Genomic DNA, 230,686 nt, shown 5'->3' with positions numbered 1-230,686 from the left:
CTAAAAGTTGGTAAAAGTATACTATATAAATGAGTAAAAATAAATTAAGAGGATTGATGCTATAGTTATGATAAAAAACGGCTCTAATATTATCAGTGTTGAAAAAAGTTTCTATGACGTATTTAAGTTAAACCTAGAGGAAAATGAGATACTAGTAGATTTTAGTGCCAAGTTATCGAACATATTTACAAAAGTTATTTCTGAAAGTGAGATAGGATTATATGGTGATTATGAACTATATATTTTCTATGCCAACTGCATAGATGAAGTAAAGAAAGAATATAAGGTTAAAAAGATATGTGAAACCTTTTCTGAGGTAATAGATTGTAATGAGTCTGAAGAGGAGGCTAAAGATGGAAAAGGTGAAAAAAAGGTTGTAAACAAGGCATCAATAGAGTTTAAAGTGAAAAATGAAGGGGTTAATACTAGTGAGAATCTTTTAGTCTATAACCTATGTGTCGAAGGCCGGATTCACCTAGCTTATTCGGTAGTTGTGTTTAGGAAGCTGGATTTTGCAGAGGATGAAGAGGGGATTATAAATGAAAGTGAGATTGATAGTAGGACTAAGGTTTGGCAATATAGACCAACAAAAATAAGGTCTGTAGAAGAGCTTATGAACATGGATTTGGAGTATTTAAAAGAAGAGAATAACAATAAAGAATAGAATAAGGCTTTAAATTTTGGAAGTGCAGTCTGAATTATCAAACTGCACTTCGTTATTTTAACTAATTCTATCTAGGAGGCTAGCTTAAGCAAGAAAAAAATATTATCTAGTTGCAGCGGTAACTGGAACATGCTCCATTCTTGTAACCTTTAGATTTATTCTAACTATTTCGCTACCAGAAATTCTGTTATAAGTTACTGCCCAGTCAGGAGCGCCAACAGCAACTGGATTTGGATCTGTCAATGCTGCTCTTTCACCTTCAACATATGCTTCTAGAATTTCAACATTATCAGTTTCACAAAGTGGTTCATATGCTTTTAATTCTACAAATGTTGAGAATGGTATTCTATTTGTAAAGTGATATACTGGTCCATTAACTGAATCAGCAGTTGTATCTTCAATTGTCTTATAGTTTACGTTTCTATCTATATAACCTTCAACAATAACCTTTGCCCACCATAAACCATCGCATTTACCAGTGTTGTGAATTATTCTTGGAATTAGATCTAGGTTAGTTATTACAACTTCTGTATCTACATTGATTACTCTGAATGCTGGAGGGCTTGGTGGAGATATTATTGAATCATCTCTAACTAGTTCTTGAGTTTCGCCATAAGCTAAAATTACTGGAACTTGAAGCATTTTACTACAATTTTGTCTTCTGCCAGAGTAGCCTGGTCTTTGCTGAGCAGTTTGCCTAACTGGTACAATTGCTTGTCCAGGGCAACCTGGAACTGGATATTCGTGTCTACATCCGTAAAAATTTCTTCCTATCATAGTTTATTACTCCTTTATCCTTTGTTAGTTATTAAATCAATTAGTGATACTCAGTGATTATATGTGATAATCTCATATCACTACTTTTTCTTTTGTTTTATAGTACAGTATATTGCGCAAGTAGACTTTTTGTTACTGATTTTTAAATTTTAAAATCAATTAAGAGAGGATAATAAAGATGTAGCATTATATTCTTATAGCATTTTTCATAAGATAGTTAGTATTGAGAATTTATATTGGAAAAATGGTTCAATAAACTAATAAAATTTTAGTTTTGAAAGGTGAGAATATAGATGGACTTCTTTATTAATTTGATACTTAGAGCTTCAGTGGAAACCTTGTATTTGACAGGCATGATAATAGTTTTTGGGTTGCTGCTTGGAGTGCTTAGAAATAATTCTATTAAAAATTTTCATAAAAGCTTAGGCATGAAGGCAATAATGATTACTGGAGTTATAGGAGTTCCTATACATGAATTAAGTCATGCTGTGTTGTCTTTAGCATTTAGGCATGATATAAGGAGAATTAAGCTTTTTCAAAAGCCAGATAGCAACGGAGTAATGGGATATGTAGATCATAGTTATAATCCTAATAGTTTATATCAGCAAATAGGTAATTTTTTTATAGGAGTAGCACCCATATTTGGTGGAGTCATAACTATAATTGCACTTATGTATTTAGCTATTCCAAGTACTTATAACAAATTTATAAGTGTTTTATTTAACTCCTTACATATAACCAAGATTGGTAAGGTTACTATAGAAGGATTAATAAATTCTTATGGAATGCTTATTAAAAGCATATTTTCAGCAGAAAATTTTAAAAATCCATATTTTTATTTGTTTCTAATCTTATCAATATGCATAGCTTCTCATATATCTTTGAGTATGGCTGACATTAAAGGTGCTTCTAGAGGCTTGATAGTTATGTTTTTGTTGTTAGTTGTGATAAATGCTTTTGGCTTATCCATAGATTTTATGGATACTGCAATATTAAAATATAATATACTAATTACTGGAATGCTTGTCATAGCATTGATACTTTCTGCAACAACATTTATCATTAGCTTAATTTTGAGTATTATAAAAAGGTGATTCAAAAATTAATACTAAAAACTATAGCATAACCTTCATAAGTGCTTAATTTCAACAATATTCTTAAATATAGCCAAACTATAAAATACCTTGATATGCGATTTTATTAAATCTACCATATCAAGGTGTTTTTCTGCTTATATCTATAGTTGTACAATTTCATAATATAATTTTTATTTTTTAATTTCTCTATTAGAACCAGAAAAAGAATTGAAAATAGGTTTCGAATCAAAGTAGTACGCCTCTAACTCATTGAAAAATAGATTTTTATGCTAATATGTCAAGCATGGTAAATGTTTACTTCAGTCTAAAAAACTTTAAATCTTAAAAATATCTTAAGTTTTACTGAAAAATACTTAACATATCACAAAAACCAAAAAATGTATGTTAACATATGCTAGTAAATATTTTCCTAAAAGGAGGCATACAACAGTTTTAAAACACCTACTAAAAACTGCTGAAATATATTGGAATATTGTTAGTTTTATGTTGTCATAATATGTGTAAAGAGGTGATAGCATGAAGTATTATACAATTGGTCAATTCTCAAAATTAGTGGGAAAAAGTATTCAAACTTTAAGATTGTGGGATAATGAAGGAAAGTTAAAACCACATCATATAACAGAAGGTGGACACCGTTATTATTCTGAACAACAAATTAATCAAGTTTTGCAAGTGCCACTTGTTAAGAGAACTAAAAAAGTAATTGGATATTGTAGAAAAATGATTAAGGAGCTGTTAGAGAATGATACTGGCGAAGAAAGTTAGAATTATTCCGAATATAGAGCAAGAACAAAAATTATGGCAGTCTGTTGGTACTGCAAGATATATTTATAATTGGACACTTGCAAAACAAGAAGAAAATCACAAAAATGGTGGCAAGTTTATAAAAGATGGAGATTTAAGAAAAGAATTAACTATTTTAAAGAAATCAGAACTTAACTGGCTTAATGAAGTATCTAATAATGTAGCAAAACAGGCTGTAAAAGATGGTTGTAATGCTTATAAAAATTTCTTTAAAGGGTTAGCGGATAAACCAAGATTTAAGAGCAGAAGAAAAAGCAAACCTTCATTCTATAATGATACAGATAAACTAAAAGTTAAAGAAAATTTAGTATTAATTGAAAAAGTAGGTTGGATTAAAACAGTAGAGCAAATACCTACAGATATTAAATATATTAATCCAAGAATAAGTTTTGACGGTAAGTTTTGGTATATATCTATAGGCATAGAAAAAGAAGAAACTATATCAGAAAATACAGATATATCAATAGGTGTGGATTTGGGATTAAAAGATTTAGCAATAGTTTCAAATATAGATAAACCATTTAAAAATATTAATAAAGCTAAAGAAGTGAAAAGACTAAAAAAGAAGTTAAAAAGAAAGCAGAAACAAGTTTCAAGAAAATATGAAGATGGAAAAATTCGAATAGGAAAGGAAGGTGAAAACCGTTATAAATTTACTAAAACTAATAATATTAAAAAACTCGAAAGAGAATTAAAACTTATTCAAAGAAGGCTTTCAAATATACGTTTAAATCATATTCATCAAATAACAACTGCAATAGTGAAAACCAAGCCAAGCAGAATAGTTGTTGAAGATTTAAATGTAAAGGGGATGCTTAAAAATAGACACTTATCAAAGGCTATACAAGAACAATGTTTCCATAAGTTTATTAGTATCTTAGAATATAAAAGTAAATTTAATGGCATTGAATTTGTAAAAGCAGATAGGTTTTATCCTTCAAGCAAAACTTGTTCTTGTTGTGGAGCAATAAAGAAAGATTTAAAACTTAAAGACAGAGTTTTTGTTTGTCCATCATGTAATGCTCGGATGGATAGGGACAAAAATGCTTCAATAAATCTTTCAAGGTATAAAAAATCAGCATAATATCACTAACAAGATAGTGCTGATATGTACTGTGCGTTACGCAGGATTTTAAGCCTTTGGAGCAACATATCAAACTGGAGTAGTCTTATGACAAAACAGGTTGCGTTGAATAAGGAATAAATCTCTAAATATTAGATTTTAGTAGATTTTATGTAACGGCGTAATATGAAGATATTCCTAAAGTATGTAGTAAAAAGCATGGTGGAAAAGAAAGCAAGGTTTCTACTTTTGTTACTTGCAATAACAATAAGTACAGCACTATTCGTGGGAAGTATGGGGGCAGTGGAGTCAGGTATAGAAAGTTATGTGAAGCCGCAGCTTGAGCAATTAGAAAATAAAGACGTATATATATCATCTAAGTCAGGAGAAACTACTTTTTCTTTAGATGATATAAAAGAGAAGGGAATTAAAAACCTACTTCCAGAGCTTAACATTCCTGTTATATTTGATAACAAGGAAATGCAATCCTTAAGTTTAAGTGGAAGAGAGGATAAATATATTGATAAAAGTATATTAATAGACGGCAAAGACTTGAAGGAGTTTCAAGATGAGAAGTGTATAATTTCTAAACGAACTAGCGATAAGTTTAAGCTTAAACTTGGTGATGATCTGAAAATAATTTTAAATGGAGAAAAGTTATCTCTGAAAGTCGCGGCTATATCAGCTAATCAAGGTACTTTCTATATGGATAGTAAAGATAGTTTTAATATTTTAGTGCCTTATAAATTTATCTCTAAAAAGCTTGGAGCTCAAGGCAAATATAATTCAATCACAGCAAATAAGGTTAAAGCTTCTGTAAAAGATTCTGTTAAGGAATTTAATGATTCAAATACTAAGTTCTCTGCAAAAGAATTGTTTGATGAGGAGCAAGTTAAGTCTCAGTTATCCCAGATGACTAGTATGTTTTATATGATGCTTACCATAGTAGTATTCATGAGTGCAATCATAATATATAGTTCTTTTAAGCTTACAGTAACAGAGAGAATGCCTGTTATAGGAACCTTCTTGAGTCAGGGAGCTACAAGAGGGACTATAAGAAGAATACTGTATTTGGAAAGCTTAGTTTATGGTGTTCTAGGTGGTGTACTAGGGAATCTTGCAGGTGTAGGAATATTGTATATTATAAATTACTTTATATCTCCACTTCGAGAATATGGAATTATTGATAAACCAAACATAAATCCTAATTACTTAATATTAGGAATGCTATTCTCAATCTTACTTTCAATAATATCAGCAGCATTGCCGGTGTTAAAAACAAGAAAGTTAGAAGTGAAGAATGTTATACTCAACAACCCAAGTACTGTGAATGAAGTAGGACTAGGAAAGTTTATATTTGGTGTAGGTTTACTTTTAGTTGTTATAGTAGCTAATGCTTTAAAGAGCAAGATTATAATTAATATAAGTCCTCTTTTAATGATAGCGGCAGTAGCCTCTTCTATGCTTATATTCCCAAAGCTTATTGATTATTTAACAAAGTTTATTTATGTAGTTCTTAGGGGCATAAATGGATCAATTGCTTTATCTTTTAATAATATGAGAACTTCAAGGGTTTTACTTGGTAATGTAAATCTTATGATATTATCTATAGTTTCTATAATTACAATTAATTCTCTTGGGGTGAGTATTAAAAATGTTGTAAGTGAAGCTTATGAGAAGTTAAATTACAGCATTGCTATAGAAGCTTCTGGTGGCGGGGTTAGAAGTAATTTAGATAAGATTAAGGAAGTTGCAGCTAAGACTGACGGCGTTAATAAAGATACAATTCAATTTATGTATAACGCTCATGGCACTATAAAAGACAATCAATATTACGTAATGGCTATAGAACCAGATAAATACACTAACTACGATCATTATATAGACTGGAATGATTCTGATAATAAAGTTGTATATGATAAATTCAAAGCTGGTGATAGTAATGGAGTTATAATAACAGATAAAATAGCAGAAAAAGCGAAGCTAGCTAAAGGGGACACCTTTGATATGAAGCTTAGGAATACGGTTAAATCCTTTAAGGTAGCAGGAGTCATTGACGGAAAGTTAATGAATAACGGAGTTTTTATACTAATGAATTATAAAGCTCTTCCTAAGGAATACATCGATTCTGCGTCATATTCAGTTTACTTTAACACTTCTAAGAGTTCTAAAACTGTAAAAGAAAACATGAATAAAGAAATAAAGGGGTTAGGCGGGCAGGTAAATACCTTTGAAGAAACAAAGGATCGTAATATAGAACAAAACAAGCAGCTAATGACTATCCTTAGCATATTTTCGTATATGGCAGTTATTATAGGGTGCTTTGGGATCCTCAACAATATAGGAATAAGCTTTATTCAGAGAAAGAAAGATATGGCAGTGCTTAGCTCTGTAGGAATGACAAAAGGCCAAAGGGCTATAATGATAATAGTAGAATCAATACTTTCTGTTATATGGGCAGTGTTGATAGTAACTCCTCTTTCTTATCTTACTTCATCCTTGATGTCTAAGATAAGTGAAAGTATAGGCCTTCCACTTGATGTGCAATTCAATATTTCCTATCTACCAGTAGTAGTTGTAGTGTCACTTGCTTTAGTATTTTTGGCTACTATACCAGTACTATTTAAGAGTAGGAAGCTATCTATAATGCAAGAATTGAAGTATGAATAAAGAATTGGAGGATGAAAAAATGAAGTCAATTGAAGTAATTAGTTTAAATAAGAGTTTTAAAGTAGGTAAGGAAGAAATAGAAGTTCTTAAGGATATTGATTTTTCTGTAGATAAGGGAGAGTTTTTATCCATAATGGGGCCATCGGGCTGTGGGAAGTCTACTCTTTTATATCTTTTGGGAGGCTTGGATAAACCTACTAGTGGTTCTGTTACAATAAATGGGAGAGAATTGAACAGTTTAAGTGAGAAGCAAAAGAGTATTATGAAGAGAAGAGAGCTAGGATTTGTATTTCAGTTCTACAATTTGGTTCCAAACCTTACGGTAGAAGATAATATATTACTTCCAATAATACTTGATGGAAAGCCGCTAAAAAAATATGAGCAAAAGCTTAAGGAAATTTTAGATACTATTGAAATGAGTCATAAAAGAAAAGTTACTCCAAGGGAGCTATCTGGTGGGCAGCAGCAAAGGGTAGCAATTGCAAGAGCATTGGTTTTTGAGCCGGATATAATTCTTGCAGATGAACCTATAGGTAACCTAGATTCAAAAACAGGAACCGATATAATGAAGCTGTTTCAAAAGATAAATAAGGATTTAGGAAAGACTATAGTTCAGGTGACCCACTCAGAAGAGGCTGCTTATTATGGAACTTCTATACTTAGACTTAGAGATGGAGAGATACAGATAAAAGAGGAAGTGGCATCATAAACAATGAGGGCTCAATTACTTAACATATAATTAGAAAAGGCAGATACGCGAAAAAGTCACTGAAGATTGCTTCAGTGACTTTTCCTATTATACTTATAATTAAGTTTTTACATTAATAAACTGTTTTAGCATGTATATATTTATATAACAGGATTTAAGTATTTTTTATAATTTATAAATTTTAAATATTAAGGACAAAGTAAATCTCTTAAGAAATCAAATATAGCATCTACTATGTCTTTCAGAGTAATAGGCTTTGATGAAACTTTTACTTCACAAGCAGCACTGTAGTTTCCATCCACTGTTGTTACCTTAATAGTTGCAGTGCCCTTGCCAACAGCTGTGACTTTACCGTTTTGATCAACGGTTGCAACAGAAGTATTGCTTGAAGACCATTTTACAGCTTTGTTAGCTGCTTCTACTGGTGTTACAGTAGCTACAAGAGTAAAGGAATCCTTTTTCTTAAGCTGTACACTTGAAGTATTAAGTTCAACCTTTGTAGGATGACATACATCCCTCTTAACATTTACTGTGTAAGTTTTAGATGTCCCATCTTCAGCTGTAACCAATATAGTAATTGTGTTATTACCTACAGTAAGATTAGGGATAGTTGCATTTTCTGATAAAAGTGCAGAACCATTTACAGATACCTTTGCAGTTGAATCAGCTATAACTGGAGTAACTACAACTGATGATACTGAGTAATCAACTGATGCAGAATAAGCTAAGGTATCAGTTGAAAATGCTGGAGATATAGCTATATTTTTAGAATCATTAGTTTGTAAACTAAGAGAATTTAAATTTGCATTGCTTGATTTTGGTATAACCTTCATAGCACAACTTGCAGTTAGACTGCCATCAACAGTTGTTGCAATTATATTTGCTTCACCAGCACTAACAGCTGTTACTTTTCCATCTTGATCTACTGTAGCTATAGCTGTATTACTAGAAGACCAAGTTATTGACTTATTTGCAGCTTCATCAGGGTTTACAGTAGCTGTTAATGTAGTAGTTTCTCCTTGTTTTAACTGTAAGTTAGTATTGCTTATTATTATATTAGAAGGATGACACACATCTCTCTTAATATTCAAAGTGTAAGTCTTAGTTGTTCCATCTTCAGCAGTTACTAGTATATTTACTGGGTTATCACCTATTGTTAGATTAGGTATAGTAGCCGTTCCACTATCAAGGGAAGCTCCGTTTACAGTTACTGAAGCTTTACTATCTGCAACAACTGGGGTAACTATAGCTGAAGATACTGAATAGTCAACCTGGGAGTTATAGCTTAATGCATCAGCAGAGAAAATTGGTGCAGTAGCTATGTCCTTTAAGTCTGGAGTCTGTATATTTAAAGAGCTTAAATTAGCATTGCTTGACTTAGGTATAACTTTTATTATTGGAGTAGTTTGTCCATCTGTTACGGTGTAGGAATTTGGTAAGTCAGCTTTTTTGTTTCCTGCCGTATCGTATAGACTTAATGTTATTCCACTTCCAGACTTAACTGCAAGCTTAACATGGTTAGAATCATCTGATTGAGCAGTTCCGATTACAGTTCCGTTAGATACTGCAGCAACTAAGCTTCCTGGAGTTCCATCAACGGTTCCTTCTATATAACCATATCCGCTAGTTAGAGTAGTAGCAGTTTTTGTATCAACATTATTTTTACCGTTTTTTAGTCTTATATTAAGTACGTTGTCTGATCCGGTATTAGTTATTTTTGCTGTTACAGTTAAAGGCACAGAGCCAGTTAGGGTTGTATAACCAGGAGTAGACCAGGAATTTGAAGCTTTATCATAAACTTGACCAACTTGAGTCCCTCCAGTTAGATACATTCCAACACTGACACCGGAACCATTTCCTCCTATATTTAAAGCAAAAGGTTCATTTGCATATACATAGCTTGGATAAAGAGATAATTTAAATGTACTTTGAGTAGGATCAGTAGGTGTTGTAGGTGTAGTTAGATATGGAGCACCATAAGAACCTGGTTTCCACGTGTCAGTATTCCAAGGATCAAAGCCATTTGCTGGAGCTGACCATGGATTACCGTTATCTGGGTCAGATTTTTCTACATCAGCCATTGGAGTATAAGTTGCTCCGTATACGTCTGAAGGATGAGTAGTACTTCCGAAGCCTACATAATCTTGAGTTGAATCTGCAAGCCAATTTACTATGTTTACAGAAAGTTTAGCTGCGTTACCTAGTTCATTCCATCCATCATAAGTGGTTTTAGCATTTCCGTTTGTTGCATTTTTATACTTTGGTGTTTTGTCTTCTAGAGGAGAAGAATCACCTATAAATGCTGCTCTTCCCTTGCTTGGCTTTGATATAGCCACAAAGGCACCTTCCTTATGACCTCCGAAATATATACTGCTGCCACCATGAGAGTTTTCAACTCCACTAGCCCAAGGTTTTAGGTCGTCAGTTTCATTAAAGTATACTATACCTTTGGCTTTATTTGGATCAGTTATTGCAATAGTAGAGCCCGCTGCCATAAGAATTTTTTGGCCAACAACTCCATCAGTTAATCCTTCAGTTTCTGTTGTTGGTCTTATATCTGTAGGACCTGTTTGTCCAGAATTTAGCGGATTTGAATCACCAGCATTAAATCTAAATCTTAATCCGAAGTTTTCTGAAAGCCATCCCTTTGAAGCATCTTTGGTATTTCTTAGATCTCCATAGACACCGTTCATATTATAGTTAGCGTTATCACATCTGTTATAACCGTCATAAACTTCTGTTGAATCCCAAGTGTTTAAATTTCTATCTCCATTATAGTGGTCTGCTATAAAGTAAACACCCTTACCTGAGTCAACAAATTTCTTTAAGGCTTCATACTCGGATTTCCTAAAAGGTCTGTTAGCCTCTGCGGTTACAAATACATCAGCATCTTTTATTGCATCATAGGTTATTATTGCTTCGTTTTTATCAGCTGAAGTGCCTTCTTGATCTGCTGGTAAGCTTCTGTCGTCATAAAATCTTATAGCACCATCATTATTTTTATCTACACCTCTATATTCTTTTACAGTGTAGCCTTGATTCACAAGTGCATCTGCAAAGTCCGAAAAGCCTCCGTCAATTACCCAGTCAGCTTGTCCGGCTGCATTATCATGAGCATTATCAAATAAAACAACTTTTCCATTGTTTTTAGCTCCAGCAGCGGGAGTTTTTACTGGTATGGTGTTATTCCAGCTGTATGCTGTTGAAGTGTTATCAGCAGCTTTTGCAACCTTTAGGGTACCGCTTACAAAAGGAGCAGTAAAACCTGAAAGTTCAAGAGTCAAGGCGATTGAAAGCGTTATAGCCATTAGCGACTTGCGAGACATCATTTTTCTCAGTGACATTAAAATTAATCCCCCTTAAATTTTTATTTGGTAGATTGATTCGTTTTTTAAAAATCGTATTTGTTGGATAAATAGAATTTATGGAAAATCAATCCAAGGAAATTATAGCATTATAAATACGAATAATCAATGATTATTAATTTTAGTAAACATAGGTTAATTATAAGTTAAAAATTATTAATATTGAAGGTGTCTGCAATTGTTAAGTAAAGAGTTTAAGAGATTAAACTAAGGAGTGGTTAGTGCAGCTTTATACTTTTTGAGAAGATAAATATTGTGAATTATTTGCGATTTATTTAAGTAAATATTCGGGTTATTTATTGGTATTGTAATAAAAATACAAAAATATAAATTTTTTATTGACATATACCTAACGTATATCTTTACAATTAAATTGAGCTAATTAGTTTCTTTAGAGCATAAATCTCTATTATTCATTAGTTAAATGAAAAATAGAATTAAATAACTTGATTTATTATAAGATGATTAAAATTAAGCGATTGGTTATTTATGTAAGGGAGATGTTAAGTATGAATATAAAAGAAGTATCTTTAAAAACTGGATTGACTAAAAGAGCTATAAAGTATTATGAAGATTTAAAAATGATTGAACCACATAAAAATGAGGAAAACTCATATAGGGAATATTCAGAAGAACATGTGATAAAGCTCAATTTGATAGCGGCTTTAAGAATGTTAAATATACCATTGGCAGATATCAAAGAAATCTTAGAAGGAAAGAGACAATTTAATGAAGTAATGAAAAGTTCTTTAGATATATTGAATAAAAAGATGGAAGAACTTGAAAATAGTAAGGTTGTAATTTCTAAACTTATTGATAAATCTTTTGACAATTATAATGAAGCTGGAGACAACGTTGTAAAGTTAAGAAAAAGCCTGGAGATATCTATGATGGAAAAGAAAAAATTAATATCGGAAATGATCCTTGACAAATTTCCTGGAAAGTTTGGACAAATAGTTTTAGCATGGCATGAGCCATTTCTAAATATTAATATAGATAGCGAAGAAAAAAAGAAGGCATGGATAGAGTTGGTAGAGGTTCTAGATGATATTGATACTATAGATAGTAATAGTTACTTTGTAAAGTGGTACGAAAATATCAATATAGGAGATATGAAGCAATATAAAAACGGAGTAGTAAAATTTACTGAAAATATAATTGGCATTAAATCTAAGGCAGAAGATATGTCAGAAGATGTAAAGGCTTTTATGAAACTTACAAAGGAAGATAATGCTCTTAAAGAGCGTTATATAAAATTTAAATATTCTGAGGAAAAGTTTATAGAAGAGGAAACTAAAGTTGTAGGTGAGGTGAGAAATAAAATTACATCCTGTTTGAAGGTACTGAACGAAGATTTTAAAGAGTATATAGAAGGTCTGTCTATAATGGTTAAACGTTCAAATGATGCTTTTATCAAGGAAACTGGTAGTGATGTTGAAACCTATTTTAAAAATAATTTCAAAAAATGATCTGTAATTATTTAATATGAACAAAAAGTCAAGTTATAAATAGAATAAAATGTGAGCAATTTTATCGAGGAAAACTTAATGTTTGCATTATTTAATATGATGAGCAATTTTAATGAAAGCAAAGCTGAATTTAAAATGCTAGATTTAGATGATAAGTATGTGGTTCTTGGTAAGCTAATAGGGGTGCCTAGAGATAACATAAATTTGAACTATGACAATGATTACTTGACTATTGATGTGCTAATAAAGAGAGTGTCAAATAGGAGTGGATATGGAGGGGTGGTTTTCTTTCAACAGGTTAATAATGTGAGGAAAACCTTCTATGTACCAAATGTTGATTCAAGAAATATAGCAGGCAACTTTGATGGGAGTAATTTGATTATTAGTTTACCAAAGAAAATTCTTAGCATTAAGAACAAGGTTATAATTGATGTAGACAAATATATTGAAGAAAACAAACTTGAATAATGCAAAGAAAAACTCCCAATAAATATAATTGGTTCATATTTATTGGGAGCTTTAGTTTTATAACAATGTATAAAATTAAACATCTATACCTAAGAATTTTTTTACTAATAACCCAATTACAAAGGACACTGCGGCAACGCTAAGACTTATAAGTGACATTTCGGCAAAACGCTTTTTAAAGGATAAGTTTTTTGCCACTGAAATATAGTAGTTGAAAGCCGCTATTATCATTATTACTAGCACAAGCATAATCATAAGAGATAAGCTATACATATTGTCCGGTAGCAGCAAATATGGAAGTATTAATATTACAACAGTTAATAAATATGCTATTCCAGTATAGAAAGCAGATTTTTTTGCGTTTTTATCGCCTTCTGAACGGGCAGATAAAAACTCTGAAGAGGTCATAGAAAGTGTTGCAGATATACCAGTTATTAAACCTGCCAGAGATATAAGTTTATTGCTTTGCATAGCAAAAGAGTAGCCTGCCAAGCTTCCAGTAAATTCAACTAAGGCATCATTTAACCCTAATACCATAGATCCTACATATTGAAGTCTTTCTTCATCTAACAACTCTATCATCTTCTGTTCATGTACTAGCTCCGCTTTTTGGATAGTTTCTATTTCTGGTACTAGCTCTTTAAGTTCATCATCTGCGCTATCATTGTAAAGAGATCTATTTAAGGAGTTTTCCATCTTTTTTATTACAAAAGTATATCCAAAAATCTTAGCAAGACATGTATAGAAGAAAATTTGTAGTTTTGACGGTTCTACATCAACCTTAGAATACTTTTTCCATATATCATAATGCTTTTGTTCTTCTTCTGCAATTCTAAGAAGAGTTTCTCGGTTTTTATCATCTTTTATATATTTGGCTATGTTTATATAGATAAGTTTTTCTGTAAGCTCACTTTTCTGAAGAGCCTTTAATACCTTTAACATTCTATCGTTAATTGCCATATTATCACTCCTATATTAATAAGTTTTTATATGATCTGAATATAATAATTTCTTTGTTAAGTTTTAAAGTTTTATGGATAGATGTACCACCTCATAATAAAATTTATATTTTCAAATTCTCCTCTCAAAAACTACAGGAGTTTTTAAAATTGATTTCGAATTGAAGTGGTACATCTTTAAATGCATATTCTCGTAATAAAATATATACCTAGAAGAATTAAGTTGTACACAATTTAATTTTATATTATCATTATAATTCCCTAATGTCAATTCAATTTATAGTTACAAATAACAAATTTGTCCAGGGATAAATTTAAGTAATAGTCTGTGATCTCATAAAGTTTTTTATTAGGTTATTAATTAGAATATTAGGTGCTAATAGTAATTAGTTCAATTATTAGATGGATATTATAGAACTTTAACATGTTTTAGGTGCATATGAATCTGAGAATATTTCAAGCAATGTTATTACTACAAGTAGTATATATAGAATTTAATTAATCTATGTAAGTATGTATTAAAGAAATGTTGCTGGAATTTTTCAATATAAAATGTTTATTTGAAGCTTAGATTGCACATAAAAATAATGATAAATTTTTATCAAATAACATATTTACTTTTTAAACTAATTGGTATAATATTATCCTTGTGAATAGATTTTGTAAAATTTAATGATGTAAAATATAATTGTGCATTCTAAAGAAAGAGGGAGAAAAAGATGAAGACTTTGATTGTCTATTGTTCTTATCATCATGGTAATACAAAGAAAGTAGCTTTAGCTATGGGAGAAGTGGCAAAAGCTGAGGTAGTAGAAGAGGCTCAGGCTAGAAACATAGATTTTTCTAAATATGATCTAATAGGTTTCGGATCAGGTATATATGGATTTGGATTTGATAAAAAGATGGTTGCTTTAATTGAGAGTGCAAGCTTAGAAAATAAAGAAGTTTTTGTGTTTTCCACAAATGATAGCGGCTCAGTAAGAAATCATCAAGCTGTTTTAAATATACTTGAAGGCAAGAAAGCTAAGGTTCTTGGAAACTTCTCATGTAAGGGTTGGGATACCTTTGGACCGTTTAAACTTATTGGCGGAAGAGCAAAGAATCACCCTGATGCAAGTGATTTGAATAATGCAAAGGAATTTATAAAAGGAATAATCACAAAGTAGTATTTCAAGTTAATTAATGATATATAATGGTGGCGCAAGTATTTTTTACTTGCGCCATATTTATTCTTTAGGAATTTCCACGAAGTCTAAGAATCTCACAAAAGTATAATGAAAAAGTTTGTCTTCTTAGTAGAAAATTATATTTTGATAAAGCTTTGTATAAGCATACGGCGATTTATTAAAGAGTATAAAGGAGAAAGAATAAACCTGATTATTTTGAAATCATAGTATGAACTTTTAGAATATACAACAAATAATGAGAATAAAGGTATATTGTTAATATATAGATTAAATAGTACAATTTATAAGAAGGATTAGATTTAGAATTTATTTGAACTAGTCTTAGTAATTAGGAGCTAGGACAAAAGTTCATTTTATTATATTGCTAGGAAGGAGTCAAAATGAGAACGGATCCAAAAACACTGTGGGATAACTTTGAAAAGATAGGTAAGAAAAGATATGTTTTATCAGCTGTAATAATGATTATTATTGTATTCTTTATTGGAGATATCAAAGAAATTATATTTGGGAAAATGACTTTTGGGAAAAATCAGATTATTTTAAAGGGAATAGAGCTGATAGCCTGCACCATATTAGCTTACATATTTTCTATAGCCACATGGAACAATATAAAGAGACAAGCTGAGAGTCAGATAAATAAGGAAGAAAATAATAGGCCTAAAATAGCTTATTGTTATTATTGTGGAGCAGAGCTACAAGATGGCGAAGAAGTTTGTAGTAATTGCGGGAAGAAGCTAGAGGTATAAATTAAGATAGTTTTTACTAAGTTCACTTTTTTATTGTTTAAATCAGTATAAAATTTATTGACAGCTAGATTTAGCAATATGAAGGATTTAGTAGAGCTTGATTTGAGTGTGAATGATAAGTTTTAAAGTATAGGTTATATTTACCTATACTTTTTTTGTATGGATAATGCATATAATTAATATTTTTAATATAGTAAGTCCTTTGCTATAATTAAAACATAGTGAACCTTGAAGGAGATTTGCTGAAAGAATTATTCAAGGAGGAAAAGTCTTGATAAAATTAATACCTTTCTTAAAAAATTATAAAAAAAACGTTTTTTTAGGTCAGTTTTTTAAGCTTTTAGAAGCTATATTTGAGCTTATGATTCCGACCATAATGGCACTAGTTATTGATAATGGAGTTAAGAACAGAGATGTACCATATATACTAAAGATGGGAGCTTTGATGTTGGTGATTGCAACTCTAGGAGTAACTTTTGCTTTCACCTGCCAATACTTTGCGTCTATTGCTTCTCAAGGGTTTGGGACAGTTTTGAGAAATGCTATTTTTAAGCATATTGGAACCTTTTCTCACGCAGAGATAGATAGTTTTGGTACTGCATCTTTGATCAACAGAACAACTAACGATGTTAATCAATTACAGTTGGCGGTAGCAATGTGGATCCGTCTAGTGGTAAGAGCTCCGTTCCTATGTATTGGTGGTATTGTTATGGCCATGATACTTGATTTGAAACTATCCATAGTAATACTCATAATACTTCCGGTATTTGTTTTAGTATTGTTTCTAGTAATGAGAAAGTCCATACCATTGTATAAAAAGGTACAAGGTAAGCTTGATAGATTAGCAGTTATACTTAGAGAAAATCTTTCTGGTGTTAGAGTTGTAAGAGCTTTTGATAAAGTAGATTATGAAAAGTCTAGATTTAGAGCTGCTAATTCAGATTTGTCAGACACAGCTGTTAGGGTTGGAAGTATAGCTGCACTTATGAACCCAGCTACATCTATAATAATGAATTTTGCTATTATTGCAGTAATATGGTTTGGTGGTATTAGAGTAAATGTAGGTGGCATGACACAGGGACAAGTAATAGCTTACATAAATTACATTATTCAAATTTTTTCTGCATTAGTTGTAGTTGCTAATCTTGTTGTTACATTTACTAAAGCAGCTGCATCTGCAAGCCGTGTTAATGAGATTTTTGATACAAAGGGAAGTATAGTAGACAAAGAAGCTATTTTAAACTTGAATAGATTAAGTGTCGAAAAGGGTTCGGAAGAAGCTATAGAGTTCAATAATGTTACCTTTACTTATAAAGGCTCCAATGAATACGCCTTAAAGGATATTTCTTTCAAGCTGAAAAAAGGTAAAACATTAGGAATAATAGGAGCTACAGGCTCTGGAAAAAGCACTCTTATAAGTCTGATACCGAGATTTTATGATTGCGATGAAGGAAACATTAAAGTCAATGATATTGATGTAGTAAATTGCAGTCAAGTTGAATTGAGGGATAAGATAGGAGTCGTGCCACAAAAAGCAGTAGTATTTACAGGAACTATTGAAGAAAACTTAAAGTGGGGAAGAGAGGATGCTTCTGATGAGGAAATCAAAAAGGCTGCTAGAATAGCTCAAGCTTCAGAATTTATTGAAAAGCAGCCTAACGCTTATAACACAAAAATAACACAAGGCGGAGCTAATCTGTCAGGGGGGCAAAAGCAAAGATTAACTATAGCAAGAGCATTGGTGAAGAAGCCAGAGATACTTATATTAGATGATAGCTCTAGTGCGCTTGATTATGCTACAGATGCAGCACTCAGAAAGGCCCTTAAGAGTAATACAGAAGAAATGACGTTAGTTATAGTTTCTCAGAGAGTAAATGTGGTTAAGGATTCTGATATGATCCTAGTCTTAGATGATGGAAATCAAGCAGGACTTGGAACACATGAGGAACTCTTAGAAACCTGTGAAGTTTATAAAGAAATTTGCCTCTCTCAGGTCGAGAAATAGGAGGTTGTTAGATTGAAAAATAAAACGTTAAGCAGATTATTGACATATGTAAAAAAGTATAAGATACAATTGAGTTTGGTTATAGTTTTTGCTATAGCAAGCAATATTCTTACTATAATAGCTCCTTTTTTTACAGGTAAAGCCATAGACTATATGGTTAAGAGAGGGCAGGTTGATTTTCCAGAGATACTTAAGGTAGTAGCACTTCTTGCTGTTGTTTATGGATTAAGTGCGTTGCTTCAATGGTTTTTATCAATATTTACAAATGTAATATCAAACAGGACTGTAAGAGATATAAGAGAAGAGCTGTTTGAAAAGTTAAATACTTTGCCACTTAAATATTACGATGGAAAGGCACATGGAGATATTATTAGTAGGTTTACCAATGATATAGATGCAGTTTCAGAGGGGTTACTACAAGGAATAACCCAGCTATTTTCTGGGATCGTGACCTTTTTAGGTTCGTTGATTTTTATGGTAGCCATAAGTCCAGTAATTACCTTGGTAGTTGTTGTTATGACGCCGCTATGCTTTTTACTATCATCTTTTATAGCTAAAAATTCTAAGAAAATGTTTAGAGAGCAGTCAAAGACTCTAGGAGAGCTTAATGGATATATAGAAGAGATAATAGGAAATCAAAAAATAGTCAAGGCTTTCAATTATGAAGAGAGATCTCAACAGGTGTTCAAGGAGATCAATGACAGATTGTATCAATGTGGACAAAAAGCCCAATTTTATTCATCCTTGACTAATCCAGGGACTAGATATATAAACAATTTAACTTATATTTTTTCGGGTATAATAGGTGCATTAGTTTCAGTGGCAGGTGGACTTTCGATTGGTAAAATATCAAGCTTCTTAATATATTCAAATCAATTTGCAAAGCCTATAAATGATATAACAAGCATAGCAACTCAGCTTCAATCAGCTATGGCTTCTGCTGAAAGGGTATTTGCTGTGTTGGACGAAAAGGGCGAAGTGTCCGAAGAAAACAAAGATATTATAAAAGACAAGGGAGTTAGAGAAGTAAGATTTGAAAATGTTAGTTTTTCATATAAAAAAGAAAGCCCTTTAATAGAAGACTTCACTATGGATATAAAGCCAGGTAGTACAGTGGCTATAGTTGGTCCAACTGGAGCTGGAAAAACTACCTTAGTAAATCTTTTGATGAGATTCTATGAGACTGATGGTGGTAGCATATTCATAGATGGAAAAGACACAAAAGAAGTTACTAGGGAAAGTGTAAGAAGTTCTTTTGGTATGGTGCTTCAAGAAAGCTGGCTTTTTGCAGGAACTATAAGAGATAATATAGCCTATGGTAGGAAAGATGCTACTGAGGAGGAGATAATAAAGGCTTCCAAGGCTGCTTATGCACATAGCTTTATAAAGAGGCTTCCCAATGGATATGATACTATGATAACTGAAGATGGAGGTAATCTATCTCAAGGACAAAGGCAGCTATTAACTATTGCTAGAGTGATGCTTATGAATCCAACTATGCTTATACTAGATGAAGCTACCAGCAGTATAGATACCTTGACAGAAGTTAGAATACAAAAAGCTTTCTTAACCTTAATGAAAGGCAAAACAAGCTTTGTAATAGCACATAGGCTATCAACCATAAGAGAAGCAGATTTGATACTTGTAATGAATAACGGAAAAATTATAGAAAAAGGAAATCATGAACAGCTTCTTGAAGCCAAGGGCTTCTATGCCAATTTATATAATAGCCAATATGCATTGGCTAACTAAGCTTGCAACCATTAGATAAATGTTAGAATAATCATATCAACTGATTGACCGATATAGAGTTGATATGATTATTTTTTTCTGTTAAAAAAGTATAAAACTTTTTGCTAGCTAAACCTAGCAATATCAATGGATTATAACGGCTATTTAGGGCAAACAGTAAAAAAGAAATCTTATTCGATTGATAGATCTTCCAAATATACATTCAGAAAGGCAGATACGCAAAAAAGTCGCTAAAGAAGTGTCACTTCAGTGACCTTTTGATTTTTATGGTAAAATTTATACAAATAACGCATAATTTAGAGGACAAGTAATACATATATAGAATAATACAACATATAGGCAATAAATGAGAAATTTATGTATACATAAGTTTGTAGGAGGTATTAGATGGATAATTTTGCGGGCTCATCTTTCTTTGGTGATATGCCAATCTTTATGAAGCTGTTTTTTGGCATTATTTTTGTAGTAATTGTTTTTACTATAATACGTGCAATAGCTCAAAGTATAAAAAATGTTAAGTCTCCTGTCATTACAGTAGAAGCAAAGGTGATAGGAAAAAGAACCAATGTATCTCATCATAGTAGTAATTCAGGTGTCAATAATACCACCACCAATTCTACTAGTACAACTTACTACATAACCTTTGAAACGGAGCATGGAGAAAGGTTAGAACTGCCTTTAAGCGGTAGGATGTATGGACTTCTAGCAGAAGGAGACAGAGGCAAGCTCACTTATCAAGGAACTTGGTTTAAGGATTTTAAAAGAGAGCTAAATTAAGTAGTGCTTAAATTAAATAAAAGCATAAAAATATGCCCTAAAAGCCCATTATAACTATATATTTATATGATTTTATAAATATATAGTTATAATGAAAGAGTATATCAATTTATGAAGTTTTAATATTATATTATATTATATAATATAATATAATATAATATAATGTGCCATGAGCTCGAAACCAAAGAACCATGGCGCATTATATTTTAGCCCTAAACATTACATCTTTATAGTTAGCAAACATGTTTTTAGCATAAGATTAAACATGTTTATTTTTAATGTGGTTTATCAATTCTAACAATATCCCCACCTAATGTAGGTGATATTTCATAATCAGCTAAAATTGTTTTTGTGGAAGCATCTCTAATGTCTATATAATAACTGCCATCAATAGTAGTATCTCCACCATATTTATCAGAAAAGCTTATATCCTTTTGAGTAAGCTTAGGATTTTTATTTAAAAAATCTTCAACAGCTATATATACAGCTCTCTCCCAAGGAATATAAGCTTTATTTATAGGTGGATGATGTGGAATATTTAAGTTTAAACTAGGCTTGGATTGAGCAGCTGTAGATTGTTGAGTATTAGCATTAGTAGTAGTTTTAGTTTTCTTTTGTTCTTCTTGTCTTGCTAATTCTAACTTTTTTTTATTTTCTTCCTCTTGCTTTTGCTTTTCTAATTGATCTTCTTGTTCTTTTTTTACCTGCTCTTCATATATAAGTTCTATTTAATAAAATTCATTACCATTTAATTTCCGTTTATACTATTTGCTAAGAATACACAAAATAAATATATATTTATTTTGTGAGGTGATTCAAATGAATAATGTGATGAAGAATACAGTTGAATATAATAATAAAGCAATATTGGAATTACAAGCGGCAATGAAAAAAACTAAAAATATAAGAATGTATAAACGATACTCTGTAGTTTTAAAGCATCTTCAAGGCTTTCAGAATAAAGTAATTGCAGAAATGGAAGGGTTAGAAGAGCATGCTGTTGGTAGCTATATTAAAAGTATAAAGTCAATGGGTTAGAAGGTCTTGCTATGAAGAAACCATCTGGTGCCCCTAGAAAATTAAGCCCTGAGCAAGAACAAGAACTTATTTATGTAATAACAAATAACACGCCTGACGAAGTAGGCTTTGAAGCAATAAAAACTGGACAATTAAGTTAGTATGTCAATGGGTTATGCTTAACTTTAAAATTATTATAAAACATAGCAAACATGGCAGTTATACTTCATAGGCTAAATTTGAGTTATACAAGACCAACATACGTACTTAAAAAGGCTGATAAGGAAAAACAAGAAGTTTTTAAAACAGATTTTGAAACTCTAAAAAAAACACCTTGATGGCTTAGTTGATACTATATTATTTCAAGATGAATCAATGATAAGAGATTATCAGGCTATTCAAAAGACATGGTTTGTAAAAGGTCAACAACGAAAGATACCTACTTATGGAAAGAATGCAGGCGTAAAATTAATAGGAATATTAGATTATGAAACCGGTCATGTCTATTGTGAAGAACATGATAAATATGATGCTGTAGTATTTCTTGAGTTTTTAAAGAAGGTGCTTTCGCAATACCCGAAGGGTAAAATAGTGATTGTTCTTGACAATGCTAGGATTCATCATGCTAAGTTGATACAACCGTTTTTGGAAGAAATGAAGGATAGACTTGAATTAATGTTTTTACCACCATATAGTCCAGAACTAAATCTAATTGAGGGGTTATGGGGATGGTTAAAATCATCTGTAGTGAATAATGTGTTCTTTAAGAGTGTGAATCGTGTTAAGGATTCAATACAAAATTTCATTAGAACAATAAATAAGGTTCCTACAGCAACAATAGACAGGCTATGCGTTAGAATGTAGAAACCTTATTAGAACTTATATAGTCTGATTTTAATTTAGTAATTTCTTGCTTTTTAGTAGTAACCTTGTCCATTACATATTTTGAATTATCAACTACTGAATCTAAATAGCTTAATGCATCATTATATTTTTTATCACTAATCAATGAATCTAAAATCTTTAATCCTATAAGATTTTTTTCACTTGTAGTTATATTATTTAGTTTTGAAATTACATCCTTACTGTTTTTCATTTTTAAACTATCGTTATACAACTGTTTGGCTTTTTCAAATTCGCCGGCATTTTCCATGCGCTGAGCATCAGATAACAAAAGATTATATTTTTTTTCATTGTTATAATGAAAATAGTAGGAAGTAATTCCTATGATAAGAATAATTGAAAATACTAAAATTGATAAAATAATCGCTCTTTTTTTTCTCATAAATATCACTCCTCAATAATAATCTAAGCCTTCAACATTTTTTATAGAAACATACTTTTTACTTAAAGTATCATCAATAATTAGAAATCCAATATCATCATCATTTGATGCATTTGAGATTTCAGATATAGCATGAAATATTCGTTCATCATTTACATACTCATGATTACATTAGTATGAGCCCAGAAACCTTGAACCTGTACTTCGATGCCTATTACAAGCAAGCTTGGATAAATTGAAGATAGATTTTTGCTTACTTCGGTGACGGTTATTCCAGAGATTAGATTTACCATATGATTCTTTAACCCAGAAGAATATGGTAGATTTAACTCTAAAATATAGTTTTCTATTGCAGTCACCATAGATTTACGTCCTTAGACTTGTTGTGGCAATTCAAGCTTAACATATTTGGAAGCAGCTATGCTATTTTTGTGTAAAAATTTTAATAAGTAATTTATGGATTTATATCCATAGAAAGTTTTCTCAAATTAACGCACAAGTCAAGTTACTTAAGATGGTTCAAATCATTTACTGAAACTATTCTAGGTTCAAAGATTTCATTAAAGCTTAGCTCATTTATTGAGGTGTTACCTAAAAGCAGCTTATGGTACATGGTCATCTTCCAGTCAAAAAGTCCGATAAGAGCAGCTTTTATTATGCCTCCATGTGCAACTATAACTATTTTAGAACTTTGATTTTCTTCAACAATTTTTAAAACAGCTTTCTTAGCTCTATCACAAGCAGCTTTTATAGAAAGTTCACCACCGCAAATAGGCCCTACTAGTTCATCTTCACGCCACTTTAAAAACTCCTGAGAATAAGTTTCCTTTATTTCTGTTAAGGTAAGACCTTCCCAATCACCAAAATTTATTTCTCTTAAGTTAAATTCTTCAATCGGAGTTATAGCAGTACCTTCGCAAATAGTTTCTGCAGTCTTTTTAGCTCTCATAAGAGGGCTTGTATAAACTATATCAAAGGAATCTTTTAATCTTTCTTTTAACTTTTTTGCTTGAACCATTCCGTTATCTGACAGTTCTATGTCAATGCATCCTTGAAATCTTCCTTCGGTATTCCATTTTGTTTCACCATGTCTTACTAGATATAAAGTTGTTTTCATTATAATCCCCCGATAGCTAAGTGATAAATTTATTATAAATAATCTTAACATAATAAGAGTTGAATTCCAAATTGAATATGAATAATGGAGAAACTTGAACTATTAAGAGATGTTATAAGTAACTTTATTGAATTATATAAGAGAACTAAATAGTTTTTTTGTTTAACCAAACAATATTATCGGATGAATTTATTCATAATTATGAAAAATTAAAATGAACTGGAACATCTGTAGAACAAAAAAGCGTAGGACACAAAATTAATTCATTTTAAGATTACTTAGGGTATTATTATTCTATGAAAGTAAGAAAGAGTTTTTTACTAAAGGAATAAAGTTTTTGTGAAAGTATTGATTGTTTATTATTTTGCGAGTATAATAAATAAAAATTGTAAATGACAAAGGTGTTGAAAAGAAAGAGTACACTTAGTGTTTTGCTTAAAGAGAGTTGTAGATGGTGGAATTACAACAGAAAAGCTTAGTGGAAGCAGTCTTGGAGTCTCTTGTTGAGAAATAAGATTAACTTTTAATCTTAATTAGATAAAGACGTAACCTCACGTTATAGAGGAATGGAATTAAAGTATTCAATTAGAAATATCCGTTTCTAAAAAGAATGTTTTATTCCTACTAAGAGAGTGCTTATGCGCTAATTAGGGTGGTACCGCGAATATACTCCTTCGTCCCTTTTATAGGGATTGAAGGGGTTTTTTATTTTTTACTGTCTATGCAATTAGAAAATTTTCTATTAGCTTAACATAGCGTTATAAAGACTTTGGAGTAGCTGTTTTTTGTAAATAGTAAAAAAAAATTATGTCGCCTGCCAGAATTTCTTCACATTCGTTCAGAAAAGGCAGATGCGAAAAAAGCTTACTGAAGAATGTCGCTTAAGCGATTTTTTTATTAATATATACGAAAATTATAATTATATTAAAGGAGGTTTTATCAATGGATGAAATTCTTGAAATCTTAGAAAAGAACAGTAAATATACGGCTGAGGAGATAGCTGTTATGACGGGGAGATCCCCTGAAGAGGTTGAGAAAACCATAAAAAAATATGAAGATGATAATATAATTGTTGGTTACACAACTTTGATAAATTGGGAAAAAACTCACAAGGATAGTGTTACAGCCTTAATTGAAGTAAGAGTTAGTCCTCAAAGAGGAGAAGGCTATGATAAGGTTGCAGAAAGGATATATAAGTTTCCAGAAGTAAAAGCCTGTTATTTAATGTCTGGAGGTTTTGATTTGACAGTGATAGTAGAAGGCAAAAGTCTGAAGGAGGTTTCGCTTTTTGTTTCTGAAAAGCTTGCGGTTCAAGAAAATGTATTGAGTACAGCTACTCATTTCGTGTTGAAGAAGTATAAAGATAATGGAACTATTTTTGAAGAAAAGACTAGAGATGATAGGGAGGACATATTTATATGATGCTTGAAGATATGATTTTAAAAAGGGTTAAAAATATGCCTCCTTCTGGTATAAGAAAGTATTTTGATTTGATTAATGAAATGGAGGGGGTAATTTCATTAGGTATTGGTGAACCTGATTTTGTTACTCCTTGGAATATAAGAGAAGCGGGAATATATTCTTTGGAAAAGGGGCATACTCATTACTCCTCAAATGCTGGATTTATGGAGCTTAGAGAAGAGATATCTAGTTACCTAGAGCAAAAATATCAACTACAGTATGATCCTAAAGATCAGATAATAGTTACAGTTGGGGGTAGTGAAGGTATTGATATAGCCCTTAGAGCTCTAGTAGGTCCTGGAGATGAAGTTATTATACCGGAGCCTAGTTTTGTAGCTTACAAAGGATGCACTACATTTACTGGAGCAACTCCTGTTGTTATAAATTTGAGAGCTGAAGATCAATTTAAGCTTACTGTAGATTTGTTAGAGGAAGCAATTACTGAAAAAACTAAGGTTTTGATTGTTCCGTTTCCTAACAATCCAACTGGAGCTATAATGACAAGAGAAGAGTTAGAACCAATAGTTAATTTTTTAAAGGATAAGGATATAATAATACTCTCAGATGAAATTTATTCAGAACTATCCTATGGTGATAAGCATGTTTCTATAGCTAGCTTCCCAGAAATAAAAGATAAAACTATTGTTATAAATGGATTTTCTAAAGCATTTGCTATGACAGGCTGGAGATTAGGTTATGTTTGCGGTCACTCTGTTTTAATAGAAGCTATGAAGAAAATACACCAGTATGCAATAATGAGTTCGCCTACTACAGCTCAATACGGAGCAATAGAAGCCTTAAAGAATTGTGATGATGATGTACAAGAGATGGTGAGAGAATATAATAGAAGAAGAAGGGTTATGTTAAATGCTTTTAATGAGATGGGCCTTGAATGTTTTGAGCCTTTAGGTGCTTTTTATGTATTTCCTTGTATTAAGTCTACAGGGCTAACCTCTGATGAATTTTGCGAAAGGTTACTCTTAGAAGAAAAGGTATTAGTGGTGCCTGGAAATGCTTTCGGAGCTTGTGGAGAAGGTTTTGTAAGAGCTTGTTATGCCACATCCATGGATGAAATAATGGAGGCAATGAAGAAGATGAAGAGGTTTATTTTAAAGCTAAGTAAATGATAAAGTACTTTCTTGAAATTAGGGATAATCGATTTATTTATAGCTGTTTTTGTAAGACCGTAAAATACACTTCTATAAAGACTGTTGTTAGCTCCCTTTGATAAGTGAAGTATTACTTTTGAAGAAGGGCTTACTGCCTTTATTGTGTTGTAACATTAAAAAAAGACGTTCAATAAGATATTTCTTATACACGAACGTTCTTTTTTTTCTTTATATAACATTTATAAGACTTTAGAAACTATAATTTAGGAGCAACAAATATAACTTAAGCTTTCATAAAGGTTGCCCATATATTGATAAACCTATCAATCTTAGTTATTTATATATAAGAGACAACAGCCTAGCTGATGGAACTAAAAATAACTGACCTAAAAGAGTACCGATAAGCTTAGTACCTATGAGCATTATAACCAAAGCTTTTACGTCTCCGTACTCTCTTTTTCCTCTATAAGCTTCATCTGTTATAACAGCAGATTTTGGATCTATAAAAAGGGTTAGCATGATAGTTGCAATACCGTTTATAAGTCCTGAGGATTGAGCTATGGTAGCTGCCTTTTGTGGCAAATATATAACTGCATAATTTGATGAAAGTACTCCTATAGTATATATACCAGTTATAAATGCATTTAAAAGTAATAGCCTTTTTGGTATGTTTTTATATCTTAGATTATCAAGCATGGATTTTTTAGGCTTTATAGTGTTTTTAGCAATCCTTTTAATATTACTTACACTAAGTGATTGTACTACAAGACTAGGAATAGAACCGCTAACTTCTAACTTTGCCATAGCTACCCCAAAGAGCTTTAGAAATGTAGGGATTAGTACTATGGCCATAAGGGTTCCTCCTGAAGCTGCAAATATGATTCCACGAACCTGCATAAGTGGATCATATTTATGGCTTATGCTAGAGTCGATTAGTGAACCTATTAAAGGCCCCTGAAAGGTGTTAGCTGTTCTTGAGACTAAGACAATTATGTTAAATAAAGAGGTTGACAAAGCAAAATTACCGCTCTTCACTGAGTTTAGTCTTACAGAGTAAGATAATGTATCGATAAAATGAATTACCAGGGTCAAGGCTATAAGAAATATGTATTTGTTAGACATAAATGAGCTCCTCTATTAAAGAATAGTTTTGTTATATAAAGGGAACCTTTATGAAAACTAAATTTATAACAAGTATAAATTAATAGTTGAAGTTGTTTCCCTATATATAGGTATCCTTTACGAAAACTTAATTTATAAATGTTCGATAATACCGGCTTCTGGGGACTATCGGGCATATATAAATTAATAGTTGAAGTTGGATGCCTATACATTAATTGTAAGATTAAAGAGTTATTTAGTAATTATAGCATAATATAAAGTTTTTATATGTATTATGTAAAGTGTTTACAATAAGTTAACTATACAGATTTTTTTAAGCTTGTCCTAATGTTTATAGTAGTAGCACATTTATTAGGGAGATGCATATATTAGATTATGGTATACAAAATATACCATAATATAAGGGTAAGGAGTTGCTGCTATGATTAAGCTTGGAAGCACTGGTGTTGAAGTAACCAAGTTACAAGAGAATCTAATGACCTTGGGGTATAAGGTAGGTACTTCTGGAGCTGATGGAAGTTTTGGAAGGGCTACCAATGAGGCTGTATTAGAGTTTCAGAAAGACAACAACTTGAAGCCAGACGGAATAGTTGGTGATATTACTGAAGAGGAGATATACAAAGCAATATTAAACAATAAAGCTAAGCTGAGCCAGAGTTTAGGAGAGAGAGCTACAAGCATCTATATAGGTGGAGAGCAACTTAGAACTATCGGCTGGAAAAATGTTAATATCAATATAATTACGGACTTAAATCATTGTCTCCAAAAATATGAAATAATAACACTGCCAAGGATATGGCATTTTATAAGTCAATGTAGTTATGAATCTGGATTAGGTCTATATACTAAGGAAATTGGTAGCGGACTTGCCTATGAATACAGATCAAATTTAGGCAATAGATATGCTGGTGATGGTCCTAAGTATAAGGGAGCTGGATATATACAGCTAACAGGCTATGACAATTATGTAAGATTTGCTGAAGATATTGATGATCCAAGAGTTATGGAAGGTGCAGATTATGTCTCGGTGATGTATCCTTGGATGAGTGCAGGTTTTTGGTGGCATTCGAATAGTATGAATGATTTATGTGATAAAGGAGCCACTGTAGAGGAAGTTACCTTAAGAGTAAACGGAGGATATAGTGGACTAGAAACTAGAAGAAAGTATTATGATTTATGTGTTAGTGTAATCAATTAGATTTTAGTTTGCTAGATATACATTAAATAATTATGGCTAAGGAGTTTTTTTCTCCTTAGCCATTTAATTTTATAACAATAATATATTATTTCCCACAGAGAAAAGTATTTTAAAATACCTCTACATCAAATTTTCCTTTTAATAGTTCTGAAGTTTTTAAAAGTATATTTAGTGTTTTGTCTGCATAATCACCTAGTAAATTTCGGCTTATATCAAAGTTTTTCCACTCTAAGGTAACGGGCAGTTTAATATCGCCAGTTAGGCAGTCCCAAAGGGCATCTAAGTTATTACCATAGTAATCTGGAAAATTAAATTCTGATTTAAGTATGGAATGAAGCTTTTCTCTATCGGTAATTGTTGAGCCGTCCAATACTATTTTCATATATCCATCTCCTTAATATAGGGAACCAACTTCAACTATTAATTTATACATGCCATAAAATCCCCAGAAGCCGGGATTTTATAACAAGTCTTAAGTAAGTTTTCATATAGGTTCCCTATAGAACCAATAGCTGCTCTTCTTATTATAGTCTAAATCAATGAAATGGTTAAGTTAGTATTTTAGTGTGCCACTTCATAATATATTTAGGAACTTTTTAATAATAACGAGTGAAAGTATTGTAATGGTCAGTAGTTCCGTATATTAAGCCATCATTAGAATATAGAAGCCTATCAGCACCTCTATGTCCACCATTATAGTTAATATCACATTCGTGCCAAACTCTACCAGACTTAGTTGGCAAAACTCTTTCAGAGTTTGTGAAAACATCGCCACCTATACTTTTACCAGGTGCATAGTCCCAAAGATCTTCTCCAGGTTCCCAACCTAAGGCGTAAGCTTGTGACTTTGTTATATAATTGCTTGGTAAGTGACCATAGGCATGGATATAATCTGCAACTCCTTGAAAATCATTTATTATAGCGTAGCTGCTATAAGAAGAAGTTGTAGCTGTATATGCCTTAGCAGAACTTGTGAAGTTTGTTACAAACACAGAGGCAAGCATAAAAGTGAATACTAAGAATAGATTAAATTTTCTAATTAGCTTTTTCATGTTATATCAGTCCTTTCTAATTTAATAAATAGGTAACGCATCTTATTCTAAGATTGGTTGTAGTATAAATATAAAATTAACTGTTGAGCCATAATATATTATTTTTGCTAGAAATATAACTTTGTTTTCATGTGATTTTAGTTACTTAGAAAAAGAAATGCATCACTTACAATAACAAATATACAGAAAAATGGCACCGATATAAAGAGTTTTTGTAAAATTTAACTTATTTTAACATAAAGCGTCTTCTGAATAATTTTTTATAAATTGTTTTTTATAGTTAATTTAGTGCACCTAATAAAGTTAATCATTAATATAACTATCAATTGAAGCTCGGTTATTGTTTTATAGTTTACTTTGATAGATTGTATCAAAAATAAAATATTATTATAATTAATTTGAACAATATTATTAAACATAGACTTAATTTAAAATAATTTGATTAGAATAGAAATGTAAAGGAGATATGAAGGGAGTTATAGGCACCTTCACAATGAGGATATGGAGAGTTATAGATACATTAATGGAGGAAAAGAATTTTTAGATAGTGTAGAACCATTATGGGAGTTGCTAAATGAATATCATAAAGAGAAATCTATAGACTTTAAAAGTCAGTATGAAAGCCTTAACTTTAATGAAAGGAAAAAGAAGCTACTGACTTCAAGAGCAATAAATATTGATATAGTTATAGACTCTTTTGATAATTATATAGGATACTGTATAAGTACGATCAGTCAGGATTCAATCGGAGAAGTAGACTCTCTATTTTTAAAATCAGGGGCTAGAAAGTACGGAATTGGTGATGAATTGATAAGAAGGGCTTTGGAGTGGTTAGAAAGTGATAATGTAAAGAAAAAAGTAATAACAGTAGCTGCTGGTAATGAAAATGTAATCAACTTTTATAATAAGTATGGGTTTAAAAAGCGTAGGATAGTATTGGAACTTGTTGAGGAGTAGTGTATCTCTACATATACTCTGAGAAAAATTTAGATACGCAAAAAGGCCGCTGAAGAAAGATAGCTTCAGCGGCTTTTTAATATTAACACCAATATAAAGCTTTTATTACTTCAAGTACAATAAACTTAAGATTGAGAAGTAGTGGAATACACTTCCTGCTATAACAAAAAGATGCCATATAGCATGATTATATTTAATTGAATCCTTTATGAAGAAGAATGCGCCTACAGTGTAGGAAACCCCACCTAAAACTAAAAATAAAAACCCGTAAAAAGGCATACTTATATAAAGAGGTTTAATAGCGAACATTATAAGCCAACCCATTACAACGTAGAGTACAGTAGAGAGTATTTCTCGTTTACCGGTATAAAAAGCCTTTAAAGTTATTCCTACTACTGTGCACCCCCATACAATACCGAAGATAGTCCAACCTACTGGTCCTCTTAAAGCTGTAAGACAAAACGGTGTATAGCTTCCAGCAATCAGTACAAATATGGACATATGGTCAAACTTTCTAAATAACCTTTTTACCTTCTTACCAGGTAAGCTGTGATATAAGGTCGATTCTAGATAAAGTATAACTAAGGTTGAGCCGTATATGGAAAAGCTTACTACATGCCAAGCAGTTCCTTTTAAGGCAGCTAGAACAATTCCTACAACCAAAGCTGCTATTGCAAATGCAGTTCCAATCCCGTGGGTTAGGGAATTCATTAATTCTTCTTTTTTAGTATAAAAATTATCTTCCATTGTGTAACTCCTTTCAAAATTCTTAAAGTATCAAAAATGTATGTACAATAAGATAACGTTTTTTACTGTAATGGAAAGCGTATAAATTTTTTCTAGCTTAACGATCTTAAGTCACTAGAATATTTATTTAGCAATACAGTAAAAAATAGAGCTTAATTGTTTTATATGAAATATCTTATTCAGATTTAATTTGCTACTTCATATTAAAATTTATATTTTCAAGTTCTCATCTCAAAATCCAGAGGAGTTTTGAAAATAGGTTTCGGATTGAAGTGCTACATTTTTAATTATATAAATAATATACAGGTTTATTTGTTGAGGTTCAATATAAAGGGTAATATATTTATAGTTTTGCCAATATTTCAAGTTATGAGTGAGTACTATTATAAAATAATTTATTTTATGTACAATTTTATCATGAGGATATAGCAGAAGGCTTTTAAATAAAGTATAATTTAAAGCGTAACTAATGACTAATGGTTAATAAAATTATTAGTTTAGTCCTAATAGAGAGAATTTCATGGATTTATAAACACCTATGCATTATATTTATTAAAGTATATATACTAAAATTATATTACTAAACAGATATAAATAGTAAATTAGAAATTGTATTAGTAATTTAATAAAAATTTTAAAATAAACTTTATTTGATTTAATATAGTAATATAATGTATTATATAGGTGGTAAAAATTTTATATTATAAGTGAAATAGTAGAGTCTTATCCTATGTGTATTTTACTGGGAACTAATCTAACATGAACCAGTATATAAATTATCTATAGGTTTAAAATAAGAATATCTCACTAAAGAGGGGTGCTAGAATGAAAACATTTCAATCGCTAATTAATGAAACTTTAGAAGCTGAAGATTTAGAGGAATTGGAAGCAGCAGCAGATTTATTCCAATTTGGTATAGAAAAAGGTTACTATAATAGAAGACAGGTAGATGAGTTTAACAATGCTTACTGGAGCGTAAAGAATAGATATCTAGCTTATGAAATTGCTGAAAAGGTTAAAGCAAATAAGTTAGATTTAATAACTATAGTTTCTAATGCTCCCGCTGAAATAAAGGAAAATAAAAATGAACTCTTAAACTATGTAAACGGTCGTATGAAAGCATTAAAAGGGAAGATAAGCGGAATTAAATAATATGTAGCTGCACCAACTGTTTTTAACTGTATAAGAAATTATACAGTTTTTTACTTTATAGGTGAGTATAAAGTTTTTTGATTGCTAAACCTAGTAATATCAAGGCTTTAGAACAGCTGTTTAGGGTAAAAAGTAAAGAAATATTATTCTCCTGCAGATTTTCCTCATATGCATTCGGAAAGGCATATGCGAAAAAAACTCACTAATGAAAGAAATTTTAGTGAGTCTTTTTCTTTTATGAAACTATAAAACTTCTCATAGATAATGAGCCGAATTCAATGCCTTCATGAAGAAAGCTTATACTTTCATCTGGTTCTTGAAGAGCAGCTATATATAGTAATGGTAGATAATGCTCATCCGTAGGTAAAGCTAATTTTTCTGTAATCCCCTGAGACTTGTAATTAATCAAGTTATGGTGATTATTGCTGATTAAAGAATTCGCGATATATTCGTCAAACTTCTTAGCCCATTCAAATGGACTATCAGAAGCTTCAAAATCCATCTTTCTTAAGTTATGAACAATGTTTCCACTGCCTAGAATCAAATAACCTTCATTTCTTAACTTATTTAGCTTTTTTCCTAAATTATAATGTTCTTCAGTTGTAAAAGCATGATTGAGGCTTAATTGAAAAGCTGGTACATCTGCATTGGGGTATAAATGTTTTAATATAGCCCATGAACCATGATCAAGGCCCCATTCCGTTGTAGATTTAACACCAAAGGCTTTTAAGTGTTCATAAGCTCTTAAGGCATATTCTGAAGAACCAGAGGGCTTATAGCTCACTTCATATAACTCTCTTGGGAATCCGTAAAAATCATATATTTGTTTAGGGGTATCTTGTATATCTATATAACTACCTTCTGTAAGCCAATGGGCTGATATAACTAATATTGCCTTAGGCTTTCCTATAGTTTCTCCTAGTTTATTAAGCATTTTTGTATATTCATTAGTTTCAATAGCGTTCATGGGGCTTCCGTGTCCGATGAAAAGTCCTGGTAATCTATCTTTCATAAATTTATCTCCTATCAATAATTACTTATAATTAGTTGGTTACTTTTTTATATATAATATACTAATACGATATAGTTTGCAACAATTTTTTATTTTTTTAAGAATTATATTTTAATAAAGTTGCGTATAGCGATGTATATAGGGATTAAATACATATATAAGAAAAATAATATTGATTTTTGAACAAGCTTATTAAAGCATCGGATGGCTAATAACTTAATTCAAACAGGTTACTTTAACGAGGAAAAATAATAAAAGGAAAAGTTATGATTAATATAAAAGATTACATATCTAAACTTTGTAAGTATTTAATAATTATATGTAGAAATTAGATATATTATTAGATAGAATAATATCTATATGGCTATAATTGTTAATATAACAAAAAATAGAGAGATTTATGCTTTAGAATTCTATTATTGAAAGATAGAAGAAAATTATAAATAGATATTGAATCCATACATCTTAAAAAACAATAAATCAACGAGGTGATAAGATGAAAAACTCAACCCTTTGCTACATAAGAAAGAATAATAGGACCCTTATGCTACATAGAGTAAAAAAGATAAATGATGTGCACGAAGGAAAATGGGTAGGGTTAGGCGGTAAAATGGAAAAAGGAGAGACTCCTGAGGAGTGCGTTAAGAGAGAAGTGTTGGAGGAAAGTGGATTAATAATAAAAAATCCATCTTTAAAAGGTCTGCTAACATTTCCTGCCTTCAAGGATGGCGAAGATTGGTATGTGTTCCTATTTTCCGCATCAGAATATGAGGGCGAGCTTACTGATTCCAATGAGGGCAATTTAAAATGGATTGATGACGAAGAGTTATTAATGCTTCCACTTTGGGAAGGAGATAAATTGTTTTTAAGTTGGATGAAGCAAGATAAATTCTTCTCAGCAAAGTTTGTTTACGAAGATGGTGAATTAAAAGAATCAAGCTGTATATTTTACTGATAAACTAGTATAAAATATTATTTTATTTAAAGCTACCAATATCAAGACTTTAGAACAGCTTGTTAGAGTAAATATGGCGAACCTATATGAAAACTTAATATTTGAAGTTGGTTCCCTATAGTAAAAAATAAATCTTATTCGCCTAAGAGAATTTCTTGATAAACGTTGAGAAAAAAAGTGCGCAAAAAAACGCTAAAGAAAATTACTTTAGCGTTTTTTCGTTATACTGTCATAATTAAAAGATTATCTTTGACTTCTTTCATATCTCCAGTACATTAATACGGATACGATAGTAAAGAATATAGGACCGCCTATCATCCAAAGTGTGGATTCTAAATCACCTTTTGTTGCAGGTTCTATTATAGTAAAGAAGTTAGCAAAACCTACGGTGAAAGTAACTATTATAGTAGCTATCAATGCAGTTGTATTGCTTTTGAAAACTGTAAATGGCTTCTTAATCTCTTCTTTTTTCTTAAAGGAAGCAAAAGCTCCTGAAATAAATAAGTAAGGTATAGTCATGGCAACGTTTGTCATAAGTACTAGTCTGCTGAAGAAAGCAGCTGCACCTTGACCACCAAAGGAAACCATCAATACAAATACAATAACTATTACACATTGAACATACATAGCATTCTTAGGAATACCATTTTCAACTTTACTCATGTTACCAGGCCATAATTTTGCAGGAGTTCCTTCTATTAATTGCTTTAATGGAGCATAGGATAAAGTGAAGAAGGCACCAGATAAAGCAAGGAACATAGAAAGACCAACAAATCTAGCAACCCAAGCGCCAAGTTGTAAAGCTGCAGCTTGATTTAAGTGGAAGCCAAGTCCTAATTGATATCCTAAGTTTTTCATTACTACATAAGCTACATTTCCCATGTGTACACCTTTTACTGAAAGAACATCTGTCCAGTTTGTAAAGATTCCACATAAGAATATTCCTAAGGAATAGCCTATTGCAATAACTATAGCAGCGATTGTTATTCCTTTAGGGAAAGTTACTTCTGCGTTCTCAGTTTCATCAACTAAACCACCAACTACTTCTATTCCACCATAAGCGAATATAGCGAAAACTAAGAAGGATAAAACTGATATAGAGCTTTGATATGAAGGATTTGGTGATGTAGTGAAGGCGCTAGAACTTATAGGCTCAGCCACATGACCTCCATTTGCAATTAGAACTACAACTGCACCAATTAATAAAACTATGTTTAATAAAGCTACCGCTGTTCCTCCAACGGAAGTTATCTTTGTTATTTTTTCTAAGCCTCTTGAAGCTGTAAAGGTAACCACTGAAATCCATATTACTCCAAGGATTCCTAAAGTTTGTGTGGATCCAAGACCAAATAATGACCAAGTAGCAGTAGTATCCTTACCAAATATTAAATTTGATAGTGGTATCCATATAGATGAGCATATATTAACCATCCAGATGATATAAGATGCATACCACATGAAAGTACCTATAAATGCATATCTAGGACCTACTGATTTCTCCATCCATGAATATATTCCACCTTTTTCATTTTTGAAAGCAGCACCATACTCTGCCATCATAAATGCAAATGGAATAAAGAATGTAATTGCTGATATTATGTACCAAGGAATTGCACTGTAGCCCATAAGATAAAATGATCTTGGCATGTTTGCAAATCCGAACACTGATGTAAATATCATTAAAATCAGTGGTACAAGAGTTAATTTCTTCTTGTTTGTGTTTTCCATTTTTCTCCCTCCATGAAACATAAAATTAAAAAAGATTTTAAAAATAAACTAACTACAAAATGAAAGTTTTATATATTTATATTGCAAATAACATTATATACTCTGATGTAACATAATCCATAATCGTTATGACTAAATAAATGGTTGATAAGTTACAAAATTATTAATAAAAAATTAACAACAAATCATTAAAAAAATTTTTATATTAAATAATCATCTTATTTTTAGCAAAAACAATAAATTTTATAAGAAAAATTGCGAGCTTAATATAAAAGTTATTATTAAAATCTATTTAATTCAATTTAAAATTGTTTGATAAAAATTAAGTTAAAATACCTAATTGATAAATAAGCACTCTAAAATACTATATTCAAATTAAAGTGTTAATGATACAGTGCTTAGATTAACTTAGGTTATGTATGTTCGAAAATCATGGCTTCTGAGGATTTTTACGGCATGCATAACTTAATAGTTGAAGTTGGGTTCCTATATAGGGAGCCTTTATGAAAACTTAATTTATAACAAGTATAAATTAATAGTTGAATTTGGTTCCCTATACGAAAAGAAGAAATAAAATATTTTAAAAATGTATTTACAAAATAAGGTTACTTTATTATAATAAATTCATAAAGTGATAAATCGATGAGTAAGAGTAGTAAGCGTACTGAAAGAATTACAGAGAGCTGCAGGCGGTGAGATGCAGTATTTAGACATAGGCTGAATGGACTTACGAGAGGGAGCCGAAAGTTTTAGTAGGTGACACGTATTCCCACGTTATAGGGATAGGATATTGTTATGTATCTGATTAAGAGATTACTTTTTGTTAAGTAAATTGAGGTGGCACCGCGATAATTATCGTCCTCTATATGCATTTTTTGCATGTAGGGGATTTTTTGTTTTTTAAAGATTTACTTTAAATATATAAATACCCGGGTTTCTATATCAATTTCAAAAAAATATTGTTTTTTACTGTCTATGGAATTATAAAAAAATATTAGCTAAACTTAGTGATATCAAGGGTTTAGAGTAGTAAGGCAACGACTTATGTACACTCTGATTTTAATCAGTGAAGGCTTCCTAATAGCAATTTTAATTTTTGCAATATTTTTAATTTTTAGATAAAGAGGTGGTTAGTATTTTTAGTTATTCAAAAAAAGAATTTGATTTGCTTAGAAAAGAAGGTTATTCCTTAGACTTATATTACAAGTTTAACGGAGACGAGATGACACCAATTTCTATATTTTATGCATTAAGAGAAGATAAGATGTTTCTTTTGGAAAGCTCAGTATTTGAGCCTGAGAAGGGAAGATATAGCTTCATAGGTTACAATCCCTATGCAGAGATAAAGAGCCTGGGAGAAAATATTGAAATTACAGAAAATAAGCTCACCTTAGAAAAGAGGGGTAAGGTACTTGATGAAGTACAAAACCTTATAGAGAAGATTAACTATAAAGATGAAAACAACATTCCCTTTCAAGGTGGAGCAGTTGGCTATGTTGGCTATGACGTTATAAAACAATATGAATATATCGAGAGTTCCAATAAGGATGCATTAGGTATTCCTGAAGCTTATCTTATGTTCTACAAAAACTTTATAGTATACGATCATTTCGATAAAAATATCTCTATTCACAGAGTTGTACTAAGAGATGAAAAAAAGGACTATGAGGAGGTTAAAGAAGAGTTATTACAAATAAGAGAGAAGCTTTGCTCATACTCAAAGAACAATAACTTAGAAGCACCTGAAACTTTAAAAAAAGAAGTAAACTCAAATACCACAAAAGAAGAATATATGGACATGGTAAATAAGGCTAAAAGATATATAGAAAATGGAGATGCATTTCAAATAGTGGTTTCTCAAAGGTTCAGCTGCAACTTTAAGGAGGATCCTTTCAAAATCTACAGACGATTAAGAAGTAAAAACCCATCACCCTATCTTTTCTATATAGATTATATAGATTTTCAGATTGTAGGCTCTTCTCCTGAAAGTCTTGTATCTGTTAAGAAAGATGTTGTAACCACAATGCCTATAGCAGGGACAAGAAAGAGGGGGATTACATTAGAAGAAGATGAGCTTATAAAGAAGGAGCTTCTTGAAGATGAAAAGGAAGTAGCTGAACATCTAATGCTTGTGGATCTAGCAAGAAATGATATAGGAAGAATCAGTGAGGTTGGCACCGTTAAGGTAGAAAGACTTATGGAGGTAGAGCTTTACTCGAAGATAATGCATATTGTTTCTAAGGTTACAGGAAAGTTGAAGAAAGGAAGCAAGGCTTTTGATGCACTAAAGTTCTGTCTGCCGGCTGGTACCTTATCTGGTGCACCAAAGATAAGAGCTATGGAAATAATAGAAGAGCTTGAAAAAGAGAAAAGGTCAGTTTATGCAGGAGCCATCGGATATTTTTCTTTTAATGGAGATATGGATACCTGCATTGCCATAAGAACTGTGATCTTAAAGGATGGAAAAGGCTATGTGCAAGCTGGAGCAGGTATAGTTTACGATTCAGTTCCTGAGACGGAATATGAAGAAAGTTATAATAAGGCTCTTGGAGTACTGGAGGTTATAGAATGATTATATTGATTGATAACTATGATTCCTTTACCTACAACGTTTATCAATATTTAAGCGAACTGGGGGAAGAGGTTAAAGTTTATAGAAATGACAAAATAACATCTAAGAAGATAAAAGAGCTTTCACCTGAAGCTTTAATTATATCTCCAGGACCAGGATACCCAAAGGACGCAGGAAATACCTTGGATATAATTAATGAAACCTATAAGCAAATACCAATACTAGGCATTTGCCTTGGACACCAAAGCATAGGACAGGTCTTTGGAAGCAAGATTGTCAAAGCTAAGAAAGTGATGCATGGAAAAACCTCAAAGATAGAGCATAACAATGATGCTTTGTTTAAAGGAATAGAGAGTCCCACAAAGGTAATGAGATACCATTCTCTGGTAATTAGGGACATGGGGACGGAGCTTTTGTCCCTAGCAACTTCTACTGATGATGGCGAGATAATGGCAGTAAAGCATGTAAAGTACCCTGTTTATGGTATTCAGTTTCACCCAGAATCAATATTTACACCTGAAGGAAAAAAGCTTCTCTCAAACTTTTTAGAGATAAAAAATAATATTAGGAGGAATAAGTGATGAAAGCAGAATTTCAAAGTGCACTAAGAAAAGTAATCATAAATGAAAACCTTAGTTTTGAAGAGGCTTATGAGGCAAATAAATATATTTTAAGCGGTGAAGCTGAGGAAGGCGAAATAGGAGCCTTTCTTGCAGCACTTAAGACCAAGGGAGAGCATCCACAGGAGATAGCTGGTATGGCAAAAGCTATGAGAGAGCTTTCAAGTATTGACTTTGATATAGAAGATTCTTTTGATAATTGCGGTACTGGAGGAGATTATTCTAATAGCTTTAATATAAGTACAACTTCTGCCTTTGTACTTGCTGGAGCAGGAGTTAAGGTAGCAAAGCATGGCAATAGATCCATATCAAGTAAATGTGGAAGTGCAGATTTACTGGCAGAGCTAGGAGTAAATATTGAGATCCAGAAGGAAAAGTTAAAAAAATTGATAGAGGAGGTTGGAATAGCATTTTTGTATGCTCCTGCCATGCATCCAAGAATGAAATATGTAATGAAAGTAAGAAAAGCCCTTGGAATACCTACTGTATACAATATTCTTGGACCTTTGACCAATCCTTTAAATCCTAGCAACCAGTTAATAGGAGTATATAAAAAGGAGCTTGTCAAAGATCTTTGCGAGGCACTTAAGCTTTTAGGAAAGAAGAGAGCTTTGGTTATAAATGGAGACAATAGGCTGGATGAAGGTACTTTAGATGGAGATAATTATTGTGCCTTTCTAGTAAATGGAGAAGTTAAGGAAATGTTGATCAAAAGTAGCGATTACGGAATAGACAGGATAGGCTTAGAGCATTTAGCTGGAGGAGATGCAAAGGAAAATAGCAGAATAACCTTATCTATATTGAATGGAGAGAAAAGTACCTATAGAGAAGCGGTGGTATTTAACTCAGCCCTGGGTCTTTTTGCTAGTGGAGTTTGCGAGGATATAAAGTCTGGTATAGATATGGCAAAAGACATTTTAGACTCTGGTAAGGCAAAGAGAAAGCTGGAAAGTTTAATTGAGGAGAGCAATAGAATATGAAGAATTTCTTAGAAAAGATTCTAGAACTTAAAGAGGTAGAGGTACAGGAGCTGAAGCTTAAGTATAAACGCAATGGTTTTCCAGAAAGAAAGAGAGAGTTTTATTCTTTCTTAGAAGGTTTTCAGAATAATGATTTTAAGATAATTAGCGAGATAAAAAAAGCATCTCCTTCAAAAGGTGATTTGAACATGGATTTGAAACCAGAGGCTAGAGCCTTAGAGTATGTAGCAAGTGGTACAGACTGTATATCTGTTTTAACAGAAAAGCACTTCTTCAAAGGAAAAGAAGAAGATCTTTATGAGGTATGTGAGGCGGTTTCCATACCAGTATTAAGAAAAGACTTTATAATAGACTCGGTGCAGTTATATCAAAGCCTAAGTCTAGGTGCAGATCTAGTACTTTTAATAGCTGCAATTAACTCAAAAGAAAATTTAAAGAGGCTTTATGAGGAGGCGCTAAGTTTAGGTCTTGAGGTATTAGTAGAAATTCATGATGAAGAGGACTTAGAAAAGATAAAAGAACTTAAGCCAAAACTCATAGGAATTAATAATAGAAATCTTAAGACCTTTGAAGTAAATGTTGAAAATACAATTACCTTAAAGGAAAAGATGGACTTTCCAGATAGTTATATCATATCTGAGAGTGGCTTTAACTCTCTTGATAAGGTTAAAAAGGTTAAACAGAAAGGGATAAGAGGAATTTTGGTAGGGGAGGCCTTTGTTACTTCAAGTAACTTTCAGGAGCTACTACTAAGCTTTAAGGGAGGCCCAGTTTAATTATGAAAACACTTATAAAGATATGTGGAATAAAAGATTTAGACACTGCTTTGGCATGTAGTGAATTGGGAGCTGATGCTCTAGGCTTTGTATTCTGTAAAAGCATAAGAAAAGTTGAACCTTTAGAAGCAAAAGCCATAATAGAAAAGATTCCTAAAAAGGTGCTGAAAATTGGGGTTTTTATGAACAATTCTCTTGAGGAAGTAAAAGAGATTCAAAGAATATGTAAATTAGATGTGGTTCAGCTCCATGGTGAAGAAAGCTATGAGTATTGTGAAAACCTAGAAGTGTCATATATAAAGGCCTTTAAATCTAATGAGTTGGACTTTGAAAAAATGAAAAAATACCATTGCTTTGGATATCTTGTGGATTCTCCAAAGGATTTTAAAGGGGATATGTTAGGTAAGGTTTTTAACTGGGAGTCTATAAAGTATGTACCAGAAGAAATAAGAAGTAAGCTCATATTAGCTGGGGGGCTTAATGCCTCTAATGTGGTAGAAGGTATAAAAGCGGTAAGTCCCTTTATGGTAGATGTGAGCAGTGGGGTAGAAACAAATAGAGTAAAAGATCTAAATAAGGTTGAAGAATTTATAAGGAAGGTGAGAGATTTTGAAAGAGATTAAAGACTATACAATGCCTGATGAAAGAGGACATTTTGGAAGTTATGGAGGAAGGTTTATTCCAGAAACCTTAATGAATTCCGTTATAGAACTAGAAAAAGCTTATTTAAAATACAAGGATGATGAAGAGTTTAAGAATGAGGTAGAGTACTATCTTAGAGATTATGTTGGAAGAGAAACCCCTCTTTATTACGCTAAGAATCTTACTGAGTACTGTGGAGGTGCAAAGATTTATTTAAAAAGAGAGGATCTTAATCACACCGGTGCTCATAAGATAAACAATACTATAGGACAAGTAATATTAGCTAAGAGGATGGGAAAGAAAAAAATAGTAGCAGAAACAGGAGCTGGGCAGCATGGAGTTGCAACGGCAACAGCAGCAGCTTTATTTGGTCTTCAATGTAAGATTTTCATGGGAGAAGAAGATATAGAAAGACAAAAGTTAAATGTGTTTAGAATGAAGATGCTAGGAGCAGAGGTAGTTCCAGCTAAAAGCGGAACTAAAACCTTAAAAGATGCTGTCAACGAAGCTTTAAAATATTGGGTCACTAATGTTTTTGATACCCACTATGTTATGGGGTCGGTATTAGGACCACATCCTTTTCCTATGATTGTTAGAGATTTTCAGAGTGTCATAGGTAATGAAACCAAGAAGCAGCTTATGGAGCAGGAAGGAAGACTTCCAGATGCAGTGGTTGCCTGCGTTGGTGGTGGAAGTAACTCTATGGGCATGTTCTATCCTTTTATAAAGGATGAAACCGTAGAGTTAATAGGAGTTGAAGCTGCAGGCGAAGGAGTGGAAACTGAAAAACATGCTGCAACTATAACAAAGGGTGAAGTAGGAGTTCTTCACGGCAGCATGATGTATATACTTCAAAATAGAAGTGGACAAATACAAGAGGCTTATTCTATATCGGCAGGGTTGGACTACCCAGGTGTAGGGCCAGAGCATTGCTATCTTAAGGATATAGAAAGAGCTAAATATTCTTATATAGATGATGAAGAAGCCTTAGAGGGCTTCAAGCTACTGACAAAGCTTGAGGGTATTATTCCAGCTATGGAAAGTGCTCACGCTATTGCACATACAGCTAAGATTGCTAAGAATTATGAAAAAGATAAGATAATAGTTGTATGTCTATCTGGCAGAGGTGACAAGGATGTAGAAAGAGTAAGTGAGATTATGGGGGTGAGTTTAGTTGATTAGAGCTGCTATAGAGAAGTTAAAAGAGGAAAATAAGAAAGCCTTTGTACCCTATATAATGTTTGGGGAAAAGTCCATTGAAGATAGCAAAAATACCATACTTAAACTTGCAGAACTAGGTGCCACAGCAATTGAGATAGGAGTACCTTTTTCCGATGCTGTAGCTGATGGCGATAGGATACAAGAAGCAGGTAACAAGGCTATTGCAAATGGAGTAAATTTGAAAGTGATTTTTGAAACCATAAAAGAACTAAGAAAAAATACTTCAGTGCCACTTATTCTGATGACCTATCTTAATCCTATAATAAATTATGGCCTAGAAGCTTTCTTTACTACAATGGAGAATGTAAAGGTCAATGGGCTAATTGTACCAGATCTCCCTTTAGAAGAATTTGATTTCGTACTTCCTCATATGAAAGATAAGGATATAAGCTTAATACCTTTATGCGCAATAACCAGTGGAGAAAACAGAATAGAGAAAATCTCTAAAGCAGGAGCTGGCTTTTTATATGCAGTTACCGTAGCAGGAGTTACAGGTGTTAGAAAAAGCTTTAGTTATGACACTATAGAGTTTTTAAAGAAAGCAAAAGAAATATCACCTTTACCTGTATTAGCTGGCTTTGGTATCTCTACTCCAGAGCAGGCCAAGAATGTAGCAAAATATTGCGATGGTGTTGTTATTGGAAGCAAAGTCATGGAACTAATTAACAATGAAGATTATGAAAGCATAGAAGAAATAATCAACGCTTTACAGGGATAATGTTATAAGTTAGCTGTGTTTAATAATATATTGTTAAAATTAATTGGTTATGAAGGAGATGCTATATGCGCAATCTCATCTAAGCATCGGATGATTGACCAATTAATTTCAACACTGTACTTTAACAGAGTCTATATTTTAAATTTTCCAAAAAATATATATTGAAAAAGTTTACTAAGGGTTGACAAATAATTTCTAAAGGATTATGATTTTATAAATTGATAGATTAAAATACCAATGGAGGTAATTATGCTAAATAATATTAGAGTTAGATTAGAACAAGTTAATAGCTTTTTTTACTTTTTTAGCTGGGGTTATTTTTATAACGCTGGTTACTTGTTCTGCAATCGAATAAAGAAATCTCTAATGAGTTAGCTTAATACATTCTAAGGTGGAAATGTCATAATTCGGTAAATCTTAAGGCTCATTAGTGGGCCTTATTTTTTTTACTCTTATATGAATTTATAAGTCGGATAAAATTTTGTATAAGTATCTGTAGAGAACTTAAAGAATGATGTAATCAAATCTTTTATTATCTGTGGTTCATATTTAATATGATTAACTTTTAATTTATTAATAACATGTTCATTATATCAAGTTTATTAATTTTATATAAAATATATATTAATTTTGAAAGGGGCTATATTATGATTATTATTTTAAAACACAAAACACCAAAAGAAGAGGTACAAAAACTAGTTGTTGAGCTTGAAAAACTTGGGGTTCATGTTCATTTATCAGAGGGGTCAGAAAAGAGTATCATAGGACTTATTGGAGATACTACAAAGATTGATCCAACAAAAATTGAAGCTAATAGAAATGTGGAGAAAGTTATGCATGTACAAGAACCTTATAAGAAAGCTAATAGACTATTCCATCCCGAAGATTCCATTATAAAGATTGGGGATGCAGAAATAGGTGGAAAGAATATATGTTTAATTGCAGGACCGTGTTCTGTAGAAAGTGAAACTCAAATAACAGAGATAGCAAAAAACGTAAAAGAGTCTGGGGCTAAACTACTAAGAGGAGGAGCTTTCAAACCAAGAACTTCACCTTACAGCTTCCAAGGACTTGGAATGGATGGCCTTGATTTACTACAAGTGGCAAGGAAGAATACAGGACTTCCTATAGTTACAGAAATAATGTCCACTAGCCAGCTTGATAGATTTGCAAGAGATGTAGATGTGATACAAGTAGGAGCTAGAAATATGCAAAACTTCGATTTGTTAAAAGAGCTTGGCAAGATAGATAAGCCTATATTACTAAAAAGAGGTTTATCAGCAACAATTGAAGAGCTTTTAATGTCAGCTGAATATATAATGGCTGGCGGTAATGAAAAGGTAATACTTTGTGAAAGAGGAATAAGAACCTTTGAAACCTACACAAGAAACACTTTAGATTTAAGTGCTATACCAGCTATAAAGAAGTTAAGTCACCTTCCAGTTATTGTTGATCCAAGCCATGCTGCAGGAATGTGGTGGATGGTAGAACCATTGTCAAAGGCTGCAGTTGCGGTTGGAGCAGATGGTCTTATAATAGAAGTTCATAATGATCCTGCCAATGCGTTATGTGATGGACAGCAGTCAATAAAACCTGAAGTATTCGATAACCTAGTAAAAGACCTTAAAAATATAGCTACTGCAGTAGGTAGAGAGATAAAATAAGAGAGATGTTAGAATGTTCCGTTGAAATTAAGTGGCTAGTCATCCGATGCTTCAATGAGCTTACGCAAAAAATCATTTAATTTTAGTAGATTGCTCATAAAGCATAGCCTTCATAGCCACTTAACTCCAACAATATTATTAAATATATATAATTAAGGGAGATTATCATGAATTTAAAGGTTAATCTAACGAACAATTCATATGAAATTATCATAGAAAAGGGAAGTATAGCTCAAAGTGGAGAACAGATTAAAAAGGTATTTAAAGGGGAAAAAATAGTAGTAATAACAGATAAGAATGTCCATGAGTACTATGGAAATACTGTTCGTAACTCTCTTGAAAAAGAAGGATTTTCTGTGGGGCAGATAATACTTGAACCAGGAGAAAAAACAAAAGGCTTTGAGAGCCTTATATATATATACAACAGCTTAGCTGACTTAAACTTAACTAGAAGTGATTTGATAGTAGCCTTAGGGGGAGGAGTTATAGGGGACCTAGCAGGTTTTGTAGCTTCAACCTATCTTAGAGGAATAGACTTTGTTCAGATACCTACTTCACTTTTAGCACAGGTGGATTCCTCTGTTGGAGGAAAAGTCGCAGTAGATTTAGACAAAGGAAAGAATCTAGTAGGAAGTTTTTATCATCCTAAACAAGTGATAATAGATCCAGAGGTTTTAACCACTTTACCTGAAAGATTTTTCTTCGATGGTTTAGCTGAGGTTATAAAGTACGGTGCTATTAGCGATAGTGATTTATTTGATGAACTCATAAGCTTTAATAGCAAAGAAGAACTTATGAATGAGATAGCAAATGTGATTTATAGGTGTGTTGATATTAAAAGACAGTTCGTAGAAAAGGATGAGAAAGATAAAGGGGATAGGATGCTTTTAAACTTTGGGCACACCTTAGGGCATGCTATTGAAAAGTATTATAATTATGAAGCTTATACTCACGGCGAAGCAGTAGCTATAGGAATGTACTATATAACTAAGTTTGGAGAGAGTAAAGACCTTACTAAAATAGGTACTAATAAAAAGATTAAGGATATTTTAATAAAGTATAATCTACCATGGAAGGTTAACAATTTAAAAATAAAAGAATTAGTGGATACAATAAAGCTTGATAAGAAGAATCTAAATGGCAGCTTAAATATCATATTGATAAGTGAAATAGGTAAAAGTGAGATATATAAAACAACCTTAGATATATTTGAAGACTTAGATCTGGAGGAGAGAGAATGAAGAAAGTTGAGATAAAGCCCAAAAAGCTAGTTGGGAATATAAACATTCCGCCATCTAAGAGTATGGCTCATAGAGCTATTATATGTGCAGCACTAGCTAAGGGAGAAAGCTTAATCACCAATGTTGATTTTTCAGATGACATCATAGCTACCCTAGGTGCTATAGAAAACCTAGGTGCCCATTACGAAAAAGGTGATACTTGGGTTAAGGTAACTGGTGGTGACTTGAAGGCTAAGGACAATGCTATAGTTGACTGCAATGAATCTGGATCCACCTTAAGATTTATAGTTCCTTTATTCCTTGTAGAAAATAACAAAGTAACCTTTATCGGAAAAGGGAATCTAGGCAAAAGACCACTAAAGCCTTATTATGAGATTTTCGAAGAACAGAGCATAGAGTACTATAATAAGGAAGGAATTCTTGAATTAAAGATTAATGGAAGCTTAAACAGTGGAGAATTTCATGTTAAAGGAGATATAAGCTCTCAATTTATAAGCGGTTTATTATTTACTTTACCTCTTCTAAAAGGAGACTCTAAGATTATTATCACAACTAAGTTAGAATCTAAAGGCTATATAGATCTTACCTTAGATATGCTAAAGAAGTTTGGAATAGATATTGTAAATAATGATTATAAAGAGTTTGTAATCAAAGGAAATAGCCAATACAAGGCTACTAACTATGAAGTGGAAGGTGATTTTTCTCAATCCGCATTTTATTTGGTTGCTAGCTGTTTAGGTAATGAGGTAGAGCTGTCAAAGCTAAATCTTCAAAGTCTTCAAGGAGACAAAGAGATACTAGATATCTTAAATAGAATGGGTGCTAATATTAGTGTATCAGATGATAAGGTTTCACTTAAGGTTGAGCAATTAATAGGAACTACCATTGATGCAGCCCAGTGCCCTGATATAATTCCAGTGGTTGCAGTAGCAGCGGCATTAGCAAAAGGTACTACAAATATAATAAATGCTGGCAGACTAAGAATAAAAGAATGTGATAGATTGACTGCCATAGCTTCAGAATTAAATAAATTAGGTGCAAAGGTACAAGAAGGCGAAGATTACATGGTTATAGAAGGTGTTGAAAGCCTTAAAGGTGGAGAAGTTAACTCCTTTGAGGATCACCGTATAGCAATGAGTTTAGCCATAGCAGCAACCTGCTGTAAAGAAAAAGTTATAATAGACAATCCACAATGTGTAAAAAAGTCATACCCAGGCTTTTGGCAAGACTATAAATCATTAGGGGGCGAGTTAAATGAGTGGAGTGTGGGGCAGTAATATAAAGCTATCTATTTTTGGAGAGTCCCATGGAGGTGCCATAGGTATAAACATTAGCGGACTTCCAGTTGGAAAAGATATAAATGAAGAAGAAATTTATAAAGAAATGCAAAGAAGAGCTCCAGGAAGAAGCAACCTTGCAACAGCTAGAAAAGAAGAGGATAGAGTTGAGATACTCAGTGGAGTATTTAATGGTAAGACAACAGGTGCACCACTTTGCGGAATAATAAGAAACAACGATACTAGATCTAAAGACTACAGCAAACTGAAAGATGTTATGAGACCAAGCCATTCAGATTATCCAGCCTCAGTTAAGTATAAGGGTTTTAATGACTATAGAGGAGGAGGACACTTCTCCGGCAGAATAACAGCTCCTTTAGTATTTGCAGGAGCTATAGCAAAATCAATTCTAAGAGAAAAGGGCATTAACATAGGTGCCCATATAAAATCCATTGCAGACATTGAAGATGACGATTTTAATCCAATATATATTGATAATACTGTTCTAGATACTTTAAAAGAAAAAGATCTCCCAATAATAGATGACAATAAAAAAGCTCTTATGGAGCATAGAATTCTTTCTGCAAAGATGGAAGGCGACTCTGTAGGTGGAGTGATACAGTGTGCCATAACTGGTGTAGAGGTAGGAGTTGGTGATCCTTTCTTTGACTCTCTTGAAAGTACCATAGCTCATCTAGCCTTTTCAGTTCCAGCAGTGAAAGGTATAGAGTTTGGAAAAGGCTTTGAACTGTCAAAGCTTAAAGGCTCTGAAGCCAACGATTCTTACTACTATGAAGGAGAAAAAATAGCTACAAAAACCAATAATAATGGTGGGATTTTAGGTGGACTTACCAATGGGATGCCGGTACTTTTCAATGTAGCAATTAAACCAACAGCTTCAATAATAAAGTACCAAGATACAGTAGATATTGATAAAAAAGAAGATACTAAGCTTCAAATTGAAGGAAGACATGATCCTTGTATCGTAACTAGAGCCGTAGTGGTTATTGAAGCTATTGCCGCGTTAGCAATACTTGACTTAATGGAAGGGGAATTTTAATGAGTGACATAGAAGGTTATAGAAAGTCTATAGATGACATAGATAAGAAGATAGTGGAGTTATTCCAAGAAAGAATGAAGGTTGTAACTAAGGTAGCAGAATATAAGAAGAAAAACAACGTTCCTATCTTTAATGGCAATAGAGAAAGCCAAGTGATAGAAAAAAATGTTGCTTTAGTTGAAGAGGAAGACTTAAAACCTTTTGTAAAAGAGTTTTTATTGTCAATGATGGATATAAGCAAGGAATATCAGTCACTAGAGCTTTCTAAAAATGATATAGCTAAAGCTTCTATTAATGAAGAAAAACCTTTCTATAAAGAAGAAAACTTAAGATTAGGTTATCCAGGAGTTAATGGCTCCTACTCAGAAGAAGCGCTACTGCAGTTCTTTGGAGCAAAACACAGTACTTCAAACTATGAAAGATTCGAAGATGTTTTCAAGGCTTTAGCTAAGGATGAAATTGATTTTGGCGTGTTGCCTATTGAAAATTCTTCTACAGGTGCGGTTAAGGAAGTTTATGATCTTTTGAGAAAGTATGGTTTTTATATTGTAGGTGAAAAATGCTTAAAGATAGAACATCATCTTTTAGGGGTAATTGGAGCAAAGGAAGAGGACTTGAAAGAAATATATTCCCACCCTCAAGGAATAGAGCAGTGTAGTGGGTATTTAAACAGCTTAAAAGGCGTAAGTGCCATACCAGATCTAAATACAGCCATAAGTGCTGAGCGTGTAAGCAAAGCTGGCATAAAAGAAAAAGCAGCCATAGCATCTAAGAGAGCGGCAGATATATTTAAGCTTTCTGTGATTAAAGAAGGCATAAGTAACGAAAAAGATAACTTTACCAGGTTCATTGTAGTAGGAAAGAACATTATAAATAGAACAGAAAATAATAAAATATCCTTAGTTTTTGCAGTGGAAAATAAGGCAGGGGCTTTATTTAATGCTTTAAAGTGGTTTTCAGTAAATAATCTAAATATGACAAAGATAGAGTCTAGGCCTATAGTAAAAGAGCCTTGGAGGTACTTCTTTTATATAGATTTCGAAGGAAATATAAAAGATGTGGTGGTAAAAGATTTATTAGAGCTTTGTGAAAAAAATACTTCCTATTTTAAGCTTTTAGGAGTATATAAAAGGGAGTTAGAGTGTAATTAAAATCTTAAAGAAAGCATGGTTTGCAGGGGTGAAAAAATGAATGCATTTGGGTTAATAGGTGAGAGACTAGGACATAGTCTTTCACCTCAAATTCATAAAAAAGTATTTGAAAAACTTAATTTAAACGCAAGCTTTTCCTTATATGAAATAAAGCCAGAGAATATAGGTGGAGCGGTACAAGCTCTAAAGGTTTTAGGAATAAAAGGAGTAAATGTAACCATACCTTATAAAGAAATACTTATGGAGCAGCTTGATGCTATATCAGAGGAAGCTAAAGGCATAGGAGCAATAAACACCATAAAAATAGAACAAGACAAAACCATAGGTTATAATACTGATTACTTCGGCTTTGGAGAGCTTCTTATAAGAAATGAAGTGCAGGTAGAAGGCAAAACTTTTGCAGTGCTTGGAACTGGAGGGGCTTCAAAGGCCGTGGTGCAGTATATAAAGGACAAAAGGGCTGGAAAGATATATATAGTTTCTAGAGATAAAGCTGCTGCTTTTATTAAATACCCAGAATACAACTGTATTAGCTATTCAGAACTAGAAAAGTTAGAGGACATAGAGGTAATAATAAATACAACGCCAGTGGGAATGTATCCTAAGGTAGGTTTTTCACCCATAGGAGATACTGTAATACAAAAGTGCAATACAGTTGTAGATATAGTGTACAATCCTTTGGAAACAGAACTTTTAAAGAGAGCAAAAGCTTCAGGAAAGAAGACCGTAGATGGACTTTACATGCTTATAGCTCAGGGGATAAAAGCAGAGGAAATATGGCTTGAAAGAGAGCTGTCTTATGATATTGGCGAGGAACTCTATGAAGAGCTAAGTAAACTTATAAATAAATAACTTTATAAAGTAGAACTTTGGGGGAGAATTATGAATATAACTATAGTGGGGCTAGGTGTAATAGGCGGTTCCTTTGCTAAAGCATTAAAGCCTTTAGAGGAACATCAGGTCTATGGTATAGATAATGATATTAATACTTTGAAAAAGGCAGAGGAGCTTGGAATAATAAAAAAAGGATATTTGGACGGTAAAGAACCTTTAGAGCTATCTGACTTAGTAATTCTTTGTATATATCCAATGTCTGTACTGAATTTTATAAATAGCAATAAGCAATATTTTAAACCAGGGGTCATAATTACAGATGCTACTGGAGTAAAAGGGATAATGGTGGATGATATCCTAGATTCAGTTGGAGAAAATGTGGATTTTGTATTTGGACATCCCATGGCTGGAAGGGAAAAAAAGGGAATTGATTTTGCATCAGCAGAAGTATTTAAGGGGGCAAATTATATATTAACTCCTCATCATGGAAATAAGCCTGAGAGTATTAATGTTGTTGAGAAACTGGTATATTCAATAGGGTTTTCTAATGTTAAAAAGGTAAATCCTTACGAACATGATAAGATAGTTGCATACACTTCTCAGCTTCCACATGCCATGGCAGTAGCATTGGTAAATAGCGATGATGGTAGATATCCTACAGGGGAGCTTATAGGTGATAGCTACAGAGATCTCACCAGAATTGCTAATATTAATGAAGAGTTATGGAGTGAACTTTTTTTATCCAATAGAGAAAATTTGATAAGCACCATTGAAGTTTTTCAAGAGAAACTTGAGGATATAAAAAAATCCTTGGTCAATAATGATAAAGAGAAGCTTGTAAATATCTTTAAAGAATCCTCTAATAGGAGGGAAAAACTTTAAGAATGGTGGTGTAGTATGCGTAAGTTCTTAATAATATCGTTGACAATAGTATTTATTATAATAGCCTTTGCCGCCGGTTTTCTAATTGCTGGAGGAAAGCTTAAAATGGATAACCTTTTTTCAAATAGTACTAAAGCTGATGAAAATAAAAATTCCAATGATAAAGGGGAAAGTACCGTCCCCTCTGTAGAGGAGAAAGATCCAATAAAGGAAAAAGTAAAGTCATTAACTTTAGAAGAGAAGATAGGCCAGCTTGCGATTATAGGTTTTGAAGGCACAGAAATGAACGATAATATTAAAGAACTCATACAGAACTACCACGTTGGTGGAGTGATATTTTTTAAAGAAAATATAACTAGTCGTAGCCAAGCTTTGAGCTTAGTGGAAGCTATGAAGAATTATAATGGAAATGCTATTCCGCTATTTTTAGCTGTAGATGAAGAAGGTGGAAGAGTTTCGAGAATTCCTAGTGAGTACTTAAAACTACCTAGCAGTGGATATATTGGAAAGAAGAACAATGAAGTGCTTTCTAATAAAGTAGGAGAAATTCTAGGAGATGAAGTAGGCTCCTTAGGACTAAATCTTGATTTTGCACCGGTGCTAGATATTAATAGTAACCCTAAAAATCCTATAATAGGGGATAGATCTTTTGGAAATAATGCTGATTTAGTATCAAGACTTGGGCTATCAACCATGAAGGGTATTCAGTCAAAAGGAATAATATCCGCAGTAAAACATTTTCCAGGTCACGGAGATACTTCTGTAGATTCTCATAAGGGACTTCCTTTGGTTAATAATGATCTTACTAGACTTAGAAGCTTTGAGCTTATACCTTTTAAAAATGCTATAGACAATGGTGCGGACATGGTGATGGTAGCTCATATATTATTGCCAAAGGTAGACAGTAATTACCCATCCTCACTATCTAAGAATGTAATAACTGATCTGCTTAGAAAGGAACTAGGCTTCAATGGTGTTATTATAACTGATGATATGACTATGGGAGCAATTACCTTAAATTATGATATAAACAAAGCAGCAGTGACCTCACTAAAAGCAGGAAGCGATATGGTTTTGGTTTGTCATGATTTTAATAAAGAGAAGACTGTTTTAGATTCAATAAGAAATGCAGTTAGTAATAAAGAGCTAACTGAAGAGGAAATTGATGAGAAGGTCTATAGAATATTAAAGCTTAAAGAAAAATATAAATTGGGAGAGAAAAACTCTCAGCAGTACAATATTCAAGATATAAATAATAGGATCAAACAATTGTTTAAGTAGAGATAAAGATGCTATAGAATCTTCATATCTTTTTATAAAATTAAATTAAGTGGTTTGTCATCCTATAATTCAATTAACTTGCGCAAAGAGTCATTTAATTATCTAGTAGCTCACTGTATAACATCGCTTCAATAAGCACTTTTTTATTATACTCCTATAAAGAGGTCTTTAGAAAATCTAAATAACTAATAAAAAATTCACTGAAGTTCGATTCCAATGGCATTAAGTTAAGAGAATTCAAGAAGCTATTACATAAAGTGATAGCTTCTTTTTTCAGAGTTAGCTGTAAATGTTCAACCGAAATGAAGAAAATAATTTTAAAAATTGCATGCAAATAAAGCAGGCATATATCCCGCTAAAAAAAACTATTAAATTAATCATTATTATGCTACTCTATACATGAAGCTTACGGATGTTTTTTCAGACATATTTCTAGGTCGCGAACGACCAGGTCGAATCGGTGTTATGTGCCTAGCAATCAAAGCTTCTATATTAGGTGGAGTAACTTTACCAAGGAAAAACTGTCGGCATATATGCGCTGCAACAGAAAAGTTGACTTTGTAGTCGTATTTCCTGTTCCTTTTCTTTATGATTACGTGTTGGGTAATTATTTCAGAAAAGTTGTACATAATTAGCCTTGCATATATTTCCTGAAGTATGTACTCCACCTTTTTGAATGAAAATGTAGCAATCCAATAGTATATTTCAAATCACGGAATGATGTTTCAATTCCCCAACGCTTGAAATAGAGTTCTTTTAGTGTTTGAGGTGAAAATTTCGTTCTATCTAGGTTTGTAACAACAACCTCATAAGTATCATCAGTAATTTTAAATCGTACAATCCGAAACGGTAGTTTGTACATTACTGTAGGATCACTTTTTCTATTTGTCTCTGGGAGATAGTCAAATGTCTTATTTTTCCCAATTAGTCTATAATGGTTTTTATCCTTAAGCAATTCTTTCACTTTATTAGTTTGTTTTCTAGTAAGGTTTAAATCAATATCAACATCAAATTCATCAGCAGATGGAAGTTCAAATCCATGTAAAATACCTGATGCATGACCATGAAAATCTTTTATTCTTATTAGGAATTTCCATCCTTTTTGTTGAATGTGTGCCATATTGTTATAAGATTCATACCCTCGATCCGCAAGGATAATTGCTGGAGTTTTAATAGTAGATCTGTCTACCATGTCTGTTAATGCCTTACATTCATTGGAAAGCTTTCTTCTCAGCACAATTACGTCCTCGTAGGTATGTTGATTAAGATCGTATAATGCATTTAAATGCAAAAGGTTGTACGGTTTCCTAGAGTCTTTAAATTCATATAAGGAATCCAAATCGTTTTTATTTGTTGGAATATGTATGTCAGATCCATCGACAGCCAAAAGGCGATAGCCTTTAAATAGATAATCAGTTGTTGTTTTGTTAACGAAGTTATGAAATAATTTTTCAAATGCCGTAGTCAAGATCTTTGCCCTTTGTTGAACAAAGGCCGCCGATGTAGCTGTGTCAATAGAGCATCCCCATTGATTTAAAAGCTCATTACTTAAAGTATTTCCTTCCATTCCTAGCAAAGAAAAAATTATTTTATCAAAGGGAAGTTTTCGATTTCTAAGGAAATCCTTGTCGGGATTCCTAATATTCTCTTTAGGATTATCGCGAAGCTCTTGAATAAGTTCAAATAAAGTGGATCTCAATTCTTGTGACTTAGTATTCATATGTATTCTCCTCGTAATTGAAATTTCTCTCTAATTACAAGGGCCGCTTTCACTACCTTTAAAACAATTGGTAGTGAAAGCGGCCACATATTTTTGAAATGCTGTCAAGTGATAATTAAAAAAAATAAAAAAGACCCACAGCACATATTTGTGATGCAAGCCTTTCCTTAACTTAATGACATTGAGTTCGATTCAGTGAATTTTTTAATTGTCCTTATTTCTCATATATCTCCAAAGGAAGATGATCAGGGTCTTCGAAGAAAGTAAACTTCTTGTTGGTAACCTCATCAATTCTTATAGGTTCTGTTACGATAGCCTTTTTATTTAATTCACGAACAGCTTCATTTATGTCATCTACCTCAAAGGAAAGATGTCTTAACCCTCTAGCTTCAGGGTAGCTAGGTCTTTCAGGACAGTTGGGAAAAGAGAACAATTCTATCTGATAAGCCCCATTAACATTTAAATCAAGCTTATAAGAATCTCTTTCTTTTCTATATATTTCTCTTTCTACAGTAAATCCAAGTTTATTTACATAGAAATCCTTTGATTTTTCATAATCAGAGCAGATTATAGCTATATGATGTATTTTATTTATTTTAATCATGATATCCTCCTAAAGATGGTTAATTTGTAAAAGTTAATAAAGCCTTGTAATAAGCTAGTAACGCATACTTGTGTAGAAAGCTTTCTCTTAAAGGGTTAGCTTAAAGATAACTCAAATTTGAAACCTGTTTCTGTATGCTTAAGATTAACTTTTTAAAAAGCCTATTAGTATGTGTTAAATAAATGTTGCTAAGGGTATCCTTTATGAAAATTTATTGTATATATGCTTCATGAACCTGGCTTCTGGGGATAATCAATCATGCATAAATTAGATAGTTGGATACCTATAAGGCTTTTATGGATAAAAGTGTAACATAAATAGTATTTTCCTTCAATACACAAGACATGGAGACACTCTACATGGAACTTTTCAATATAAAGTTCCATATAAAGATGTGCCACTTCATAATAAAAATTATATTTTTAAATTATCATCTCAGAAAACGGAGAGATTTTGAAAATAAGTTTCCGGCTGAAGTAGTATGTCTGTTCATAAGAATATATATAAATATGTTGAATTAGTATAGTGCATATAAAAACTAAACTTAAAATAATTTTGTTTGAGTATATATAAACTTATTAATAATATGTTGATAAAATATTTATAATTGAATATAATGGTAGTGAGGTGATTATGTGGGGAAAGATTATTTGTTTGATTTTAGCCTAGAGGTAATTGAGAAAGGGTTCTTTTATGATGAAAAAAATAAGCACTACAAATGCTTGATTTGTGAAAGCACCTTTGAAAAGGGAAGAGTGTACAAAATAGGCGAAGAATTTTACGATGCAGAGAAAAGCTGTGAAAAACATATTAATGAGGTTCATGGCGAAATGTTTGACTTTCTTATAGATAGAAATAAGAAAATAACAGGTTTAAGTGACAACATGAAGGAATTCATAAAGCTTAGTCATCAGGGGCTTAACGATAAGGAGATTGGAACTAATATGGGCTTGTCAGCTTCTACAGTAAGAAGTTATAGATTTAAGCTTAAGGAAAAAGAGCTTCAAGCTAAAGCCCTTCTAGCTATTTTAGATTTAATGAAAAATAATTCACAGGAGGTAGAGGATAAGGAAATGTCAAAGCTTGTAAACGCACATTTATCAGCAACAACTTTAGATGACAGATATAATATAACTGAAGAAGAACGGAGAGAGGTATTAAAAAATTACTTTGATAACAATGGTGCCCTTAAGGTATTCCCATCAAAGGAAAAGAAAAAGCTTGCAGTACTATCTCAAATAGTAACTAACTTTTCTAGAGATAAAAAGTATACTGAAAAAGAAGTTAATGGTGTTCTAATGAGAATATTTGATGACTATGCCACTATAAGAAGATGTCTTATAGAGTATGGATTTCTCGATAGGACAAAAGACTGCAGCTATTATTGGGTAAAACAATAAAAGTCTGCTAACCCGCACTATGACTATATATTTATATAATTATATGAATATATGATTATATAAAGTTTTAATTATATAATCATAAGAAGTTAAGAAGTTAAGAAGTTAAGAAGTTAAGAAGTTAAAAAGCTAAGAAGCTAAGAAGTTTAATTTCAATGAAAAATATTTTGCTTATTAAGATGGTTTTCAGCATTTACATGAGGAAAATCTAGTAGGCACCATAATTTTTTACTGTTTATCCTAAATATTTGTTTTAAACAATTGACATTACTAGGTTTCGCTAACACAAAAATATACTTTGTTAGACAGTAAAAAAGCGATGTATAAAGAAGGGTTGAAACATCTTTATACATCGCTAAATTTTATAGCATAGCCAAATTTATGTCATATCTAAAAACAATTAGTTCTAATATAGTTTAGTTTTTTTCTAATATTAAAGCATAGAATGACTGACCACTTAAATTCAACATGGTACTTTAACAGGTATAAATATTAAAAAGCCCAGTTACCTGACTTAAATATTTGGATTACTTCCCCTTCATTTGTAGTACCTATAATATTAAGATCTTCAGTACCAACCATGAAGTCAATGTGAGTTAAGGATTGATTAGCTCCTCTTCTCTCAAGCTCTTCTTCACCTAGGTTTTCCCCATCCTTCATGTTTATAGAATAAGAAGCACCAATTGCTAAGTGGCAAGATGCATTTTCATCATAAAGAGTGTTGAAGAATATAACACCTGAGTTTGATATTGGAGAGTCATAAGGTACTAAAGCCACTTCTCCTAAGTAGTGTGAACCTTCATCTGTTTCTACTATGCTCTTTAAAACATCGTAGCCTTTAGCAGCTGTAAAGCTAACTATTCTTCCATTTTCAAAGGTTATTGAGAAGTCATCGATTAAGTTACCACCATAATTTAATGGCTTTGAGCTATAAACTATACCGTTTACTCCTGTTTTCTTTGGAAGAGTGAAAACTTCTTCAGTAGGCATGTTTGCGATGAATTCTACACCATCATTGGTATAGTCAGCACCACCTGCCCAGATATGACCTTCTGGAAGCTCTATAGTTAAGTCTGTGCCTTTTGCATTTGTGTATTGAAGCGTTTTAAAGTTCTTAGAATTAAGAAAAGTCATCTTTTCTTTTAAGGTAGCCTTATGCTTATCCCAAGCAGCCACTGGATCTTCACTGTCAACTCTTACAACCTTAAAAATCTGCTCCCATAAAAGCTCTACAGCTTCTTCAGCAGTATTATCTGGGAAAACCTTTGTAGCCCAGCCTACAGTTGGAATAGAAACTATTGACCAAGAGTTTCTGTTGCTCATAAGTCTTTCGCTGAATTCCTTTAAAGCTATTTGAGAAGCTTTTTGGTTTCTGCCAATTCTTTTTGGATCTACATCCTTTAGTAGTTCAGGATCAGAAGCGGATATGCTCAAGAAAGCAGCGCCTTCTCTAGCAGGGCATATTCTAGCATCAGCTAACCATTGTGGTATGGTATCAAAGGTTTCTTCAGGAGCTTTTAAGTATCTTATTTTGTTTGATATTTCATCATTCCATTGGATAATTACATCCTTTGCCCCTACTTCATAAGCTATTTCAGCAGCCAATCTAGTAAATGGAGCACATTCAATTGGAGAGCTTATAACTAGCAATTGATCTTTTTGTATATTAACACCAGTCTTTACTGCAAGCTCAGCATATTTTCTTAATAATTCATCTTTCATATGAACACCTCTCTTGTAAAAAGTACTTTATATTAGATTTTACCAAATCATAGTAATAAGTTAAATCGTTTCTTAATAAATTTTTACTAATTCTTGAGAAATTAATACAAAACATGAATTAATAAAATTATTATGAGAAAAATCATTATAAGGAATAATATTTGTAGATATATTAAAAGATATTTGTATTTTATTCTACATATATTGAATATGCTTTAATTTGCTAAGTATTTGGCTTAGTGTGGTTGGAAAGAAATAGGGTTTATATTATAATAAATAAGTAGAGTTTTAGATTAAATCTTTAATGTTAAAATTAATGTTGCACTATTAGAGAATGTTTATAAATATGTAATAGCTATGTCTGAAGACTATTTTAAAAGTTTCTTTGGATTATTAATGAAGAGTTTGAAGTTAGCTATTAATAGTTAAGATCATCAATTATGAAATTAAGTGATTTATCTATAATAAAACTTTAATTTACAACATGGAATATACTTATAGGTTTTAGTCAATAAAGATATTAAGGATGTAACACTTCAATCTGAAATCTAAGTTTTATTATAAAGTGGTACATCTATATGACAATGAAAAATTACTTGGATTTAGATAAAATATGAACATGGAACATGAGACAAATTTGGAGGATTATTTATGAAACGTTTATTGATATTGGATGGTAATAGTTTGCTTAATAGAGCTTTCTATGCTATTCCACTTTTATCTACTAATGAAGGTGTTTACACCAATGCAGTTTATGGTTTTACCAATATGCTTATAAAAATGAAAGAAGAGCTTAAACCTGACTATATAGTTTCTACTTTTGACAGAAAAGCTCCAACCTTTAGACATCTTGAATATCAAGATTACAAGGCTGGAAGAAAAAAGATGCCTCCAGAACTTGCAGCACAATTTCCTATTGTAAAGGAAATGCTTAATCTATTCAGCATAAGCATCTACGAAATGGATGGTTATGAAGCGGATGATCTTATAGGAAGTTTGGCTAAATTTGCTGAAAGCAATGACATAGAGGTATACATAGTTACTGGAGATAGAGATGCACTTCAGCTTGCTTCAGATAATATTAATGTTGTTATAACTAAAAAAGGAATAACTGAAAAAGAGATATATACAAGAACAAGAATGATTGAAGAGATGGGAGTAACTCCAACTCAATTCATAGACGTTAAAGGTCTTATGGGAGATCAATCAGATAATATACCAGGTGTACCTGGAATAGGTGAAAAGACTGCTTATAAGCTGATTCAAAACTATGGAAGTGTAGAGGGCGTATTAGAACATGTTGAAGAGATAAGTGGTAAAAAGGTTAAAGAAAATCTAATACAGTATAGCGAGCAAGCTATATTCTCCAAAAGACTTGCTACTATCAATACAGAAGTGCCAATAGATTTTGATTTAGACGAGATAAGATCTAATGAAAACTTTGATAGGGAAGGACTTAGAAGGCTTTTCTTCAAGCTTCAAATGAAGACACTGCTTGATAAGATTCCAGAGGCTGAAGGCGAAGAAAAGTCTGGTGCTGACAGTGAAGTAGACTTTAAAAAGATAAATTCGGTTGAAGAACTTAAAGCAGCGATAGACTCCTTAGAGAAGGAAGTTTATTTTACCTTTAATTTAGATGGCATAAGCAAATATTCTCTTTTAACCATAAAAGATATATTCATATCTGATGGGGAAAAGAATTATGAAATAGTTTTTGATGCAATTAATGATAAAAATGGTATTGAAGTATTAAGACAATTTTTTGAGAATGAAGACATCAAAAAGGTAAGTCATGATGTTAAAAACTTCTTAACTGCTCTAAGAAAGCTTGATATTGATATGAAGGGACTTATATTTGATACTGCATTAGCTGCTTATCTAATAGATTCCTCAAAGGGTGATTATCCTATATTAACCTTAGTTAATGAATACTTAGGCGAAGATCCTAAAGGTGATGTAGAAACTGTAAACATGAAGCTTTGCTTCCATATGAAAAAGTTATATGGTTACCTTAAGACTAAGATTGAAGAAGCTAAGATGGAAAACCTGCTTTATGATGTAGAGCTTCCGCTAACTTTAGTGCTTTCTTCTATGGAGGAATATGGGTTTAAGGTTAATTCCTCAATATTAGATGAGCTTTCTGAAAAGTTTAAGAAGGAAATAGATGAAACTCAAAAAACAATTTATGAGCTTGCAGAGGAAGAATTTAATATTAATTCACCTAAACAATTAGGAAAGATACTTTTTGAAAAGCTTGACCTGCCAGTGGTTAAAAAGACAAAGACAGGATACTCTACAAACGCTGAGGTTTTAGAAAAACTATCAGATAAGCATCCTATAATAGATAAAATAACTTATTTTAGGCAGCTTACTAAGATCTATTCAACCTATATTGAAGGTCTTAAGGCTGTTATAGATGAAGATGGTTGTATACATTCTAACTTTAATCAAACTGTTACAACCACAGGAAGATTATCTTCAACAGAACCTAATCTTCAAAATATACCTATAAAGTATGAGATGGGTAGAGAGATAAGAAAGGTATTTATTCCTAGAGAAGAGAAAGATGTTATTCTTTCAGCAGATTATTCTCAAATAGAACTAAGAGTTTTAGCTCATATAGCAAATGATGAGAATATGATTGATGCATTTAAGCATGACATAGATATTCATACAAAGACTGCATCAGAGGTATTCAAAACACCAATTGGTGAAGTTACATCCTTGATGAGAAGCAGAGCAAAGGCAGTAAACTTTGGAATAGTTTATGGAATAAGTGATTTCAGTCTTTCACAGGATCTGCACATTACTAAAAAAGAAGCAAAGGAGTATATGGATATATACTTTGATAGGTACCCTAAGATCAGAGAATTTATGGATAACATAGTTAAAGATGCTGGGGCGGAAGGTTACGTTACAACCATAATGAATAGAAGAAGATTTATACCAGAAATAACTTCTTCAAACAAGATGGTAAAAGCCTTAGGGGAAAGATTGTCCATGAATGCACCAATACAAGGAAGTGCGGCGGATATAATAAAGATGGCCATGGTCAATGTTTATAATAAGTTAAAAGAAAAGAACATGAAAAGTAAATTAATACTTCAAGTACACGATGAACTTATAATAAACGTGGTACCTGAAGAACTTGAAGCGATTAAGGCGCTTATTAAAGAAGAGATGGAAAGCGCTGTGAAGCTTAATGTTCCACTTGAAGTTGATATTAATATAGGTGAAAGTTGGTACGATGCTAAGTAAGGAGGAAATTATGATAAAGGTTGGTTTAACTGGTGGGATTGGTACTGGAAAAAGTACTGTTTCTAAGATGCTTCTAGAGTCGGGCTTTTGTATCATAGATGCAGATAAAATAGCAAAGGATGTACTTTCAAAATATCCAGAGATACTATTAAGAGTAAAAGACGATTTTGGAGATGGCTTTTTTGATTGGAGAGGCGAATTTAGAAGAAAAGAGTTTGGCAATCATATATTCCGATTTCCTAAACAAAGAGTAAAGTACGAAAATATAATAATGCCTTATATAATAAAGGAAATAAATGAGCAATTTGAAGCATACAATAAGAAAGGTGTTGGAATCGTCATTTTAGACGCTCCAACACTGATTGAAAATAATATGAATGAAGAGATGGACTTTGTTATATTAGTTTGGTCAGATAGCAGTGCCCAACTTTCAAGGCTAAAACTAAGAGACAAACTAAGCCAAAGTGAGGCTTTAAACAGAATAAATGCTCAGCTTCCTTTGGAGAGAAAGAAAGAATATGCGAATTTTATAATAGATAATAGCGCAAGCTTAGTAAAAACCAAAGAGCAGGTTGATGATATGATAGAAATATTGAGCCTTTACAAATAATATTTTTAATATTATTTTATCTATTATTTTAGAATATAGTCCTTCAATACGGAAAGTATTTTTAACTAAACTTGATTCTGTGGGGAGGCTTTAAAAATATAAACTGAATATTTGAAGTGGCTTATCTATAGTAGATAAAATAAAGGCCCTACTATATTTAGGAGAAGATTATGAAATTAAGAAAGTACATTGTATTTTTTGTTATTGTTATTGTGGTTTTGTCAGTTTGTAGATGGTGTGTTTATAATGTTATTTACCCATATAAGTATAAAAGTGTTATTGAAAAGTACAGTGTAAAATATGATTTAGACCCATTATTAGTGTTATCTGTAATAAGGGCTGAAAGTAATTTTAATTCAAATGCTCATTCTTTTAAAGATGCACATGGACTTATGCAGGTAACGGATAGTACTGCAAAGTGGGCGGCAAAAGAGATGAACATAAGCTATTCGGATTCTTCCGAGCTTCTAGACCCAGATTACAATATAAATATGGGTTGCTGGTATTTAAAGAACCTAAGGGATGAATTTAAGGATATGGATTTAGTCATTGCTGCCTATAACGGAGGTAGAGGAAACGTAAATAAATGGCTAGGTGATAGTAAGTATTCCGGTGACGGTAAGACGCTAAAATATATACCTTTTAAGGAAACAGACAAGTATTTGAAGAAGGTTAAAGTAAACTATAATATATATAAGTTCTTATATAAATAAACTATATTGAAGTCAAGGGGTACTCCCTAGGATACATTAATAGTATTACTAACATATAAGAGTTTTATTACTATAAATAATAGTGATTTTTAAAGAAGTTATTTGTAATTGATAAAAATTGTACCTATTGTAGTACGCCTTAACTTCATAAGATATAATTGAAGAGGTTTGCTAAAAAATATAACAGTATAAAATATAATATGAAAAACTGATGATAATGTATACCACTTTATAACTAGACAAGCCTGGTAGTTTAGGCGTTGTTTTGAGTAAGGTGGTATAAATTTATGAGTTACAAAAGGATAGGGAGTGAAGCATGAGAAAAAAGATACTAGGAATATCATTGACCATACTTGTAATTGCTGGAATTTTAACTTTTAAAAACTTAAGATATATAGTTCCTATACATATTAATAAACAATGGACTGTTCCAAAGATAAGCAAGGAAGAAAAGATTACCTTTGATTTTATAAATAATAATTTAAGTTCACAAAATAGTGGCATATATACTAACTATTTAGATCAACCAAGTTCAAAGGATATAACAAAGGGCCATGCAGTTCTTTCAGAATCAGAAGGACTTATAATGCTATATGCAGTAGAAAAAGGGGATAAAGCTCTTTTTGATAAACATCATGATATAGTAATGAATAAAATGCTGCTTAAAAGTAATTCCGTTGGCTGGAGATTAGAAAAGGGCACCTTGGCTGAAACCTCTGCCACAATAGATGACTTCAGGATAATAAAGGCCTTAATATACGGCTATGATAGATGGAAAGAGTTCAAATATAGAAAAGATGCTATAAAGCTATCAGATTCAATACTGAAAAACAACATGAAGGATGATATACCAGCGGACTTTAAGGATGCCTATGGAGTAAGTACCTCAACAACCATATGCTACTTAGATATTGACATCATTAATATACTTAAAAATATAGATAGAAGATGGGTAAAAAAATATAATGAAGCAAAAAGTCTAATAAATAAAGCGTACATATCTAAAGAACTTCCTTTGTATAGAACTACCTATGACAATGAAAAAAAACAATTTGTAGATCAAAAAGAAGCGGACACACTTTTATCTTTATTAACAGTGACATACCTAAAATCAGATGGTGAAGATGTATCATCAACAGTGAATTGGATAAAGGAAAAGATGATAACTGATGGTGCACTTTATGCAAAATATGATATAGCTACAGGGAAAAATTCCACTGATATAAGATCTACAGCTGTATATGCCGTAGCTGCAATGATAGCAAAGGACTGTAAGGACAAGGAACTATATGACCTACTTATTAAAAAGCTTATAGAGTTTCAAGTAGTAGATAAAAACAATGAAATCTATGGTTCCTTCGGAAATGCTGACACAAAAGAAGTATATTCTTTTGATAACCTCAATGCACTGTTAGCTATGCAGAATTAAAAAGCCTTTGGTAGAAAAATTCATATCAGACTATTGAAATAATTAAAACATTATAATATAATATTCACGTGTCATAAAAATCTTGGCACATGATATTATATATGCGAGAGTGGCGGAATCGGCAGACGCGCACGTTTGAGGGGCGTGTGGGAGACCGTACGGGTTCAAGTCCCGTCTTTCGCACCAAATAGAATAAGGACGTTAGTTATATAGCTGACGGCACAGGTTCATTTAGCGATACGTCTATAGAGTGAAAATTCTATAGGCGTATTGCTTTTTTTAGCCTAGACGTATGCCTTTTTAATTAAATTTGTTTAGTTAAAAGGAGATAGAGAGGATGGCAAGACGTAAAATCAAGTTAAGTAACGAAATTATTAGTGAGGTAATTCCTGTATGTAGTTTAACAATTGCAGAAGTTCAAGAATTGTTTGATAAGGATAACAAGGAAAGAGGACTAAGAACCCACACGATAAAGTTTTATCGGGAGATAATGAACTGTTTCTATAAGTTTGTGGACTATAAAACCAATATATCAGAGGTTACAAAGCAGGTAGTAGAAGAGTACATTGTATATATGAAAGAACGAGGATTGGCGCAAAATACTATTCATACAAATATAAGAGGATTAAGAACATTTCTATACTTTGCAATGCGTGAGGAGTATATTCCACAATATAGAATCAATGTTCCAACGCCATCAAAGAGACCTCTAGAAACTTACGAGGAGGAAGAAGTAGTAAAGTTATTAGTTAAGCCTGATTTAAATAATTGTAGTTATAGTGAATATATAGCGTATGTTGCTACTAACTTATTTGTATATACTGGCGCAAGACTTAACAGTATCTTACATATAAGACTATCTGATATAGATTTAAATGGGAAACAAATATATTTTACACATACTAAGAACGGTAAGCCTCATACAGTTCCCTTAGCCTCTCCATTATATGAACCTTTAAAGGAATTTATAGCTATAAGAAAGAAACAAGGAGCTAGCGAAGGGGATAGGCTTTTAACATCAGTTTATTGTGAAGAGCTGAATGAAGGAATGTTACAGAAGTATATAAAAAGCTATAATAAAAGTAGAGGTGTAGATAGGACTTCTATACATGCTTATAGGAGGTTTTACATTAAGTCTATGGTACTCAACGGTGTACCTATACCTAAAATTCAATATCTAGTGCAACACTCAACAGCAGACTTAATTTCTCATTATACTAAGTTGTACAGTAGTGAATTAATAGATGATGTTGAACAGTTTGCAAGCAGATTAGTAGCAAGCGAAAAGAACAACAAAAACAAAAAGAAGCTGGATTTATCTTATTAAAAATTAGTATGCTGCCTTTGTTAGAGGGTGGCATTTTTTTGTGCAAAAAAAAGGACTGCCCCTGTAAATTTTGGCAATCCCTTTTTGAGTCCGTAGTGAAATCATGGATACTCTTCTTAGATAAAGTATATCTAAAAACCAATAAAAAATCAATTAACCTGTTGAAAAAATCAATTTAATCTTGGCCAAAGTGATGTGCTTGAATGACAGTATTTATTTATGTCACAAAATCAGATCTTCTCATACATAACTTTTGATAAACAAATGAGGAGGTCAATATTAAATGTTTAATCCAATTAAATCTGACACAACAGTTACAGTAGTAGATAGCATTATGGGAAGTGGGAAAACTTCATGGGCAATTCAATTTATGAATGAAACACCTGAGGTTCAGAAGTTTATATATGTAACGCCGTATCTATCTGAAGTTGAACGTATAAAAGAGAATGTAGTTAATAGAAAGTTTGTTACGCCTGATCCTAAGTACGGAAAAGGGAAGAAATATGAGCATTTAAAAAAACTTGTTGGAGAGGGAAAGGATATTGTAATGACACATAGTTTGTTTAGCTATGCTGATGAGGAGCTGCTACAACTATTAGAATGGAATAACTATATATTGATAATGGATGAGGTTTTTGATGTTGTTGAGCAGGTACAAATAACCCAAGATGATTTAAAACTTTTGCTTAGAAACAATATTATATCAGTAAATGAAGATGGAAATGTAAGATGGCTAGATGATGAGATAAAAGAGACTAGATATAAAGATATAAAGCAAATGGCTGAAGTTGGAACGTTATACTTAGTTAATGACTCTGCTTTTATTTGGTTGTTTCCTGTAAATATATTTAGAGCTTTTGAAAAGGCTTTTATCTTAACATATTTATTCGAGGGGCAACTTCAAAGATATTATTATGATTTCTACAATGTAAAATATGATTATAAGTCAGTTTTATATGAAAATAGTAGCTATAAATTATGTCATTATGATAAGAGTATTGAAAGAAGAGACTACTTTAAAGGTCTAATAACTATATGTGAAGACTTAAAGCTTAATAGTATTGGAGAGAAGAAAACTGCGCTATCTAAAAGTTGGTTTACGTCAAGTAATAACGCTACAAAGGTTAAGCAATTAAAAGATAATCTATATAACTATTTTCAACATAAAACTAAGGCGAAATCAGAAGAAATTCTATGGACTTCATTTAAGTGTTGTAAAGAAAAGTTAAAAGGGAAAGGTTATAGTAGCGGAGTTAAAGATGTGGATTATAACAATACGGTAATTACAAACAAGAATAGATGTTATACGCCTTTTAATTTACGTGCTACTAATATGTATAGGTATAAGACAGTATTAGCTTTCTGTATTAATCGTTATATGAATCCTATACAAAAACACTTCTTCCAACATAAAAATATAGAGGTTAATGAGGATTTACTAGCCTTATCTGATCTATTACAATGGATTTATAGAAGTGCAATTAGAGACGGCAAGGAAGTACAAATATATATTCCTTCATTGAGGATGAGAACGCTATTAACAAAATGGTTAGATAACGAAATATAGTAAATTATACTGGGCAGGAGATAATACCTGTCCTTTAATTTTGTATAACGTTGCGTATATGTCGGGAAATTAAACTTCCCAAAACCAAAGCTAAAACGGCATAAATACTAGCATAGAGCTACATAGTCCTTAAAGAGAAAAAGTATAATATTAAAACAATACGAAACATATATTTTTTAGAGATTCTTGCGAAGCAAGTGACACAAGGTACTTAGTAGCTTGGGGCAGTTACTCTATAAACGTGATTACACAAAAGACTATCTTATTTATTCGCTCTTCACTCTTCGCTCTAAATAATCTCAATTCTATCGAATTGTAGTAAAAGATAGATTATTATCTTAAGTTTCAATATTGTTATATTAAGTAAGTATATAATATATAAATTTCGTATTAGAGAAAATCTCTTAATAAATAGTAGTTGTTTAATTTTAATAATAAATATCACTATAAAAAACGCTATAATATTGATAAGTTTGTAGATTCATATCTAATATGGAAGTAATGTGTTAGTTATGTGGAATTATGTATGAATTTGGATCTATGTCAATATATTAGACACAAAAAGTTGAACTTTTTACGCAATTTTTCTAGCTAAATCTTCACATTTTTGCGGGGTTAAATAGCCAATACTACTATGTATCCTTTTTCTGTTATACCAAGCTTCTATATACTCAAATATAGCAAGTCTTGCAGCATCATAATCAAAATACTTAACAAGGTGAACTTCTTCTTTTTTTAAAGAAGCATGAAAGGACTCAATACAAGCATTATCATAGGGACAGCCTTTACCACTAAAAGAATGAGTAATTAATTTAGTGGATCTATGTCAATATATTAGACACAAAAAGTTGAACTTTTTATGCAATTTTTCTAGCTAAATCTTCATATTTTTGCGGGGTTAAATAGCCAATACTACTATGTATCCTTTTTCTGTTATACCAAGCTTCTATAAACTCAAATATAGCAAGTCTTGCAGCATCATAATCATAATACTTGACAAGGTGAACTTCTTCTTTTTTAAAGAGGCATGAAAGGACTCAATACAAGCATTATCATATGGATAGCCTTTACCACTAAAAGAATGAGTAATTAATTTAGTGCTGTTGATATATTCTTTAAAAGCAGAGCTTGTATATTGACAGCCTAAATCGCTATGCAGGATCAGTGGCTTGGTTGGCTTTTGCAACTTAATTGCATTTTTCACCGCTTGCAAAGCAAGGTCGGTATCAATAGATTTAGACATGGCATAGCCAATTATTTTTCTACTATATAAGTCCATAACTGACGCTAAATAGCACCAACCATCCTTAATTGTGTGGATATAGGTAATGTCTGTTACCCATTTTTCGTTAATTGTGGTTGCATTGAAATCTCTTTTTAAAACGTTTTATTGTGTTTCTATTTTGTTTTTAGATGAAGTTGGTCTGAACTTTTTTACTATTATAGATTTTATCCCCAGTTTCTTCATTAATCGTTGGGTTTTCTTTAGACTTATAGTTATCCCTGAGGATTTTAAAGCTTCGTTTATCTTAACTGCCCCGTAACGATTTTTGCTCTCTTTGTGGATATTTATAATCTTTTCTTCTATTTTTGAATTTTCTATTGCTCTATTGCTAGGCTTTTTATGTAAATGTTTATAATATGAGCTCCTAGACACCTTTAAAACCTTGCACATAAGCTTAATATCATGATATTTTTGGTTGTTAGTTATGAACTCAAATACAGTAGTTACTTCCTTGCGAATATGCCCATGGCTTTTTTTAATATTTCATTCTCTTCTTCAAGTTGCTTATTCTTTTTTATTAAAGCCTGATAATCTGCTGCAGTTATAGTTGTACCTTTATCAACAGCTATAGGTTTATTCTTCTTTATCCATCCAGTTATTGTGGATTTTGATAGGGCATATTCACTGCTTAACTCTGCTAAGCTCTTTCCAGCATTATAAAGCTCTACTATTGTATTTTTGAATTCTTCCGTATATTGTTTTTGGCCTCTTGACACTTTAACACTTCCTTCTCTTTCTTTATTTTAAAGTGTTCGGCTTTCTGTGTCTACAATATTATACTAACACCATATACAATAAGCTTAATCGTACGTAGGTATTAACGTAAAATAGTGCTTGAGTAAAGATGGTTACTGGCATTACGGTCAATAAAACGCCTTGTAAGTTTGAGGGGCGTGTGAGCAATCGTACGGGTTCAAGTCCCGTCTTTCGCACCAGAGAGAATAAGGATGTTAGTTATATAGCTGATGTCACAGGTTCAAAAGAGCAACATGTTTATGATTGAAAAAGTCATAGACGTGTTGCTCTTTTTTGCTGTAGACGTGTTGCCATTACTCTTAGATTTTTTTATAAATGGAGGAATGGAATTATGAAAAAGAAGTTAGTTGCAAGTATTTCATTAAATAACGTAGAGAGTGATTTCCAATCAATCACAATAACCCAAGTAAAAAAAGAGTTTGAAGAAGATATGAAAGAAAGGCAATTCAGACCAGCTCAAATTTGAGTCTGTTAAATCTATAACTTAAAAAAAGGGGACATTCCCCCTCTCTAATTATCTCCTAAGCAAACTATGCGTACCAGCTTACTCAAGGGAAATTCTTCATCAAGTGATTCTATTAGTATGTTTATAATAGAGTGTGTCAAATTTTGACGTACCTTTAGGCTAGTCGCTAATTACTACAAGATTTTGTATCTTGGGGGAGAAAAAGTTTTCGGAGGGCAAGATTGAATGTTGCTGATACGGCATTATTATATAAATGGATTAATGAAATTATTTAACAATTTCTTAGATGTCGCTACTATAAATAAAATTATAAATATAGAAGGTATATATAAAGAATAATTGTAAAATATACGGTAAGTATTATTAAGTTTTATCTTTTAATACGAAAAAGATTTAATTTTATTAAAGATGTGATGGAAATATACAAGATTTGAAAAAAGTAGAATAATAGGATATTATATATATTGTAATTTATATACCAATAATTCCATAACAAGTAAGTTGGTCGGGAAGATATATGTAGAATTAGGTTTGCTATTAAGAAAGAGTAAAATACAGTATAGGAGAATAATTATAAATTATGAAAGATTTTTATTCTTTAGAAGATTATTTTTTAGATAAAGATGTAAATAAATATGCGTGAATTGCTTAAAATTACATAAAGGAAAAAGAATAAAAAAAGAAAAATTATATCGCCTGCCATAATTTCTTCACATACGTTCAGAAAAGGCAGATGCGCAAAAAAATTGCTAAAGAAAATCGCTTTAGCAATTTTTTTATGGACTCCAATACAGTGTATGGAAAGGGAATGCAAGGGTACACTGCATTAACTATAATAGAAGAAAACCTTAATAAGTTAGATGAACTTTTAAAAGAAGCAAGTAATGAAATAAACAAACATGATGAGTTAAATAGGATGTACTATCAATCGCTTGAAAGCGATATAAAATATTTAAGAGACTATAAGAATAAATATCAAAGTTTTATAGGAGGCACCTATAATGTAAATGGTGATGGAGGCTTCGTTGGAGAGTATAAGGATACAGTGGATGATCCTTACTATAAGCAGAAAGAAGCATTACTAGACAAGCTGAGTGACTTAAAATTAGAAGATATAAAAGTTAAAAACACTTTAGGTGTAACAACAAATATGAGAATGTTCTACAATAATACTTACGATAAACCATCTAAAGTAAGTATAAAAGATATATTAGGCTTTGGAAACATATCTGATAATATAAGAAAGCAGTATGAAGAGAGTAAAGATCTTATTGAAAAGTATAATGAAGGACTAGATACTTATAATGAGGCTGACTATCCATCATTACTACCTGGCTTTGCAAAAAAAATATGGTATAAATTGACCAAGAAAAAAGAAAAAACTATAGATAATTATGACGATTATCTAGATTCAATAATAGAAAGTGGAGACTTTAACTTCGCAACTGAAAATGAACAGAAGCTAACAATAGGTTTAGATTTAATTCCTGTTATTGGAGAAGTAAAGATGTCTTTAGAGGCTATGTCAGGTGAAGAGTTTATTTCTAAAAGAAAGCTTAATGGGCTAGAAACGTTACTATCCATAGTACCAATAGGAATAAGAGGAGTATCAGGGGCGAAAAATGGAATTAAGGTAGGGGAAATAGTTGGAAAAGTAGAAGGTTCAGTTTCCTTTGGAATGAATAGTGGAGGGCAGTTACAAGATATCATAAATAGGCTTAGGAACAGTAAGGCTGAAGAGGATATGGTGGCTAAGGGCGCTGTAGAGATAGATAAGAGGAATACACAAGCTGAAATAAGAGAAAGAGTATTAAAGAATATTGAAGAAAGTAAAACTGCTAGGGAAGCTTCCAATTATAAAGAGTTTGCTGAGTTTGAGAATGGATTTAAGGTGGGAGGTAAAACCAAATATGATAATATAGACATCAACAATTTAAAAGAAAGTAATCCAGTAGAATTAGATAATATTATTAATGATATTCGTCAAAATGGAGGGTCTCCGCTTGATATACCTGAAAATGCAACAATAAATGCTAAAAGTATGAACAAAGGATATCAGCAGATAAAATATAACTGGAGTGATGGTACGTATAAATATGAATCAAGATGGCATACTGAAACACCAGGAGCAGTAAAATATGATAGAGGTACTACTTGGGTAGTAACAAGAACAATACCAGGTAATGCACAAGGTCAAATGCGTGTTACAGAGTATTTAGTAGGGGATAATTGGATTAATGAAGATATTTGGAATGCAGCAGAAAGAGCAAATATGGCAGGAAAAGCAACACAAGAACAAATGGATTTGTTAGAAGCAGGTCATTGGTTAGCAAAGTAGGAGGAGAGCAATTATGAATGAAATTAATGAAGAATATTATGATGGTTTTGAAGGTGAACCTGAAATGATTTTTACATTAGTGAAAAGTAATGGACAAAAAGAAGAGTTTGGAATATGGGATGGTTATTTTAGTACAATTATAAAAAAAGTTAAGCCAAAAGAAAATGGTTGGACAGGACTAGCATATTATTATCATTTATATATTGGTTGGTATGATGAAAGTCCATGGATGGTTGAAAATCTTATAGAATCATATGAACAATTAAAAGAAATTGATATAGAAAGTTTTGAGAATGATGAAGATAAAAAGGTTCTTGTGAAAATTATATGTATGTTTAAAAAGGCTATTGATAATGGAGAAAAAGTATATATTTCATATGAATAGATTATTACTAAACTAACGAGAAAAGTGTCTCCTTATAGTTTCATTTTTAATTGAAACTATAAGGAGCATTTTATTTAATAAAGTAAAATACTCTGCAAATGAAAATTTACTTGAAATGAATGTAGATAATATGGTAGTTTGTTGATACTATTGGTATTTGCTAATTTTGAGGAGGAATTTTAATGACGACAGGTATTTAATTAAAATTAAAGGAACCTAGATTAAATGTAACTATATGCTTTCTCTCTAGCATGCAGACTACAAATAGAAAGGAAACGTTACTATCCATAGTACCAATAGGAATAAGAGGAGTATAAGGGGCGAAGAATGGAATTAAGGTAGGGCAAATAGGTGAAAAAGTAGAAGGCTCAGTTTCCTTTGGAATGAATGGTGGAGGGCAGTTAAAAGATATCATAAATAGGCTTAGGAACAGTAAGGCTGAAGAGGATCTAGTAGCTAAGGGCGCTGTAGAGATAGATAAGAGGAAGACACAAGCTGAAATAAGAGAAGGTGTATTGAAGAATATTGAAGAAAGTAAAACAGCTAGGGAAGCTTCCAATTATAAAGAGTTTGCTGAGTTTGAGAATGGATTTAAAAGGGTAAGTAAAGCTAAATTTGTTGATAACCTAGAGGAACATATATCAAAAATAGACCCAACGGTTCCTAGAAGAAGGGGAATAGGAGGAGCTCATAATAAAGTTGAATTTGAGAAGAATACAGTTAATATAGTTAATAGAGTAGAACATCCAACAATGAGAGGTGTTGAAAAAGTTACTTATCAAATTCCATCAGTTGATGGTCAAAGTGGTGAAATAACTGGGTGGAAGGCTAAAACAATGGATAAGACTATTTATGCCCCTGAGATTATTCCAACTGAAAAATATATAAATCTCGGTAAAGAAGCGGCTAATGATGCAGCTTCTAAAGGACAATTAGGTAGAGAATGGACAGGAATTGATAGTGAAGGTAATGTATGGAGAGGATATACTGATGAGAATGGTAATGTTACATCATTCTTTCCAGAATTCTAGGTGGAGGAGAATAATATATGGATAGACGTTTAACAGAGAAAGATTTATTAAAACAGGAGCATTTCCCTGCAATTGCTTTTTTTAATGCAATTAAAAATAGTGAATTTGTTGATACAATTGACCAGATATCGAAAGAGATTGGGCGAGGATTTGACGAAGTTGATTGTTCTTTCTCCAATGATTTAGAACCAGATGAAGAACCATTTGAAGGTGTGGAGTTTGCACTAGGTAGTCAAGAAGTGATTTTAGATTACAAAACATATTTTTATTATTTAGAATTGGCGAGTTTAAAGTATGTTAATGAATTCCCAAATGACAAACAAGTTATTGAAAAACATCTTAGTTTAATAATTGAAAAGTACAATTTATAGAAATCAGAACAACTTGAAATAAAGTAGATGCAATACTACGATAAGTATCACAACATAAAAAATAAATACAGTGAAAAGATTAAATGAACTAGCATACTTAAATTTAGCTGGTTCATTGTTTGTGTGCCCAGCATGGGCAACAACTTGGCGGTGAAAGTCCGCTGTGGGCTTGGTAGTGGGAACCACTAGCTAAGGGCAAGGGTGTCCATCGTGAGGTGGAATCTGAAGGAAGCCTAAGGCAAAATCTCGGTCTGAGGGATACGAACTACATATAAGGCTTACTAGGGACGGACGAGTTTGCAAAACAAAACAAAGTCCTACACTATCCCAAATTTCTAGGAGTAAATGTAGCAGATATATGAGATGAAGGTTGTTGTTCTTACCTGGGGAGGTCTGATAGATACATTGCTGATAAGATGAATTTCTAAAGCGATAACCTACATAGTGATATGTAATTGAACTATCAGAAGTCAGCAGAAGTCATAGTAACTCCGCTAATCGCGATAGCGGATGAAGGACTGAACTTTAAGGAGGTTTTCAAGTTTGAAAGTTTCGCAGAGTACTCAAAGATTGCAGAAAACTAAATATTTAGGCTCTAGTGCCCAAGATAGAGTGGAACTCGAAGATAAGCAAAGAGTGCATAGAGAATTCTCGGCAACTCCAAAGGAGAAAATCAGTGGATTTGAATATGGCTCACTAGAAAGGATATTATACAAGGATAATATGAACTTGGCTCTTAAAAGAGTAATATCTAATAAAGGTAGCCATGGCGTGGACGGAATGACAGTTTATGAACTTAAACAATTTCTGAAAACAAACTGGGTATCTATTAGAGAGAGTATTCTTAATGGTGAGTATAGACCAATGCCAGTTAGAAGAGTAGAAATACCAAAACCTAATGGTGGTACTAGACTCTTAGGTATACCTACAGTTTTGGATAGACTTATCCAACAAGCTATTGCTCAAGAATTAAATAGTATCTATGATAGAAGATTTTCTGAAAGTAGCTTTGGTTTCCGCCCTCAAAGAGGTGCTAAAGACGCAATTAAGAAAGCAGAGCAATATATCAATGATGGCTATAGGTGGGTTGTTGATATGGACTTAGAGAAATTCTTTGATAAGGTTAACCATGATATCTTAATGTATAAATTATCAAGAAGCATTAAGGATAAGAGAGTATTATCCCTAATAAGGAAATACCTTCAGTCAGGAATAATGATAAATGGTGTAGTGGTAAGAAATGAAGAAGGAACTCCACAAGGAGGACCGTTGAGTCCATTGTTATCTAACATAATGCTAGATGAACTAGATAAAGAGTTAGAAATGAGAGGTCATAAATTCTGTCGCTACGCGGACGACTGTAATATCTATGTTAAAAGTGAGAGAGCAGGTAAAAGAGTCATGGAGAACATAACTGCTTTTATTGAAGGCAAGCTCAAACTTAAAGTAAATAGACAGAAGAGTGCAGTAGATAGACCTTGGAGAAGAAAATTTCTAGGATTTACATTAAACCTAATGTATGGAAAAGCATATGCATCTATATCAAAGCAATCACTGAGTCGACATAAAGATAAAATCAAAGAGATACTATCTAGGTCAAAACCGATGACTTTGGAACAAAGAATAGAGAAGCTTAACTTAATTAATGTTGGGTGGATTAACTATTATGGAATAGCCAAATGCAAAGGAATAGTAGAACACATAGATATTTGGATAAGGCAAAGATTAAGAATGTGTATATGGAAACAGTGGAAGAAAGTTAGAACTAGATATAAAAACCTTAAGAAGCTGGGACTTGAACACTATCAAGCTATAAAGTTTGCCAATACCCGTAAAGGATACTGGCGAGTAGCAAATAGTGCGATTTTAAACACAACTCTTACAAATCAATTCTTCTCGGACATAGGATTGAAAAGCCTAGTGCGTCAATATATTAAAATTCAATCAACTTAAGGAACCGCCGTGTACCAGACCGGTACGCACGGTGGTGTGAGAGGACGCTGAATAAAATAATTATTCAGCTCCTACTCGATTTAGAAAATACATATGCTACCAATACAAGTAAAAGTATTCTAGCTATTTTTATATTAGCATCTATTGTTATAAAACTATTTTTAGATTTCATATAATTCAACTCAATTATCATTATGGACAAGGTGCAGAAAAAGAATAGATATATTAGAAGTTTTAATGAGAAAGGAAGCGTATTATGAATGAATTAAATTTGGAATATAAAATTATTGGTAAAGATAAAACCTTAGTTGTTATAGAAACAGGGATAGGGAGCTCATTCTATGACTGGTATTCTATTGTAGAAGAGCTAAAAGAAGATTTTACTATTGTTTTATATCATAGATGTGGCTATGGAAAAAGCCAAGATCCAAAAACATCTAGAACAACAAAGAATATTGCAGGAGAACTAAATTGTCTTTTGGATAAGATAGGAATAAAAGATAAATTTATTTTAGTGGGACATTCTTTTGGAGGATTATGTGTACAAAATTATGCGAAAATGTATCCTCATAAATTGAAAGGTATAATGTTAATTGACTCTACTTCCTTCAATTTTAAACAACTGTATATGCTTGATACACCTGTTATGAATTTCCACATAGCAATAGATAAAATGGTGGAGAGTAATATTAATTGTTCAAAAAAATAAAAAGAAGAATTGAAGTTTCAAAATAAAGAGATAATTTCGGCTTATGAAAATCGTATAAGTGCTTCAGAAATGAAGTTAGTAGAAGAATTTTTCACAAGTTCTAGACTTCATAAGACTATTGCAGAAGAATTTGCAAATTGGGATATAGATAGTAATGAAATTAAGACTAGTACTGAATTTCCTAATATTCCGCTTATAGTAATAGCAAGAGATAATAAGGTGAGTGAAAGAGATTGGGTGAAAAATAATATTCCGGAGAAGGAAGCTATTTTATATGAAAATAAGTGGAGGGAACTACAAATTGAGTTGTCAGAACTTTCAGATCAAGGAAGGTTAATAGTTGCTGAAAATAGTGACCATGAAGTTTATTTGGATAGACCTGATATAATAATTAATAATTTAAAGACTTTAATATAGCTTAATATAGTATATATTATGTGATAAAAATGTTTTGAATTACATAATATACTTAACATTCTTTATAAGCGTCAAAATTTTAGGATCTTTAATACTTTCAAAAAGAATATTAAAATATCCTAGTAAGGAAGTAATGTGCTTTACTAGGTGTAGATTGTCAACTAACTTTTGGTTCTATCACATTAGAAACCTAGATAAATAAGGCTAAGGATTTTAATATTTCAGAGTTAAGTTCATACATATATGGAATAGAGAATGATATTTCGTAAGTTAAAAATAGCATCAGTATTAAATTTACTAATGGACTTCCTGAAGTATAGGGAACCTATATGAAAACTTAATTTATACTTGTTATAAAATCCAGGCTTCTGGGGATTTTATGGCATGTATAAATTAATAGTTGGAGTTGGTTCCCTATAATGGTGAACAAGGTCAAAGGCATGAAACGTACAAGCTATTGAAGATGCAACTTCGATATTTTGAGAAGTAAAATTATACATTTCTAGGGTGGTACTGGATAGAAAGACAGTGTTTATACCAGCTTGATACACTATGTTATAACTTTACCAAAATTGCGAGAGAACCAGTTTGAGCTATAAATCAATAAAAGTTAATGAATAAATTATATAATAAGAATATAATGTTAACAATTTGTCTTATGTACTAAATATTTAATTGAGGTAAATGTTAATGAAAAAAGAAACAAGAGATCTAAAAAAGCATTATAGGCATATAGAAAAGACTGTAAGGAATTTTATTATTGACTTATCTGAAGAGTCTTGGTATGGAATGTGGCATGCTCATCTAGATTGGGATGGAATAACTTCTATAAGTGACAAGCACAGGAAAATTCACATTTTGAATTATATTAGGATTTTTGATAAAATAGATGAACAAACGAAGGAAAGTGATAGAAAGTTTCAAACATGGATATATTTAGATGGGAGTAATGGATATAATGATGCTATTTACTTTCATACTGAGAATCCAGAAATATATTTCCCTTATTGCTTAGAGAATGTTGAATGGAATAAAGAAATACCGAAGATACTAATTGGGTTATTAAATTTTTCAGATTATAGAATTGGTGTGCTTAAAGGAAGTAATGAAAATGCACATTCATACATCATTCAAAAAAAAGGGTTAGGACTTGATATAGCAACAGGAAAACAGTATTTATAATAATATCAATTTTAAAAACTGAAAAGTTCATCGGTAAGAGCTATGAATCTAAGGGAAGATGAGTTAATATATTTAAATAGATGAAAAATATCTTTCTAACGTTTTTACAAGGAGGCATACAACAGTTTTAAAACACCTACTAAAACCCACTAAAATATATTGGAATATTGTTAGTTTTATGTTGTCATAATATGTGTAAAGAGGTGATAGCATGAAGTATTATACAATGGGTCAATTCTCAAAATTAGTGGGAAAAAGTATTCAAACTTTAAGATTGTGGGATAATGAAGGAAAGTTAAAACCACATCATATAACAGAAGGTGGACACCGTTATTATTCTGAACAACAAATTAATCAAGTTTTGCAAGTGCCAATTGTTAAGAGAACTAAAAAAGTAATTGGATATTGTAGAGTATCAAGTAATAAACAAAAAGATGATTTAGCAAGATAGGTTACTGAGATTTGGGTTTGAAATAATAGAAAATCTATGTGATAAGTATGGGACTGATATCGAAATCATAGATAACACTGAAAAAACAGAAGAACAGGAATTAGTTGAGGATTTAATTCAAATTGTTACAGTTTTTAGTTGTAGGTTGCAAGGCAAAAGAGCCAATAAAGCAAAGAAAATGATTAGGGAGCTGTTAGAGAATGATACTGGCGAAGAAAGTTAGAATTATTCCGAATATAGAGCAAGAACAAAAATTATGGCAGTCTGTTGGTACTGCAAGATATATTTATAATTGGACACTTGCAAGACAAGAAGAAAATCACAAAAATGGTGGCAAGTTTATAAAAGATGGAGATTTAAGAAAAGATTTAACTATTTTAAAGAAATCAGAACTTAACTGGCTTAATGAAGTATCTAATAATGTAGCCAAACAGGCTGTAAAAGATGGTTGTAATGCTTATAAAAATTTCTTTAAAGGGTTAGCTGATAAACCAAGATTTAAGAGCAGAAGAAAAAGCAAACCTTCATTCTATAATGATACAGATAAACTAAAAGTTAAAGAAAATTTAGTATTAATTGAAAAAGTAGGTTGGATTAAAACAGTAGAGCAAATACCTACAGATATTAAATATATTAATCCAAGAATAAGTTTTGACGGTAAGTTTTGGTATATATCTATAGGCATAGAAAAAGAAGAAACTATATCAGAAAATACAGATATATCAATAGGTGTGGATTTAGGATTAAAAGATTTAGCAATAGTTTCAAATATAGATAAACCATTTAAAAATATTAACAAAGCTAAAGAAGTGAAAAGACTAAAAAAGAAGTTAAAAAGAAAGCAGAAACAAGTTTCAAGAAAATATGAAGATGGAAAAATTCGAATAGGAAAGGAAGGTGAAAACCGTTATAAATTTACTAAAACTAATAATATTAAAAAACTCGAAAGAGAATTAAAACTTATTCAAAGAAGGCTTTCAAATATACGTTTAAATCATATTCATCAAACAACAACTGCAATAGTGAAAACCAAGCCAAGCAGAATAGTTGTTGAAGATTTAAATGTAAAGGGTATGCTTAAAAATAAACACTTATCAAAGGCTATACAAGAACAATGTTTCCATAAGTTTATTAGTATCTTAGAATATAAGAGTAAATTTAATGGCATTGAATTTGTAAAAGCAGATAGGTTTTATCCTTCAAGCAAAACTTGTTCTTGTTGTGGCGCAATAAAGAAAGATTTAAAACTTAAAGACAGAGTTTTTGTTTGTCCATCATGTAATGCTCAGATGGATAGGGACAAAAATGCTTCAATAAATCTTTCAAGGTATAAAAAATCAGCATAATATCACTAACAAGATAGTGCTGATATGTACTGTGCGTTACGCAGGATTTTAAGCCTTTGGAGCAACATATCAAACTGGAGTAGTCTTATGACAAAACAGGTTGCGTTGAATAAGGAATAAATCTCTAAATATTAGATTTTAGTAGATTTTATGTAACGGTAACACAATTGTAAAGTGGGATGATTTCACTAATATAAATGAATATAATGATATATTTATATTTACAGTATCTAAAAGGAATGCTGTTGTAATACCTAGAAGATTTTTTGAAGATGAAAATGATATTATAATTTTTAAAGAAATTATAGAAAAGAATGTAAGTTCAAAAACAAAAGTAGACCTAGGATAGTATTTTAGTAATTCTAATCTCTATCTATGTTATTAATATTTAAGTTTTATAAAGCTTGAGGTAGGGGAAACCCTACTTTTATTTTTTTACAATAAAATGTCAATATATACGGGCATAATTATTTAAAAATATGGTCTGTTATATTATAATGGATTTATTGTTAATAATTACAAAAAATATATGCGATAAGGTTAGAGGAAAATATAAAAAGGTGTTTTATGAAAATATATGCTGTGAAAATTTCTGAGATAAGTAAAGAGAAGATGGACGAGCTTTATGAGCTAATTGATTCAGAAAAGAAGTGTAGGATTGAGAAATTTATTAATACAAAAGATAAAATTAGGACATTAATTGGGGAAATATTAATAAGAACAATAGTTATAGATAATTTAAATATTCACAACAAATGTATAAGCTTTAATAAAAATCAATATGGTAAGCCTTATTTGGAAAGTTATCCTAGCTTTAATTTTAACATATCCCATTCTGGAGAGTATGTGTTATGTGCTATTGATGATAAGCCTATAGGAGTTGATGTTGAAGAGATAAAGCCTATTGATTGTGAGGGCATAGTTAAAAGCTTTTTTACAGAAGAAGAGTTTGAGTATATTGTAAGCAAAGAATTGAAATTTAGTTTAAATAGGTTTTACGAAATATTGACTTTAAAAGAGAGTTATATTAAATGTTGTGGACAAGGTTTATCGATACCTTTAAGTTCATTTTCCATTCAAATAGATCAGTCTAAGGATATTAAAGTTATTAAGCATAATGAATATACTCAGCATGCCTTTAAGTTGTTTAATATAGATTCAGGATATAAGGTAGCTGTATGTTCAATAAGTAAAGAAATATGTAATAACATAATAAGATTAGATCAAAAATGTCTAATTGATAAATATACGGGGGTTAATATTGAATAAGTGGAGGGATAATTCGATGATATTATTTTGTTTGCCATATGCAGGTGGATCAGAAGCTATATATTATAGATGGAAAAGGCATCTAAATTCTTCAATAAAGCTAGTACCTATAGAACTAAAAGGTAGAGGAAAGCGGTTCGGTGAAGAGTTTTATGAAAGCTTGGAAGAAGCTGTTGAAGATATATTTGAAAATATAAAAGATCAGATACTACAGGATGAGTATGCTATATATGGACATAGCATGGGTAGTGTTTTAGCTTATGAGTTATACTATAAAATACGTAATGAAAAACTTAATACGCCAAAGCACATGTTTTTTTCAGGATATCAGGCACCTAGCATACCCAGAACGAAAAGACAGATATATACATTACCTGATGAAGAGTTTATTAAAGAAGTAATTAAGCTAGGTGGCACTCCACAAGAGGTAGCAGAAAATGAAGAGTTGCTTCGTTTGTTTACTCCAATTCTTAGAAGTGACTTTAAAATGTTGGAAAAGTATATTTATAAAGAAATGAAAGAGAAGATCAAATGTGATATTTCAATTTTTAATGGGGAAAAAGATTATATAACTAAAGAGGAGATACTAGCTTGGAAAGATCATGGAGGTAAAGGTTTTAAGGTTTACAATTTTGATGGAAATCATTTTTTTATAAATGATAATGTGGAAAGTATAACTGAAATTATAAATAATACATTAGTTAAAGATAATTTTCAGGCTTAACCAAATTTTAATGACTGTATGAATGAAAAATATTGATAAAACATAGTATATTAGACTAAATGGACTATGGGTATATCCTGAGCATAGAAACAGAGGTGTTTCTATTAAGCTACTTAAATATACTCTCGATTTTTATGTTAACAAAGACGTAGAAAAATTGTTACATATAATCATCATTACTCAAAATCAAATAGTTTTTATCAGAAATTTGGTGCAAAAGTCATAAAACAATTATATCAAATGGAGGGCAAACTTTTAATAGATGTATTCTTAGATGATATTATGTCAATAAAAACAAATGTTGAGCAATCACTGGAACATTATATAGAAATATAGGTAGATTACATTGAAGCCAAAAAAGTATTCCTTGCTAAATAGAAATATCTTATTTATAAGATTCTAAAACCTTTCTGGCTATTTCTAAGCATTCGGCTTCATGCTTTTCAAAAAGCCCACTAAAGCTTTTAGTGAAGACATCGATTATTATATTCGCAAGTATTTCAGAAGTAAGAGCATTGGTTTTATTAGCTTTCTCAACTATTCTTTTTATCTCTCTATCATATTCATTTGGTGTAATGAAATCTATGAGTCCAAAGGGATCCCATAAATCTATTACTTTTTTTGTGGCTGCAAAATTAATCATGTTAACACCTCCGATTTATATTTCTGGGACTTAAGGATTTACCTAGGATTAAATCCTTGCATATAGTAATTATATTAGTATCATTTTTAGTAACAATATCCTCTGAATGTAAATGTAATATTACTTTTTATCTGAATATAGCAGATATTATACAGCAATCACTGTATTTTACCTAAAAATATACTGTAATTTGAGTAAATATCATATTTTCAAGGCCTCAATAGCCTTTAGTCATAGCTAGACAGTTTATTTAATTATAGGATGTAAGCTTATTTGTTCTTCTTTATTATTGTAGGTTACAGTGACAATCTCATCTTTATAATTTATAGGATAATTAATCAATGATAATGAAGCCATAAAGCTCTTTCTTGTATTACCGTAATAAAGAGTTCCTGAACTTGTATATCTACGGGAGGTTTTAAACATACATTGAATTTTAGAGTCCTTATCTAGTACTAAGTTTTTAGGTGTAATGTTAATCTTGAGAAATGTATCTCTTACGTCAAGAGAAACAGTCCAATCTTCATTTTCCCCTGCATAGGAGTTGTTTTTATAAGATATTTCAGGATTTAAGTTAATATTACTTAAGCTCAAGGTTAATAAGATTATCAATATTGTTAGAATAAAGATAGTGATATAATGTTTTTTATTCAAAATACCCTCCATTAAATAGCTTTCTATTTATGTCAAAAGGATGATTACTCATAGTTATATATTAATACATTCCTGGATATATGCAACATAATTTGTAGATATTAACTGGTGATATTATATGGCTTATCAAACTATATTGTGAAGCACAGGAGTACTTAAAAAATGGCTGAAGTTGACTTACCGTAGGAATTCTATAGCGTAACATAATCATGGTTTTTGCATTTATTTACATATTTAGTGTTTTGATATATAATTTAATGAATACAGAAATTATATAAATAGGTATATTTTATAAAAGTGGAAACTGAGAATTAAAATGGGGGAATTTTAAATGGTGGTAGATTATAAAAAGACAGAGGAACTTATGATTAAGTGGCAAAAGATTTTGAGGCTAGAGGATTGGGATTTATTTTTGAAGATTGTTGATAAACCTTGGAGAAAATCCGGTGATATAAAGATGGATACTTCTAATAAAAAAGCGGTGGTACTTATTAACAGCAAACCTACTTGTACTAATCTGGACGAGTTAGTAGTTCATGAGCTACTTCACCTTAAGTTGTGGGGGATGGATCAGATGATTGAAGGCTTGATAAATATAGTATTTGGAGATAATGAAGACGACAAGAAGAGAGAGTTTGCCATGGATCAATTCTTTGGAGTACTTGAACCAACAGTTGAGGATCTAGCAAAGGCTTTTTTAAAGGTTAACGGATCTGAGCATGATTTGAGTTTTGGCATATTAGAAAAGCAGATAAAAGAAGAGATAGGTGAATAGGATAATATTTCTTGGGAAATGAAAAAGACACCGAAGTGTCTTATTTGTTTCCTTTTTTCATTACCATAAAATAAAATTCTGTTCCAAACTCTTCGTTGAATTCTGTTTCTAGGTCTCTTAAACGCTTTAATTGTTGTCCTTCTATGTCAGCATATTCCATAGGTTTAAGCTTTTCTAAATGTTCATTATTCATGACGTAACACCTCCTATGTTTATAATATGGAGCAATTATAAATCTTAAACTTATGTGTTTCAAGGGGGAAGATTAGCGTGCAGCATTTTTTCATTCAAATTTTGCAACTACATTTACTTTAAACTGAACTTTAGGCAATATCTCCGAAAGCCATTGATCACACAAGGAATATGAAGGATTGTACTGCCAATAATTTAACTGTAGATTTAGAGGATCCACATTTTCAAACCTAAACTTTTCAAGTATATAAGTGATTTTACACCCAATTTCATTTTCTATTATATTCAGAGCTTCCTTCCTATCAATATTAAACTCTGTACCTTCTTCTATTAACAGTTTTAGTTTAACATTAACATTACAAATAGTAAGGTCTGGCTGTTTAATAAAAGAATATTTTGTATTGCTACTTTTAAGATTAAAGCCTAATATCTTGTTACCATCCGTAGGAACATATATAAATGCGGAGTTTGTTTTATTATTAGCTAGTATATTAAACATCTTAACCTGCTCATTCTTCAAGAGTATTGACAGTCTACTATTCCTACTTAATATGGCTAACTCATTTTCTTTTATACCGTCATTTTCTAATTCAAGAACTGGTATTGCAGTAGTAAGTCCAGGTGTATTTAACTGAGTATATAGCTCAGAAAGCTTTTTTCTGTAAGAATAAGGGGAATCAACTCCTTGACCGAACCTTAGGAACAAGTCAGAACCAGCATAGTTTTCGGTAACAGACTGGGTATCTAATAGCTCTTTTGCTGATGGATTGGCTGCTGTAACCCACATAAGGTTTTGAAAATCTCTTCTTGTTATAAAAAATGCAGCGATATGTTTTAGGTTATCCTGAGATTGATTAAAAAAACTTTTCCCTAAGATTAGTATTTTCATATGACTATAATCTGGCTCTAAAGATAACTTTTGTTTTACTTTTCTTAGTGCAGCGCCAATAGAGTCTGCTTCTACATCCACTAACTTATAGTTTAAATCAGAGCTTTTAACCTTTGTATTGGATGGAATTGCACCTTTTATAGTTAGTTTTATATCACCTTTTTCATTAATAGAATCAATCCCAATAGCTACTATAAAAATTCTTCGATCAATATCTTTATAGTCACACCCGTACAAATTCAGTATAAAAAGAAATGATAATATAAAGAAAAATAATCTTTTCATTGAGTATTCTTCACCCACCTTTTGCTCTTGTAATATAGTATTGGGCAAGTGATGCAAATTATAGCAAACCAAATATATCCCCAGATGGTACCAACTGTTAACATTGATTCAAAATCGGTAGCTATTGTTGGGAGTATTAATAAAAATAATATAACCACTGTGTAAAATAATCCGCGAACTTTTCGTGAGGTTACTGTGTTTCTAAATAACTTGTTAGCTACATAAAAGTATGAGGTTGAACCTAGTATTTGTAGAGAAATAAATAAAGGCAACATTAGAAACAGGGTTCTTTCTATTATAAACAAATCCAGTGAGACAGTGTCTGCTGTAGCTAGTATGGGAAAGCTTAGAGATTGTATTGCATTTGGCCCCCATACCCCTATTGGCACTAAAATTGGTAAGAAAGATAATGGAATTCCTATAACACCGTATATTAAATACGCTACTTTAAAACTCTTCTTTTCTAATCCGGTATTATATACCGAGAGACTTTCTATACCATTAAAAAAATACGCAGCAGAAACTATCATCTTAAAAAAAGGAAACTTCATGGAATGAGTTATTGAACCTATTATAAATCTAGAATCCAAACCTTTTATTATTACAGTGAATATTATAGGGATTAGAACTATTGAAAACAATGAAAATAATCCAATAGAATATAATATGGACCTCTCAGAATTCTTGAAGGCTGTAAAATATATAAAAAGGATGAACATTGCTATATACATTCTACTGGTTTGAGGCATTATATTACTTCCTATTACTATAATTAGAGGAATATATATTACTATTCCAGTTACAAATGATGTGATTATTTGCAAGGATACAATCAATATTCCTATATACTTACTAAATAGTTTTTTTGTAATAAATATTAAATCCTTTTTAGTAAAAATATTATAGCAGTTTATTAAGCAGTAGCTATTGAACATTGATATGAAATAACCGATAAATATAGCAAAAATAAAACCGTTATAGATATTCTTACTTTGTATGTTTGGATAATAGACTATCATACTAATGAATATATGACCGACTATATAATAATAAAAATATTTAGATTTCATATTATTTCACTTTCCCAAAGATTGATTTTATTCTACTCAATGGTATATTCGCTGGATCAAAAAATGGATTTTTGAAGCTGCTTAGAGATGTAAGGTAAAAAATCGTAGTAATCATCCCTGTAATAAACCCAATCATTCCACCTATGACTGTAAAGAATAATATATAATACTTTAGGACTCTTATTGAAAGGCTCATTGAGGTTGTCGGTATTACGAAATTGGATATGGCTACTGCTGATACTATTATTATCATAACCTCGCTGGCTAAGCTTGCTTCAGTAACTGCCTGACCTAAAATTAGTCCACCAACAGTAGTGGCAGTAGAGCCTATGGTTTTTGGAAGTCTTAAACTTGCCTCTATAAGAAATTCCATCATTAAAAGCATAAAAGTAACTTCGATATAAGAGGTATAAGGTACTCCAGCTCTAGAACCAGCAATGGAGAGAGCAAGTTGCACTCTAAATACTTCAGGATTGTAGGCTTCAAATGCAACATAAGCAGAAGGAAGTACTATGCTAATAACTAATGCTATATATCTAATGCATATTAAGAAAATTGAAGGTACTGGAAGTAAATACTTATCATCAACAGTAGTAAAGTACTCGTGAAAAGATGAAGGGGTTATAGCTGCCACAGGTGTTCCTTCAAGTAAAATGACTATTTTTCCTCTATCTATAGCATTAATTGCTCTGTCAGGTCTTTCAGTGGTTATAAGCCTTGGAAATATAAACTGACCTTTGATTATTATTTGTTGCAACTCATTTAGTGCGCCAACTGTCCCTTCTTCAATGGTTACAATCTTATTTTTAATTTCAGTTAGTAATTCTGTATCGACATTAGCTTTATTATAAAGTAAAGCAACTTCTTTCTTATTAGTTTTGCCGATGGTTAGAATTTTTACTATAAGCTCGTCTGTTCTATAAAGATTTCTTATTAGATTAATGTTAGTGTCCACTTTCTCGATAAAAGATTCTAGCCCTCCTTCAAAGCTTGATTCCCTTATGGCTGTACTTATGGATCTTGATTTTGAACTTGAAAAACCTGTCATGGCAACTAAAGCATTATTTATCTTAGCCACTACATAGCCACTTACTAAGTATTCTATCTCACTTATATTTGAGCTATCTATTTTTGTAGACATATTTTGAATATATAAATTAAAAGTATCCTTATTTTTCATATAAGGAATTTGGATTTTATCGATTATTTCGCTAAAACCTACTAAAGTTTTCAAAAAGTACAATGTAATTTCTTTATCGAGCTGTATGATAGAACCATCTGAGGTTTCATTAAAGTAATCTATAATTTTTGAATCTATTGATTTAGTTTCATCCATAATAAGTCACCATCCTTTATTTATGGTATGTATATATAGTTTGGCTTAAATGGATTATATTATACTTATTCTAATTATTCGCAGGAACAGGAAAGCTTGCTGTAATAATTATGGAATTATTTACATGTTTAATATTTCATTTAATACAGAAAATAGGATAGAAATTTATTTATTTGGAGGTGCTATAATGAGAAAACTTTCAGATGCTGAGGTTCTTTCTTTATCTGGATTATTAACTGCTGAAAGAGATGGATTGGCAGTTGCTAGAGCAGTACAAGGATTTATAAATGATGATGATATTAAGAAACAAGCAGAAGCTGCTGTTTTAGCTGCAGAGGGAAGAATAAAAGGCATTCAACAATTTATTAATGAAAACCAAGTTACAAGATAGGAAGAGGTGATTAAATTGATGTCAACATTACTAGAAAATATGGGATTAAAAGATACTGTTATGAATGATGAAATTATACTTAGCAATATGATTGGTTCTGCTAAGTGTTCTGCTAATGCATATCTTAATGCTACTTTAACAAGCTCAACTCCGGAATTAAGAGCTATGTATGCTTCAAGCTTAAGCCAAGTGATAAATGGTCACGCTGCATTGTGTGAACTTGCTATAAGCCGTGGATTTAATAATCCTTATGCAGCACCAACAGATATTCTTGCTGATGCATATAAGAAATCTGAGGGAGTTACTAGCAAGAACGACTAGTTTTAAATTTTAGTTAATTAATAACAGGTAAATTATATGTCTTTTATTTTGTCAATGTATATATAGTAATAATATTATAGGATTCCTAAAATTAAGCAAATTATATAAGAGCTTTAGTTTATATAGTAAATTAGGACCTTTAGATTAATATTAAACAATAATCTAAGTTTCTTAATTTTAAGCTTAGTTTGAAATCCTATAATAAAGGTATAGAAGATATTAGTTTTTTATGCTTTTATTATAGGATTTCCCCCCCACGAAGGCTAAATCCTTACAAAGTATAATGAATAAACTTATCCGTCTGCCAAGTTTCTTGAATTTATAATTAGAAAAACAGATATATATAGGTATTCTTTACGAAAACTTAATTTATAAATGTTCGACAATACCGGCTTCTGGGGATTATCGGGCGTGAATAAATTAATAGCTGAAGTTGGTTTCCTATATTTGAGACTACAAAAAGTTAAAATATAAGAGCAAAATATGTAAGAATTTGCATATGAAAATATAGCTTTAATTATATTGACATAATGCATATTTAGCTATAAAATAAAGTTCCAGTAGTTAATAACACAGCTCACTCTTAAATAATTAATTAAATTTTAACTTATTGTGACTTGATAAATTTACTATTGAATTTTGTTTGTGAATCGTTTATAATTCAATATAGAAACAGAAAAAACAAAAAACTTAACTAAGTGTAAATAAGTTCATATGTTCTAGGATATGCGACAAGCTCTTATTTTGAACCTACATTACAACAAAGGGAGTTCAAGATTTAATTATGGATATGTACCTTTTTGTGAGACCCTTAGACGGCATCTTAGGCGATTGATATAATTGTGAGAACACCCACCTATCGAGAGATAGGTGTCAAAATCAGGGCACCGGTATTTTGGAGTCACTTTATGAATTTTTAAGAGAAGTAGAAATACTTCTCTTTTTTGCATTTAAAAATATACAAGCAGTATATATTGCACCGAGTATATGGTAATTCATAAATATATTTCTTAAGTAGAGTTTTAGTTAGATATTATAGGGAACCTTTACGAAAACTTAATTTATACTTGTTATAAAATCGCGGCTTCTGACGATTTTGTGGCATGTATAAATTAATAGTTGAAGTTGGTTCCCTATAGTGAGAAGTATTTTGTTGAATTTATTGAATATTTCAAGATAACATAAGTATGTTCTAAATATTGACATAAGTAAATAATTGAACTAGAATAAATTTAGTACCATATATTAACATGTAATATATGCAGATGTGCTGGAACTGGCAGACAGGCGCGTCTCAGAAGCGCGTGTATTTACGTACGGGTTCAAGTCCCGTCATCTGCACCAATAATATAATTAACAAAATTCCTAGCAAGTTTTAATTAGGAATTTTACAAATTGGCTAGTATATATGTATATACTGGCTTTTAATTTTAGGCTATTCTAATAATATTGTTGAAATTAAATTGATCATGAAGGAGATGCTATATGAGAGCAATTAGCGCAAGCTCATCTAAGCATAGGATGACTGACCCTTTAATTTCAACATAGTACTTTAACAGTGCCTAATTTTAAAATAATATATCTGTAATACTGCTTGCCAATGAGTCATATTTACTAATAAAAAAACGTATAAATTAGTAAAATTCATCATAGGATGTGAGTTGTGTGGTCAGAAATTGGGATTATAGTGTTGATTTTACAGAGGAGATAGAAGATCAATTTAAATATAGCGAGTACTTGGGGGAGGGGCATAACGGAATTGTATATAGCCTTCCTGATAACAGGATAATTAAAATATTTAGAGAGAAAAAAGTTTGTGATGAAGAGATTGATATATTGTTAAGAGTTAAGGGATCTAAGTTTTTTCCCTATATACATAGTTGTGGAGAGTTATATATAATAAGAGATTATGTTGGTGGCGAAAGACTTGATAAGTATATCAAGGATAATGGTTTAAATGGAGAGATATGCAAATCCTTACTTGATATGATAAACGAATTTACAAGGCTTAGCTTTACTAGAATAGACATAAGATGTAAGGATATATATGTTCAAGAAGATATGTCTGTAGTAATTATAGACCCCAAAAATAATTATACTAAAACTGTGAGATATCCACGTCACTTAATGAAGGGGCTTTACAACCTAAATGCATTAGATGTATTCTTTAAATACTTAAGTGAACTAGATAGGCAAAAATATATATTGTGGAAATATAAGATGGGAAAATATATTAAATTCAGTATAAAATAATAGAAGTAGGTATTTATATGGATTATGTAAACTTAGGAGAAAAGGCATATAAAAAAGGGCAACTTTTAAAAGCGCTTAATCACTATATGGAAGCAAGTAGACAGGCGGACTACAAGGACATTGAAATATTGATTAACATAGCTCTTATATATGATGAGCTAGGCATGGAAGATGAAGCCGTAAATGCATACCAGGATATAATAGAAAAGGATAGTTTAGAGGAGAGAGCTTATTACGGGTTAGGTGTTATCTATGACGAAAGGGAGCAGTATGATAAGGCTATAGAATATTATAAAAGGGCCCTTGAACTTAATCCGTTGTACGGAAAAGCTTGCTTCTTTTTAGCCAATGCTTATGACGGCCTTGGAGATAAGGAAACTGCGGTAAATTATTATATAAGGTTTACAGAAATAGATCCTTATGATTTTTGGGGCTTTACTAATTTAGGTGCTATATATGAGGAGTTAGGTAAGTATGATCTGGCTTATAAGATGTTTAGTAAGGCTTTAGAAATAGATAAGATGCATTATATGGCGTCTTTTAACATGGCTGTAATATACTCTAGGCTAAATGTCTACGATAAAGCAGAAGCTTATTACAGCAGAGCAATAAAGCTAAATAGTCACTATCCCTATTCTTTTCTAAATTTAGCAATCTTGTATAAAGAAAGAGGAGAAGTTGAAAGAGGTATAGAAGTTCTATCAGAAGGAATAAGTTATAATGATCAGTGTGAATTCCTATATTATAATAGAAGCTGTTTTTTATCTGTTTTAAATAGAGTAGAAGAGGCAGCTAAAGATTTGGTGAAGGCTGTAGAGCTTTATCCAGGCTTCATAAAATATATTAATGAAGATGAGGAACTTGAAGAAACAAGAAATAACAAAGTGTACCTAGAATTTATTAATGGTAGAGACCTGTAGAATAAAGAAATATTATATAAGAGCTGTTGGATAATATATAAAGGCTGTGCATAATAAGTAAACTAATGTACTTATATGCATAGCTTTTATCTTTTATATAGCTATAAAAAATACCCTACAAGGTAATTAACAAGTATGGCTTTACCAAACTCTCCATATAAATAATTGATTAATATTAAAATTAAGTTTATGTTCAACACGTTACTTTAATATAGCCAAAATCAAAACATCTATTTATTCTTCAGTAAATCTCTTATCTCAGTAAGTAATTCTTCTTCTCTCGAAGTTTTTTGTAATAATTCCTCCTCAGGACTATTTTTCTTGAACTTTTCTATCAATCTTATAAATAGAAAAATTGAAATGGAAACAATTAAAAAATCAATTATAGCCTGAATAAACTGACCATAATTTATAGTAAGCCCGGGATTGCTAGGTGAGGCTTTTCTAATTACTAACTTTAAGTAAGAGAAGTTTAGTCCACCTAAAACAAGACCTAAAATAGGCATTATTATATCATTTACCAAGGAGGTTACTATCTTTCCGAAAGCACCTCCTATTATAACTCCAATTGCTAAGTCTAGCACGTTACCTTTTACAGCAAAATTTCTAAAATCCTTAAACAATTTTTTTACCTCCATTGATTAAATTATGAAATTATATTCCTATTTTCCCATAATTAATATAAAATAATTCTGTAGGAGGTATTAATTATGAGTGAAAATGATGAAACAGTAGATTTTTTATACTTTAATTTAGAAAAGTTTGTAAAAGCACTCGTTGTATTTTGTGTTCTTTCTACAGTATTCTTTATTACTTTTAACATACATCCTAATATATCAATTTATTTAATTAATATAATTATTACAATGTTGTGTTTCGAATCTATGATTATTCTATATACTACAACTAAGTTTGCTAATTCTAGATTTTTAATGATTTCATATATTGTATTCTTTGTTATTGGACTATTAAGCGTTATGAATATAACTTTACAGATATCTGGAACACAAGGGAACTACCCTCAGTACAATATTATAATGCAGATTGTGGATATAAGTAGTATAGCCGAAAGTATCTATATACATATATCCTTGAATACGATAAACAAGTCTTATAATCATAAAACTTTAATGTTTCTATATCTATTATCACTAGTAACTTTTGTTAGCTTATATATTATAATGATTGATCTTGGAGTATCTACTAGGCATGTTAAGTTTGTTATGCAAGTGATCAATTTAGTAATGATATTAGTTCCAATAATAAGAAATAAGCATATTCCTTTTAAAATCAAAAATAAAGTTAATTACTTTTTTATATTTGCTTACATGATACTTTTTTCTTGTGTTATACACTTAAATTATTTTGTATTTGTTGGAAAGTCTGATTGCTTACCTGCAAACCTATTGAGATTTGGCGCATATTTAATTATATGTGTAGCTTTTATAGATAAATTTTTAGATAAGCCTTATAAAACTATATTCAATGATATTTATTGGCATAATATGAATCTTGAGCAGTTTAATAAAAGAATCTATATGAAAAACATCGCTATGGCAAAGATAAGAGAAAGTCTAGAAATAAGAGAGCAGGACTATAAAGTGCTTTTTGATAGTATGCCGCTTCCTATGGCCATTATAAATAAAACTAATAACAGAGTAATGCTTGCCAATAACCAATTTTTAAAGATTTTTAATATTAAAAGCTTAAGAAACATTATAAATAAAAGTATTAAGTTTCTTATATATATTAATGAAGATACAATCGTATATGAAGATGATTGTATAAACTATGATGGAGTTGCAGAGGTCGAAGGTAAGATAGCTCACTTTGAAATAAGAGAGTTTTCTGTTAACAATAATGAAGAAGAGTCTATCTTAGTATTTAGTGATGTGACGGAAAAGCTTAATCTGCAATCTATGGAAGAGAGGATAAATCAAAAGAAGTTAGAAGAGAAGATGAGAAGGACTTTTTTGTCTACCATATCCCACGATTTAAAAACTCCAATAAATGTGATATATAGTGCTACCCAACTTACAAAATATCTATTGGAAAATGATGATATTGAAGCTTTAAAAAAATACAACCTTATAAATAAGGATAACTGTATGACTCTCATAAGACTTGCTAACAATATAATAGATACTTCAAAGATAGACTTTGGCTATTTGAAACCTCAGATGGTTAAGCATAATATTGTGGAAATAATTGAAGAAACTATCCAGCAGTTAGTTGAATATGCAAAAGATAAAAATTTAGAGCTTATTTTTGATACTGAGGAAGAGGATATATATGTACTATGTGATAGAAATTTTATTGAGAGGATAATACTCAATTTAATATCCAATGCAATTAAATATTCTGATGAGGGTGAGATAAAGGTTGATATATATTGTACAGAAGTAGAGGTATTTGTAGAGGTATCAGATCAAGGTAGAGGGATTAGCAAGGAATATATGAATGAAGCTTTTGCAAAGTTCAATTCTAAAGACAGGAGTAACATAACAACCAATCAAAGTTCTGGACTAGGTCTTTATGTAGTGAAGAACTTAGTAGAATTACAAGGTGGACAAGTTTTCATTGATAGTTCTAATAATAAAGGGACAAAAGTAGTAATTAAATTCGCGAGGGAGTATATATAGGTATGTATGACAATAGCATTGTAAAATCTAAGAATATAGTACTAAAACTCTTTGTTCCTATACTTTTAATCATAATACTTATATATGAAAAGAATGGAGACTACATGTTTTTTCATCAGTTTGTTGAAATATTATGTACTACCTTTGGCGTTTCTCTTACTATGTTTTCTATGAATAGATTTAATCTAAGGAAGAATAATTTGTTCAATTATATAGGACTAAATTTTTCAGTCATATGTATAGTCAATGTGATACATATACTTTCATACAGTGGTGGAAAGAAGTATGAAGATATTATAAGCTTTACCTTAATAATGTCTTTTATAATGAATTATCTAGAGTATTTAATTATACTAATGTCCTTATATTTTACTAAGAGGTCCATAAGTTATGTCAAATCCGGTGTTATCTTTGCAATAGCTTCTTTTGTATTATTCATAACTCTTATGTCTTCATATTATTATACAAATTCAGATATAAATAGTTATAATAGAAGTGTTTTTATAAAAATTAATTGGATAGTTATCATATTCATGTTTATTGGAATCATAACAATAACATTAAAAAATAGAAACACATCAAGAGATGCTAAGAAATATATTGTAATTTACACCATACTTGTATTGATTTATGAAAGTATCTCAAGGATAAACTTTTATAACTTTAGCAAGACCAACTATGATGTTGTACTTATGTCTCATATTTTTAAGTATCTTGCTTTTTACACTCTTTTTGAAGGAATAAGTAAGTTTTTAATACAAGGGACTTATAATGAGATGTATGATGAGTTAAAACAAATGGAAAGAGATCAAAATCATTATAAATCAATTCTTCAAAAAAGGATGGCTTTAGAGATTGAATTGAAGAAAATGATGGAAATGAGCAAAAATAAGTATAATACTCTTATTAACTCAATATCTGATTCAATTTTGATATTCGAGCATGGAGAGATTAGTTTTGTTAACTCTTCAGCAGATAATCTGTTAAAACTGCTTTATAAAGATCGGATGAAGATAGAGAGACTAAGTTTGGATGATTTTATTGAATATATTAGTACCTTTAGACGAGATAATAATGAAGAAATCAATAAATTGAGTTTTGTTATTGAAAATAGTAATGGAAGTAGCAAGGTTTACGACTTAAATTTAGAGTGTATCAATAACTCAATATGTGTTGTAGATATTAGAGATATAACTGATATAGGCAAGGTAAGAACACTAAAAAGTGAGTTGGATAATTATATTAAGGATGAAAAGACAAAAAGGCAGTTTTATACTAATATATCTCATGAATTAAGAACTCCTATAAATGTAATATATTCTGCATTACAGCTAAATGATTTGTATCTAGAGGAGAAAAAGAAGGATGGCTTGGAGAAAAACAGTGAGAATATAAAGAGAAACTGTCTTAGACTGATTAGGACCATAAATAACTTTATAGATACAAACAAAATATCTGAAGGGTATTTAACACCTACTATGAGTATATATAATATAGTATATTTAGTTGAAAATGTAGCACAATCTACTTTAGAATATGTTAATAGATTCAAGATGGAGCTTACTTTTGATGCAGATGAAGAAGAGATTTATGTTAACTGCGATATGGAGTTGCTTGAGAGAGTTATCTTAAATCTACTATCAAATAGTGTTAAATATGGACGGCCTGGAGGATATATATTTGTTTCTATAAGTTGTAGTGATAGCGACGTGAGTATATGCATACTAAATGATTCTAAAAGAATTTCAGAACAAGAGCAAAGTTATATATTTGATAAGTTTTCTAAAGCTCAATATGATCTAAATAGTAGAAAAGAAGGTAGTGGTCTAGGTCTCTTTATATCAAAAGCGCTAGTAGAACTGCAAGGGGGAGAGATAAAGCTAGATACCTTTGAAAATGGAAATAGGTTTACCATAAGATTTGATAGGATAAAAGATTATAAGTGTGACTATAAAATGTTTACAAATAACAAATTTAATGAGTTAAAAGAAAAGGTGGATATAGAATTTTCAGATATATATAACTAAGATGTAACGCTTCAATCAGCAAATCACTTTCTGATATTCTCTGTTTTTTATCAAGCTAATGAAGTTCTTCTGCGTATAAGGAAGATAAAAAATTAAAGTGATCTAAAAATCTGAATTTGTAGTGACAGATGCCAAAAATCACTGGAATTATTATTTCAGTGATTTTTTTATTCTTTAAGAAATTATATTTTGATAAAACTATGGATAAGTTGTATAGATGGTTCAAATGTAGATATAGGAAAAAGAATAAAAAAGAGAAAATATGTGATTTGGTTCTTATATAAATGTAATAAAACAAAAATATTCTTACTATAATTTTCCTGAAGGATAAAATACAAATTTCACTGTAATCTTAAATAAGGTGATACATTAAGGGGAGGATATTATGAATATTTTTAAAGTGAACGGAAAATTTAATATTGGAGACCTAATAATAAGTATTTTGATAGCATTAGGTGGCGGAATGGTTATTGGGATTATTACAGCGTCTAGTGATAAGCAGTATTTGAATCTAAGTAAACCAATATTGTCACCGCCTTCTTGGATTTTTCCGATAGTCTGGATTATATTGTATTTACTTATGGCCATTGCTGCTTATAGGGTTTATCAATTAGAGAAGCAAGGGATAAATATTAATAATGCACTACTATTTTATTCTATTCAGTTAGTACTAAACTTTCTGTGGCCATTGATATTTTTTAAACTAAGACTTTATGGGCTAGCATTTATAGAATTGGTAGTTTTATTTATTTTTATTATAATTACTTTTATTAAGTTTCTAAAAGTAGATAGAGTTTCTGGTATTTTGATTGCTCCTTACATATTGTGGGTTACATATGCTGGAGTATTAAACTTCTTTATTTGGATGATGAATGAGATGTAAACAATTAAATTTTAGTACTAAATGATAATTCAATAATTAATTGCTGGTTTTATCTATTAAACTTATTATAATAATCAGGAATTTATAAAAAAATAATAAAAAAGTAAAAAAAAGTAGTTGTGTTATTTGAGAAGATATGGTATAAAATATATAAGCATTAAAAAATTGTTAATACTTAGTAAATACTAGTAATAAATTTTTATCAATATATTTATAATTTTAACATAGTTAAAATCTGTTTTCAGATTATATATATATAAAGTAAAAGGGGGTGAGTCTACTCTTTTACACGTTATTTGTGTAATATGGGTAGGAATTAATGAAGAGAAAATCGATCGCTTTATTAAGTACAATCCTTGCAGGAGCAATAGTTCTTACAGGATGTGGTACAAAAGACACAGCAAAGAAAAATAATGCAGCTGCTTCACAAAAAGCTAATGAGGTTAAGAAGGCTACGGATGTAAGCAAACTTCCTCAGGTTGCTAAGGACAGAAAGGATACTTTAATTGTTGGTGGTAGTGCACCAAAAGGAAAGTTTAATCCACTTTATTCTGATTCAGTTTATGACGGATATGTAACTTCACTTATTTTTGAAGGTCTTATATCAAATGATGAACAAGGAAATCCAACTCCAGCTTTAGCATCAAAGTGGGATATTTCTCAAGATGGTAAGACATATACATTTACATTAGTTGATAATGCTAAGTTCTCAGATGGTACACCTGTTACTGCTGATGATGTAGCTTTCACTTATACTGCACTATGTGATCCTAAGTACGATGGACCAAGAACTGACGCTGTTGAAAAGCTTCAAGGATACAAAGAATATAAAGAAGGCTCAGCTGCTACAGTTTCAGGTATAAAGGTTATAGATAAGAACAAGATTTCCTTCACTTTAACAGAAGTTAAGGGACCTGGAATATATGATTTCGGTTATGGTGTATTACCAAAAGCTGTATATAACTTTGAAAAAGGAAATATGCAAAAAATAAAGGATAGCTTCCTTAAACCAATAGGTGCTGGTCCATATAAGTTCGTTGACTTTAAACAAGGTGAATCAGTAACTTTTGAAAAGAATGATAATTACTATAAAGGTGCTCCAAAGATTGCAAAAATCATATACAAGGTAACAAATGATAAGACAAACGTTCAAGAATTGTCAGCTGGACAAGTTGATGTTAACCAAGTAACTGCAAATGCAAACACTGTAAAGATGGTTCAAACTGCAGGATTCCTAGATCAACAAATATTCTCAGCTAACAACTACAACTATATAGGATTAAATACAAGACTTCCTATGTTCTCTGATAAGAAGGTACGTCAAGCTCTTATGTATGGAACAAGAAGAAAAGAATTTGTTGACTCATACTATCAAGGTTATGGTACAGTTGCAAATACTAATAATGCTCCAACATCTTGGGTTGAACCAACAGGTTTAAATGAATATACTTATGATTTAGAAAAAGCTAAGAAGCTATTAGATGATGCTGGTTGGAAGATGAATGACTCTACAAAGGTTAGAGAAAAAGATGGAAAGCCATTCGAAGTACATTGGCTAGCTACATCTGATAATGCTATGATACAAGCTATGATACCAGTAGTTAAAGAAGACTGGACTAAGCTTGGTATCAAGTTGATAACTGATTCAATGGACTTTAACACTATTGCAGAAAAAGTTTATGATAAGCAAGACTTCCAAATGTATGCTATGGGATGGTCACTTTCAACTGATCCAGATCCATCAGGAATATTCTCAAAATCACAAGATGTATTAGGTGGAAATAACTCAGTTGGTTGGCATCCAGACAAATCTGAAGAGTTAATAGCTAAAGGTTTAGGAACTACTGATCAAAAGGTTAGAAAAGAAGCTTATCAAGAGTGGTGTAAGTTAATAAACGATGAAGTTCCTTATTTATTCGTATCAAATCCAAAACAAGTTTGGGCTGTAAGTTCTAAAGTTAAGAACTTAAATATATCTGCATTTAGAGATTGGACATATGATATCTACAAGGTAGAATTAACTGATCCAAGTGCAAAATAATAGTTTGTAATTAGAGGGAGCAATTTTGCTCCCTTTTTTGTTTTATGTTAAACATTATACTTTTTTAATAAACTCATAATACCTCAATATAGATTTTAGGAATATAAGTTTTTTATTGATGTAGTAAAGTAAGAAATATGAATAATCAAAATTAGTTAGATAGGATGAAGTGAAATTAATGCATTATAATTATTTTAACGTTTAATTATTTTTAATAATATGGTAAAATATTTTTATAAGAATGATATGGATCAATTTATAATAAAAGTTATATTTTTAAGTTTTTATATGAGACACTATAGGAATTCTAATAATATATTTGGCATTCAAGTTGTACATACGTAAACTGAATAAATTACGAGGATATATTTTAAATCATTTTTATAAAGATAAATTCTATAATTTGAGTGGTTTAGATTTATATAATATATTAATTTAACTAAACTTTTTAGTGAATTGCTTAAACATAATATCAAATAATAAAATAAGGAGATGTGTTATATGCTAATTAAAAATGGGAAAATTTTCACTATGGCTGGACAAGCTTTCGAATGTGGTAGCATTCTTGTAAAGGATGGAAAGATTGTAGAAATTGGAGAGAACATAGAGGTATCAGATGATGAAGTTATTGATGCAAAAGGTGGCTATGTAATTCCAGGAATGATTGATGCGCATACTCATATAGGCGGAGAAGAAGAGAATATGGGTTTTGAGGGCCATGATATTAATGAGATGACTGATCCTGTAACTCCTCATCTAAGAGCTTTAGATGGAGTTAATCCTGTGGATGGAGCTTTTAGAAAAGCAGTTAAGGCTGGAGTAACTTCTGTACTTACCGGTCCAGGAAGTGCCAATGTTATTGGTGGACAATTCATAGCTATGAAAACTCAAGGAAACTGCATTGATGACATGATATTAAAGGAACCAGTAGCTATGAAGATAGCTTTTGGTGAAAATCCAAAGAGAGTATACAATGCAAAGGGAAAAGCTCCTATGACAAGAATGGCTACAGCGGCTCTTCTTAGACAAACTTTGACTGAAACAAAGAATTATATAGGAAAGAAAAAGAAGGCAGAAGAGAAGGGCGAATTCTTTGAGATTAATCTTAAATATGAAGCTTTAGTACCAGTTATAGAAGGAAAGATTCCACTTAAGGCTCATGCTCATAGAGCAGATGACATATTGACAGCACTTAGAATAGCTAAGGAATTTAACGTACCAATTACCTTAGATCACTGTACAGAAGGTCATCTAATAGTTGATAAGATAAAAGAAGCAGGAGTTCCTGCACTTGTAGGACCTACAATGACTTTTAGTACAAAGATAGAGCTTACTAATAAAAGTTTTAGGACACCTATAGAGTTAATAAGAGCAGGAGTTAAGGTTGCTATAATAACAGATCACCCTGTTATACAAATAGAACATTTACCTCTATGCGCAGCTTATGCAATGAAGGAAGGTTTAACCTTTGAAGAAGCTTTAAGCACAATAACTATAAATGCTGCAGAGATAGCTGGAATATCAGATAGAGTTGGTAGCCTAGAACCTGGTAAGGATGCAGATATAGTTATACTAGATGGAAGTCCATTTGAAGTTGCAACAACTACTCTTTATACAATAGTTGATGGTAAGGTTGTTTATAGTAAATGCGAATAAAGGTTTAATTTATCGTTAAAATAGTATATAATTAATATAGCTTCTCTTTAGAGGGAAGCTATATTTTTTCGCCTAGGATACTTTGGAAAAGGTAAGTATAAAGGTGAAGGTTCAATAATTTAAGAATTGAATATCTTGTTATTTGAACAATTAAACTTATGAACTTCCTAAAAAAACATAGGTTGTTTTCTTAGAAAGGATTTTGATTATGGGTAAAGCTTTATTTGTTACAGAAAAACCATCTGTAGCCATGGAATTTATAAAGTTATTAAAAGTAAATGGTAAGAAAAGTGATGGATATGTAGAGGGGCAGGAGTCTATTTTTACATGGTGTGTTGGACACATGGTAACAATGTGTTATCCAGAAGCTTATGATATTAAGTTTAAGAAGTGGAATTTGGCAGAATTGCCTTTCCTGCCTAAAGAGTATAAATATGATGTTATACCAAACGTAAAAAAACAATTTGATACAGTTTCAAGATTATTAAATAGAGATGATGTTGATGTTATATACGTCTGTACGGACTCCGGGAGAGAGGGAGAGTATATCTATAGATTAGTTGATCAGATGGCTGGTACTCCCAATAAGGTGAAAAAGAGAGTTTGGATAGATTCACAAACGGAAGAAGAGATCAAAAGAGGTATTAAGGAAGCAAAACCTCTTGACCAGTATGATTCCTTAGCAGCTTCAGCATACCTTAGAGCAAAGGAAGATTTTCTTTTAGGGATAAACTTTTCAAGATTGCTTACCTTGATGTACGGTAGAAAGATATCCGAAGTTTTATCTGAAAATCATGTAGTAATAGCCGTAGGAAGAGTAATGAGTTGTGTTTTAGGAATAGTTGTAAACAGAGAAAGAGAAATAAGAAATTTTACTAAAACAAGTTTTTACAAGGTTAATGTGGAGTTGAAGAAGGAAGAAAATGCCTTTGATGCAGAATGGAAAGCGGTGGAAGGCTCTAGGTATTATGAATCTCCTCTTTTATATAATGATACCGGATTCAAAGCTAGAAATACGGCAGAAGAGCTTGTAACCAGTTTAAAACCTGCAGAGCTTGCGCTTATAGATGAAGTTAAGAAGACTAAAGAAACAAAGTATGCTCCGCTTCTATTCAACTTAGCAGAATTGCAGAATGAATGTACTAAAAGATTTAAGATAAGTCCTGACGAAACTTTGGGAGTAATTCAAAAGCTATATGAGAAGAAGTTATTAACTTATCCTAGAACTGATGCAAGAGTTATATCTTCTGCAGTAGCTAAAGAAATAGGAAAGACCCTAAATAAGCTTACTAAGTTCTCATACAATCCTAGTATTTCGGAAAATGCTATGAAGATAATGAAGAACAATTGGACTAAGGATATAGTTAAAAGTAAATATGTTGATGATTCAAAGATAACGGACCACTATGCCATAATACCAACTGGCGAAGGAGAAGGGGCTGTAAGAACTCTAGGCAAGCTAGAGCGTGAGATTTTTGAATTAGTGGTAACAAGATTTTTAAGTATATTTTTCCCACCAGCCAAGTATTCTAAACTTTCAATAACTGCTGATATAATGGGAGAAAAGTTTTTTAAGAGCATTAAAGTATGTATTGAAAGAGGATACTTAGATATCTTAAAGAATGATAGCAAGGAAGATGATGACAACTCCTATTTATGGTTAAATGAGCTTAGAAAGGGAAATAAGCTTAAGATCGGACAATTTACAATAAAAGAAGGAGAAACAAGCCCGCCTAAGAGATATACATCTGGCTCTATGGTTATAGCAATGGAAAATGCCGGCAAGCTCATAGAGGATGATGACTTGAGAGAGCAGATAAAGGGCTCAGGTATAGGAACCTCCGCCACAAGAGCTGAGATTATTAAAAAGCTTATTAATATCAATTACTTGACTGTTAATTCGAAGACACAGATACTAACACCAACCATAAAAGGTGAGATGATCTATGAGGTTATAAGCTCCTCCATCCCATCATTACTTAATCCTATACTTACTGCAAGCTGGGAAAAAGGTTTAAAGATGGTGTACGAAAAGGAAATTGAGCCGTCTAACTTTATGGGAAAGCTTGAAGACTATACTAGAAATAATATTGTAAGAGTTAAGAGCCAAAATAATATAAATTTACTATACAGAAAATTACTAAATGTTAAAAATACATATGGTCCTGTAGAAGCGAAGTAAAGCTAAATAAAAAAATAAGCGTTGTTTTGATAATAGTTTAATGATTGAAGTGATATATCTTTGGCTAAAACTGTAAACTCACTACGTTCGAACATACAGTTTTACTCTTTATTATGCATATATGTTTCATAAATCATATGTATTTTAATCTTAAGAAAATTAAGTATGATATTCAAATAAAGAGTAAAAGAGAGAATATATCGCCTGCCAGAATTTTTTTCACATAGGTTCAGAAGTTCAGAAAAGGCAGATGCACAAAAAAGAAATCACTGAAGACAATCGCTTCAGTGATTTCTTTTTGTGTGCCCAGCATGGGCAACAACTTGGCGGTGAAAGTCCGCTGTGGGCTTGGTAGTGGGAACCACTAGCTAAGGGCAAGGGTGTCCATCGTGAGGTGGAATCTGAAGGAAGCCTAAGGCAAAGTCTCGGTCTGAGGGATACGAACTACATATAAGGCTTACTAGGAACGGACGAGTTTGCAAAACAAAACGAAGTCCAACACTATCCGAATTTCTAGGAGTAAATGTAGCAGATATATGAGATGAAGGTTGTTGTTCTTACCTGGGGAGGTCTGATAGATACATCGCTTACAAAGATGAATTTCTAGGGCGATAACCTACATAGCGATATGTAACTGAACTATCAGAAGTCAGCAGAAGTCATAGTAACTCCGCTAATCGCGATAGCGGATGAAGGACTGAACTTTAAGGAGGTTTTCAAGTTTGAAAGTTTCGAAGAATACTCAAAGATTGCAGAAAACTAAATATTTAGGCTCTAGTGCCCAAGATAGAGTGGAACTCGAAGATAAGCAAAGAGTGCATAGAGAATTCTCGGCAACTCCAAAGGAGAAAATCAGTGGATTTGAATATGGCTCACTAGAAAGGATATTATCCAAGGATAATATGAACTTGGCTCTTAAAAGAGTAATATCTAATAAAGGTAGCCACGGCGTGGACGGAATGCCAGTTTATGAACTTAAACAATTTCTGAAAACAAACTGGATATCTATTAGAGAGAATATTCTTAATGGTGAGTATAGACCAATGCCAGTTAGAAGAGTAGAAATACCAAAACCTAATGGTGGAACTAGACTCTTAGGTATACCTACAGTTTTGGATAGACTTATCCAACAAGCTATTGCTCAAGAATTAAATAGTATTTATGATAGAAGATTTTCTGAAAGTAGCTTTGGTTTCCGCCCTCAAAGAGGAGCTAAAGATGCAATTAAGAAAGCAGAGCAGTATATCAATGAAGGCTATAGGTGGGTTGTTGATATGGACTTAGAGAAATTCTTTGATAAGGTCAACCATGATATATTAATGTATAAATTATCAAGAAGCATTAAGGATAAGAGAGTATTATCACTAATAAGGAAATACCTTCAGTCAGGAATAATGATAAATGGTGTAGTGGTCAGAAATGAAGAAGGAACTCCTCAAGGAGGACCGTTGAGTCCACTCTTATCTAACATAATGCTAGATGAACTAGATAAAGAGTTAGAAATGAGAGGTCATAAATTCTGTCGCTATGCGGACGACTGTAATATCTATGTTAAGAGTGAGAGAGCAGGTAAAAGAGTTATGGAGAACATAACTGCATTTATTGAACGTAAACTCAAACTTAAAGTAAACAGAGAGAAAAGTGCAGTAGACAGACCTTGGAGAAGAAAATTCCTAGGATTCACACTGAACCTAATGTATGGAAAAGCATATGCATCTATATCAAAGCAATCATTAAATCGATATAAAGATAAAATTAAAGAGATACTATCTAGGTCAAAACCGATGACTTTGGAACAAAGGGTAGGAAAACTTAACCTAATTAATGTTGGGTGGATTAACTATTATGGAATAGCCAAATGCAAAGGAATAGTGGAGCACTTAGATATTTGGATAAGGAAAAGATTAAGAATGTGTATATGGAAACAGTGGAAGAAAGTTAGAACTAGATATAAAAACCTTAAGAAGCTGGGACTTGAACACTACCAAGCTATAAAGTTTGCCAATACCCGCAAAGGATACTGGCGAGTAGCAAATAGTGCAATTTTAAACACAACTCTTACAAATAAATTCTTCTCGGACTTAGGCTTAAAAAGCCTAACGCGTCAATATATTAAAATTCATTCAACTTAAAGAACCGCCGTGTACCAGACCGGTACGCACGGTGGTGTGAGAGGACGCTGAATAAAATAATTATTCAGCTCCTACTCGATTATAAGTCATAAGTCACTACTTATAAAAATGAAGAAAATGATTGAGTAGGCTGTATAAACTTGGAGCGAGAAATACTGTCATTAAACCTGCGATACCTATGGATAGTGAACCCATAGCACCTTCTGTCTCTCCGATTTCTAGAGCTTTAGAGGTTCCAACAGCATGAGATGCTGTACCTAATGAAATTCCTACAGCAACCTTGTTATGAATTTTAAAGAACTTACATATCAATGGTCCTATCATAGCACCAATTATTCCTGTTATTACTATGGCTACGACAGTGATAGGAACTATACCATTAAGCTCACTGCTTATTTCCATGCCTATAGGAGTGGTAACAGCCTTAGGAGCCAAGGATTTTATAATCACTGGATCTAATTTAAATGCATAGGAAAGTAATATAATACTAATTATTCCGACGGTACTTCCAACAAAAATTCCAATAAAAATAGGTAGCCCATAAGTTTTTAAAAGTTCAATTTGTTTATATAAAGGTACAGCTAGTATTACTGTTGCAGGCCCTAAAAACATGTTTATAAATTGACCGCCTTGATTATAAGTTTTGAAATCAATCTTAAATAGTAAAAGAAAACCAATTACTAAGGCAATAGATATTAATAATGGGTTAAATAAAGGAAACTTAGTTCTTTTATAAATCAATAATCCGATTTCAAAGGCTAAAAGAGATATAACTATGCCGAATAGAGCATTTCCTGTTAATATGTTCATAAAGACACTTCCTTAATTAGTTTTCATTAGCTTGGTCATAAGTTGTATCACAAAGCCAGTTACAGCTATCATTATGATTGTGCTAATTATACATACAAGTAGAATTCTTCCCCAGGCACTTCTTAAAACATCCATAGATGTAAGCAGACCTACACCTGCTGGGATAAAGAAAAATGAAAGATGATCAAGAAAGAAATTTGCTACCGTCTCAACATAAGACAGTTTAATCACTTTTGTCAAAAGTAAGACCAATAATAGAATCATACCCACTATATTTCCTGGGATAGGAAGGGACAGTGTTTTTGATATGAATTCACCGATAAAAAATATTACTAAAATTAAAAGTAGTTCTCTAAATAATTTCACAAATCACACCTCCTCAAATACACTATTATAATTTAGCACCTTTTTAAAAGAAGGTAAACTCCAGAATGTGACTTAATATTACATAGAAAACAATTTCATTTGTAGTTATGATTAACTATATATGCGGATTAGAAACATGCTCCTAAATACTCGGAATTTTAATGTAAAGCCAAATTATATTTGAGAAAAGGGGATGAAAAACAATCCTCTAAGAAAGGAATATTGATGAATTTATATAAAAAATCTATGCATAAGAAGGTAGTTTCCCTTAATATGCATAGATTTTGTTACTATAAGTAGCTTTTATGTAGTTTTATTTTTCAACTACCCACTGTTAAGTATGTACCAGTTTAATCTTGAATTTATTTTTAATACTCTCCCAGTTTACCTTCTGTTATAATTAACTCTTCTAGTTTGTTATCTATTATATCCTTATTAAGATTGCTTAAAAAGGATTCTTCTAGCTTAGAGGCTCTTCTTAGCAGTTCGATGCTAGCTTCTTTCTTATCTTCTTCAGCTAATATTAAAGCTGAAAAGTAATAAGGCTCTGCAAAGTTAACATGTTCATTGATTAGTTTAATTAGTAGTTCTTTGGATTTCTCATAGTCGCCAAGCTTGTAATATATTTCACCAAGGTTAGCCCTTATTATGGAACTGTCTTCATACTTTGATAAAGCATCTTCATTGAATTTTAAAGCAACATCCAAGTCACCTCTTACGATTAAGAAGTATCCAAGAGTTTCAAGCACTGAAGAGGTTCTATCAGAATCTTGTAACTGCTCCAGTACTTCTATAGCTTTATCAATATTACCTTTTTTCCACTCTATCAATGCTTCAGCCATCTTTAGATTTTGTAAGTCCTTATCTTTAAATTTTCTTTCTGAAGTTAGTGTTGTAAACACTTTATCAGCTTCTTTAACATCTCCGTGCTTTAGCTCAAGAAACACGTAATTGGCGATTATCTTTGATTTTGACACTTTAGTTAAAGCCGCCTTTTTATACCAGCTAATAGCAGATTCGTATCTATACTTTCTATAAGCGCTATTGGCCATAAAGGCTGCTAACACATCACGATTCATGATAGCTTTAAAAACTATATATACCCAAAATAAAATGCTTCCTATCGTTGGATTTACAAAAAACATTATAGCAAAGATAGCTATAATAATTACAATGTCTTTGGAAAAACCATTGCTTTTTTTCCCCATAGTTAATTCCCCCATTTAAGTAGTATTATATATGGAACCCTTATGAAAACTTAATTTATACTTGTTATAAAATCCCGGCTTCTGGGGATTTTGTGACATTTATAAATTAATAGTTGAAGTTGGTTCCCTATATAGATGTACCACTTCGTGTAAAATGTATATTTTTGAAAACTCCTCTCAAAACTCAGAGGAGTTTTCGAAAATAGATTTCGGACCGAAGTGGTACAGCTCTAATTATACTATTTAAAGAGGGAAATTTAAACAATCAATATTTCACTCTGATGAAATTTTCCAATATTGCAACTAATTTATACATTATATAAGCTATAATAGATAGAATTATTATACTCATCATAACCATATCAAGTTGAGAAATTTGCCCACCGTAGACTATAAGAAAACCTAAACCATCTTTAGCCACTAAGAATTCTCCCATTATGACGCCTACCCAGGATAAGCCTACGTTTATTTTTAGTGCAGATATCATAGTCGGTATTGAGGCAGGCATAATCAAATGAGTAAGCATTTGTACCTTGCTAGCACCGAAGGTTTTCATCAATTTAATTTTCTCAATATCAACTTCTTGGAAGCCTGCAAATACCCCCATTATGGTAACTACTATGGATATTAGAAGAGCTATTACAATAATTGCTGTTATACCATTTCCTACCCAAAAGATTATTATTGGTGCAAGCGCAATCTTTGGTAGTGCGTTTAGTACAACAAGATAAGGTTCCATAACCTTGGAGGCAAAATCGCTCCACCATAGGGCTATGGCTATTATCGTTCCTAATACTGTGCCTAGTACAAAGCCTAATATGGTTTCATAGCAGGTTACAAGGATATGCTTAATTAGGGTGCCCTCACCATAAAACTTTATTATTGATTTAACCACTCTTGAAGGAGTTGAAGTTAGGAAAGGATCAATCCATTTCAAATCGCCAGCTATTTCCCATAAGGCTAAGAAAATTACTAATATCAATATTCTTACAAAAGCTAACTTTATCTTTGCCTTACGGATGTCTTTTAAATACAATTCATGTTCTTGTTCATTATTCATCGTTCAAGTCAAGCTCCTTCCATACTATATTAAAGTATTCTCTAAACTGCGACTCATCTCTCCTTTTTAGAGGAGTAAGAGCTTCATTAAAGTTTAGGATAAGCTCCTGTTTTAATGAAGAAGGTCTTTTAGAGAGAATTTCTATTTTAGAAGAAGTGGATATTGCCTCAGATATATCGTGGGTAACCATTACAGCTGTCTTATTTTCTTGTTTTATTATTTGAAAAATCTCATCGCATACCTTTAGTCTTGTTTGATAATCTAATGCTGAAAAGGGTTCGTCTAAAAGTAATATTTCTGGCTCAAGAGCTAAGGTTCTTATTAGAGCAGCTCTTTGTCTCATCCCCCCAGATAACTGGCTGGGATAGCTCTTTTTGAATTTTGATAAGCCATATTGAGATAGTAGCTTATCTACTTTTTCAATATTATCTTTTGTTAATACCTTCTTTATCTTAAGACCTAGTGTTACATTGTCCCAAAGATTTAACCATTCAAATAAGTTATCCTTTTGAAACATATAGCCTACCATGTTATGGTCACTTTGGCTTTCGCCATTGAATAATATTTCTCCTGAGGAAGGCTTAAGAAGTCCTGAGATTATATTAAGCAAAGTAGATTTGCCGCAGCCTGAAGGACCTATGATGCTTACAAAATCACCTTTGTCTATAGTGATATTAATATCTTTTAAGGCTTCTATAACCGAATCGGGAGTATGGAAGTTCATATATATATTCTTAATTTCAAGCAGGGCCATAATTTCACCACCTATTAAAGATTTGTCACGGATACAGTGCTAATAATATCCGTGACAATAAAAAATTGAACTTATTTAGATAAGTCCTTTAAAGCCTTCTCACCAAAGGAGTTATCAACTATTTTATCGAAAGGAGGTCTTGATGGTATTAAATCTGCTTTGTAGGATTGAATAATATCCATTAATCTTGTAAAGTCCTCTTCCTTCATTGTTGGAACCTTAGCAAAGGCATCAATTGACCTATAATTTTTAACAACATTTGTTATTATATCTTCATCTGTACCTGGAAAGTATGAAATTATAGCTTTAGCAACTTCGTTGTCGTTATGCTGGGAAACCCAGTTTTGGCCTTTTATTATAGCGCGAGTAAATTTTTCTATTACATCAGGATTCTTTTCCATATATGATTTGGTTGAGAAGAAAACAGTGTAAGGAATAACACCAGCTGATGCACCTACTGATGCAACTATGCTACCGGATTTTTCTTTTTCAAGCATAGAACCTGTTGGCTCAAACAAAGCAACATAGTCGCCTGTTCCGGCTTTGAATGCTCCACCGGTTGCTGTATAAGCTATATTAGTGACTACATTAACATCCTTACCAGGTTGTAACCCGTGGTTTTTTAGAACATATTCTAGTGCCATTTCAGGAACTCCACCAGGACGACCGCCTATGATAGTCTTGCCCTTTACAGACTCCCAAGTGAAGTTTTTATCGTCCTTTCTTCCAACTAAGAAAGAACCATCCTTCTGAGTAAGTTGGGCAAAGATAACAGGGTAGTCTTCTCTTTTTTGATTATAAATATAAATCGTCTGTTCAGGGCCACAGAATCCTATATCTACACTTTTAGATAATACTTGCTGCATAGTCTTATCTGCAACCTGTGCAGAAACACAAGGGGACAGGGGGACGGAGCTTTCGTCCCAAATCATAGTTATGATGATAAGTCGCTAGCAATATGATAATGTTACACATTTCTATTAAATATAAAAGCAGAAACCATGTAGTTTGCAGGTTTCTGCTTTTATTTAAGATTTAAATGTTATATAGTTTTATAGATTTATATATGTAGCACTTTGTATTAAAATTTATAGTTAAAATTCTTTACTCAGAATCCAGAGTAGTTTTGAAAAATATATTTTGGACTGAAGTGTACATTTTTTGATAGAATAATAATAAAAAAATTTAATATGGTATTGGGGTTGTTAATAAAGAGATATTTAGTACCTTTTAAATGGTTCTTTAATAGTCTCGTTTAATAATTCAGAGTAGGCTCTTACCTTACGAAAGGTATTTCCCATCATCTCATGCTTTCTATAGTCACGTAATTTTTCTAAATCAAAATCTGCAACTAAGATATTTTCTGATTCTGCATCAGCTAAGACTATAGTATTGTCTACAGGCTCACCGAACTTATCCCAAGTTATAGGACTAAAGGCGCAAGAGCAGCCTGCATTTCTTCTTGGTGGGTTTGCCATGGCAACACCAACCATATTTTCATAGGCTCTTGTAGATAGAGCTTGAACTCTAGGTCTCATGGATCCACAATCATTAGGAACTAATATTATTTCGGCCCCCTTTAACATTAGAATTCTTGCACTTTCAGGGTATTCTCTATCGTAGCAAATCATGATTCCAAGCTTTACTCCATCGAAGTCGCATACCTTAAATTCATCTCCGGATTCTAATAATCTTTCATCTGCAAAATCACAGGTATGCACCTTGCTATACTTCATAATAATCTGTCCGTTTTTATTTATTATAAAAGCAGAGTTTTGAGGTTTATTTATACCTTTTGTGTATCCAGTAATAACAACTCCTATGTTTAAAAGCTTAGCAGCCTTACAGAATATTTGTATATGCTCACTATCTTCATCGATAGCTTGATTATTCCATTCTATAAATTCTTTAGTATTAAGAATTTCATCTATACCTAAATCTTTTTGTATTTTAGGAAATTCATAACCTGTAATCCAACATTCTGGAAATAGAACAATGTCAGCCCCAAGCTCTTTTGCTCTTTTCATTGCGCTAAGCCCTTTATTTGTATTTAAATCCATATTATAAGGATCACGAGTTTCTTGTACAATTGCAACTCTAAATATTTTAGTCATATGTATAGCCCCCATCCTAGCAAGTGTATTTTAATGTTAATATATATTATAAAGTAGCATAAAGCTTAATTACATTAGTTAATGTAAAACATTTTCAAATATTTAACAATAAGTTTAAGTCCATTATATAAAACCTTAGTGAATTTGTATATAAATTCAGTGATGTTTTATGAATCTGTTAAGGTTTTGCTTGATTTAATTTTAGTTTGATAATTGGGACAGGGGGACGGAGCTTTTGTCCCGAATAATAAACAAAGAATGATAAGTAGCTATAAGTATGATAATATTACATATATAAGAGATATTAGTCCAAGTTTTAAAGATTATCTATTAAGTTTTTTTAGGTTATAGGGGAAAAACAGTGTTATTGAATGAAACGTACAGAGGAGGAGAATAAATTAAATGAAATTTCGTAAAACAGTTGAAGCAGATATCAGTAGCATAATGACTATAATAAGACAAGCACAAGATTATTTTAAGGATAAAGGAATAGATCAATGGCAAAACGGTTACCCAAATCCAGAAGTAATAAGGAAAGATATAGCTAATGGACATAGTTATGTATTGTTAAAAGAAGATAATATAGTGGGCACAGCAGCAATTTCTTTTGATGGAGAGAACACCTATGATGATATTTATGAAGGACAATGGTTAAGTAACGATACTTTTGCAGTTATACATAGAATAGCAGTTGATAACGACTATAAAGGACTAGGACTTTCTTCTATAATAATTGAGAATGTTGAAGAGCTTTGCAAGAGTAAAGGTGTAAGTAGTATTAAAGTTGATACTCATGAAGATAACCTCTCTATGCAAAGATTACTTAAGAAAAATGGCTTTCAGTTTTGTGGAATTATTTACTTAGAAGATAAAAGCAAAAGAGTTGCTTTTGAGAAGTTAATATAGTTTTCTAAAATAGTTTTATTAATGTATAAGTGGCTTTATAATAATTATATATAGGAAACCTTTATGAAAACTTAATTCGTAAATGTTTGATAATCCCGGCTTTTGGGGATCATCAGGCATGCATAAATTAATAGTTGAAGTTGGATGCATATAGTTGGTTCTAAATATGTAGATAAGATGATTTTAAGTAGGTTAGAAGGGGTGTTAAGTATGAAAAAAAGAGATGTTTTAGCAGTAGCCGCCACAGCATTTTCCATGGGAGTGGTTTTAGGCTTGTTGATTTCACCAGTAAAGAATGGTTTCATTAATAATATCTGGAATACTTCACATACTAATAATAGCTATGGTGGAAGCATGATACAAAAGGTAAAGAACAAGAAATAGAAGGTATAAATTTGCATATTATACACAAGAAATATTTATAATTTTATAAGTTACGTATGATTTTGAAAAAATTACAATAATTGAAATATAGGTTTTCATACCCTATAATAATATTAGTCCATAGTTGGACTAATATTATTATAGGAGTGATTAATATGCAGTGGATTTATTTAATTTTAGCTATTAGCTTCGAAATTATAGCAACAACTCTAATGAAAACATCTAATGGATTTTCTAAAGTATTACCAGCATTAGGTAGTTTAATTGGGTATGGGATATGTTTTACTTTCTTGTCCATGGCACTTAAAAAGATAGATGTTAGTGTAGCTTATGCAGTTTGGTCTGCAGCTGGAATAGTTATAATATCAATAATTGGAGTAGTTATTTTTAAAGAAAGTGTTAGTGCTTTGAAAATAATTTCTATTTTGTTAATTATCTTGGGAGTAGTTGGACTAAATCTAAGCGGAGTTAGTCATTAATAAAAAGCATAGTTGATAAAAATATGTTTAAATTCTTAAGGTGCTATTAGCTCCGACAATATTAATGGTTAAAACTTCATTATCCCAAGTAATACTCTCAATCACTTCTTTAATAACAGTTCTCTTAATCTCTATATCATCAATATAATCAAAGAACTGCTTCATAGTTTTAATATTTGAGGTTATAGGTTCTATCTTTTTATCTATGTCTTTAGCAGCAATTTTACCTAGCTTTTTTTCAATAGAGAGATTTTCATTATTTACTGCCTTTATTTCATTTTCTACAAGTTTAAGAGTAACTGGATCTTCTAATAATGCAAGTTTTTTTATTAATCCTTGAATAATTTTATTATTAGCAGAGAGAGTTTTCTTTAAGCTTGAGGTTTCATTTTGAAGTTCGAGTTTAATGTTTTTTGAGATTGCATCATTATAATAAAGATTAACTATACTTTGGATATTTATATTATTTAAAGATACTATTATAGCATCTTCTGCAGAATAGGCATTTAGCATTTTGCTACAGCAGCGATTGCTAGCTTTATTCTTAAGTTCACACCTATAGTATCGTTCAAGCTTATTAGTTTTCTTATTTAGTTTACTCCAAGTGGACATAATGCTTCCACAGTGACCACACTTTATTAATCCAGATAATAAAAAGTGATTGCTTCTAGTTGAACGTATGGATGGATTGCTTGCATTGGCCTTTATGATTTCCTGGCATTTTATCCACTGGTTAGAGGGGATAATACCTGGGTGTAAGCCTGAAGAAACTATCCATTGACAAATTGGGTTATCTTTTTTACCACCTTCACGTTTGTTATATACCATCAGGCCATATTCTCCGGTAAAATCATTACATAGAGTAGCTCCTAAGTTGTTAAAATAATTATATATATTTTTATCTGCAAAAGTGTATACAGGATTATTTATTATTTGAAGTACCGTATTTCTTGAGAAGTCACCTCCATTTTTGCCCTTAATATTATTTGCACAAAGATACCTTGAAACCGTAGAAGTGCTTTTCTTCTCTAAATATAAAGAGTATATTGTCTTAACTATATTCATTTCTTCTTCTACCACTGCTAGCCTATACATCTTCTTGAGGTTTTCTTTTCCTATATATTCAACTGGTACTGACTTAAAACCAAGTGGGGGAGTACCGCCAAGCCATCTTCCGGTTTTAGCAAGTTCAAGCATATTATCTTTGATTCTCTCTGCAATAGTTTCTCTTTCAAGCTGTGCAAATACAGAAGAGATGTATACCATAGCTCTGCCCATGGGGGTTGATGTATCAAACTGTTCTCTGATACTAACAAACTCAATTTTATTATTTTGTAGAAGCTCTAGGGTATTTGAAAAGTCAGCCACATTACGAGATATTCTATCCAGTCTATAGCAGATAAGATAACTAAAGCGTTTCTTTCTTGCATCTTGTAGAAGTTTTTGAAACTGTGGTCTATTTATATTCCCGCCAGAGAAGCCTTCATCTTCATATACTAAAAAATCTGTAATTCCTATAGCATTGCCATATTGTCTACACAATTCAATTTGGTTTTCTATAGATTCACCCTTCTCGGAGAGTCTGCTTTTTCTACTATAGATTGCAGCTATCATAACTTTCCTCCAATAGTTGATTACAATTCAATATATGCTGTAACTTTCTTATTTGTTTCATCAGATGTTTCTATGTTGTTGATATATGGCTTCATAAAATAAAATTTATATTTTCTAATTTTTCTATCAAAAGTAGAATGAATTTTGAAAATTGATTTCAGATTGAAGTGGTGAATACTTAGTAACCTATTAAATTTATAGCTCATAATATGACAATAGGAGGGATGATTATGGGAAGACTGAGAACCAAGATTAAAGTTGAGATTAATTATCCAACTACAAAAGAAGGTATAAAGCGATTCGAAGAGGCTAAAGCAAGAGGAGTTATTATGGCTCTTAGAGCTAAACATAGTGAAGAGGAAGTAAGACTTGTAATAGAAAGGCTAAAAGAAGAGTTAGAAGGCTCATTTAATTAGATAATAAGTAGGCATAACATGTGATTAAAAAATGATGAACATAAGTAAGATGAATCACCTTATATTACTTGCCTTTCCGTACACGTTGCATCTGCGCCTTGACCAGTAGATAAATCTATATCTAGTCCTTCTTCTTTGAAGAAACCTTGGCTCATAGCAGCGTACATAGGTGCATAGAATACTGATCTAGCAACCTCATTAAGCCTAACTTTAACTAGTTTTTTGTCTCCAGAACTTGGGTTAGAACCAGTGTTGCCACAACCAACAGCTGTAACAGCAAGCGCTGCTACTAATGCTGTAACTAGAAATGTCTTGATTTTTTTTATTTTCATCATCTTACCTCCTTGAAGCTGTTTGCTTTTTATAAATTTTATTGGCTCATCAAAACTCTACAGCTAATATGCAAGAGTTTTTAATTTCAAAACAGTGCTTTGCAGCGTCTTATCTTCATATGTTGTAGTTTTGTAAGGATGTACCATCTTCATAACAAACCTCTGCTTTATAATATGATTATGCTATGTTAAATGTTAATTAATATAGTATATTTTGGTAATAAACATATTTTTGGTAAGTAATTGAAGATTGATAGATTAGTATGAAAAGGTTGTTTCAATTGTAATAATATGTATATTTTTAGTAAGCATATTATAATTGTATTGATAATCAAATTTGAGTGTATTGGCTATCCTGAGGGGTTTTTAATAAATATGTAAAATTTACATTAACATATTGAACTAACAGAAATCCAATGTTATATTGTTTTATGTGAATAGTAAGAAAATGTAATAGTGGAGGTGGCGTTTTTGATTACATGGAAAGATGAATATACAGTAGGGGTAAAGTTGATAGACGATCAGCATAGAAAATTATTAGAAATAGCGGATGATGTATATCAATTAACAAAAAATAACTTTATAACAGATAAGTATGATAAAATAGTGCAAGTAATAGAAGAGCTGAAGGATTACACTGTTTTTCACTTTAAATCAGAGGAAGAATATATGCTTAGTATAGGTTATAAGAAATTCTTATCTCATAAAGTAGAGCATGATGATTTTGTTAATAAAATTAACAGCTTAGATCTTAAGCAAATCGATGAAAGTCAGCAACAGTACCTATTAGAGATACTTGAGTTTATCGTAAAATGGATAGATGAGCACATAATGCAGAAGGACAAGCTTATAGTAGAATAAATACATACTAATTCTTTGTAAATGCATTGGATGAGTGACCACTTAATTTTAACAGGTTACCTTAACAGAGCCTAAAATAAAAATGAAAAGCCTAATCTAGCTATTTTAGCTGGATTAGGCTTTTCATCATGTTAGTAATTGAAAAAAATATCTATAGAGTAAGTGCTTGTAGTGTTAAAATTATTTATTTTTATAAATAATAGAATAAATGTTTATTGCTAAAGAAAAAATAGTTGAATAAGAAAGTTTTGGAGGTGTTTATCTTGTTCAAACATGAAAAAAAGTTATTACAAGATGTTAAAGTAGAAAGAGTAAATCCTCAATATGCTGTGCTTATGCAAGAGCAACTGGGTGGAGCAAATGGGGAGCTTAAGGCAGCTCTTCAGTATATTTCTCAAAGCTTTAGGATCGAAGATCAAACAATAAAAGATTTGTTTCTGGACATTGGTGCAGAAGAGATGAGTCATATGGAAATGGTGGCTCAAACCATAAACCTTCTAAATGGTCATGAGGTGGATTATAGCAAAGTAACTTCAGGAGAAATCGAGTCTCAGGTACTGTATGGCTTGAATCCAGGGTTAGTAAATTCTTCAGGAGATCCATGGACTGCACATTATGTAAATGCTACAGGAGATATATGTGCTGATCTTCTTTCTAATATTGCAGCTGAGCAAAGGGCTAAGGTTGTTTATGAATATTTATATAGGCAAATTAACGATAAGTATGTAAGAGATACTATTGACTTTTTATTAAATAGAGAAGAGGCACACAATGCTTTATTCAGAGAAGCTTTTAATAAAGTTAAGCTCGATGGCTCAAACAAAGATTTCGGAGTTACTGAAGACTCTAAGCTTTACTTTGACCTATCTACTCCAGGTAGATTTTTTGAAGATCCAAATCCAGTGCCACCAGAGTTTGTAAACCCAAGAAAAGAGTAAAAAAGCTATAAAAATTGCTGACGCTTTTCTTATTACAAATGATAATTATACTTAATATGGATATTAAGTAAAAAAGATAAGTTGTTTCCAAAACTCCTCTATAATAATAAATCTGTTTTCGAGCAAAATACTAATACGATAACCAATTAAGTAATTGAAATTTAAAACACTTAGATTCTACTAAGGGAGTAAATAGAGATTCTTAAATGGGTTATCAAAAAAATATTATTTTAAAGGAGGACTTAGTCATGGCAAACAACAGAAATAGAGTTTTAGTACCTGAAGCAAAGGAAGGTCTAAGCAAGTTCAAATTTGAAACTGCTAGAGAACTTGGAGTTGATTTAAAACAAGGTTACAATGGAGACCTAACTTCAAGAGAAAATGGTTCAGTAGGCGGATACATGGTTAAGAAAATGATCGAAAGCTATGAAAATGGATTAAAGTAATAAATGATATGAAGGCTCTGCAGAAATGCAGAGTCTTTGTTTATGTTAAAGACAGTATGAAAATTTCTCCAGTACAGGCCTAGTAATTTTAAGTGTTTATAAAAATTATTTAGGGGAGACAATAAAAAACAAATCTTATTGGCTTACTAGATTCTTATCATATATATTGGGAAAGGCAGATGTGCAAATAAAGCTCACCTGAATTTGATCAAGTGAGCTTTTACATTTAGGGATGAAAGTAGTATATATAACTGTGGTTAAAATATAATATTTGCGTTGATTATCTGTGTTTACAAGGATTGATACCTTTAAAATTTATATAATAAAAATATAATATAGCAATAGTTCACAGAAATATATTTACGTACATCTTTAAGATATGATTTAGTAAATATCTAATTAAAATTGTTCTTGTAAGACTTTATTGGAAGACTCAACATCTTGTTTGATTTGTTCTTGTGGTGTGCCATATGCGTTATACCAACCTTTTGTTATTAACATATCAGATAACTTAAAGTGGCTAGCTATGCAGGCATTAAGTTGAGTGCTTAATAATTGTCTAACCTCTGGATTTGTTGTTTCTGGTATAACCTTAGAAAGCATACCAATGTCATTTTTAGACATTGTCAATAGATCTAAAGCAATATCTTTATCAGAAAGCTTAGTGCTTCCGCTGTTTCCATTTTGATCAGAACCTAAAACTGTATCTATCCAAGACATTCTATTTCACCTCGCTTGTTTGTATTCTACTTACAATAGATTGAATATCATTTATATTAGTTTTTTTTGTGGTTAGAGTATTTTTCATAAATTCCTTTAATTCTTGATCTTTAACCATTCCTACAGTTGTATTTAGTTTTTTTGCAGCAAGTACACCTGTATTAAGAAGCTCGTGCAGCTCTAAAGTTTCATGAGGAGCAAATTTGTTTACATCATTCATTTTTATCACCTCCATGAAGATAGTATTTTAATAAGTATAGTCAGGTATACTGGTAATTGTTTCATTTCTAAAAGAAGATATATTTTAGTTAAAGCAGTGTATAGAGAGGCTTAAGAGATCCATTAAAGAAGAAAGTATTTACTAGGTTATAGATCTAGAAATCTTTACATAAGTACAAGCAATGTTTATAATATTTATAAAAGGCAGAAAGGAATTGGATATGATAAAAGCAGTATTATTCGATCTAGATGGAACACTACTTGATACAAACGAACTAATCATAAATTCTTTTAAATATACTTTTAAAAGTATACTGAATATAGAAGTTAGTGACGAGGAAATAACTAAAAACTTTGGTACACCTCTTTATGTGTCGTTTAAAGACTATACAGAGGATAGAGTTGAAGAAATGATAAAGGTTTATAGAGCATATAATGAGGAACGACATGATACAATGTGCTATGCTTTTGATGGTGTAGAAGTCCTACTATCAAGCTTGAAGCAAATGGGGATTAAATTAGGTATAGTAACTTCAAAAAGAAGAGCTCTAGCAGAGAAGGGGCTTAAAATAGCAGGAATATATGATTATTTAGATATAATAATAACTCCTGAAGACACAGACAAGCATAAGCCTAATGGTGAACCAGCGCTAAAGGCTTGCAATGCACTTGGTATATCTACTAAGGAAGCAATAATGGTGGGAGATTCACATTTTGATATTATGTGTGGGAAGAATGCTGGATGCTATACTTGTGCAGTAGAATATACAGCATTGCCTATAACCTATCTAAAGGAACAAAACCCAGATTATTTTGTAAAAAGGCCTGAGGAATTAGTAGAGGTAGTAAAAAATATTAATGTTGCATAATATAGGAACTTATAAAGAAAAAATAGGAGTGTAATCCTATTTTTTCTTTTTTTTCTTTTGAACTGAATAACCGAACTTGCCTATTGGTTTTTTAGGAAGAGGGTAATATTCACCATGGCAGTATGCAAGGAGATCAGCATTTTCAAAATGAATCTTTCCACTAGCATCAATCAAATCTTCATTAACTAGAGAACCTACAATATCAGCTGTAAACATATGATGAGAGCCTAGTTCGATGATATCTCTCACTTTACATTCTATATTTATAGGGCATTCAGAGATATGAGGAGTTTCAATGTTTTCACCTTCTAGCAGGGTGAAGCCCATCTCTTTAATTTTATCTACTTGTCTTCCGGATCTTACACCGCAATAGTCAACCTTTTTAGTAAGGCTTGAAGTAGGTAAGTTTACAACAAACTCCATAGATTCTTTTATGTATTCATAGGATAGTCTTTCAGGTCTGATTGATATTGATAGCATTGGCGGACGAGTGCAGATTGTTGCTGCCCACCCAACGGTAAAAACATTAACCTTACCATCTCTATTTTTAGAGGTTATAAGTACCGCTGGTACAGGATTTAATATAGCACTTCCTTTAAATTTTCTCTTGTTCATAATGTACTCCTAGTTAATATATTTTCTTATTTAGATAAAAATTGAATAATACGTAAATATAAAAATAAAGAATCATATAATTATATAAATAAATATTCATAAAATTATATAATTATATAGGCATAATGCCAGATTAAGAGTTTTTATATGTTATTAAAAAAATATAAATCTCTATTAGTTACTTTACACTTATAACATGTTTTTTAGATATTTTCAACATTATAAAGGTATAGAAGCAGATGAAGAAATTATACTTTCAAATTAGAATTATAATGTTATGGATTGTAATTAAATATTAAGTCTGGATTATATGAAGTGAATCTGACATAGGAAAATAGACTTAAGTTTCTATCATTACACTAAAAAGCTGCCTATAACACAAAAATTATGTATTACAGACAGCAATATTTTAATTAAAATATGTTTTTGTTTCTTCTACTTTTTCTCTTTAACCTATTAATTGTTGCTATAACAAAAAGTATTAATACTATAACTATTATAACACCAGCTACTAAACCAAAGTATAAACCAAGGTTTGCTTTCACTAGATCAGATGTCGAAATGTTTGCCTTTACAGCATAGTCTTTGCTGTAATTTCTTTCAGCTACAGTGAGCTTTATTGAAGCATTATCTTTAGCTAGTTTCCATGCATCAACATCAGTTAATTTAACATTTTGAGTAACTTCTTTTTTATTTATGTCATTTTCATAATATTTAACATCTTCTTGTACAACTAAAGGAACTTCAACTGTTTTTGTTGGACCAAAGAACTTAAGTGGTTTATAACTTACATTTACTTTTTTTACTTCACTACCAGATTTGATTAGTGTTGATTTTTCTGCAGCGAAGCTATAGTCCATAATTTTCTTCATATCATTGAATACAGTTTGATCTTGAGCATCGTAGTAAGATTTAAGTACAACTCCTATAATCTTATGTCCGTTTCTTTCGTAGATTGCAGCAAGACATCTTCCTGACTGAGAGGTATAACCAGTCTTTCCACCAATATTACCATCCTTGTTAAGTTCCTTGTTTCTATTTTCTAGGTTTATAATTGCACCGTTACTTATCTTGATAGATGATTTTTCTGTAGTCATTACTTCTTGAACCCAAGGCTGTTTATATGCTTCTCGAGCAATTACTGATAGATCGTAAGCAGTAGTATAATGATCGGGGTCATGTAATCCATTAGGATTTGCAAAGTGAGTGTTCTTTAAATTTAACTCTTTTGCCTTAGCATTCATCATATCAACAAACTTATGATAATCGCCATTTCCTATATAATCAGCTATCATGTAAGCTGAATCATTTGCTGAGTACATAAGAAGAGCTTTCATTACGTCTTCAGCTGTCATCTTATCAGTTACTGCCATAGGTTTGAAGTTTACATTTAAAGAATATTCAGGTTGTTTTTTTGCATCCTCATTGTATGGAACTTCATCAGTTTTCTTGGCTTTTTCGCTGAACAATAAAGCTGTCATCATCTTTGTTGTACTTGCTGGATAGCGCTTAGCATCTCCATTTTTGTAATAGATTATTTCACCAGTATCATAATCTAGTGTGATTGCTGAGTCTCCTACTATAGTTGGAAGTTTTGCTGTTGCTTTTTCTTCAGCTTTTGCGGTCAGTGGTGAAAACATGCTGATAGAAAAGGCGATTAAAAGTGAAGTAATTAATCCTTTGCGTTTCAAATCTCATCTCTCCTGTTTTTGGGTTACACGAAACTGCTAGTTTATATATGCGCGAAAATATTCAAAACATTATTTGATATGTGAATTCTATAAAAACTAAGGCGTAAATAATTTTTTTGTGAAATTTATAAAATTTTATCAATAATATTTTTGTACATGTATAAACTAAGTTTATAATAGGACCCTTTTTAATTTTTTTACAACATTTTAAGTATAGCACTAATAGTTTATAATAACAATTAAGATAAAGTTACATTTATGGTAGCTAGGAGGGGATTTAGTGGACTTTAATAACCTTAAACAATTATTTTCTAATCATAAGGCCAAACCTTTAGGAAAGTACAAAGAAAGTTCAGTACTTGTACCAATTTATAAAGAGAATGATGAACTATTTTTAATTTTTGAAAAAAGGGCATTGACGCTTAGAAGTCAACCAGGGGATATATGCTTTCCAGGCGGGAGGGTAGAACTTGGTGAAGACAAGAAAGAAGCAGCGATAAGAGAAACCATAGAAGAACTTAATATTGGTATAGAAGATGTTGAGTACTACGGAGCTATGGATTTTTTTATTTCTCCATACGGGTCAATTATATATCCATTTGTTGCAGAACTGAAGCGATATCCTTCAAAACCCAGTTCGGAGGAAGTAGATCATATTTTTAAGGTTCCAATAAGTTATTTCATAAATAATAACCCTATTAAGCATGAAATAGAAGTTGTTCCTAACATAGGTGAAGATTTTCCTTTTGATTTAATACAAGGAGGGAAGGAATATAATTTTGCAAAGGGGAAAATGGATCAGTATTTTTATAAATATGAAGAATATGTGATTTGGGGATTTACTGCAAGGATTGTGAAAGAATTTTTAGATTTTATAAAGTAAATTAAAATACCAGGTTGAAATTAAATGGTCTGTGATCCGATGGTTTAATTCTAATAGCTCGTTCATATAGCAGCTCTTTCATGACCACTTAATTTCAACAATACTATAAACATAGGCAAGTAAAAAAGTAATAATGAACTCCCTACAATAAAATTTTTAATATACTAAAATAGGAAGATGAGAAAAAATAGCTGAAGAAAATCACTTTAGCTATTTTTTAGCATGGTTTTAGACTACTTATCTAGTAACTCCTTTTCCAGAATCAGAAATATCGATAAGCTCTTCAGGATATGGTTCCAAAAAGCTCTGATCTAGAAGGTATTGATTATTAAATCGTATTGCTTGTGATTTTAGAAGGTTTAGAAGGACGCTTAGAGGTATCTTTCCGGCCCTATATTTTTCAACAACTGAAAGCATAAAGTCTCTTTCTTTAGGATTTAGGTATTCACTAAAATATCCAAAGGAATGCATAAAAACATTAATATTTGAAGTATATCTAGGAGTTTTTGAAAGAAGTTTTAGCAGTCCAGTATAATAGGCATCAATTATTTCAGTTTCTGATAGATGATCATGGTTGGCTACTATTCTACCTAGGTTCTTTAATTCGGTCTGATTGTATGACATAAATAATAGCTTGTGTCTACTGTGGTATTTAAGTAGTGTTGGAAGATCTTGATGTTCTTGAACATCTGAGAATTCCGATAAGGTAAATATACTAGAAAGAAAATGATCTCTTATAGCAAAGTTCTTCAAACGACCATCTTCCTCAATAGGCAGATAACTAAACCTATCCTGTACCAAACCACCAAATATGCCTTTTCCTTTTGAGCTTTGAGCTCCTTTGGCGGTACCTTGATATATCTTAACATCTCTAGTTCCACAGGAAGGGGACCTGCTTTTTAAAAGGAACCCATTAACTCCCTTTAAGTTATCAATAAAATTTGTAGAAAAGTTAATCATATCTTCTGTGTATTCCTTCAAAGAGCTAGACTCTACAAGTTTTATGGTATCTTTTTCTCTAACAAGTCTTATTACCTCTCTAGGAACAGGAAGGCCTATTGCCATTTCAGGACACACTTCTATAAATTCTACAAAAGGTTTAAGCTTTATATATAAACTAAAGGTAGATGCTTCGCCGTTATATCTACAGGCAGTATTACCTAAACACTTACTTACAACTATTTTTGGCTTAGCCCAAGTCTGCATATCAAATCCTCCGTGTTCTTATTTTTAGAGTTCCTAACTTAACTAGCAATATATATGTGCAAAAAATCTCCAGCCTCCGTGATTTTCGGACAAGTATAAATTAAGTTTTCATAAAGGTTCCATATAGGAACTCTCTATATGAATATATTTTAATTAATAAATTTAATTATATACAAAGCAAATATATATTTATAAAAATATTAAATCATAAAAATAGACTCGTTTAAACTACTGTGTTGATCAGAACAACTTAATTTCAAAAGTATTATTTTACATAGCCTAAAAATATAACAATTTATAGAAAAATCAAAGGAAGCTTAAGCACAATATAGCAAATATTAACTGATATATATAATAAGTTATAAACACAAAATAATATGGTAGAAAGTTAAGTGTATAAGTTTTACATATGAATAGAGGTGGGGATAGTGAAGAAAATACTATGCATGTTAGTATTCTTTATTATCTTCTTTGGAAAAGAGGTTAAGTGCTTTCCAGTAAAATATCAGATGATTAATGATGACAAAGTCGTTGAATATGTACATAAGATTAACTACGATAAAGTGGTATTCTTAACCTTCGATGATGGACCATCATATATAAGTACAAAAAAAATCATTGATATATTAGATAAAAAAGATGTTAAGGCCAGCTTCTTTATTGTAGGAGAAAATGTAAAGAATAATAACTATAGCTTTAATCAGATGTATTACCATGATATGGATGTGTTTCCTCATTGTTATAGTCATGTATATAAAAAGATATATAAAAATGAAAATGAATACTTTAAAGACTTAGAGAAATCAATGAACATAACTGAAGTTTTAAGGAATTCAAGTAGTAAAAAGTTTGTAAGGTTTCCTGGGGGTTCTTATAATTCTTATTGCAAAAAAGATACTTCAATAAATATAAAGAACAATCTAAAAAGGTTAAATATTAATTATATAGATTGGAATGTAAGTTCAGGAGATGCTGCAAGTGCATTAGTCCCTAAACAAGATTTAATAAAGAACATAAGAAGTATGGGAGATGCTTATAGGATTTCTGTGGTACTAATGCATGACGGAGATAATAAAACCACAACTGTCGATGCACTGCCAGAAGTCATAGATTATTACAAAAATAGAGGATATAGATTTAAAAAATTAAGCGAAATTACCATGGAAGAATACGACTATCTGAGAAATATAAAAGTCATAAATAATAAGTAGTGCAAGAACTGATATTTAGTCTATAAATAACAAAAACAATCTCTAAGATATCTTAGAGATTGTTTTTGTTAAGTCTATTTAATATAGTTTCTTTTGCCTTATACTCAAGGGTGTCGTCTAGTGAATCTAAAGCTACTTCACCATACTTAAAATCAAGAGCGTTTTTAATCATTCTATCTGCAAACTCTGGATTCTTTGATAAAAGAGAGCCATGAAAATATGAGCCATAGGTGTTTTTGTATATACAACCCTCTTGGCCATCTTCTCCGTTATTGCCGTAACCATGAAGGCATTTTCCTAGTGGCTTATGATTATTTATAAAGGTCCTTCCAGAATGGTTTTCAAAACCTACATAAGTCTCACCAAACTCTTCATTTACAATAGCTGTATTGCCTATAAATCTAGTGTTTCCTGGCTCAGTATATATATCTAAAATACCTAGTCCTTCTAATTTTTCTCCTTCTGGAGTAGTATAGTATTTACCAAGAAGTTGATAGCCACCGCAAATAGCTATAAATACTTTTCCGTCTTCAATGTACTTTGAGATTGAGTCCTTCTTCGTATTTATTAGGTCATCAGAAACTATGGATTGCTCATAGTCCTGACCTCCTCCAAAGAATACAATATCATACTTATCTTCTTCAAAAGGATCATTAATTGAAACATTGATAATATTTGTTTTAATACCTCTGCTTTCTGCACGATGCTTCAATATCAAAATATTTCCCATGTCTCCATAAACATTTAATAGATCCGGATAAAGATGGCATATATTTAGTTCCATAATATCACCTCTTACCATAATTTTTTTATGTACCCTTTTGAATGCAGGTACTTTCTATAATTTATCATAGCAGTATAAGTAGCTAAGATATATATTTTGTTACCAGTGCTACTCTTTATATTTTCAGTTAAATTTGAAAACTCTCCATCAATCTTAAACTTTTCTACAGAGATTCCAGCTGTTTTTAATCTTATAGCCATATCATACATTCTTTCCCCAGATATAAATACATCATTTATGTCAAGGCCAGCTAACTTTTCAAAGTTTACGTCCCATATCCAAGAAACATCTCTTCCGTCAGCATAGTTATCATTAAGTAAGAAAGCTACTGATAAAGTATCCTTGCTTAAACACAATGTATCTATAGCTTGATTGTACCCTGCAGGATTCTTTACTAATATAATCTTTACTTCTTTTCCTTCGATGTTTATTACCTCTTGACGACCAAAACTTGATTCTTGTTTATTTAAAGAGTTATATATAACTTTATCATCTATTCCTAGTTCTTTAGTAATAGCATAGGCGCAAAGCGCATTGTAGATATTATATACTCCTGACTGAGTCACATTGAATTCCTTGTTATTAAATTCTACCAATGAGTTTTCAGAGGTTATATCTAATACATTAGTAAGAGTATATTTTAGTTCTGGACGTTTATAGCCACAGCTTGGGCAATAAAAGTCTCCTAAGTGATTGTAGGACACAAAATTGTATTCGTAATTTGTCTTGCAAAACTTACAAAACTTTGCGTCTGAGTTTATGTCTATTACTTTCTCGTTTGTAGGGGACAGTCCAAAACCAAAATATGTAGTAGGGTTTGGAAGCTTTAATTCTCCTAATAAGGACTCATCTCCATTTAATATCAACTTTGTTTCAGGAACAAGAGTAACGCCTTCCATAATCTTAGAAAGCGTAGTATATACTTCACCGTAACGGTCAAGCTGATCCCTAAAAAGGTTAGTTATAGTAATAGACCAAGGATTCAAATGCTTAGTTATAAACTTTAAGTTTGCTTCGTCCACTTCAATAACAGCATAGCGCTCTTTTGAATTGCCAAATTTATAATTGTCTATAAAGCAGGAGGTAATTCCAGGAAGCATATTTGCACCTGTATTATTAGTTATTACATCAAGACCAGCTTCCTTTAATATATTATATATCATGCTAGTGGTAGTTGTTTTACCATTAGTTCCAGTAATCATGATAACCTTGTAATTTTTTGTTATGGTTTTTAATATTGAATTATCAAATTTCAAAGCTACTTTTCCAGGAAAGTTACTTCCTCCCTTTAGGAACTTCTTTGAAAGAAATAATGTTAATTTTGCTGCGATTATACTAAATAAAGACTTGATTTTAATTTTTGACACCACCTTCATAATTAATTATATAACTTCTAAGACTTATTACAATAAACTAATAATCAATAAAGTTATACTTTTCGCTGATCTTAAAGGGTATATTAAGAGATCTTTCATTGAGATCTTTTATTACAGAATCTTTTTTGCCATAATCAGTTATTATAAGCTTAATACCTATAGAAACTGAGTTGTTCTTGTTAAAAACAAAAGAAAATTGGGGCACATAGCTTGTTTCTGTATTATTACAATTATTAACAAAAAATGTCTTGTTTATAAGTCTAAACTTATATTTATCATAACTATTTATGAGTACTAAATTTACACCTGTTTTAGAAAGAAAGTTAACATAATTATCTGTAAGCGGCTTTGAAGAGTTTACATATACAACAACCGGTAAGTTGCTCTTTTTTAAATCTTCAATAGTAGAAAGCATTGTATTGAAATTATCTGAAGACTCATTATCTACATCTATATATACAAAATTTATTCTCTTACCTTGATAGTTCGCTTGAAAATATGATGAGGAAGAACAGTAATTAACACCTGTCTTGGATATGGTATCCAGCTGTGTGTTATCTGCAAAAACTAAGTTAATTCCTTTTTCATTAATGAATTTTTTTATAAATTCACCATCCACATTCTCAGATCTATCTAAGTAGCCTATGGTCAAGTCGCTATTAGACAAAAGTGTTGAAACTATTTGTAGATTACTTGTTATAGGTACAGGTGTTAAATATATTTCACTTACATAATCAGAGTTTTTTGATTTCTGATAATCCACTTTATTTGTATTGTTACCTAATAACATTCCGTTTAGAGAAAGGTTCATATTAGGAACAAATCTATATACAAGCATCCCTATAAAAATAAAAAGCAAGAATAATAATGCTAGATCAACAATCTTTTTTCTTAATAAATTCATTGGCATCACAACCTACCTTATAAACTAAAGTATAGTATATCATAATATCAAATTTGTACCAACATGAAAGTTATAATAGGTTTTCGTATATATAGATTTTTTTTGTTCTTTTTGCTAGAATAATAGGAGAATTGAAAAAATGGAGGAATTATGAGTAAATTTACTGAATTCTTAAAAAGTGTGTTTAAAAGGATTTCATCAAGGGTAAGAAACATAAACTTAAGTTTTTTAAAGAATAGTTATAAAGATAAATTTATACCGATGCTGAAAAAAATAAAAGGTTTTAAATTAAATAAATTTAAAAATGGTTTGAAAAACGTGAATTTTAAAAATAAAAAGTTTAAGATTGCTGCTTTAGTTGTGGCTCTACTAATAGTTATAGCTGTTCCAACGTCTTATTACTATTATAGACAAGCCCAGGATCAAACTGTAAAAATAGCTACAAACAAGGCTGAACAATATTTCTACAAAAATGAGTATGATAAAGCCATAGCTGAATATACAAAGTTAAATGAAAAAGAAACTTGGCCTCTTTGGGATGTGAAGATAGCTGAAATATATTCTGTTGAAGGAAAGTTGGATAAATCAAGAGAAATCCTTAAGAAAGCATTAGCTAAAAGAGATAGCTATATAGAAAAGAATGGTGAAAAGAAGAAAGATTTTAAAGAAAAAGATGAATATCTATTAAACTATATAGTATTTACTGACTATATGAATAAGGATTTTGATGAGGCCTTAAAGCAAGGGGATGCAGCTTTATCCAAGTATAAAGCTTATAAACCTTTAATAAAAACTATGTTTTCTACATATATGTCGAATAATAAAGTTGATAAGGCTAAGGCTTTAATTGATACTTATCCTGTAGATACAAAGTCCGCTTATGATATGGCAGACTACTCAAGGATGAAGATGCTTGTAGATAATTGGGATGATGGCTTCAAGTATCTTGAGAAAGCTTGGAATTTAGATAAAGATGAGTATAAGGTATATGATGTACTGTCTCAAATAGCTTCATATAATAGAGATATGTTATTAGAGAAGTTAATAGCATTGAAAGAAAAAAATAAAGATAGCGTAGCGTATAATATGTGGCTTGCAAAGGTTTATTCTATGACCTCAGAAACCGCTGATGACGCAATTAAATATTTGGATGCTTTAAAGGATAAGGACACAGGTAAGATAGAAGTAAACCTAATAAAGGCAGCAGCTTTACAAAAAACAAAAAATACAAAGGAAGCAGATCAGCTTCTTGACAAAGTAATAGAAAGCAATAAGGAAGATTATAGAGTATATCATACTGCTGCATGGTACTACTTAGACAAGGGAGACTATAAAAAGGCTTTAGAGTATTGTAACGATAGTATTCTTAAAAATAAAGATTATCCAGATAATTATGGCTTTTTAATGCCAGAAATTCTGAAAAAGATGAATAAAAACGAAGAAGCAGAGCCTTTCTTCAGAACTGCTTTGTTAAAGGAACCATACAATTATAATATTCTTCTAAATATAGCTAATTACTATTGGTATACAACACAAGATCTTAATAAGGCTTATGAATTTTTCTATAAGGCATCATTAATAAAGCCCAATGATAGTGAAATAGTATATAATATGGCTATTATAAAGCTAAAAGAAGATAAGAAGGATGAATGTGTTGAGTTACTAAAGAAGGCTGTTTCTCTTAATGAATCAGAACCAAAGTACCATAGGACTTTAGGAACTATTTATTTAGGACAAAATAAAAATGCAGATGCTATAAAAGAAATAAGATATGCTTATGCTGCTGATAAAAATGATATTCTTACGTTAAATAATGCAGGGTGTTTCTATATTTCAATCAATGGCGATCTTGAAAGAGGTATGGTAAACTTGAAGGCAGCTTATACTGGAATATTGGATTCAACTGATGAATATACTAAAAAAACAATTACAGATAACTATGAAAAAGCAAAAAAGATTTATGATGATTATAATAAAGAAAATGGAGATACTTTAAAAGTTCCTGATTTTACGCTATTCTATTAATATGAACTATTTTGGGCTTATTATAATAAGCTATAGATTCATATGTTTATATATTTAATTAGTTACACATTTATTTATTAAATTATACGTTTCACAAACATAATTTAATAAACGGGTTGGTTCTACAGTAATTTATACTATAAGATTCTGATCCTGTATAAACCAAAGGAGGAATACTATATGTATCCAATTATTTTTGATAATTTGTACTACGATAAGATCTGGGGAGGAAGAGATTTTGAGCTTTTTAGAGATAATCTTCCAGAAGGCGAAATCGGAGAAAGCTGGGATATAGCTTGTCATCCTAACGGAACAGGAATTGTTTCAAATGGACAATATAAAGGAACTTCATTTAAGGATTTGATTGAAAAGTTAGGTAGTGACCTTGTGGGAACAAAGGTAAATCAAGAAAGATTTCCGCTTTTAGTTAAGTTAATCAATGCAAAGGATAAACTTTCAGTTCAAGTTCATCCAAATGATGAATATGGTTTAAGAGTAGAAGGTGACTTAGGAAAGACTGAATGTTGGTATGTTCTTGAAGCTTTCGAAGGAGCAAATCTAGTTGTAGGAACTAAAAATTGTACAAAAGAGCAATTCGTTGAAGCTATAAATACTGGAAACTTCGACGAGTATTTAAATAAAATCGAAGTAAAGAAGGGTGACTTCTACTTCGTAAAAAGTGGATTAGTTCATGCTATAGGTGAAGGTGTTGTTATTGCTGAAATTCAGCAGAACAGCGATACAACTTATAGAGTATATGACTATAACAGAGGAAGAGAAATACATGTGGAAAAAGCCTTAGATGTTATAGACTTTAGTCTTAAAGGAGAAAACAGCAATGGACTAAAAGCTACGTTAGATGGAGTGACAAAGACTTATTTAGCTCTATGCGATTATTTTACAATAATAAAATATGACATAGAAAAATCAATAAAAGAGAGCAGTGATCCTGAAAGATTCTACATATTTACTTGTGTAGATGGAACTGGAGTTATAAAGTATTCTGATGGAGAACTAGCTGTTAAAAAAGGTGACAGTGTATTCATCCCTGCAACTCTTGGACAATATGAAATAACAGGAAAACTATCACTTCTTAAGAGTTTTGTACCAGATGTACAAAAGGTAGAAGGAGAAATACTTTCTGTAGTAAAAAAATAAAATTATGTCGCCTGCCAGAATTTCTTCACATACGTTCAGAAAAGGCAGATGCGCAAAAAAAGCTCACTGAAGAAGATCGCTTCAGTGAGTTTTTTATTACGGTTGATACGCCCATATTTAAACATAGGCTCTGTTAAAGTACTGTGTTGAAATTAAGTGGTCAGTCATCCGATGCTTAGATGAGCTTGCGCAAAGAATTAATATGATTTTGTCATATTCCACCGATTTATCACTTCATAATGATTTTATATTTTCAAATTCTCTGCTCAGAAACCAGCAGAGATTTGAAAATAGTTTAATGATTGAAGTGATACATCTTTGGCTAAAACTGTGAACTCACTACGTTCGAACATACAGCTTTACTCTTTAGCTATTGTAATCTTTATAAAAGTTTTATATCTTAATTTAAATATAAATAATATAAGATGCTTTGATTTCAAAGAGTAAAGAGTAAAAAATATGTCGCCTGCCAGGATTTCTTCACATACGTTCAGAAAAGGCAGATTTGCAAAAAGTTAATAATACTGTAATGCAAATTTAATAATTTTTTAATGGACAAAGGGTATAGTAAAATTTATAATTAAGAAGTATGTCAAATAACAATTGAAAGTGAGTGAGCTTATGGCGTTAAATTTTTATTTTATTTTGAAAGCTATAATAATTGCAATAGTTGAAGGTATAACTGAGTTTATTCCGATTTCATCTACAGGTCATATGATAATAGTTGGAGATATAATCGGTTTTAGTGGCACTGAATTTACTAATATGTTTGAAATAGTAATACAATTAGGTGCCATTTTAGCAGTAGTAGTATTATACTGGAACAAGATCTGGACTATGATTAAGTCTTTCTTCAGATTTGAGAAGAAAGGTATAAAGTTTTGGATGGTAATAGTAGTTGGTACTATACCAGCATTAATTCTTGGAGTAATCTTCAATGATTTGATAGATAAGTACTTATTTAGTGCAAAGACTGTAGCTATAGGATTTATAGTTGGAGGTATCTTATTAATACTTACAGAAAACAGCTATAGAAAAAGAGCAAAGCATCTAAAGGTTGTTAAAGATGTTGATGAGATAAGCTACGTTCAAGCACTTAAAGTTGGTATATTCCAATGTCTTGCTATGTGGCCAGGTATGTCTAGAAGTGCATCTACCATAATAGGTGGTTGGGTAGGCGGTTTAAGTACAGCAATTGCTGCTGAATTTTCATTCTTTTTAGCTATACCTGTAATGATTGGTGCTTCAGGGCTTAAGCTTAGAAGATTTAACTATGCTACAATAACTCAAACCGAGGTTGTTGCATTAATAGTAGGTTTCATCGTTGCATTTATAGTAGCTCTTCTAGTAGTAGAAGGATTTATTGCTTTCTTGAAAAAGAAGCCTATGAGAGTATTTGCTATATATAGAATATTTGCAGGATTTATACTTGTTGCGTTAATCTTAGCAAATGTAATAAAATAACATTAGAAACTAATTCAACACAAAAGATTAAAAAATTTGTGTTGAATTTTTTTATTTTTTACCAAATTATATTTTAATAAAGCTGTATATAAGTATGTGTACACGACTTAAATGTAGATATCGGTGAAAGAGTAAAAAAGAGAAATTATGTCGTCTGCCAGATTTTCTTTGCATATGATTTAGAAAAGATAGATGCGTAAGAAAATCCACTGCAGACGGTACTTCAGAGACTTTGAAAAAGTTATCTTGTAAAAGATTACATTAAGCGGTAAGTGGAAAAATTTCGTTTTAGTTAAAAGTTACCGCAATTTAGGGAAATAAAATATTCATAGCAATGTGAAAACTTCCTCCTTTACTATTGAATCTTTGAATTTTTAATATAGTTAAAGAGAACAATAAAATAAAAAGGAGTGATGATATGTCTGTTGCAGAAAGAATTAAAGAAATTATAGCTAAGAAGAAATGGAGTAAGAATGATTTAGGCATGTCTAGAATACAATTAAGTAAACTGATGATTGTAAAAAATAATTTGGTGCTTTTGATAAAAGGTGATACTATCGATGCACCAGTATGGTCAAAGGTTGAGAATATACAATTAGTTGAAGACGATATAATAATTTATTTCGATGGTGAATATGATATTGTATTAGGAAAAGAAGACTATGAAGATTACAAAGACTATGTGTCTAAAGAGGAATGGCAAGTATTATTTGAAAGTGATACTCCTAAAAAATTACAGGAAATGAAGCTTATTGACGACAAGGGGTTTTATTTAGAGATGCACGCAAATATAAGAAAAACAGAGAATACAGGAGAAATTGAGAAATTTGAAGAAGTTTACAAGGAATTAATAATGAAATAAATCTAATTTTAAGAATATTTTATAAAATTTTCAATATTAAGAAAATATACTTTTCTTAGAGTTTTTAATGTGATATCATTAAATAGAAATTATAATGTACACATTTACAAAGTGTAATAAGAACAAGGAACAATAGGGTAAAGGGGGATATAAGATGGCAGATAAAGTTAAAAAAATCGCATTATTAACTGGTGGAGGAGATTGCCCGGGACTAAATGCAGTAATTAGGGCTGCTACGAGAACTGCTATATTACAATATGGGTATGAAGTATATGGTTACAAGTTTGGATATAGAGGTCTTTATAATAACGATATAGTTCCTCTAACACTTGACTCTGTATCAGGAATTCTTCATAGAGGAGGAACTATACTTTATAGTTCTAACAAAGATAATTTATTTGATTATCAGGTTGAAGAAGATGGAAAACTAGTAAAGAAAGATGTATCAGATGTAGCTGTGGAAAATTTGAAAAAAGAAGGTATTGATACCTTAGTAGTTATCGGAGGAGATGGAACTCTCACTTCTGCAAGAGATTTTTCTAGAAAAGGCGTTAATGTAATAGGTGTTCCTAAGACAATTGATAACGATCTAGAAGCTACAGATGTAACCTTCGGGTTTAATACTGCTATAGAGATTGCTACAGAGGCATTAGATAGACTACACACAACTGCGGAGTCACATCATAGAATAATGTTGCTAGAAGTAATGGGGAGAAATGCTGGTTGGATAGCATTAGAATCAGGAATAGCTGGCTCAGCGGATGTTATACTAATACCAGAAATCCCTTATGATATTAATAAGATTGTTGATAAAATAAGAGAAAGAGAAGCTCAAGGAAAGCCATTTTCAATAATAGTGGTAGCTGAAGGTGCTAAACCTTTAAATGGAGAGGTTGTTGTGTCCAAAGTTGTTGCAGATTCACCAGACCCTATAAGATTAGGTGGAATAGCTAACAAGCTTGCAATTGACTTAGAAAAGTTAATTAAAAATCATGAGGTTAGAAGTACTGTACTAGGTCATATTCAAAGAGGAGGAAATACTTCTACTTATGATAGAATACTTTCAACTAGGTATGGTGTAGCTGCTGTTGAATTGATTAATGAAGGAAAGTTTGGAAACATGGTTTGTCTAAAGGGTGATAAGATCTCTTATGAGAGCTTAGAAAACGTAATTGGCAAGACTAAAGATGTAAATCCAGATGGAGAGTTAGTAAGCATAGCAAAGAAAATAGGCATTTCCTTTGGAGATTAATATCAAGAGCACTAATTCTAAGAATTAGTGCTCTTATTTCAACAAATCACAAAAGCGCAGTTTATATAGGGAACCAACTTCAACTATTAATTTATATATGCCACAAAATAACCAGAAGCCGCGATTTTATAACAAGTATAAATTGAGTTTTTATAAAGGTTACCTACAAAATAAAAACTGCCAACTTAATTTATATATGTTCTAAATAGATCTTTTAGTTGGATCATGTATAAATTAATTGTTGGTTATTATATAATTTTTAACCTAAAATCAGGCTTTTATAATAAATTATAGGTTTACTAAAATAATATACTATCGTTACAGTAATTTTGAATTTTTTAAAGAAAAAAGCTGGTGTAGAATATTTATAAAATACTTCTAAATATTCTGAAAATATGATATAATTGATGTAGACATCAAACATAGAAAGCTGGAGGGTATTATGAAGGAGATAAAAAAATATTTAGAGACTAGGATCGGAACATATGGATTTTTCTTCGAGGATTTGGTGAGTGGGTATACTTATGGGTTCAATGAAAACGTTAAAATGACAGCTGCAGGGTGTATGAAGTTACCAATAGCTATATCCATAATAAAGGAAGTTGAGTTAGAAAAGTTTAATTTCTTAGACAAGATAAGAATCGAGAAAGAAGATAAGGTTTATGGAACTGGTATAATCCATGAGTTTAACGAAAGAGACTATACAATATTTGAACTTCTAGTAGCAATGCTTATACAAAGCGATAATACAGCTGCAAACAAGATTATAGATATCGTTGGTATGGATAGAATAAACGAAATAATAAAAGAAATGGATTTAAAAAGTACTGAACTAAATAGAAAAACTAATGATGAAAGACATCAGCATTCTGATGTAGAAAATATAACTAGTGCTTATGATTTGTGTGTTATATGGAAACACCTATATAGATCAACTTATCTAAGTAAGGAAAACAGTACAATGCTGATAGATATATTAAGAAGACAGCAAATAAAAAATAAACTAGCTCTTTATATTCCTGATGACTTAAAATATGATATATCAAGCAAGACTGGAGATAAGACTGGTGTGGAAAATGATACTGAGCTTATAGAACTAAATAAAGGAAGTTTTGCTTTTTCAGTATTATCAATGGGTATACCAAATAGTGTATATGGCACCGTTACTCTTGCAAAGTGCGGGAAGATGATGTGGGATAATTTAATGAATAATTGGCATTGAGACTTGAAGCCTTGATAACTCCTAGGAAACTAGGAGTTATATTTTTGCTTAAAACCTAATAGTCAAGAAATTATCAAAAAGTTACTTGAAAAAAATTTAGCTATTAGATTTACGTCAATTATAGTTATTTTAATACAAATATTTTACGTTGAGAGTGTAATCAATGAATGAATAGATAAAGATGGGAGAAATACTAACTTGCATTCTAAGATAGCAAACTACAAGTTAAAGCGCAATTTTAGTTAAAGTAATTAAAAAGTAATACTTATTATTGAACTTATATTAATGCATAATTGCAGTATAAAAATTCAAAACTAGACAAATAAGTAAATAAATTGTAAAATGTAATAGTTGCTATAAAAGAACATATCTAAAAGGGGGATTTTTTTTGAAAAAGTTACAAAAAATTTGTGCACTACTATTAGTAACATTAGTTACTGTAATACCATTGACTTCATGTAGTGCTCCAAAATCAACACCAGAAGAGACTACAAAAGTTGTTCTAGATATATTGTTGAAGGATGATAAAAGTAATATAAGCAAAATTGGACTAACAGATAAATACTATAAAGAAATCAGAGATGATGTGGAAACTGGTATTGATAAAGGCTTTGAGCAAGGTTTAGCTACAGGTGGTGTAGATAAGAGCGTGCTTACAGATGATATAAAGAAAGAATTAAAGAAAGATATACTTACTGGTTTAGCTAAGGTACAATATGATGTTACCAAAGCATCAGAAGACAAAAAGTCTGCTAAGGTTCAGATAAAGGTTAAAGCCTTTGATATGAACAAGATAGTTGAGACTGCTAAACCGAAGCTATTAGAGAAAGTAAAAGCCAATAAATCCATGACTCAGAAAGAGATGTATCAGGAGTCTTTGAAGCTTGTAGGTGAAGGTATGGCAAATGGAACTTTAGTTGATACTCCTAAGACCTACGACCTTAATCTTACTAAAGAAAGTAATGTTTGGGTGCCTAACTCAGAGGACTTAACTAAGTTAGCATTAGGATTATATAGTAACTAAATAAAAGTTAATATAAATAATATTAAATAAAAATAATTATATATATATATTGCAAATTGGTTTCTACAATCTAACACATAGCCTGTCTATTGTTTGAGTAGGAACCTTATTTATGTTACTTATAAACTTTTGAATTGCAGTTCTAACTTGTGGCAGAGATTTATAAAAGACATTGTTAATAACAGATGCCTTTAGCCATCCCCATAACCCCTCTATAAGATTCATTTCTGGACTATACGGTGGTAAAAACATCAATTCAAGCCTATCTTTAACTCTATTAAGAAATGGCTGAATCAGCTTTGCATGATGAATCTTAGCATTGTCTAATACCACAACAATTTTTCCTTTTGGATACTGCTTAAGTACGTTTTCTAAAAAGTCATTAAATATCTTAGCGTCATATCTTTCATGTTCCTCGCAATATACGTTACCAGTCTCGTAATCCAATATTCCCATAAGTTTAACACCTGCATTTTTACCGAACGTAGGAATTTTCCTTTGTTGTCCTCTTATAAACCAGCTCTTTTGAATTGCTTGATAATCTCTAATCATTGATTCATCTTCAAATAAGATGGTATCAACTAAGCCATTGAGGCATTTTTTTTAAAGCTTTAAAGTCACTTTTAAAAATTTCTTGCTTTTCTTTATCAGCTTTCGCTAAGACGTAAGTAGGTCTAGTATAACTTAAATTTAATCTATGAAGTACATATGCTATTCCTCTATGTGACATATTTATATTAAATTCTTTAATAACCCATTGCCTCACTAATTCAATAGTCCAATTCATTTTAGATTCGAAGCCTACATCTTCTGGAGTTTTTGTAGTTATAGTTTCTACAATGAGCTTCTCTTGAAGTGAATTGATTTTCTTTGCGCTCCGCCGCCGTGGCCAATATTTAATCCATCTATTCCTTTTGATTTATAATTTTTTATATATGTAGAAACAGTATGTTCTTCTAGATTCTCCATTTCAGCTATTTTTCTATTTGTAAATCCATCAAAATGCTTAAGTAAAACAGAATATCTTTTATATAACCTTGTGTTTTTAGTCTTTTTTAAAGCTGATTTTAACTCGTTTATATCATCTTCATGCCCAGCAATCTTATTAAGAATCAAAATATCCATATTTAAAACCTCGCTATAATTTTTATTTTATATTCTAGTTTGGATATTTTAGTTATCTTATATTAATGGATGTTCTTACCTAAATATCATATCGAAATTTTCATCTTGCAACATATATAGATATGTTTTAAAGCTGAAATGTTTTATATTATTTGTAATATAAAGCATGAAATCTAAGATGTTAATTTAAGAATATTGAATAGAGTAAATAATACTAAAAAGTAGCGGAAGATTATTAATCCTTCGCTACTTTTTGCTTTCTTAGAATAATCAAAGGTATTGAAAAAATATGATAAAAATTTTCGCTAATTTTTAGAAAGTAGCTAAATTTAGTTATTACTAGATAAAAGACGGTGGGGTAATATCACATAATTCATAAAGCTGAATATACTGATTAAGTAAATTATTTGTTAAGCAGAAAGGAAAAATTAATCTTTAAATTTATAAAATTATAGTTTTATATAACATAAAAAAACATTATCAGGTTTCCAATTGTAGCATCGGATCACTAGTAATTTAAATTCAACACATTTATTTAGTATTAGTTTAATTAATTTTATAAGGGAGAAGTTTAATGAGAAGAATTAAAAATATTTTTATATTACTTATGGCTGTATTACTTTCAACTTTAACACTTGTAGGCTGTGGAGAACCAAAAGTCACTCCAGAGGATAGCGCCAAGACCATTTTAGATATAATTATAAAAAATGATAAAAGTAACATTGATAAAGTTGGTATTACAGAAAAGGAATATACAAATATTAGAGAATCTTTTGAGGGTGGATTAATGAAGGGAATATCCTCTTCTGGCTTAGACGAAAGTATATTAACAGATGAAGTTAAAAATAAATTGAAGAGTGATATACTTACAGGACTTAGTAAAGTAAGCTATGAAATTGGAGCGGTATCTAAAGAAAAAGATTCCGCCAAGGTAGAAATTAAAATAAAAGGGTTTGATATGGATAAGATATCTAAAACCGCTGAGGATAAGCTAAAAAAGGAATATGAAGATAATCAGTCTATGACGGAGAAGCAGATATATCAAGAGTCTTTTAAGATAGTAGGAGAAGAAATCGCCAAAGGTACATTTGTAGAAAATCCTAAGACAGTGACTCTAACCTTTACAAAAGAAAATAATGTTTGGATGCCTAAAGAAAGTGAACTAGTGGATCTAATGAAGGAAATTTAGCAGTTTAGAATAATTAAAGCACTATGAATTAAGCTGAATATTACTTATGGGTAGATAATATATTTTAGTTTGATAAGTTGACATCACGTATAATAAATGGTATTCTATGTTTAACAATTAACCTTTAACTTGATCCAGAGAGATCAATAAGGAAGTTATATTAATGCTAAAATAGAAGATAGACCAAGATAATCTTTAGAATCATAAAATTGTTTGACTTAATTGGTCAAGTTGTTAGCCACAATTTTTATGCTGGTTTATCTGAATGCCGAGATAGCGATTTATTATGCCTTCCTTTACAGGAAGGCTTTTTTATTCTTTAGGAAAGGATAAAAAAAGAAAGATATGTCGCCTGCTATATTTTTTCGCGTAGCTTGAAAATTGGCAGATTGGTAAAGAACAACTCACAAAAGAGAAGTTGGCAGTTCTTAAATATGAATTCTTGCATATAGAAGAATATTAGCATTCTATATAGTTTTCCTTCTTTAAATTAACACAGAGATGTTAAAAAGGAGAGATGAATATGTTAAAAGGCAGAAGTTTAATAGACCCAATGGATTTATCTAAGGATGAATTGGAAAATATATTCCAGTTAGCAAGTCAAATAATGTCCTCTCCAGAGGAATTTTCTAAAGTTTGCGAAGGCAAGCTTCTAGCAACGCTTTTCTTTGAACCAAGCACCAGAACAAGATTTAGCTTTGAAGCAGCTATGATGAGATTAGGTGGGAAAGTAATTGGATTTTCAGAACCTAATTCAAGTTCAGTTTCAAAAGGGGAATCTCTTGCAGATACCATTAGAACAGTAAGTTGTTACGCAGATATAATAGCTATGAGGCACCCAAAGGAAGGGTCAGCCAAAGTAGCATCTATATATTCAGATATTCCAGTTATCAATGCTGGAGATGGGGGCCACCAACACCCAACACAAACCTTAACTGATCTACTTACTATCAAACAACTTAAAGGTAGCTTTAACAATATGACCATAGGAATATGCGGTGATTTAAAGTTTGGTAGAACAGTTCACTCCTTATTAAAAGCCATGTCAAGATATGAAAATAATAGATATATCTTAATCTCTCCAAGTGAATTGCAAATTCCTGATTATATTAGGGAAGAGGTATTGAAATATAACAATATAGAGTTTATGGAAGTTGAGAGCTTAGAACAATCAATAGAATCTCTTGATATTCTATATATGACAAGAGTTCAGAAAGAAAGATTCTTTAATGAAGCTGAATACTTAAGACTTAGAGATAGTTATATATTAGATAGAGAAAAGTTAAAAAGAGCAAAGAAGGATTTGATGATCCTACATCCACTACCAAGGGTAAATGAAATAGATTATTCCATAGATGAAGACGAAAGAGCGTGCTACTTTAAGCAGGCTAAGTATGGGATGTATGTAAGAATGGCACTTATTGCAAAGCTTTTGGGGGTGAGATAATGCTTCAGGTTACAAGTATAAAAAAAGGAATTGTTATAGATCATATAACAGCTGGCATGGGAAATAGCATATATAAATATCTTAATCTAGACAATGCTGATTACTCAGTAGCTCTTATAAAGAATGTTGAGAGTAAAAAGCTAGGAAAGAAAGATATTATTAAAATAGATAATGTTATAGATATAGATTATGAAATTCTTGGCTTAATATCACCATCTATATCTATAAATATAGTAGAAAATGAGAATATAGTGAAAAAACTAAAGACAAGACTCCCAAATGTAGTTGAAAACTTAATAAAGTGCAAGAACCCAAGGTGTATAACTACTGTGGAAAATTATATTTCTCAAAAGTTTATATTAACTAACAGAGAAAAAGGAACCTATAGATGTGGTTATTGCGATGAAGAACACAAGCTTACTATAAGACTGGAGGAATAAAAAATGGATTTACTAATAAGGAATGCTAATATAGTTGATTTAAGTCACAACTTTTACGGTGATATATATATAAGAGACGGCAAGATTGAGGAAGTAGCAAGCAGCATAGAGGATAAAGACTGCAAAGTTATTGACGCAAAGGGAATGACTGTAATGCCGGCATTTGTAGATATGCATGCACATTTTAGAGAACCAGGTTTCACTTATAAAGAGGATATATATACTGGTTCAAGAACTGCAGCAAAGGGTGGTTACACTACTGTAAACCTAATGGCCAACACTAATCCTATTGTCAGCAGTAAGGAGATTTTAGATTATGTGTATAAAAAGAATGAGGAAGTAGGATTAATTGACCTTCATCAATGTGTATCAATAACAAAGGATTTTGATGGTGCTACAATAGCACATTTGGAGCAGTTTTCTGAGGAAGTAAAAGCTATATCTGATGATGGAAAAGGAGTATCTGACTCCAGGGTTATGATGGAGGCTATGAAAAAAGCTAAGGAAATGGACTGGCTTGTGATATCCCATGCTGAAAGTCATGAATTTTCTGATATAGACATGAGACTAGCTGAGAACATGATGACTTGGAGGGATGTTAGTCTTGCAAAGTTTACTGGAAGCAAGCTTCATATGGCCCATGTAAGTACAAAAGAAGCTATGCAATATGTGATTGAAGCAAAATGTGATGGGGCAAAAGTTAGTTGTGAGGTTACTCCACATCATATAGCTTTATGTGATGAGGTATCAAACTACAGAGTTAATCCGCCAATAAGAAATAAAGAAGATGTGAATTTCCTTATTAAAGCCATAGCTCATGGAGATGTAGATGTTATTGGTACAGATCATGCTCCACACTCACAGGAAGATAAAGAAAAAGGGGCTCCAGGATTAATAGGCTTAGAGACAGCTTTCCCAATATGTTATACAAAGCTTGTAAGAGAAAAATATATCAATTTAAATAAGTTAAGTGAAATGATGAGTGCAAAGCCAGCAGAGCTTCTTAAGTTAAATAAAGGTAAGACTTGTCCAGGTTTTGAAGGAGACTTAGTAATACTTAACTTGGAACAGTCTTTTAAGGTAAGTGAAGAACAGATACTTTCAAAGAGTAAAAACACTCCATTCTTAGGTTGGGATCTTTATGGAATAGTAGATAAGACAATTAAAGCTGGAAGAGTTATTTTTGATAGACAGGAGGATACTTTAAATGAGTAATCAAATAGTTGATAGATTATACGAAAAAGTAGAAAAAAATGGTGTGGTTTGCGTAGGTTTGGATACAGACATAAGCTACATACCAGAATCGATAATAAATGAATTTACCAATATTGAGGATGCTATTTTTCAGTATAATAGGAGAATTATTGATGCTACTTATGATGTAGTAGCTTGTTTTAAACTTCAAATTGCTTACTACGAAGCTCTTGGAATATCAGGCTTAATAGCTTATAAAAAGACTTTAGAGTATCTAAGAGAGAGAAAGTTAATAACAATCGCTGATATAAAAAGAGGAGATATAGCTGCAACTGCCAAGATGTATGCAAAGGCTCACTTTACAGGAGAGTTTGAAAGCGACTTTATAACCTTAAATCCATATATGGGTATGGATAGCATAGAGCCATATCTTCCTTACTTAGAAAGTAAAAGCAAAGGTATATTTGCACTAGTAAAGACTTCTAATAAAGGTTCTGGAGATATACAAGATTGCAACATAGATGGAAAAGGTACTGTATATGATCATGTAGGAAATATGATAGAAAGCTTAGGAAGAGATTTCCTTGGAAATAGTGGATATAGCTCCTTAGGTGTGGTAGTTGGTTGCACTCATATAGAACAGGCAAAGAGGCTGAGGGAAAATTTAAAATCATCATATTTCTTAATACCAGGATATGGGGCTCAAGGAGGAAAGGCTGAGGATGTGGCTGTATCTTTAAGAGTAGGTAACGGTGGAGTGGTAAATTCATCAAGAAAGATACTGCTTGCATATAAGGAAGAAGAAAACTATCTGCACTTTGAAGATAGCTCCAGAAAAGAAGCTATCAGAATGAGAGAAGATATAAGAAGAGCAGTTCTTGAGCTGGAGGCGAAAAATGAAGGTTAATTATCAAAAAGTTAAGATTGTAAGCAATATAAATCTATGTAGCAACATATTTAAACTTTCTATCCAGTGTGATGATTCAATAATAGCAGGTCAATTTTATATGTTAAAGCCTAGAAGAGCTCTTCTTGGAAGGCCAATATCAATATGTGAAAAAAGTGATGGAATAATATCCTTTTTATATGCAGTGGTTGGTACAGGTACTGAGGAGTTTAGAGAGTTAGAAAAGGATGATTATATAGACGTAATAGGACCACTGGGTAACGGATTTGATGAGAAGAAAGATTACGGAAGAGTCGCATTAGTAGCTGGTGGGATAGGCATAGCACCAATGCTTCAATTAGCTAAGGTTATAAAAGAGAATGGTAATTCTAAAGTTTTAGATTTGTATGCAGGTTTTAGAGATGAAACATACCTGTTAGAAGAGTTACAGGACTTTACTGATAGTATATCAATAGCTACAGATAAAGGAACCTTTGGACATAAGGGATTTGTTACGGACATTATAGATTACTCTAATTATGATACTATTCTATGCTGTGGACCAGAAGTAATGATGAAGAAGGTAATAGACAAGTCAAAAGAAAATAAGATTAATATATATGCTTCTATGGAAAAGCATATGGCTTGTGGCGTTGGAGCTTGTCTTGTATGTACTTGTAAAACAAAAGAAGGAAATAAAAGAACTTGTAAAGATGGGCCAGTGTTTAATGGTTACGATCTTGAACTTTAGGGAGTGATGCTATGCTAAAGGTAAATATAAATGGAATAGATTTTAAAAATCCTCTTATCGCGGCTTCAGGAACCTTTGGATTTGGGGAAGAATATGCGGATTTCTATGATGTAGGGATCTTAGGAGGCATTAGTTCAAAAGGGTTGACTCTAAATAAACGCCAAGGAAATGGTGGTATAAGGGTGTTTGAAACAGCTTCTGGAATGATGAATAGTGTAGGTCTACAAAATCCTGGAGTAGATGCATTTATACATGAAGTCTTACCTAAGATGAGGAAAATTGATACCAATATAATAGCTAACTTAGGTGGAAGTACTATTGATGATTATGAAATAGGTGCTTCAAAGCTAGATAAGACTGATATAGATATGATTGAATTAAATATATCTTGTCCTAATGTCAAATCTGGTGGAATGGCTTTTGGAATAAAGTGTGAAGTCGCAGAGGAAGTAGTTTCTAAGGTTAGAAAGGTAACAACTAAACCTCTTATGGTTAAGCTTTCTCCTAATGCAGAGAATATAGTGGACATGGCTTTAAGTTGTGCTAAAGCAGGGGCTGACTCCTTGTCTTTAATAAATACGGTAAAAGCTATGGCTATAGATATAAAGAAGAGAAAGCCTGTGTTTGACAATACTTTTGCAGGATTATCAGGACCGGCAGTTAAGCCTATAGCTTTAAGGATGGTATATGAAGTATCTAAGGCTGTAGATATACCTGTAATAGGTCTTGGTGGAATTATGAATGCCAATGATGTGATAGAATTCCTTATGGCAGGAGCCAAAGCTGTTCAGTTAGGTACTGTGAATTTTGTAAACCCCATGGCAGCAGTGGATATAATAAGAGATCTAGAAAGGTTCTTAGAAGAGCAAGGAATAAAGGATATAAATGAAATAGTTGGGATCATATAAAAGTAATATATAAATTTATAATTTAAGAGGAGATGTAAGATATGGTTTTAGAGATATTAAAGGAAGTAGAAGCATTATTAGAAGGACATTTTTTGTTATCATCAGGAAAGCATTCAAATAGATACTGCCAATGCGCTAAGCTATTACAACATCCAGACAAAGCAGAAAAAGTACTAAGTGTTGTAGCAAAACAATTATCTGAGATAGATTTTGATCTAGTAGTAGGACCAGCGATGGGGGGCGTTATAGTAGCTTATGAAGTAGGAAGACAGTTAGGTAAGCCCGCTATATTTACAGAAAGAGAAAACGGAGAAATGACTTTGAGAAGAGGCTTTACTATAAAGCCAGGGCAAAAGGTTGTTATAACTGAAGATGTAGTAACTACAGGCAAATCATTCAAAGAAGCTGCAAAGGTTATAGAAAGCCTAGGTGGAGAAGTTGTAGCAGTAGCTTGTATTGTTGATAGAACTACTGGAAATGTAACAGACTATCCTATGGTAAGCGCTATAAAGCTTGAAATAGAATCCTATGAAAAAGATGAATGTCCATTATGTAAAGAAAATATTCCATATATAAAGCCTGGTAGCAGAAATATAAAATAGTATAGCACTGTTAAAGTATAGTATTAAAAATAACTAGTTATTAGTGTTATTCTTTAATTAATTTATGCAAAGAACTAATATAATTTTGTATAATTTAAACTCTCACTAATAGTGAGAGTTTAATACATGTGAATGATGATTATACAGAATGAGTAAGGTAGCATTGTTAAAATATGAACTTGAAGTTTATGTAATTAAGACCTTCAGATTCCATTTACTTAACACTGTGATATTGTTAAAATATAAACAAACATTATGATTTTATATGCAAATTAATGTAGAAATACGCCATAATTTAGGTATAATTTAATATAAGGCATAAAAAAATGATAATAGTATAATATATATTGAAACTGCATTTCAAATGAAAAAAGCTATTAACAAATGTGTACTAATATAGTATAATATTATTATAGTCTTTAAATGTAGCAATAAGCTGCAAAAAGGAGGTAATTTCATGTATAAACAATGGGATGGATTTAAATCAGGTACATGGCAGGAAAAGATTGACGTAAGGAACTTTATCCAAAAAAATTACACATTATATGAAGGAGACAAGAGCTTCTTAGCTGGTCCAACAGATAAAACTAAGAAAGTTTGGGAAATATCAAGCAATCTTATAGTTGAAGAAATTAAAAAGGGAATTATAGATGTTGCTGTGGATAGAGTATCAGGAATCGACAATTACGAGCCTGGATACATAGACAAAGATAATGAAGTAATAGTTGGGCTACAAACTGATGCACCTCTTAAGAGAATTGTAAATCCGTTTGGTGGTTTCAGAATGGTAGAACAATCTCTAGAAGCTTATGGCTATGAATTAGATAAAGATATAACTGAATATTTTCCTAAGTATAGAAAAACTCACAACCAAGGTGTTTTTGATGCTTATAGTGAAGAAACAAGAGCTGCTAGATCGGCAGGACTTTTAACTGGTCTTCCAGATGCTTATGGTAGAGGTAGAATAATTGGTGACTACAGAAGAGTTGCACTTTATGGCATAGATTATTTAATAGAAGAAAAGAAAAAGGATTTAAAAGAATTAAAAGGCGATTTCTTAGATGAGTTAATAAGAAAGAGAGAAGAAGTTTCAGAGCAAATAAGAGCTCTTAAAGATATTAAATCAATGGCTTCAAAGTATGGCGTTGATCTATCAGTTCCTGCAAGCAATGCAAAAGAAGCGGTTCAAGCTGTTTACTTAGGTTACTTGGCAGCTATTAAAGAAAATAATGGAGCTGCTATGTCTTTAGGAAGAACAAGTACATTCTTAGATATCTATATTGAAAGAGATTTAAGAAATGGCATTATTACAGAAGCAGAAGCTCAAGAAATAATAGATCAATTTATAATTAAACTAAGATTAGTAAGACATCTTAGAACTCCTGAATACAATGAGTTGTTTGCAGGGGATCCAACTTGGGTTACTGAATCAATAGGCGGAGTTGGTATCAATGGTAAGCCTTTAGTTACAAAGAACTCCTTCAGATATCTTCATACATTAATCAATCTTGGAACTTCTCCAGAACCAAACTTAACGATACTATGGTCTGAAAAGCTTCCTGAAAACTTTAAGAAGTACTGTGCTGAAATGTCTATCCTTACTGACTCAATTCAATATGAAAATGACGATGTTATGAGACCTATTTACGGTGATGACTATGCTATTGCTTGCTGTGTTTCAGCAATGAAGGTTGGAAAACAAATGCAGTTCTTTGGGGCTAGATGCAATCTAGCTAAGTCTTTACTTTATGCAATAAATGGTGGAGTAGATGAAAAGAAGGGTTCACTTGTTATAAAAGGCCTTGAACCTATTACAGATGAAGTTCTTGATTTCGATAAGGTTAAGGAAAGTTATGATAAAGTATTAGAATACGTTGCTAAGCTTTATGTTGATACAATGAATGTAATTCATTATATGCATGATAAATATGCTTATGAAGCAGGTCAAATGGCCCTACATGATACAGAAGTAGGAAGACTTATGGCTTTTGGTATAGCAGGACTTTCAGTTGCTGTAGACTCATTAAGTGCTATAAAGTATGCTAAGGTTAAGCCAATAAGAGAGAATGGAATAGCTGTTGACTTTGAAATAGAAGGAGACTTCCCTAAGTACGGAAATGATGATGATGCTGTAGATGATTTAGCAGTACAATTAGTTGAAAAGTTCTCAACTGAATTAAAGAAGCATCCTCTATACAGAGATGCAAAGCATACACTTTCAGTGCTTACAATAACATCAAATGTTGTTTATGGTAAGAAAACAGGAGCAACACCTGATGGAAGAAAAGCAGGAGAAGCTTTTGCACCAGGAGCAAACCCAATGCATGGAAGAGACGCAAATGGAGCTTTAGCATCCTTAAACTCTGTAGCTAAGATACCATATACTCCATTCTGTGAAGATGGTGTATCAAATACATTCTCGATAGTACCAGATGCTTTAGGTAAAGAGCATGACATGAGAGTAGATAATCTAGTTTCAGTTATGGATGGATACTTCTCACAAGGAGCTCATCACCTAAATGTTAATGTATTTAATAGAGAAACTTTATTGGATGCAATGGATCACCCAGAAAAGTATCCAACACTAACAATAAGAGTATCTGGATACGCAGTTAACTTCAACAGACTTACAAGAAATCAACAATTAGAAGTAATAAGCAGAACATTCCACGAAACTTTATAATAAATTAAAGGAAGCTCAATAGAGCTTCCTTTATTTAAAGATAGCTTTTGGATACAGTATAACAATTGGTACAATTATGATTAAGCTTTAAAATAAGGCTATGTTTAAGAATATTGTTGAAATTAAGTGGTCATGAAGGAGATGCTATATGAGCGAGCAATTAGCGTAAGCTCATCTAAGCATCGGATGACTGACCGCTTAATTTCAACACAGTAATTTAACAGAGCCTAAAATAAAAGAGGTGGAAGCATGATAAAAGGAAAAATTCATTCTATAGAATCCATGGGATTAGTTGATGGACCAGGTATAAGAGTTGTTGTGTTTTTTCAAGGCTGTAAGCTAAGATGTGCCTACTGTCATAATCCAGACACCTGGGACTGTAACAATAGCGGTACAGAAACAAGCGCTGAGGAGCTTATAAAAAAAATATTAAGGTTTAAACCCTACTTTGAGAAATCAGGAGGAGGAGTTACCTTCTCTGGTGGAGAACCATTATTGCAGCCAGAATTTTTAATAGAGTGTTTAAAGCTGTGTAAAGAGAATGGCATACATACAACCTTAGATACTGCTGGCTATGGACTAGGTGCTTATGAAGAAATATTAGAGTATGTGGACTTGATATTATTTGATATAAAGCACATAAAAAGAGAAGCGTACAAACAGTTAACTCTTTCAGAGGTAGATGAGTCTATAAAGTTCCTAGAGGTAGCTCAGAAGCTAAATAAGAAGCTTTGGATACGACATGTGGTTGTGCCTGGCATAACCGACAGTGAGAAGCATCTTGAGGAGCTAGGACAGTATATATTGAATATTAAGAATGTAGAGAAGGTTGAGCTTCTTCCATATCATGTTTTAGGTGTAAACAAGTACGAAAATATGAATATGAAATATAGGCTTAAAGATGTTAAGCCTATGGATAAAGAATATACTAAAGTGTGGCAAGATAAAATCAATAATATGCTAAAAAAATAAGTGGAATATTCCAAGTATAATCAGCTTTTAAATTAAGTTTAAAAAAATCACAACATTAAAAATTATAATTATGAATAACAAAAAGCTCTAGAATTCTAGAGCTTTTTCTTTAGTAATTATTATTCAACTACTGAAAATTGGTCCTTACCAACTCCGCATAGAGGACATAGCCAATCTTCTGGAATATCTTCAAAAGAAGTTCCTGGAGCTATTCCGTTGTCTTCATCTCCTATAGCTGGATCATAAACATACCCACATACATCACAAATATAACTTTTCATATCAAATTACCTCCTAAATTTATATAAAGTGTTATTAACAAATAATAATTATTAATTAATTCAATATTATTATAACATATGAAAATAATAAATCAAGTATATTTTTTCATAATTAGCAGAATTTATACTATAATATTAATAATGGAGGGAGGAGCTGTAATGAAAAAATTTGTACTCAATACTATTATAATCTTCATTTTTTTATTTTTTATAACATGTATTTTAACTTTTGGTATCCAACTAAGCTTAAAAAATCAAATTAAGGCTACAAACAAGGTTGAATACAGGGTAGCTGATAATAAGGTTTTGGTCCCACAACCTTCTCAAAGAGCTATAGCTAATTATCAGTTTTCTAAATTATTTTTTGTTTTGAGATTGGTGGTTACTTTTTCAATACCCGCTTTATTCATATTGCTTGGTGGCATAAAAATCACCTCTAGCTTAAAGGGAGTTGAGATAATAAAACTTCTTAAGCTTACAGCGCTTTATATGATGTTTGATCTTATTATGTCTATACCATTGTCTTTTTTTAGCTCTTTTTATAGAGCAAAGATAATAGGAATTTCTAATTTAACTTTTTTGCTTTGGCTAGAAGATTACCTAAAAAACTTTGCACTTACTCTTATTATAACATTGATATTTGTTTTTGTGCCCTATATGATATTTATAAAATTTAAGCGATGGTTTATTATCTTAGGGCTTCTTACAATACCTGTGGGGTTTGTTGGCAGTATATTAGCTCCTGTACTATTTGATCCTCTATTTAACGACTTTAAGCCTTTAGAAAATGTTCAAGTGAGGGATGCAATATCTGAAGTTGCTAAGAAAGCTAATATCGGAGATGTTAAGATACTTGAAGTGGACAAGAGTAAGGAAACAAAAGCACTGAATGCATATATGACAGGTATATTTAATACAAAAAGAATAGTCATATGGGATAATACTATAAATCAGTTAAGTACTGAAGAGATCAAGTCCGTAGTTGCTCATGAGATAGGCCATTATAAGCTTAATCATATATCTAAGTCCATAGTGCTTTCAGGAATACTTTCTATACTGTTGTTATGGCTCACAGATTTAATATCAAAAAATATAATAGGAAGGCTGAGCTTTCTAAAAAATAATATAAATAGCTATAAATCCTTAGCTGCCATACCAGTGCTTATTTTAGTATTTACAATATTATCTACCTTGTCGGATCCGATTACCAATTGGTATTCTAGAAAAATCGAAATGGATGCTGATAAGTTTGCAATAGAATTGACTCATGATAATCTAACTAATGCAAAATTAGAAGCAAGATTTATGGAGACTAACTTATCTATGGATGATGTAAATCCTATTTATAAGTTCTGGGTATATGATCATCCTACTCCTAAGGAAAGAATAGATATGAGTAACAATTATAAGCCTTGGGAAAGTGGTAACTATAGATTTGATAAGATAATTAATGGAAAGTAATATTAATACTAATAGCATAATCATGCAAGAGCTATATGTTAAGCAAGTGTTTTCAAGAAGTTATCAATTTATGAATCTTTTTATAGATTGTATTTTAAAGGAATAAGGTATAAAGCCTGCAATAAATTTCATTGTTGAACTTATTGCAGGCTTTAATTAAAGTTATTATTTATTGATCATCTTACTAAAGTAACCAGCTGGTATATGTTTTTGCTTTATTCCTTCTGTAACTGCAAGATAAGTGGCAGCTGTATCAAAACGAGCATCGTGGTAATTTCCGCTGCCTTCAAATAGGCTGTCTGCAGTTTGAGCAATCTTATCTTTAGTTATATTAAGAAATTTAATTAGTTCCTCTAGTTTAGGATTTTTGTATTCACCGTTTGGTTTTAGTAGCTTACAGACATTTTTATAATAATTCATAGTACAGAAAGTGCTTTTAGGTTCCCAGTCTTCTCCCATGCCAGAAAGTTCATGTTTTAAAAACTTTATATCAAAGGAGACGTTGTGCCCTATAACGAAGTCTGCTGTAATGAAGTCTTCATAAAAATCTTCTATTAAGTCCTCGAAGTACATACCGTTACTTAACTCATATAACTTCTCCATTGAGAAACCATGAACTTCTTCTGCAGCAGGGTCCATCTGGTCAACTGTAAAGAAGTAGTTTTTACCAATAGTTGTTTGAGGTTTAGTCGAAGAGTCCACCACTATGTAACTTAACTGACATATGCTGCCAGGTCTAATACTTGTGGTTTCAGTATCAAAAAATAAAAGTTTCATTATTATCCTCCAAAGTTATCTTAAGTCAGCTAAAGTCTTATGTTGTTTAAAATGATTGGCTTTATCAAAAATTTTGATTATGCTGAAGCAATTTTAGTATAATATTGTTAGCTTCATAAGATTTTTAAACAAAGATAAAGCATTTTGCATCACAAGACATAAGTTGATTAATTTTTTACATAATTATCTCTAATAACATAATATAATAAAATTATTGTTATGAAAAGTTTTAATAATAATAATTAGTTGGGAATATAGTAAAAATTCGCTGAAGCGACCTTCTTTAGTAAATTTTTTGAGCATTTGCCTTTACGAATGTACGTGAGGAAAATATGGCAGGCAACGTAATTTTATTTTTTACTCTTTACTTGAAGCTATGCTAAACCATCAATATTGCTAGGTTTAGCAAGGGGCAAAATATACTTTCGTAGACAGTAAAAAATCTCGGATAAGAATCCGAGATTAGAGATTTTCAGATATTACTTTAAGCATTTTAATACAGCTAGACAATGTTATATCTTCAATATCAAGCTTTGGATTAAACTCTACAAAGTCCATTGATCTTACTTTTTTAGTTTCAAGTACTGACTTTGTAATATCAGTAACTTCTTCTATTGATAAACCTTCGCTTACAGGAGTTCCTGTACCAGGTACTAATGAAGAATCTAAACAGTCAATATCGAAGCTTAAATGGAAGTTGTTGATTTTAGCTGCTTGAATAGCATTATAAAACTCATTAATTACTTCTTCAGTTCCTTTATCTTTTATAGCTTTAGTAGTCCATACGTTAAGTCCTAATTCTTTAATTAGATCCAATTCACCTTTATCTAAATCCCTTGCCCCTAATATGAAAATATTAGATGGTTTGACTTTTCTACCTTCTACATATATATCTACAAGGCCCTTGTAACCTAGTCCCATTGAAGCAGCTAATGGCATACCATGTACATTTCCACTTGGAGAAGTAGTATCTGTATTTATATCACCATGGGCATCAATCCATATTACTCCAAAGTCATCACCATGAAATTTAGCTGCGCCAGCGACTGATCCTAAGCCTAATGAGTGATCCCCACCAACAACAAAAGGAAAACAGTCAGAAGTTAAGGAATTATATACAATATGAGCTAAATTAGTATTCACTTCAGTTATTGGAGATAAATACTTCATTACGCTATGGTTTGTATATTTATCTTTTTCGTCAACTGTCTCAACATATAAATTTCCTAAATCATAAATTTTGTGTTTACCATCTACACTAAGGATTTGTCTTAATTCATTATCTCTTAAGGCATTTGGTCCAAATTCTACGCCTGGTCTATCACATCCATAGAAAAGAGGAACACCTATCAAATTAATGTTCATATGAAGCACCTCCAATAATCTTTTGTTAGCCAAAAAAGATTATATATTATATTAATACAAAATATAAGTATTTTTGAAAAAAAATAAAAAAAATGGTATGTTAATTTTTCTTAACATAAATAAATGTTAAAAAAATATCATTCTACTTGATAATTATTATTAAATCATATAAAATATTGTTATAGGATAGTATATTTATAACTTAGGAAAAGGATACTAATTAATATATAGTTTTTAGTATAAAACATATTTTATACCAGTAACAAAATCCACTAATAGATTATATTTCTAACATAGGGATGAACATAAATAATATATCCTAATTCAAGGAGGATGATATAAATGTTAAGAGACAAAGCAAGTAAAATATCAATAATTGGAGCTGGATTTGTTGGTTCTACAACTGCATATGCATTGATGCTAGAAGGATTAGCTTCTGAGATTGTTATAGTGGATATAAATAAAGATAAGGCGGAAGCTGAAGCTATGGACTTGGCTCATGGAGCCGCTTTTGTAAAAGCAATAGATGTAAGAGCTGGAGATTATGCAGACACTAAAGATTCAGATATAGTGATAATAACAGCCGGAATAGGCCAAAAGCCTGGTGAAACTAGACTTGATATAATAAATAAGAATTTAGCGGTGTTCAAGCAAATAGTTCCAGAGATAGTTAAGTATAGTCCTAATGCTATACTACTTGTAGTTTCTAATCCAGTAGATATACTGACTTATATAACTTATAAGTTATCAGGATTGCCACAAAATAGAGTTATAGGCTCTGGTACAGTTCTAGATACCTCAAGATTTAAGTCCATGTTAAGTGACCATTTTGAAATTGATCCAAGAAATATACACACTTATATAATTGGAGAGCATGGTGACTCAGAAATAGCTGCTTGGAGTTTAACTAATATTGCTGGTATGAGCGCAGAAGATTATTGCAGTAAGACTTGTGAAAAATGCGATGGTAACTTTAAGTTTACAATACCAGAAAAGGTTAAGAATGCAGCTTATGAAATCATAAATAAAAAAGGTTATACAAACTATGCGGTAGGATTGGCGGTAAGAAGGATTGTTGAAGCTATTTTAAGAGATGAAAATTCAATATTAACAGTTTCATCCTTATTTAAGGGCCAATATGGTATTGACGATGTATATCTAGCTATTCCAACTATTGTTAATAGAGATGGGGCTAACAAGATCCTTGAAGTGCCTCTATCACAAGAAGAACAGTCAAAGCTTAATGAATCAGCAGAAATATTAAAGTCCCATTTAAGAGATGCAAAGCTTCAATGATATTAAAGCTTAGTTGAACTTAAAAAAGAAAAATGCCTAATAATAATATAGTCATACTAAGAAGTTTCCTCTTAGTATGGCTATATTTTTTAATTAAATTATGAAAGTAGTAAGAACACTGCTAAAACTGCTATGAAAATTTTTATCCTATCTGAAAGAGTGTTGAAAATATAAATTTGGATATACTAAATTTAGTAGAATTTATAAGGTATATTATTTAAATTCTAATCTTAAGAAAGTATCTGTTCACCAAAATAGATATTTGCAACTATTTAAATTAAAGGAATCTAAGGTGATAGTTATGAAGAGAAAGGCAAAGAAGGTTTTTAAGATTACTTTTATAATATTATTAATAATGATTTTATCATGTTTATCAGCATATATGTATCTGAGGAATAGGATATATTCAAGTGATGCAATTAGTTTTTCGGAAAAAGAAGCAGGTATTCCTAGATATTTTGATAGTTCATTTCAACGAATAAATCCTTTGGCAGGCACAATAGCACTAGATGAAGAAAATCAAGGCTTTAGTGATCAAGATTATAAAGAACAAGAGGGCGTAATTAATGTACTGTTAATAGGAACTGATGGAAGGACATTAAATGAGAATTGTAGGTCTGATTCAATTATAATAGCTACATTAGATACAAATCATAAAAAAATTAAATATACATCAATAATGAGAGATTCTTATGTCCAGATTAAAGGTCATGGAGAAGATAAAATTAACAGTGCTTTTGCTTATGGAGGGCCTAAACTTTTAATAGATACAATTTATAGAAATTTCAATATAAAATTGGATAAATACATATTGGTAAACTTTTGGGGTTTTGAAGATATAGTAAATGAATTAGGTGGCATAGATATAGAAATAAAAGATTACGAAATAAAGGAAATGAACAAATATATAGGAGAAGTAGATAAGTTAAAATCACCAAATATAGTTAGACCAGGACTACAGCACTTAGATGGACAACAAGCCTTGGCTTACTCAAGAATAAGAAAAGTAGGTAATGGCAGTTATGAAAGAACAGAGAGACAAAGAAGAGTATTAACTGAAGTTGGAAAAAAGGTAATGAATATAAATCCAGTTCAGTATCCAAGTATATTAAATACAATAATCCAATATTTTAAGACTAATGTAGAGCCTATTCAGTTGATGAATTATGCATATACTGCTTATACAATGGGAGATGTAGCCTTCGAAGGATTACAATTGCCAGCCAGTGAACTATGTGAAGGTACATTATATAGAGGAACCTGGGTGTTTCTAATTGACAAACAGCAAAATGCAAGAATTCTTAATGAATTTATTTTTAATGATAAAAAATACAATCCACAGAATGTAGATAGAAGACAGGTACAGAGCGTAATAGAACAATATAAGAATAAGGAATAAGGAAAATAAAAAAGATATAATTTCCTAGATAGTAAAAAAAGATATAGGAAGATGAACATCCTATATCGAATGAAAATAAAAATAAAGTTAAGAGGGCAAATTAAATTCCGTTCAAAGTATATATATTCGCCATATTAATAAAAATTCCTTCTATAATATATTAAAATATATAGTGAAATTAAATAAAAATATATAAACTAGCAAATTCGCCGTAGATATATTAATAATTAATAATTATATTAAATTAACTAAACTAAGTTTGAAGTGTTGAACATATACATTTATAAAGGTACATTAATAAGTTTAAGCATAAAATTATTAAGTATAAAACGCTTCAGAAGTTTTTCAAATATACCATATTTTATAGTTAAATATATGATAATTAAATTGATTATTATTTCGAAGCGTATCTATAATAAGGGGGTTGTTAGTTTGAAAAAAACTTATGTACTTGATACCAACGTTTTGTTGTATTCACCAGGAGCTGTGTTAACCTTCGAGGATAATGATGTGGTTATTCCAGAAGTTGTTTTGGAAGAACTAGATAATTTTAAAAAGACAAATAATGACTTAGGGTTAAATGCAAGACATGCAGCAAGATTACTAGATAAGCTAAGGAAAGAAGGTAATTTAAGTGAAGGCATTCAATTACCTGGTGGAGGCAGTTTACGGGTTGAATCAAATCACTATGGAACTAAAATACCTCCAAGCTGGGATGTTATGAAAGCTGATAACAGAATAATTCAGGTATGTAAAGCGCTTAAAGAAAGCGGGGAGAATGTATATCTTATAACAAAAGACATATTTGAAAGAATTAAAGCTGATACGGTAGGAATTGAGGTTGATGATTTTCATGAGGAAGTAGTCCCTGAACAAGATAATCAGTATACTGGTAGAGTTGAAGTCTATGCCCCTCAAGAAATAATTGAAAAGTTTTATAAAGACAAAGAATTAAGTCAAAAAGAGCTTTATTTATATGATGATACTAGGCAGATATATATAGAACCTAAGCTAGAGATTAACCAGTTCTTGATAATTCATTCTTCGGAAAATAATAAGCAGACTGCCTTAGGGAGATTCGATGGACAGAAGGTAGTGCCACTTGTATATAAGGATAGTAAATCTTTTGGGTTATCTGCAAGAAATGTCGGTCAAAAATTTATGATGGAATGCCTTTGGACCGAAGCTTCAAAGGCACCACTTACTATAATAAAAGGACCTGCAGGAACTGCTAAAACTCTATTTTCCTTAGCAACTGGACTGCAAAAAATATTAGAAGAAGCTAACAGCCAGTTTAGAAGAATATTGGTATGTAGACCTAATGTAACCATGGACGAAGAAATAGGATATCTTCCAGGATCAGAACAGGAAAAAATAGCTCCTTTTATGAGGCCTATTTTTGATAATCTAGAAATACTGATAGATTCTGATGAAAATGAAAGATATAAGAATGAAAAAGAACTTAATGATAAAATAATGGAACTCTTCGATAGAAAGATAATTACTACAGAAGCAGTAGCCTATCTTAGAGGAAGGTCTATAGTTAAGAACTGGGTAATAATTGATGAAGCGCAGAATCTCACTCCTAAGCAGGTAAAGGCTATAATAACAAGAGTTGGTGAAGGAACAAAACTTATTCTTATAGGGGATCCTGATCAAATAGATCAACCATTCTTAGATTCTAGGTCCAATGGTTTGTGCTATGCTTCAGAAAAAATGAAAGGAAGTAAGCTGTGCTACCAGGTCACATTAAAATATGACGAATGTGAAAGAAGCCCAATAGCCTTTGAAGGTGCAAAAAGATTGTAAAAAAAGTATTAACGTAATTGAATTATGTTTTTGTTATAGATATAATAAAGCAGGTAGAAAATATTAAATACCTGCTTTTTACAGTTGTTAAGAAGTATAAAATTTATAAATTTAGGATAATAAAAGTAGTAGAGTTATGAGTTAAATAATAAAAAAGTATAACTCAGTATAACCAATAAAGGACTAATGACTAAAAAAAAGATTTTTGTTAAAATCAAATAGAACTCTAAGATAAAATTAAGAGGTGTTAATTTAATGGCTAAAAAAAAGGCAAATAAATCTTCGATTTTAAAAAGACTATTTTTCTTATATTCTTTTATTTTAATGATGTCTATAGTAGTTTCAGCTTCGATTATAACTGTGAATAAATCTAAAGATACAGTAGGAATTGTAAAGAAAAGCGAAAACTTGGCAAGTAACAACAGCGAGAAAACTATTTCTATTGATAACGAAAAGCCGGATGCTACAGCTGAAAAAAATGAGGCAAAGTTGACAAAGGAGAAAGTTGATAATATAGCGCAAAAAGATTATAGGCTTTTGCTTGTGAATAAAAATTATCCGTTGGATAGTACCTTTAAGCCTAATGAACTAGTTACCCCTAATGTCAAAAGAATTGGTTCAGTTTCCTTAGAAAATAGAAAGATGAGTAGAGAAGCTGCTAAAGCCCTTGAAAATATGTTTTTTGATGCAAAGAAAGATAAGATAAATTTAATTTTGGTATCTGCATATAGGAGTTATGAAAGTCAAGCTGATGTATATGAGAGAAAAGTTGAGACTGATGGCGCTACAGAAGCTAGTAAATATGTAGCTAAAGAAGGCTCAAGTGAGCATCAAACAGGGCTTGCTGTTGATGTAAACTCTTCTCCATACTATGATTTAGCCGAAGATTTTGAAAAGACTAAGGAAGGAAAATGGATTGCAGAAAATGCTAATAAGTATGGATTTGTAATAAGGTACCTAAAGGGGAAAAGTGATATAACAGGATATAATTATGAACCTTGGCATTTAAGATATGTAGGAACTGATGCAGCTAAATACATGTTTGATAATAATTTATGCCTTGAAGAATATGTACAGAAATTAGCATCGGAACAAAAATAACTTAAATTCTATTGGAGGATTTTAATAGATGAAAAAAACTAAAATGAAAAATAGAAGGCTCATCAATGCTTTTGGTTTGAATATATTTAATTTTATATTTGCAAATATTGTTATTGGACTTGTAATATCAGTACCATTGGTATTTTATGGCCCATTTAATAACATAAAGGAATTAGTAGTTACTTCTGCTATGACTACACTTAGTCATCAATATTTAGCTACAATATTTCTAAGTAAATCTGAAATTGATGAAATAATGAACAAGAATAAAGTAGAAGACACTGTTAATTCTAATACTAATGAAATAAGTATACAAGAACCAACTTCTGATACTGTTAGTAAAGGCGATAGCGGAATAGAAATAAAGGAGATAAAGGGTAATTCTTTTAATGGACATCTACTTATAGTAAATGATGCTAAGAGGATACAACTTGGATTAACTGACAATTTAGGACGTTTTGGTATGAAGCTTGATGATATAGTAAAAAAAGAGAATGCAGTAGCAGGAATAAATGCCGGCGGATTTCAAGATGAAAATGGACAAGGTAATGGTGGCGTGCCTACTGGAATGGTTGTAAAGGACGGTAAGATTGTCTTTGATGACCAGAAGGAAGATAAGGTTTCGCTTATAGGATTTAATACAGATGGTGTTTTGGTAATGGGAAAGTATACTAAGAATGATATTGCAAGGCTAAAGATTAAGGATGCAGTTTCCTTTAGTCCTTTTTTAGTTATAAATGGACAAGGTGTAATTAAAAGTGGAAATGGTGGTTGGGGTATTGCACCTAGAACTGCTATAGGTCAGAGAAAAGATGGTACAGTTTTAATGCTTGTAATTGATGGTAGACAAATAGGAAGCATTGGAGCTACATTGAAAGATGTTCAAGAGATTATGATAGAAAATGGTGCATATAATGCTGCTAACTTGGATGGAGGATCATCAACTACAATGTTTTATGATGGTAAGATAATAAATAATCCTTCTAGTAAAGATGGTGTTAGATACATTCCAACTTCATTTATTATTAAATAGGGGGAAAATTATGATAAGATATATAAAAAATTTAGGAATATATATAGTAGTTGCCATAGTGTTACAAATAGGAGTGTTATATTATATCAATAATAAGTATTTGGGTGGTTTTAGTGGAAGCTTAGAACAAACAAAATCCCAAACAGTAGCGGCTAATACTTCAGAAAACGATGCAAACAAATCTAATGATATTAATTCCAACAGTGTTACAAATGATAATATAACAAAATTTAATGTTCCTGAAGAAGCTAAAGAAATACAATTGTCAAAGGAAGCTGATAAGTTGGCTTATGTTGTAGATGGCAAGCTTGAGGTTGTATATAAGTCAGAGAAAATATCTATAGATGCTGATGGTTTTAAATTATTAAAGTACCAGTGGTTTAATGAAGGTAGTTTAATTCTTGCTTTAGCAAAAGATAATAGCACATATGTATCTTTTTATAAGTATGACCTTGATACTAAGGATAAGACCTTACTATCCTCATTGTCCCTTAAAGATAAAAAATCTTCAATTGATAGTATAATTAGCTCACCATTAAAAGATTTGATATTTGCTAGAGTGACTTCAAGTACAGGTAGTAGCGATATATATAAATTAAATGTAAGAAATGAATTTGAAAAGGTTGATTTAAATGAAAGTAAAATCAAAGATGTATATCTAATACCTCATGAAGACAAACTTGTGTATAATTCTTCCCTAAGTAATAACGTTTATGTAACTTATTTGGAGAATAGACTGGCTTTTAATCAAAAAGGTCTAACTAGAATACTTGGTGTGGATAAGTCAGAGAATATTTATGTGGGAATAACAAGTGGAAACAACATAAGTAAGATATTTTATGGAGCCATAAGCGAAAAGACTACTAACTGGAAAAGTATAATATTAAATAATCCAATACAAGCTGATGATTTGGATAGTATTTTTGTTGTAAATGATACGATATACAAGGTTAACAACGAACAGAGTAAATTAGAAGATTTAAATGGAAATAACAATATATCCTTTAAAGGAACATTTATAACTGTTTCCAATGGAAAGATTTTAAGCAGGGAAAGTGGACAAGTATACATAAATTAAGAATTTTTATTTAGGCTTTATTAAAGTACCATGTTGAAATAAATTGGTCATTCATCCGATGCTTTAATGAGCCTGCTCAAAGAATTCGCTAGAGAAAATTGCTTCTTTAGCGAATTTTTATGTAATAAAGATAGATTGAAGTAATCTGTAACTATATGATATAATTATACTTTAGACTAGACAGTATATTATACTTGAAATGTTATTCTAAATAACTAATAAAAATTCTGTAATAGAGAGTTAAAAAAGGATAGGAGAAAATAGGACAAGATGAGAGAGAAACTATTAGATATTATCATAATGATTCCGGCTATATTAATTGGTTTTACATTTCATGAGTATGCTCATGCTAAAGTTGCTGATATTGTAGGGGATAAAACTCCTAGATTTCAAGGTAGATTAACCTTAAATCCATTAGCGCACATAGATCCAATAGGATTTTTATTAATACTTGTTATGAAATTTGGTTGGGCAAAACCCGTTCAAGTGAATAGAAGAAATTTTAAAAACGGATATAAAGATGATTTAAAGGTTACAATAGCTGGTCCTTTAGCTAATTTGTTTGTTGCAATACTTTTTTCAGTCGTATTTGGATTAGCTTTTAGATTCTATTTTGTAGATAATTATACACAGCTTTCTAAAATAGTAATAGACATTTTAAATGCAATAATTGTAATAAATATCAACCTTTTTGTTTTTAATTTATTACCGTTGCCGGGGCTTGATGGATTTGGCATATTAGAAGATTTATTTCCATCGTTCTTTAGTAGGATATCTGATTCGCTTTATAGATATCAATTTATAATAATAGCGTTGATAGCTTTTGGTGGTGCTAGATATTTATCTATACCAACAGGTGCTATTCAGAAGTTGTGTGGTAAGCTGATTACAGCCATTGCTTTATAATTAGGAGGACTATATGAGACTTAGGAAAAAATGGTGGGCAAGACCAGAATTAGAACAAGCAGAAAATGTTGTTATCAATCCATCTGAGCTTAAAGGAAAGTGGAATGAAGAATTTAATAATAATAAACCTATCCACTTAGAGTTAGGATGTGGAAGAGGCAAGTTTATAAGTGAAAAGGCAGTAGCTTTTCCAGATATAAATCATATTGCAGTTGATTTAAAGGATGAAGTACTTATTTATGCGTTAAAAAAAGTCAACGAAGCTGAGGTGCCAAATGTGAGACTAATACCAATGAATATATCTTTCATTGGAGATGTTTTTGAAAAAGATGAGGTAAGCAAGATTTATATAAATTTCTGTAATCCTTGGCCTAAGGAAAGACATAAAAAGAGAAGACTTACTCATAGTGGTTTTCTAAATACTTATAAGAATTTTCTAGCGCCTAAAAGCGAAATTTGGTTTAAGACAGATGATATAGGTTTATTTGATGAATCTCAAGAGTACTTTAAGGAAAGTGGTTTTTCACTTGAATTTGTAACTTATGATCTACATAATTCAGATTTTAAAGATAACATAATGACTGAGTATGAGTCTAAGTTCACATCTTTAGGAATGAAAACTATGTTTTTGATAGCTAAACTTAAATAATTGATATGCAAAAAGTCGCTTTAGCGGCTTTTTTTACTTTCGATGAAAGTATAAAATATTTTGCTAGCTAGAGTTAGTAATCTCAAGGGAGCATAACAACTATTTAGAATAAACAGTAAAAAATAAATTCTATTAGCCTACCATATTTTCCTTCCATAAGTTTTTAAAGATAGATGTGGAGAAGATAATCACTTTATAATAGTTTTTAGAAAATAAGTAACATACATAAAAATAGTATTTAATCAAATAATAAATATAGCCATTAAAAGTTAATAAAAATCCTATAACACTAAAAGGAGTGGTGGATATGAGCGAAAATTTAACAAGAACCATCGTAGGAGTTGTTAAGGATAGCAATGATGAGATTGAAGCATATAAGCTAGATAGCGGAGAGATAGTTCAAAAGGAAGAAGCTATAAGCCTAGCTAAGGAAGGAAAAATAACAGGCGTACAAGTTTCAACTTCTAGAAAAGGTGAGCCTTATCTAAGAAGTTATCCAGATGGTACTAAAGATAATAATTTAGATAGTTTACCAGAAGTAAAATAGTCAGCAGATGCTCAAAAAATGCTAAAGAAACTCACTTTAGCATTTTTCATTCTTTAACACTTTTTTCTACAACTAATTTCTTATCATAAATCTCATAAAATTTATTACTGGCTCTCATTGCTTGACCTATTTCTAAAATTAAATCATTATCTGAGCTTAGAGATAACAAAACTGTATCTTCATCTATGATTACCTCAAAATCCTTTATTGCCCCTTCTAAACTTCTGTCAAGTCCCTCAGCAATTCTTAAAAGAATACCTATACTTTCGATGGCGTCTATATCCATTCTGTTAATTATACTGGAATATTTAATGAAAGGTAGTTGAAAGTTGTTATTTCGATGCATTGATGCTATCAAAGCGCTCATAAGGATCTCACGATGGGAGAGTCCGCTTATAGCTGAGTTAAGTATAATATAAAGGGAATGGATGTGATGATCATAATATCTTATACTAGTTCCGCAATCATGTAATAAAGAAGCTGTTTTAATTATATTAGAATACTCATCACCAAGTCGATGAAGAGGTTGTAGCTCTTTAAAAAGCTTACCAGTGATTTCGTGTACCTTAAGAGCATGCTTTCTGTTTATGTTCAAGGTTTCCACTATACCATCTATGCTGTAATCTAATATATCATCCCAAGCCGTTGTATAATTGTTATTTAAGTATTCCTGAAGAATCCCTTCCCTAAGTCCTCTGCCGCAGATCTTTATATTCTTAATAGAAAGAAGTTGCACTAGTTTGTCAAGGACTATTATGCCTCCAAATATTACATCTGCTCTATCTACTGACAACCCCTCAACTTTGCTTCGTCCTTTTAAATTTTTGCATTTTAGAAGATTGTAGATTTCACTTAAATCATAATCATCGAAGGAATAGTTGTGTAGGGTTCCTATTGGGTACCTTTTTGTATGTTTTTGAATTTTAGCTATGTTTCTTATGGTACCACCAATTCCTATTATACTATCGAACTCAGTGTCGAATAGCCAAGGTATACTTTTTATTGCATCTTCCACATATCTAGTAGCTGCTAGACAATTATTGTAGCTTATAACATCTGTAAGTTCATAGTCATTTGATATATTAATACAACCTAAGGGAATGGTTATCTTTTTTATTATTTCATTATTTTTTATCCAAGCCAAATGTGTATGATTTCCGCTTATATCAACCATAAGTGAATTTTTATAATAAAGACTATTTTTTATACTTAGATGATTATAGTAAATTTCTTCATCGAAGTTTAAGATTCTAATTTTTAAAGAAAGCTCTTTTTCTATTTTATCTTTAAGAATTTTTTTATTAGTAGCACACCTTAAAGCTTCAGTTGCAACAAGAATAATTTCAGAGGCACCTGATTCTATACATAGAGCTTTAAATGCTCTTAGAGTAGATAAAGTCTTTTCCATCTTCTCTACAGATATAGCAGAGGTCTTTGATATGTCTTCACCTAATCGTATAGTTTCTTTAATCTCATCAATTATTTTAAAGTAACCTGAATCTTCAACTTGAGCAAGCATAACTCTAGTTGAGTTAGATCCAAGATCTATTACTCCGAATCTTTTCATAAATAAATCTCCTTAACGTAGCTTATAATAAAATAGAATATTTGTTCAACAAATTCATAAATGTATATTAATATATTAACATATATGGGTGTACAACTTCATGATAAAATTTATATTTTTTTATTCTCTCGAAAATTGTATTTTTAAATAAGGTTTTGGCTAGGTATGCGTAGACAGTTTAGATGTAGATGCCAGAGAAAGAATAAAAAAAGAAAAATTATGTAGCCTGCCAGATTTTCCTCATATACATTCGGAAAGGCAGATGCGCAAAAAAATTGTATTTTAGATAAGGTTTTGGCTAGGTATGTGTAGACAGTTTAGAGGTGAATATCAAAGAAAGAATAAAAAAGCTTAAAATTTATTTATATTCAGTTGGTGTTGACAAGAAAAAAATTTATTGGATATAATATAGATAATAAAATAAAAAAAATCTAAGAAAAGAAGAGTACTTTACTTAATTCTTTTAGCGAGCAGGGGATGGTGTAAGCCCTGTAAGATAGAGTAAGGGAAAAGAGCCTTGGAGATGCTGCTTGAAAGATTGTAGTAGGGCATGCCGCATTATGCGTTATAATTATGAGTGGGTTATTTAACCAATAGAAGTGGTACCGCGGATATAAGTTCGTCTCTAAAAATCGAGACGGACTTTTTTTAACGTATAATCGTTCTATATAAATGAGAATATTTCAAATAATTAATGAGAAGAAGTTTGGTTTTTATAGAACAAACTATAAAAATCAGCTTTTAAATTTATATTATTATGTAGAGTTTCAAGGTGAGATAAACAAAAGGAAGAGTTGCAATAGAAATAAATTGCCATAGAGTAATTGTTTTTATATAGATTTAGGAGGAGATACAATGGATTATAAGAAGCTTACAGCTGAAAGACTAAAAGAGCATTTAGAAATAGATGTGGATACCTTAGAAGGCTTGATAGAGGTGCCACCAAGACCAGAGATGGGAGACTATGCATTTCCATGCTTCCAACTTGCAAAGTCTTTAAAGAAAGCACCAAATATAATAGCTTCAGAGCTAAAAGATAAGATCAATGCAGAAGGGTATGAAAAAGTAGAAAATTTAGGACCTTACGTAAACTTCTTCGTAGATAAAGGTACATTTACTAAAAATACAGTTAATAAAATATTAGTTGAAAAAGAATGTTACGGTTCATCAACTATTGGAGACGGAGAAAATATAATAGTAGAATATTCATCTCCAAACATAGCTAAACCATTTCATGTAGGACACTTATCAACAACAGTTATAGGAAATTCTCTTTATAAAATATTTTCATTTGAAGGCTATAATGTTGAGAGGATAAACCATCTAGGAGACTGGGGAACACAGTTTGGTAAGCTTATATCAGCATATAAGAGATGGGTAGATGAAGAGGCTTTAGAGAAACATCCTATTTCAGAACTACTTAGAATATACGTAAAATTCCATGATGAGGCAGATAAAGATCCTTCTTTAGAAGATGAAGGGAGAATGTACTTTAAGAAACTCGAACAAGGAGATAGTGAAGCTGTAGCTCTTTGGGATAGATTTAGAAAGCTTTCTTTAAAGGAATTTAATAATATATATGAAATGCTAAATGTAGACTTTGATTCTTGGGCAGGAGAAAGTTTCTACAATGATAAGATGGATAGCATAGTTAAAGAACTAGAGGAAAAGGGACTTTTGGTTGAGAGCAATGGAGCTAAAGTAGTTATGCTAGATGAGTATAACATGCCTCCATGTATAGTACTAAAGTCTGATGGTGCATCAATATATGCTACAAGAGACTTGGCAGCGGCTATGTATAGAAAGAAAACCTATGACTTCTCAAAGGCAATATATGTAGTTGGTAAGGATCAGGCACTACATTTTAATCAAGTATTTAAAGTTTTAGAGTTAGCAGGTCATGACTGGGCTAAGAATTGTATTCACGTGCCATTTGGAATAGTAAGATTTGCTGAGAAGAAGCTGTCTACTAGAAAAGGAGATGTAATACTATTAGATGAATTACTATCAGAAGCTGTATCTAAGACTCTAGAAGTAATAAATGAAAAGAATCCAACACTTGATAATAAAGAAGAAGTAGCTAAGAAGGTTGGAATTGGTGCAGTGGTATTTACTTATTTAAGAAATAGCAGAGAAAGAGATATAGTATTTGACTGGAAGGAAATATTGAACTTTGAAGGGGAGACAGGACCTTATGTTCAATACACCTATGCTAGAGCGAAGAGCATACTTAGAAAAGTTGGAGAAGTATCAGAAGAAAGCGATTTTTCAAAGCTTCAATCAAAAGAAGAATTTGAACTTGTTAAAACATTAGACGGATTCCAAGCTAGCATATTATATGCTATAGAAAAGCTTGAACCTTCTGTGGTTACTAGATATATAATTGATGTAGCAAAGGCCTTTAATAAGTTCTATAATGCTCATTCTGTAGCAAATGTTGATGATATAAGCCTAAAGAGCGCTAGGATAAAACTTGTTGAAGCTACTTGTCAGGTAATAAAAAATGGCCTAGGCTTAATAGGCATAGAAACTGTTGAGAAGATGTAAGTATGGAGTTTATAACTCAAAATGATGTTATAAAGCTAGAAGAAGACTTATATAGTAAGTATGCTTTAAATAAAATTGCTTTTATTGATATAGAAGCAACCGGTTTTGATAAGCTAAATAATAAGGTTTTTGCTATCTCTGTGGGCAAGTTTGAAAATCAGATATTCACAAATGAAATCTTGTTTAGTGAGCAGAATGAAGAAAAAATTCTTCTAGAAAGCTTTTTAAAGCTTGTTAAAGATAGAAGTGTTTGGTGTACTTTCAACGGATTAGCTTTTGATGAACCATTCTTACTTGAAAGATTGTGTGTAAATAATCTTGAAATTCCTAAAATAGATAAACATATAGATTTTTATAGGGAGATAGCTCCCTATAAAAATTCATTAAACTTAAGTGGGTGTTCACTTAAGGATATGGAGAAATATCTAGGGGTACAAAGAGAAGACAGTATTAATGGTAAAGAATGTAGAGATGCTTATTTTGATTATTTAAGTACTGGGGATAAAGAGATAAAAAATAAGATAATACTTCACAATATGGAGGATGTGTCTAACTTACCTTTGCTATTTCTAATTTTAAATGATATAGAAACCAAAGGACTAAAGAGGGATGATTTGCTCTCTAAAAATCAAAAACACTATATAAAGTATTTAACTAGGAAAAAAGGCGTAGAATTAGATAAAATGGCTTTTGGAAATATGTCAAAGAAAATTGCTTCTAAGATTATATACGAGCTTATTCAGAATAAAGTGAATACTGGTAAGATAAAAGAAATACTGGACAACAAGCAAAGTAAGAATCAATGATATCTTTGCTAGAAAAAAGTAGCTGAAGAATACAGTCTTCAGCTACTTTTTTAGTGTGCCCAGCATGGGCAACAACTTGGCGGTGAAAGTCCGCTGTGGGCTTGGTAGTGGGAACCACTAGCTAAGGGCAAGGGTGTCCATCGTGAGGTGGAATCTGAAGGAAGCCTAAGGCAAAGTCTCGGTCTGAGGGACACGAACTACATATAAGGCTTACTAGGGACGGACGAGTTTGCTAAACAAAACGAAGTCCTACACTATCCCAATTCCTAGGAGTAAATGTAGCAGATATATGAGATGAAGGTTGTTGTTCTTACCTGGGGAGGTCTGATAGATACATCGCTAACAAAGATGAATTTCTAAGCGGTAACCTACATAGCGATATGTAACTGAACTATCAGAAGTCAGCAGAAGTCATAGTAACTCCGCTAATCGCGATAGCGGATGAAGGACTGAACTTTAGGGAGGTTTTTCAAGTTTGAAAGTTTCGCAGAATACTCAAAGATTGCAGAAAACTAAATATTTAGGCTCTAGTGCCCAAGATAGAGTGGAACTCGAAGATAAGCAAAGAGTGCATAGAGAATTCTCGGCAACTCCAAAGGAGAAAATCAGTGGATTTGAATATGGCTCACTAGAAAGGATATTATCCAAGGATAATATGAACTTGGCTCTTAAAAGAGTAATTTCTAATAAAGGTAGCCACGGCGTGGACGGAATGACAGTTTATGAACTTAAACAATTTTTGAAAACAAACTGGATATCTATTAGAGAAAGTATTCTTAATGGTGAGTATAGACCAATGCCAGTTAGAAGAGTAGAAATTCCAAAACCTAATGGTGGAACTAGGCTCTTAGGTATACCTACAGTTTTGGATAGACTTATCCAACAAGCTATTGCTCAAGAATTAAATAGTATTTATGATAGAAGATTCTCTGAAAGTAGCTTTGGCTTCCGCCCTCAAAGAGGAGCTAAAGATGCAATTAAGAAAGCAGAACAGTATATCAATGATGGCTATAGGTGGGTTGTTGATATGGACTTAGAGAAATTCTTTGATAAGGTTAACCATGATATCTTAATGCATAAATTATCAAGAAGCATTAAGGATAAGAGAGTATTATCCCTAATAAGGAAATATCTTCAGTCAGGAATAATGATAAATGGTGTAGTGGTCAGAAATGAAGAAGGAACCCCACAAGGAGGACCGTTGAGTCCACTATTATCTAACATAATGCTAGATGAACTAGATAAAGAGTTAGAAATGAGAGGTCATAAATTTTGTCGCTACGCGGACGACTGTAATATCTATGTTAAAAGTGAGAGAGCTGGGAAAAGAGTAATGGAAAATATAACAAATTTCATTGAAGGCAAACTCAAATTGAAGGTGAACAGAGATAAAAGTGCAGTAGATAGACCTTGGAAGAGAAAGTTTCTAGGATTCACGCTAAACCTAATGTTTGGTAAAGCATACTCATCTATATCAAAGCAATCATTAAAGAGATACAAAGATAAAATCAGAGAAGTCCTATCTAGATCAAAACCGATAACTTTGGAACAAAGAATAGAAAAATTGAACCAAATTAATATTGGTTGGATTAACTATTATGGAATAGCCAAATGCAAAGGAATAGTGGAGCATTTAGATATTTGGATAAGGAAAAGATTAAGAATGTGTATATGGAAACAGTGGAAGAAAGTTAGAACTAGATATAAAAACCTTAAGAAGCTGGGACTTGAACACTACGAAGCTATAAAGTTTGCCAATACCCGCAAAGGATACTGGCGAGTAGCAAATAGTGCAATATTAAACACAACTCTTACAAATAAATTCTTCTCGGACTTAGGCTTAAAAAGCCTAACGCATCAATATATTAAAATTCATTCAACTTAAAGAACCGCCGTGTACCAGACCGGTATGCACGGTGGTGTGAGAGGACGCTGAATAAAATAATTATTCAGCTCCTACTCGATTTATATATTATTTTTTTATTGTTAATGGTGTGGTGCTAGATGAACAACCAGCGCAGCTTGATGAAGAACAAGAACTACTACTGCTGCAATGACATTCTCCTTTAGCAGAACTTCTTACGTTTTTAAATAATATAAAACCTGCAACCCCAACTATTGCTAGAGTTATTAATATTTCTATCATAAAAACACCTTCCTTAAAATATTAGTTTGCCTACAGTGAATATAAGGAATGCTCCAATCCATGCAAGTACAAATTGATAACTTGCTGAGAAAGCTGCCATTTTTCCACCATATTCTTTTTTCATAGTACCTAAAGCTGTAACACAGGAAGTATAAAGTAATACAAACACCATAAAACCTAATGCACTTGCGGTAGTAAAGCCTGATGCTATAGCAGCATCTAAATTACCGCCATAAATAACTGTCATAGTAGAAACAACAGTTTCTTTAGCCAATATACCTGTTAATAATGAAACAGAAGCTTGCCAGTTTCCAAAACCTAAAGGTGCAAATATAGGTGCTAAGAAGTTACCTATGTTAAATAAGAAGCTTTGGTTTATGTCATCAACCTTACCGGAGAAGTTAAAGCTCTGTAGAAGCCAGATTAAAACAGTCATTGCAAATATTATTGTTCCTGCCTTAGCTAAGAAGCCCTTACCTTTGTCCCAAGTGTTCTTAAGTACAGTTCTTACTTCAGGCATCTTGTATTCTGGAAGTTCTATTATAAATGGTTCTTCATCTTTCTTGAATAAAGTATTCTTAAATAACATACCTACTAAGAAAGCTACCACAATTCCTAAGAAGTATAAGCCGCCTACAACAAGTCCAGCTTTTGAACCAAAGAAAATTGGAGCAAATACTGCATATATAGGTAATCTTGCGTTACAACTCATAAGAGGTATAAGTAGTGCTGTAAGTTTTCTATCTTTTTCGCTTTCAAGTGTTCTTGCAGACATGATAGCAGGAACGTTACAACCAAATCCCATAAGCATTGGAATAAATGCTTTACCGGAAAGACCAGCTTTTCTCATAAGACTATCCATAATGAAAGCAGATCTTGCCATGTATCCGCTGTCTTCAAGTACAGATACACATAGGAATAAAGACATTATTATAGATAAGAAAGTAATTATGCCTCCAACACCTGCTACTATACCGTCAACTATTAATGATTGGAACCAAGGAGCAGTGCCTGATAAGAGATTGCTTAAAAACGGTATTAAATTATCATTTAAAAGTCCATCCAATAAATCCTGCAAAGGTTGACCAACCCAAGCAAAGGTAAATTGAAATATAAAAGCCATAATAAGTATAAATATTGGATAAGCTAAAATTGGGTGTAATAAAAATCTATCTATCTTATCAGTAAGGGAAATGTTTCCTTTATCATTTTTAGCTCTTGAGGAAGCTATTATTCCGTCTATATAAGAGTAAGCCTCTTTTTCTGAGTTGAAATAATAGTCATTATCATCTACTGTCAGCGATAATTCATTATTAACAAGCATCTTTTTAACTTGATCTATACCTTTTTTCTTTGATGCTACCATAGGTATAACTTTTACCTTTAACTCTTCTTCAAGAGCTTTGTAGTCAATCTTAAAGCCTTTCTTTTCCGCTACATCTATCATATTTAATAGAAGAACAATTGGTTTTTTAAACTGCTTTAATTGAAGTGTTAAATATAAGTTTCTATCCAAGTTAGAAGCATCTACTATATTGATTATAAGATCAACATTTTCATTTTCCAAAAAGGTCTTTGATACTTTTTCTTCATTGGAGAAAGTATCCATTGCGTAAATACCTGGCAAGTCTACAATTTTTATGTTGTTTAGCTTGCCTTCCTTTTTTTCAACTGTTACTCCTGGCCAGTTACCAACATATTGATTTGAGCCAGTTAGCGCGTTAAAAAGAGTTGTCTTACCCACATTTGGGTTTCCCAATAGAGCTACTGTAGTCATTAAAAATCCCCCTTACTAAAATTCAATTACTTCTTTAATAGTATGTTTTTTGCATCGTTTTTTCTGATTGCTATGTTAAATCCTCTTAAGTTTATTATCAGTGGATCACCTAAAGGAGCTACTCTTTTTAGAGTTACTTCTGTTCCTTCAATACAACCTAGTGCCATTAGTCTTTTTACTAATTTATCATCTCCAGAAATGTTGTCCACAACACCTGCTTGGCCTGGTTTTAAATCATAAACGCACATTCTTTCCACCTCACATTGAAAATCATTCTCAAGAAAATAATACCACCCTGTTAATAAAAAGTCAAGGATATGAGTGAAATAATAATATTTTGAAAAAACAGAAAATTTAGAAAAAGTTTCATAGATACTGTTGATAATAATAGATGTGAATATAATAAATATATAATAACTTAATTTATAAATATTTATTATTGATTGATAAAGGTTATTATCAAATGAAAAATGTTAATTTATAAACAAAGCTTTACTTAATGGAGGATTTCAATATATAATGATATGAAAAATTATACAGAGTATTAATATGTGATAATATTCTTAGTTTAGGAGGTATAACATGAAAAAAGTAGCAGCTTTTTTTGATATTGACGGAACCTTATATAGAGAAGGTTTAATAACAGAAATGTTCAAGAAAATGATAAAATATGAAATAATACAATCAGAAAAATGGTATAATGAAGTTAGACCGGAATTTTTGAAGTGGGATAAAAGACAAGGTGATTATGACGGATATTTACTTAAAATGATAGATATTTATCTAGAAGGAATAAAAGGGCTTTATAAGCATCAAATAGAGTTTATTGCTAAAAAGGTTATAGAGCAAAAAGGTGAAAGATTATATACCTTTTCTAGAGATAGAATAAGATGGCATAAGGAACAAGGTCATATGCTTATAACTATATCTGGTAGTCCTGAGGAACTAGTGAAAGAAATGTCTTTGAAACATGGATTTAATGATTTTAAAGGTGCACAATATTTATTAGATGGTGAAGGAAGATATACCGGTGAGGTTATTCCAATGTGGGATCATAAGAGTAAGATGGAAGCTATAAATTACTTTGTTAATAAATATGATATAGATTTAAGTGAAAGCTACGCTTACGGTGATACTGCCGGTGACTTTACAATGATGAGTCTTGTAAAAAATCCATACTGCATAAATCCAACAAGAGAATTGCTTAGCAAGATAGGAAGTGATAAGGAGGTAAAGGAAAAAATAAATATAGTAGTTGAAAGAAAAGATGTAATATATAGTTTGAAACCTGACAGATTTGAAATTCTATAAGAAAAGAGTGATAGAGTGATAATAAAGGAGAGAGATGTACTGGTAGGAGAAGTTGATGATAGCTTTATTATAAAGGTTGCTGATGAAGCCTATGACTGTAGCAAATCAATTTTCTTTGACTTAGAGCATTATGTTTACAAAAAGCCTAAATGTGTTGGGGTTTTTGGTGCATGCATATATGATAAGGCTAAATCAGAGCTCGTAGTTACTCAGTATATGATAGAAAACAAGTATGAAATAAAAGATATACTTATTTTAGCTGAGAAGTACTTTTTAAATGCATATGAGGAGGGAAAAAGATACATAGTTACTTTTTCTGGCAATAATGATTTTACTGTTATAAACTATTTATTTAACCAATACGGCATTGAATTCAAATTTGAAGATTATTTTGTTTCTGTAGATCTTCAGAAAGAATATGAAAAATTAATAAAAATGGGCATTGGACTTAAAGCTTTAGAAAAGAAGTTTGATATAGTTAGGGAAGGGGAACTTATGAGTGGCTCAAACCTAGCTAAGACCTTTCATAAGGTTATTAAGGATAAAGATTATATCCTAAGAATGCCTAAGGAAAAGATTGATAAGATATTACAGTATAACGAGCAAGATGTGGTGAATCTCTTTCATATATGCATGACTTGGAACAAGTACATCAAACTTAATGAGAATGAAGGAGATAATAACAGCACCTGTATTAATGAATAATACAGGTGCTGTTATTTTTAGTCCAGTCTATTTTACTGATATATTATTTCCGTCAGAGGTTATCACTATGTTTCCAGATAAATCAGTTCGATATACTTTTACCTTTAGCTGTTCTAAGGTTTTTAGTGTTTCCTTATGGGGATGACCGTAGTCATTACCTTTACCACAAGAAATAACTGCTATAGATGGAGCTACTTTAGATAAAAAATCTTTGCCTGTTGAGCTGCTGCTTCCATGATGACCTACCTTTAAAACATCCGCCTTTATATCATAATTTTTTTGAAGAACCTCTTTTTCTTCTAACTTTTCCGCATCACCAGTGAAAAGAAAAGAATTCTTTCCATAACTAATCTTTATGATAGGAGAATAGTTGTTAAGATCCTCATACTTATCACTATTTGGTGAGAAAACGTCAACCTTAGTGTTCACGCCTAAATTTATGTCACTTCCCATTCCAGGTTTTAAAATATTTATCTTTAAATTTTTATCCTTTAAAGTAAGTATCATATTTTGAAAGGTTTTAGTGGTTGTAGTTACTTTAGGAGCATAAAATTTCCCTATGGAGTAATCCTTAATTACACTTGTCATTCCTCCTATATGATCCTCATGAGGATGAGTAGTTATAACATAGTCCAATTTCTTTATATCTAGCTTTTTTAGATAATTAAGTAATTTATCTTCATTTTCTTTTGGACCAGCGTCTATGAGCATTGTTTTGTCATTAGCTTGAATTAATATTGAATCACCTTGCCCTACATCGATATAATTAACTACAAATTTATTGGTAGTGTTATTGCTAGTTGTATTAGAGGTACTATTAGTAGCGGTATTAGAGCAGCCTAATAATGCAAGGGACAGTGCTAAAATCAATATTATAGATATGTGATATAGTTTTTTCATAAATTAATCCTTTCCAATACTTTTATAAGATGTTTATAAAAATTAAACATCGATTTATATTACGCTTAACAAAAATAGTTTATTATCAACTTTAACAAATGTAAAGTCTAAAATATTGCTTAAAGCTATAAGCACAAGTATAATAAGATGTGCAAGATATAAAGATTTATCATTTCAATCTGAAATGTATTTTAAAAACTCTTCTAGATTCTGAGAGGAGAATTTGAAATTATAAGCTTAATATGAAATGGTACATCTATAACAATATAATTTTTGAGGTGTTTATAGTGAAAATTTATTTTTTGATGATTTGGTATGGTTTGTATATGATATTAGAGTTTTTTAGGGGAGGCGTTATTTTTTTCCTGAAAAAGTTTTCAAGTAAAGAAACTGTAGACAGATATGTAAAGGAGAAATATATTGCGTGGGCAAGGTTTTCCATGAATATATTAAATCATAAAATTGAATCAAAAGGTGTTGAGAATATTCCAGAAGGCCCCTGTGTATTTGTAATGAATCATCAAAGCCTATTTGATATACCAACTTTAGTTTTAAATGCAGATAGGCTTATAGGCTTTATAGCTAAAAAGGAACTTTTAAAGGTGCCTATTTTGGGGCTATGGTTAAGAGCAGTACATAGCGTTCCAATAGATAGAAGTAATATAAGGGAAGCTATAAATGTTATCAATAAGGGTGTAGAAAATCTTCATGAGGGATATTCTATGGCTATATTTCCAGAAGGTACTAGAGCAAAGGATGGTAAGCTGAAAGGTTTTAAAAAGGGAAGCTTAAAGCTTGCAACAAAAGCAAATGTACCTATAGTTCCTGTAACTATAGACGGTTCATATAAAGGCTATGAAGAAAAGAAGAAGTTCATGGGAGCAAATATTAAAATCATATTTGACGAACCTATATATCCAGATAAGCTTTCAAAGGAAGAACAAAGAGATTTAGCAGAAATAATACATGATAAAATAGAAGAGAACTTGAAAAAAATGAGATCATAAGTAAAAATAAGTGCTATACCATAATTTTTTTAGGTAAAAAGATCATATATGTAAACAAAAGCCGCTGAAGAAGTCTTATCAGCGGTTTTTTATTTTAGGTAATAATATATAAGTACCTCGAATATATAAATTGCATTTTTTATTAAAATTAAAAAATATGGAATATAAGAATTTATTTACACCGGTTTAGAAGAGGAAGTTATACAGAAAATAAAATATACTTATATTGATATAAGCTAAAAAGAATAAAATTTTAATAATTAATTAACATATGAAGGAAAGTAAAATTGCAAATTCATTTTTTTAATAAAATGATAATACCCACATATTTTAATTATCAATTTTATCACATATTTTGATTACTTTTTATACTATAATAATGAGGAAAAATGAAAAAAAGTATTGGTTAAATTGCATAAGTTATGGTATAATCGACTCAAGGTTTATATATTTATTATGAATATGCAATTTATAAAAAAAAAAGATTCATGAGGGGGCCGCAAATGCGTAAAGAATTTTCAATGAGCAATGACAAGGTGACTATTAATTTTACTGAGAAGTATTGCAGCAATTATGAGAGCTTATTACAAAGCTATGGGTTTAGAAGAGTACTTGATACATTTTTTAAGAAAGCTCAAGCAAGAAATTCTCACAGTTATAAAATATTATCACAAAAACTAGGGACTACAGATATAAAAGAGATAAGTAAAGCTCTAGTAAGATCCTTTCAATTACTAACAATAATGAGTGCTGATGAAATAATTTCATACAATGAAGATGTAGAAAAGATACTTGAAGACAGAGAAGGGTTTATATCAATTATAGAGGATATATATTCATTCTGGAGAAGACTTGAAAGATATACAATAATTCATAATAATAGAATTAGAGACGGAATAGCATCTGTAAGCTTTTTGGAAGCAAATTCTCAATTTTCAATGTTAATACTTAATTTTTATAGAACTATTGAGAAAAATGTTGTTGGAACTATGCCTAATATATTTAGACAATTACCAGCTGGTGGAAATGCTTGCATTTTAATAAACAATCCTGTTTGGACAGTACCAGAAGAGTACAAAGCTTTAGAAGAAATTCCTTTTATAGAAACTATAGCTCTTGAAACGCCTTTTATAACATATCCTAAGAAGAATACAAGAGATGGTATGTTTAATGAAGTTTATGAAAATCCTTTAGTGAATGCAAAGATTGATAAAGATAACTGGTTCTGCTATCCTGCAAAGATTGGTGAGCTTTTAGCATTTGTATATTTCCATAGAGACTTTATGGAACATGGTATAACTCTAAGTAACCTATTTGAACTTGCAAGAGAAGAGGAATATAGAGGAAAGAAACCTGACATTGTTTATACCTTTGGAGCAGAGGAAGAAGAAGGTAGTGAGCTTAAGACTGTTTTCTACGAAGATAAGAAGTACGATATAATGTTTGGTTATGTAAACTACAATGAAAATATTGATTATTTTGGATATATGAAGAAGATGTGTTTAACTCTACACAATCTTATTATGATAAAGAGAGGCTATTTACCAATACATGGTGCTATGGTTAATATAGTTCTTAAGAACGGTAAAAATGCTAATGTGGTAATTATTGGAGATAGTGGTGCTGGTAAGTCAGAAAGCTTAGAAGCTTTCAGAGCATTAAGTGAAGATCATGTAAGTGAAATGACAGTTGTATTTGATGACATGGGATCATTTAAACTTAAAGAAGATGGAATATATGGATACGGAACAGAAGTTGGTGCCTTTGTAAGACTTGATGACCTTGATCAAGGCTATGCATTTAAAGAAATAGATAGAAGTATATTCATGAACCCAGACAAGATAAATGCTAGACTTGTAATGCCTGTATCTACTTATAAAGAGATTATAAAGGGTTATAAGGTGGATATATTGCTTTATGCTAACAACTACGAAACAGTTGGTGAAGGTGGTAAGGCTATAGAATTATTTGAAACTCCTTCACAAGCAATAGATATATTTAAGGCTGGAGCTAGAATGGCAAAGGGAACAACTACAGAGACAGGACTAGTTACTTCTTACTTTGCAAATCCTTTTGGACCAGCTCAAAAACAAGCTGAAACTGATGTATTAATAGATAGATACTTCAATAGAAGTTTTGAAGATAAGATAAAAGTAGGTCAAATAAAGACTTGTCTAGCAGTAGCAGGACTTGAAAAGAATGGACCAAAGAATGCTGCACTAGAATTATTTGATCTTATAAAGACACTTTAATAAAATACCGTGTTGGAATTAAGTGGTCAGTCATCCGATGCTTAGTTTCAACAGTATTCTTAGAATAATCAAGTTTTAAGAACTATTAAAGTGCAAGGCAAAAAAATCACTAAAGATTTCTTTAGTGATTTTTTATTTCATAAAATTATAGGTTAGATAAAGTTGTGTATAAATATGGCTGGATGCCTCAAGGAATATGCAGGAAAAAGAATGAAAAATAATTATGTCGCCGCCATATCTTGCTCATATTCATTCGGAAAGGCAGATGCGCAAAAAACGCTAAAGAGAAGGGCGCTTTAGCGTTTTTTTACTTTATTAAATCCCTAATTGAAGAGATTTTTTCTTTTAGTTCTGTAATTATAGTATTAAATGAGGTTGATTTCATATCAGGAAAAGCTTTCATTAACCTCTTATGATTGAAGTTTATCTTTGATAAGTTATTGTTATAGTTGTCTACTAATTCCTTAAAACCATCTTCCATGTCTTGTGCGGTACCCATAGCTTTTTCCTTAGTTGCTGAAACTATATATGAATATCTTCTTTTTAATTCTCCGCTAATAAAAGTAAGTTTAGTAAGAATAATATTAAACTGTATAAGAGAACTAATAGTAAGTATTAAATCGATAATAAAATAGCTTACTAGAACATAAAAAACATATACACCTGTATTAAAAGCGGATACATTCACTAAAATATAAAAGATTGGATGAATTATTTTTATTATTGCAACAGCAGCAAGTCCCCAAGCTAATGAAAAGTGTAGGCATATTCTGCCGTGTAAGTTGAATGGATCTTCGGTATAGTCCCACCACTTAGATTTGAATATTTTTTCTAATAAATATCCAGTTACATATTCTATTATTGATGTCAACAAAGTTGATAAGATATATAGAGCAATTAAATTATCTTTAAATTTATCAAGAAAGACAATTATAGCTACAAAACCCACTCCATAAATAGGGCAGAAGGGACCATATAAAAAGCCTCTATTAACAAAATAACCTCTATTAGTATAGGCATAAGCCACTTCAATACACCATCCTAAGAATGAATATATTGCGAAGAAAAATACTATTTCATATAAAGAAAAACCGTTTAATATTGGTGTGAGCATGATTCACCTCCTTTTGAAGATTATGGACATTTAATATCTATTATATACTAAAATCTACAAGAGTAATTTACAAAATTGTAAATTATAAAATATTATCTATGAATTCACCGCTTTATAGTGGAATTTATATTTTCAAATTTAAGTACGAGGTGGTATAACTTTATCAACATAATAATAAATCCCCTTAGATAATTAAGGGGATTTATTATTAATTATTCAGCATTATTAGTATATCTATCTTTTGCAAAGAATGAAATAGCATAAAGTCCTGCAATTCCTACAATTGCATATATAACTCTACTTATCGCTGACATATCTCCGAAGAGAGCGGCAACTAAATCAAATCGGAAAAAACCAATTAGTCCCCAATTTATTGCACCGATTATAACTAAAACTAGTGCTATTATATCTAGAGTTTTCATTCAAATCACTCCTTTGCTTACTTTTCTCTTATAGTATTGCCGTAAAATAAAATTTTATGTATTCAAATATTAATTTATAAGAGTAAATAAAAGCATGTGCAATAGATAAAATTATTGATTAAAAAGAAAAAGAGCAATATGCTCTTTACAGTTGAATATTACGATCAATTGGTTGAGATAATGAAATAAATGTATCAGTTCTTTCAATACCAGCTATTGTATTTACCTTATTCATCAGTATATCCTGAAGATCAGCGATACTCTTGCAAATAACTTTAGCAAATACAGAATAGTTTCCAGTGATAAGATGAAGTTCAACAACTTCTTTAATCTTTGATAACTCATCAAATACTGCAGAGAAAGAAGATGTTTTATCAACATAAATACCAACATAACAACAAACGTCATATCCTAACTTTGGAAGATTTAATAGAATCCTTGTCCCTTTTATGATGCCTAAGTCTTCCATTTTCTTCATTCTAACATGTATTGTTCCACCACTAACGTGACACATTCTTGCTATCTCTAAATAAGGAGTTCTACAATCTTTAATTAAAATGTCTAATATCTGCAAATCTAATTCATCCAAATTTACATTTTGCATATGCAAAAATTCACCTCTTCTATGTTTTATATCCTAATACTGTAAATATCTCATTGTTCAATTTATATTTTATCAAAAAAACCATTTCATTTCTACTAAAAAATTAAAAAAAGTAGGAGTATTTTTTTATAATCATCAAATTTGAGCTAAATTATGGGACAAGAGCTATGTTTTATTATAAAAAGAGAAGCATATGAAAGTTCTAGGAGATTTTAATATATTGAAAATGTTTAGATTTTCGTCTAATATATTAATTAAAGAATTACATTTTTTTTCGTATTGGAGGAGCATAATAATGACGACTTTTGTGAGAGTTCTTTTCCTGATATTATTTGCAATAATAGTCTTAGCTGTATTCAACTTGCTTAAGATATTTGTTTTAAGTAAGCTTAAGGTAAATAAGTGGATAGTATTAGCATTAGCAATCATAGCTTTTGTGTTACCTATAGTGCTAAGGATACAGGGAAATATAGTGACACCAGTTTTTTCAGGTATATTTGTGATTTTGTTATTGTGGTTTATTGATTTACAGCAAGGAAGAATTAAGAAAAAAGATGAGAAAAAGGTAAATATAAGACCTAAGGCTAAGCCAAACAGAGTTAAACATATGAACAAAGATAATAATAAATAGTTAACATAGCCAAAATAAAAAACTCCTTTAGGAGTTTTTTATTTTTATAAAGATTGGAGAGCTGATAGCTTCCTTATTGTTTTTTTGAATAATTTTTATTACGTACCATTTCTCCTTTTCTGAGGAAGGTAGGGTTAAGGAATATTTAATGCTATATAGAGAAATGTTTCTTAGATGCTTTACAACTCTGCCACCGTAAGATATTATCTGAACTTCTTCTATAGGGTGGAGCTTATCTTCTGCAAATATATAAAAATCTAATGATTCATTTTTTTCAATAAGAAGCTCATCTCCCATAAAGGAATTGTTGATGCTGAAATAAAATTTTAGGTTTCTAGACTCTGTTGAGTAGCATCTTCGGCATCTAAGTCCATTTATTATAGATGATTTATCTAGTTTATTTACAAGAACTACTGTTAGATTTTCATTATCACCAAAGTTTAGGTGATGATTATCTTGAGCATTTACTGCACCTAGGATCCATCCCTTGTCAAGCATGGAAAAGTATCTTTTAGAGTATCTTTTATATTTGTTTGGAGGTGAGCCATTGCCTACCTCGATGGTATTAATAAATTTATTTAAGAATGGACTAAAAGGTATTTGTTCTACTATACTTCCAGGATGATTAATTGAAATATAGCTATTTTTATTAGAAAGCATCCAAAGCATCAGATTATTGAAATTTCTAATGATTCCAGTAAAACATGAGGCTGGATTAACAATGTTTAAATGCCCCCAAGGGTTAGATCTTGCTTCAAAGCCTGGTATTGCTACGAAGTCATCATTCTTTTTGTTAAATCTGTCTAAGTTCTTTTTTAGCTCATCCCACTTTGGAAATTTTTCGCTATGAGAGCTGCTTGAGAAATACCTATTATGATCTGTTAATATCATAAAGTCTAATTTATTTCTTTTGCCATATTCTAAGGCTTCAATCACTGAGCCCTCCCCTGTAGAAATATTTGTATGACAATGAGGAATACCATATATAAATCTTATATTTGAAGGATCAAATAATTGTACATTCTCTGATCTATGTCTTTTATGTTTACTCAAAGTATGACTCCTATTATTGCTATAATATATAATATTATTCTTAGCTATTTTTATTAACTATAATTTATACATTAATTATATTTTTATTAAATAAATGATTCTGGAGGGAAATGGCGCGTTTTGGCTTTACTTTACATGAAAATATTATAGATAAGTATATTTATTTATTCTATAGGAAATTATATTTTGGATAAAGCTGTAGGTAAGTAAATGTAGACTGCTTAAATGTACGTATAGTGGAAAGAATAAAAAGAGAAAACATGTAAAATTAAACTCTTTAAAATATGGATAATAAACCTTTACTATGGTAAAATAATAGTCATACATGGGAGGAGATATAATGATTCATTCCTTTGAAAATATTTATCCTAAGATAGCTGAAGGTGCTTATATAGCAGAGAATGTAGACATAATAGGAAAAGTCAACATAGAAGAGAAAGTTAATATTTGGTTTGGCACCGTTATAAGAGGTGATATAAACAGTATTTCCATAGGGAAATGCACAAATATTCAAGATAATAGCACTGTGCATGTAGATACAAACAATCCTGTTAAAATAGGAGAAAATGTTACTATAGGTCATAATTCAATAATTCATGGCTGTAGTATCGGTAATAATGTTTTAATAGGTATGGGATCTATAATACTAAATGGGGCAATTATTGGTGAAAATACTATAATAGGAGCTGGAAGCATAGTTACGGAAAATAAAAAGATTCCATCTGGAGTGTTATGCTTTGGATCCCCTGCCAAAGTTGTAAGAGAGCTTACTGAAGAAGAGATAGCTAATATAAAAGCATCTTCTACAAGATACATGGATTTATCAGTAAAATATAAAAAGAGTACGGAGGACATATGATTAAACTAGGTGATTTCAACGATTTAGAGGTAATAAGAGAAAGTTCCATTGGTTATTATTTAGATGGAACTGATGACGGAATATTGTTACCATACGGTAATACTTTAGAAAGAAAACTTGAACTAGGCGAGAAGATACATGCATTTATATATAGAGATTCTAAAGACAGATTGATTGCTACACTAAAAACCCCACTTGCTACAATACATACAGTAGCTTATCTTGAGGTGAAGTCCATAACTGAATTAGGGGCATTTGTTGATTTTGGATTAGAAAGAGATATTTTTGTTCCAATAAAAGAACAGAAATATAAGCTTGAACTAGGAAGAAAGTATTTGTTTTACATCTATGAAGATAAAACTCATAGATTAGCAGCTACTACAGATATAGACAGAGCCTTGGATATATGGGAGGATGTCACTCTAGGAGAAGAAACTACTGGTACTATCTATGGTTATCAAACCAATGGATCTCTAATGATAGCTGTAAATGGCCTTTGTAGAGGTGTGATACTTAATAATGAGTATTTCTCAGATTTGAGACCTGGTGATGAAGTAAAGGTAAGAGTTAAGAAGATATATGAAGATGGAAAAGTAGGGGTAACGCCAAGAAGACAAAAGCTAGAAGAGAGAAGCGAGCTTCAAGAAAAAATATTGCAATACCTTAAGGATAATGGTGGTTCTATGTCCTACAATGATAAGACTTCACCAGAAACTATTAAAGAAATCTTCAATTCAAGCAAAAATTATTTCAAGATGGCACTTGGCGGTTTGATGAGACAGAATCTTATTACTCAAGATGAGAATGGTACAAAGTTAATAAAAAAATAAAATAATTTGTAAGTAGCGTATCTATAAATATAATATGAACCATACTATTACTAAAGTAAAAAAGGAGGTTCATATATATGAGAAAAATTCTACAAAAAACAATTGCAATTATGATTTTATTTTTATTTGCTACCAACTTCAAAGTCTTTGCTTCAGATTTTAATAAGCTTACAAGAGTTCAAGTTTTAAATACTGGACAAAGTGATGCTATACTGATACTAAGTAAGGACTTTAATATTCTAATCGATACAGGTGCTAAAGAGCAGAGTTCTAAGCTTATAGCGCAGCTTAAAAGTGAGTCTATTGATAAATTAGACTATGTCATACTTACACATTATCATGATGATCATTACGGCGGATTAGAAGATGTTTTAAAATCAGTAAAAGTATCTCGCTTAATGCTTCCAGAATTTTGTGTGAAACAAGAGGAGAAAGCTAAAGTGATGAAAGTTGTAGAAGCCTCCAAGGTAAAATATGAGTATGTAAAAGCTGGATGGTATATGGAACACAATGATATACACCTTAAAGCTATAGCGCCTACAAAGCCAAGTAAACTTTTAGAAAATAATAACTCCTTAGTACTTTTAGGACAAATTGGTGATTTAAGGTATTTATTCATGGCTGATGCCGAAAGAGATTTGGAAAAACAAATCATGAAGAATAAAGATATTGCTGATGTAGATGTTATAAAAGTAGCACACCACGGCATAGGTACTGGATCTTATAAAGATTTTGTAAGAAAAGTCAGACCAGGTATAGCTATAATAACTTCTAACGGAGTAGAAAGCCCTAATAGCAAGGTAGTGAAGAACTTTACGGATCTTAAATGTAATGTGTTTAGGACAGATCAATATGGTGATATTATGGTACTTAGTGAGAAAGATGAAAATGGAGTGGTACACTTAGAAGTATATTCTAGGAAAAATTAAAATATCAAGTTTTAAAAGTTGCCGCTCACAAATTACTGTATTAAAATTAGGTTGTCTTTCATCACATATTTTTATGAGTTTATAAAAAATAAATAATATAAGCAAATTTAAAGTTATAAGCCATGCATATAAAAGTAAGTTATTCTCTCTTTTATGCATGGCTTATATTCATAGTAATTTATAAATTTCTTAGCATAAGACACATAGAACTATTTTTCTTTATTCCTCAAAATTAACTTAGTCAATTCGTTTATTACCAAAGGTATAAGGGATAGTATAATGACAAATCCCCAATCTTTTATGGTAAGTGAGTAAACTTTAAATAGTTGAGCTATTGGACTGATAGTTATAACTGAGGCTTGAAGTATGATTCCTACTATTATAGCTATGATCAAGAAATGATTAGAGAATATTCCGATTTGGAATATAGATTTCCTATCATTTCTTATGGAAAGTGCGTAGAATAATTGAGATATACTAAGCACAACAAAAGCCATAGTTCTAGCATGAGGAACAGAGTTAGGATATAAATTTTCTCCCACTCTAAAAGCAACTAGTGTTAACGCACCTATAAGTACTCCATTTAAAGGAAGCATTAGCTTAGTTGTTCCACCAAAAATGCTTTCTTTAGGATTTCTTGGAGGAAGATCCATTACACCCTTATCTCCAGGATCCACACCAAGTGCTAAAGCAGGTAAGCTATCGGTTATTAGATTTACCCAAAGCAGGTGGATTGGAAGCAGAGGAGAATCCCAATTCAATAAGATTGCCACAAATAAAGTAATTATTTCACCTAAATTACAAGATAGTAGAAATACTATAGATTTTTTTATATTGCTAAAAATATTTCTACCTTCTCCTACAGCAGAAACAATAGTTGTAAAGTTATCATCAGTTAAAACCATATCTGCAGCACCTTTTGCAACATCAGTTCCTGTTATGCCCATAGCGACACCGATATCAGCTGCCTTTAGTGAAGGAGCATCATTAACACCATCACCGGTCATTGAAACTATATTACCATGAGCTTTAAAAGCTTTAACAATCTTAACCTTATGTTCTGGTGAAACTCTTGCGAAAACTCTTAGGCTTTTTACTTTATTACTAAATTCTTCATCATTGAGTTTATCTATATCCTCACCGGATATAGATTGATCTAGATTTTCTGCTATACCAAGTTCCTTAGCTATGGCAAAGGCTGTATTTTTATAATCTCCGGTTATCATAACTGGAGTTATTCCAGCATGTTTACATAAGGCTATGGAGTCTTTTACCTCCAGTCTAGGAGGATCAATCATTCCCATCATGCCTATAAAGATTAGGTCCTTTTCTATTTCATCGATATTAATATGGGCTGAAGGAACTTCTTTGTATGCAGCAGCTAAAACTCTTAGTGCATCATCAGACATCATATCTACGGCCTTTAATATATCTTTTTTCATATTTTCTGTTAATTCAAGAAGTTCACCTCTAAGAAGTAGTTTATTACAAATCTTTAGGATGCTATCTATAGCTCCTTTGGTAAAGACCCTGTATTTATCATTGTAAGCATTGACCGTAGACATTAGCTTTCTGTCAGAATCGAAAGGAATTTCATCAACTCTTTTGTGTCTATTATTTATAGATTCTTTTGTTATATCATATCTAAAACCAGCTTCTAACAAGGCTATTTCTGTGGGATCTCCTGTTTTTGAGTTCTCTGAGTATGTAGCATCATTACATAACATCATACAATCTATAAGTAATCTGCCAGTTTTATTTTTATAGTCCAATGCATCTATCTTCAGAAGTTTATCATCGGCGTAGAATTTTGTTACTGTCATCTTGTTTTGTGTAAGTGTACCAGTTTTATCAGAACATATAATATTTACAGATCCCAGGGTTTCAACAGCAGGTAGTTTTCTTATTATGGCATTTTCTTTTATCATTCTCTGAACCCCCATGGCTAAAACAATAGCCACAATGGCAGGTAAACCCTCTGGTATAGCTGCTACAGCAAGACTAATAGATGTAAGTAGCATCTCAAATACATCTCTTTTTTGAAATAAAGAAACTAAAAATATAATCAGACAAATACCTATGGAGCCGATACCTAGGTATTTTCCTAACTGCTCAAGTTTCTTTTGAAGAGGAGTAGAGTCTTCTTCCTCCTGTTCAAGCATCCTAGCAATTTTTCCTATTTCTGTATCCATTCCAGTACCAACAACTACTCCAATACCTCTACCGTAGGTTGCAAGGGTAGACATGAAAGCCATATTATGCTGGTCACCTACTGCAACTTTACCATCAATAATGACATTGGCATCTTTATCTGCTGGTACTGACTCTCCAGTGAATGCTGATTCTTCCATCTTTAAATTAGCGCTCTCAATTAATCTAAGATCTGCTGGAATATATCTTCCAGCATCTATTATTATTATATCTCCAGGTACTACTTCCTCCGATGGAATTTCTACTAAGGCACCATCTCTTTTTACTACAGCTTTTGGAGTAGATAGCTGTTTTAGAGCTTCTAAGGCTTTCTCTGCTTTAGATTCTTGAACTACTCCAACAATTGCGTTTACCAGTATTACAATTACAATTATTATAGCATCGCTGATTTCTCCCATTAAGCCTGAAATAAAGGCGGCAGCAAACAAGATATAAATCATGAAGTCAGCCAATTGAGATAAAAAAAGTTGAAATATACTTTTTTTCTTCTTACTTGCTAACTTATTCTCACCATATTTGGATAATCTATTTTTTGCTTCTTCTGTAGATAAACCAATTTTTTCATCTACATTTAAATCCTTTAATACTTCGCTAGTATTTTTAGAATACCACATAGAAATAATCACCTCATTATACAGTATTAAATAACGTTAATTAGGACATCTATTATAAGTATATCACATATTGAATATTATGAAATATATGGGATTTAAAAAAGCTTCGACATAATACGTCTGAAACTTATAGAGTCTTCAATTCATCTATTAATCTATAACCGCCTGATAATCCCAAGAAGTCGGGATATTGGAGCAAGTATAAATTAACTTTCCATATAGTAACTCTTTAGTTGTTTAATAAATTATAATTTGATATAATAATACACACTAATATTAGTAATTAACATAATATTTATGCAGATATATGTGAATTTTAAAATAGATGATTCTATGAACATACTAGTTCTATTATTATTAATTAACGGTTATTTAATACTAATAAAAAAGCAGGTGAGGATTTGTGGAAATTTCAAGGGTAGGAAGAAAGAGCACTGTGCAAAGTGAAGAAAGAAAAAAAATCGATAGTAAGCAAGATTTTTCTCATAGCTTCAATCAAGAGAGAAGAAAAAAATCTGAAGAGCAATTACAAAACTTAATGGACGATATAAAGAAAAAAGGTAATAGGCTTGTAATAACAAAGAGCTATGCTGATGTTAGAGCTTATAAAAACCAAATAAAAGAATATCTAAAATCGGTTTTAGAGTATATGTATAGTGTGAAGAAGGATATTAGTTTTTGGCAGACTCAATATTTTATAACTGTAGATACCATTGATTCAAAGCTACAAGAACTTACAGATTCACTTTTATCAGAAGAAAAAGATAATATATCTATTGCATCTACTGTTGATGAAATACAGGGTTTAATGGTGGATATATACAAATAATTTGCTAAAGAATCAAAAAATCGCTAAAGTGATCTACTTTAGCAATTTTTTTGCTCATCGGCCTTTCCAAATTAATAGAAAAACACCAAGATATTATTACAAAGTCTTGGTGCTTTTTTATTATAAAGCAGAACATCTCTAGAAATTCTATTTAGTATCTAAGCCAGCTATTAACTGAAGCGTCAGATGGCATTCTCCAATCACCTCTTGGAGATAAGCTTATGGTACCAACCTTAGGCCCATCAGGCAAAGCAGATCTCTTGAATTGTTGAGAGAAGAATCTATAAAGGAACTTATCTAGCCATTTTCTAATAGTTTCCTCATCATATAAATCTTTAAAAGCAGCCTTTGCTAGGAATAGTATTCTTTCCGGTGAAGAACCATGCCTAATAAAATGATAAAGGAAGAAATCATGAAGTTCATATGGTCCTACGATATCTTCAGTCTTTTGAGATATCTCCCCATTTTCATCCTTTGGAAGAAGCTCTGGACTTACTGGGGTATCCAATATATCGTACAAGGTATCAGAAGCGTTTTTACTTACTTCGTATTTTGCAACATAATCAACTAAATATCTAACCAAGGTTTTAGGTATAGACGAGTTAACGGAATACATTGACATATGATCTCCATTATAAGTGCACCAGCCCAATGCTAGTTCTGAAAGATCGCCAGTTCCTACAAGGATTCCACCTTCTTTATTGGCAAGATCCATAAGTATCTGCGTTCTCTCTCTTGCTTGAACATTTTCATAAGTAACGTCATGTATATTTTTATCATGACCAATATCTTCAAAGTGTTGAAGTGCAGCCTTTACTATGTTTATTTCTCTAAGATCACAGCCAAGTTCGGTACAAAGGGTCAGAGCATTGTTATAGGTCCTATCTGTTGTACCGAAGCCAGGCATAGTGATTGTTATTATGTTTTTTCTAGGTAAGTTTAAAAGATCAAAGGTTTTAACAGCCACAAGTAGCGCAAGGGTAGAATCAAGTCCGCCAGATATACCAATTACAACTTTTTTTAGTGTGGTATGTTCTAGTCTTTTTGCTAGAGCAGAGGCTTGAATATTAAAAATTTCTTTGCATCTATCCTTTCTTTGAATCTCTGAAGAAGGAACAAAAGGATGTTTGTCAACAAATCTATTAAAATCTTTAATGGTTACATCACTAAAGCTGAAATCTATGTTTCTAAATTCTAAGGTATTTAACCTAGCTGTATCTCTAAAGCTAACATTTTTTAATCTTTCAGAATTAAGTTTATATAAATCTACTATTGAAGAAATCACTTGATTTTCTCTTTGAAAACGTTCGTTTTCAGAAAGTTTAGATCCGTTTTCAGCAATCAACATATGACCGCTAAATAGCAAATCTGTAGTTGACTCATGAACACCTGCTGAGGTATAAATATATGAGCTCATGCATCTAGCACTTTGATCAGCTACTAAAGATTTTCTATAATCACTTTTTGATACTAGCTCATTAGATGCAGATAAGTTTCCGATTATATTAGCTCCAGCAATAGCTAAATAAGAGCTTGGAGGCACTACAGTCCACAAATCCTCACAAATTTCAAATCCAAAACAGGCATCCTCATAGCTGAAGATAAGATCAGTACCAAAAGGAACAGATTTCTGGAATGGAAGATCTATTACTTTGTTCTTTACACCAATTCCTTCAGTAAACCATCTTTTTTCGTAGAACTCTGTGTAGTTTGGAATATAACTCTTAGGAACTATACCCAGTACTTTTCCTTCAAAAATGATAAATGCACAGTTATATAGGCAATTATTATTAACAAGAGGATTACCTATAGCTATCAGCATATCTTTTCCAAGAGAATATTCACAAATTTTCTCTACACCTTTTATTGAATCTCTAAGCAATCTAGCTTGAGAAAATAAATCTCCACAAGTGTAAGCTGTTACAGAAAGTTCTGGAAAAATTAATGACTTTACATTACTTTTTACTGCTTCGTCTATACAGCTCTTTATATTGTCAACATTATAGTCTATATCTGCTACTTTTACCTTAGGGCAAGCAGCTCCTACTCTTATAAAATCCATATAATCAACTCCATCTTTATGTATTTTCTTTTTTTACAAAGCCTCTATAGATTTACCGCTTCAATGCAATAAATATATTAATTTATATATTTATAGATATACCAGTTCAAAGTAAAATATATAAATTAATAAGGGTAACATTAATAAGTAAAGTTATTTCTAGTATTTGTGAAAAAAATAGAACTGGAATATCTATATGTTAATTGTAAATCAAAATAAAATCAAGACATCCTTAGTTTTTATATGGTTTTATTGGAACAAGTAAAAAAATATTAAAAGTAGCAATAGCATTGATTTTACTGGCTAATATAAAGCTTTGACAATATGTAAATAAGAAAAAAATATTGACATTAATTAGGGAAAGTGATATATAAAAAATATAGATTAGCACTCACTGTTAACGAGTGCTAACAAGAAATATTTAGTTAATAAGCATGTTGCATTATGCATTATGTATGTTTTTTATTGCGAAAGGAGAGGTTTTATGATGGAAACAAAACAATTTAAAGCGGAATCCAAAAGACTTTTGGATCTTATGATTAACTCTATCTATACTCACAGGGAGATATTTTTAAGAGAACTTATCTCAAATGCTAGTGATGCCATAGACAAAATATATTATAAGGCATTGACAGATGAAAGCATAACCTTCAATAAGGACGATTATTTTATTAAGGTAACTGTTGATAAAGACAACAGAACAATAAAGATTTCAGATACTGGAATAGGTATGACCAAGGAAGAGTTAGACGACAACCTTGGTGTTATAGCAAAAAGTGGTTCATTGAAGTTTAAAAAAGAGAATGAGCTAAAAGATGGGTATGATATAATCGGTCAATTTGGTGTTGGATTTTATTCTGCATTTTTAGTTGCTGATACTGTCACTGTTTCAAGTAAAGCTTTTGGCAGTGAGGAAGCATTTAAATGGGAATCAAAAGGAGTAGAAGGCTATACAATAGAACCTTGTGAAAAAACTTCTGTAGGTACAGATATAATTCTTAAAATAAAAGATAATACAGAAGACGAGAGCTTTGATGAATATTTAGAAGAATATAGACTAAAGTCCATAATAAAGAAATACTCAGATTTTATAAGATATCCTATAAAGATGGATGTTACAGAAAGCAAGCTTAAAGAAGGTACTGAGAATGAATATGAAAACTATACTGAAGAAAAGACAATAAATAGTATGGTTCCAATATGGAGAAAAAATAAGTCAGAGCTTAAGGATGAAGACTATGATAACTTCTATTCTGAGAAACATTTTGGTTTCGATAAGCCTCTAAAACATATTCATATAAGTGTTGATGGTGCTGTGAGCTATAATGCCATACTATTTATTCCTGAAAGAACTCCATATGATTTCTATACAAAGGAATATGAAAAAGGCTTAGAACTATATTCAAGCGGTGTAATGATAATGAACAAGTGTGGAGATCTGCTTCCAGATTATTTTGGTTTTGTTAAGGGAATAGTTGACTCTGAAGACTTGTCATTAAATATATCGAGAGAAATACTTCAACATGATAGACAGCTTAAGCTTATAGCTAAGAACATAAAGAACAAGATAAAGAGCGAACTTGAAAGTATGCTTAAAAATGATAGGGAGAAGTATGAAAAGTTCTATGAAGCCTTTGGAAGACAACTAAAGTATGGTTTATACAGTGAATATGGAAGTAATAAAGATGTACTTCAAGACCTAATCATGTTCTATTCTTCTAAAGAAAAGAAGATGGTTACACTTTCTGAGTATGTTGATAGAATGGCAGAAAGTCAAAAGTATATTTACTATGCAGCAGGCGAATCAAAGGAAAGAATAGAAAAACTTCCTCAAACTGAGCTTCTTGTTGATAAAGGATATGAAATATTATACTTTACTGATGAAGTAGACGAATTTGCTATAAAGATGCTAATGTCTTATAAGGAAAAAGAGTTTAGATCTGTATCCAGCAATGATCTTGGAATTGAAGAAGAAAATAATGAAACTTCAAAAGAAGAAGAAAAAGAAAATAAAGATATCTTTGAAGGCATGAAGTCAGTATTGACTGGAAAAGTAAAAGAAGTTAGAGCTTCAAAGAGACTTAAGAATCATCCAGTATGTCTTGCAAACGATGGCGAACTTTCAATAGAGATGGAAAAGATACTTAACTCAATGCCAAATAACCAAGGAGTTAAGGCTGATAAGGTATTAGAGATAAATACAAACCATGAGGTGTTTAAAGCTCTAAAAACTGCATATGAAGAGGATAAAGATAAATTTAATTTGTATACTGACATTCTGTACAATCAAGCACTACTTATAGAAGGCTTATCAATAGGGGATCCTGTTGAGTTTACAAATAGCATCTGTAAGATAATGAAATAAGCATTCAACTTTTTAAGACATTCCTAAAATTCATTTTAGGAATGTCTTTTTTCATTAACTTCTAATATTTGCGGAAATAACATATTTTAAATATATATAGATATTACCAGTTCAAAGAAAGATTTTATAGTTTCCTAGAAGAGGGCTTGAAATTTCTCTGTAAAAATCCAGAGAGGTTTTGAAACTATTTTTAGGATTTATGTGCTACATTTTTAAAGCAAAATGCTTAGAAAATAATTAAATTATGGAATTAAATTGAATTAGTAGTTGTATTTGAGATTTATTAACATTAAACTTAAATTGTTGATGTTTTTTTCTAGTGCAACAATTATAATTATAAATAGATTTGTGAATTAAATGATAGTACACAAAAAAGGGGGGCTAGGTTTGAATTTTTACAATCCTAACGAAAAAATAAGGCTTATGCGAAAAAGATTTAATATGAATCAGGCAGATCTAGAAGATGCAAATATGACCAGAGCTTTTATAAGCATGATGGAAAGTGGCAAGAGAAATGTAAGTAAGGCTAGTTCTAAAATTCTAACAAGTAAGTTTAACGCTAAGGCAATTGAATTTGGAGTAGATATAAGCCTAGACGATGAGTACTTTTATAGAAAACCACAGGAGGATGCTAGATTTTATTGTAATAATGAGCTTCTAAAAGATAATACTCATGAGCAGCTGGAAGAGCTTATAGAAATAGCAAAGGAATTTGAGTTAGATGATATTCTTGCTGAAATATATAAACTTAATGCAGATAAATATTTTCTAGAGGCTAACTTTATAGATGCTTTTATCAACTATAGTAATTGCCTAGGCAAATATAAGGAATTGAAGAATATTAAAGAGCAATTATATATTTATAACTCTTTGGGAATTTGCAAAGCGAAGAGGAGTGAGCATGAAGAGGCTATATTTTATTATAACCAAGCTATAGTGTATGCCAAGGAAGAAAATGATACTAACTATTTTTTAAAAGCTAGTTTCAACTTGGCACTAGCTTATTCATATCTAAAAAAGTATGAAGAATGCATAGAATTGTTAGAAAAGAATATATTTACCTCAAATATCCCTGTAACTGAAGACGTTATAATAAATGCAAAAGTACTAAAAGCTAATATGCTCTATAATATGGGGAAAAAAGATGAGGTGCTTAAAGAATATATTGATATTATAGCTTCAGCAGAAGATAAAGAGAGCAATCTTATGGGAGTGGTATATAATAATCTGGCTTTATTTTATTGTGATTCAGATAATTTTGAAGAATCACTAAAATACATTAGCTATTCTCAGAAGATAAAGAACAAGGTAGACAAGACTACTCTCTCAAATGTTTTAAATACTAAAGCAAGATTATTTTTAAAACAAGGGCATTATGATCAGAGTATTATGCTTTTTGAGCTAGCCATAAGCTTGGCGGAGCAGTATAAAAACTTCTTATCACTTATACAAAATTATATGGAGCTTATAAAAGCTTTGGAGTTGTCTCAAGACTTAGAAAAACTAGAATATACCATTATAAGTTTTATTAACTTTTTAGAGGAACACGAGATTAGCGAAGGAAGGAATTATGCTTTAAGTAAGCTTGCAGAGACATTTGTGAAACAAAAGAAGAATGAACAAGCTATAAAAACTTTACATAAGTTATCAAATATACTTATTGAAGTGTAACTTTTTAAGTTGAATTATTAGAAAAATATGGAAAAGTTCTGAAGATGTGATACAATATTAATATATGATGTTAATGAGGTGTATTAATGAAATCAAAATTACCCAAAATCATTTTTAGTGCTTTTCTAACAATTGCTTTATCTGTTCCTATATTAGGAAGCGTTAATTTTAATGTAGGATCAAATGGACACGGGATGATAAACATAAATACTGAAGATCCAGCCGAAATGAGGTAAAAGTTTTTATACCATGGGTTAGTAAGATAGACTTACTAGCCTATTTTATTGTTAAGACTAGTTATACAAAAAAATGATAGTTAAACCTAGTAATATAAAGGGGTTAGAGTAACTATTTAGTGGGAACAGTAAAAAGTAAAATCATATAGTCTGCCAGGCTTTACATATATGCATTTGAAAAGGTAGATGTATAAATATTATTGAATATAGTAATAGTAAGGCTTATATTTATGATAAGATTTAAAATAAAAAAGGGATTTTATTTATTATTACAACAGTTAGGAGTAAACATATGAGATTTACCATAGAAAACTATAATATTGAGGGCTATGAAGTTAATGTATATCTTCCACCAGAATATAATACAAGCAATTTTCATTATGCTGTTTTATATATAAATGGTGCTGATAATATTATTGATATAGCACAAGCAATAGAGCCTCACTTTTCCTTACAATATAAGCCTTTCATTATGGTTAATGTAAAGTCTAATGATTGGGGAGCAGATTACACTCCTTGGGTTTCACCACCCCTTAATAAAAGTGGAGAGGAATTTAAAGGAGAGGCTGATAGATATATTAAAATTTTAACTGGTACAATAAAGTTATTTATAGATAAGAGCTACAGAACTATAAGAGAACCTGAAAGCACAGCTTTAATAGGGTATTCCTTAGCAGGGCTTGCGGCTTTATATACTCTGTATAGCTGTGATTGTTTTGGTAGAATAGGAAGTTTATCAGGATCTTTATGGTATGATGGGTGGAGAGATTTCGTTTGTTCCAATACACCAGTAAATAAAGATGCAAAAGTATATTTGTCTTTAGGATTAAAGGAAAGTAATAGTAGAAATGCAAGAATGGCTACAGTAGGAGAGTGTACAGAGAAAAACTACTATAGCTTAAAGGAGCAGCTAACAAGTAATGATAATATTAAATTGCAATATAATAATGGAGGACATTTTACTGAGATAGTAGAAAGATTTGAAAAGGCAATTCTATGGTTAATGAGTGATATTAATATTAATTTGAAAATTTAGACTTACTTGAGTATTATATTTTATATAGATGACAAAAAGAAAGAAGGAATATAAATGAAGATAGCCTTACCAGTAAATGGTGATATTATAAACTCCCATTTCGGAAGAAGTGAAAGATTTGCTTTTGCTACCATAGAGGAAAAAAAGATAGTAGATATTGAAGTGGTATCTACAGAAGAATTGGTACATAATCATGATGGATTAGTAAACTTATTTGTACATGAAGGTGTTGAAGCTGTAATAGCTAATGGCATTGGCCAAGGAGCGATAAATGCCATAAAGGAAAAAGGCTTTGAGCTAATAAGAGGGGCCTCAGGAAGATATATAGATGTGCTCCAACAATATATTGATGGCTCCCTTGAAGATAAGAATATGGTTTGTAGTAATCATAAAAAGCATTCTGAAAAGTATCTACAAATTCAATTAAAAATAATAGGCATATGCATTTCTAAAAATTCATATGCCTATTATTTTTTACTGTATAGGAAAAATTTTGTTAGCTAAACCTAGTGATATTAAGCTTTTAGGGTAGGTATTTAGGGTGAACAGTAAAAAAAGAAATTATATTCGCCTGCCAGATTTTCCACATATACATTCTGAAAGGCAGATGCGCAAAAAAGTCCTTGAAGAATGGGCACTTCAGTGACTTTTTTATATTCTTTACTAAGTGGTATACAGATAAAATTATGTGTAGAAACTTGATTTTTTATGTAATCTAAATAGAAGGGCAACTTATAGAAAAATTTTCGTTGAAGCATAGAAAGACAATATAACTTAATAACCGCAAGTGAGCAATAAGTGTTAGTTGAAAAATTGATATTATTTCACTAATTGCTTGAAATAAATGGAATAAAAGGTTAAAATTATATGTAAATATATGTAATTTTAGCTTAAATAAAGTCGCAGATATTTGCATATATTATAGAGTTCCTAATATACCAGAAAAACCAAAGAATAGGGAATTTTCGAGCAAATATAAATGAAGTTTCAATATAGGAACTCTTTAAACAGTCTTTATATTGTATCTATAATCCAATAATAGCCTTAACTTAAAGAGAATTTTATAAAGAAAGGAAGAATGTCATCTTGAGTTTGGTAAATGAATTGCGAAATAGGCATGAAAATAAGGTACCTAGACATATAGCGATAATTTGTGATGGTAATGGAAGATGGGCAAGAAAGAAAGGCTTGAATAGAACTTTTGGTCATAAAGCTGGTACAAAACCAATTGAGAAAATTACAAAAGCTTGCGTGGAAATGGGGGTAGAAGTTCTTACCTTCTATGCTTTCTCTACTGAAAACTGGAATAGGACTGAGGAAGAAGTTAGTTTTTTAATGAATCTGTTCAAAGATTTTTTTATTAAATTAAGAAAAGAAGCTGATAACAATGTAAAGGTAAGACATATAGGATTTACAGATAAGCTTTCAAAGGAATTATTAAAGGAAATAAGGAAAACAGAAAATGCAACAATGAATAACTCAGGATTAATACTAAATATAGCATTAAATTATGGAAGTAGAATAGAGATAACCGATGCTATAAAGAAAATTGTTGATGATGTAAATTCAGATAATATTAGCTTAGATGGAATAAATGAGAGCCTGGTTAGTAGTTATATGCTAACAGCAGGTTTACCAGATGTAGATTTGATTATTAGAACCAGTGGAGAGAAAAGAATAAGTAACTTTCTACTGTGGCAGGCTGCAAAAGCTCAGCTTTGGTATACTGATGACTGTTGGCCTGATTTTACTTGCAAACATTTGAAGCAGGCAGTTAATAGTTATAATAGAAGTCTGATTATAGGCTAAAGACATACTACTTCAAAATGGAATCTATCAAACTAAAGCTCTTCTGTCTTATGAGAAGAGAGTTTAAAAATATAAGTTTTAATATGAAGTAGTGCATATATAGTAAATTACAATAATTACATATATGTTTTTTATAATTTATATATGAATATTATTAGTATTTGTTATTTGAAAGGTTAATAATTGGCAAATAGATAATTTTATAGTGCTATTTATCAAATTTATCATAATGAATGATAATATTTGGTAGTTTGTCAATAAATATTGACAGCTAGATTATCCTGTTGTACACTGTTTATAGAATTTAATAAGGCCTCACTTTTTATCAGTGGGGTAGAGGCGCGATATTTAATAGTTTTAGGTGGAGCTAGAGAGAGCTAAGAAACCTAAGAGAAGGAAATGTCGCCGAAGCTTATAATATATCTCAGTATTATTTGCTGGGTCTGCAGTTAAGAATTGCAGGACTGTCTCAATAAACATCCCGGTTTATTGAGTTGTGCTATCTCATTTTGGGAAAAAGAAGGGGGCATTAGGCTAATTATGTTTATTAAGACCTGAGCTCATCTCAGGTCTTTTTTTTATTCAATTAAACCGTTATAATTTCAAATTTAAATTATATTTAATTAGAATTATTGTTCAAATTTAGGACAAGTTAAAGGCTCTACAGTAGAAAAAATTAAAAAGGAGATTTTAAGATGAAGAAAAAATTATCATTATTAATAGCAATGACTATTGCAGCAACTACGATTTTTACAGGATGTGGAACAAAGGCAAGTGCTGATAAATCAGCAAATGGCGGTACTTTTAAAATAGGTTTGGAAGCAGCATATGCACCTTTTAACTGGACTCAAAAAGATGACTCTAATGGAGCTGTTAAAATTGATGGAAGTTCAGAATATGCAGGTGGATACGATATAGAAATTGCAAAGAAAATAGCTAAGGACTTAGGAAAACAACTAGTTGTAGTTAAAACAGAATGGGATGGACTTGTGCCAGCATTAACTTCTGGAAAGATAGATGCTATCATAGCAGGTATGTCTCCAACAGCAGAACGTATGAAGACAATAGATTTTACTAACAACTACTACAAATCAAACTTAGTTATGGTTGTTAAAAAAGGCGGAAAGTTTGACGATGCTACATCTATACAAGATTTTAAAGGAGCAAAAATAACAGCACAGTTAAATACCTTCCACTATACAGTGATTGATCAAATTAATGGAGTTCAAAAACAACCAGCTATGGATAACTTCCCAGCAATGAGAGTTGCTCTAGAATCAGGCATAATTGATGGGTATGTATCAGAACGTCCAGAAGGTGTAAGTGCTCAAACTGCCAACTCAAAATATAAGATGGTAGAGTTTAAGACAGGATTTAAAACTTCAGATGAGGATACTTCGGTAGCAGTAGGAATTGTTAAAAATAGCGACTTGAAGGATAAGATAAATAAAACTTTAGCAGGTATTTCAGAAGATGAAAGAAAGACAATAATGGATACTGCTATAAAGAATCAACCTGCAGCAAAATAGTTTTTGATTATGTAATAAACCGAATGTAGTTTACCGCATTCGGTTTAATAATTGAAGGAGGAAGAAAATGAGTTTAGATTGGATAATTAAAATTGTTTCAGATAACTGGCAGATGTTTCTAAGAGGTGCTGGTATTACACTTTTAGTTGCATTGACTGGTACTATAATAGGTTTTGTAATAGGGTTATTAGTTGGAGTTATAAGAACTGTACCAATGCCTGAAAAGGGTATTAAAAGATATTTCCTTAAGCTTGTAAATGCAATACTTTTTGTTTATATTGAATTATTCCGTGGAACTCCAATGATAGTACAAGCAATGGTAATTTACTATGGGGCTGCATTAGCTTTTGATATAAATATGGACAGACTTTTTGCAGCGGTTCTTATAGTTTCAATAAATACTGGAGCATATATGTCAGAAATAATTCGTGGTGGTATTGTTTCTATAGACAAAGGACAATTCGAAGCTGCTGATGCTATAGGTATGACACATTTTCAAACTATGATAAATGTTATATTACCTCAAGCAGTACGTAATATATTGCCAGCTACAGGTAATGAATTTGTAATCAACATAAAAGATACTTCAGTACTTAATGTTATTTCAGTAACAGAACTTTATTTCCAGACAAAATCAGTAGCAGGAAACAACTTTAGATACTTTGAGTCATTCTTTGTAGCCAGTGTGCTTTACTTTGTAATGACCTTTACAGTAACAAGAATATTAAGATTAATAGAGAGAAAGCTTGATGGACCAGATAACTATATCATGTATGCTAATCAGATGCAGGTAGAAACTCCTGAGGATATAGCTAGAAAAAATCAAGTTAACACATATTAAACGAAGGAGGGAATAGTATGGAAAATGTAATTGAAATAAAACACTTGAGTAAATCCTTTGGAACTCATGAAGTATTAAAGGACATAGACTTTTCAGTAAGAAAAGGAGAAGTGGTATGTATCATAGGATCTTCAGGATCAGGAAAATCAACCCTTCTTCGTTGTGTCAATCTGCTAGAAAAACCAACTGGTGGAGAAATAATATATAAAGGTGAAAATATATTAGATGACAAGCATGACATCTATGCATACCGTACAAAGCTTGGAATGGTATTTCAGTCTTTTAATCTATTCAATAATCACAATGTATTAAGCAATTGTGTCGTAGGACAGGTTAAGGTATTAAAGCGTTCAAAAGCAGAAGCAGAAGCTGTTGCTAGAAAGTATTTAAAGGTTGTTGGTATGGAACAGTATATCAATGCCAAGCCAAAGCAGCTTTCGGGTGGTCAAAGACAACGTGTTGCTATAGCTAGAGCTCTTTCCATGGAACCTGATGTAATGCTGTTCGATGAACCAACTTCAGCTCTTGATCCAGAAATGGTAGGAGAAGTTCTAAAGGTTATGAAGGAGCTTGCGGATAGCGGACTTACAATGCTTATAGTAACTCATGAAATGGGCTTTGCAGAAGAGGTATCTGATAGAGTAGTATTCATGGATAAGGGCGTTATTGCAGAAGAAGGAACTCCAGAGCAAATATTTAAGAAGCCAACTCAAGAACGTACAAGAGAATTCTTAAAGCGTACTTTAAAGTAAGGCTTTGTTAAGTTCAACAATATTATTAAATATAGCGTAAAATTAAGATGTTGTTAGTTTAAATAATTTGTTAAACTTGGGATAAAATATAATAGTAAAAAAGTAGAGGCTATGAAGTGTTTTCATAGCTTTTACCTTTTTTAAAGGATTAGGAGAAACTATACTTAAAAACAGCATAAATATTTAGGAAATATATATAATATTTATACTGATATTATCTAGTAGGAAAGCTTTCCTCAGTAACTATAGGAGCTTTTAAAATAGCTTTAGTTTTGAGTATAACATCTTTATGCGAAAGAATATATAGGATATACTTAAAGCTAATATTATTAAAAACACAAAACAGGAGTTAACATTATGGAAAGTACAGTTTATAAAAAGATGAGATTGAAAGAGGGCACTTCAGGAGTGTATCTATATGCACCTGAAGCTTATATTGATATGGCAGCAGAACAAGATTTTGTAAACTTTTCAGAGAAGGATAAATATGGTTTTGTACATTTATTTATAAGCTCAAAAAAAGATTACGAAGATAGAATTGACGAAGCTATATCAAAACTTGAGGATGGAGGAGCTCTTTGGATTTCTTATCCTAAGTCTGATAGAAAGAATAAATATGATGTAAATAGGGATATACTATTTGCCTTGACGCCAGAAAAAGATTATATCGCTTGCAGCAGTGTTGCATTGGATGAAATTTGGGCTGCTATGAGATTTAAAAAAATATAAATTTAAAGATACATTAAAAATCCTGTAGCTAAGGGAGAGTAGCTACAGGATTTTTTATTCCTTGGGAAATTATATTTTGGATAAAGTAGTGATGAGTGTAATTTGAAGGCTTAAATACCGATTTTATTGAAAGAATAAAAATTGTAGCACCTGCCATGATTTCTTCACTTAGGTTTAGATAAAGCATATGGACAAAAAATTACTTGCCACTTGGATCATCCATGACTCCCATAAATATTGGAAGGTTGGTATGATTGTCTACAATAGCATAGACGAAAGGGTGATTAAAGGTAATTAAATTAGATAGGATTGCAGATTTAGTTATTTCAACTTTGGTTACAGAAGCTGCCTTTGTTCCGTTTTCATCTAAGCTTAGATAACTATTTTGTGTGATTTTTTTTACAAATAGACCTTCCTTATCTTCACTCATTTTGTTGAGATTTGCTTTACCTGCATCAAAAAGGTCTTTAATGCCTAATGAGGATAATTCATTATTTAGTTCCTTTCCAAATTCTACTTTGAATTTCGGTAGATTAACAGTAACCTCACTAGATTTCAAACTATTAATTTTACTGGTTATGACATCGTCGTCAAGGTTTGCGATATAAGTTCTTATATCAGTATTATCTTTTGGCATCATTGCTACAAAGGAAAAATTGTCATCTTTATAAGGAAGTGCAACTATCTGCTCAACGCTATTTGATAAATTTCGAACTATGTTTTCTTCACTCATAAAATCTGTTTCTATAGCTGAGTTGTTACCTGCAAGGAAGTTTCCTTTATGTGTGTTTTCTTTTGGAAAAGCATGTTTCCATTGATTGTCGAAGTATACGCTTGAAAAAAGAAGCATAGTTGTGTTGTGATCTATATTATCAACTATCTTATTAATCTTATTATTAGTTGAGTTACTTACCCATTTGTTCATAGTTTCTACGGTATCAGCTTTTTGTAGATCAAGCTTGTAGGCGCTAGTATTATAGTAAGTTTTAGTGGCTTTAAGAAAATCTTTATTTATAGCAAACTTATCGTCATACCATATGGAATTTGAGATATTTAGTACCTTTTTATCTTTTGAAAGGTCTGCAATTAAGTTTTTGTTGTAGAGATTGATGTCATTTTCAGTTAAGCCATACTTAGATAATGCTTTTAAAAGCTGTGTCTTTGTATCGCCGTCAGTTCCGTTAAGTACAGTTCCAAGGGCAAGATAAAGGGAAGTTGGTGAGTATAGAGCATTTTTCTCCTTTGAAAGCTGTTTAAACATAGAAAAAGAAAAGCTTGAAGCAGAATCTAAGAATTCTTTTGAAAAAGTACTTTTTGTCTCAACTTTATCGGCTTTAATTCCCTGAAGCAAGTCTTCAGCTTTTACTGTGTTGTTAAAGGGCCCTTTGAAAATAAAAAATGTGAATATTATAGCTATAAGGAAAAAAGATGTAACTGGCAGTAAGAATGATCTTCTGAGGAAGATAATAGTTTTTTTCTTTTCCTTTAAAGAACTTTGCATCTTTGCTATAGTCCTATTTTTTAAATCATCACTAAGGTTAATATTGTCTAAATCCTTTTTAAATTTTTCACTCATAAAAGTAATCAACCTCCAACTTTTCTTTAAGCTTTTCCCTCGCACGCTTCAATCTAGTGCGAATAGTAGCTTCTTTAACTTTAAGAATTTCTGATATCTCTGAAGTTGAATATCCCTGGTAATAGTACATAAAGATTACGAGCTTATAATTATTATCCAAAGCAGCTACTGCTGTAATAACTTCATTTGAGCTGTTTTCTTCTATAGGAGAATCAACATTTTCAATAGAAATGGTATTTTTATTCCAATAGTTCTTTAAAAAGTCCTTACATTTATTTGAGGCAACTTTAATAAGCCAAGCCTTCTCATGTTCACTATCCTTAAAACTAGGCTTCTTTTCAATTAAAGTTAAGAAAACCTGTTGAAATACATCCTCTACATCGGCCTCACTTTTTAAGTAAAGCTTGCATATTTTATAAACCGTATTACCATGGGTTTCAACAACGTAAGAGCAGTAATCGCAATCATACTGCGATTTTTTAGTCATGCACTAACCCCCTTTCAATATATACACGATTGATAGCGTAAAAAAGTTTCAAGGAAAAGAAAAAAAATACTTTTTATCTATAAATTTTTAAAAACTACAATTTTAAAATAATATTTGTATATAATATCTCATTCATAATCACTTAATTTTAACCTGATAAATATAAAAATATAAGAATATAACAATTTATAAATTTAACAATATAACAAGTTAAGAATTTATAGGAAACAAGCCGGTTTCAGTGGGATTATAAACTATAATTTCCTATGCAAAAGACAGGCTTTTTTATTATGTATTATGGGCACTTTGGCCTTGGTTGAGGATTCCTAAAGAGTAGATAACTTAACTGTGGGTTAAGTTTTTATTTATTTATTAACTATAAATCCATTGGGATAAGCTGTAAGTTAATTTATACTATACTTATGAATGTGTTGCTTAAAAGTAGAAGTTTTTATTAGTATTAAGTACCATAGTAGTTTAATTATATCTAAAAAGTATTTATGTAGCAAAAGATGGTTAATATATATTGAAGGTGAGGATGACTATGGACAAGATAAAAATCGGAGAAGTTATTTATAAAATGAGAAAGGAAAGAGGGATTACTCAGGAGCAGCTTTCATGTTTTGTTGGTGTATCTACTGCCGCGGTATCAAAGTGGGAAAGTGGAACATCATATCCAGACATAACCTTGCTACCTGTATTAGCATCATTTTTTAATATAACTATAGATGAACTTCTAAATTACAAGGCGGAACTGTCTAAAGATGAAGTCATGTCACTATATAAAGAGTGCGAGATTTTATTTAGTGGGGATGAGATTGATAAAGCTATAGAGCTTAGCCAGGAGTATGTTGATAAATATCCTAATAGCTACTTCTTAAAGATGAGGATAGCTTTTCTATTTCAAGTATATTCCTTTAAAAAAGGCAGTGAAGAAGGAATAGAGGAGATGTTAAAGAAGTCTGTGAGCTTACTTGAAGATATTGTTAACAGTTGCAATGACCAAAAGCTTGTAGAAGAAGCGTTGTTTTGCCTAGGCGCTGAGTATTCTAGTTTAGGACAAGATGATAAGGCTATTGAAGTTTTAGGCAAGATTAAGAAAAGTGAGTTGAATCCAGATCAGCTGCTTGCAAATATTTATATAAGGAAAGGTGAATTTAAGAAGGCAAGAAAAATGCTTCAAAGTATGCTTTTTCAAAATATATGGATGCTATCATTAATATGCTCTGCCCTTTCTGATTCCTATTATGAGGAAAGCAAAGATTTAAGTATGGTTGAAAAATACCTTGACCTGGCTATAGATATAAAAAAGGCTTTTATGCCAGAAGGAAGAAAGGCATTGATCTTATATAATAATTATTTGCTCTATGCTAGTATATATATGAAGTTTGGAGAGAAGGAAAAGGCCATACATATGCTGAACAATATGGTTGAAGATATTGGAGAAGATGATATAAACAAGTATCCAGAGTTTCAATCTGTATGGTGTTTTAATGAGATGGTAAAAAATCAAAGTGAAACCATAACTCTGAATTTATTTGATACCATTCTTATTACTTTGGAAGATGAAAGCTTTAATCCTATCAAAGAAAATGAAGAATTTTTAAGAGTGATTAATAGAATAAAGGAATTAAAAGAAAATTCCTTGAAGAAAGAACTATAGTTTGAATAGATAGAGATTTATATACATCTATAAATTTCTATCTATAATTTATAAATTCTCATTGTATACGTTTTACAACTGCTTTGCTAAAATATATTATAGGGATAAGTAGTAAGGATGTAGCACTTCAATTTGAAAATACAAGTTATAGTATGAAGTGGTACATCTATAAGTTATATTTAAGTAAATTAAAGGGTCATTGACGATTACTTCGAAAGGAAAGAAAACTTATGGGAATAACATATAATGAGAATAATAAAACTTTTCATCTTAAAGCTTTGGATACAAGCTATGTGATGCAAATCGTAAAGGATGGATATCTAGCCCATCTATATTGGGGGAAAAAGCTAAGAAATGTAAATGCGGAAGAGCTTTTAGTCTTAAGGGGAAGAACCTCTTTTTCTGCCAATCCAGAGGATAGTGACAAAGTTTTTTCCTTAGATACACTGCCTCAAGAGTATCCTGCATATGGAAACACGGATTTTCGTACACCAGCATATCAATTGCAGTTGGAAAATGGCACCACAATAACAGATTTAAGGTACGAAGAACATAGAATTTTTAAAGGAAAACCAAAGCTTCAAGGACTACCTGCAACTTATACTGAAAGTGATGATGAAGCAGAATCCTTAGAGATAGTTTTATATGATAAAGTAATAGGGCTTAAGGTATATCTTTTATATACGGTTCTTGAGAAGTTAAATGTAATAACTAGAAGCGTATACTTGAAAAATGAAGGAGAAAATAAGCTTAAGCTTCTTAGGGCTTTGAGTATGAGTGTGGACTTTATAAGAGAGGATTTTGATTTCTTGCATCTAAATGGTTCCTGGGCAAGGGAGAGACATATTATACGAGAAAAACTTACACCAGGAATCCACTCTATAGAGAGTAGAAGAGGTTCTAGTAGTCACGAGCATAACCCTTTTATTGCCTTGTTAAGCCAAGACTGTACAGAAGACAAAGGTGAAGCTTATGGTTTAAGCTTAGTATATAGTGGTAACTTTTTGGCTCAAGCTGAGATTAATATGTACAAGTCTACTAGAGTTAATATAGGAATAAATCCTTTTGATTTCGCATGGTTATTAGAACCTGGTGAAGGGTTTCAAACGCCTGAAGTAGTGATGGTTTATTCTTCAGAAGGTATAGGGTCTATGTCTAGAACTTATCATAAACTATATAGAACAAGACTTTGTAGAGGAAAGTATAGAGATGAAGCAAGACCAGTGCTAATAAATAACTGGGAAGGTACCTATTTTGATTTCAATGAAGAAAAGCTTCTTGACATAGCAAAGGAAGGAAAGAAGCTTGGTATAGAGCTATTTGTGCTTGATGATGGCTGGTTTGGTAAAAGGAATAGCGACAATTGTTCCTTAGGTGATTGGGTGGTTGATAAAAACAAACTTCCAAAAGGGTTGGCTAACCTAGGAAAACAGCTTGAAGCAATAAATATGAAGTTTGGATTATGGTTTGAGCCTGAGATGGTTTCACCAGATAGTGATTTATACAGAAGTCATCCTGATTGGTGTTTACATGTGCCTGATAGAACTAGATCTACTGCTAGAACTCAGCTCATATTGGATCTATCAAGAGAGGATGTTTGTGAGTATATAATAAAATCTATTTCAGATATTTTAAGAAATGCTCCTATAAGCTATGTAAAATGGGATATGAATAGAAATATGACGGAAGTTGGATCAGCATTACTTCCTGCTGATAGACAAAGAGAAACAGCACATAGATATATGCTAGGTTTATATAAAGTTATGGATAAGCTAACCACAGACTTTCAGGATGTACTGTTTGAAGGCTGCTCTGGTGGAGGGGGAAGGTTTGATCCAGGTATTCTATATTACATGCCTCAGATATGGACTAGCGATGATTCAGACGCAGTTGAAAGACTTAAAATACAATATGGCACTAGTATAGTTTATCCAGCTAGCACTATGGGAGCTCATGTGTCAGCAGTTCCTAACCATCAGGTTGGAAGAATTACTTCTCTTAAGATGAGAGGGGATGTAGCCATGTCTGGAAACTTTGGCTATGAGCTTGATCTTACAAGATTTAGTGAAGAAGAAAAAGAAGAAGTTAAAGTTCAAGTGGCAAAATATAAGGAGTTAAGAACACTTGTCCAATTTGGTGATATGTATAGACTTATAAGTCCTTTTGAAGATACTAAAAATGAAACTTCTTGGATGTATGTTTCAGAAGATAAAAGTGAATCTTTTGTAGCTTATTTTAGAATTCTTGCTGAGGCAGATGCACCAATAAGGAAGCTGAGACTTAAGGGATTAGATTCTAATAAAGATTATATAGTAGATGGAATAGACGGAGTATTTGGTGGAGATGAGCTGATGTATAGTGGAATTACCATACCGTTTTTATTTGGAGATTACCAGAGTGTTGTTTGGAAGATTAAAGTATTGGATAAAGCCTAGAAGCTTCAGTGTATTTTTCGGGTGTAACTTAGTATATTTAATATGAGAATATAAGTAGTAATACCTATAAGTGCAAATCTTTTATAATAAGAAGATTTGCACTTTGTTAATTTATAGCTACTAAATATAAAGGCGAATACTTAATAGGGGGAATGTTATTAAAGAGTTCTGCTTTTAGCTATAAAAACATAAAGAAGCAGGCTTATAAGTCGATAATATAAGTATTAGATAAAGATAATATCATGTTGAAAATAATATGGATAAAGTTGGTATAGTTTTGATGTGTGAAGTACCTAAGATATAGCTAATTGAAATGTAAATCTGTATGCGTATTATTTAAATAAGAGGGTTGGGATATGTTGTTAAACTTTTTAAGTAAATTATTAAAACCGAATACTATAGATGAGGATAAACTCCTTGATTATTTGAAGTATGATTACGATATTAAACCGGCTAAGGAAGCATTAAAAATAACGCTAATATATGGAATTGTAGGAGTGTTATGGGTAATAGCATCTGATGAGATTCTAAGTTTGGTTGCTAAGGATGTAAATACCTTTAAAACTTTGGCTATGTTTAAGGGGTGGCTTTATGTATCTATAACCATGATAATAGTTTATTCGCTTATTTTTACTAAGCTTACTCTTTTTAAGAGAGCTTTAGAAAAAATACATGATAACTACGAAATTATGAGTTCAGCAAATGAAGAACTTGTAGCTTTGCAAGAGGATTTAAAGGAGCAATTTATAGAATCGGAAAAGCATCGTAATGCACTTGAAACCAGTGAGCAGAGATATGAGCTAGCCGTTGAAGGTGCAGACTGTGGTATATGGGATTGGGATGTTGAAAATGATCAGTGGTATTTTTCAGCTAAGTGTAGAAAATATTTGGGGTTTGAAGACCATGAGCTTAAAAATGATATCAGAGATTGGATAAGACTATTGCATCCAGATACGAAGGCCCAGGCTTTAAGTAGAATAAACGATTATGTTATGTCAGGTGATACAGCCTATGAAAGTACATTTAAAATGAGATGCAAGGACGGTAGTTACAAATGGATGCTAAGTAAAGGGAAGAGCATTAGAAATTCTGAGGGTAAGGTTATAAGAGTAGCTGGTTCCTTTGCGGATATAACAACTTATGTAGAAATGAACGAAAAGTTGAATTCAATGGCGTATTATGATATGTTGACAGAGCTGCCAAATAGATTTTTACTTGAGGACAGTTTGGAAAAGCTAATAAAAGAAGCAAATGAGGATAAAAGAAGATTCGCTTTAGTTTATATGGATATAGATAATTTTAAAAATATAAATGATACAATGGGGCATTTGTGTGGAGATAAACTGCTAAAAGATGTAGCCACAATACTAAAAGAAAAAATTAAGCAGCCTAATATTATAGCAAGGCTTGGTGGAGATGAATTTGCAATAGTTTTTGTCGATATAGAGGATAAGAAACAAGTGGTGAGTAAGGTTAAGGAATTAATCCAATGCTTAAGAAAACCATGGGTGATAGAGGGGCAAGAATTCTTTATATCTTTTAGTGCAGGAATTGCATTATATCCAGGCCATGGAGAAACTTTATCAGTGCTTATGAAAAATGCTGATATGGCCATGTATTATGTAAAAAAGAATATGAAAGATGATTACTGTTTTTATAATTCAGAGATGGAAGAATTGAATTTGAATCAAGTAAAATTAGTTAATGATTTAAGACGAGCTATTGACAATGAGCAATTTATCTTGTATTATCAACCAATAATAAATTTGTATGATAGTCAAGTGAACGGAGTTGAGGCACTTATAAGATGGTACCACCCAGAAAAAGGAATGATCCCTCCTATTGATTTTATTCCTTTAGCCGAAGAAGCTGGACTTATTTACGATATAGAAAAATGGGTTTTAAAAACTGCACTTATTCAGAAGAAGCAATGGGAAGAAAAAGGGTATGATAATATTAAGATGTCCGTAAATATTTCTGGAAAAGCTGTAGTTAACGAAGGGTTTATAGGTTACATAAAGAATCTTACAGAAGAGATTACTTGTAATTACGATGATGTACAATTTGAGGTTACTGAAACAGCCTTTATGGAAGACTTAGATTTAGCTATAAATAACTTAAAGCAGATAAAGAAAACAGGGATAAAGATTGCCCTAGATGATTTTGGAACAGGGTATTCGTCTCTGACATATCTGAAAAAGTTACCAATTGATGTTGTTAAATTAGATAGAGGTTTCATAAAGACCACAACAAATATTGAAGAAGAGCCAATTATACATTACGTTATTAAGCTTATAAATAGATTAGAATTAAAACTAGTGGCAGAAGGAGTAGAAACGATTAAACAGCTTAACTTTCTTAAAAAGAATCATTGTGATTATGCGCAAGGTTATTTGTTTAGTAGGCCAGTAGAAAGTAAGGAAGTTGAAAGCTATTTTACAATGAAACAGGATTCGTTTTAGCCTCTGTTAAAGTACCATGTTGAAATTAAGTGGTCAGTCATCCGATGCTTAGATGAGCTTGCACTAATTGCTCGCTCATATAGCATCTCCTTCATGACCACTTAATTTCAACAATATTATTAAACATAGTCTTTTTATAAAGCCATAAGATGAATGGATGTGATTTCGTTAGATGAATATAGGTGATGAGTTAAACTTAGAGCTTATTAGAGATAATATTGATATTCTTAAGAAACTATATGATGTTATAAGAATAGTAGATCCGGTAACAAAAAAGGTCCTAATGTATGATGAAGGGAAGCTTATAGAAAAAGGCAGATCTTGCTTCAGCAAAATAGGGAATGAGCAGATATGTAAAAATTGTATTTCCTTAAGAGCCTTAAAAGATAATAAAACATACATGAAGCTAGAAAATTCAGATGATAAATCCTATTTAATTACTGTAATGCCAATGGAGTTAGAGGATAAAACCTTAATTGTTGAGTTGATAAAAGAGGTTACAGATACTCTTTTTTACGGACATAGTTTCGATGGCAAAGGTTGTACGGTTAATAATATAATTCAGGATATGAAGCAGCTCACTATAAAGGATTCTTTGACAGAGATTGCAAACAGAAGGTTTATAGATGAAAGGCTACCTATAGATATGAATATATGCTATAAAAGTAAACAACCTATATCCATAATAATGGTGGATGTAGATCACTTTAAAAATGTAAATGACCAATTTGGACATGTAGCAGGAGATGAAGTTTTAAGGGAGTTCGCATACAGTCTAAAAAGTTGTATAAGAAATAAAAGAGACTGGATAGGCAGATATGGTGGTGAGGAATTCCTAGTTTGTGTTCCAGGTGCAGCTGCAGAAGCTGCTCTAGTTATAGCAGAAAGAATGAAGACAAATATAGAGAAGAAAAACTTTGTGCTTAATGGAGAAAACATAAAGATAACAGCATCTTTTGGAATATGTACAACCTCTGATAAAGAGATAACCGTAGAACAGTTTTTAAAATGCGCTGACCAAAAGCTTTACGATGCGAAAAATGCAGGAAGAAATAGAATAATACTTTGATATAAGCAGTGGAGGATTAATATATATATTAGCCTTTACTGCTTTTTTACATTTTCTTATCACATAAACTTCACATTATAATTTGATACTGGTTCAACATTTATTAATTAAAATCTATATTGTAAATAGATTTATTATAAGTACCTAACAAAGCTTATAGTCGCAATAACTAAAAGGCAAGTTTAATTTTAGGCTCTGTTAGAGTACCAGTTGAAATTAAGTTGTCAGTAATCATATGGTTCAATGAGCTGACATAAAGAGTTAATTTATTAGTATTATATTTTATTAGAGAGGATGTGTGATTGTGAGATTTTACAAGGAGAGTATAATTAAGATTATTTTAGCTATAGCACTTATATTTTCAATATTTGTATGTGGGTATACCGTTATTAATTATAATAATACCAATAATCAGAATGCTGGTTTTGGTATGAACTATAGAGGTGGAAGCCAAGGTGGTGGTAATATGGGCAATCCACCTAATGCATTGCAGGAGGGAGGAAATAGCAATCAAAACTTTGGGCAGAATGATAAAAGTTCTGATAATAACCAAGTTGATGGCAGCGGTTCCAGTTCTAATTCAACAAATGATAGTAGCATGCAAAGCTCATCTGACAGCAGTATGCAGAACAATCCTCAAGGACAAGAAAGACCTAATGGAAATTTTATGAGAATGGGTCAAAATAGTGAGGGGACAGGGTATTCAAAATACCTATATGCATATGCTGGTGTTTTTATATGTGTTGCTATTGGTTTTTATTGTTATTTAATAAGAAAGAAAGCTTTAATAAATCCTAAAAATGAAAAAATACTAATATTATCATTTTTAGGCATAGGACTTCTATTGAGAATTACATTGGCACTTTTAATATATGGACACAATGATATGAACATATTTAAAGGTTGGGCACAATCTGTTTCATCAAGCTTAACTAACTTCTATACAAATACTAGGATGAGTGACTATCCTCCTCTTTATATGTATGTACTATATGTCATAGGCAATTTAGCTAAGATAACAGTATTGAATAAGTACTATGTATTGCTTTTAAAACTGCCATCAATAATAGCTGATGTTATTTCATCATATCTCATATTTAGGGTATCCAAAAAGTATATAAGTAGTGAGATAGGTTTGATTGTATCAATAATATACCTATTTAACCCTGCAGTATTTATAAATTCTACTGTATGGGGACAAGTAGACTCTTTATTTGCATTAATCATAGTAATAGCACTTTATTTATTGTCAGAGAACAAGCTAGTTATGTCTTCTTTGGTATTTACCGCAGCTGTACTTATGAAGCCTCAGGGTATTATTTTTCTTCCAGTGCTTTTCTTTGAGCTTGTAAGGCAAAAGAAAATAAGAAACTTTGCCGTTTCATTAGTCGTGGCTATAGTTACAGCTCTAATAATAATAACACCTTTTACTTCAGGCAGAGATATAACTTGGATCTTTAAACTTTATTCAAGTACTGTATCTGAATATCCTTATGCAACAGTAAGTGCATTTAATTTCTTTTACCTAATGGGAGCAAACTACGTGAAGGATAGCTCAACCTTCCTATTTATGAACTATCATACCTGGGGAATGCTATTTATAGTACTGACAACATTGCTATCGTGGTATATATACTATAAGGGAAGAGAATCAAAATATGTTTTTGTTGCAGCTTTGATACAGATAGCTGGCGTATTTACTTTTTCAGTGGGAATGCATGAGAGATATTTGTTCCCAGCTATAATTCTTTCAATATTCGCCTTTATCCAATTTAGAGATAAGAGGATGCTTTTAATAGCTTTAGGGTATAGCATTACTGTATATTTAAATACTCATTTGATTTTATTTAACTTCTTAGGAGGAAATGAAAGAAGAGGAGGAAGTGAGCCTTTAGGTATATTTGTCTCAATGTTAAATATAGTACTTTTTGTATATGTTATTAAAGTTATGTTTGGCAAATTCAGAAAAAAATCAAAAGGTAGCTTTATTAGTACTGAAAATTAATATAAAACAGGTGTATTTCATAGCATATTTAGAAAAGCCTTATGCGTATATTTAAAGAAAACAATATTTATCTTTCTTATATATTGTTAAAGGTTGGAGGTTATGATGTACACATTTTCTGAACTCATATCAAAGGGAATACAGATCTTCATTATTAATTTGGTTTTATCTGGCGATAATGTAGGAGTAATTGCCCTGGCAATAAAAGATTTGCCGCAAAAAAAGGCCAAGCTAGCAAACATTGTGGGGGTATGTGTAGCATTTTTTCTTAGAATATTTTTCGTAGGTATTATTGGCTATCTATACACCTTAGAATGGTTACATATAAATATAATAGGTGCAATTTTACTCTTATATATAACCTTTAATATGCTCCAAGAGCAACATGAAGGCTTGAAGGGAAAAAGTAGACAAACTGGTGGTTTCTTTAAGGCAATAGTATCAATAACTGTTGCAGATATCAGCATGAGTCTTGACAATGTGCTAGCTATAGTAGCAATTGCTATGACAGATACAGGGCAAATTACAGGGCAGCAGATGGGGCTTGTGGTATTTGGACTTATGGTATGTATGCCGATTATATTTTGGGGAAGCGAATTTATCGCTGATATGATGGGACGGTTCCCAATTATAATTTATCTTTGTGCAGCACTGTTAGTTTACACTGCAGTAAAAATGATATTTGACGATAAATTAATATCAGCGGTAATTAGCAGCATCAATCCGGCTCTAGGTTTAATATTCTCAATACTATGTGCTTTAGCTGTATTGGTATATGGCTTAGAGAATATATAAAATAAACATAGTATAAGGTTATTTAACCACATTAAGTCTTCTTATAGGATATTGACATTTAGAGATTTGTAAGTTAATAAATAAGTGTTAGTATTATAAACAGTATTTAGAAAAATTATTAACTGAAGAAAGTGGACAAGGTGATGAAGAGTGGATGAATTAAAGGGAATATTAAAGGTTATTAATCTATCGGAAAAGTTAAAATATGAATTAAGGCATAGTTTTTTGTCAAACGGAAGGCAAGAAAGTGTGGCAGAGCATACTTGGAGAGTGTCCCTTATGGCAATGCTGATTGAAAAATACTTATCCAAGCCAGTAGATACAGAAAAACTTCTGAAAATGATTATTATACATGATCTTGTAGAAGCAGAGGCTGGTGATATACCTGCTTTTGATACTATGAATAATGAAGAAGTAAAGAGGCTGAAGCATGAAAATGAGTTAATGGCAATAGAAAGAATAAGAGATATGCTAGGAACAGCACTAGGTCCTGATGTTTACGACTTATGGATGGAGTTTGAAGGGAAGGAGAGCTATGAAGCTAAAGTTGCCAATGGACTAGATAAGTTAGAAGCACAGGTGCAGCATAATGAAGCTGAGTTATCAACTTGGATAGATATAGAATATGATATGTGCTATATGCTTGATAAACATGTAGATTTTGAACCATCACTCATGGAATTAAAGGAATTGATTCTACAGCAGGCTGAAGAGAAGCTGAATAATGGCGGTATTGATGTTGAAGCTATTAAAAGAAGATGTTAAATGTGAGTACTGATACAAGCACCTATCCAATAAGCTAAAGTAGCAAGTTCAATTTTTCTTTCATTATCTTTAGTGGATACTCAACTAGAATATGGGCTTAATAGGTTAGACATATTAGTTGAAACTAGTATATTAGAATGTATTAAAAAAATGTGGGTGGCTCTTTTATATGGCTATTCACATAAATAAAACATATTTATTACATAAAAACTATAAACTTATGCTTTAATATATAAACATGATAGATCTTAAATTTTTACCCCCTAAAAATTTAGGTGTAGAGAAAACAGCTGAAGTAAGAAGTGCTCCAGCTGTTTTTTGTTATTTAGAAATTTCCTATGAAGGATAAAGCCTTAAAAGTATAGTGAAAGACTTGTCTTTTTTGTAGGAAAGAATAAATTTATGAAAAGCAAGTATAAAATAATATAAATAGTGAATAATATAAACATGACCCAAAAGGTCATTACGTAGGTTCTTGCCGCCATTTGGCGGTATTTTTTTATTCTTTAGAAAATAATATTTTAGATAAAGCTGTTGATAACTATGTGTAGATGGCTTAAATGCATATATTTTATAAAGAATAAAAAGGAAATATGGAAAAAGTTTTTTGCTAGCAAAACTATCAATATTATATATGAAAGTGCTTTCATTATATAATAGTAATTACTTTTGTTTTCTAAAATTATGTTTTCTAAAATTAATATATCCATATCTATTACTGTAGTTTAAATAAGGCTCTGTTAAAGTACTGTGTTTAAATTAAGTATGCAGTCATCCGATGCTTAGATGAGCTTGTTTATTAAACATAGGCTTAAATAAACATACTATTTGATTATTGATTGAGTTAGATGCTCTTGGCTTCTGGGGATTAGATGATCCAATATTATGGGAACTTCGAGAATTTATAAATCAATAGTTTAGTTAGGAAATCTATAGTACAACCTATGCGGGAAAGTTAAAAATTAATTCAAAATGTTATTTTTATAGTATATAATATTGAATTAATGGGAAGGTGATATATGTATGGATACTGGAACAGTAGTAAAAGCAGTGGTTGTAATATTATTAGGAGCAGCCTACCTTTGGACAAATTCCAAGAGATACAAGGATTAAAATTAGAAAGGAACATCATATGAAGAACTTTTGGTGCGATGTGTACTTAGATAAGATTAAAAATAACGTTGATAGAATAAAACAATTAACTAATAATAAAAAATTGATTGCGGTGGTTAAGGGTAATGCTTATGGTTTAGGAATTGAGGGAGTAACACAGTATCTAGATTCCTTAGTGGACTTATTTGCAGTTGGAGATATAGAAGAGGCAAAAAGAGTTAAAAGTGAGAAGGAAATATTGCTTTTAAGTCCGCTTGTAACTGCAACGGATTTTAATATAGATATGGACAACGTAATATTTACCATAGACAATGAAAACATACTAGAAAAGTTGCCAAACGAGGTGAGTTTTAAGATTCATCTTTATATAGACACTGGAATGAATAGAATGGGTATTAAACCTGACAGGTTAGATGTTGTTATTGATAAAATTAGAAATGACTATAAAAACATAATTATTGATGGTATATATACTCACTTACATAATGGAAGCGATGTCAAGTATACAAAGAATCAAATAGGATTATTTAAAAGTGCAGTGGAAAAATATTTAGGAGTAATTCCTAATATACATTGTTTGAATTCTACATGTACTCTGAATAGTGAATATAGGGAAATGACAGACTTTACTAATTGCGTGAGAGCTGGCAATCTTTTATATGGCTATGATGGTTTAACTCAAGGCTTTAAGAAAGCCTATGGTTTTTTTGCAAAGCCTGTAAACATGCATTTTGTGAAGAAAGGTGAGCCTGTAGGTTATAGTTGCAGGTATAAGGCTAAGCAAGATATGCATGTAGGAGTTCTTGGATTTGGTAATATAGAGCATTTTGGATTTAATAAAGCTGTAAAGCATAACTTATTTTACGATATAATAAAGGTTATTTATAATCATATAAAATTTAGACCGGTGATATTTGCAGGTAACAAAGGAGTAAGAGTCCTTGGAACTGCCAATATGAATACAACCTTGATATCCATGGAAGGTATAGGTTTAGAGAGTATACTCAGAATAGATATATCACCTATATTAGCAGATTCATCAGTGGAGAAAAATTACATTACGAATTAGGGGTTTTTATAAACAACCTAATGTTCGTCTATATACGAATATTAGGTTGTTTATTTAGTTTTAATATTGACAAAGTATGGACGAAGTGTTATTTTTATTTTGTAAAGACGAATAAAATATTGAAAAGTATAAACATAATTCGTAATCAAAGGCGATTGCTTTCCTAGGATCTCCTTGGGAATTTTTTTTGCCTATAACCATAGTAAATTTGAATATTTGTGTTTTGGGAGGAAATCATGATTAGAACTTTGTATGTAGAAAAAAAACAAGGCTTTGACATCGAAGCAAAAGCACTACTAGAGGACTTCAAAACAAATTTAGGAATTAATACTATTGAAAATGTACGTCTGTTAAATAAATATTCCTTTAATGAAGTTGAAAAAGAGGTTTATGAAAAAGCGAAAGCTATAATATTTTCTGAACCTATGGTAGATAAAGTTTATGAAGAACAATTTCCTATCTTAGAAGGAGAAGCGGTTTTTGCAGTAGAATACCTTCCAGGCCAATATGATCAAAGAGCTGATTCCGCTGAACAGTGCTTTCAGATCCTTACCTCTGGAGAAAAGCTAGAAATAAAGTCCTCCAAGGTAGTATGTTTAAGTGGAGATATAAGTAAAGATGAACTTGCGAAAATAAAGCAATATTACATAAATCCTGTTGATTCAAGAGAGGTTGATCCTCTATCTAAAGAACTATTCTCATCATATGAAATTCCAAGCGAAGTTGAAGATATAGATAATTTTACAAGTTTAAACGATGAAGGTTTAAGTGCTCTGCATAAAGAATTAGGCCTAGCTATGACGGTAGAAGATTTAAAACTAATAAAAGATTACTTTTTAGAAGAGAAAAGAAATCCTACTATCACAGAGATAAAAGTTATAGACACCTATTGGTCAGATCACTGTAGACATACTACCTTCTTAACCTCTATAGAAAATGTTGAAATAGAAGACAGCATCTATTCAAGTCCTATTGTAAAAAGCTTTAATAGATACAAAGAAGCTAGAGAAGTTTTGTACAAGAATAAAGAAAAAGATATGACTTTAATGGATATAGCTGTAATAGCAATGAAGGAATTAAAAAGTAAAGGTATGTTAGAAGATTTGGACATATCAGATGAAATAAATGCTTGTTCCATAAGAGTAAAAGTAGACACTGAAAAGGGAACAGAAGATTATCTAGTAATGTTTAAAAACGAAACTCACAATCATCCAACTGAAATAGAACCCTTCGGTGGGGCAGCAACTTGTCTTGGTGGGGCTATAAGAGACCCGTTGTCAGGCAGAACTTATGTATATCAAGCAATGAGAGTTACAGGAAGCGGAGATCCTACAGTATCTATAGAAGAAACCCTAAAAGGTAAGCTCCCTCAAAGAAAGATAACCCTAGGAGCTGCTCATGGCTACAGCTCATATGGAAATCAGATAGGCTTAGCAACAGGACAGGTTAATGAAATTTATGATCCTGGTTATGTGGCTAAAAGAATGGAGATTGGAGCTGTTATAGCAGCTGCACCACTTAAAAACGTTAGAAGAGAAGAGCCTGTAGAAGGAGATATAATAGTTCTTCTAGGTGGAAGAACAGGAAGAGATGGCTGTGGTGGAGCAACTGGATCTTCAAAAGAGCATACAGTAGAGTCTATAGAACAGTGCGGAGCAGAGGTTCAAAAAGGTAATGCACCTACAGAGAGAAAGCTTCAAAGACTTTTTAGAAATCCAAAAGTATCTACTATGATAAAAAGATGTAATGATTTTGGTGCTGGTGGAGTTTCTGTTGCAATAGGAGAACTCTGCAGAGGTCTTGATATTAATCTTGATCTAGTTCCTAAAAAGTATGAAGGTCTTGATGGTACAGAACTTGCTATATCAGAGTCTCAAGAAAGAATGGCTGTAGTTATAGCCAAGGAAGATGGAGAAAAATTTATAGAGCTTGCGCTTGAAGAAAACTTAGAAGCAACTATAGTAGCTGAAGTAACTGATCTTGAAAGAATGAGAATGTTTTGGAATGGAAAGAAAATAGTTGATCTTTCAAGAGCCTTCCTTGATACAAATGGAGCTAAGCAAAGAACAAGTGCTATATTAAAAGCACCTAAGGCTGAAGAAAATATTTATAAAAACCAAGGTGCTGAAGATTTAAAGAAGCTATGGTTTGAAACTATGGAAGACTTAAATGTGGCATCTCAAAAAGGATTAGTTGAAAGATTTGATGGAACTATAGGAGCAGGAACTGTATTGATGCCATTTGGAGGAAAGTATCAGCTTACTCCAGCAGAAGGAATGGCTGCAAGGATACCAACTCTAGAAGGAGAAGCAGAAGAAGCTACTATAATGACCTTTGGCTTTAATGCAAAGCTATCAAAATGGAGTCCATATCACAGTGCATATAATGCAGTGGTGGAATCAGTTTCTAAGATAGTAGCCACAGGTGGCAAGAGTAAAAAAGTATGGCTTACCTTCCAAGAGTACTTTGAAAAGCTTGGAAAGAATCCTGAAAGATGGGGAAAACCACTAGCAGCTTTACTTGGAGCTTATCAAGCTCAGATAGACTTAGGAATAGCAGCTATTGGAGGAAAGGATAGTATGTCTGGAAGCTTTGGCGATATGGATGTACCACCTACTTTAGTTTCCTTTGCTGTGGCAGTGGAAAAGGTTAAGAATATAATTTCTCCAGAGTTTAAGAGAGTTAACTCTCAAGTTGTTTATGTAAGTACAAGCAGAGATGAAAGTGAACTTGTAAACATAGAAGAATTTAAGAAAAACGTTGAAGTTATAGAAAGATTGATTGAAGAAAAGAAGGTTATCTCAGCATATTCCTTGAAAAATGGGGGCATTTGTGAAGGAATATCAAAAATGTGTTTCGGAAACAAAATTGGGGTTAGGCTTTCAGCATTAAGCAAGGAAGAACTTTTCTCTTTAAGTTATGGAAGCTTTATTCTTGAAGTTTCAGAAGACTTAGAAGTTGATAAGGAATTCCAAGGGGCTATTTACAAGAAGATTGGTGAAACAAAGGCGGAACCAAGTATTGAAGTTTTAGATCATTGCTTTGCAATAGATGAGCTGATAGCTTCATGGGAAAGCAAGCTAAGTAAGGTATTTAAGATAAAGACTGAAGATAAAAATGAAAAAATAGCTTCTATCTTATTCGAAAATCCTTATAAAAAGACTGTAGCTATAAAAACTGCTAAACCAAGAGTATTCATTCCAGTATTCCCTGGTACAAACTGTGAGTATGACTGTGCAAAAGCTTTTGAAAAAGAAGGAGCAGTAGTAAAGCAACTAGTACTTAAGAATCTTACTAAAGAAAGCCTTTTAGATTCCTTACTAGAGATGGAGAAGGCTATAAAAAATAGTGAGATAATAATGCTTCCTGGAGGCTTTAGTGCTGGAGATGAACCAGATGGTTCTGCAAAGTTCATAGCAACTGTGTTCAGAAATGAGAGAATAAGTAATGCGGTAATGGAACTTCTAAAGAATAGAGATGGACTTATGTTAGGAATTTGCAATGGCTTCCAAGCTCTTGTAAAACTAGGTCTCCTTCCATACGGTGAAATAGTAAATATGGAAGAAGATATGGCGACCTTAACCTTCAATACTATTGGAAGACATATGAGTTCCATCATAAATACAAAAGTGGTATCAACCCTTTCACCTTGGTTTAATGAGGTTAGCTTAGGTGATATCCATTCTATACCAATATCTCATGGAGAAGGAAGATTTGTAGCTCCAGAAGGCCTTTTAAAAGAGCTTCAAGCAAAAGGACAGATAGCAACTCAATATGTAGATTTTAATGGTGAAGCAACACTTAATATGCCTTACAATCCAAATGGATCAATGCTTGCTATTGAAGGAATCACAAGTCCAGATGGAAGAATATTAGGTAAGATGGGACACTCAGAAAGAATAGGAAACAACCTATACAAAAACATCCCAGGTGACTTTGATCAGAAGTTGTTTAAATCAGGAGTTAATTACTTCAAGTAAACTTAACATAATAGATTATTTAAGATATTAATTATAGACTCTGTTAAAGTAAGGTATTGAAATTAAGTGGTCAGTCATCAGATGCTTTAATGAGCTTGCACTAATTGCTCGCTCATATATTATCTTCTTCGTAACCACTTAATTTCAACAATATTATTGAACATAGCCTAATATTAATAAAGCTAATATAAATAAGAAGACAATTTATAAAATATTGGAGGTAACTATGAAAGTAGCAATTTTCTTTGGTTCAAAATCAGATACTGATGTAATGAAGGGAGCAGCAAACGCTCTTAAGGAATTTGGAGTAGAGTACAAGGCTTTTGTATTATCTGCTCATAGGGTTCCAGAAAAGCTAATGGAGACTCTACATGAAATAGATGAACAAGGTTTTGAAGTGATAATTGCAGGAGCTGGACTTGCAGCACATCTTCCTGGAGTTATAGCATCACACACAACAATGCCAGTAATTGGAGTACCTGTAAATGCAGCAATAAATGGATTAGATGCTTTATATTCAATAGTGCAAATGCCTAAATCTATACCAGTAGCTACCGTTGGAATAAATAATAGCTATAATGCAGGAATGCTTGCAGTACAGATGCTTTCATTAAAATATCCTGAGCTAAAAGAAAAGCTTATAAATTTCCGTAAAGACATGAAGGAAAAATTTATTAAGGAAAATGGAGAAGGAGTGGAACTATAATGGAAAAATTAGAAATGATGTATGAAGGAAAAGCAAAGAAAATATATGCAACAGACAAGGCTGATGAAGTAATAGTATATTACAAGGACGATGCAACAGCATTTAACGGAGAAAAGAAGGGACAAATAGAAGATAAAGGTGTTTTAAACAACGCAATAACTTCTGTACTTTTCAATCTTCTTGAAAAAGAAGGAGTTAAGACTCACTTTATAGAAAAGTTAAATGAAAGAGAACAACTTTGCAAAAAGGTTGAAATAGTACCACTTGAAGTTATAGTTAGAAACGTAGCAGCAGGAAGTATGGCTAAGAGATTAGGCTTAGAAGAAGGCTTCCCATTAAAAACTACAGTTTTTGAAATCTGCTTAAAGGATGATGCACTAGGCGATCCATTAATAAATGACTATCATGCAGTAGGAATAGGCGCAGCTTCTTTCGAAGAATTAAATAAAATATATGAAATGACTGCGAAGGTTAATGATGTACTAAAGGAATTCTTCTTAAAGCAAAACATAAAGTTAATTGACTTTAAGCTAGAGTTTGGTAGATACAATGGAGAGATATTATTAGCTGATGAAATATCACCAGATACTTGCAGATTCTGGGATGCAACAACTAATGAAAAGCTAGACAAAGATAGATTTAGAAGAGATCTTGGCAACGTTAAAGATGCTTATGTAGAAATACTTAATAGAATCAACCAGTAATTATTAGTGAAAGGAATCTGATTATGAGAATAGAGCCAATTGAAGATAAGTTTAAAGAAGAATGTGGAGTATTTGGAGTGTTTTCCAAGAACAACTTAGATGTAGCAAGAATCACATACTATGGACTTTATGCATTGCAACACAGAGGACAAGAAAGTGCGGGTATTGCAGTTTCTGATGGTGAAAGTTTAAAACTTCATAAAGATCTAGGTCTTATTACTGAAGCTTTTAAAGAAAAACACATACAGGAATTAAAAGGACATATAGCAATTGGACACGTTAGATATTCAACTACAGGATCAACTAATGTGGAAAATGCACAACCACTATTAAGCTCATACAAGCTTGGCTCTATTGCCATAGCGCATAACGGAAATCTAGTAAATGCTGATGTACTTAGGGAACTTTTAGAGGATTCAGGCCATGTTTTTCACACCTCAATAGATTCAGAAGTAATAATAAGTCTTATAGCTAGAGGAGCAAAAAGAGGAATAGAAAGAGCTATTGCCGATGCGGTTCAAACCATCAAAGGCTCCTTTGCTTTAGTCATGATGACTAAGGATAAGCTGATAGGTGTAAGAGATTCTAATGGAATAAGACCTCTATGTATTGGAAGAATCGGTGACAGCTATATCTTAGCTTCTGAGAGCTGTGCATTAGATACGGTTGGAGCTGAATTTGTAAGAGATGTAGAACCAGGGGAAATTGTAATAATAGATGAACATGGAATTGAAAGTGTAAAGTATTCAGAACAGACACAGTGTGAAACTTGCGTATTCGAATATATATATTTTGCAAGACCAGATAGCACTATTGATGGCATTAATGTTCACCAATCAAGAGTGAAAGCAGGAGAAATGCTGTTTAAGGAATCACCAGTGGAAGCTGATGTTGTTATAGGTGTTCCAGACTCAGGAATATCTGCTGCCATAGGTTACTCTAGAGCTTCAGGAATCCCTTTTGAAACAGGTTTTGTAAAGAACAAGTACGTTGGAAGAACCTTTATAACTCCAAATCAGGAGATGAGAGAAAGAGCGGTATCTGTAAAGCTTAATCCACTAAAGGCCAATGTAGAGGGAAAAAGGGTTATATTAATTGATGATTCTATAGTAAGAGGAACTACTTCAAGACACTTAGTTGAGTCCTTAAGAAAAGCAGGAGCTACAGAGGTTCACTTTAGAGTAGCATCTCCTATTGTAGGGTATCCATGTTACTTTGGAATAGACATATCCTATAGAAAAGAATTAGTTGGGTCAGAGAGATCAATTGATGAAATAAATGCAGTTATTGGAGCAGATTCCCTTGCTTATATTTCAGTAGAAAGCTTATTAAAGTGTTTTGGAGATAAAAAAGGATTTTGTTTAGGCTGCTTCAATGGAATTTACCCAGTTTCAACTCCAATAGAAACAGCAAAAGATCATCTTGAAAGGTAGTGAAGAAATGTTAACATACAAACAAGCAGGAGTAGACATAGAAGAGGGATACAAATCCGTAAAACTTATAAAGGATTATGCAAGTAGAACTTTATCGCAGTACGTTTTAAATGGACTAGGAAGCTTCGCAGGAATGGTTGAACTTCCAGAAGGCTACAAGAAACCAGTATTGGTTTCAGGAACTGACGGAGTAGGAACAAAGCTTGATATTGCCTTTAAGACAAAAAAATATGATACTGTAGGAATAGACTGCGTTGCTATGTGTGTAAATGACATACTTTGCCATGGAGCAAAACCTTTATTTTTCCTTGACTATCTAGCTTGCGGCAAGCTTGAAGCAGAAGTGGCAGCTGACTTAGTAAAGGGAGTATCTGAAGGATGTCTTCAAGGGGACTGTTCTTTAATAGGTGGAGAAACTGCTGAAATGCCAGGATTTTATAGTGAAGGGGAATATGATCTAGCTGGTTTTGCAGTAGGAGTTGTTGATAAAGATAAGATAATAAACGGAAGCAATATAGAAGAAGGTAATGTTCTTATAGGTATAGCTTCTTCAGGAATACATTCTAACGGATTTTCTCTAGTTAGAAAGATTTTTTCAGATTTAGATGAAGAGTTTGAAGGAAAACCAGTTTGGCAAACTTTAATAGAACCTACAAAAATATATGTTAAACCAGTAATGAGAGTCTTAGAAAGCTATGACATAAAGGGGATGGCTCATATAACTGGTGGTGGTTTCATAGAAAATGTACCAAGAATGTTTGGAGAAGGTTCCTTCACAGCAGTTATTAAGAAAAATAGTTACCCGCTTCCAAGCATATTCCAAGAGATAATTAATAGAGGTGTTGAAAAGGATCATATGTACAATACCTTTAACATGGGAATTGGATTTGTACTTGCTGTAGATTCTAAGGATAAGGACGCTGTACTTGAGCTTTTAATATCACAAGGTGAGAGAGCTTACGACATTGGATATGTAAGAGCTGGAGGTGAGGGTGTTTGCTTAGAATAGCAGTATTGGTTTCAGGGGGAGGAAGTAACCTAGGGGCTATAATAGAAAGTATTGAAAAGGGAGATTTAAATTGTTCTATTGAAGCGGTTATTTCTGATAAAGATAGTGCTTATGCTTTGACCAGAGCTAGAGAAAAGAATATCCCAGCCTTTGTAGTATCTAAGAAGGAATTTGGGGCTGAAAGCTCCAATAGGATATTAGAGCTTATAAAAGACAAGGTTGATTTGATAGTGCTTGCAGGATATTTATCTATTTTAAATGGGGAGATCTTAAGACAATTTAAGAATAAAATAATAAATATCCATCCATCACTTATTCCATCATTCTCAGGGGCGGGAATGTATGGAATAAAGGTTCACGAGGCTGTTATTAAAAAAGGTGTAAGATACTCAGGCTGTACAGTGCACTTTGTTAATGAAGAAGTTGACGGGGGAGAAATACTTCTTCAAGAGGTGGTACAGGTATTGCAAGAGGATGATGCAGCTACACTTCAAAGAAGAGTGCTTGAAAAAGAGCATTATATCTTACCAAAGGCTATAAAGCTTATAAGTGAGGGAAAAGTTACAATAAAAGACGGAAAAACTTTTTTACTGTGAAGAAGCTAGCTTCAGCGAATTTTTCACTGTTAAGTAAGTCTAAATCTAAGGAGGTTTTTTGATGATTAAGAGAGCTTTACTAAGCGTATATGATAAAACTGGCATACTTGATTTTGCTAAGTTTCTTGAAAGTAACGATGTTGAGATAATTTCTTCAGGCGGAACTTACAAATATCTTTTAGAAAATGGTGTTGCAGTAAAGGAAATAGCTGAGATTACAAAGGCACCAGAAATGCTTGATGGAAGAGTTAAGACTCTACATCCTGTGATTCATGGAGGTATCTTAGCCATAAGAGACAACGAAGAGCATATGAAGACTATTAAGGAAAGAGGTATTGACACAATAGATCTAGTTGTAGTAAATCTATATCCTTTCTTTGAAAAGGTAAAGGAAGATTTAAGCTTTGAAGAAAAGGTTGAATTTATAGATATCGGTGGTCCTACAATGCTTAGAGCAGCAGCTAAAAACTTTAGAGATGTTGTAGTTATAAGCAATATAGAAGACTATAGCAAAGTTAAAGAAGAAATTGAGCAAAGTAAAGACGTTAGTCTTAAGACAAGAAAAGTACTAGCTGGTAAGGTATTTAACTTAATGAGTGCTTATGATGGTGCTATAAGTAACTTCCTTCTAGAAGGAGAAGAGGAATATCCAGAATATCTTTCAATTTCTTATAAGAAAAAGCAGGAATTAAGATATGGAGAAAATCCTCATCAAAGTGCAGCTTACTACTCAAACAATGAAGTAGATGGTGCTATGAATACTTTCAAGGTTCTTAACGGAAAAGAGCTTTCTTATAATAACTTAAAGGATTTAGATATAGCTTGGAAGGTTGTGAATGAATTTGATGACATAGTAACTTGTGGACTTAAGCACAATACTCCATGTGGAGTTGCTATTGGAGAGACTGTTTATGACAGCTATATGAAGGCATATGAATGTGACCCAACTTCTATATTTGGTGGTATAGTTGCTGTTAACAGAAAGTTAGACAAGGCTACAGCAGAAGAGATGAGCAAGATATTCTTAGAAGTAGTAGCAGCACCAGAATATGAAGAAGAGGCTCTAGAGGTTTTAAGAAAGAAAAAGAACTTAAGAGTTATAAAGGTTAATTCTGCTCCTAAGGCTGATAAGTACATGGTTACAGTTGATGGCGGAATATTAGTGCAAGAAGAAGATAGAAAGCTTATAGAAGAAATTAAAGTGGTTACAGAAAAAACACCAACAGAGGCTGAGATGAAGGACATGATCTTCGGTATGAAGGTGGTTAAATATGTTAAGTCAAATGCTATAGTTGTAATAAAGGATGGAAAAGCAGTAGGAATCGGTGGAGGTCAAGTTAATAGAATATGGCCTACAATGGATGCACTAAAGAGAGGTACAGGAGCTACTGTACTTGCGTCCGATGCCTTCTTCCCATTTGGAGATGTAGTAGAAGAAGCTGCAAAATATGATATTAAGGCAATTATTCAACCAGGCGGATCTATAAGAGATCAGGAATCTATAGATCAATGCAATAAGCATGGAATTAGCATGGTGTTCACAGGTATAAGACATTTCAAACACTAAGATAGATGGAGTGATAATTGATGAAGATTTTACTGGTTGGAGGCGGAGGCAGAGAACATGCCATAGCATGGAAGCTGGCTAAGAGCTCAAAGGTAGAGAAAATATATGTGACACCTGGTAATGGTGGAACAGCACTAGAGAATAAATGTGAGAATATAAACTTAGGTACATTTGAGGAAATGGCTGAATTTGCCAAGGGGAACAACATCGATTTGACTGTGGTAGGACCAGAAGAACCATTAACAAAGGGTATAGTAGATTTATTTAAAAAAGAGAACTTGAAGATTTTTGGACCAGAACAAAGAGCAGCAATGCTTGAAGGCAGCAAGAGCTTTTCAAAGGATTTTATGAAGAAATATAATATAAAGACCGCTGCCTATGAGGTTTTTTACGATAGTAATGAGGCCATAGAGTACCTTAAAAACTCTGAATATCCAATAGTTATAAAAGCTGATGGTTTAGCAGCTGGTAAAGGGGTAGCCATTTGCGAAAACTTTAAAGAAGCTGAGGATACCATAAAGGAATTCATGGTACAAGATAAGTTCAAAGGTGCAGGTCAGAAGATTGTTATTGAAGAGTTCTTAAAAGGGGTAGAAGCTTCAATACTTTCCATAACTGATGGAAAAACAATAATACCATTCTTATCTGCCAAGGATCATAAGCAGATTTTTGATGGTGGAGTTGGTCCAAACACTGGTGGTATGGGAGTAATAGCTCCTAACCCATATGTTACTGAAGAAGTATTTAAGGACTTTGAAGATAATATAATGATGCCTACACTTTTAGGAATAAGAGAAGAAGGCTTTGACTATAAGGGAATAATCTTCTTTGGTGTTATGATAACTGAAAAAGGCTGCTATCTTTTAGAATATAATGTAAGAATGGGAGATCCAGAAACTCAATCCGTACTTTCCTTAATGGATAGTGATTTCCTTGAACTTATAGAGCTTTCCTTAGAGGGAAAATTAAGTGAAGCTAAAGTAAGCTGGAAAAAAGGAGCTTGCTGTAATGTAGTTTTAGCTTCTAAAGGCTATCCAGGAGACTTTGAAAAAGGCTTCAAGATAGATATAGAACCTTCTGTAAAAGAAAATGTATTTATTGCAGGGGGAGTTATTAAGAATGATACCTTAGTGACTTCTGGTGGAAGAGTACTTTCTGTGGTAGGCATTGGGGATACCATAGAGGCCGCAAGAGAAAAAGCTTATGCTAATATAGCTTCTGTAGACTTTGATGGAAAATATTTTAGAAAAGATATAGGGCTTATTACAGAATAAAAAGTTACCATTTGAAACCTAATATATATCTTAAAGGGCTGTCTAAATAAAAATATTATTGGGCAGTCCTTTTTCCTTTTTAAGCATAATAGATAAACCTCTAAAATATATTGTAAAGATGAGCAATATTGAAAGAAGGATTTTTATTTATTGGAGGAAGATATATGGTTCCAAGAAAAAAAGAAGAGCTAACTGAGAAGGATAGTCAAGACTTTAATGGTACCTATAAGCTTATTGGCATTGCTTTTGCAGTGCTATCATTAATATTACTAATAGTCATTATAAGATACATAATTAAATATAACTTAAAAGTAGAATTCATAGCGCTACTAGCTTTTTTTATCACCATAATCATTGATACCTTTATGCTGTGGAGATTTATAACTAATAAGCTAATAAAAGCTGAAACCACCATAGAGCAACTGAAAAAAGAAAATGCTAGGTTAAAAGAAGAAGCTACTTTGGACAACCTTACTGGAATTTTTAATAGAAGAAAGCTAGAGGAAATTTTAGCTGTTGAGCTTGAGCGATGTAATAGGTATGGTACTTCCTTAGCTATGATTATCTTCGATATTGATGATTTTAAGAAGATAAATGATAAGTATGGACATAGTAGAGGGGACATAGTACTGAAAAATATATCAAAGGTGATTAGTTCAAAGCTTAGAAAAACTGATTTTTTTATAAGATGGGGTGGAGAAGAATTTGTGATAATAGCCCCTGAGACAAAAATCCAAGGAGCGCTTAAACTAGGTGAGAAGCTTAGAAAGTTAGTAGCAGAAAATATTTACGTAGAGCTTGAAAGAGTTACCATAAGTGTTGGGGTTTCTGAGTATGAAAAAGGCAGTGAATTTAAAAAACTATTTGATAAAGCTGATAAGGCTTTATATGAAGCAAAAAACTGCGGAAAAAACAATGTTAAATTTGTAGAATAAAATATATTTTTGAAGCCTTTTGTTTTAGAGGATTTTTATCTGTTTTGTAGAAATATTATTTAAAATAATTATACAAGTTCTATTTAATATACTTGATCAATTAATATACTAAACAGTGTTTAACTCTACGCTTTTTATGAATAAAACTGATTAGAACTTATATATGAATTATTTTCGTAAAGTTATAGTTTTGAGGAGAGGATTAGGATGAGGAGGAATTTTGAACAAAAATTAGACTATAGTCAAATAAGGGATATCGACTTTAGAGTATCCTTTATAAATACAGAAGAATTTAATGGATATGTTCACTTAGCTTCAATTCATAAAGTAAGTGAGGCCATTTTTAGAAGTGTTGATGACAAAAGGATAAAAATAATGGATAATGGATATAGATGGCTTCAGATTACTCCATTAAATGCTAACTATAATCTAATAACTATAATTGACGAAAAGAATCAAATACTGCAGTGGGAATTTCATATAATAGATAGTAATGATAATGATGGAAACATTAGTCTGATGTTTGAGGATCTAATCTTAAGTTTACTAGTACTTCCTGATGGTTATAAAAAAGTACTTGGAGAACAGGAAATAAAAGAAGCCTTGTGCAGCAACTCAATTGACTTTTGCCAATATGATAAAGCCTATAGAGAAATTAAAATACTTGAACAGGTTGTGTCTATAGAAAAACTATTTGAGTTAAGCAAAGCAATGCTTGACCAAATAATCGGTGATAGCAGCGAGAAAAGTGAACTTAAATGCAGGATTTAGCTATATATTATTAGCTATTGGAGGTGGCCATGTTCAATAATTCTTTTTTTAAAGATAATAAATATGATAAGGAAAGCTATAATAGTGAAGGCAATTATACTTTTCTAAAGAAAGCGACCTTTAAGATCTTAAAGATTAATTGCATTTACGATAGTGAAGAAGACCAATATATGACCTTAGCTACATGCATGAATGAAAAATACGAAGTTGAAACTGTTAATATAGAAGGTTTTACTATCGAATATTCTGTTACAGAACTAGAAGGAGCCTATATTGAAATTGACATATACGAAGATGAAGATGAAGAATACTATAAAGGAAGAATATACACTCAATAACGCAGCAATAAATTAAATTTGGGGACTAGGGGGTAAAAATTATGAAACTA

Annotated in this window: 199 protein-coding genes, 2 tRNA genes, 1 other RNA gene, 6 pseudogenes, 1 riboswitch and 3 other annotated features (1 of these 212 cut by a window edge); of the genes and pseudogenes, 149 read left to right on the top strand and 59 right to left on the bottom strand. The window is 31.5% G+C overall.

What is annotated here, in order from left to right:
* Positions 1 to 67: 67 nt before the first annotated feature.
* Positions 68 to 664, top strand: a complete 597-nt coding sequence (locus tag C1I91_RS21510) for a hypothetical protein (RefSeq protein ID WP_128214718.1) — start codon at positions 68 to 70, stop codon at positions 662 to 664.
* Between the two features lie 102 nt (positions 665 to 766).
* On the opposite strand, the gene C1I91_RS21505 is transcribed toward C1I91_RS21510, so the two are convergent.
* Positions 767 to 1,441, bottom strand: a complete 675-nt coding sequence (locus C1I91_RS21505; RefSeq protein ID WP_128214717.1) for a DUF3794 domain-containing protein — start codon at positions 1,439 to 1,441, stop codon at positions 767 to 769.
* A 293-nt stretch (positions 1,442 to 1,734) separates the two neighbouring features.
* On the opposite strand from C1I91_RS21505, the gene C1I91_RS21500 reads away from it, so the two are divergent.
* The 5 genes from C1I91_RS21500 (at position 1,735) to C1I91_RS21480 (ending at position 7,784) form a co-directional block, all read left to right on the top strand.
* A complete protein-coding gene (locus C1I91_RS21500; RefSeq protein ID WP_128214716.1) occupies positions 1,735 to 2,535 on the top strand; it encodes a hypothetical protein in 801 nt (266 codons plus the stop codon).
* Between the two features lie 519 nt (positions 2,536 to 3,054).
* Positions 3,055 to 3,303 carry a MerR family transcriptional regulator gene (locus tag C1I91_RS21495; RefSeq protein WP_128214715.1) on the top strand — a complete coding sequence of 83 codons (249 nt, stop codon included), beginning with the start codon at positions 3,055 to 3,057 and terminating at the stop codon, positions 3,301 to 3,303.
* Entirely contained in the window at positions 3,281 to 4,426 is a 1,146-nt protein-coding gene (locus tag C1I91_RS21490) for an RNA-guided endonuclease InsQ/TnpB family protein (RefSeq protein ID WP_128214714.1), read from the top strand. The genes C1I91_RS21495 and C1I91_RS21490 overlap by 23 nt, the downstream gene beginning before the upstream one ends.
* A gap of 165 nt (positions 4,427 to 4,591) precedes the next feature.
* Positions 4,592 to 7,075 carry an ABC transporter permease gene (locus tag C1I91_RS21485; RefSeq protein WP_128214713.1) on the top strand — a complete coding sequence of 828 codons (2,484 nt, stop codon included), beginning with the start codon at positions 4,592 to 4,594 and terminating at the stop codon, positions 7,073 to 7,075.
* Positions 7,076 to 7,094: 19 nt separating this feature from the next.
* Positions 7,095 to 7,784: an ABC transporter ATP-binding protein gene (locus C1I91_RS21480; RefSeq protein WP_128214712.1), complete on the top strand. Its 690-nt coding sequence runs from the start codon at positions 7,095 to 7,097 to the stop codon at positions 7,782 to 7,784.
* Between the two features lie 188 nt (positions 7,785 to 7,972).
* Here C1I91_RS21480 and C1I91_RS21475 read toward each other — a convergent pair whose 3' ends face one another.
* On the bottom strand, positions 7,973 to 11,128 hold the full coding sequence (locus C1I91_RS21475) for an Ig-like domain-containing protein (RefSeq protein WP_128214711.1): 3,156 nt from the start codon (positions 11,126 to 11,128) through the stop codon (positions 7,973 to 7,975).
* A 530-nt stretch (positions 11,129 to 11,658) separates the two neighbouring features.
* Here C1I91_RS21475 and C1I91_RS21470 point away from each other — a divergent pair.
* Both C1I91_RS21470 and C1I91_RS21465 read left to right on the top strand, forming a co-directional pair.
* Positions 11,659 to 12,618 carry a MerR family transcriptional regulator gene (locus C1I91_RS21470; protein ID WP_128214710.1) on the top strand — a complete coding sequence of 320 codons (960 nt, stop codon included), beginning with the start codon at positions 11,659 to 11,661 and terminating at the stop codon, positions 12,616 to 12,618.
* A 78-nt stretch (positions 12,619 to 12,696) separates the two neighbouring features.
* Positions 12,697 to 13,086, top strand: coding sequence for an alpha-crystallin domain-containing protein (locus C1I91_RS21465; protein ID WP_128214709.1), 390 nt, complete (start codon positions 12,697 to 12,699; stop codon positions 13,084 to 13,086).
* Positions 13,087 to 13,161: 75 nt separating this feature from the next.
* On the opposite strand, the gene C1I91_RS21460 is transcribed toward C1I91_RS21465, so the two are convergent.
* Positions 13,162 to 14,046 carry a VIT1/CCC1 transporter family protein gene (locus tag C1I91_RS21460; protein WP_128214708.1) on the bottom strand — a complete coding sequence of 295 codons (885 nt, stop codon included), beginning with the start codon at positions 14,044 to 14,046 and terminating at the stop codon, positions 13,162 to 13,164.
* Between the two features lie 718 nt (positions 14,047 to 14,764).
* Here C1I91_RS21460 and C1I91_RS21455 point away from each other — a divergent pair.
* The 6 genes and pseudogenes from C1I91_RS21455 (at position 14,765) to C1I91_RS21430 (ending at position 22,393) form a co-directional block, all read left to right on the top strand.
* Positions 14,765 to 15,211 (top strand): flavodoxin family protein, encoded by a 447-nt coding sequence (locus C1I91_RS21455; protein ID WP_128214707.1) that lies wholly within the window; start codon positions 14,765 to 14,767, stop codon positions 15,209 to 15,211.
* Between the two features lie 401 nt (positions 15,212 to 15,612).
* Positions 15,613 to 15,978: a zinc-ribbon domain-containing protein gene (locus C1I91_RS21450; protein WP_128214706.1), complete on the top strand. Its 366-nt coding sequence runs from the start codon at positions 15,613 to 15,615 to the stop codon at positions 15,976 to 15,978.
* A 271-nt stretch (positions 15,979 to 16,249) separates the two neighbouring features.
* Entirely contained in the window at positions 16,250 to 17,983 is a 1,734-nt protein-coding gene (locus tag C1I91_RS21445; RefSeq protein WP_128214705.1) for an ABC transporter ATP-binding protein, read from the top strand.
* A 12-nt stretch (positions 17,984 to 17,995) separates the two neighbouring features.
* On the top strand, positions 17,996 to 19,735 hold the full coding sequence (locus C1I91_RS21440; RefSeq protein WP_128214704.1) for an ABC transporter ATP-binding protein: 1,740 nt from the start codon (positions 17,996 to 17,998) through the stop codon (positions 19,733 to 19,735).
* Between the two features lie 387 nt (positions 19,736 to 20,122).
* Positions 20,123 to 20,512, top strand: a complete 390-nt coding sequence (locus C1I91_RS21435; protein WP_238475862.1) for a DUF2500 domain-containing protein — start codon at positions 20,123 to 20,125, stop codon at positions 20,510 to 20,512.
* Positions 20,513 to 21,343: 831 nt separating this feature from the next.
* Positions 21,344 to 22,393: pseudogene (locus C1I91_RS21430) on the top strand (IS630 family transposase).
* On the opposite strand, the gene C1I91_RS21425 reads toward C1I91_RS21430, so the two are convergent.
* The 3 genes and pseudogenes from C1I91_RS21425 to C1I91_RS21415 form a co-directional block, all read right to left on the bottom strand.
* Positions 22,383 to 22,814, bottom strand: coding sequence for a hypothetical protein (locus C1I91_RS21425; protein WP_128214703.1), 432 nt, complete (start codon positions 22,812 to 22,814; stop codon positions 22,383 to 22,385). The pseudogene C1I91_RS21430 and the gene C1I91_RS21425 overlap by 11 nt on opposite strands.
* Before the next feature lie 15 nt (positions 22,815 to 22,829).
* A pseudogene (locus tag C1I91_RS21420) lies at positions 22,830 to 23,164 on the bottom strand (IS701 family transposase); the annotation flags it as partial.
* Between the two features lie 155 nt (positions 23,165 to 23,319).
* Entirely contained in the window at positions 23,320 to 23,931 is a 612-nt protein-coding gene (locus C1I91_RS21415; protein ID WP_128214702.1) for a histidine phosphatase family protein, read from the bottom strand.
* 395 nt (positions 23,932 to 24,326) lie between these two features.
* Positions 24,327 to 24,616, top strand: a binding site (T-box leader).
* 257 nt (positions 24,617 to 24,873) lie between these two features.
* Here C1I91_RS21415 and C1I91_RS21410 point away from each other — a divergent pair.
* Complete coding sequence (locus C1I91_RS21410) at positions 24,874 to 25,353, top strand: Lrp/AsnC family transcriptional regulator (RefSeq protein ID WP_128214701.1); 480 nt, start codon at positions 24,874 to 24,876, stop codon at positions 25,351 to 25,353.
* Entirely contained in the window at positions 25,350 to 26,519 is a 1,170-nt protein-coding gene (locus C1I91_RS21405) for an aminotransferase class I/II-fold pyridoxal phosphate-dependent enzyme (RefSeq protein WP_128214700.1), read from the top strand. The genes C1I91_RS21410 and C1I91_RS21405 overlap by 4 nt, the downstream gene beginning before the upstream one ends.
* A gap of 315 nt (positions 26,520 to 26,834) precedes the next feature.
* On the opposite strand, the gene C1I91_RS21400 is transcribed toward C1I91_RS21405, so the two are convergent.
* The gene (locus C1I91_RS21400; RefSeq protein WP_128214699.1) at positions 26,835 to 27,623 is read right to left on the bottom strand and encodes a lipid II flippase Amj family protein; all 789 of its coding nucleotides are present in this window, start codon (positions 27,621 to 27,623) and stop codon (positions 26,835 to 26,837) included.
* Between the two features lie 421 nt (positions 27,624 to 28,044).
* Here C1I91_RS21400 and C1I91_RS21395 point away from each other — a divergent pair, with 421 nt between their 5' ends.
* A complete protein-coding gene (locus tag C1I91_RS21395) occupies positions 28,045 to 28,821 on the top strand; it encodes a peptidoglycan-binding protein (protein ID WP_128214698.1) in 777 nt (258 codons plus the stop codon).
* 109 nt (positions 28,822 to 28,930) lie between these two features.
* Here C1I91_RS21395 and C1I91_RS21390 read toward each other — a convergent pair whose 3' ends face one another.
* Together C1I91_RS21390 and C1I91_RS21385 are read right to left on the bottom strand one after the other, a co-directional pair.
* A complete protein-coding gene (locus C1I91_RS21390; RefSeq protein ID WP_128214697.1) occupies positions 28,931 to 29,203 on the bottom strand; it encodes a barstar family protein in 273 nt (90 codons plus the stop codon).
* A 214-nt stretch (positions 29,204 to 29,417) separates the two neighbouring features.
* Positions 29,418 to 29,873, bottom strand: coding sequence for a ribonuclease (locus C1I91_RS21385; RefSeq protein ID WP_128214696.1), 456 nt, complete (start codon positions 29,871 to 29,873; stop codon positions 29,418 to 29,420).
* A 501-nt stretch (positions 29,874 to 30,374) separates the two neighbouring features.
* On the opposite strand from C1I91_RS21385, the gene C1I91_RS21380 reads away from it, so the two are divergent.
* Positions 30,375 to 30,830: a GNAT family N-acetyltransferase gene (locus C1I91_RS21380; protein ID WP_128214695.1), complete on the top strand. Its 456-nt coding sequence runs from the start codon at positions 30,375 to 30,377 to the stop codon at positions 30,828 to 30,830.
* A gap of 105 nt (positions 30,831 to 30,935) precedes the next feature.
* On the opposite strand, the gene trhA is transcribed toward C1I91_RS21380, so the two are convergent.
* Positions 30,936 to 31,577: a PAQR family membrane homeostasis protein TrhA gene (gene trhA / locus C1I91_RS21375; RefSeq protein WP_128214694.1), complete on the bottom strand. Its 642-nt coding sequence runs from the start codon at positions 31,575 to 31,577 to the stop codon at positions 30,936 to 30,938.
* 825 nt (positions 31,578 to 32,402) lie between these two features.
* Here trhA and C1I91_RS21370 point away from each other — a divergent pair.
* Positions 32,403 to 32,729, top strand: coding sequence for a hypothetical protein (locus C1I91_RS21370; protein ID WP_128214693.1), 327 nt, complete (start codon positions 32,403 to 32,405; stop codon positions 32,727 to 32,729).
* Positions 32,730 to 32,964: 235 nt separating this feature from the next.
* Here the strand turns inward: C1I91_RS21370 and ygiD are convergent, their stop codons facing one another.
* A complete protein-coding gene (ygiD, locus tag C1I91_RS21365) occupies positions 32,965 to 33,741 on the bottom strand; it encodes a 4,5-DOPA-extradiol-dioxygenase (RefSeq protein ID WP_128214692.1) in 777 nt (258 codons plus the stop codon).
* A 496-nt stretch (positions 33,742 to 34,237) separates the two neighbouring features.
* Between ygiD and C1I91_RS21360 the strand changes: the two genes are divergently transcribed.
* On the top strand, positions 34,238 to 34,696 hold the full coding sequence (locus tag C1I91_RS21360) for an NUDIX hydrolase (RefSeq protein WP_128214691.1): 459 nt from the start codon (positions 34,238 to 34,240) through the stop codon (positions 34,694 to 34,696).
* A gap of 243 nt (positions 34,697 to 34,939) precedes the next feature.
* Here the strand turns inward: C1I91_RS21360 and yjeM are convergent, their stop codons facing one another.
* On the bottom strand, positions 34,940 to 36,424 hold the full coding sequence (yjeM, locus tag C1I91_RS21355; protein WP_128214690.1) for a glutamate/gamma-aminobutyrate family transporter YjeM: 1,485 nt from the start codon (positions 36,422 to 36,424) through the stop codon (positions 34,940 to 34,942).
* A gap of 633 nt (positions 36,425 to 37,057) precedes the next feature.
* Positions 37,058 to 37,290 (top strand) — a binding site (T-box leader).
* Positions 37,291 to 37,589: 299 nt separating this feature from the next.
* On the opposite strand from yjeM, the gene trpE reads away from it, so the two are divergent.
* The 15 genes from trpE to nagZ all read left to right on the top strand — a co-directional run bounded on the left by trpE (position 37,590) and on the right by nagZ (position 53,343).
* Positions 37,590 to 38,996, top strand: a complete 1,407-nt coding sequence (trpE, locus tag C1I91_RS21350; protein ID WP_238475861.1) for an anthranilate synthase component I — start codon at positions 37,590 to 37,592, stop codon at positions 38,994 to 38,996.
* Positions 38,993 to 39,577, top strand: a complete 585-nt coding sequence (locus tag C1I91_RS21345) for an anthranilate synthase component II (RefSeq protein WP_128214689.1) — start codon at positions 38,993 to 38,995, stop codon at positions 39,575 to 39,577. The genes trpE and C1I91_RS21345 overlap by 4 nt, the downstream gene beginning before the upstream one ends.
* Complete coding sequence (gene trpD, locus C1I91_RS21340) at positions 39,577 to 40,596, top strand: anthranilate phosphoribosyltransferase (RefSeq protein WP_128214688.1); 1,020 nt, start codon at positions 39,577 to 39,579, stop codon at positions 40,594 to 40,596. Before C1I91_RS21345 ends, trpD begins: the two co-directional genes overlap by 1 nt.
* Complete coding sequence (trpC, locus tag C1I91_RS21335) at positions 40,593 to 41,372, top strand: indole-3-glycerol phosphate synthase TrpC (protein ID WP_128214687.1); 780 nt, start codon at positions 40,593 to 40,595, stop codon at positions 41,370 to 41,372. The genes trpD and trpC overlap by 4 nt, the downstream gene beginning before the upstream one ends.
* Before the next feature lie 2 nt (positions 41,373 to 41,374).
* Positions 41,375 to 41,995, top strand: a complete 621-nt coding sequence (locus C1I91_RS21330) for a phosphoribosylanthranilate isomerase (RefSeq protein WP_128214686.1) — start codon at positions 41,375 to 41,377, stop codon at positions 41,993 to 41,995.
* Positions 41,996 to 42,005: 10 nt separating this feature from the next.
* Positions 42,006 to 43,196 carry a tryptophan synthase subunit beta gene (gene trpB / locus C1I91_RS21325; RefSeq protein WP_128216065.1) on the top strand — a complete coding sequence of 397 codons (1,191 nt, stop codon included), beginning with the start codon at positions 42,006 to 42,008 and terminating at the stop codon, positions 43,194 to 43,196.
* Positions 43,189 to 43,953 (top strand): tryptophan synthase subunit alpha, encoded by a 765-nt coding sequence (trpA, locus tag C1I91_RS21320; protein WP_238475860.1) that lies wholly within the window; start codon positions 43,189 to 43,191, stop codon positions 43,951 to 43,953. Before trpB ends, trpA begins: the two co-directional genes overlap by 8 nt.
* Before the next feature lie 647 nt (positions 43,954 to 44,600).
* The gene (aroF, locus tag C1I91_RS21315; RefSeq protein ID WP_128214685.1) at positions 44,601 to 45,617 is read left to right on the top strand and encodes a 3-deoxy-7-phosphoheptulonate synthase; all 1,017 of its coding nucleotides are present in this window, start codon (positions 44,601 to 44,603) and stop codon (positions 45,615 to 45,617) included.
* Positions 45,618 to 45,781: 164 nt separating this feature from the next.
* Entirely contained in the window at positions 45,782 to 46,858 is a 1,077-nt protein-coding gene (gene aroB, locus C1I91_RS21310) for a 3-dehydroquinate synthase (RefSeq protein WP_205694350.1), read from the top strand.
* A complete protein-coding gene (gene aroA, locus C1I91_RS21305) occupies positions 46,855 to 48,135 on the top strand; it encodes a 3-phosphoshikimate 1-carboxyvinyltransferase (RefSeq protein WP_128214683.1) in 1,281 nt (426 codons plus the stop codon). The genes aroB and aroA overlap by 4 nt, the downstream gene beginning before the upstream one ends.
* Positions 48,113 to 49,195, top strand: a complete 1,083-nt coding sequence (gene aroC / locus C1I91_RS21300; protein WP_128214682.1) for a chorismate synthase — start codon at positions 48,113 to 48,115, stop codon at positions 49,193 to 49,195. Before aroA ends, aroC begins: the two co-directional genes overlap by 23 nt.
* Entirely contained in the window at positions 49,195 to 50,346 is a 1,152-nt protein-coding gene (gene pheA, locus C1I91_RS21295) for a prephenate dehydratase (RefSeq protein ID WP_128214681.1), read from the top strand. The genes aroC and pheA overlap by 1 nt, the downstream gene beginning before the upstream one ends.
* 36 nt (positions 50,347 to 50,382) lie before the next feature.
* Complete coding sequence (aroE, locus tag C1I91_RS21290) at positions 50,383 to 51,198, top strand: shikimate dehydrogenase (protein ID WP_128214680.1); 816 nt, start codon at positions 50,383 to 50,385, stop codon at positions 51,196 to 51,198.
* 30 nt (positions 51,199 to 51,228) lie between these two features.
* Positions 51,229 to 52,062 (top strand): prephenate dehydrogenase, encoded by an 834-nt coding sequence (locus C1I91_RS21285; RefSeq protein WP_128214679.1) that lies wholly within the window; start codon positions 51,229 to 51,231, stop codon positions 52,060 to 52,062.
* A 15-nt stretch (positions 52,063 to 52,077) separates the two neighbouring features.
* Positions 52,078 to 53,343, top strand: coding sequence for a beta-N-acetylhexosaminidase (gene nagZ, locus C1I91_RS21280; protein ID WP_128214678.1), 1,266 nt, complete (start codon positions 52,078 to 52,080; stop codon positions 53,341 to 53,343).
* Positions 53,344 to 53,726: 383 nt separating this feature from the next.
* Here nagZ and C1I91_RS29210 read toward each other — a convergent pair whose 3' ends face one another.
* From C1I91_RS29210 to gloA2, 3 genes are all read right to left on the bottom strand, one after another.
* Entirely contained in the window at positions 53,727 to 53,972 is a 246-nt protein-coding gene (locus C1I91_RS29210) for a hypothetical protein (RefSeq protein WP_238475854.1), read from the bottom strand.
* Positions 53,973 to 53,974: 2 nt separating this feature from the next.
* Positions 53,975 to 55,063, bottom strand: a complete 1,089-nt coding sequence (locus C1I91_RS21275) for an IS4 family transposase (protein ID WP_238475853.1) — start codon at positions 55,061 to 55,063, stop codon at positions 53,975 to 53,977.
* Positions 55,064 to 55,277: 214 nt separating this feature from the next.
* Positions 55,278 to 55,664 carry an SMU1112c/YaeR family gloxylase I-like metalloprotein gene (gene gloA2 / locus C1I91_RS21270; RefSeq protein ID WP_128216063.1) on the bottom strand — a complete coding sequence of 129 codons (387 nt, stop codon included), beginning with the start codon at positions 55,662 to 55,664 and terminating at the stop codon, positions 55,278 to 55,280.
* A 638-nt stretch (positions 55,665 to 56,302) separates the two neighbouring features.
* Here gloA2 and C1I91_RS21265 point away from each other — a divergent pair.
* Positions 56,303 to 57,067: a DUF2087 domain-containing protein gene (locus C1I91_RS21265; protein WP_128214677.1), complete on the top strand. Its 765-nt coding sequence runs from the start codon at positions 56,303 to 56,305 to the stop codon at positions 57,065 to 57,067.
* Positions 57,068 to 57,559: 492 nt separating this feature from the next.
* On the opposite strand, the gene C1I91_RS21260 is transcribed toward C1I91_RS21265, so the two are convergent.
* On the bottom strand, positions 57,560 to 58,789 hold the full coding sequence (locus C1I91_RS21260; RefSeq protein ID WP_128214676.1) for an aminopeptidase: 1,230 nt from the start codon (positions 58,787 to 58,789) through the stop codon (positions 57,560 to 57,562).
* A gap of 651 nt (positions 58,790 to 59,440) precedes the next feature.
* On the opposite strand from C1I91_RS21260, the gene polA reads away from it, so the two are divergent.
* From polA to C1I91_RS21225, 7 genes are all read left to right on the top strand, one after another.
* Entirely contained in the window at positions 59,441 to 62,047 is a 2,607-nt protein-coding gene (polA, locus tag C1I91_RS21255) for a DNA polymerase I (RefSeq protein ID WP_128214675.1), read from the top strand.
* A 10-nt stretch (positions 62,048 to 62,057) separates the two neighbouring features.
* Positions 62,058 to 62,657, top strand: coding sequence for a dephospho-CoA kinase (gene coaE / locus C1I91_RS21250; protein ID WP_128214674.1), 600 nt, complete (start codon positions 62,058 to 62,060; stop codon positions 62,655 to 62,657).
* Between the two features lie 170 nt (positions 62,658 to 62,827).
* Entirely contained in the window at positions 62,828 to 63,370 is a 543-nt protein-coding gene (locus C1I91_RS21245) for a lytic transglycosylase domain-containing protein (RefSeq protein ID WP_128214673.1), read from the top strand.
* A gap of 316 nt (positions 63,371 to 63,686) precedes the next feature.
* A complete protein-coding gene (locus C1I91_RS21240; RefSeq protein ID WP_128214672.1) occupies positions 63,687 to 64,799 on the top strand; it encodes a glycosyl hydrolase family 8 in 1,113 nt (370 codons plus the stop codon).
* Positions 64,800 to 64,902: 103 nt separating this feature from the next.
* Positions 64,903 to 64,985, top strand: a tRNA-Leu gene (locus tag C1I91_RS21235).
* A gap of 151 nt (positions 64,986 to 65,136) precedes the next feature.
* Positions 65,137 to 66,126, top strand: coding sequence for a tyrosine-type recombinase/integrase (locus tag C1I91_RS21230; protein WP_128214671.1), 990 nt, complete (start codon positions 65,137 to 65,139; stop codon positions 66,124 to 66,126).
* A 283-nt stretch (positions 66,127 to 66,409) separates the two neighbouring features.
* Positions 66,410 to 67,693 carry a DEAD/DEAH box helicase family protein gene (locus C1I91_RS21225; protein ID WP_128214670.1) on the top strand — a complete coding sequence of 428 codons (1,284 nt, stop codon included), beginning with the start codon at positions 66,410 to 66,412 and terminating at the stop codon, positions 67,691 to 67,693.
* Positions 67,694 to 68,267: 574 nt separating this feature from the next.
* Here C1I91_RS21225 and C1I91_RS21220 read toward each other — a convergent pair.
* A pseudogene (locus tag C1I91_RS21220) lies at positions 68,268 to 68,501 on the bottom strand (integrase core domain-containing protein); the annotation flags it as partial.
* A gap of 49 nt (positions 68,502 to 68,550) precedes the next feature.
* Positions 68,551 to 69,694 (bottom strand): annotated as a pseudogene (locus C1I91_RS21215) (IS3 family transposase).
* Positions 69,695 to 70,065: 371 nt separating this feature from the next.
* On the opposite strand from C1I91_RS21215, the gene C1I91_RS29475 reads away from it, so the two are divergent.
* The 14 genes and pseudogenes from C1I91_RS29475 to C1I91_RS21145 all read left to right on the top strand — a co-directional run bounded on the left by C1I91_RS29475 (position 70,066) and on the right by C1I91_RS21145 (position 82,376).
* Positions 70,066 to 70,200, top strand: a complete 135-nt coding sequence (locus tag C1I91_RS29475; protein ID WP_275051633.1) for a hypothetical protein — start codon at positions 70,066 to 70,068, stop codon at positions 70,198 to 70,200.
* A gap of 778 nt (positions 70,201 to 70,978) precedes the next feature.
* The gene (locus C1I91_RS21210; protein ID WP_128214669.1) at positions 70,979 to 72,538 is read left to right on the top strand and encodes a hypothetical protein; all 1,560 of its coding nucleotides are present in this window, start codon (positions 70,979 to 70,981) and stop codon (positions 72,536 to 72,538) included.
* Between the two features lie 13 nt (positions 72,539 to 72,551).
* Positions 72,552 to 72,923 carry a dihydroorotate dehydrogenase (quinone) gene (locus C1I91_RS21205; RefSeq protein WP_128214668.1) on the top strand — a complete coding sequence of 124 codons (372 nt, stop codon included), beginning with the start codon at positions 72,552 to 72,554 and terminating at the stop codon, positions 72,921 to 72,923.
* 383 nt (positions 72,924 to 73,306) lie between these two features.
* A complete protein-coding gene (locus C1I91_RS21200; protein ID WP_128214667.1) occupies positions 73,307 to 73,954 on the top strand; it encodes a CdiA family toxin C-terminal domain-containing protein in 648 nt (215 codons plus the stop codon).
* Between the two features lie 17 nt (positions 73,955 to 73,971).
* Entirely contained in the window at positions 73,972 to 74,325 is a 354-nt protein-coding gene (gene cdiI, locus C1I91_RS21195) for a ribonuclease toxin immunity protein CdiI (RefSeq protein ID WP_128214666.1), read from the top strand.
* A gap of 543 nt (positions 74,326 to 74,868) precedes the next feature.
* Positions 74,869 to 76,278 (top strand): group II intron reverse transcriptase/maturase, encoded by a 1,410-nt coding sequence (ltrA, locus tag C1I91_RS21185; RefSeq protein ID WP_205694244.1) that lies wholly within the window; start codon positions 74,869 to 74,871, stop codon positions 76,276 to 76,278.
* A 256-nt stretch (positions 76,279 to 76,534) separates the two neighbouring features.
* Entirely contained in the window at positions 76,535 to 76,987 is a 453-nt protein-coding gene (locus C1I91_RS21180) for an alpha/beta fold hydrolase (protein WP_128214665.1), read from the top strand.
* A gap of 9 nt (positions 76,988 to 76,996) precedes the next feature.
* A complete protein-coding gene (locus C1I91_RS21175; RefSeq protein ID WP_128214664.1) occupies positions 76,997 to 77,404 on the top strand; it encodes a hypothetical protein in 408 nt (135 codons plus the stop codon).
* A gap of 690 nt (positions 77,405 to 78,094) precedes the next feature.
* Entirely contained in the window at positions 78,095 to 78,586 is a 492-nt protein-coding gene (locus C1I91_RS21170) for a hypothetical protein (protein WP_128214663.1), read from the top strand.
* A 211-nt stretch (positions 78,587 to 78,797) separates the two neighbouring features.
* A pseudogene (locus C1I91_RS21165) lies at positions 78,798 to 79,260 on the top strand (MerR family DNA-binding transcriptional regulator).
* The gene (locus tag C1I91_RS21160) at positions 79,238 to 80,383 is read left to right on the top strand and encodes an RNA-guided endonuclease InsQ/TnpB family protein (RefSeq protein ID WP_128214662.1); all 1,146 of its coding nucleotides are present in this window, start codon (positions 79,238 to 79,240) and stop codon (positions 80,381 to 80,383) included. The pseudogene C1I91_RS21165 and the gene C1I91_RS21160 overlap by 23 nt, the downstream one beginning before the upstream one ends.
* Positions 80,384 to 80,528: 145 nt before the next feature.
* Positions 80,529 to 80,732 (top strand): YcxB family protein, encoded by a 204-nt coding sequence (locus tag C1I91_RS29865; RefSeq protein ID WP_128216062.1) that lies wholly within the window; start codon positions 80,529 to 80,531, stop codon positions 80,730 to 80,732.
* Positions 80,733 to 80,950: 218 nt separating this feature from the next.
* Complete coding sequence (locus C1I91_RS21150) at positions 80,951 to 81,652, top strand: 4'-phosphopantetheinyl transferase family protein (protein WP_128214661.1); 702 nt, start codon at positions 80,951 to 80,953, stop codon at positions 81,650 to 81,652.
* Between the two features lie 16 nt (positions 81,653 to 81,668).
* Positions 81,669 to 82,376, top strand: a complete 708-nt coding sequence (locus C1I91_RS21145) for a thioesterase II family protein (protein ID WP_128214660.1) — start codon at positions 81,669 to 81,671, stop codon at positions 82,374 to 82,376.
* A gap of 385 nt (positions 82,377 to 82,761) precedes the next feature.
* Here the strand turns inward: C1I91_RS21145 and C1I91_RS21140 are convergent, their stop codons facing one another.
* Positions 82,762 to 83,019, bottom strand: coding sequence for a DUF1871 family protein (locus tag C1I91_RS21140; RefSeq protein WP_128214659.1), 258 nt, complete (start codon positions 83,017 to 83,019; stop codon positions 82,762 to 82,764).
* 246 nt (positions 83,020 to 83,265) lie between these two features.
* The gene (locus C1I91_RS21135) at positions 83,266 to 83,673 is read right to left on the bottom strand and encodes a hypothetical protein (RefSeq protein WP_128214658.1); all 408 of its coding nucleotides are present in this window, start codon (positions 83,671 to 83,673) and stop codon (positions 83,266 to 83,268) included.
* Between the two features lie 331 nt (positions 83,674 to 84,004).
* Here C1I91_RS21135 and C1I91_RS21130 point away from each other — a divergent pair, with 331 nt between their 5' ends.
* The gene (locus C1I91_RS21130) at positions 84,005 to 84,448 is read left to right on the top strand and encodes a hypothetical protein (protein WP_128214657.1); all 444 of its coding nucleotides are present in this window, start codon (positions 84,005 to 84,007) and stop codon (positions 84,446 to 84,448) included.
* A gap of 40 nt (positions 84,449 to 84,488) precedes the next feature.
* Here C1I91_RS21130 and C1I91_RS21125 read toward each other — a convergent pair whose 3' ends face one another.
* From C1I91_RS21125 to C1I91_RS21110, 4 genes are all read right to left on the bottom strand, one after another.
* Entirely contained in the window at positions 84,489 to 84,641 is a 153-nt protein-coding gene (locus C1I91_RS21125) for a polynucleotide phosphorylase (RefSeq protein ID WP_128214656.1), read from the bottom strand.
* A gap of 90 nt (positions 84,642 to 84,731) precedes the next feature.
* Positions 84,732 to 85,814 (bottom strand): Ger(x)C family spore germination protein, encoded by a 1,083-nt coding sequence (locus tag C1I91_RS21120; protein ID WP_128214655.1) that lies wholly within the window; start codon positions 85,812 to 85,814, stop codon positions 84,732 to 84,734.
* A complete protein-coding gene (locus C1I91_RS21115) occupies positions 85,811 to 86,833 on the bottom strand; it encodes a hypothetical protein (protein ID WP_128214654.1) in 1,023 nt (340 codons plus the stop codon). The genes C1I91_RS21120 and C1I91_RS21115 overlap by 4 nt, the downstream gene beginning before the upstream one ends.
* A 52-nt stretch (positions 86,834 to 86,885) precedes the next feature.
* Positions 86,886 to 88,220 (bottom strand): spore germination protein, encoded by a 1,335-nt coding sequence (locus C1I91_RS21110; RefSeq protein ID WP_128214653.1) that lies wholly within the window; start codon positions 88,218 to 88,220, stop codon positions 86,886 to 86,888.
* Between the two features lie 187 nt (positions 88,221 to 88,407).
* Here C1I91_RS21110 and C1I91_RS21105 point away from each other — a divergent pair, with 187 nt between their 5' ends.
* The 6 genes from C1I91_RS21105 to C1I91_RS21080 all read left to right on the top strand — a co-directional run bounded on the left by C1I91_RS21105 (position 88,408) and on the right by C1I91_RS21080 (position 92,105).
* Complete coding sequence (locus tag C1I91_RS21105; protein ID WP_128214652.1) at positions 88,408 to 88,611, top strand: hypothetical protein; 204 nt, start codon at positions 88,408 to 88,410, stop codon at positions 88,609 to 88,611.
* An 18-nt stretch (positions 88,612 to 88,629) separates the two neighbouring features.
* Positions 88,630 to 88,932: a spore coat protein gene (locus C1I91_RS21100; RefSeq protein WP_128214651.1), complete on the top strand. Its 303-nt coding sequence runs from the start codon at positions 88,630 to 88,632 to the stop codon at positions 88,930 to 88,932.
* 713 nt (positions 88,933 to 89,645) lie between these two features.
* Positions 89,646 to 89,838: non-coding RNA, 6S RNA (ssrS, locus tag C1I91_RS21095), on the top strand.
* A 355-nt stretch (positions 89,839 to 90,193) separates the two neighbouring features.
* Positions 90,194 to 90,276, top strand: a tRNA-Leu gene (locus C1I91_RS21090).
* A 321-nt stretch (positions 90,277 to 90,597) separates the two neighbouring features.
* Positions 90,598 to 91,185 (top strand): protein kinase, encoded by a 588-nt coding sequence (locus C1I91_RS21085; protein ID WP_128214650.1) that lies wholly within the window; start codon positions 90,598 to 90,600, stop codon positions 91,183 to 91,185.
* 17 nt (positions 91,186 to 91,202) lie between these two features.
* Complete coding sequence (locus C1I91_RS21080; RefSeq protein ID WP_128214649.1) at positions 91,203 to 92,105, top strand: tetratricopeptide repeat protein; 903 nt, start codon at positions 91,203 to 91,205, stop codon at positions 92,103 to 92,105.
* Positions 92,106 to 92,335: 230 nt separating this feature from the next.
* On the opposite strand, the gene mscL is transcribed toward C1I91_RS21080, so the two are convergent.
* A complete protein-coding gene (gene mscL / locus C1I91_RS21075) occupies positions 92,336 to 92,743 on the bottom strand; it encodes a large-conductance mechanosensitive channel protein MscL (RefSeq protein WP_338032572.1) in 408 nt (135 codons plus the stop codon).
* Between the two features lie 72 nt (positions 92,744 to 92,815).
* Here mscL and C1I91_RS21070 point away from each other — a divergent pair, with 72 nt between their 5' ends.
* The 7 genes from C1I91_RS21070 to ltrA (C1I91_RS21035) all read left to right on the top strand — a co-directional run bounded on the left by C1I91_RS21070 (position 92,816) and on the right by ltrA (C1I91_RS21035) (position 105,668).
* Complete coding sequence (locus tag C1I91_RS21070; protein ID WP_128214647.1) at positions 92,816 to 94,747, top strand: sensor histidine kinase; 1,932 nt, start codon at positions 92,816 to 92,818, stop codon at positions 94,745 to 94,747.
* Positions 94,748 to 94,749: 2 nt separating this feature from the next.
* Entirely contained in the window at positions 94,750 to 96,774 is a 2,025-nt protein-coding gene (locus tag C1I91_RS21065) for a sensor histidine kinase (RefSeq protein WP_128214646.1), read from the top strand.
* A gap of 385 nt (positions 96,775 to 97,159) precedes the next feature.
* Positions 97,160 to 97,657, top strand: coding sequence for a TspO/MBR family protein (locus C1I91_RS21060; RefSeq protein ID WP_128214645.1), 498 nt, complete (start codon positions 97,160 to 97,162; stop codon positions 97,655 to 97,657).
* Between the two features lie 319 nt (positions 97,658 to 97,976).
* A complete protein-coding gene (locus tag C1I91_RS21055) occupies positions 97,977 to 99,698 on the top strand; it encodes an ABC transporter substrate-binding protein (protein ID WP_128214644.1) in 1,722 nt (573 codons plus the stop codon).
* 501 nt (positions 99,699 to 100,199) lie between these two features.
* Positions 100,200 to 101,354, top strand: a complete 1,155-nt coding sequence (locus C1I91_RS21050) for an amidohydrolase (protein WP_128214643.1) — start codon at positions 100,200 to 100,202, stop codon at positions 101,352 to 101,354.
* Positions 101,355 to 101,562: 208 nt separating this feature from the next.
* A complete protein-coding gene (locus tag C1I91_RS21045; protein ID WP_128214642.1) occupies positions 101,563 to 103,536 on the top strand; it encodes a DNA topoisomerase in 1,974 nt (657 codons plus the stop codon).
* A 722-nt stretch (positions 103,537 to 104,258) separates the two neighbouring features.
* Positions 104,259 to 105,668, top strand: a complete 1,410-nt coding sequence (gene ltrA / locus C1I91_RS21035) for a group II intron reverse transcriptase/maturase (RefSeq protein WP_205694243.1) — start codon at positions 104,259 to 104,261, stop codon at positions 105,666 to 105,668.
* Between the two features lie 96 nt (positions 105,669 to 105,764).
* Here the strand turns inward: ltrA (C1I91_RS21035) and C1I91_RS21030 are convergent, their stop codons facing one another.
* From C1I91_RS21030 to C1I91_RS21000, 7 genes are all read right to left on the bottom strand, one after another.
* On the bottom strand, positions 105,765 to 106,478 hold the full coding sequence (locus tag C1I91_RS21030) for an LrgB family protein (protein WP_128214641.1): 714 nt from the start codon (positions 106,476 to 106,478) through the stop codon (positions 105,765 to 105,767).
* Between the two features lie 12 nt (positions 106,479 to 106,490).
* On the bottom strand, positions 106,491 to 106,844 hold the full coding sequence (locus C1I91_RS21025) for a CidA/LrgA family protein (RefSeq protein ID WP_128214640.1): 354 nt from the start codon (positions 106,842 to 106,844) through the stop codon (positions 106,491 to 106,493).
* A gap of 368 nt (positions 106,845 to 107,212) precedes the next feature.
* Positions 107,213 to 108,052, bottom strand: coding sequence for a tetratricopeptide repeat protein (locus C1I91_RS21020; RefSeq protein WP_164880614.1), 840 nt, complete (start codon positions 108,050 to 108,052; stop codon positions 107,213 to 107,215).
* Positions 108,053 to 108,317: 265 nt separating this feature from the next.
* Positions 108,318 to 109,112, bottom strand: a complete 795-nt coding sequence (locus C1I91_RS21015; RefSeq protein ID WP_128214638.1) for an ABC transporter permease — start codon at positions 109,110 to 109,112, stop codon at positions 108,318 to 108,320.
* On the bottom strand, positions 109,105 to 109,866 hold the full coding sequence (locus C1I91_RS21010; RefSeq protein ID WP_128214637.1) for an ABC transporter ATP-binding protein: 762 nt from the start codon (positions 109,864 to 109,866) through the stop codon (positions 109,105 to 109,107). Before C1I91_RS21010 ends, C1I91_RS21015 begins: the two co-directional genes overlap by 8 nt.
* A gap of 71 nt (positions 109,867 to 109,937) precedes the next feature.
* Positions 109,938 to 110,798 carry an ABC transporter substrate-binding protein gene (locus C1I91_RS21005; RefSeq protein WP_238475859.1) on the bottom strand — a complete coding sequence of 287 codons (861 nt, stop codon included), beginning with the start codon at positions 110,796 to 110,798 and terminating at the stop codon, positions 109,938 to 109,940.
* Positions 110,799 to 111,086: 288 nt separating this feature from the next.
* The gene (locus C1I91_RS21000; protein ID WP_128214636.1) at positions 111,087 to 111,980 is read right to left on the bottom strand and encodes a carbon-nitrogen hydrolase family protein; all 894 of its coding nucleotides are present in this window, start codon (positions 111,978 to 111,980) and stop codon (positions 111,087 to 111,089) included.
* A gap of 402 nt (positions 111,981 to 112,382) precedes the next feature.
* On the opposite strand from C1I91_RS21000, the gene C1I91_RS20995 reads away from it, so the two are divergent.
* The 3 genes from C1I91_RS20995 (at position 112,383) to C1I91_RS20990 (ending at position 113,749) form a co-directional block, all read left to right on the top strand.
* Complete coding sequence (locus tag C1I91_RS20995; RefSeq protein WP_128214635.1) at positions 112,383 to 112,886, top strand: GNAT family N-acetyltransferase; 504 nt, start codon at positions 112,383 to 112,385, stop codon at positions 112,884 to 112,886.
* A 210-nt stretch (positions 112,887 to 113,096) separates the two neighbouring features.
* Positions 113,097 to 113,270, top strand: coding sequence for a hypothetical protein (locus C1I91_RS28345; RefSeq protein ID WP_164880613.1), 174 nt, complete (start codon positions 113,097 to 113,099; stop codon positions 113,268 to 113,270).
* Positions 113,271 to 113,425: 155 nt separating this feature from the next.
* Complete coding sequence (locus C1I91_RS20990; RefSeq protein ID WP_128214634.1) at positions 113,426 to 113,749, top strand: DMT family transporter; 324 nt, start codon at positions 113,426 to 113,428, stop codon at positions 113,747 to 113,749.
* A 27-nt stretch (positions 113,750 to 113,776) separates the two neighbouring features.
* Here the strand turns inward: C1I91_RS20990 and C1I91_RS20985 are convergent, their stop codons facing one another.
* The gene (locus tag C1I91_RS20985; protein ID WP_128214633.1) at positions 113,777 to 115,363 is read right to left on the bottom strand and encodes a recombinase family protein; all 1,587 of its coding nucleotides are present in this window, start codon (positions 115,361 to 115,363) and stop codon (positions 113,777 to 113,779) included.
* A gap of 230 nt (positions 115,364 to 115,593) precedes the next feature.
* Between C1I91_RS20985 and C1I91_RS20980 the strand changes: the two genes are divergently transcribed.
* Positions 115,594 to 115,779: a hypothetical protein gene (locus tag C1I91_RS20980; RefSeq protein WP_128214632.1), complete on the top strand. Its 186-nt coding sequence runs from the start codon at positions 115,594 to 115,596 to the stop codon at positions 115,777 to 115,779.
* Between the two features lie 59 nt (positions 115,780 to 115,838).
* On the opposite strand, the gene C1I91_RS20975 is transcribed toward C1I91_RS20980, so the two are convergent.
* Entirely contained in the window at positions 115,839 to 116,114 is a 276-nt protein-coding gene (locus C1I91_RS20975; RefSeq protein ID WP_238475858.1) for an ABC transporter substrate-binding protein, read from the bottom strand.
* A 468-nt stretch (positions 116,115 to 116,582) separates the two neighbouring features.
* On the opposite strand from C1I91_RS20975, the gene C1I91_RS20970 reads away from it, so the two are divergent.
* The 3 genes from C1I91_RS20970 (at position 116,583) to C1I91_RS20960 (ending at position 118,356) form a co-directional block, all read left to right on the top strand.
* A complete protein-coding gene (locus C1I91_RS20970; RefSeq protein ID WP_128214630.1) occupies positions 116,583 to 116,972 on the top strand; it encodes a bacteriohemerythrin in 390 nt (129 codons plus the stop codon).
* 263 nt (positions 116,973 to 117,235) lie between these two features.
* Positions 117,236 to 117,910 carry a manganese catalase family protein gene (locus C1I91_RS20965; RefSeq protein ID WP_128214629.1) on the top strand — a complete coding sequence of 225 codons (675 nt, stop codon included), beginning with the start codon at positions 117,236 to 117,238 and terminating at the stop codon, positions 117,908 to 117,910.
* A gap of 248 nt (positions 117,911 to 118,158) precedes the next feature.
* Complete coding sequence (locus C1I91_RS20960) at positions 118,159 to 118,356, top strand: alpha/beta-type small acid-soluble spore protein (protein WP_128214628.1); 198 nt, start codon at positions 118,159 to 118,161, stop codon at positions 118,354 to 118,356.
* 399 nt (positions 118,357 to 118,755) lie between these two features.
* On the opposite strand, the gene C1I91_RS20955 is transcribed toward C1I91_RS20960, so the two are convergent.
* Both C1I91_RS20955 and C1I91_RS20950 read right to left on the bottom strand, forming a co-directional pair.
* Positions 118,756 to 119,076, bottom strand: coding sequence for a spore coat protein (locus C1I91_RS20955; RefSeq protein ID WP_128214627.1), 321 nt, complete (start codon positions 119,074 to 119,076; stop codon positions 118,756 to 118,758).
* Position 119,077: 1 nt separating this feature from the next.
* Positions 119,078 to 119,296: a hypothetical protein gene (locus tag C1I91_RS20950; RefSeq protein ID WP_238475857.1), complete on the bottom strand. Its 219-nt coding sequence runs from the start codon at positions 119,294 to 119,296 to the stop codon at positions 119,078 to 119,080.
* 220 nt (positions 119,297 to 119,516) lie between these two features.
* Between C1I91_RS20950 and ppaX the strand changes: the two genes are divergently transcribed.
* Positions 119,517 to 120,164, top strand: coding sequence for a pyrophosphatase PpaX (gene ppaX / locus C1I91_RS20945; RefSeq protein ID WP_128216060.1), 648 nt, complete (start codon positions 119,517 to 119,519; stop codon positions 120,162 to 120,164).
* A 36-nt stretch (positions 120,165 to 120,200) separates the two neighbouring features.
* Here ppaX and C1I91_RS20940 read toward each other — a convergent pair whose 3' ends face one another.
* Positions 120,201 to 120,779, bottom strand: coding sequence for a flavin reductase family protein (locus C1I91_RS20940; protein ID WP_128214625.1), 579 nt, complete (start codon positions 120,777 to 120,779; stop codon positions 120,201 to 120,203).
* A 413-nt stretch (positions 120,780 to 121,192) separates the two neighbouring features.
* Entirely contained in the window at positions 121,193 to 122,470 is a 1,278-nt protein-coding gene (locus C1I91_RS20935) for a D-alanyl-D-alanine carboxypeptidase family protein (protein ID WP_238475856.1), read from the bottom strand.
* A 280-nt stretch (positions 122,471 to 122,750) separates the two neighbouring features.
* Here C1I91_RS20935 and C1I91_RS20930 point away from each other — a divergent pair, with 280 nt between their 5' ends.
* Entirely contained in the window at positions 122,751 to 123,353 is a 603-nt protein-coding gene (locus C1I91_RS20930) for an NUDIX hydrolase (RefSeq protein ID WP_128214624.1), read from the top strand.
* Positions 123,354 to 123,590: 237 nt separating this feature from the next.
* Here the strand turns inward: C1I91_RS20930 and C1I91_RS20925 are convergent, their stop codons facing one another.
* Positions 123,591 to 124,559 (bottom strand): YbgA family protein, encoded by a 969-nt coding sequence (locus C1I91_RS20925; protein WP_128214623.1) that lies wholly within the window; start codon positions 124,557 to 124,559, stop codon positions 123,591 to 123,593.
* A gap of 428 nt (positions 124,560 to 124,987) precedes the next feature.
* Between C1I91_RS20925 and C1I91_RS20920 the strand changes: the two genes are divergently transcribed.
* Positions 124,988 to 125,770: a polysaccharide deacetylase family protein gene (locus tag C1I91_RS20920; RefSeq protein WP_128214622.1), complete on the top strand. Its 783-nt coding sequence runs from the start codon at positions 124,988 to 124,990 to the stop codon at positions 125,768 to 125,770.
* A 52-nt stretch (positions 125,771 to 125,822) separates the two neighbouring features.
* On the opposite strand, the gene C1I91_RS20915 is transcribed toward C1I91_RS20920, so the two are convergent.
* Genes C1I91_RS20915 through C1I91_RS20905 form a run of 3 tightly spaced genes read right to left on the bottom strand, consistent with a single transcriptional unit; the run spans position 125,823 to position 128,834 of the window.
* Positions 125,823 to 126,554 carry a type 1 glutamine amidotransferase gene (locus tag C1I91_RS20915; RefSeq protein WP_128214621.1) on the bottom strand — a complete coding sequence of 244 codons (732 nt, stop codon included), beginning with the start codon at positions 126,552 to 126,554 and terminating at the stop codon, positions 125,823 to 125,825.
* 11 nt (positions 126,555 to 126,565) lie between these two features.
* The gene (locus C1I91_RS20910) at positions 126,566 to 127,921 is read right to left on the bottom strand and encodes a Mur ligase family protein (RefSeq protein ID WP_128216058.1); all 1,356 of its coding nucleotides are present in this window, start codon (positions 127,919 to 127,921) and stop codon (positions 126,566 to 126,568) included.
* 46 nt (positions 127,922 to 127,967) lie between these two features.
* Complete coding sequence (locus C1I91_RS20905) at positions 127,968 to 128,834, bottom strand: hypothetical protein (protein WP_128214620.1); 867 nt, start codon at positions 128,832 to 128,834, stop codon at positions 127,968 to 127,970.
* Between the two features lie 150 nt (positions 128,835 to 128,984).
* Between C1I91_RS20905 and C1I91_RS20900 the strand changes: the two genes are divergently transcribed.
* The 7 genes from C1I91_RS20900 (at position 128,985) to C1I91_RS20870 (ending at position 137,841) form a co-directional block, all read left to right on the top strand.
* A complete protein-coding gene (locus tag C1I91_RS20900) occupies positions 128,985 to 130,859 on the top strand; it encodes a tetratricopeptide repeat protein (RefSeq protein ID WP_128214619.1) in 1,875 nt (624 codons plus the stop codon).
* Between the two features lie 180 nt (positions 130,860 to 131,039).
* Positions 131,040 to 132,017 carry a mannose-6-phosphate isomerase, class I gene (manA, locus tag C1I91_RS20895; RefSeq protein WP_128214618.1) on the top strand — a complete coding sequence of 326 codons (978 nt, stop codon included), beginning with the start codon at positions 131,040 to 131,042 and terminating at the stop codon, positions 132,015 to 132,017.
* A gap of 621 nt (positions 132,018 to 132,638) precedes the next feature.
* The gene (locus C1I91_RS20890) at positions 132,639 to 133,481 is read left to right on the top strand and encodes an undecaprenyl-diphosphate phosphatase (protein WP_128214617.1); all 843 of its coding nucleotides are present in this window, start codon (positions 132,639 to 132,641) and stop codon (positions 133,479 to 133,481) included.
* Positions 133,482 to 133,899: 418 nt separating this feature from the next.
* Complete coding sequence (locus C1I91_RS20885) at positions 133,900 to 134,343, top strand: hypothetical protein (protein ID WP_128214616.1); 444 nt, start codon at positions 133,900 to 133,902, stop codon at positions 134,341 to 134,343.
* A 154-nt stretch (positions 134,344 to 134,497) separates the two neighbouring features.
* Positions 134,498 to 135,595, top strand: coding sequence for a 6-phosphofructokinase (locus tag C1I91_RS20880; protein WP_128214615.1), 1,098 nt, complete (start codon positions 134,498 to 134,500; stop codon positions 135,593 to 135,595).
* Positions 135,596 to 136,037: 442 nt separating this feature from the next.
* Positions 136,038 to 136,817 carry a serine hydrolase gene (locus C1I91_RS20875; protein ID WP_128214614.1) on the top strand — a complete coding sequence of 260 codons (780 nt, stop codon included), beginning with the start codon at positions 136,038 to 136,040 and terminating at the stop codon, positions 136,815 to 136,817.
* A gap of 388 nt (positions 136,818 to 137,205) precedes the next feature.
* Complete coding sequence (locus C1I91_RS20870; RefSeq protein ID WP_164880612.1) at positions 137,206 to 137,841, top strand: DUF5105 domain-containing protein; 636 nt, start codon at positions 137,206 to 137,208, stop codon at positions 137,839 to 137,841.
* Positions 137,842 to 137,904: 63 nt separating this feature from the next.
* Here C1I91_RS20870 and C1I91_RS20865 read toward each other — a convergent pair.
* Positions 137,905 to 138,966 (bottom strand): annotated as a pseudogene (locus tag C1I91_RS20865) (IS630 family transposase).
* Positions 138,967 to 139,540: 574 nt separating this feature from the next.
* Between C1I91_RS20865 and C1I91_RS20860 the strand changes: the two are divergent.
* The 10 genes from C1I91_RS20860 (at position 139,541) to pflA (ending at position 150,038) form a co-directional block, all read left to right on the top strand.
* The gene (locus C1I91_RS20860; protein ID WP_128214612.1) at positions 139,541 to 140,155 is read left to right on the top strand and encodes a DUF5105 domain-containing protein; all 615 of its coding nucleotides are present in this window, start codon (positions 139,541 to 139,543) and stop codon (positions 140,153 to 140,155) included.
* Between the two features lie 523 nt (positions 140,156 to 140,678).
* Positions 140,679 to 141,602: an aspartate carbamoyltransferase gene (pyrB, locus tag C1I91_RS20855; RefSeq protein ID WP_128214611.1), complete on the top strand. Its 924-nt coding sequence runs from the start codon at positions 140,679 to 140,681 to the stop codon at positions 141,600 to 141,602.
* Complete coding sequence (locus C1I91_RS20850) at positions 141,602 to 142,042, top strand: aspartate carbamoyltransferase regulatory subunit (protein ID WP_128214610.1); 441 nt, start codon at positions 141,602 to 141,604, stop codon at positions 142,040 to 142,042. The genes pyrB and C1I91_RS20850 overlap by 1 nt, the downstream gene beginning before the upstream one ends.
* A gap of 3 nt (positions 142,043 to 142,045) precedes the next feature.
* Positions 142,046 to 143,257 (top strand): dihydroorotase, encoded by a 1,212-nt coding sequence (locus C1I91_RS20845; protein ID WP_128214609.1) that lies wholly within the window; start codon positions 142,046 to 142,048, stop codon positions 143,255 to 143,257.
* Positions 143,250 to 144,143, top strand: coding sequence for an orotidine-5'-phosphate decarboxylase (gene pyrF, locus C1I91_RS20840; RefSeq protein WP_128214608.1), 894 nt, complete (start codon positions 143,250 to 143,252; stop codon positions 144,141 to 144,143). Before C1I91_RS20845 ends, pyrF begins: the two co-directional genes overlap by 8 nt.
* Positions 144,133 to 144,873 (top strand): dihydroorotate dehydrogenase electron transfer subunit, encoded by a 741-nt coding sequence (locus tag C1I91_RS20835; RefSeq protein WP_128214607.1) that lies wholly within the window; start codon positions 144,133 to 144,135, stop codon positions 144,871 to 144,873. Before pyrF ends, C1I91_RS20835 begins: the two co-directional genes overlap by 11 nt.
* 11 nt (positions 144,874 to 144,884) lie before the next feature.
* On the top strand, positions 144,885 to 145,781 hold the full coding sequence (locus C1I91_RS20830; protein ID WP_128214606.1) for a dihydroorotate dehydrogenase: 897 nt from the start codon (positions 144,885 to 144,887) through the stop codon (positions 145,779 to 145,781).
* Between the two features lie 41 nt (positions 145,782 to 145,822).
* Positions 145,823 to 146,383: an orotate phosphoribosyltransferase gene (gene pyrE, locus C1I91_RS20825; RefSeq protein WP_128214605.1), complete on the top strand. Its 561-nt coding sequence runs from the start codon at positions 145,823 to 145,825 to the stop codon at positions 146,381 to 146,383.
* A 457-nt stretch (positions 146,384 to 146,840) separates the two neighbouring features.
* Entirely contained in the window at positions 146,841 to 149,066 is a 2,226-nt protein-coding gene (pflB, locus tag C1I91_RS20820; protein ID WP_128214604.1) for a formate C-acetyltransferase, read from the top strand.
* Positions 149,067 to 149,315: 249 nt separating this feature from the next.
* Entirely contained in the window at positions 149,316 to 150,038 is a 723-nt protein-coding gene (pflA, locus tag C1I91_RS20815; protein ID WP_128214603.1) for a pyruvate formate-lyase-activating protein, read from the top strand.
* Between the two features lie 119 nt (positions 150,039 to 150,157).
* On the opposite strand, the gene rd is transcribed toward pflA, so the two are convergent.
* Positions 150,158 to 150,319 (bottom strand): rubredoxin, encoded by a 162-nt coding sequence (rd, locus tag C1I91_RS20810; RefSeq protein ID WP_128214602.1) that lies wholly within the window; start codon positions 150,317 to 150,319, stop codon positions 150,158 to 150,160.
* Positions 150,320 to 150,478: 159 nt separating this feature from the next.
* Here rd and C1I91_RS20805 point away from each other — a divergent pair, with 159 nt between their 5' ends.
* On the top strand, positions 150,479 to 151,780 hold the full coding sequence (locus tag C1I91_RS20805) for a M48 family metallopeptidase (RefSeq protein ID WP_164880611.1): 1,302 nt from the start codon (positions 150,479 to 150,481) through the stop codon (positions 151,778 to 151,780).
* Positions 151,781 to 151,945: 165 nt separating this feature from the next.
* On the opposite strand, the gene C1I91_RS20800 is transcribed toward C1I91_RS20805, so the two are convergent.
* The gene (locus C1I91_RS20800; RefSeq protein WP_128214600.1) at positions 151,946 to 152,557 is read right to left on the bottom strand and encodes a 3'-5' exonuclease; all 612 of its coding nucleotides are present in this window, start codon (positions 152,555 to 152,557) and stop codon (positions 151,946 to 151,948) included.
* A 462-nt stretch (positions 152,558 to 153,019) separates the two neighbouring features.
* On the bottom strand, positions 153,020 to 153,922 hold the full coding sequence (gene rocF, locus C1I91_RS20795; protein ID WP_128214599.1) for an arginase: 903 nt from the start codon (positions 153,920 to 153,922) through the stop codon (positions 153,020 to 153,022).
* A gap of 342 nt (positions 153,923 to 154,264) precedes the next feature.
* Here rocF and C1I91_RS20790 point away from each other — a divergent pair, with 342 nt between their 5' ends.
* From C1I91_RS20790 to C1I91_RS20750, 9 genes are all read left to right on the top strand, one after another.
* Positions 154,265 to 155,218, top strand: coding sequence for an L-lactate dehydrogenase (locus C1I91_RS20790; RefSeq protein WP_128214598.1), 954 nt, complete (start codon positions 154,265 to 154,267; stop codon positions 155,216 to 155,218).
* 301 nt (positions 155,219 to 155,519) lie between these two features.
* Positions 155,520 to 156,617, top strand: a complete 1,098-nt coding sequence (locus C1I91_RS20785; protein WP_128214597.1) for an LCP family protein — start codon at positions 155,520 to 155,522, stop codon at positions 156,615 to 156,617.
* 432 nt (positions 156,618 to 157,049) lie between these two features.
* Positions 157,050 to 158,426, top strand: a complete 1,377-nt coding sequence (locus tag C1I91_RS20780; protein ID WP_128214596.1) for a PhoH family protein — start codon at positions 157,050 to 157,052, stop codon at positions 158,424 to 158,426.
* Positions 158,427 to 158,681: 255 nt separating this feature from the next.
* Positions 158,682 to 159,527, top strand: coding sequence for a M15 family metallopeptidase (locus C1I91_RS20775; RefSeq protein ID WP_128214595.1), 846 nt, complete (start codon positions 158,682 to 158,684; stop codon positions 159,525 to 159,527).
* 28 nt (positions 159,528 to 159,555) lie between these two features.
* On the top strand, positions 159,556 to 160,560 hold the full coding sequence (locus C1I91_RS20770) for a phosphodiester glycosidase family protein (protein ID WP_128214594.1): 1,005 nt from the start codon (positions 159,556 to 159,558) through the stop codon (positions 160,558 to 160,560).
* A gap of 10 nt (positions 160,561 to 160,570) precedes the next feature.
* Positions 160,571 to 161,638, top strand: coding sequence for a hypothetical protein (locus C1I91_RS20765; RefSeq protein WP_128214593.1), 1,068 nt, complete (start codon positions 160,571 to 160,573; stop codon positions 161,636 to 161,638).
* A 270-nt stretch (positions 161,639 to 161,908) separates the two neighbouring features.
* Positions 161,909 to 162,544, top strand: a complete 636-nt coding sequence (locus tag C1I91_RS20760) for a site-2 protease family protein (RefSeq protein ID WP_128214592.1) — start codon at positions 161,909 to 161,911, stop codon at positions 162,542 to 162,544.
* 13 nt (positions 162,545 to 162,557) lie between these two features.
* The gene (gene trmB / locus C1I91_RS20755; protein ID WP_128214591.1) at positions 162,558 to 163,193 is read left to right on the top strand and encodes a tRNA (guanosine(46)-N7)-methyltransferase TrmB; all 636 of its coding nucleotides are present in this window, start codon (positions 162,558 to 162,560) and stop codon (positions 163,191 to 163,193) included.
* Positions 163,194 to 163,500: 307 nt separating this feature from the next.
* Positions 163,501 to 163,740 carry a DUF3892 domain-containing protein gene (locus C1I91_RS20750; RefSeq protein WP_128214590.1) on the top strand — a complete coding sequence of 80 codons (240 nt, stop codon included), beginning with the start codon at positions 163,501 to 163,503 and terminating at the stop codon, positions 163,738 to 163,740.
* A gap of 46 nt (positions 163,741 to 163,786) precedes the next feature.
* On the opposite strand, the gene C1I91_RS20745 is transcribed toward C1I91_RS20750, so the two are convergent.
* The gene (locus tag C1I91_RS20745; protein WP_128214589.1) at positions 163,787 to 165,307 is read right to left on the bottom strand and encodes a Ppx/GppA phosphatase family protein; all 1,521 of its coding nucleotides are present in this window, start codon (positions 165,305 to 165,307) and stop codon (positions 163,787 to 163,789) included.
* Positions 165,308 to 165,731: 424 nt separating this feature from the next.
* Positions 165,732 to 165,937 (top strand) — a binding site (T-box leader).
* Positions 165,938 to 166,162: 225 nt separating this feature from the next.
* Between C1I91_RS20745 and argS the strand changes: the two genes are divergently transcribed.
* The 3 genes from argS to ltrA (C1I91_RS20725) all read left to right on the top strand — a co-directional run bounded on the left by argS (position 166,163) and on the right by ltrA (C1I91_RS20725) (position 170,545).
* A complete protein-coding gene (argS, locus tag C1I91_RS20740; protein ID WP_128214588.1) occupies positions 166,163 to 167,854 on the top strand; it encodes an arginine--tRNA ligase in 1,692 nt (563 codons plus the stop codon).
* A gap of 2 nt (positions 167,855 to 167,856) precedes the next feature.
* Entirely contained in the window at positions 167,857 to 168,660 is an 804-nt protein-coding gene (locus C1I91_RS20735) for a ribonuclease H-like domain-containing protein (protein WP_128214587.1), read from the top strand.
* 475 nt (positions 168,661 to 169,135) lie between these two features.
* A complete protein-coding gene (ltrA, locus tag C1I91_RS20725; RefSeq protein ID WP_205694242.1) occupies positions 169,136 to 170,545 on the top strand; it encodes a group II intron reverse transcriptase/maturase in 1,410 nt (469 codons plus the stop codon).
* Positions 170,546 to 170,632: 87 nt separating this feature from the next.
* Here the strand turns inward: ltrA (C1I91_RS20725) and C1I91_RS20720 are convergent, their stop codons facing one another.
* The 3 genes from C1I91_RS20720 to C1I91_RS20710 are packed head-to-tail and all read right to left on the bottom strand — an operon-like array spanning position 170,633 to position 172,831.
* The gene (locus C1I91_RS20720) at positions 170,633 to 170,806 is read right to left on the bottom strand and encodes a FeoB-associated Cys-rich membrane protein (protein ID WP_128214586.1); all 174 of its coding nucleotides are present in this window, start codon (positions 170,804 to 170,806) and stop codon (positions 170,633 to 170,635) included.
* A gap of 13 nt (positions 170,807 to 170,819) precedes the next feature.
* Positions 170,820 to 172,583: a ferrous iron transport protein B gene (feoB, locus tag C1I91_RS20715; RefSeq protein ID WP_128214585.1), complete on the bottom strand. Its 1,764-nt coding sequence runs from the start codon at positions 172,581 to 172,583 to the stop codon at positions 170,820 to 170,822.
* A 26-nt stretch (positions 172,584 to 172,609) separates the two neighbouring features.
* Positions 172,610 to 172,831: a FeoA family protein gene (locus C1I91_RS20710; protein WP_128214584.1), complete on the bottom strand. Its 222-nt coding sequence runs from the start codon at positions 172,829 to 172,831 to the stop codon at positions 172,610 to 172,612.
* A gap of 334 nt (positions 172,832 to 173,165) precedes the next feature.
* Between C1I91_RS20710 and C1I91_RS20705 the strand changes: the two genes are divergently transcribed.
* Together C1I91_RS20705 and C1I91_RS20700 are read left to right on the top strand one after the other, a co-directional pair.
* Positions 173,166 to 173,894: an HAD-IB family hydrolase gene (locus tag C1I91_RS20705; protein ID WP_128214583.1), complete on the top strand. Its 729-nt coding sequence runs from the start codon at positions 173,166 to 173,168 to the stop codon at positions 173,892 to 173,894.
* Positions 173,895 to 173,909: 15 nt separating this feature from the next.
* The gene (locus C1I91_RS20700; protein WP_128214582.1) at positions 173,910 to 174,599 is read left to right on the top strand and encodes a ribonuclease H-like domain-containing protein; all 690 of its coding nucleotides are present in this window, start codon (positions 173,910 to 173,912) and stop codon (positions 174,597 to 174,599) included.
* 27 nt (positions 174,600 to 174,626) lie between these two features.
* Here the strand turns inward: C1I91_RS20700 and C1I91_RS20695 are convergent, their stop codons facing one another.
* Positions 174,627 to 175,499 carry a ComEC/Rec2 family competence protein gene (locus C1I91_RS20695; RefSeq protein WP_128214581.1) on the bottom strand — a complete coding sequence of 291 codons (873 nt, stop codon included), beginning with the start codon at positions 175,497 to 175,499 and terminating at the stop codon, positions 174,627 to 174,629.
* Positions 175,500 to 175,786: 287 nt separating this feature from the next.
* On the opposite strand from C1I91_RS20695, the gene C1I91_RS20690 reads away from it, so the two are divergent.
* Together C1I91_RS20690 and C1I91_RS20685 are read left to right on the top strand one after the other, a co-directional pair.
* Positions 175,787 to 176,506 (top strand): lysophospholipid acyltransferase family protein, encoded by a 720-nt coding sequence (locus tag C1I91_RS20690; RefSeq protein WP_164880610.1) that lies wholly within the window; start codon positions 175,787 to 175,789, stop codon positions 176,504 to 176,506.
* A 503-nt stretch (positions 176,507 to 177,009) separates the two neighbouring features.
* Positions 177,010 to 178,758 (top strand): phosphoenolpyruvate carboxykinase (ATP), encoded by a 1,749-nt coding sequence (locus C1I91_RS20685; RefSeq protein WP_128214579.1) that lies wholly within the window; start codon positions 177,010 to 177,012, stop codon positions 178,756 to 178,758.
* A gap of 307 nt (positions 178,759 to 179,065) precedes the next feature.
* Here the strand turns inward: C1I91_RS20685 and C1I91_RS20680 are convergent, their stop codons facing one another.
* The 3 genes from C1I91_RS20680 to C1I91_RS20670 all read right to left on the bottom strand — a co-directional run bounded on the left by C1I91_RS20680 (position 179,066) and on the right by C1I91_RS20670 (position 180,898).
* A complete protein-coding gene (locus C1I91_RS20680) occupies positions 179,066 to 179,872 on the bottom strand; it encodes a putative ABC transporter permease (RefSeq protein WP_128214578.1) in 807 nt (268 codons plus the stop codon).
* 212 nt (positions 179,873 to 180,084) lie between these two features.
* Positions 180,085 to 180,294, bottom strand: a complete 210-nt coding sequence (locus C1I91_RS20675; protein WP_128214577.1) for a DUF378 domain-containing protein — start codon at positions 180,292 to 180,294, stop codon at positions 180,085 to 180,087.
* A 145-nt stretch (positions 180,295 to 180,439) separates the two neighbouring features.
* Positions 180,440 to 180,898: an Lrp/AsnC ligand binding domain-containing protein gene (locus tag C1I91_RS20670; RefSeq protein ID WP_128214576.1), complete on the bottom strand. Its 459-nt coding sequence runs from the start codon at positions 180,896 to 180,898 to the stop codon at positions 180,440 to 180,442.
* 295 nt (positions 180,899 to 181,193) lie between these two features.
* Between C1I91_RS20670 and C1I91_RS20665 the strand changes: the two genes are divergently transcribed.
* Entirely contained in the window at positions 181,194 to 181,529 is a 336-nt protein-coding gene (locus C1I91_RS20665) for a hypothetical protein (protein WP_128214575.1), read from the top strand.
* Positions 181,530 to 181,556: 27 nt separating this feature from the next.
* Here C1I91_RS20665 and C1I91_RS20660 read toward each other — a convergent pair whose 3' ends face one another.
* On the bottom strand, positions 181,557 to 182,582 hold the full coding sequence (locus tag C1I91_RS20660; protein WP_128214574.1) for a CehA/McbA family metallohydrolase: 1,026 nt from the start codon (positions 182,580 to 182,582) through the stop codon (positions 181,557 to 181,559).
* A gap of 340 nt (positions 182,583 to 182,922) precedes the next feature.
* On the opposite strand from C1I91_RS20660, the gene C1I91_RS20655 reads away from it, so the two are divergent.
* The 3 genes from C1I91_RS20655 (at position 182,923) to C1I91_RS20645 (ending at position 185,200) form a co-directional block, all read left to right on the top strand.
* Positions 182,923 to 183,441, top strand: coding sequence for a gamma carbonic anhydrase family protein (locus C1I91_RS20655; protein WP_128214573.1), 519 nt, complete (start codon positions 182,923 to 182,925; stop codon positions 183,439 to 183,441).
* On the top strand, positions 183,438 to 184,271 hold the full coding sequence (locus tag C1I91_RS20650) for a CvfB family protein (protein ID WP_128214572.1): 834 nt from the start codon (positions 183,438 to 183,440) through the stop codon (positions 184,269 to 184,271). The genes C1I91_RS20655 and C1I91_RS20650 overlap by 4 nt, the downstream gene beginning before the upstream one ends.
* Positions 184,272 to 184,348: 77 nt before the next feature.
* Entirely contained in the window at positions 184,349 to 185,200 is an 852-nt protein-coding gene (locus tag C1I91_RS20645; protein ID WP_128214571.1) for a ComEC/Rec2 family competence protein, read from the top strand.
* A 209-nt stretch (positions 185,201 to 185,409) separates the two neighbouring features.
* Here the strand turns inward: C1I91_RS20645 and C1I91_RS20640 are convergent, their stop codons facing one another.
* Positions 185,410 to 188,025: a calcium-translocating P-type ATPase, PMCA-type gene (locus C1I91_RS20640; protein WP_128214570.1), complete on the bottom strand. Its 2,616-nt coding sequence runs from the start codon at positions 188,023 to 188,025 to the stop codon at positions 185,410 to 185,412.
* A gap of 403 nt (positions 188,026 to 188,428) precedes the next feature.
* Here C1I91_RS20640 and C1I91_RS20635 point away from each other — a divergent pair, with 403 nt between their 5' ends.
* The gene (locus tag C1I91_RS20635) at positions 188,429 to 188,854 is read left to right on the top strand and encodes a YaaR family protein (protein WP_128214569.1); all 426 of its coding nucleotides are present in this window, start codon (positions 188,429 to 188,431) and stop codon (positions 188,852 to 188,854) included.
* A 151-nt stretch (positions 188,855 to 189,005) separates the two neighbouring features.
* On the opposite strand, the gene C1I91_RS20630 is transcribed toward C1I91_RS20635, so the two are convergent.
* Positions 189,006 to 190,916, bottom strand: coding sequence for an NAD(+) synthase (locus C1I91_RS20630; protein WP_128214568.1), 1,911 nt, complete (start codon positions 190,914 to 190,916; stop codon positions 189,006 to 189,008).
* A gap of 487 nt (positions 190,917 to 191,403) precedes the next feature.
* Between C1I91_RS20630 and htpG the strand changes: the two genes are divergently transcribed.
* The 9 genes from htpG (at position 191,404) to C1I91_RS20585 (ending at position 201,884) form a co-directional block, all read left to right on the top strand.
* On the top strand, positions 191,404 to 193,281 hold the full coding sequence (htpG, locus tag C1I91_RS20625; RefSeq protein WP_128216056.1) for a molecular chaperone HtpG: 1,878 nt from the start codon (positions 191,404 to 191,406) through the stop codon (positions 193,279 to 193,281).
* Positions 193,282 to 193,668: 387 nt separating this feature from the next.
* Entirely contained in the window at positions 193,669 to 194,952 is a 1,284-nt protein-coding gene (locus C1I91_RS20620) for a helix-turn-helix transcriptional regulator (protein ID WP_164880609.1), read from the top strand.
* Between the two features lie 528 nt (positions 194,953 to 195,480).
* Positions 195,481 to 196,224: an alpha/beta hydrolase gene (locus tag C1I91_RS20615; RefSeq protein ID WP_128214566.1), complete on the top strand. Its 744-nt coding sequence runs from the start codon at positions 195,481 to 195,483 to the stop codon at positions 196,222 to 196,224.
* A gap of 54 nt (positions 196,225 to 196,278) precedes the next feature.
* Positions 196,279 to 196,728 (top strand): NifB/NifX family molybdenum-iron cluster-binding protein, encoded by a 450-nt coding sequence (locus tag C1I91_RS20610; protein ID WP_128214565.1) that lies wholly within the window; start codon positions 196,279 to 196,281, stop codon positions 196,726 to 196,728.
* Positions 196,729 to 197,310: 582 nt separating this feature from the next.
* A complete protein-coding gene (locus C1I91_RS20605) occupies positions 197,311 to 198,033 on the top strand; it encodes an isoprenyl transferase (RefSeq protein ID WP_238475855.1) in 723 nt (240 codons plus the stop codon).
* Positions 198,034 to 198,359: 326 nt separating this feature from the next.
* A riboswitch (Lysine riboswitch) is annotated at positions 198,360 to 198,543 on the top strand.
* A gap of 185 nt (positions 198,544 to 198,728) precedes the next feature.
* Positions 198,729 to 199,562, top strand: coding sequence for a transporter substrate-binding domain-containing protein (locus C1I91_RS20600; RefSeq protein ID WP_128214563.1), 834 nt, complete (start codon positions 198,729 to 198,731; stop codon positions 199,560 to 199,562).
* A 67-nt stretch (positions 199,563 to 199,629) separates the two neighbouring features.
* Positions 199,630 to 200,403, top strand: a complete 774-nt coding sequence (locus C1I91_RS20595) for an amino acid ABC transporter permease (RefSeq protein WP_128214562.1) — start codon at positions 199,630 to 199,632, stop codon at positions 200,401 to 200,403.
* A 17-nt stretch (positions 200,404 to 200,420) separates the two neighbouring features.
* Positions 200,421 to 201,155, top strand: a complete 735-nt coding sequence (locus C1I91_RS20590; RefSeq protein WP_128214561.1) for an amino acid ABC transporter ATP-binding protein — start codon at positions 200,421 to 200,423, stop codon at positions 201,153 to 201,155.
* Positions 201,156 to 201,512: 357 nt separating this feature from the next.
* Complete coding sequence (locus tag C1I91_RS20585) at positions 201,513 to 201,884, top strand: hypothetical protein (protein WP_128214560.1); 372 nt, start codon at positions 201,513 to 201,515, stop codon at positions 201,882 to 201,884.
* 199 nt (positions 201,885 to 202,083) lie between these two features.
* On the opposite strand, the gene C1I91_RS20580 is transcribed toward C1I91_RS20585, so the two are convergent.
* Positions 202,084 to 203,460, bottom strand: coding sequence for a serpin family protein (locus C1I91_RS20580; RefSeq protein WP_128214559.1), 1,377 nt, complete (start codon positions 203,458 to 203,460; stop codon positions 202,084 to 202,086).
* Complete coding sequence (locus tag C1I91_RS20575; RefSeq protein WP_128214558.1) at positions 203,453 to 203,947, bottom strand: RNA polymerase sigma factor; 495 nt, start codon at positions 203,945 to 203,947, stop codon at positions 203,453 to 203,455. Before C1I91_RS20575 ends, C1I91_RS20580 begins: the two co-directional genes overlap by 8 nt.
* Positions 203,948 to 204,491: 544 nt before the next feature.
* On the opposite strand from C1I91_RS20575, the gene C1I91_RS20570 reads away from it, so the two are divergent.
* The 20 genes from C1I91_RS20570 to C1I91_RS20475 all read left to right on the top strand — a co-directional run.
* A complete protein-coding gene (locus C1I91_RS20570; protein ID WP_128214557.1) occupies positions 204,492 to 205,610 on the top strand; it encodes a helix-turn-helix domain-containing protein in 1,119 nt (372 codons plus the stop codon).
* Positions 205,611 to 205,840: 230 nt separating this feature from the next.
* The gene (locus C1I91_RS20565; RefSeq protein WP_128214556.1) at positions 205,841 to 208,045 is read left to right on the top strand and encodes an alpha-galactosidase; all 2,205 of its coding nucleotides are present in this window, start codon (positions 205,841 to 205,843) and stop codon (positions 208,043 to 208,045) included.
* Between the two features lie 356 nt (positions 208,046 to 208,401).
* Positions 208,402 to 210,507, top strand: coding sequence for a bifunctional diguanylate cyclase/phosphodiesterase (locus tag C1I91_RS20560; RefSeq protein WP_128214555.1), 2,106 nt, complete (start codon positions 208,402 to 208,404; stop codon positions 210,505 to 210,507).
* A 172-nt stretch (positions 210,508 to 210,679) separates the two neighbouring features.
* Positions 210,680 to 211,576 carry a GGDEF domain-containing protein gene (locus C1I91_RS20555; protein ID WP_128214554.1) on the top strand — a complete coding sequence of 299 codons (897 nt, stop codon included), beginning with the start codon at positions 210,680 to 210,682 and terminating at the stop codon, positions 211,574 to 211,576.
* 304 nt (positions 211,577 to 211,880) lie between these two features.
* Positions 211,881 to 213,581: a glycosyltransferase 87 family protein gene (locus C1I91_RS20550; protein WP_128214553.1), complete on the top strand. Its 1,701-nt coding sequence runs from the start codon at positions 211,881 to 211,883 to the stop codon at positions 213,579 to 213,581.
* A 105-nt stretch (positions 213,582 to 213,686) separates the two neighbouring features.
* Positions 213,687 to 214,376, top strand: coding sequence for a YjbE family putative metal transport protein (locus C1I91_RS20545; protein WP_164880608.1), 690 nt, complete (start codon positions 213,687 to 213,689; stop codon positions 214,374 to 214,376).
* A 150-nt stretch (positions 214,377 to 214,526) separates the two neighbouring features.
* Positions 214,527 to 215,141 carry an HD domain-containing protein gene (locus C1I91_RS20540; RefSeq protein WP_205694241.1) on the top strand — a complete coding sequence of 205 codons (615 nt, stop codon included), beginning with the start codon at positions 214,527 to 214,529 and terminating at the stop codon, positions 215,139 to 215,141.
* Positions 215,142 to 216,273: 1,132 nt separating this feature from the next.
* The gene (locus C1I91_RS20535) at positions 216,274 to 217,323 is read left to right on the top strand and encodes an alanine racemase (protein WP_128214551.1); all 1,050 of its coding nucleotides are present in this window, start codon (positions 216,274 to 216,276) and stop codon (positions 217,321 to 217,323) included.
* A gap of 236 nt (positions 217,324 to 217,559) precedes the next feature.
* The gene (locus C1I91_RS20530) at positions 217,560 to 221,303 is read left to right on the top strand and encodes a phosphoribosylformylglycinamidine synthase (RefSeq protein ID WP_128214550.1); all 3,744 of its coding nucleotides are present in this window, start codon (positions 217,560 to 217,562) and stop codon (positions 221,301 to 221,303) included.
* Positions 221,304 to 221,529: 226 nt separating this feature from the next.
* A complete protein-coding gene (gene purE, locus C1I91_RS20525; RefSeq protein ID WP_128214549.1) occupies positions 221,530 to 222,009 on the top strand; it encodes a 5-(carboxyamino)imidazole ribonucleotide mutase in 480 nt (159 codons plus the stop codon).
* Positions 222,009 to 222,713 carry a phosphoribosylaminoimidazolesuccinocarboxamide synthase gene (gene purC, locus C1I91_RS20520; RefSeq protein WP_128214548.1) on the top strand — a complete coding sequence of 235 codons (705 nt, stop codon included), beginning with the start codon at positions 222,009 to 222,011 and terminating at the stop codon, positions 222,711 to 222,713. Before purE ends, purC begins: the two co-directional genes overlap by 1 nt.
* A 23-nt stretch (positions 222,714 to 222,736) precedes the next feature.
* Positions 222,737 to 224,146 (top strand): amidophosphoribosyltransferase, encoded by a 1,410-nt coding sequence (gene purF / locus C1I91_RS20515; protein ID WP_128214547.1) that lies wholly within the window; start codon positions 222,737 to 222,739, stop codon positions 224,144 to 224,146.
* A 7-nt stretch (positions 224,147 to 224,153) separates the two neighbouring features.
* Positions 224,154 to 225,155 (top strand): phosphoribosylformylglycinamidine cyclo-ligase, encoded by a 1,002-nt coding sequence (gene purM, locus C1I91_RS20510; protein ID WP_128214546.1) that lies wholly within the window; start codon positions 224,154 to 224,156, stop codon positions 225,153 to 225,155.
* The gene (gene purN / locus C1I91_RS20505; RefSeq protein WP_128214545.1) at positions 225,143 to 225,751 is read left to right on the top strand and encodes a phosphoribosylglycinamide formyltransferase; all 609 of its coding nucleotides are present in this window, start codon (positions 225,143 to 225,145) and stop codon (positions 225,749 to 225,751) included. The genes purM and purN overlap by 13 nt, the downstream gene beginning before the upstream one ends.
* Positions 225,752 to 225,812: 61 nt before the next feature.
* Positions 225,813 to 227,318, top strand: coding sequence for a bifunctional phosphoribosylaminoimidazolecarboxamide formyltransferase/IMP cyclohydrolase (purH, locus tag C1I91_RS20500; protein ID WP_128214544.1), 1,506 nt, complete (start codon positions 225,813 to 225,815; stop codon positions 227,316 to 227,318).
* Between the two features lie 20 nt (positions 227,319 to 227,338).
* Positions 227,339 to 228,592: a phosphoribosylamine--glycine ligase gene (purD, locus tag C1I91_RS20495; RefSeq protein ID WP_128214543.1), complete on the top strand. Its 1,254-nt coding sequence runs from the start codon at positions 227,339 to 227,341 to the stop codon at positions 228,590 to 228,592.
* 164 nt (positions 228,593 to 228,756) lie between these two features.
* Positions 228,757 to 229,527, top strand: a complete 771-nt coding sequence (locus C1I91_RS20490; RefSeq protein ID WP_128214542.1) for a GGDEF domain-containing protein — start codon at positions 228,757 to 228,759, stop codon at positions 229,525 to 229,527.
* A 207-nt stretch (positions 229,528 to 229,734) separates the two neighbouring features.
* Positions 229,735 to 230,298, top strand: coding sequence for a DUF402 domain-containing protein (locus C1I91_RS20485; RefSeq protein WP_128214541.1), 564 nt, complete (start codon positions 229,735 to 229,737; stop codon positions 230,296 to 230,298).
* A 29-nt stretch (positions 230,299 to 230,327) separates the two neighbouring features.
* Positions 230,328 to 230,636: a hypothetical protein gene (locus tag C1I91_RS20480; RefSeq protein WP_128214540.1), complete on the top strand. Its 309-nt coding sequence runs from the start codon at positions 230,328 to 230,330 to the stop codon at positions 230,634 to 230,636.
* Between the two features lie 41 nt (positions 230,637 to 230,677).
* Positions 230,678 to 230,686 carry the 5' end (the start) of a Type 1 glutamine amidotransferase-like domain-containing protein gene (locus C1I91_RS20475; RefSeq protein ID WP_128214539.1) on the top strand. The gene runs 660 nt beyond the window's last position, so 9 of the gene's 669 nt are visible here — the first part of the coding sequence; its start codon is at positions 230,678 to 230,680; its stop codon lies off the right edge, out of view.

Origin of the sequence: Clostridium manihotivorum, assembly GCF_004015185.1 — a bacterium.
Lineage (GTDB): Bacteria > Bacillota > Clostridia > Clostridiales > Clostridiaceae > Clostridium_AR > Clostridium_AR manihotivorum.
This window is presented reverse-complemented; position numbering and strand designations above follow the sequence as displayed.

Excerpts from the sequence above, each read along its gene's own strand:
- C1I91_RS21510 (WP_128214718.1), top strand. The coding sequence starts at position 68 with ATGATAAAAAACGGCTCTAATATTATCAGTGTTGAAAAAAGTTTCTAT.
- C1I91_RS21505 (WP_128214717.1), bottom strand. The coding sequence starts at position 1,441 with ATGATAGGAAGAAATTTTTACGGATGTAGACACGAATATCCAGTTCCA.
- C1I91_RS21500 (WP_128214716.1), top strand. The coding sequence starts at position 1,735 with ATGGACTTCTTTATTAATTTGATACTTAGAGCTTCAGTGGAAACCTTG.
- C1I91_RS21495 (WP_128214715.1), top strand. The coding sequence starts at position 3,055 with ATGAAGTATTATACAATTGGTCAATTCTCAAAATTAGTGGGAAAAAGT.
- C1I91_RS21490 (WP_128214714.1), top strand. The coding sequence starts at position 3,281 with ATGATACTGGCGAAGAAAGTTAGAATTATTCCGAATATAGAGCAAGAA.
- C1I91_RS21485 (WP_128214713.1), top strand. The coding sequence starts at position 4,592 with ATGAAGATATTCCTAAAGTATGTAGTAAAAAGCATGGTGGAAAAGAAA.
- C1I91_RS21480 (WP_128214712.1), top strand. The coding sequence starts at position 7,095 with ATGAAGTCAATTGAAGTAATTAGTTTAAATAAGAGTTTTAAAGTAGGT.
- C1I91_RS21475 (WP_128214711.1), bottom strand. The coding sequence starts at position 11,128 with ATGTCACTGAGAAAAATGATGTCTCGCAAGTCGCTAATGGCTATAACG.
- C1I91_RS21470 (WP_128214710.1), top strand. The coding sequence starts at position 11,659 with ATGAATATAAAAGAAGTATCTTTAAAAACTGGATTGACTAAAAGAGCT.
- C1I91_RS21465 (WP_128214709.1), top strand. The coding sequence starts at position 12,697 with ATGTTTGCATTATTTAATATGATGAGCAATTTTAATGAAAGCAAAGCT.
- C1I91_RS21460 (WP_128214708.1), bottom strand. The coding sequence starts at position 14,046 with ATGGCAATTAACGATAGAATGTTAAAGGTATTAAAGGCTCTTCAGAAA.
- C1I91_RS21455 (WP_128214707.1), top strand. The coding sequence starts at position 14,765 with ATGAAGACTTTGATTGTCTATTGTTCTTATCATCATGGTAATACAAAG.
- C1I91_RS21450 (WP_128214706.1), top strand. The coding sequence starts at position 15,613 with ATGAGAACGGATCCAAAAACACTGTGGGATAACTTTGAAAAGATAGGT.
- C1I91_RS21435 (WP_238475862.1), top strand. The coding sequence starts at position 20,123 with ATGGATAATTTTGCGGGCTCATCTTTCTTTGGTGATATGCCAATCTTT.
- C1I91_RS21425 (WP_128214703.1), bottom strand. The coding sequence starts at position 22,814 with ATGAGAAAAAAAAGAGCGATTATTTTATCAATTTTAGTATTTTCAATT.
- C1I91_RS21415 (WP_128214702.1), bottom strand. The coding sequence starts at position 23,931 with ATGAAAACAACTTTATATCTAGTAAGACATGGTGAAACAAAATGGAAT.
- C1I91_RS21410 (WP_128214701.1), top strand. The coding sequence starts at position 24,874 with ATGGATGAAATTCTTGAAATCTTAGAAAAGAACAGTAAATATACGGCT.
- C1I91_RS21405 (WP_128214700.1), top strand. The coding sequence starts at position 25,350 with ATGATGCTTGAAGATATGATTTTAAAAAGGGTTAAAAATATGCCTCCT.
- C1I91_RS21400 (WP_128214699.1), bottom strand. The coding sequence starts at position 27,623 with ATGTCTAACAAATACATATTTCTTATAGCCTTGACCCTGGTAATTCAT.
- C1I91_RS21395 (WP_128214698.1), top strand. The coding sequence starts at position 28,045 with ATGATTAAGCTTGGAAGCACTGGTGTTGAAGTAACCAAGTTACAAGAG.
- C1I91_RS21390 (WP_128214697.1), bottom strand. The coding sequence starts at position 29,203 with ATGAAAATAGTATTGGACGGCTCAACAATTACCGATAGAGAAAAGCTT.
- C1I91_RS21385 (WP_128214696.1), bottom strand. The coding sequence starts at position 29,873 with ATGAAAAAGCTAATTAGAAAATTTAATCTATTCTTAGTATTCACTTTT.
- C1I91_RS21380 (WP_128214695.1), top strand. The coding sequence starts at position 30,375 with ATGGAGAGTTATAGATACATTAATGGAGGAAAAGAATTTTTAGATAGT.
- trhA (WP_128214694.1), bottom strand. The coding sequence starts at position 31,577 with ATGGAAGATAATTTTTATACTAAAAAAGAAGAATTAATGAATTCCCTA.
- C1I91_RS21370 (WP_128214693.1), top strand. The coding sequence starts at position 32,403 with ATGAAAACATTTCAATCGCTAATTAATGAAACTTTAGAAGCTGAAGAT.
- ygiD (WP_128214692.1), bottom strand. The coding sequence starts at position 33,741 with ATGAAAGATAGATTACCAGGACTTTTCATCGGACACGGAAGCCCCATG.
- C1I91_RS21360 (WP_128214691.1), top strand. The coding sequence starts at position 34,238 with ATGAAAAACTCAACCCTTTGCTACATAAGAAAGAATAATAGGACCCTT.
- yjeM (WP_128214690.1), bottom strand. The coding sequence starts at position 36,424 with ATGGAAAACACAAACAAGAAGAAATTAACTCTTGTACCACTGATTTTA.
- C1I91_RS21345 (WP_128214689.1), top strand. The coding sequence starts at position 38,993 with ATGATTATATTGATTGATAACTATGATTCCTTTACCTACAACGTTTAT.
- trpD (WP_128214688.1), top strand. The coding sequence starts at position 39,577 with ATGAAAGCAGAATTTCAAAGTGCACTAAGAAAAGTAATCATAAATGAA.
- trpC (WP_128214687.1), top strand. The coding sequence starts at position 40,593 with ATGAAGAATTTCTTAGAAAAGATTCTAGAACTTAAAGAGGTAGAGGTA.
- C1I91_RS21330 (WP_128214686.1), top strand. The coding sequence starts at position 41,375 with ATGAAAACACTTATAAAGATATGTGGAATAAAAGATTTAGACACTGCT.
- trpB (WP_128216065.1), top strand. The coding sequence starts at position 42,006 with ATGCCTGATGAAAGAGGACATTTTGGAAGTTATGGAGGAAGGTTTATT.
- aroF (WP_128214685.1), top strand. The coding sequence starts at position 44,601 with ATGATTATTATTTTAAAACACAAAACACCAAAAGAAGAGGTACAAAAA.
- aroA (WP_128214683.1), top strand. The coding sequence starts at position 46,855 with ATGAAGAAAGTTGAGATAAAGCCCAAAAAGCTAGTTGGGAATATAAAC.
- aroC (WP_128214682.1), top strand. The coding sequence starts at position 48,113 with ATGAGTGGAGTGTGGGGCAGTAATATAAAGCTATCTATTTTTGGAGAG.
- pheA (WP_128214681.1), top strand. The coding sequence starts at position 49,195 with ATGAGTGACATAGAAGGTTATAGAAAGTCTATAGATGACATAGATAAG.
- aroE (WP_128214680.1), top strand. The coding sequence starts at position 50,383 with ATGAATGCATTTGGGTTAATAGGTGAGAGACTAGGACATAGTCTTTCA.
- C1I91_RS21285 (WP_128214679.1), top strand. The coding sequence starts at position 51,229 with ATGAATATAACTATAGTGGGGCTAGGTGTAATAGGCGGTTCCTTTGCT.
- nagZ (WP_128214678.1), top strand. The coding sequence starts at position 52,078 with ATGCGTAAGTTCTTAATAATATCGTTGACAATAGTATTTATTATAATA.
- C1I91_RS29210 (WP_238475854.1), bottom strand. The coding sequence starts at position 53,972 with ATGTACAACTTTTCTGAAATAATTACCCAACACGTAATCATAAAGAAA.
- C1I91_RS21275 (WP_238475853.1), bottom strand. The coding sequence starts at position 55,063 with ATGAATACTAAGTCACAAGAATTGAGATCCACTTTATTTGAACTTATT.
- C1I91_RS21260 (WP_128214676.1), bottom strand. The coding sequence starts at position 58,789 with ATGAAAGATGAATTATTAAGAAAATATGCTGAGCTTGCAGTAAAGACT.
- polA (WP_128214675.1), top strand. The coding sequence starts at position 59,441 with ATGAAACGTTTATTGATATTGGATGGTAATAGTTTGCTTAATAGAGCT.
- coaE (WP_128214674.1), top strand. The coding sequence starts at position 62,058 with ATGATAAAGGTTGGTTTAACTGGTGGGATTGGTACTGGAAAAAGTACT.
- C1I91_RS21245 (WP_128214673.1), top strand. The coding sequence starts at position 62,828 with ATGAAATTAAGAAAGTACATTGTATTTTTTGTTATTGTTATTGTGGTT.
- C1I91_RS21240 (WP_128214672.1), top strand. The coding sequence starts at position 63,687 with ATGAGAAAAAAGATACTAGGAATATCATTGACCATACTTGTAATTGCT.
- C1I91_RS21230 (WP_128214671.1), top strand. The coding sequence starts at position 65,137 with ATGGCAAGACGTAAAATCAAGTTAAGTAACGAAATTATTAGTGAGGTA.
- C1I91_RS21225 (WP_128214670.1), top strand. The coding sequence starts at position 66,410 with ATGTTTAATCCAATTAAATCTGACACAACAGTTACAGTAGTAGATAGC.
- C1I91_RS29475 (WP_275051633.1), top strand. The coding sequence starts at position 70,066 with ATGAAAAAGAAGTTAGTTGCAAGTATTTCATTAAATAACGTAGAGAGT.
- C1I91_RS21210 (WP_128214669.1), top strand. The coding sequence starts at position 70,979 with ATGGACTCCAATACAGTGTATGGAAAGGGAATGCAAGGGTACACTGCA.
- C1I91_RS21205 (WP_128214668.1), top strand. The coding sequence starts at position 72,552 with ATGAATGAAATTAATGAAGAATATTATGATGGTTTTGAAGGTGAACCT.
- C1I91_RS21200 (WP_128214667.1), top strand. The coding sequence starts at position 73,307 with ATGAATGGTGGAGGGCAGTTAAAAGATATCATAAATAGGCTTAGGAAC.
- cdiI (WP_128214666.1), top strand. The coding sequence starts at position 73,972 with ATGGATAGACGTTTAACAGAGAAAGATTTATTAAAACAGGAGCATTTC.
- C1I91_RS21180 (WP_128214665.1), top strand. The coding sequence starts at position 76,535 with ATGAATGAATTAAATTTGGAATATAAAATTATTGGTAAAGATAAAACC.
- C1I91_RS21170 (WP_128214663.1), top strand. The coding sequence starts at position 78,095 with ATGAAAAAAGAAACAAGAGATCTAAAAAAGCATTATAGGCATATAGAA.
- C1I91_RS21160 (WP_128214662.1), top strand. The coding sequence starts at position 79,238 with ATGATACTGGCGAAGAAAGTTAGAATTATTCCGAATATAGAGCAAGAA.
- C1I91_RS21150 (WP_128214661.1), top strand. The coding sequence starts at position 80,951 with ATGAAAATATATGCTGTGAAAATTTCTGAGATAAGTAAAGAGAAGATG.
- C1I91_RS21145 (WP_128214660.1), top strand. The coding sequence starts at position 81,669 with ATGATATTATTTTGTTTGCCATATGCAGGTGGATCAGAAGCTATATAT.
- C1I91_RS21140 (WP_128214659.1), bottom strand. The coding sequence starts at position 83,019 with ATGATTAATTTTGCAGCCACAAAAAAAGTAATAGATTTATGGGATCCC.
- C1I91_RS21130 (WP_128214657.1), top strand. The coding sequence starts at position 84,005 with ATGGTGGTAGATTATAAAAAGACAGAGGAACTTATGATTAAGTGGCAA.
- C1I91_RS21125 (WP_128214656.1), bottom strand. The coding sequence starts at position 84,641 with ATGAATAATGAACATTTAGAAAAGCTTAAACCTATGGAATATGCTGAC.
- C1I91_RS21120 (WP_128214655.1), bottom strand. The coding sequence starts at position 85,814 with ATGAAAAGATTATTTTTCTTTATATTATCATTTCTTTTTATACTGAAT.
- C1I91_RS21115 (WP_128214654.1), bottom strand. The coding sequence starts at position 86,833 with ATGATAGTCTATTATCCAAACATACAAAGTAAGAATATCTATAACGGT.
- C1I91_RS21110 (WP_128214653.1), bottom strand. The coding sequence starts at position 88,220 with ATGGATGAAACTAAATCAATAGATTCAAAAATTATAGATTACTTTAAT.
- C1I91_RS21105 (WP_128214652.1), top strand. The coding sequence starts at position 88,408 with ATGAGAAAACTTTCAGATGCTGAGGTTCTTTCTTTATCTGGATTATTA.
- C1I91_RS21100 (WP_128214651.1), top strand. The coding sequence starts at position 88,630 with ATGTCAACATTACTAGAAAATATGGGATTAAAAGATACTGTTATGAAT.
- C1I91_RS21080 (WP_128214649.1), top strand. The coding sequence starts at position 91,203 with ATGGATTATGTAAACTTAGGAGAAAAGGCATATAAAAAAGGGCAACTT.
- mscL (WP_338032572.1), bottom strand. The coding sequence starts at position 92,743 with ATGGAGGTAAAAAAATTGTTTAAGGATTTTAGAAATTTTGCTGTAAAA.
- C1I91_RS21070 (WP_128214647.1), top strand. The coding sequence starts at position 92,816 with ATGAGTGAAAATGATGAAACAGTAGATTTTTTATACTTTAATTTAGAA.
- C1I91_RS21065 (WP_128214646.1), top strand. The coding sequence starts at position 94,750 with ATGTATGACAATAGCATTGTAAAATCTAAGAATATAGTACTAAAACTC.
- C1I91_RS21060 (WP_128214645.1), top strand. The coding sequence starts at position 97,160 with ATGAATATTTTTAAAGTGAACGGAAAATTTAATATTGGAGACCTAATA.
- C1I91_RS21055 (WP_128214644.1), top strand. The coding sequence starts at position 97,977 with ATGAAGAGAAAATCGATCGCTTTATTAAGTACAATCCTTGCAGGAGCA.
- C1I91_RS21050 (WP_128214643.1), top strand. The coding sequence starts at position 100,200 with ATGCTAATTAAAAATGGGAAAATTTTCACTATGGCTGGACAAGCTTTC.
- C1I91_RS21045 (WP_128214642.1), top strand. The coding sequence starts at position 101,563 with ATGGGTAAAGCTTTATTTGTTACAGAAAAACCATCTGTAGCCATGGAA.
- C1I91_RS21030 (WP_128214641.1), bottom strand. The coding sequence starts at position 106,478 with ATGAACATATTAACAGGAAATGCTCTATTCGGCATAGTTATATCTCTT.
- C1I91_RS21020 (WP_164880614.1), bottom strand. The coding sequence starts at position 108,052 with ATGGGGAAAAAAAGCAATGGTTTTTCCAAAGACATTGTAATTATTATA.
- C1I91_RS21015 (WP_128214638.1), bottom strand. The coding sequence starts at position 109,112 with ATGAATAATGAACAAGAACATGAATTGTATTTAAAAGACATCCGTAAG.
- C1I91_RS21010 (WP_128214637.1), bottom strand. The coding sequence starts at position 109,866 with ATGGCCCTGCTTGAAATTAAGAATATATATATGAACTTCCATACTCCC.
- C1I91_RS21005 (WP_238475859.1), bottom strand. The coding sequence starts at position 110,798 with ATGATTTGGGACGAAAGCTCCGTCCCCCTGTCCCCTTGTGTTTCTGCA.
- C1I91_RS21000 (WP_128214636.1), bottom strand. The coding sequence starts at position 111,980 with ATGACTAAAATATTTAGAGTTGCAATTGTACAAGAAACTCGTGATCCT.
- C1I91_RS20995 (WP_128214635.1), top strand. The coding sequence starts at position 112,383 with ATGAAATTTCGTAAAACAGTTGAAGCAGATATCAGTAGCATAATGACT.
- C1I91_RS28345 (WP_164880613.1), top strand. The coding sequence starts at position 113,097 with ATGAAAAAAAGAGATGTTTTAGCAGTAGCCGCCACAGCATTTTCCATG.
- C1I91_RS20990 (WP_128214634.1), top strand. The coding sequence starts at position 113,426 with ATGCAGTGGATTTATTTAATTTTAGCTATTAGCTTCGAAATTATAGCA.
- C1I91_RS20985 (WP_128214633.1), bottom strand. The coding sequence starts at position 115,363 with ATGATAGCTGCAATCTATAGTAGAAAAAGCAGACTCTCCGAGAAGGGT.
- C1I91_RS20980 (WP_128214632.1), top strand. The coding sequence starts at position 115,594 with ATGGGAAGACTGAGAACCAAGATTAAAGTTGAGATTAATTATCCAACT.
- C1I91_RS20975 (WP_238475858.1), bottom strand. The coding sequence starts at position 116,114 with ATGATGAAAATAAAAAAAATCAAGACATTTCTAGTTACAGCATTAGTA.
- C1I91_RS20960 (WP_128214628.1), top strand. The coding sequence starts at position 118,159 with ATGGCAAACAACAGAAATAGAGTTTTAGTACCTGAAGCAAAGGAAGGT.
- C1I91_RS20955 (WP_128214627.1), bottom strand. The coding sequence starts at position 119,076 with ATGTCTTGGATAGATACAGTTTTAGGTTCTGATCAAAATGGAAACAGC.
- C1I91_RS20950 (WP_238475857.1), bottom strand. The coding sequence starts at position 119,296 with ATGAATGATGTAAACAAATTTGCTCCTCATGAAACTTTAGAGCTGCAC.
- ppaX (WP_128216060.1), top strand. The coding sequence starts at position 119,517 with ATGATAAAAGCAGTATTATTCGATCTAGATGGAACACTACTTGATACA.
- C1I91_RS20940 (WP_128214625.1), bottom strand. The coding sequence starts at position 120,779 with ATGAACAAGAGAAAATTTAAAGGAAGTGCTATATTAAATCCTGTACCA.
- C1I91_RS20925 (WP_128214623.1), bottom strand. The coding sequence starts at position 124,559 with ATGCAGACTTGGGCTAAGCCAAAAATAGTTGTAAGTAAGTGTTTAGGT.
- C1I91_RS20915 (WP_128214621.1), bottom strand. The coding sequence starts at position 126,554 with ATGGAACTAAATATATGCCATCTTTATCCGGATCTATTAAATGTTTAT.
- C1I91_RS20905 (WP_128214620.1), bottom strand. The coding sequence starts at position 128,834 with ATGAATTTATTAAGAAAAAAGATTGTTGATCTAGCATTATTATTCTTG.
- C1I91_RS20900 (WP_128214619.1), top strand. The coding sequence starts at position 128,985 with ATGAGTAAATTTACTGAATTCTTAAAAAGTGTGTTTAAAAGGATTTCA.
- manA (WP_128214618.1), top strand. The coding sequence starts at position 131,040 with ATGTATCCAATTATTTTTGATAATTTGTACTACGATAAGATCTGGGGA.
- C1I91_RS20890 (WP_128214617.1), top strand. The coding sequence starts at position 132,639 with ATGGCGTTAAATTTTTATTTTATTTTGAAAGCTATAATAATTGCAATA.
- C1I91_RS20885 (WP_128214616.1), top strand. The coding sequence starts at position 133,900 with ATGTCTGTTGCAGAAAGAATTAAAGAAATTATAGCTAAGAAGAAATGG.
- C1I91_RS20880 (WP_128214615.1), top strand. The coding sequence starts at position 134,498 with ATGGCAGATAAAGTTAAAAAAATCGCATTATTAACTGGTGGAGGAGAT.
- C1I91_RS20875 (WP_128214614.1), top strand. The coding sequence starts at position 136,038 with ATGAAGGAGATAAAAAAATATTTAGAGACTAGGATCGGAACATATGGA.
- C1I91_RS20860 (WP_128214612.1), top strand. The coding sequence starts at position 139,541 with ATGAGAAGAATTAAAAATATTTTTATATTACTTATGGCTGTATTACTT.
- pyrB (WP_128214611.1), top strand. The coding sequence starts at position 140,679 with ATGTTAAAAGGCAGAAGTTTAATAGACCCAATGGATTTATCTAAGGAT.
- C1I91_RS20850 (WP_128214610.1), top strand. The coding sequence starts at position 141,602 with ATGCTTCAGGTTACAAGTATAAAAAAAGGAATTGTTATAGATCATATA.
- C1I91_RS20845 (WP_128214609.1), top strand. The coding sequence starts at position 142,046 with ATGGATTTACTAATAAGGAATGCTAATATAGTTGATTTAAGTCACAAC.
- pyrF (WP_128214608.1), top strand. The coding sequence starts at position 143,250 with ATGAGTAATCAAATAGTTGATAGATTATACGAAAAAGTAGAAAAAAAT.
- C1I91_RS20835 (WP_128214607.1), top strand. The coding sequence starts at position 144,133 with ATGAAGGTTAATTATCAAAAAGTTAAGATTGTAAGCAATATAAATCTA.
- C1I91_RS20830 (WP_128214606.1), top strand. The coding sequence starts at position 144,885 with ATGCTAAAGGTAAATATAAATGGAATAGATTTTAAAAATCCTCTTATC.
- pyrE (WP_128214605.1), top strand. The coding sequence starts at position 145,823 with ATGGTTTTAGAGATATTAAAGGAAGTAGAAGCATTATTAGAAGGACAT.
- pflB (WP_128214604.1), top strand. The coding sequence starts at position 146,841 with ATGTATAAACAATGGGATGGATTTAAATCAGGTACATGGCAGGAAAAG.
- pflA (WP_128214603.1), top strand. The coding sequence starts at position 149,316 with ATGATAAAAGGAAAAATTCATTCTATAGAATCCATGGGATTAGTTGAT.
- rd (WP_128214602.1), bottom strand. The coding sequence starts at position 150,319 with ATGAAAAGTTATATTTGTGATGTATGTGGGTATGTTTATGATCCAGCT.
- C1I91_RS20805 (WP_164880611.1), top strand. The coding sequence starts at position 150,479 with ATGAAAAAATTTGTACTCAATACTATTATAATCTTCATTTTTTTATTT.
- C1I91_RS20800 (WP_128214600.1), bottom strand. The coding sequence starts at position 152,557 with ATGAAACTTTTATTTTTTGATACTGAAACCACAAGTATTAGACCTGGC.
- rocF (WP_128214599.1), bottom strand. The coding sequence starts at position 153,922 with ATGAACATTAATTTGATAGGTGTTCCTCTTTTCTATGGATGTGATAGA.
- C1I91_RS20790 (WP_128214598.1), top strand. The coding sequence starts at position 154,265 with ATGTTAAGAGACAAAGCAAGTAAAATATCAATAATTGGAGCTGGATTT.
- C1I91_RS20785 (WP_128214597.1), top strand. The coding sequence starts at position 155,520 with ATGAAGAGAAAGGCAAAGAAGGTTTTTAAGATTACTTTTATAATATTA.
- C1I91_RS20775 (WP_128214595.1), top strand. The coding sequence starts at position 158,682 with ATGGCTAAAAAAAAGGCAAATAAATCTTCGATTTTAAAAAGACTATTT.
- C1I91_RS20770 (WP_128214594.1), top strand. The coding sequence starts at position 159,556 with ATGAAAAAAACTAAAATGAAAAATAGAAGGCTCATCAATGCTTTTGGT.
- C1I91_RS20765 (WP_128214593.1), top strand. The coding sequence starts at position 160,571 with ATGATAAGATATATAAAAAATTTAGGAATATATATAGTAGTTGCCATA.
- C1I91_RS20760 (WP_128214592.1), top strand. The coding sequence starts at position 161,909 with ATGAGAGAGAAACTATTAGATATTATCATAATGATTCCGGCTATATTA.
- trmB (WP_128214591.1), top strand. The coding sequence starts at position 162,558 with ATGAGACTTAGGAAAAAATGGTGGGCAAGACCAGAATTAGAACAAGCA.
- C1I91_RS20750 (WP_128214590.1), top strand. The coding sequence starts at position 163,501 with ATGAGCGAAAATTTAACAAGAACCATCGTAGGAGTTGTTAAGGATAGC.
- C1I91_RS20745 (WP_128214589.1), bottom strand. The coding sequence starts at position 165,307 with ATGAAAAGATTCGGAGTAATAGATCTTGGATCTAACTCAACTAGAGTT.
- argS (WP_128214588.1), top strand. The coding sequence starts at position 166,163 with ATGGATTATAAGAAGCTTACAGCTGAAAGACTAAAAGAGCATTTAGAA.
- C1I91_RS20735 (WP_128214587.1), top strand. The coding sequence starts at position 167,857 with ATGGAGTTTATAACTCAAAATGATGTTATAAAGCTAGAAGAAGACTTA.
- C1I91_RS20720 (WP_128214586.1), bottom strand. The coding sequence starts at position 170,806 with ATGATAGAAATATTAATAACTCTAGCAATAGTTGGGGTTGCAGGTTTT.
- feoB (WP_128214585.1), bottom strand. The coding sequence starts at position 172,583 with ATGACTACAGTAGCTCTATTGGGAAACCCAAATGTGGGTAAGACAACT.
- C1I91_RS20710 (WP_128214584.1), bottom strand. The coding sequence starts at position 172,831 with ATGTGCGTTTATGATTTAAAACCAGGCCAAGCAGGTGTTGTGGACAAC.
- C1I91_RS20705 (WP_128214583.1), top strand. The coding sequence starts at position 173,166 with ATGAAAAAAGTAGCAGCTTTTTTTGATATTGACGGAACCTTATATAGA.
- C1I91_RS20695 (WP_128214581.1), bottom strand. The coding sequence starts at position 175,499 with ATGAAAAAACTATATCACATATCTATAATATTGATTTTAGCACTGTCC.
- C1I91_RS20685 (WP_128214579.1), top strand. The coding sequence starts at position 177,010 with ATGCGTAAAGAATTTTCAATGAGCAATGACAAGGTGACTATTAATTTT.
- C1I91_RS20680 (WP_128214578.1), bottom strand. The coding sequence starts at position 179,872 with ATGCTCACACCAATATTAAACGGTTTTTCTTTATATGAAATAGTATTT.
- C1I91_RS20675 (WP_128214577.1), bottom strand. The coding sequence starts at position 180,294 with ATGAAAACTCTAGATATAATAGCACTAGTTTTAGTTATAATCGGTGCA.
- C1I91_RS20670 (WP_128214576.1), bottom strand. The coding sequence starts at position 180,898 with ATGCAAAATGTAAATTTGGATGAATTAGATTTGCAGATATTAGACATT.
- C1I91_RS20665 (WP_128214575.1), top strand. The coding sequence starts at position 181,194 with ATGACGACTTTTGTGAGAGTTCTTTTCCTGATATTATTTGCAATAATA.
- C1I91_RS20655 (WP_128214573.1), top strand. The coding sequence starts at position 182,923 with ATGATTCATTCCTTTGAAAATATTTATCCTAAGATAGCTGAAGGTGCT.
- C1I91_RS20650 (WP_128214572.1), top strand. The coding sequence starts at position 183,438 with ATGATTAAACTAGGTGATTTCAACGATTTAGAGGTAATAAGAGAAAGT.
- C1I91_RS20645 (WP_128214571.1), top strand. The coding sequence starts at position 184,349 with ATGAGAAAAATTCTACAAAAAACAATTGCAATTATGATTTTATTTTTA.
- C1I91_RS20640 (WP_128214570.1), bottom strand. The coding sequence starts at position 188,025 with ATGTGGTATTCTAAAAATACTAGCGAAGTATTAAAGGATTTAAATGTA.
- C1I91_RS20630 (WP_128214568.1), bottom strand. The coding sequence starts at position 190,916 with ATGGATTTTATAAGAGTAGGAGCTGCTTGCCCTAAGGTAAAAGTAGCA.
- htpG (WP_128216056.1), top strand. The coding sequence starts at position 191,404 with ATGGAAACAAAACAATTTAAAGCGGAATCCAAAAGACTTTTGGATCTT.
- C1I91_RS20615 (WP_128214566.1), top strand. The coding sequence starts at position 195,481 with ATGAGATTTACCATAGAAAACTATAATATTGAGGGCTATGAAGTTAAT.
- C1I91_RS20610 (WP_128214565.1), top strand. The coding sequence starts at position 196,279 with ATGAAGATAGCCTTACCAGTAAATGGTGATATTATAAACTCCCATTTC.
- C1I91_RS20600 (WP_128214563.1), top strand. The coding sequence starts at position 198,729 with ATGAAGAAAAAATTATCATTATTAATAGCAATGACTATTGCAGCAACT.
- C1I91_RS20595 (WP_128214562.1), top strand. The coding sequence starts at position 199,630 with ATGAGTTTAGATTGGATAATTAAAATTGTTTCAGATAACTGGCAGATG.
- C1I91_RS20590 (WP_128214561.1), top strand. The coding sequence starts at position 200,421 with ATGGAAAATGTAATTGAAATAAAACACTTGAGTAAATCCTTTGGAACT.
- C1I91_RS20585 (WP_128214560.1), top strand. The coding sequence starts at position 201,513 with ATGGAAAGTACAGTTTATAAAAAGATGAGATTGAAAGAGGGCACTTCA.
- C1I91_RS20580 (WP_128214559.1), bottom strand. The coding sequence starts at position 203,460 with ATGAGTGAAAAATTTAAAAAGGATTTAGACAATATTAACCTTAGTGAT.
- C1I91_RS20575 (WP_128214558.1), bottom strand. The coding sequence starts at position 203,947 with ATGACTAAAAAATCGCAGTATGATTGCGATTACTGCTCTTACGTTGTT.
- C1I91_RS20570 (WP_128214557.1), top strand. The coding sequence starts at position 204,492 with ATGGACAAGATAAAAATCGGAGAAGTTATTTATAAAATGAGAAAGGAA.
- C1I91_RS20565 (WP_128214556.1), top strand. The coding sequence starts at position 205,841 with ATGGGAATAACATATAATGAGAATAATAAAACTTTTCATCTTAAAGCT.
- C1I91_RS20560 (WP_128214555.1), top strand. The coding sequence starts at position 208,402 with ATGTTGTTAAACTTTTTAAGTAAATTATTAAAACCGAATACTATAGAT.
- C1I91_RS20555 (WP_128214554.1), top strand. The coding sequence starts at position 210,680 with ATGAATATAGGTGATGAGTTAAACTTAGAGCTTATTAGAGATAATATT.
- C1I91_RS20545 (WP_164880608.1), top strand. The coding sequence starts at position 213,687 with ATGTACACATTTTCTGAACTCATATCAAAGGGAATACAGATCTTCATT.
- C1I91_RS20535 (WP_128214551.1), top strand. The coding sequence starts at position 216,274 with ATGAAGAACTTTTGGTGCGATGTGTACTTAGATAAGATTAAAAATAAC.
- C1I91_RS20530 (WP_128214550.1), top strand. The coding sequence starts at position 217,560 with ATGATTAGAACTTTGTATGTAGAAAAAAAACAAGGCTTTGACATCGAA.
- purE (WP_128214549.1), top strand. The coding sequence starts at position 221,530 with ATGAAAGTAGCAATTTTCTTTGGTTCAAAATCAGATACTGATGTAATG.
- purC (WP_128214548.1), top strand. The coding sequence starts at position 222,009 with ATGGAAAAATTAGAAATGATGTATGAAGGAAAAGCAAAGAAAATATAT.
- purF (WP_128214547.1), top strand. The coding sequence starts at position 222,737 with ATGAGAATAGAGCCAATTGAAGATAAGTTTAAAGAAGAATGTGGAGTA.
- purM (WP_128214546.1), top strand. The coding sequence starts at position 224,154 with ATGTTAACATACAAACAAGCAGGAGTAGACATAGAAGAGGGATACAAA.
- purH (WP_128214544.1), top strand. The coding sequence starts at position 225,813 with ATGATTAAGAGAGCTTTACTAAGCGTATATGATAAAACTGGCATACTT.
- purD (WP_128214543.1), top strand. The coding sequence starts at position 227,339 with ATGAAGATTTTACTGGTTGGAGGCGGAGGCAGAGAACATGCCATAGCA.
- C1I91_RS20490 (WP_128214542.1), top strand. The coding sequence starts at position 228,757 with ATGGTTCCAAGAAAAAAAGAAGAGCTAACTGAGAAGGATAGTCAAGAC.
- C1I91_RS20485 (WP_128214541.1), top strand. The coding sequence starts at position 229,735 with ATGAGGAGGAATTTTGAACAAAAATTAGACTATAGTCAAATAAGGGAT.
- C1I91_RS20480 (WP_128214540.1), top strand. The coding sequence starts at position 230,328 with ATGTTCAATAATTCTTTTTTTAAAGATAATAAATATGATAAGGAAAGC.